This window comes from Mesorhizobium sp. HAY1-8B (genome assembly GCF_056868045.1).
Genome location: NZ_CP200321.1, coordinates 4,083,695 through 4,304,400, shown reverse-complemented (window position 1 = coordinate 4,304,400; position 220,706 = coordinate 4,083,695). Strand labels below are relative to the sequence as shown.

The 220,706-nt window shown below is 61.9% G+C and carries 234 protein-coding genes, 5 tRNA genes and 6 pseudogenes (2 of these 245 running past the window's edge); 87 read left to right on the top strand and 158 right to left on the bottom strand.

All coding sequences use genetic code 11. The features are described from left to right. A protein-coding gene (locus tag AC1VON_RS20525) for a bifunctional 2-C-methyl-D-erythritol 4-phosphate cytidylyltransferase/2-C-methyl-D-erythritol 2,4-cyclodiphosphate synthase (protein WP_483124660.1) crosses the window boundary here: on the top strand, positions 1-294 show its 3' end. 930 nt of this gene lie to the left of the window's left edge; 294 of the gene's 1,224 nt are visible here — the last part of the coding sequence; the start codon falls outside the window, past its left edge; the stop codon is at positions 292-294. Next, entirely contained in the window at positions 291-800 is a 510-nt protein-coding gene (locus AC1VON_RS20520; protein WP_172350595.1) for a CinA family protein, read from the top strand. The genes AC1VON_RS20525 and AC1VON_RS20520 overlap by 4 nt, the downstream gene beginning before the upstream one ends. Here the strand turns inward: AC1VON_RS20520 and AC1VON_RS20515 are convergent. The 10 genes from AC1VON_RS20515 to eno all read right to left on the bottom strand — a co-directional run bounded on the left by AC1VON_RS20515 (position 776) and on the right by eno (position 10,957). Beyond that, positions 776-1,234, bottom strand: a complete 459-nt coding sequence (locus AC1VON_RS20515; RefSeq protein WP_483124659.1) for a type II toxin-antitoxin system RatA family toxin — start codon at positions 1,232-1,234, stop codon at positions 776-778. The genes AC1VON_RS20520 and AC1VON_RS20515 overlap by 25 nt on opposite strands. Before the next feature lie 111 nt (positions 1,235-1,345). Continuing rightward, positions 1,346-2,311, bottom strand: coding sequence for a lipoyl synthase (lipA, locus tag AC1VON_RS20510; protein WP_483124658.1), 966 nt, complete (start codon positions 2,309-2,311; stop codon positions 1,346-1,348). Between the two features lie 137 nt (positions 2,312-2,448). Further along, positions 2,449-2,706 (bottom strand): GlsB/YeaQ/YmgE family stress response membrane protein, encoded by a 258-nt coding sequence (locus AC1VON_RS20505; RefSeq protein ID WP_091586392.1) that lies wholly within the window; start codon positions 2,704-2,706, stop codon positions 2,449-2,451. 99 nt (positions 2,707-2,805) lie between these two features. Beyond that, positions 2,806-4,269 (bottom strand): dihydrolipoyl dehydrogenase, encoded by a 1,464-nt coding sequence (gene lpdA, locus AC1VON_RS20500; protein ID WP_172350598.1) that lies wholly within the window; start codon positions 4,267-4,269, stop codon positions 2,806-2,808. Between the two features lie 16 nt (positions 4,270-4,285). Further along, positions 4,286-4,921, bottom strand: a complete 636-nt coding sequence (locus AC1VON_RS20495) for an SGNH/GDSL hydrolase family protein (RefSeq protein ID WP_483124657.1) — start codon at positions 4,919-4,921, stop codon at positions 4,286-4,288. 247 nt (positions 4,922-5,168) lie between these two features. Further along, positions 5,169-6,551 carry a pyruvate dehydrogenase complex dihydrolipoamide acetyltransferase gene (locus AC1VON_RS20490; protein WP_483124656.1) on the bottom strand — a complete coding sequence of 461 codons (1,383 nt, stop codon included), beginning with the start codon at positions 6,549-6,551 and terminating at the stop codon, positions 5,169-5,171. Between the two features lie 18 nt (positions 6,552-6,569). Beyond that, a complete protein-coding gene (locus AC1VON_RS20485) occupies positions 6,570-7,955 on the bottom strand; it encodes a pyruvate dehydrogenase complex E1 component subunit beta (RefSeq protein WP_483124655.1) in 1,386 nt (461 codons plus the stop codon). 14 nt (positions 7,956-7,969) lie between these two features. Beyond that, on the bottom strand, positions 7,970-9,007 hold the full coding sequence (gene pdhA, locus AC1VON_RS20480; protein ID WP_056567938.1) for a pyruvate dehydrogenase (acetyl-transferring) E1 component subunit alpha: 1,038 nt from the start codon (positions 9,005-9,007) through the stop codon (positions 7,970-7,972). Positions 9,008-9,200: 193 nt separating this feature from the next. Continuing rightward, positions 9,201-9,524: an FtsB family cell division protein gene (locus AC1VON_RS20475; protein WP_483124654.1), complete on the bottom strand. Its 324-nt coding sequence runs from the start codon at positions 9,522-9,524 to the stop codon at positions 9,201-9,203. A 158-nt stretch (positions 9,525-9,682) separates the two neighbouring features. Then, positions 9,683-10,957: a phosphopyruvate hydratase gene (gene eno / locus AC1VON_RS20470; protein ID WP_483124653.1), complete on the bottom strand. Its 1,275-nt coding sequence runs from the start codon at positions 10,955-10,957 to the stop codon at positions 9,683-9,685. 199 nt (positions 10,958-11,156) lie between these two features. On the opposite strand from eno, the gene AC1VON_RS20465 reads away from it, so the two are divergent. After that, positions 11,157-11,282, top strand: a complete 126-nt coding sequence (locus AC1VON_RS20465) for a hypothetical protein (protein ID WP_483124652.1) — start codon at positions 11,157-11,159, stop codon at positions 11,280-11,282. A gap of 57 nt (positions 11,283-11,339) precedes the next feature. Here AC1VON_RS20465 and AC1VON_RS20460 read toward each other — a convergent pair whose 3' ends face one another. The 4 genes from AC1VON_RS20460 to AC1VON_RS20445 all read right to left on the bottom strand — a co-directional run bounded on the left by AC1VON_RS20460 (position 11,340) and on the right by AC1VON_RS20445 (position 13,826). Beyond that, the gene (locus AC1VON_RS20460; RefSeq protein WP_140773880.1) at positions 11,340-11,705 is read right to left on the bottom strand and encodes a PRC-barrel domain-containing protein; all 366 of its coding nucleotides are present in this window, start codon (positions 11,703-11,705) and stop codon (positions 11,340-11,342) included. Between the two features lie 83 nt (positions 11,706-11,788). After that, entirely contained in the window at positions 11,789-11,992 is a 204-nt protein-coding gene (locus AC1VON_RS20455) for a dodecin family protein (protein WP_172350604.1), read from the bottom strand. Between the two features lie 86 nt (positions 11,993-12,078). After that, positions 12,079-12,939, bottom strand: coding sequence for a 3-deoxy-8-phosphooctulonate synthase (gene kdsA / locus AC1VON_RS20450; protein WP_172350605.1), 861 nt, complete (start codon positions 12,937-12,939; stop codon positions 12,079-12,081). Continuing rightward, positions 12,936-13,826, bottom strand: a complete 891-nt coding sequence (locus AC1VON_RS20445) for a VOC family protein (RefSeq protein WP_483124651.1) — start codon at positions 13,824-13,826, stop codon at positions 12,936-12,938. The genes kdsA and AC1VON_RS20445 overlap by 4 nt, the downstream gene beginning before the upstream one ends. Positions 13,827-13,915: 89 nt before the next feature. On the opposite strand from AC1VON_RS20445, the gene AC1VON_RS20440 reads away from it, so the two are divergent. Then, entirely contained in the window at positions 13,916-14,167 is a 252-nt protein-coding gene (locus tag AC1VON_RS20440; protein WP_483124650.1) for a hypothetical protein, read from the top strand. Here AC1VON_RS20440 and AC1VON_RS20435 read toward each other — a convergent pair. Both AC1VON_RS20435 and AC1VON_RS20430 read right to left on the bottom strand, forming a co-directional pair. Further along, positions 14,137-14,427, bottom strand: coding sequence for a Dabb family protein (locus AC1VON_RS20435; protein ID WP_140773883.1), 291 nt, complete (start codon positions 14,425-14,427; stop codon positions 14,137-14,139). The genes AC1VON_RS20440 and AC1VON_RS20435 overlap by 31 nt on opposite strands. Before the next feature lie 169 nt (positions 14,428-14,596). Continuing rightward, complete coding sequence (locus AC1VON_RS20430; protein ID WP_275451202.1) at positions 14,597-14,731, bottom strand: hypothetical protein; 135 nt, start codon at positions 14,729-14,731, stop codon at positions 14,597-14,599. 108 nt (positions 14,732-14,839) lie between these two features. Here AC1VON_RS20430 and AC1VON_RS20425 point away from each other — a divergent pair, with 108 nt between their 5' ends. The 3 genes and pseudogenes from AC1VON_RS20425 (at position 14,840) to AC1VON_RS20415 (ending at position 16,817) form a co-directional block, all read left to right on the top strand. Then, entirely contained in the window at positions 14,840-15,007 is a 168-nt protein-coding gene (locus tag AC1VON_RS20425; protein ID WP_483124649.1) for a DUF1365 family protein, read from the top strand. A gap of 59 nt (positions 15,008-15,066) precedes the next feature. Continuing rightward, positions 15,067-16,322: pseudogene (locus AC1VON_RS20420) on the top strand (class I SAM-dependent methyltransferase). 189 nt (positions 16,323-16,511) lie between these two features. Then, the gene (locus AC1VON_RS20415) at positions 16,512-16,817 is read left to right on the top strand and encodes a hypothetical protein (protein ID WP_483124648.1); all 306 of its coding nucleotides are present in this window, start codon (positions 16,512-16,514) and stop codon (positions 16,815-16,817) included. A gap of 147 nt (positions 16,818-16,964) precedes the next feature. On the opposite strand, the gene AC1VON_RS20410 is transcribed toward AC1VON_RS20415, so the two are convergent. Then, positions 16,965-18,653: a 5'-nucleotidase C-terminal domain-containing protein gene (locus AC1VON_RS20410; protein WP_483124647.1), complete on the bottom strand. Its 1,689-nt coding sequence runs from the start codon at positions 18,651-18,653 to the stop codon at positions 16,965-16,967. Positions 18,654-18,801: 148 nt separating this feature from the next. Beyond that, entirely contained in the window at positions 18,802-20,067 is a 1,266-nt protein-coding gene (locus tag AC1VON_RS20405; protein ID WP_172350610.1) for an NAD(P)/FAD-dependent oxidoreductase, read from the bottom strand. Positions 20,068-20,231: 164 nt separating this feature from the next. On the opposite strand from AC1VON_RS20405, the gene AC1VON_RS20400 reads away from it, so the two are divergent. Next, positions 20,232-20,894: a 5-formyltetrahydrofolate cyclo-ligase gene (locus AC1VON_RS20400; protein ID WP_483124646.1), complete on the top strand. Its 663-nt coding sequence runs from the start codon at positions 20,232-20,234 to the stop codon at positions 20,892-20,894. A gap of 130 nt (positions 20,895-21,024) precedes the next feature. On the opposite strand, the gene AC1VON_RS20395 is transcribed toward AC1VON_RS20400, so the two are convergent. Next, entirely contained in the window at positions 21,025-21,498 is a 474-nt protein-coding gene (locus tag AC1VON_RS20395) for an Lrp/AsnC family transcriptional regulator (RefSeq protein ID WP_010909317.1), read from the bottom strand. A 157-nt stretch (positions 21,499-21,655) separates the two neighbouring features. Between AC1VON_RS20395 and ald the strand changes: the two genes are divergently transcribed. Further along, positions 21,656-22,771, top strand: coding sequence for an alanine dehydrogenase (ald, locus tag AC1VON_RS20390; protein WP_172350612.1), 1,116 nt, complete (start codon positions 21,656-21,658; stop codon positions 22,769-22,771). A 213-nt stretch (positions 22,772-22,984) separates the two neighbouring features. After that, positions 22,985-24,289: an outer membrane protein gene (locus tag AC1VON_RS20385; RefSeq protein ID WP_172350613.1), complete on the top strand. Its 1,305-nt coding sequence runs from the start codon at positions 22,985-22,987 to the stop codon at positions 24,287-24,289. A 234-nt stretch (positions 24,290-24,523) separates the two neighbouring features. On the opposite strand, the gene AC1VON_RS20380 is transcribed toward AC1VON_RS20385, so the two are convergent. The 6 genes from AC1VON_RS20380 to AC1VON_RS20355 all read right to left on the bottom strand — a co-directional run bounded on the left by AC1VON_RS20380 (position 24,524) and on the right by AC1VON_RS20355 (position 29,097). Then, the gene (locus tag AC1VON_RS20380) at positions 24,524-24,991 is read right to left on the bottom strand and encodes a DUF1203 domain-containing protein (protein WP_483126350.1); all 468 of its coding nucleotides are present in this window, start codon (positions 24,989-24,991) and stop codon (positions 24,524-24,526) included. Positions 24,992-25,171: 180 nt separating this feature from the next. Beyond that, positions 25,172-25,729, bottom strand: a complete 558-nt coding sequence (locus tag AC1VON_RS20375; protein WP_140773890.1) for an OmpA family protein — start codon at positions 25,727-25,729, stop codon at positions 25,172-25,174. Positions 25,730-25,828: 99 nt separating this feature from the next. Beyond that, positions 25,829-26,392, bottom strand: a complete 564-nt coding sequence (locus AC1VON_RS20370) for a GNAT family N-acetyltransferase (RefSeq protein WP_172352979.1) — start codon at positions 26,390-26,392, stop codon at positions 25,829-25,831. Positions 26,393-26,397: 5 nt separating this feature from the next. Beyond that, positions 26,398-27,279 carry a 3-mercaptopyruvate sulfurtransferase gene (gene sseA, locus AC1VON_RS20365; RefSeq protein WP_172350615.1) on the bottom strand — a complete coding sequence of 294 codons (882 nt, stop codon included), beginning with the start codon at positions 27,277-27,279 and terminating at the stop codon, positions 26,398-26,400. Between the two features lie 40 nt (positions 27,280-27,319). Continuing rightward, on the bottom strand, positions 27,320-28,063 hold the full coding sequence (locus AC1VON_RS20360) for an alanyl-tRNA editing protein (RefSeq protein ID WP_483124645.1): 744 nt from the start codon (positions 28,061-28,063) through the stop codon (positions 27,320-27,322). Beyond that, a complete protein-coding gene (locus AC1VON_RS20355) occupies positions 28,063-29,097 on the bottom strand; it encodes a cysteine synthase A (RefSeq protein ID WP_172350617.1) in 1,035 nt (344 codons plus the stop codon). The genes AC1VON_RS20360 and AC1VON_RS20355 overlap by 1 nt, the downstream gene beginning before the upstream one ends. 227 nt (positions 29,098-29,324) lie before the next feature. Here AC1VON_RS20355 and AC1VON_RS20350 point away from each other — a divergent pair, with 227 nt between their 5' ends. Together AC1VON_RS20350 and AC1VON_RS20345 are read left to right on the top strand one after the other, a co-directional pair. Next, positions 29,325-30,146 (top strand): SDR family oxidoreductase, encoded by an 822-nt coding sequence (locus AC1VON_RS20350; protein WP_172350618.1) that lies wholly within the window; start codon positions 29,325-29,327, stop codon positions 30,144-30,146. Positions 30,147-30,239: 93 nt separating this feature from the next. Further along, positions 30,240-31,214 (top strand): alpha/beta hydrolase, encoded by a 975-nt coding sequence (locus AC1VON_RS20345; RefSeq protein ID WP_172350619.1) that lies wholly within the window; start codon positions 30,240-30,242, stop codon positions 31,212-31,214. Between the two features lie 106 nt (positions 31,215-31,320). On the opposite strand, the gene AC1VON_RS20340 is transcribed toward AC1VON_RS20345, so the two are convergent. Next, entirely contained in the window at positions 31,321-32,742 is a 1,422-nt protein-coding gene (locus AC1VON_RS20340; protein ID WP_172350620.1) for a DEAD/DEAH box helicase, read from the bottom strand. A gap of 411 nt (positions 32,743-33,153) precedes the next feature. Between AC1VON_RS20340 and AC1VON_RS20335 the strand changes: the two genes are divergently transcribed. After that, complete coding sequence (locus tag AC1VON_RS20335; RefSeq protein WP_483124644.1) at positions 33,154-34,686, top strand: acyl-CoA carboxylase subunit beta; 1,533 nt, start codon at positions 33,154-33,156, stop codon at positions 34,684-34,686. A 25-nt stretch (positions 34,687-34,711) separates the two neighbouring features. Here AC1VON_RS20335 and AC1VON_RS20330 read toward each other — a convergent pair whose 3' ends face one another. Further along, on the bottom strand, positions 34,712-36,712 hold the full coding sequence (locus AC1VON_RS20330) for a hypothetical protein (protein ID WP_483124643.1): 2,001 nt from the start codon (positions 36,710-36,712) through the stop codon (positions 34,712-34,714). Next, positions 36,709-38,247 (bottom strand): NAD(P)H-hydrate dehydratase, encoded by a 1,539-nt coding sequence (locus tag AC1VON_RS20325; RefSeq protein ID WP_483124642.1) that lies wholly within the window; start codon positions 38,245-38,247, stop codon positions 36,709-36,711. Before AC1VON_RS20325 ends, AC1VON_RS20330 begins: the two co-directional genes overlap by 4 nt. 358 nt (positions 38,248-38,605) lie before the next feature. Here AC1VON_RS20325 and AC1VON_RS20320 point away from each other — a divergent pair, with 358 nt between their 5' ends. Beyond that, positions 38,606-38,944, top strand: coding sequence for a P-II family nitrogen regulator (locus AC1VON_RS20320; protein ID WP_006205430.1), 339 nt, complete (start codon positions 38,606-38,608; stop codon positions 38,942-38,944). 64 nt (positions 38,945-39,008) lie between these two features. Beyond that, complete coding sequence (glnA, locus tag AC1VON_RS20315; RefSeq protein ID WP_056568012.1) at positions 39,009-40,418, top strand: type I glutamate--ammonia ligase; 1,410 nt, start codon at positions 39,009-39,011, stop codon at positions 40,416-40,418. A 918-nt stretch (positions 40,419-41,336) separates the two neighbouring features. On the opposite strand, the gene AC1VON_RS20310 is transcribed toward glnA, so the two are convergent. Further along, entirely contained in the window at positions 41,337-42,377 is a 1,041-nt protein-coding gene (locus AC1VON_RS20310) for a glutamine synthetase beta-grasp domain-containing protein (protein ID WP_065005076.1), read from the bottom strand. A 316-nt stretch (positions 42,378-42,693) separates the two neighbouring features. On the opposite strand from AC1VON_RS20310, the gene AC1VON_RS20305 reads away from it, so the two are divergent. Further along, complete coding sequence (locus AC1VON_RS20305) at positions 42,694-42,885, top strand: DUF2735 domain-containing protein (protein WP_172350624.1); 192 nt, start codon at positions 42,694-42,696, stop codon at positions 42,883-42,885. An 82-nt stretch (positions 42,886-42,967) separates the two neighbouring features. Here AC1VON_RS20305 and AC1VON_RS20300 read toward each other — a convergent pair whose 3' ends face one another. Then, a complete protein-coding gene (locus tag AC1VON_RS20300) occupies positions 42,968-44,857 on the bottom strand; it encodes an MFS transporter (protein ID WP_172350625.1) in 1,890 nt (629 codons plus the stop codon). Here AC1VON_RS20300 and AC1VON_RS20295 point away from each other — a divergent pair. After that, positions 44,793-45,002 (top strand): hypothetical protein, encoded by a 210-nt coding sequence (locus tag AC1VON_RS20295; protein ID WP_172347039.1) that lies wholly within the window; start codon positions 44,793-44,795, stop codon positions 45,000-45,002. The genes AC1VON_RS20300 and AC1VON_RS20295 overlap by 65 nt on opposite strands. Before the next feature lie 36 nt (positions 45,003-45,038). Here the strand turns inward: AC1VON_RS20295 and AC1VON_RS20290 are convergent, their stop codons facing one another. The 43 genes and pseudogenes from AC1VON_RS20290 to rpsL form a co-directional block, all read right to left on the bottom strand. Beyond that, the gene (locus AC1VON_RS20290; protein WP_483124641.1) at positions 45,039-45,830 is read right to left on the bottom strand and encodes an ATP12 family chaperone protein; all 792 of its coding nucleotides are present in this window, start codon (positions 45,828-45,830) and stop codon (positions 45,039-45,041) included. Between the two features lie 12 nt (positions 45,831-45,842). Next, complete coding sequence (locus AC1VON_RS20285; RefSeq protein ID WP_172352980.1) at positions 45,843-46,715, bottom strand: DMT family transporter; 873 nt, start codon at positions 46,713-46,715, stop codon at positions 45,843-45,845. Between the two features lie 47 nt (positions 46,716-46,762). Beyond that, positions 46,763-47,743: an RluA family pseudouridine synthase gene (locus AC1VON_RS20280; protein WP_140773904.1), complete on the bottom strand. Its 981-nt coding sequence runs from the start codon at positions 47,741-47,743 to the stop codon at positions 46,763-46,765. A gap of 61 nt (positions 47,744-47,804) precedes the next feature. Next, positions 47,805-48,179, bottom strand: a complete 375-nt coding sequence (gene crcB, locus AC1VON_RS20275) for a fluoride efflux transporter CrcB (protein ID WP_483124640.1) — start codon at positions 48,177-48,179, stop codon at positions 47,805-47,807. A 40-nt stretch (positions 48,180-48,219) separates the two neighbouring features. After that, positions 48,220-48,587 (bottom strand): annotated as a pseudogene (locus AC1VON_RS20270) (DUF779 domain-containing protein). Between the two features lie 104 nt (positions 48,588-48,691). Continuing rightward, positions 48,692-50,209: an aldehyde dehydrogenase gene (adh, locus tag AC1VON_RS20265; protein WP_483124639.1), complete on the bottom strand. Its 1,518-nt coding sequence runs from the start codon at positions 50,207-50,209 to the stop codon at positions 48,692-48,694. A gap of 141 nt (positions 50,210-50,350) precedes the next feature. Then, entirely contained in the window at positions 50,351-51,322 is a 972-nt protein-coding gene (locus tag AC1VON_RS20260) for a helix-turn-helix domain-containing protein (protein WP_483124638.1), read from the bottom strand. Positions 51,323-51,495: 173 nt separating this feature from the next. Next, complete coding sequence (locus AC1VON_RS20255; RefSeq protein WP_483124637.1) at positions 51,496-53,148, bottom strand: hypothetical protein; 1,653 nt, start codon at positions 53,146-53,148, stop codon at positions 51,496-51,498. Between the two features lie 266 nt (positions 53,149-53,414). After that, positions 53,415-54,246: pseudogene (locus AC1VON_RS20250) on the bottom strand (aspartyl/asparaginyl beta-hydroxylase domain-containing protein). A 159-nt stretch (positions 54,247-54,405) separates the two neighbouring features. Then, a complete protein-coding gene (locus AC1VON_RS20245) occupies positions 54,406-55,077 on the bottom strand; it encodes a DUF930 domain-containing protein (RefSeq protein ID WP_483124636.1) in 672 nt (223 codons plus the stop codon). Positions 55,078-55,082: 5 nt separating this feature from the next. Continuing rightward, positions 55,083-56,390 (bottom strand): replication-associated recombination protein A, encoded by a 1,308-nt coding sequence (locus tag AC1VON_RS20240; RefSeq protein WP_172373917.1) that lies wholly within the window; start codon positions 56,388-56,390, stop codon positions 55,083-55,085. Between the two features lie 40 nt (positions 56,391-56,430). After that, positions 56,431-57,924: a DegQ family serine endoprotease gene (locus AC1VON_RS20235; protein ID WP_172350634.1), complete on the bottom strand. Its 1,494-nt coding sequence runs from the start codon at positions 57,922-57,924 to the stop codon at positions 56,431-56,433. 182 nt (positions 57,925-58,106) lie between these two features. Further along, entirely contained in the window at positions 58,107-58,538 is a 432-nt protein-coding gene (gene rplQ, locus AC1VON_RS20230) for a 50S ribosomal protein L17 (RefSeq protein WP_010909289.1), read from the bottom strand. A gap of 104 nt (positions 58,539-58,642) precedes the next feature. Beyond that, complete coding sequence (locus AC1VON_RS20225) at positions 58,643-59,653, bottom strand: DNA-directed RNA polymerase subunit alpha (protein ID WP_006205443.1); 1,011 nt, start codon at positions 59,651-59,653, stop codon at positions 58,643-58,645. Positions 59,654-59,758: 105 nt separating this feature from the next. Continuing rightward, positions 59,759-60,148, bottom strand: coding sequence for a 30S ribosomal protein S11 (gene rpsK, locus AC1VON_RS20220; RefSeq protein WP_006205444.1), 390 nt, complete (start codon positions 60,146-60,148; stop codon positions 59,759-59,761). Between the two features lie 139 nt (positions 60,149-60,287). Beyond that, positions 60,288-60,656 carry a 30S ribosomal protein S13 gene (rpsM, locus tag AC1VON_RS20215; protein ID WP_006205445.1) on the bottom strand — a complete coding sequence of 123 codons (369 nt, stop codon included), beginning with the start codon at positions 60,654-60,656 and terminating at the stop codon, positions 60,288-60,290. Between the two features lie 218 nt (positions 60,657-60,874). Then, complete coding sequence (locus AC1VON_RS20210; RefSeq protein ID WP_483124635.1) at positions 60,875-61,471, bottom strand: adenylate kinase; 597 nt, start codon at positions 61,469-61,471, stop codon at positions 60,875-60,877. Then, positions 61,468-62,808, bottom strand: coding sequence for a preprotein translocase subunit SecY (secY, locus tag AC1VON_RS20205; RefSeq protein ID WP_056568050.1), 1,341 nt, complete (start codon positions 62,806-62,808; stop codon positions 61,468-61,470). The genes AC1VON_RS20210 and secY overlap by 4 nt, the downstream gene beginning before the upstream one ends. Positions 62,809-63,002: 194 nt before the next feature. Continuing rightward, positions 63,003-63,476, bottom strand: a complete 474-nt coding sequence (gene rplO, locus AC1VON_RS20200) for a 50S ribosomal protein L15 (RefSeq protein ID WP_056568053.1) — start codon at positions 63,474-63,476, stop codon at positions 63,003-63,005. Between the two features lie 22 nt (positions 63,477-63,498). After that, a complete protein-coding gene (gene rpmD / locus AC1VON_RS20195; RefSeq protein ID WP_006205449.1) occupies positions 63,499-63,696 on the bottom strand; it encodes a 50S ribosomal protein L30 in 198 nt (65 codons plus the stop codon). Positions 63,697-63,719: 23 nt separating this feature from the next. Then, a complete protein-coding gene (rpsE, locus tag AC1VON_RS20190) occupies positions 63,720-64,283 on the bottom strand; it encodes a 30S ribosomal protein S5 (protein WP_032933400.1) in 564 nt (187 codons plus the stop codon). 77 nt (positions 64,284-64,360) lie between these two features. After that, positions 64,361-64,720 (bottom strand): 50S ribosomal protein L18, encoded by a 360-nt coding sequence (rplR, locus tag AC1VON_RS20185; protein WP_010909284.1) that lies wholly within the window; start codon positions 64,718-64,720, stop codon positions 64,361-64,363. 140 nt (positions 64,721-64,860) lie between these two features. After that, the gene (rplF, locus tag AC1VON_RS20180; RefSeq protein WP_013895694.1) at positions 64,861-65,394 is read right to left on the bottom strand and encodes a 50S ribosomal protein L6; all 534 of its coding nucleotides are present in this window, start codon (positions 65,392-65,394) and stop codon (positions 64,861-64,863) included. A gap of 88 nt (positions 65,395-65,482) precedes the next feature. Further along, positions 65,483-65,881 (bottom strand): 30S ribosomal protein S8, encoded by a 399-nt coding sequence (gene rpsH, locus AC1VON_RS20175; protein ID WP_006205453.1) that lies wholly within the window; start codon positions 65,879-65,881, stop codon positions 65,483-65,485. Positions 65,882-65,893: 12 nt separating this feature from the next. Continuing rightward, the gene (rpsN, locus tag AC1VON_RS20170; RefSeq protein WP_010909282.1) at positions 65,894-66,199 is read right to left on the bottom strand and encodes a 30S ribosomal protein S14; all 306 of its coding nucleotides are present in this window, start codon (positions 66,197-66,199) and stop codon (positions 65,894-65,896) included. A gap of 27 nt (positions 66,200-66,226) precedes the next feature. Beyond that, entirely contained in the window at positions 66,227-66,805 is a 579-nt protein-coding gene (gene rplE, locus AC1VON_RS20165; protein ID WP_056568059.1) for a 50S ribosomal protein L5, read from the bottom strand. Beyond that, entirely contained in the window at positions 66,798-67,112 is a 315-nt protein-coding gene (rplX, locus tag AC1VON_RS20160) for a 50S ribosomal protein L24 (RefSeq protein ID WP_006205456.1), read from the bottom strand. The genes rplE and rplX overlap by 8 nt, the downstream gene beginning before the upstream one ends. 12 nt (positions 67,113-67,124) lie before the next feature. Then, positions 67,125-67,493, bottom strand: a complete 369-nt coding sequence (rplN, locus tag AC1VON_RS20155; protein WP_006205457.1) for a 50S ribosomal protein L14 — start codon at positions 67,491-67,493, stop codon at positions 67,125-67,127. A gap of 72 nt (positions 67,494-67,565) precedes the next feature. After that, positions 67,566-67,805, bottom strand: coding sequence for a 30S ribosomal protein S17 (gene rpsQ, locus AC1VON_RS20150; RefSeq protein WP_010909280.1), 240 nt, complete (start codon positions 67,803-67,805; stop codon positions 67,566-67,568). Positions 67,806-67,816: 11 nt separating this feature from the next. Further along, positions 67,817-68,017, bottom strand: coding sequence for a 50S ribosomal protein L29 (gene rpmC / locus AC1VON_RS20145; protein WP_006205459.1), 201 nt, complete (start codon positions 68,015-68,017; stop codon positions 67,817-67,819). Positions 68,018-68,030: 13 nt separating this feature from the next. Further along, positions 68,031-68,444 (bottom strand): 50S ribosomal protein L16, encoded by a 414-nt coding sequence (rplP, locus tag AC1VON_RS20140; protein ID WP_010909279.1) that lies wholly within the window; start codon positions 68,442-68,444, stop codon positions 68,031-68,033. A 27-nt stretch (positions 68,445-68,471) separates the two neighbouring features. Beyond that, positions 68,472-69,197: a 30S ribosomal protein S3 gene (rpsC, locus tag AC1VON_RS20135; RefSeq protein WP_010909278.1), complete on the bottom strand. Its 726-nt coding sequence runs from the start codon at positions 69,195-69,197 to the stop codon at positions 68,472-68,474. Next, positions 69,197-69,586: a 50S ribosomal protein L22 gene (gene rplV / locus AC1VON_RS20130; RefSeq protein WP_010909277.1), complete on the bottom strand. Its 390-nt coding sequence runs from the start codon at positions 69,584-69,586 to the stop codon at positions 69,197-69,199. The genes rpsC and rplV overlap by 1 nt, the downstream gene beginning before the upstream one ends. A 2-nt stretch (positions 69,587-69,588) precedes the next feature. Further along, positions 69,589-69,867 carry a 30S ribosomal protein S19 gene (rpsS, locus tag AC1VON_RS20125; protein ID WP_006205463.1) on the bottom strand — a complete coding sequence of 93 codons (279 nt, stop codon included), beginning with the start codon at positions 69,865-69,867 and terminating at the stop codon, positions 69,589-69,591. 16 nt (positions 69,868-69,883) lie between these two features. After that, positions 69,884-70,717, bottom strand: coding sequence for a 50S ribosomal protein L2 (rplB, locus tag AC1VON_RS20120; protein ID WP_010909276.1), 834 nt, complete (start codon positions 70,715-70,717; stop codon positions 69,884-69,886). A 22-nt stretch (positions 70,718-70,739) separates the two neighbouring features. Further along, positions 70,740-71,033, bottom strand: coding sequence for a 50S ribosomal protein L23 (locus tag AC1VON_RS20115; RefSeq protein WP_010909275.1), 294 nt, complete (start codon positions 71,031-71,033; stop codon positions 70,740-70,742). Further along, a complete protein-coding gene (gene rplD / locus AC1VON_RS20110; RefSeq protein WP_019857964.1) occupies positions 71,030-71,650 on the bottom strand; it encodes a 50S ribosomal protein L4 in 621 nt (206 codons plus the stop codon). Before rplD ends, AC1VON_RS20115 begins: the two co-directional genes overlap by 4 nt. Next, positions 71,650-72,378, bottom strand: coding sequence for a 50S ribosomal protein L3 (gene rplC, locus AC1VON_RS20105; RefSeq protein ID WP_095775810.1), 729 nt, complete (start codon positions 72,376-72,378; stop codon positions 71,650-71,652). Before rplC ends, rplD begins: the two co-directional genes overlap by 1 nt. Before the next feature lie 61 nt (positions 72,379-72,439). Beyond that, positions 72,440-72,748 carry a 30S ribosomal protein S10 gene (gene rpsJ, locus AC1VON_RS20100; RefSeq protein WP_010909272.1) on the bottom strand — a complete coding sequence of 103 codons (309 nt, stop codon included), beginning with the start codon at positions 72,746-72,748 and terminating at the stop codon, positions 72,440-72,442. A gap of 69 nt (positions 72,749-72,817) precedes the next feature. Then, the gene (tuf, locus tag AC1VON_RS20095; RefSeq protein ID WP_010909256.1) at positions 72,818-73,993 is read right to left on the bottom strand and encodes an elongation factor Tu; all 1,176 of its coding nucleotides are present in this window, start codon (positions 73,991-73,993) and stop codon (positions 72,818-72,820) included. Between the two features lie 67 nt (positions 73,994-74,060). Next, on the bottom strand, positions 74,061-76,151 hold the full coding sequence (gene fusA, locus AC1VON_RS20090; RefSeq protein WP_483124634.1) for an elongation factor G: 2,091 nt from the start codon (positions 76,149-76,151) through the stop codon (positions 74,061-74,063). Positions 76,152-76,180: 29 nt separating this feature from the next. Next, complete coding sequence (gene rpsG, locus AC1VON_RS20085; RefSeq protein WP_008875664.1) at positions 76,181-76,651, bottom strand: 30S ribosomal protein S7; 471 nt, start codon at positions 76,649-76,651, stop codon at positions 76,181-76,183. A 64-nt stretch (positions 76,652-76,715) separates the two neighbouring features. Next, positions 76,716-77,087, bottom strand: a complete 372-nt coding sequence (gene rpsL / locus AC1VON_RS20080) for a 30S ribosomal protein S12 (RefSeq protein WP_006333356.1) — start codon at positions 77,085-77,087, stop codon at positions 76,716-76,718. A gap of 473 nt (positions 77,088-77,560) precedes the next feature. Here rpsL and AC1VON_RS20075 point away from each other — a divergent pair, with 473 nt between their 5' ends. Both AC1VON_RS20075 and AC1VON_RS20070 read left to right on the top strand, forming a co-directional pair. Then, a complete protein-coding gene (locus tag AC1VON_RS20075; protein WP_172350637.1) occupies positions 77,561-77,842 on the top strand; it encodes a transcriptional regulator in 282 nt (93 codons plus the stop codon). 112 nt (positions 77,843-77,954) lie between these two features. Beyond that, complete coding sequence (locus AC1VON_RS20070; protein ID WP_483124633.1) at positions 77,955-78,890, top strand: Gfo/Idh/MocA family protein; 936 nt, start codon at positions 77,955-77,957, stop codon at positions 78,888-78,890. A gap of 390 nt (positions 78,891-79,280) precedes the next feature. Here the strand turns inward: AC1VON_RS20070 and AC1VON_RS20065 are convergent, their stop codons facing one another. From AC1VON_RS20065 to tuf (AC1VON_RS20005), 13 genes and pseudogenes are all read right to left on the bottom strand, one after another. Continuing rightward, positions 79,281-79,946 (bottom strand): O-methyltransferase, encoded by a 666-nt coding sequence (locus AC1VON_RS20065; RefSeq protein ID WP_483124632.1) that lies wholly within the window; start codon positions 79,944-79,946, stop codon positions 79,281-79,283. Positions 79,947-80,157: 211 nt separating this feature from the next. Further along, positions 80,158-84,355, bottom strand: a pseudogene (rpoC, locus tag AC1VON_RS20060) (DNA-directed RNA polymerase subunit beta'). A gap of 129 nt (positions 84,356-84,484) precedes the next feature. Further along, the gene (gene rpoB, locus AC1VON_RS20055; RefSeq protein ID WP_483124631.1) at positions 84,485-88,621 is read right to left on the bottom strand and encodes a DNA-directed RNA polymerase subunit beta; all 4,137 of its coding nucleotides are present in this window, start codon (positions 88,619-88,621) and stop codon (positions 84,485-84,487) included. A gap of 262 nt (positions 88,622-88,883) precedes the next feature. Then, on the bottom strand, positions 88,884-89,261 hold the full coding sequence (gene rplL / locus AC1VON_RS20050; protein ID WP_010909265.1) for a 50S ribosomal protein L7/L12: 378 nt from the start codon (positions 89,259-89,261) through the stop codon (positions 88,884-88,886). Between the two features lie 54 nt (positions 89,262-89,315). Beyond that, a complete protein-coding gene (gene rplJ / locus AC1VON_RS20045) occupies positions 89,316-89,834 on the bottom strand; it encodes a 50S ribosomal protein L10 (protein WP_019857958.1) in 519 nt (172 codons plus the stop codon). Between the two features lie 374 nt (positions 89,835-90,208). Continuing rightward, positions 90,209-90,907 (bottom strand): 50S ribosomal protein L1, encoded by a 699-nt coding sequence (gene rplA / locus AC1VON_RS20040; RefSeq protein ID WP_172350641.1) that lies wholly within the window; start codon positions 90,905-90,907, stop codon positions 90,209-90,211. A 4-nt stretch (positions 90,908-90,911) separates the two neighbouring features. Continuing rightward, positions 90,912-91,340, bottom strand: a complete 429-nt coding sequence (gene rplK / locus AC1VON_RS20035) for a 50S ribosomal protein L11 (RefSeq protein WP_010909262.1) — start codon at positions 91,338-91,340, stop codon at positions 90,912-90,914. 190 nt (positions 91,341-91,530) lie between these two features. Beyond that, complete coding sequence (nusG, locus tag AC1VON_RS20030; protein WP_010909261.1) at positions 91,531-92,058, bottom strand: transcription termination/antitermination protein NusG; 528 nt, start codon at positions 92,056-92,058, stop codon at positions 91,531-91,533. A gap of 29 nt (positions 92,059-92,087) precedes the next feature. Further along, entirely contained in the window at positions 92,088-92,291 is a 204-nt protein-coding gene (gene secE, locus AC1VON_RS20025) for a preprotein translocase subunit SecE (RefSeq protein WP_010909260.1), read from the bottom strand. A 361-nt stretch (positions 92,292-92,652) separates the two neighbouring features. Next, positions 92,653-92,728: transfer RNA gene (locus AC1VON_RS20020), tRNA-Trp, on the bottom strand. Between the two features lie 151 nt (positions 92,729-92,879). After that, positions 92,880-93,365: a group II truncated hemoglobin gene (locus tag AC1VON_RS20015; protein WP_483126349.1), complete on the bottom strand. Its 486-nt coding sequence runs from the start codon at positions 93,363-93,365 to the stop codon at positions 92,880-92,882. Between the two features lie 90 nt (positions 93,366-93,455). Then, positions 93,456-95,111, bottom strand: coding sequence for a COG3904 family protein (locus tag AC1VON_RS20010; protein ID WP_483124630.1), 1,656 nt, complete (start codon positions 95,109-95,111; stop codon positions 93,456-93,458). Between the two features lie 163 nt (positions 95,112-95,274). Continuing rightward, entirely contained in the window at positions 95,275-96,450 is a 1,176-nt protein-coding gene (gene tuf / locus AC1VON_RS20005) for an elongation factor Tu (protein WP_010909256.1), read from the bottom strand. Positions 96,451-96,743: 293 nt separating this feature from the next. Here tuf (AC1VON_RS20005) and AC1VON_RS20000 point away from each other — a divergent pair, with 293 nt between their 5' ends. Together AC1VON_RS20000 and AC1VON_RS19995 are read left to right on the top strand one after the other, a co-directional pair. Then, entirely contained in the window at positions 96,744-97,631 is an 888-nt protein-coding gene (locus AC1VON_RS20000; protein WP_483124629.1) for a DMT family transporter, read from the top strand. 94 nt (positions 97,632-97,725) lie between these two features. After that, complete coding sequence (locus tag AC1VON_RS19995) at positions 97,726-97,863, top strand: hypothetical protein (protein WP_164548697.1); 138 nt, start codon at positions 97,726-97,728, stop codon at positions 97,861-97,863. Positions 97,864-97,925: 62 nt separating this feature from the next. Here AC1VON_RS19995 and AC1VON_RS19990 read toward each other — a convergent pair whose 3' ends face one another. After that, positions 97,926-98,183: a GlsB/YeaQ/YmgE family stress response membrane protein gene (locus tag AC1VON_RS19990; RefSeq protein ID WP_172350644.1), complete on the bottom strand. Its 258-nt coding sequence runs from the start codon at positions 98,181-98,183 to the stop codon at positions 97,926-97,928. A 130-nt stretch (positions 98,184-98,313) separates the two neighbouring features. Here AC1VON_RS19990 and AC1VON_RS19985 point away from each other — a divergent pair, with 130 nt between their 5' ends. After that, a complete protein-coding gene (locus AC1VON_RS19985) occupies positions 98,314-98,778 on the top strand; it encodes a YidB family protein (protein WP_172350645.1) in 465 nt (154 codons plus the stop codon). A 68-nt stretch (positions 98,779-98,846) separates the two neighbouring features. Here the strand turns inward: AC1VON_RS19985 and AC1VON_RS19980 are convergent. Next, a tRNA-Gly gene (locus AC1VON_RS19980) sits at positions 98,847-98,920 on the bottom strand. A 91-nt stretch (positions 98,921-99,011) separates the two neighbouring features. Further along, positions 99,012-99,096, bottom strand: a tRNA-Tyr gene (locus tag AC1VON_RS19975). Positions 99,097-99,298: 202 nt separating this feature from the next. Between AC1VON_RS19975 and AC1VON_RS19970 the strand changes: the two genes are divergently transcribed. After that, on the top strand, positions 99,299-100,147 hold the full coding sequence (locus tag AC1VON_RS19970) for a TrmH family RNA methyltransferase (protein ID WP_483124628.1): 849 nt from the start codon (positions 99,299-99,301) through the stop codon (positions 100,145-100,147). Between the two features lie 129 nt (positions 100,148-100,276). On the opposite strand, the gene AC1VON_RS19965 is transcribed toward AC1VON_RS19970, so the two are convergent. From AC1VON_RS19965 to gcl, 3 genes are all read right to left on the bottom strand, one after another. Next, a complete protein-coding gene (locus AC1VON_RS19965; protein ID WP_483124627.1) occupies positions 100,277-101,194 on the bottom strand; it encodes a 2-hydroxy-3-oxopropionate reductase in 918 nt (305 codons plus the stop codon). 101 nt (positions 101,195-101,295) lie between these two features. Further along, complete coding sequence (otnI, locus tag AC1VON_RS19960) at positions 101,296-102,093, bottom strand: 2-oxo-tetronate isomerase (protein ID WP_483124626.1); 798 nt, start codon at positions 102,091-102,093, stop codon at positions 101,296-101,298. Positions 102,094-102,110: 17 nt separating this feature from the next. Then, on the bottom strand, positions 102,111-103,892 hold the full coding sequence (gcl, locus tag AC1VON_RS19955; RefSeq protein ID WP_483124625.1) for a glyoxylate carboligase: 1,782 nt from the start codon (positions 103,890-103,892) through the stop codon (positions 102,111-102,113). Positions 103,893-104,104: 212 nt separating this feature from the next. On the opposite strand from gcl, the gene bhcR reads away from it, so the two are divergent. Together bhcR and AC1VON_RS19945 are read left to right on the top strand one after the other, a co-directional pair. Next, the gene (gene bhcR, locus AC1VON_RS19950) at positions 104,105-104,926 is read left to right on the top strand and encodes an HTH-type transcriptional regulator BhcR (RefSeq protein ID WP_483124624.1); all 822 of its coding nucleotides are present in this window, start codon (positions 104,105-104,107) and stop codon (positions 104,924-104,926) included. Positions 104,927-105,160: 234 nt separating this feature from the next. Further along, a complete protein-coding gene (locus tag AC1VON_RS19945) occupies positions 105,161-105,547 on the top strand; it encodes a hypothetical protein (RefSeq protein WP_483124623.1) in 387 nt (128 codons plus the stop codon). 68 nt (positions 105,548-105,615) lie between these two features. Here AC1VON_RS19945 and AC1VON_RS19940 read toward each other — a convergent pair whose 3' ends face one another. From AC1VON_RS19940 to AC1VON_RS19930, 3 genes are all read right to left on the bottom strand, one after another. Then, complete coding sequence (locus tag AC1VON_RS19940; RefSeq protein WP_483124622.1) at positions 105,616-105,921, bottom strand: BA14K family protein; 306 nt, start codon at positions 105,919-105,921, stop codon at positions 105,616-105,618. A gap of 221 nt (positions 105,922-106,142) precedes the next feature. Beyond that, positions 106,143-106,358 carry a hypothetical protein gene (locus AC1VON_RS19935; protein WP_172350653.1) on the bottom strand — a complete coding sequence of 72 codons (216 nt, stop codon included), beginning with the start codon at positions 106,356-106,358 and terminating at the stop codon, positions 106,143-106,145. A 134-nt stretch (positions 106,359-106,492) separates the two neighbouring features. Then, positions 106,493-106,660 carry a hypothetical protein gene (locus tag AC1VON_RS19930; protein WP_081850636.1) on the bottom strand — a complete coding sequence of 56 codons (168 nt, stop codon included), beginning with the start codon at positions 106,658-106,660 and terminating at the stop codon, positions 106,493-106,495. Positions 106,661-106,793: 133 nt separating this feature from the next. Between AC1VON_RS19930 and AC1VON_RS19925 the strand changes: the two genes are divergently transcribed. After that, a tRNA-Thr gene (locus AC1VON_RS19925) sits at positions 106,794-106,869 on the top strand. A 49-nt stretch (positions 106,870-106,918) separates the two neighbouring features. Here the strand turns inward: AC1VON_RS19925 and AC1VON_RS19920 are convergent. Both AC1VON_RS19920 and AC1VON_RS19915 read right to left on the bottom strand, forming a co-directional pair. Continuing rightward, positions 106,919-107,488 (bottom strand): DUF2569 domain-containing protein, encoded by a 570-nt coding sequence (locus AC1VON_RS19920; RefSeq protein ID WP_483124621.1) that lies wholly within the window; start codon positions 107,486-107,488, stop codon positions 106,919-106,921. A gap of 123 nt (positions 107,489-107,611) precedes the next feature. Next, positions 107,612-108,226: a TetR/AcrR family transcriptional regulator gene (locus AC1VON_RS19915; protein WP_172350655.1), complete on the bottom strand. Its 615-nt coding sequence runs from the start codon at positions 108,224-108,226 to the stop codon at positions 107,612-107,614. A 91-nt stretch (positions 108,227-108,317) separates the two neighbouring features. On the opposite strand from AC1VON_RS19915, the gene AC1VON_RS19910 reads away from it, so the two are divergent. The 5 genes from AC1VON_RS19910 to AC1VON_RS19890 are packed head-to-tail and all read left to right on the top strand — an operon-like array spanning position 108,318 to position 112,898. Further along, entirely contained in the window at positions 108,318-109,409 is a 1,092-nt protein-coding gene (locus tag AC1VON_RS19910) for a polyamine ABC transporter substrate-binding protein (protein WP_483124620.1), read from the top strand. 13 nt (positions 109,410-109,422) lie between these two features. Beyond that, complete coding sequence (locus tag AC1VON_RS19905; protein WP_483124619.1) at positions 109,423-110,289, top strand: ABC transporter permease; 867 nt, start codon at positions 109,423-109,425, stop codon at positions 110,287-110,289. Positions 110,290-110,291: 2 nt separating this feature from the next. Next, a complete protein-coding gene (locus AC1VON_RS19900) occupies positions 110,292-111,074 on the top strand; it encodes an ABC transporter permease (protein ID WP_483124618.1) in 783 nt (260 codons plus the stop codon). Further along, positions 111,071-112,135: an ABC transporter ATP-binding protein gene (locus tag AC1VON_RS19895; protein WP_483124617.1), complete on the top strand. Its 1,065-nt coding sequence runs from the start codon at positions 111,071-111,073 to the stop codon at positions 112,133-112,135. Before AC1VON_RS19900 ends, AC1VON_RS19895 begins: the two co-directional genes overlap by 4 nt. 1 nt (position 112,136) lies before the next feature. Continuing rightward, a complete protein-coding gene (locus AC1VON_RS19890) occupies positions 112,137-112,898 on the top strand; it encodes an MBL fold metallo-hydrolase (protein ID WP_483124616.1) in 762 nt (253 codons plus the stop codon). Between the two features lie 6 nt (positions 112,899-112,904). Here AC1VON_RS19890 and AC1VON_RS19885 read toward each other — a convergent pair whose 3' ends face one another. The 4 genes from AC1VON_RS19885 to AC1VON_RS19870 form a co-directional block, all read right to left on the bottom strand. Beyond that, the gene (locus AC1VON_RS19885; RefSeq protein ID WP_483126348.1) at positions 112,905-113,561 is read right to left on the bottom strand and encodes a TetR/AcrR family transcriptional regulator; all 657 of its coding nucleotides are present in this window, start codon (positions 113,559-113,561) and stop codon (positions 112,905-112,907) included. A 134-nt stretch (positions 113,562-113,695) separates the two neighbouring features. After that, complete coding sequence (locus AC1VON_RS19880; protein ID WP_483124615.1) at positions 113,696-115,123, bottom strand: amidase; 1,428 nt, start codon at positions 115,121-115,123, stop codon at positions 113,696-113,698. 95 nt (positions 115,124-115,218) lie between these two features. Then, positions 115,219-116,253, bottom strand: coding sequence for an extracellular solute-binding protein (locus AC1VON_RS19875; RefSeq protein ID WP_172350663.1), 1,035 nt, complete (start codon positions 116,251-116,253; stop codon positions 115,219-115,221). A gap of 286 nt (positions 116,254-116,539) precedes the next feature. Then, a complete protein-coding gene (locus AC1VON_RS19870; RefSeq protein WP_172350664.1) occupies positions 116,540-117,466 on the bottom strand; it encodes a hypothetical protein in 927 nt (308 codons plus the stop codon). Positions 117,467-117,839: 373 nt separating this feature from the next. Between AC1VON_RS19870 and AC1VON_RS19865 the strand changes: the two genes are divergently transcribed. Continuing rightward, positions 117,840-118,619, top strand: coding sequence for a hypothetical protein (locus AC1VON_RS19865; protein ID WP_483124614.1), 780 nt, complete (start codon positions 117,840-117,842; stop codon positions 118,617-118,619). A gap of 22 nt (positions 118,620-118,641) precedes the next feature. Then, the gene (gene glf / locus AC1VON_RS19860) at positions 118,642-119,826 is read left to right on the top strand and encodes a UDP-galactopyranose mutase (RefSeq protein ID WP_483124613.1); all 1,185 of its coding nucleotides are present in this window, start codon (positions 118,642-118,644) and stop codon (positions 119,824-119,826) included. Between the two features lie 34 nt (positions 119,827-119,860). On the opposite strand, the gene AC1VON_RS19855 is transcribed toward glf, so the two are convergent. Both AC1VON_RS19855 and AC1VON_RS19850 read right to left on the bottom strand, forming a co-directional pair. Continuing rightward, positions 119,861-120,832 (bottom strand): NAD-dependent epimerase/dehydratase family protein, encoded by a 972-nt coding sequence (locus AC1VON_RS19855; RefSeq protein WP_483124612.1) that lies wholly within the window; start codon positions 120,830-120,832, stop codon positions 119,861-119,863. A 226-nt stretch (positions 120,833-121,058) separates the two neighbouring features. After that, positions 121,059-121,223, bottom strand: a complete 165-nt coding sequence (locus AC1VON_RS19850; RefSeq protein ID WP_483124611.1) for a hypothetical protein — start codon at positions 121,221-121,223, stop codon at positions 121,059-121,061. A gap of 369 nt (positions 121,224-121,592) precedes the next feature. Between AC1VON_RS19850 and AC1VON_RS19845 the strand changes: the two genes are divergently transcribed. Both AC1VON_RS19845 and AC1VON_RS19840 read left to right on the top strand, forming a co-directional pair. Further along, positions 121,593-122,366: an NAD kinase gene (locus AC1VON_RS19845; RefSeq protein WP_483124610.1), complete on the top strand. Its 774-nt coding sequence runs from the start codon at positions 121,593-121,595 to the stop codon at positions 122,364-122,366. A gap of 192 nt (positions 122,367-122,558) precedes the next feature. Continuing rightward, the gene (locus AC1VON_RS19840) at positions 122,559-124,172 is read left to right on the top strand and encodes a DEAD/DEAH box helicase (protein ID WP_483124609.1); all 1,614 of its coding nucleotides are present in this window, start codon (positions 122,559-122,561) and stop codon (positions 124,170-124,172) included. 73 nt (positions 124,173-124,245) lie between these two features. Here AC1VON_RS19840 and AC1VON_RS19835 read toward each other — a convergent pair whose 3' ends face one another. The 7 genes and pseudogenes from AC1VON_RS19835 to AC1VON_RS19805 all read right to left on the bottom strand — a co-directional run bounded on the left by AC1VON_RS19835 (position 124,246) and on the right by AC1VON_RS19805 (position 132,242). Further along, a complete protein-coding gene (locus tag AC1VON_RS19835; RefSeq protein ID WP_172350671.1) occupies positions 124,246-124,854 on the bottom strand; it encodes a hypothetical protein in 609 nt (202 codons plus the stop codon). A gap of 243 nt (positions 124,855-125,097) precedes the next feature. Then, entirely contained in the window at positions 125,098-125,748 is a 651-nt protein-coding gene (locus tag AC1VON_RS19830) for a YiaD family glycine zipper/OmpA-like lipoprotein (RefSeq protein WP_483124608.1), read from the bottom strand. 150 nt (positions 125,749-125,898) lie between these two features. Beyond that, positions 125,899-126,267: a GFA family protein gene (locus AC1VON_RS19825; protein ID WP_172350673.1), complete on the bottom strand. Its 369-nt coding sequence runs from the start codon at positions 126,265-126,267 to the stop codon at positions 125,899-125,901. A gap of 109 nt (positions 126,268-126,376) precedes the next feature. Continuing rightward, positions 126,377-126,754, bottom strand: a complete 378-nt coding sequence (locus AC1VON_RS19820) for a hypothetical protein (RefSeq protein ID WP_172350674.1) — start codon at positions 126,752-126,754, stop codon at positions 126,377-126,379. A 296-nt stretch (positions 126,755-127,050) separates the two neighbouring features. Beyond that, positions 127,051-128,182, bottom strand: a protein-coding gene (prfB, locus tag AC1VON_RS19815) for a peptide chain release factor 2 (RefSeq protein WP_172350675.1) whose coding sequence is annotated in 2 segments (ribosomal slippage) — positions 127,051-128,115 and positions 128,117-128,182 — 1,131 coding nt in all. Because the reading frame shifts where the segments join, the coding sequence is not laid out codon by codon here. Between the two features lie 126 nt (positions 128,183-128,308). Next, positions 128,309-130,766: pseudogene (locus AC1VON_RS19810) on the bottom strand (penicillin-binding protein 1A). Between the two features lie 213 nt (positions 130,767-130,979). After that, positions 130,980-132,242 carry an N-acetylmuramoyl-L-alanine amidase gene (locus tag AC1VON_RS19805; protein ID WP_172350677.1) on the bottom strand — a complete coding sequence of 421 codons (1,263 nt, stop codon included), beginning with the start codon at positions 132,240-132,242 and terminating at the stop codon, positions 130,980-130,982. Between the two features lie 650 nt (positions 132,243-132,892). On the opposite strand from AC1VON_RS19805, the gene AC1VON_RS19800 reads away from it, so the two are divergent. Beyond that, positions 132,893-135,835, top strand: a complete 2,943-nt coding sequence (locus tag AC1VON_RS19800) for an Rne/Rng family ribonuclease (protein ID WP_483124607.1) — start codon at positions 132,893-132,895, stop codon at positions 135,833-135,835. 135 nt (positions 135,836-135,970) lie between these two features. Here AC1VON_RS19800 and AC1VON_RS19795 read toward each other — a convergent pair whose 3' ends face one another. Continuing rightward, positions 135,971-136,918 carry a glutaminase gene (locus tag AC1VON_RS19795; RefSeq protein ID WP_483124606.1) on the bottom strand — a complete coding sequence of 316 codons (948 nt, stop codon included), beginning with the start codon at positions 136,916-136,918 and terminating at the stop codon, positions 135,971-135,973. 4 nt (positions 136,919-136,922) lie between these two features. After that, complete coding sequence (locus AC1VON_RS19790) at positions 136,923-138,071, bottom strand: pyridoxal phosphate-dependent aminotransferase (protein WP_172350680.1); 1,149 nt, start codon at positions 138,069-138,071, stop codon at positions 136,923-136,925. A gap of 147 nt (positions 138,072-138,218) precedes the next feature. On the opposite strand from AC1VON_RS19790, the pseudogene AC1VON_RS19785 reads away from it, so the two are divergent. The 6 genes and pseudogenes from AC1VON_RS19785 (at position 138,219) to aat (ending at position 143,549) form a co-directional block, all read left to right on the top strand. Continuing rightward, a pseudogene (locus tag AC1VON_RS19785) lies at positions 138,219-139,611 on the top strand (M48 family metalloprotease). Positions 139,612-139,675: 64 nt separating this feature from the next. Then, a complete protein-coding gene (locus AC1VON_RS19780; RefSeq protein WP_172350682.1) occupies positions 139,676-140,497 on the top strand; it encodes a DsbA family protein in 822 nt (273 codons plus the stop codon). 145 nt (positions 140,498-140,642) lie between these two features. Further along, a complete protein-coding gene (aroQ, locus tag AC1VON_RS19775) occupies positions 140,643-141,077 on the top strand; it encodes a type II 3-dehydroquinate dehydratase (RefSeq protein ID WP_056566522.1) in 435 nt (144 codons plus the stop codon). Positions 141,078-141,103: 26 nt separating this feature from the next. Next, entirely contained in the window at positions 141,104-141,565 is a 462-nt protein-coding gene (accB, locus tag AC1VON_RS19770; protein WP_172350683.1) for an acetyl-CoA carboxylase biotin carboxyl carrier protein, read from the top strand. Between the two features lie 10 nt (positions 141,566-141,575). Further along, entirely contained in the window at positions 141,576-142,919 is a 1,344-nt protein-coding gene (gene accC / locus AC1VON_RS19765) for an acetyl-CoA carboxylase biotin carboxylase subunit (RefSeq protein ID WP_172350684.1), read from the top strand. Positions 142,920-142,931: 12 nt separating this feature from the next. Beyond that, positions 142,932-143,549, top strand: a complete 618-nt coding sequence (gene aat / locus AC1VON_RS19760; RefSeq protein WP_172350685.1) for a leucyl/phenylalanyl-tRNA--protein transferase — start codon at positions 142,932-142,934, stop codon at positions 143,547-143,549. Between the two features lie 11 nt (positions 143,550-143,560). Here aat and AC1VON_RS19755 read toward each other — a convergent pair whose 3' ends face one another. From AC1VON_RS19755 to AC1VON_RS19745, 3 genes are all read right to left on the bottom strand, one after another. Beyond that, positions 143,561-143,944 carry a hypothetical protein gene (locus AC1VON_RS19755; protein ID WP_172350686.1) on the bottom strand — a complete coding sequence of 128 codons (384 nt, stop codon included), beginning with the start codon at positions 143,942-143,944 and terminating at the stop codon, positions 143,561-143,563. 75 nt (positions 143,945-144,019) lie between these two features. Continuing rightward, entirely contained in the window at positions 144,020-144,598 is a 579-nt protein-coding gene (locus tag AC1VON_RS19750; RefSeq protein WP_172350687.1) for a DUF2155 domain-containing protein, read from the bottom strand. A gap of 141 nt (positions 144,599-144,739) precedes the next feature. Continuing rightward, on the bottom strand, positions 144,740-145,138 hold the full coding sequence (locus tag AC1VON_RS19745; protein ID WP_172350688.1) for an NADH:ubiquinone oxidoreductase subunit NDUFA12: 399 nt from the start codon (positions 145,136-145,138) through the stop codon (positions 144,740-144,742). A gap of 227 nt (positions 145,139-145,365) precedes the next feature. Between AC1VON_RS19745 and panB the strand changes: the two genes are divergently transcribed. Together panB and panC are read left to right on the top strand one after the other, a co-directional pair. After that, complete coding sequence (panB, locus tag AC1VON_RS19740; RefSeq protein WP_172350689.1) at positions 145,366-146,214, top strand: 3-methyl-2-oxobutanoate hydroxymethyltransferase; 849 nt, start codon at positions 145,366-145,368, stop codon at positions 146,212-146,214. Further along, the gene (gene panC / locus AC1VON_RS19735; RefSeq protein ID WP_172350690.1) at positions 146,211-147,062 is read left to right on the top strand and encodes a pantoate--beta-alanine ligase; all 852 of its coding nucleotides are present in this window, start codon (positions 146,211-146,213) and stop codon (positions 147,060-147,062) included. The genes panB and panC overlap by 4 nt, the downstream gene beginning before the upstream one ends. A 40-nt stretch (positions 147,063-147,102) precedes the next feature. On the opposite strand, the gene AC1VON_RS19730 is transcribed toward panC, so the two are convergent. From AC1VON_RS19730 to gatB, 3 genes are all read right to left on the bottom strand, one after another. After that, complete coding sequence (locus AC1VON_RS19730; RefSeq protein ID WP_172350691.1) at positions 147,103-147,447, bottom strand: VanZ family protein; 345 nt, start codon at positions 147,445-147,447, stop codon at positions 147,103-147,105. Positions 147,448-147,845: 398 nt separating this feature from the next. Then, positions 147,846-148,337, bottom strand: coding sequence for a GNAT family N-acetyltransferase (locus AC1VON_RS19725; protein ID WP_483124605.1), 492 nt, complete (start codon positions 148,335-148,337; stop codon positions 147,846-147,848). 4 nt (positions 148,338-148,341) lie between these two features. After that, positions 148,342-149,841 carry an Asp-tRNA(Asn)/Glu-tRNA(Gln) amidotransferase subunit GatB gene (gatB, locus tag AC1VON_RS19720; RefSeq protein WP_483124604.1) on the bottom strand — a complete coding sequence of 500 codons (1,500 nt, stop codon included), beginning with the start codon at positions 149,839-149,841 and terminating at the stop codon, positions 148,342-148,344. 282 nt (positions 149,842-150,123) lie between these two features. On the opposite strand from gatB, the gene AC1VON_RS19715 reads away from it, so the two are divergent. Beyond that, positions 150,124-150,381, top strand: a complete 258-nt coding sequence (locus AC1VON_RS19715) for a YjhX family toxin (protein ID WP_483124603.1) — start codon at positions 150,124-150,126, stop codon at positions 150,379-150,381. 48 nt (positions 150,382-150,429) lie between these two features. Here AC1VON_RS19715 and AC1VON_RS19710 read toward each other — a convergent pair whose 3' ends face one another. Then, positions 150,430-150,861, bottom strand: coding sequence for a CBS domain-containing protein (locus AC1VON_RS19710; RefSeq protein WP_027051720.1), 432 nt, complete (start codon positions 150,859-150,861; stop codon positions 150,430-150,432). Positions 150,862-150,949: 88 nt separating this feature from the next. After that, positions 150,950-151,708, bottom strand: coding sequence for a rhomboid family intramembrane serine protease (locus AC1VON_RS19705; protein ID WP_483124602.1), 759 nt, complete (start codon positions 151,706-151,708; stop codon positions 150,950-150,952). A 420-nt stretch (positions 151,709-152,128) separates the two neighbouring features. On the opposite strand from AC1VON_RS19705, the gene AC1VON_RS19700 reads away from it, so the two are divergent. The 4 genes from AC1VON_RS19700 to AC1VON_RS19685 all read left to right on the top strand — a co-directional run bounded on the left by AC1VON_RS19700 (position 152,129) and on the right by AC1VON_RS19685 (position 155,414). Continuing rightward, the gene (locus tag AC1VON_RS19700; RefSeq protein ID WP_056566561.1) at positions 152,129-152,761 is read left to right on the top strand and encodes a PAS domain-containing protein; all 633 of its coding nucleotides are present in this window, start codon (positions 152,129-152,131) and stop codon (positions 152,759-152,761) included. A 120-nt stretch (positions 152,762-152,881) separates the two neighbouring features. Beyond that, positions 152,882-153,499 (top strand): PilZ domain-containing protein, encoded by a 618-nt coding sequence (locus AC1VON_RS19695; RefSeq protein ID WP_091578409.1) that lies wholly within the window; start codon positions 152,882-152,884, stop codon positions 153,497-153,499. Positions 153,500-153,792: 293 nt separating this feature from the next. Continuing rightward, positions 153,793-154,401: a transglutaminase-like cysteine peptidase gene (locus AC1VON_RS19690; protein ID WP_483124601.1), complete on the top strand. Its 609-nt coding sequence runs from the start codon at positions 153,793-153,795 to the stop codon at positions 154,399-154,401. 260 nt (positions 154,402-154,661) lie between these two features. Continuing rightward, complete coding sequence (locus AC1VON_RS19685; protein ID WP_483124600.1) at positions 154,662-155,414, top strand: NYN domain-containing protein; 753 nt, start codon at positions 154,662-154,664, stop codon at positions 155,412-155,414. 46 nt (positions 155,415-155,460) lie between these two features. Here AC1VON_RS19685 and AC1VON_RS19680 read toward each other — a convergent pair whose 3' ends face one another. Both AC1VON_RS19680 and AC1VON_RS19675 read right to left on the bottom strand, forming a co-directional pair. Further along, positions 155,461-155,988, bottom strand: a complete 528-nt coding sequence (locus AC1VON_RS19680) for a gamma carbonic anhydrase family protein (protein WP_172350697.1) — start codon at positions 155,986-155,988, stop codon at positions 155,461-155,463. Between the two features lie 19 nt (positions 155,989-156,007). Beyond that, positions 156,008-156,334, bottom strand: a complete 327-nt coding sequence (locus AC1VON_RS19675) for a DUF6949 family protein (protein ID WP_445299284.1) — start codon at positions 156,332-156,334, stop codon at positions 156,008-156,010. A 134-nt stretch (positions 156,335-156,468) separates the two neighbouring features. Here AC1VON_RS19675 and AC1VON_RS19670 point away from each other — a divergent pair, with 134 nt between their 5' ends. Next, positions 156,469-157,200 carry a hypothetical protein gene (locus AC1VON_RS19670; protein WP_483124599.1) on the top strand — a complete coding sequence of 244 codons (732 nt, stop codon included), beginning with the start codon at positions 156,469-156,471 and terminating at the stop codon, positions 157,198-157,200. Between the two features lie 41 nt (positions 157,201-157,241). Here the strand turns inward: AC1VON_RS19670 and AC1VON_RS19665 are convergent, their stop codons facing one another. Continuing rightward, the gene (locus tag AC1VON_RS19665; protein ID WP_019857879.1) at positions 157,242-157,445 is read right to left on the bottom strand and encodes a DUF3126 family protein; all 204 of its coding nucleotides are present in this window, start codon (positions 157,443-157,445) and stop codon (positions 157,242-157,244) included. A gap of 153 nt (positions 157,446-157,598) precedes the next feature. Next, positions 157,599-158,447, bottom strand: a complete 849-nt coding sequence (gene cysE, locus AC1VON_RS19660) for a serine O-acetyltransferase (protein WP_172229279.1) — start codon at positions 158,445-158,447, stop codon at positions 157,599-157,601. Positions 158,448-158,592: 145 nt separating this feature from the next. Between cysE and AC1VON_RS19655 the strand changes: the two genes are divergently transcribed. Both AC1VON_RS19655 and speB read left to right on the top strand, forming a co-directional pair. Then, complete coding sequence (locus AC1VON_RS19655; protein WP_483124598.1) at positions 158,593-159,198, top strand: HD domain-containing protein; 606 nt, start codon at positions 158,593-158,595, stop codon at positions 159,196-159,198. Between the two features lie 101 nt (positions 159,199-159,299). Continuing rightward, the gene (speB, locus tag AC1VON_RS19650; protein WP_172350701.1) at positions 159,300-160,265 is read left to right on the top strand and encodes an agmatinase; all 966 of its coding nucleotides are present in this window, start codon (positions 159,300-159,302) and stop codon (positions 160,263-160,265) included. Positions 160,266-160,287: 22 nt separating this feature from the next. Here speB and AC1VON_RS19645 read toward each other — a convergent pair whose 3' ends face one another. The 3 genes from AC1VON_RS19645 to AC1VON_RS19635 are packed head-to-tail and all read right to left on the bottom strand — an operon-like array spanning position 160,288 to position 162,259. Continuing rightward, positions 160,288-161,055 (bottom strand): alpha/beta fold hydrolase, encoded by a 768-nt coding sequence (locus tag AC1VON_RS19645; protein ID WP_483124597.1) that lies wholly within the window; start codon positions 161,053-161,055, stop codon positions 160,288-160,290. Positions 161,056-161,074: 19 nt separating this feature from the next. Continuing rightward, positions 161,075-161,638: a DUF192 domain-containing protein gene (locus AC1VON_RS19640; RefSeq protein ID WP_172350703.1), complete on the bottom strand. Its 564-nt coding sequence runs from the start codon at positions 161,636-161,638 to the stop codon at positions 161,075-161,077. Between the two features lie 24 nt (positions 161,639-161,662). Beyond that, the gene (locus AC1VON_RS19635; protein ID WP_483124596.1) at positions 161,663-162,259 is read right to left on the bottom strand and encodes a cold-shock protein; all 597 of its coding nucleotides are present in this window, start codon (positions 162,257-162,259) and stop codon (positions 161,663-161,665) included. Between the two features lie 219 nt (positions 162,260-162,478). On the opposite strand from AC1VON_RS19635, the gene gloA reads away from it, so the two are divergent. Continuing rightward, the gene (gene gloA, locus AC1VON_RS19630) at positions 162,479-162,919 is read left to right on the top strand and encodes a lactoylglutathione lyase (protein ID WP_172350704.1); all 441 of its coding nucleotides are present in this window, start codon (positions 162,479-162,481) and stop codon (positions 162,917-162,919) included. Between the two features lie 140 nt (positions 162,920-163,059). Continuing rightward, positions 163,060-163,350 (top strand): DUF2218 domain-containing protein, encoded by a 291-nt coding sequence (locus tag AC1VON_RS19625; RefSeq protein ID WP_483124595.1) that lies wholly within the window; start codon positions 163,060-163,062, stop codon positions 163,348-163,350. Between the two features lies 1 nt (position 163,351). Here the strand turns inward: AC1VON_RS19625 and AC1VON_RS19620 are convergent, their stop codons facing one another. Both AC1VON_RS19620 and ilvA read right to left on the bottom strand, forming a co-directional pair. Beyond that, a complete protein-coding gene (locus AC1VON_RS19620) occupies positions 163,352-163,906 on the bottom strand; it encodes a DUF1697 domain-containing protein (RefSeq protein WP_483124594.1) in 555 nt (184 codons plus the stop codon). Further along, positions 163,903-165,159, bottom strand: coding sequence for a threonine ammonia-lyase IlvA (gene ilvA, locus AC1VON_RS19615; RefSeq protein WP_483124593.1), 1,257 nt, complete (start codon positions 165,157-165,159; stop codon positions 163,903-163,905). The genes AC1VON_RS19620 and ilvA overlap by 4 nt, the downstream gene beginning before the upstream one ends. Positions 165,160-165,359: 200 nt before the next feature. Here ilvA and AC1VON_RS19610 point away from each other — a divergent pair, with 200 nt between their 5' ends. The 3 genes from AC1VON_RS19610 (at position 165,360) to AC1VON_RS19600 (ending at position 168,438) form a co-directional block, all read left to right on the top strand. Then, positions 165,360-165,962: a hypothetical protein gene (locus AC1VON_RS19610; protein ID WP_483124592.1), complete on the top strand. Its 603-nt coding sequence runs from the start codon at positions 165,360-165,362 to the stop codon at positions 165,960-165,962. Positions 165,963-166,062: 100 nt separating this feature from the next. Continuing rightward, complete coding sequence (locus AC1VON_RS19605) at positions 166,063-167,136, top strand: alpha/beta hydrolase (RefSeq protein ID WP_172350711.1); 1,074 nt, start codon at positions 166,063-166,065, stop codon at positions 167,134-167,136. A 141-nt stretch (positions 167,137-167,277) separates the two neighbouring features. Then, positions 167,278-168,438, top strand: coding sequence for an alpha/beta hydrolase (locus AC1VON_RS19600; protein WP_483124591.1), 1,161 nt, complete (start codon positions 167,278-167,280; stop codon positions 168,436-168,438). 114 nt (positions 168,439-168,552) lie between these two features. On the opposite strand, the gene ade is transcribed toward AC1VON_RS19600, so the two are convergent. Beyond that, entirely contained in the window at positions 168,553-170,370 is a 1,818-nt protein-coding gene (gene ade / locus AC1VON_RS19595; RefSeq protein ID WP_483124590.1) for an adenine deaminase, read from the bottom strand. Positions 170,371-170,541: 171 nt separating this feature from the next. Here ade and AC1VON_RS19590 point away from each other — a divergent pair, with 171 nt between their 5' ends. Continuing rightward, a complete protein-coding gene (locus tag AC1VON_RS19590; RefSeq protein WP_483124589.1) occupies positions 170,542-171,207 on the top strand; it encodes an outer membrane protein in 666 nt (221 codons plus the stop codon). Positions 171,208-171,555: 348 nt separating this feature from the next. Here AC1VON_RS19590 and AC1VON_RS19585 read toward each other — a convergent pair whose 3' ends face one another. Continuing rightward, entirely contained in the window at positions 171,556-171,876 is a 321-nt protein-coding gene (locus AC1VON_RS19585) for a hypothetical protein (RefSeq protein ID WP_483124588.1), read from the bottom strand. Positions 171,877-171,971: 95 nt separating this feature from the next. Between AC1VON_RS19585 and AC1VON_RS19580 the strand changes: the two genes are divergently transcribed. Both AC1VON_RS19580 and AC1VON_RS19575 read left to right on the top strand, forming a co-directional pair. Continuing rightward, on the top strand, positions 171,972-172,142 hold the full coding sequence (locus tag AC1VON_RS19580) for a hypothetical protein (protein WP_483124587.1): 171 nt from the start codon (positions 171,972-171,974) through the stop codon (positions 172,140-172,142). Positions 172,143-172,296: 154 nt separating this feature from the next. Next, positions 172,297-172,385, top strand: a tRNA-Leu gene (locus AC1VON_RS19575). Positions 172,386-172,615: 230 nt separating this feature from the next. Here AC1VON_RS19575 and AC1VON_RS19570 read toward each other — a convergent pair. After that, positions 172,616-172,927 (bottom strand): hypothetical protein, encoded by a 312-nt coding sequence (locus AC1VON_RS19570; RefSeq protein WP_483124586.1) that lies wholly within the window; start codon positions 172,925-172,927, stop codon positions 172,616-172,618. A gap of 186 nt (positions 172,928-173,113) precedes the next feature. Continuing rightward, positions 173,114-173,692 (bottom strand): NUDIX domain-containing protein, encoded by a 579-nt coding sequence (locus AC1VON_RS19565; RefSeq protein WP_172350716.1) that lies wholly within the window; start codon positions 173,690-173,692, stop codon positions 173,114-173,116. A gap of 154 nt (positions 173,693-173,846) precedes the next feature. Between AC1VON_RS19565 and AC1VON_RS19560 the strand changes: the two genes are divergently transcribed. Continuing rightward, on the top strand, positions 173,847-174,950 hold the full coding sequence (locus tag AC1VON_RS19560) for an NADH:flavin oxidoreductase/NADH oxidase (RefSeq protein WP_172350717.1): 1,104 nt from the start codon (positions 173,847-173,849) through the stop codon (positions 174,948-174,950). A gap of 29 nt (positions 174,951-174,979) precedes the next feature. Here AC1VON_RS19560 and AC1VON_RS19555 read toward each other — a convergent pair whose 3' ends face one another. The 6 genes from AC1VON_RS19555 to AC1VON_RS19530 form a co-directional block, all read right to left on the bottom strand. Further along, positions 174,980-176,149: an iron-containing alcohol dehydrogenase gene (locus AC1VON_RS19555; RefSeq protein ID WP_483124585.1), complete on the bottom strand. Its 1,170-nt coding sequence runs from the start codon at positions 176,147-176,149 to the stop codon at positions 174,980-174,982. A 40-nt stretch (positions 176,150-176,189) separates the two neighbouring features. Then, positions 176,190-177,020, bottom strand: a complete 831-nt coding sequence (locus AC1VON_RS19550; protein WP_483124584.1) for an ABC transporter permease — start codon at positions 177,018-177,020, stop codon at positions 176,190-176,192. Continuing rightward, positions 177,017-177,895, bottom strand: coding sequence for an ABC transporter permease (locus AC1VON_RS19545; protein WP_483124583.1), 879 nt, complete (start codon positions 177,893-177,895; stop codon positions 177,017-177,019). Before AC1VON_RS19545 ends, AC1VON_RS19550 begins: the two co-directional genes overlap by 4 nt. 3 nt (positions 177,896-177,898) lie before the next feature. Further along, complete coding sequence (locus tag AC1VON_RS19540) at positions 177,899-179,008, bottom strand: ABC transporter ATP-binding protein (RefSeq protein WP_172350721.1); 1,110 nt, start codon at positions 179,006-179,008, stop codon at positions 177,899-177,901. Positions 179,009-179,090: 82 nt separating this feature from the next. Then, on the bottom strand, positions 179,091-180,230 hold the full coding sequence (locus AC1VON_RS19535; RefSeq protein WP_483124582.1) for an ABC transporter substrate-binding protein: 1,140 nt from the start codon (positions 180,228-180,230) through the stop codon (positions 179,091-179,093). A gap of 41 nt (positions 180,231-180,271) precedes the next feature. After that, positions 180,272-181,615, bottom strand: a complete 1,344-nt coding sequence (locus AC1VON_RS19530) for a glutamine synthetase family protein (RefSeq protein WP_483124581.1) — start codon at positions 181,613-181,615, stop codon at positions 180,272-180,274. Between the two features lie 263 nt (positions 181,616-181,878). Between AC1VON_RS19530 and AC1VON_RS19525 the strand changes: the two genes are divergently transcribed. From AC1VON_RS19525 to AC1VON_RS19510, 4 genes are all read left to right on the top strand, one after another. Beyond that, positions 181,879-182,544 carry a helix-turn-helix transcriptional regulator gene (locus AC1VON_RS19525; RefSeq protein ID WP_483124580.1) on the top strand — a complete coding sequence of 222 codons (666 nt, stop codon included), beginning with the start codon at positions 181,879-181,881 and terminating at the stop codon, positions 182,542-182,544. Positions 182,545-182,763: 219 nt separating this feature from the next. Next, on the top strand, positions 182,764-183,081 hold the full coding sequence (locus AC1VON_RS19520) for an SH3 domain-containing protein (protein ID WP_483124579.1): 318 nt from the start codon (positions 182,764-182,766) through the stop codon (positions 183,079-183,081). 271 nt (positions 183,082-183,352) lie between these two features. After that, a complete protein-coding gene (locus tag AC1VON_RS19515) occupies positions 183,353-183,631 on the top strand; it encodes a DUF982 domain-containing protein (protein WP_172350726.1) in 279 nt (92 codons plus the stop codon). A 29-nt stretch (positions 183,632-183,660) separates the two neighbouring features. Beyond that, complete coding sequence (locus AC1VON_RS19510; protein WP_019857848.1) at positions 183,661-183,900, top strand: DUF2188 domain-containing protein; 240 nt, start codon at positions 183,661-183,663, stop codon at positions 183,898-183,900. Positions 183,901-183,998: 98 nt separating this feature from the next. Here the strand turns inward: AC1VON_RS19510 and AC1VON_RS19505 are convergent, their stop codons facing one another. Both AC1VON_RS19505 and AC1VON_RS19500 read right to left on the bottom strand, forming a co-directional pair. After that, on the bottom strand, positions 183,999-184,283 hold the full coding sequence (locus AC1VON_RS19505) for a hypothetical protein (RefSeq protein WP_172350727.1): 285 nt from the start codon (positions 184,281-184,283) through the stop codon (positions 183,999-184,001). A 54-nt stretch (positions 184,284-184,337) separates the two neighbouring features. Then, a complete protein-coding gene (locus AC1VON_RS19500; RefSeq protein WP_483124578.1) occupies positions 184,338-185,342 on the bottom strand; it encodes an alpha/beta fold hydrolase in 1,005 nt (334 codons plus the stop codon). A 162-nt stretch (positions 185,343-185,504) separates the two neighbouring features. Here AC1VON_RS19500 and AC1VON_RS19495 point away from each other — a divergent pair, with 162 nt between their 5' ends. The 7 genes from AC1VON_RS19495 (at position 185,505) to AC1VON_RS19465 (ending at position 194,000) form a co-directional block, all read left to right on the top strand. Next, complete coding sequence (locus AC1VON_RS19495) at positions 185,505-186,248, top strand: competence/damage-inducible protein A (protein ID WP_056566650.1); 744 nt, start codon at positions 185,505-185,507, stop codon at positions 186,246-186,248. 74 nt (positions 186,249-186,322) lie between these two features. Beyond that, positions 186,323-187,156, top strand: coding sequence for a universal stress protein (locus tag AC1VON_RS19490; protein WP_172350729.1), 834 nt, complete (start codon positions 186,323-186,325; stop codon positions 187,154-187,156). A 116-nt stretch (positions 187,157-187,272) separates the two neighbouring features. Further along, the gene (gene gpt / locus AC1VON_RS19485) at positions 187,273-187,773 is read left to right on the top strand and encodes a xanthine phosphoribosyltransferase (protein WP_056566656.1); all 501 of its coding nucleotides are present in this window, start codon (positions 187,273-187,275) and stop codon (positions 187,771-187,773) included. Between the two features lie 210 nt (positions 187,774-187,983). Then, entirely contained in the window at positions 187,984-188,472 is a 489-nt protein-coding gene (locus tag AC1VON_RS19480) for an NUDIX hydrolase (RefSeq protein ID WP_483124577.1), read from the top strand. Between the two features lie 119 nt (positions 188,473-188,591). Further along, entirely contained in the window at positions 188,592-188,903 is a 312-nt protein-coding gene (locus tag AC1VON_RS19475) for a PilZ domain-containing protein (RefSeq protein WP_172350731.1), read from the top strand. Positions 188,904-189,558: 655 nt separating this feature from the next. Continuing rightward, entirely contained in the window at positions 189,559-193,347 is a 3,789-nt protein-coding gene (locus AC1VON_RS19470) for a vitamin B12-dependent ribonucleotide reductase (RefSeq protein ID WP_483124576.1), read from the top strand. Positions 193,348-193,547: 200 nt separating this feature from the next. Beyond that, entirely contained in the window at positions 193,548-194,000 is a 453-nt protein-coding gene (locus AC1VON_RS19465; protein ID WP_483124575.1) for a pyridoxamine 5'-phosphate oxidase family protein, read from the top strand. Between the two features lie 72 nt (positions 194,001-194,072). On the opposite strand, the gene AC1VON_RS19460 is transcribed toward AC1VON_RS19465, so the two are convergent. After that, positions 194,073-194,687 (bottom strand): hypothetical protein, encoded by a 615-nt coding sequence (locus AC1VON_RS19460; protein ID WP_483124574.1) that lies wholly within the window; start codon positions 194,685-194,687, stop codon positions 194,073-194,075. Positions 194,688-194,709: 22 nt separating this feature from the next. After that, on the bottom strand, positions 194,710-195,681 hold the full coding sequence (locus tag AC1VON_RS19455; RefSeq protein ID WP_483124573.1) for a DUF3592 domain-containing protein: 972 nt from the start codon (positions 195,679-195,681) through the stop codon (positions 194,710-194,712). 407 nt (positions 195,682-196,088) lie between these two features. Here AC1VON_RS19455 and AC1VON_RS19450 point away from each other — a divergent pair, with 407 nt between their 5' ends. Next, complete coding sequence (locus AC1VON_RS19450; protein ID WP_056562090.1) at positions 196,089-196,277, top strand: hypothetical protein; 189 nt, start codon at positions 196,089-196,091, stop codon at positions 196,275-196,277. A gap of 135 nt (positions 196,278-196,412) precedes the next feature. On the opposite strand, the gene AC1VON_RS19445 is transcribed toward AC1VON_RS19450, so the two are convergent. Next, positions 196,413-197,486 (bottom strand): glycoside hydrolase family 25 protein, encoded by a 1,074-nt coding sequence (locus tag AC1VON_RS19445; RefSeq protein ID WP_483124572.1) that lies wholly within the window; start codon positions 197,484-197,486, stop codon positions 196,413-196,415. 236 nt (positions 197,487-197,722) lie between these two features. On the opposite strand from AC1VON_RS19445, the gene AC1VON_RS19440 reads away from it, so the two are divergent. Further along, entirely contained in the window at positions 197,723-198,706 is a 984-nt protein-coding gene (locus AC1VON_RS19440) for a DUF1402 family protein (RefSeq protein WP_483124571.1), read from the top strand. Between the two features lie 22 nt (positions 198,707-198,728). Continuing rightward, the gene (locus AC1VON_RS19435; RefSeq protein WP_483124570.1) at positions 198,729-199,358 is read left to right on the top strand and encodes a DedA family protein; all 630 of its coding nucleotides are present in this window, start codon (positions 198,729-198,731) and stop codon (positions 199,356-199,358) included. On the opposite strand, the gene AC1VON_RS19430 is transcribed toward AC1VON_RS19435, so the two are convergent. From AC1VON_RS19430 to AC1VON_RS19410, 5 genes are all read right to left on the bottom strand, one after another. Then, positions 199,355-200,146 carry a phosphodiester glycosidase family protein gene (locus AC1VON_RS19430; protein WP_172350761.1) on the bottom strand — a complete coding sequence of 264 codons (792 nt, stop codon included), beginning with the start codon at positions 200,144-200,146 and terminating at the stop codon, positions 199,355-199,357. The genes AC1VON_RS19435 and AC1VON_RS19430 overlap by 4 nt on opposite strands. A gap of 115 nt (positions 200,147-200,261) precedes the next feature. Next, positions 200,262-200,888, bottom strand: a complete 627-nt coding sequence (locus AC1VON_RS19425; RefSeq protein WP_172350762.1) for a transglutaminase-like cysteine peptidase — start codon at positions 200,886-200,888, stop codon at positions 200,262-200,264. Between the two features lie 135 nt (positions 200,889-201,023). After that, positions 201,024-201,896 (bottom strand): undecaprenyl-diphosphate phosphatase, encoded by an 873-nt coding sequence (locus AC1VON_RS19420; RefSeq protein ID WP_172350763.1) that lies wholly within the window; start codon positions 201,894-201,896, stop codon positions 201,024-201,026. Between the two features lie 190 nt (positions 201,897-202,086). Beyond that, positions 202,087-202,284, bottom strand: coding sequence for a hypothetical protein (locus tag AC1VON_RS19415; RefSeq protein ID WP_483124569.1), 198 nt, complete (start codon positions 202,282-202,284; stop codon positions 202,087-202,089). A 152-nt stretch (positions 202,285-202,436) separates the two neighbouring features. After that, on the bottom strand, positions 202,437-202,832 hold the full coding sequence (locus AC1VON_RS19410; RefSeq protein WP_483124568.1) for a GFA family protein: 396 nt from the start codon (positions 202,830-202,832) through the stop codon (positions 202,437-202,439). Between the two features lie 111 nt (positions 202,833-202,943). On the opposite strand from AC1VON_RS19410, the gene AC1VON_RS19405 reads away from it, so the two are divergent. Next, the gene (locus tag AC1VON_RS19405) at positions 202,944-203,972 is read left to right on the top strand and encodes an isopenicillin N synthase family dioxygenase (RefSeq protein WP_483124567.1); all 1,029 of its coding nucleotides are present in this window, start codon (positions 202,944-202,946) and stop codon (positions 203,970-203,972) included. A gap of 45 nt (positions 203,973-204,017) precedes the next feature. On the opposite strand, the gene AC1VON_RS19400 is transcribed toward AC1VON_RS19405, so the two are convergent. Further along, complete coding sequence (locus AC1VON_RS19400; RefSeq protein ID WP_008875526.1) at positions 204,018-204,266, bottom strand: ParB N-terminal domain-containing protein; 249 nt, start codon at positions 204,264-204,266, stop codon at positions 204,018-204,020. Positions 204,267-204,457: 191 nt separating this feature from the next. On the opposite strand from AC1VON_RS19400, the gene AC1VON_RS19395 reads away from it, so the two are divergent. Beyond that, positions 204,458-204,874 (top strand): acyl-CoA thioesterase, encoded by a 417-nt coding sequence (locus AC1VON_RS19395; RefSeq protein WP_483124566.1) that lies wholly within the window; start codon positions 204,458-204,460, stop codon positions 204,872-204,874. Between the two features lie 15 nt (positions 204,875-204,889). On the opposite strand, the gene AC1VON_RS19390 is transcribed toward AC1VON_RS19395, so the two are convergent. Beyond that, positions 204,890-205,849 (bottom strand): LysR family transcriptional regulator, encoded by a 960-nt coding sequence (locus AC1VON_RS19390; RefSeq protein ID WP_483124565.1) that lies wholly within the window; start codon positions 205,847-205,849, stop codon positions 204,890-204,892. Positions 205,850-205,985: 136 nt separating this feature from the next. On the opposite strand from AC1VON_RS19390, the gene AC1VON_RS19385 reads away from it, so the two are divergent. The 9 genes from AC1VON_RS19385 to AC1VON_RS19345 all read left to right on the top strand — a co-directional run bounded on the left by AC1VON_RS19385 (position 205,986) and on the right by AC1VON_RS19345 (position 214,437). Then, positions 205,986-206,768: an ABC transporter substrate-binding protein gene (locus tag AC1VON_RS19385; protein ID WP_140767794.1), complete on the top strand. Its 783-nt coding sequence runs from the start codon at positions 205,986-205,988 to the stop codon at positions 206,766-206,768. Between the two features lie 64 nt (positions 206,769-206,832). Continuing rightward, complete coding sequence (locus AC1VON_RS19380) at positions 206,833-207,480, top strand: amino acid ABC transporter permease (RefSeq protein ID WP_483124564.1); 648 nt, start codon at positions 206,833-206,835, stop codon at positions 207,478-207,480. Positions 207,481-207,493: 13 nt separating this feature from the next. Next, positions 207,494-208,153, top strand: coding sequence for an amino acid ABC transporter permease (locus AC1VON_RS19375; RefSeq protein WP_483124563.1), 660 nt, complete (start codon positions 207,494-207,496; stop codon positions 208,151-208,153). Next, entirely contained in the window at positions 208,150-208,914 is a 765-nt protein-coding gene (locus AC1VON_RS19370; RefSeq protein WP_281411400.1) for an amino acid ABC transporter ATP-binding protein, read from the top strand. Before AC1VON_RS19375 ends, AC1VON_RS19370 begins: the two co-directional genes overlap by 4 nt. A gap of 8 nt (positions 208,915-208,922) precedes the next feature. Then, entirely contained in the window at positions 208,923-210,563 is a 1,641-nt protein-coding gene (locus tag AC1VON_RS19365) for a N,N-dimethylformamidase beta subunit family domain-containing protein (protein ID WP_483124562.1), read from the top strand. A 1-nt stretch (position 210,564) separates the two neighbouring features. Continuing rightward, positions 210,565-211,950 carry an aminotransferase family protein gene (locus AC1VON_RS19360; RefSeq protein WP_172350772.1) on the top strand — a complete coding sequence of 462 codons (1,386 nt, stop codon included), beginning with the start codon at positions 210,565-210,567 and terminating at the stop codon, positions 211,948-211,950. A gap of 4 nt (positions 211,951-211,954) precedes the next feature. Further along, the gene (gene kce, locus AC1VON_RS19355; RefSeq protein WP_483124561.1) at positions 211,955-212,884 is read left to right on the top strand and encodes a 3,5-dioxohexanoate:acetyl-CoA acetone transferase; all 930 of its coding nucleotides are present in this window, start codon (positions 211,955-211,957) and stop codon (positions 212,882-212,884) included. Positions 212,885-212,893: 9 nt separating this feature from the next. Continuing rightward, entirely contained in the window at positions 212,894-213,412 is a 519-nt protein-coding gene (locus tag AC1VON_RS19350; RefSeq protein ID WP_483124560.1) for a GNAT family N-acetyltransferase, read from the top strand. Beyond that, positions 213,409-214,437 (top strand): histone deacetylase family protein, encoded by a 1,029-nt coding sequence (locus AC1VON_RS19345; protein WP_483124559.1) that lies wholly within the window; start codon positions 213,409-213,411, stop codon positions 214,435-214,437. The genes AC1VON_RS19350 and AC1VON_RS19345 overlap by 4 nt, the downstream gene beginning before the upstream one ends. 15 nt (positions 214,438-214,452) lie before the next feature. Here AC1VON_RS19345 and AC1VON_RS19340 read toward each other — a convergent pair whose 3' ends face one another. The 5 genes from AC1VON_RS19340 to AC1VON_RS19320 all read right to left on the bottom strand — a co-directional run bounded on the left by AC1VON_RS19340 (position 214,453) and on the right by AC1VON_RS19320 (position 218,521). Continuing rightward, positions 214,453-215,721: a cysteine desulfurase-like protein gene (locus AC1VON_RS19340; protein ID WP_483124558.1), complete on the bottom strand. Its 1,269-nt coding sequence runs from the start codon at positions 215,719-215,721 to the stop codon at positions 214,453-214,455. A 44-nt stretch (positions 215,722-215,765) separates the two neighbouring features. Next, positions 215,766-216,833, bottom strand: a complete 1,068-nt coding sequence (locus AC1VON_RS19335) for an aldo/keto reductase (RefSeq protein ID WP_483124557.1) — start codon at positions 216,831-216,833, stop codon at positions 215,766-215,768. Between the two features lie 111 nt (positions 216,834-216,944). Then, on the bottom strand, positions 216,945-217,406 hold the full coding sequence (locus AC1VON_RS19330) for a hypothetical protein (RefSeq protein WP_172352985.1): 462 nt from the start codon (positions 217,404-217,406) through the stop codon (positions 216,945-216,947). 375 nt (positions 217,407-217,781) lie between these two features. Further along, positions 217,782-217,997 (bottom strand): hypothetical protein, encoded by a 216-nt coding sequence (locus tag AC1VON_RS19325; protein ID WP_483126418.1) that lies wholly within the window; start codon positions 217,995-217,997, stop codon positions 217,782-217,784. Positions 217,998-218,014: 17 nt separating this feature from the next. Next, a complete protein-coding gene (locus tag AC1VON_RS19320; RefSeq protein WP_483124556.1) occupies positions 218,015-218,521 on the bottom strand; it encodes a DUF1993 domain-containing protein in 507 nt (168 codons plus the stop codon). Positions 218,522-218,661: 140 nt separating this feature from the next. Here AC1VON_RS19320 and AC1VON_RS19315 point away from each other — a divergent pair, with 140 nt between their 5' ends. Next, positions 218,662-219,717: a DUF1176 domain-containing protein gene (locus AC1VON_RS19315; RefSeq protein WP_483124555.1), complete on the top strand. Its 1,056-nt coding sequence runs from the start codon at positions 218,662-218,664 to the stop codon at positions 219,715-219,717. Positions 219,718-219,747: 30 nt separating this feature from the next. Here the strand turns inward: AC1VON_RS19315 and AC1VON_RS19310 are convergent, their stop codons facing one another. Together AC1VON_RS19310 and AC1VON_RS19305 are read right to left on the bottom strand one after the other, a co-directional pair. Beyond that, positions 219,748-220,641 (bottom strand): alpha/beta hydrolase family protein, encoded by an 894-nt coding sequence (locus AC1VON_RS19310; RefSeq protein ID WP_483124554.1) that lies wholly within the window; start codon positions 220,639-220,641, stop codon positions 219,748-219,750. Positions 220,642-220,673: 32 nt separating this feature from the next. Continuing rightward, a protein-coding gene (locus AC1VON_RS19305) for an NTP transferase domain-containing protein (protein WP_483124553.1) crosses the window boundary here: on the bottom strand, positions 220,674-220,706 show its 3' end. 1,578 nt of this gene lie beyond the right edge of the window; 33 of the gene's 1,611 nt are visible here — the last part of the coding sequence; the start codon falls outside the window, past its right edge — the gene reads right to left on this strand; its stop codon occupies positions 220,674-220,676.

Below are 220,706 nucleotides of genomic sequence, written 5' to 3'. Positions count from 1 at the left end.
CGACAGTGGAAGGGTGCCGCGTCGCGGATATTCGTCGAACATGCGGCGAGGGTGGTGCGCGAGCGCGGCGGACGCATCGCCAATGCCGACATTACGCTTATCTGTGAGGCGCCGCGCGTCGGCCCGCACCGCGAGGCGATGACATCGGCCCTTTCGCAGATGCTGGGGATTTCCGCCGACCGCATCTCGATCAAGGCGACAACCAACGAAAAACTCGGCTTCGTCGGCCGCGAGGAAGGCATCGCGGCGATCGCCACCGCGAGCGTGGTCTTTCCCGGCGAGGTGCCGGAATGAGCAATGGCGAGCTGGCAATTGCCCTGTTCGAGGCCTGCCGCGAGCGCGGCATCATGGTGGCCACGGCGGAAAGCTGCACCGGCGGCATGATCATTGCCGCGCTGACCGACATTGCAGGCTCCTCCGCCGTGGTCGATCGCGGCTTCATTACCTATTCCAATGAAGCCAAGATGGACATGCTTGGCGTTTCCGCTGCCACGCTCGACGCGCATGGCGCGGTTTCCCGCGAGACAGCGATCGAGATGGCCGCCGGTGCGCTTTCCCGCTCGCGCGCAGGGTTGACCCTGGCGGTTACCGGAATCGCCGGGCCCGGCGGCGGTTCGGCGGAAAAACCTGTCGGCCTGGTCTGGTTTGGCGTCGGCCTTGCTGGGCAAACGGTGACCGCCGAACGCCAGCTGTTCGCCGACAACGGCCGTGCTTTCATCCGCCGCGAAACGGTCAGGCAAGCGCTGGAGTTGGGTCTGCGTGCGCTCGGCCAGCATCAGGCCGGCGGCGCAACCCCATAGATGACGTCGGCGCGCTTTTCGAAAGCCTCGGCGAACATGCGAAAGGCACGGTCGAACATGGTGCCCATCACCGCGCCCAGGATGCGGCTCTTGAACTCATAGTCGATGAAGAAGCGGACGGCACAGCCGGCGCCATCGGGCTCGAAACGCCAGACGTTGCTCAGATATTTGAACGGGCCGTCGATGTACTTTACGTCGATGGCGTTCTCGTCGGGCTTCAGCAGCACTTGCGTCGTGAAGGTTTCGCGGATGGCCTTGTAGCCGATGCTCATATCGGCGACGAGAACGGTGCGCGCATCACGCTCCTTGCGCGAGCGCACCGTCAGCGCTTCGCAAAGCGGCAGGAATTGCGGATAGGCCTCGACATCGGCAACCAGCGCAAACATCTGCTGCGGCGTATGGGTAACGCGGCGGGTGGCTTCGAATTTCGGCATGAACCAGCCCTAAAGCGGGTCGCGTCGAAACGGATTCACGCGACGCGCTTCAGAATCTTTGTTTTTATGCATGTCGTTCTCCCAAACCGAGGTCACTTTGGGCGACATGCATCAGAGCGATTTCTGGAGCTGCGCTTCCCGCGCCGCGCGTAGCCGGGCGAAATCGTCGCCGGCGTGATGCGATGAGCGCGTCAGCGGACTCGATGCCACCAGCAGAAAACCCTTGGTCCGGCCGATCGTCTCAAAGGATTTGAATTCCTCCGGGGTGACGAAGCGGATCACCGGGTGGTGCTTCTTCGACGGCTGCAGATATTGGCCGATGGTCATGAAGTCGACATTGGCCGAACGCAGATCGTCCATCAGCTGCAGGATTTCATTCCGCTCCTCGCCCAGCCCGACCATGATGCCGGACTTGGTGAAGATCGACGGATCGAGTTCCTTGACCCGCTGCAACAGCCGGATCGAGTGGAAATAGCGAGCACCCGGCCGGACCTTAAGATAGTTGGACGGCACTGTTTCGAGATTGTGGTTGAAAACGTCGGGCTTGGCCGCCACGACGATCTCAAGCGCACCGTCCTTGCGCAGGAAATCCGGCGTCAGGATTTCTATCGTGGTCGACGGCGTTACCGCCCGGATGGCCCGGATCACGTCGGCGAAGTGCTGAGCGCCGCCATCGGCGAGATCGTCGCGGTCGACGGAGGTGATGACGACGTGGCTGAGCCCCATCTGCTTGACGGCATGCGCGACGCGGGCAGGCTCACCAGGATCAAGCGCGGTTGGAATGCCGGTGGCGACATTGCAGAAGGCACAGGCGCGGGTGCAGATCTCGCCCATGATCATGAATGTGGCGTGCTTCTTTTCCCAGCATTCACCAATGTTGGGGCACCCAGCCTCTTCGCAGACCGTCACCAGCTTGTGGGATTTGACGATCTCACGCGTCTCGGCATAGCCCTTCGAGACCGGCGCCTTGACGCGGATCCAATCCGGCTTGCGCAAAACTTCCTGGTCGGGCTTGTGCGCCTTCTCGGGGTGCCGCAACCGCGGCGCGTTGGCGATCGTGTCTAGGACCGTGACCATCTGAACCTTGGCTTTTCTCGCGATCGCCTGTCGGCGATCGTCACTTTAACGTCATCTAGGACTTTTCGGCGCAAAGAAAAAGGCTGCAGCGGCGCATGCCGCTACAACCGTTTTCGCATAGCCGCAACGATATGCCTTTAACGGCGCACCAGGCGTCCGACCCAGATCAGCAGGCAGGCACCGATGAAGCCGGTGATCAGGTAGGCAATCCAGCCGACGCCGAATGGACCGAAATTGAGCGCCTGCAGGATGGCGTTCAATACCACCGCACCAACGATGCCCATGATAATGTTCATGAAAATGCCGGTGTTGCTCTTCATGAACATTTCGGCGAACCAGCCTGCCAGGCCGCCAATGATGATGGCTGCGATCCAGCCCACGCCGTTCAAGTGCATATGCCTTCTCCTTGCGCGCGTAAAAATGCATCCGGAAATGAACTGCCTTGCCGCCGAGTTCCCAGGGCTTTCGCGGCTGAGTCTCTTGCGGCGAATCTATCATGCGTTCAACGCGCGGCCATAGGCGTCGAGCACGCTTTCCTTCATCATCTCCGACAGCGTCGGATGCGGGAAGACGGTGTGCATCAGCTCCTCTTCCGTCGTCTCAAGGTTCATCGCCACGACAAAGCCCTGGATCAGCTCGGTCACTTCGGCGCCCACCATATGGGCACCGAGCAACTGACCGGTCTTCTTGTCGAAGATGGTCTTGATGAAGCCCTGGTCCTCGCCAAGCGCGATCGCCTTGCCGTTGGCGGCGAACTGGAAGCGGCCGACGCGGATATCCTTGCCCTCGGCCTTGGCCTTGGCTTCCGTCAGGCCGACGGAGGCGACCTGCGGATTGCAGTAGGTGCAACCGGGGATCTTGAGCTTGTCGATGGCATGCACGCCGGGGAAATTCGCGATCTTCTCTACACATACGACGCCCTCATGCTCGGCCTTGTGGGCAAGCATTGGCGGGCCGGCGACATCGCCGATGGCGTAGATGCCCGGTACATTGGTCTTGCCGTAACCGTCGACGACGACGCAGCCGCGGTCGGTCTTCACACCAAGCGCTTCAAGCCCAAGATTCTCGATGTTGCCTTGCACGCCGACGGCCGAAATCATGCGGTCGGCGGTGATCTTCTCGACCTTGCCGTCCTTCATCTCGACATGCGCGGTGACCGAATTGGCTCCCTTTTCGACCTTGGTCACCTTGGCCTCGAGGATGATCTTCATGCCTTGCTTCTCGAACTGTCTTTGCGCGAATTTCGAGACTTCGGCATCCTCGACCGGCATCACCGCCGGCAACAATTCGACGACCGTTACGTCGGCACCCATGGTGCGGTAGAAGGAAGCGAATTCGATGCCGATGGCGCCCGAGCCCATCACCAGCAGCGATTTTGGCATCTCCTTCGGCACCATGGCTTCAAAATAGGTCCAGATCAGCTTGCCGTCCGGCTCGATGCCAGGCAGCGCGCGGGGCCGCGCACCGGTCGCCAGGATGATATGTTTGGCGGTGTAGGTGCCCTCGCCCTTGACGCCCTTCGGCACCGGCGGCTGCGGCTCCATCGGCTTCTTGGCCGTCTTGGAGACGACGATCTCGCCCAATTTGTCGCCAGAAGGAGCCTTCGACAGCTTGGCTTCGCCCCAGATGACGTCGACCTTGTTCTTCTTCATCAGGAAGGCAACGCCGCCATTGAGCCGCAGCGAGACTTTGCGCGACCGGTCGACGACAGCCGACGTGTCGACACTGACCTTGCCGTCGAGCTTCAGGCCATAGTCCTTCAAATGATCGGAATAGTGCATGATCTCGGCCGAGCGCAGCAGCGCCTTGGTTGGAATGCAGCCCCAGTTGAGGCAGATGCCGCCGAGATGCTCCCGCTCGACGATCGCCGTCTTGAAGCCGAGCTGGGCGGAACGCACCGCCGTGACATAGCCGCCCGGGCCGGAGCCGATGATGATGACGTCGTAGTTCTCAGCCACGGTTTTTCTCCTTCAATCACAATTCCAGCATGACGCGCACGACCGGTGCCAGCGCCTTGCCGATGTTTCGCGTGTTTTCGGCGTCGAGATGGACGCCATCGAGCGGTGTGGTTTGCGCCACGGTGCCGGCATCGAAGAAACCGCAGCCGACTTCGTCGGCCAACGCCGCATATTGCGGTGCCAGATGCCTGGAAGCATCGTCGCCGCCGGCGAACATTTCCTTGAAGTCGGCATTTTCGGTGCGGCTTACAACGGGCGGCGACACAATGAGTATCTGTGGCGCCGGCCAGTCGAACGGATAGTCATGGCCACGCACGATGTCGATCAATCGCTGGATGCCTTGCTTGGCCGCGACCGGGTTGCCGTGGATCCACGGCTTCATGTCGTTGGCGCCGAGCATGATGACGATCAGGTCGATCGGTGCGTGCGTCGTCAGCACCGTCGGCAACACCCGCGCGCCATTGCGATCCGCCCCAGCCAGATGATCGTCGAAGGCCGTGGTGCGGCCGTTGAGGCCATCGGCGATGACCTGGACGCCGTCGCCAAGCCCAGCCTGCAGCAAGCTTGGCCAGCGATCCTGCAGCGCATGGCGGCCACCCTCGGCATTGTAACCCCAGGTCAGAGAATTGCCGTAGCAAAGCACCGTCTTCATCCGTTCAACCCGTCCTTGCTTCAATCAAACCGGGCCCTGCTCGCCAGCGCACGAAAAGCCATCGCACAACGAGAGGACGAGGGTGGAGACAACCGTCACCAATGCTGAGAGCAAGAACACCAGAATGTACTCTCCCTGTGCGTTGGCGATGACAGCCGGTTGCTGCGCCACCAACGCCGCCGGCGAATCCGGAAAGGATGGAGACGAAAAGGCTGGTGAAGAATTTCCGCACCGCCTCTCCCCTTGCCTAGACCAGCATGCCCATCGGATTCTCGATCAACCGCTTGAAGGCGACCAGCAGTTCGGCGCCAAGTGCCCCATCGACGGCACGATGGTCCGTCGACAGCGTCACCGACATCACGGTGGCTATTCTGATCTCGCCGTTCTTGACCACGGCCCGCTCCTCGCCGGCACCCACCGCCAGGATCGTCGCATGCGGCGGGTTGATGACGGCGGCGAAGTCCTTGATGCCGAACATGCCGAGGTTCGACACCGCCGTGGTGCCGCCCTGATACTCTTCCGGCTTCAGCTTGCGGCTGCGCGCACGGCTCGCCAGATCCTTCATCTCGTTGGAGATGGTGGACAGCGACTTCTCGTCGGCATGCCGAATGATCGGCGTGATCAGGCCACCGGGGATCGAGACGGCGACGCCGACATCGGCATGCTTGTGCTTGACCATGGCGCTTTCGGTCCATGAGGCATTGGCATCCGGCACCGCCTTGAGCGCCATGGCCATCGCCTTGATGACCATGTCGTTGACCGACAGCTTGTAGGCGGGAGCCTCGCCCTTGTCGGTCTTCTTCACCGGGGCGGCGGCATTGATCTGCGTGCGCAATGCCAGCAGCGCGTCGAGCTCGCAGTCGAGCGTCAGGTAGAAATGCGGAATGGTGGTCTTGGCCTCGACGAGGCGGCGCGCGATGGTCTTGCGCATGTTGTCGTGCGGGACGAGGTCGTAGGAACCCTCCTCGAACAGCTTCAGCACCTGGTCGTCCGACATCGCCTTCACGGCAGGAGCGGAAGCAGCAGCCGGCGCGCCGGCCGGAGCCTTGGCCGGTGGCGCCGCCTTGGCGCCGCCACCGGCAATCGCCGCGTCGACGTCGGCCTTCACCACCCGCCCATGCGGGCCGGTGCCGGTCACACCAGACACATCGACGCCGGCCTCCTTGGCGATACGGCGCGCAAGCGGCGAGGAGAAGGTGCGCTCGCCAGCCGCATGACCATTGGCGGCCGGAGCCGCCTTGGGCGCGGGGGCGGCAGGTTCGGCCTTTGGCGCCTCGGCCTTCGGCGCCTCGGCCTTTGGTGCTTCAGCCTTGGCATCCGCCTTCGGCGCCTCGGCTTTCGCCGGTGCGGCACCACCACCGCTTTTTGCGGCGGCGCCTGCGTCCTCGCCTTCGGCGGCAAGGACCGCAATCAGCGCATTGACCTTGACACCTTCGGTGCCGGCAGGGACGACGAGCTTGGCGACCGTGCCCTCATCGACGGCTTCGACTTCCATCGTCGCCTTGTCGGTCTCGATCTCGGCGATGACGTCGCCTGGCGAAACCTTGTCGCCTTCCTTGACCAGCCACTTCGAAAGATTGCCCTCTTCCATCGTGGGCGAGAGCGCCGGCATGGTGATGTTGATTGGCATTTTGACCTCCCGCCCGGTTCAGCGATACGTGACGGCTTTGACCGCCTCGATGACCTCGCCGACATTCGGCAATGCCAGTTTTTCGAGGTTGGCCGCATAAGGCATCGGCACATCCTTGCCGGCAATGGTGATGACCGGCGCGTCGAGGAAATCGAAGGCGCGCTGCGAGACCTGGTTGGCGATGTGGTCGCCGACCGAGTTCTGCGGGAAGCCCTCTTCCACCACGACCAGGCGGTTGGTCTTCTTGACCGAGGCGATGATCGTGTCGAGGTCGAGCGGGCGGATGGTCCTGAGATCGATGATCTCGGCGTCGATGCCCATGCCGCGCAATTCCGCCTCCGCCTTGACCGCATAGGTCATGCCGATCCCGAACGAGACGATGGTGACGTCCTTGCCTTGCTTGTGGATGCGCGCCTTGCCGATCGGCAGCACGAAATCATCGAGCTTCGGCACGTCGAAGGACTGGCCGTAGAGGATTTCGTTCTCGAGGAAGATGATCGGGTTGGGATCGCGGATCGCTGCTTTCAGCAAGCCCTTGGCGTCAGCGGCCGTATACGGCATCACAACCTTCAGGCCCGGAATGTGGCTGTACCAGGCGGCGTAGCATTGCGAGTGCTGGGCGGCGACACGGGCGGCAGCGCCGTTCGGCCCGCGAAACACGATCGGCGCGCCCATCTGGCCGCCCGACATATAGAGCGTTTTGGCTGCCGAATTGATGATCTGGTCGATCGCCTGCATGGCGAAATTGAAGGTCATGAACTCGACGATCGGCTTCAGCCCGGCCATCGCCGCACCGACGCCGACGCCGGCAAAACCGTGCTCGGTGATCGGCGTGTCGACGACGCGACGCGGTCCGAATTCCTGCAGCAACCCTTGCGTGATCTTGTAGGCGCCCTGGTATTCGGCGACCTCTTCACCCATGACGAAGACATCGCCGTCGCGGCGCATCTCCTCGGCCATGGCATCGCGCAGCGCTTCGCGCACCGTGGTCGAGACCATCTCGGTGCCGGCAGGAATATCCGGATCGGCGGCGATCTCGGTCTTCGGTGCCGCCGCGACTGGTGCCGCGGCCTCGCTCTTGGCCGCAACCGGTGCCGGTGCAGCCGTTTCAGCCTTGGCGGGCTCTTCGCCGATGCCTTCGCCGGCCTTGTCGGTGTCTTCGCCTTCAACCGCAAGCACGGCGATCACCGCATTGACCTTGACGCCTTCGGTGCCGGCTGGAACCACGATCTTGGCCAGAGTGCCTTCATCGACAGCTTCGACTTCCATCGTCGCCTTGTCGGTTTCGATCTCGGCGATGATGTCGCCGGCGACAACCTTGTCGCCCTCGTTCTTCAACCACTTGGAAAGATTGCCCTCTTCCATGGTCGGCGAGAGAGCGGGCATGAGAATTTCGATCGGCATGTCCTGGCCCTCCCTTACAATACGATATCGGTCCAGAGCTCGGACGGATCCGGCTCCGCATCGTTCTGGGCAAACTCGGCTGCGTCGGCAACGATGTCGCGAACCTCCTTGTCGATGGTCTTCAATTCGTCCTCGGTCGCCCACTTCTTCTCGATCAGCCGCGCCTTGACCTGCTCGATCGGGTCATGCTCGGAGCGCATCTTCTGCACTTCTTCCTTCGAGCGGTATTTCGCCGGATCCGACATCGAGTGGCCGCGATAGCGATAGGTCTGCATTTCGAGGATCAGCGGGCCATTGCCGGCACGGCACCATTCGGTGGCGAGCTCGCCGGCGGCCTTGACCGCGCGCACATCCATGCCGTCGACCTGGATACCTGGAATCTTGAAGGACGCACCCCGATGCGAGAAATCCGTCTCCGCGGAAGAGCGCGAAACCGACGTGCCCATGGCGTAGCGGTTGTTCTCGATGATGTAGATCACCGGCAGCTTCCATAGCGAGGCCATGTTGAAGCTTTCATAGACCTGGCCCTGGTTGGCGGCGCCATCGCCGAAATAGGTCAGCGAGACATTGTTGTTGTCGCGGTAGCGATTGGCGAAGGCCAGCCCGGTGCCGAGCGACACCTGTGCGCCGACAATGCCGTGGCCACCGTAAAAATGCTTCTCCTTGGAGAACATATGCATGGAGCCGCCCTTGCCCCGCGACAGGCCGCCACGGCGACCAGTCAGTTCAGCCATGACGCCGCGCGGTGAAAGCTCCATCGCCAGCATGTGGCCGTGGTCGCGATAGGCGGTGATCATCTGATCGCCCTCGATCAGCGCCATCTTCATGCCGGTGACGACCGCTTCCTGACCGATATAGAGATGGCAGAAGCCGCCGATGAAGCCCATGCCGTAGAGCTGGCCGGCCTTTTCCTCGAAGCGGCGGATGAGCAGCATATGCCGGTAGGCGGCAAGCTCTTCGTCCTTGGTGAATTCAGCGGGCTTGGGCGCGGAAAGACCCGATTTGCCGTCGGATTTCGATTTGGCAGGCGCTTTTCTGGCTGCGGTGGCCATGCATCACTCCCTGTTGGCGTCTCTTTGCGGACATTAGGGCAGGATGAAATCCGCCCTGGGAAGATCAGCTCTCCCCACCGATTTATGCAAGGCTAACACGCGTTACAGCGTTGCGCCATGACGAATTTGCATAGCTGGCATGCGCCTAAGCGATTAAAATCATTGAAAATATTGCTGATTAACTGAAATACGGTTATTTCACCGAAGCAGGCAACATGATGGTGATCTCATCGGCCTGGGACAGATTGAGCGCCCTGCGCGCCTGCTCGTCGAGCATGTCCTTCTCCAGCGTGCCGTCATGCATAAGCCGAACGCGCCGCTCGAGCTCCATCCGCCGCGCCTTGACGGCATCGAGCTGCGCCTGCAGCGCGACCGTCTGGGCTTCCAGCTGATATTTCGAATTGATGCCGAATTCGCCGTGATAGGCATGGAAGCCGAAATAGGCCAGGAACACGACGCAAAGCGAAGGGATGATCAGCCGACCGGTATTTCTCTGCTTGTGCTGACGCGTCCACATCGCCCGTTCCTCGCAGCCGCGAACTCAGGCGGCTCACGATCTTTTTCACCCGATTGTGCTTAACGGACGGTTACGGAGCCCTGCCCGGCGACAACGAAATGAAAAAGGGCGGGAATGATCCCGCCCTTCGTGCAACATCCGAGTTCAGTGTTTTCGGATCAGCCCTTGATCACCGACCTGCCGGCGTAACGCGCCTGCTTGCCGAGCTCTTCCTCGATGCGGATCAACTGGTTGTACTTGGCCATGCGGTCAGAGCGCGACAGCGAACCCGTCTTGATCTGCCCGCAATTGGTGGCGACGGCGAGATCTGCGATGGTCGAATCCTCGGTCTCACCGGAACGATGCGACATGACAGCGGTGTAGCCAGCCTTGTGGGCGGTCTCGACCGCGTCGAGCGTTTCGGTCAGCGAGCCGATCTGGTTGACCTTGACCAAGATCGAATTGGCAACGCCCATGCGGATGCCGTCGCGCAGGCGCGCCGTGTTGGTGACGAAAAGGTCGTCGCCGACCAGTTGCGTCTTCTTGCCGATCAGGTCGGTCAGGTATTTCCAGCCTTCCCAATCGTCCTCGGCCAAACCATCCTCGATCGTGATGATCGGATAGTCGGCGGCAAGCTTGGCAAGGTACTTGGCCTGCGCCTTGGGGTCACGCGTCTTCTTCTCGCCTTCATAGACATAATTGCCGTCCTTGAAGAACTCGGTGGCGGCACAATCGAGGCCGAGCGCGATCTCCTCGCCCGGCTTGAAGCCGGCCTTCTCGATCGATTCCATGATGAAATCGAGCGCCACCGGCGCGCTCTTCAGGTTCGGGGCGAAGCCGCCTTCGTCGCCAACGTTAGTGTTGTGGCCGGCATCCTTCAGCTTCTTGCGCAGCGTGTGGAAGATTTCCGAGCCCCAGCGCACGCCTTCGCGCAGCGTCGGCGCGCCGACCGGCAGGATCATGAACTCCTGGAAGTCGATCGGGTTGTCGGCATGCGCGCCGCCATTGATGATGTTCATCATCGGCACCGGCAGGATATGCGCCTTGGTGCCGCCGACATAACGGTAGAGCGGCAGGCCGGCGGCATCGGCCGCGGCCTTGGCCACCGCCAGCGAAACGCCAAGAATGGCGTTGGCGCCGAGCCGGCTCTTGTTGGGTGTGCCGTCGAGTTCGATCATCGTCTGGTCGATGTGGATCTGGTTTTCGGCTTCCATGCCGCCGATCGCCTCGAACAGTTCGCCGTTGACCGCCTCCACGGCCTTCAGCACGCCCTTGCCGAGATAGCGCGCACCGCCATCGCGAAGCTCGACGGCCTCATGGGCGCCGGTCGAGGCTCCTGACGGCACCGCGGCGCGGCCCATCGAACCGTCTTCGAGTACAACATCGACCTCGACGGTCGGGTTTCCACGGCTGTCCAGGATTTCACGTCCGACAATGTCGATGATGGCGGTCATTGCGATGTCCCCGATTGATCTGACGAAAGGTCGCGCCCGTCTTAGCCAAAGCGACGCAAAAGGCAATCCAGCCATGGCCGAATAGTGCCGCCGGCCCGATTCACGAAGCGCAAATTTCTGTCATCATAAGTCATGCGCCCGGACATCAATTTCGGGTTATGGCTATTGTCGCGCGGGGCGAAACAGGAGGAGTTTCGCCATGTCCGAGTTGAGTGGTATTGTCAGTCTGTTTCTGATCGCGGTCGCGTTGCTGACATCATGCGACAATCAGCAGTCGCCGCCAAAGGCCATTGTTACTTTGCCGGCCTTGAGCACCAACGAGTGACGATGATGTGGAATCAAAAAGGGCCCCGTCGAAACGGGGCCCTTTTTGCCTGTGGGATCAATGCCAGTAGGGCGTGACCTTATAATACTCATAGGACGCGTCACGCGCGCTTTCACCGTCCGCGCCGGCCAGTTCATTGATGGAATAGGCGGGCGCCGCCTTCAGCTGCTCCTTCGAGAAGGGCACGACGTAGCCGCCCTTGTCTTCATCATAGTCGAGACTCGCCCAGGGAACGGCGTGATACTTCTCGCCGATACCAAGAAAGCCGCCAAACCCGATCACCGCGAACATGATGCCGTTCGACGTCTTGTCGAGCATGATGTCCTCGATGCTGCCGATGCTCTTGCCTTCTGTGTTGTAGACGGATGTGCCGATGACTCGCGAAGCGGCAATGGCTTCGGTGTGGCCTGTCTGTGTTGTCATGATCTGCTCCTCGTTGTCGTTGAACACTGCTTTGACAATGAGGAGGACGGGCGAAAGTTCCCGACTTTCTATGCTTCGGACAGTCACTCGGCGAGAATGAAAGTCACCTTCATGTTGACGCGGTAGGCCGAAATCTTGCCGTCCTCGACGACGATCTTCTGATCCTGGATCCAGGCGCCTTCCACGTTTTTCAGGGTTTTCGCCGCGCGGGCGATTCCCTTCTCGATGGCGTCCTGAAAACTCTTCTTCGATGACGAGGTAATTTCGGTGACGCGGGCGACAGACATGGCTTTCCTCCTGCCAAGACGCTCATTTGCCGGCCAAGCGTACAACCGGCCCCTGTCCACCACAAGCGGCGGCGGGACGCGCCCGCTCAGCGGCCCTTGGCTATCCGGTCGAAGGCCATCAGTCTTTCGAGAAGCGCTGGCATGTCCTTCAGCGGCACCATGTTCGGTCCGTCGGAAGAGGTCGAATTGTCGGGATCCTGGTGGGTCTCGATAAAGACGCCGGCAACGCCGACGGCGACGGCCGCGCGAGCCAAGGTTTCGACAAAGCGACGCTCGCCGCCTGACGAACCGCCCTGCCCGCCCGGCTGCTGGACCGAATGCGTGGCGTCGAAAATCACCGGAGCCCCGATTTCGGCCATGATGGGCAGGGCCCGCATGTCGGATACCAGCGTGTTGTAGCCGAAGGACGCGCCGCGCTCGGTGGTCAGGACATTGGCATTGCCGGAACCTGTGATCTTGGCGACCACGTTCTTCATGTCCCAGGGCGCAAGGAATTGCCCCTTCTTGACGTTGATGACCTTGCCGGTCCTTGCCGCGGCGACCAGCATGTCGGTCTGACGCGACAGGAAGGCAGGTATCTGCAGCACATCGACATGCGGAGCGACGATCGCACACTGCTCCTCGGTGTGGACATCGGTCAGCACGGGAAGCGAAAACGCCTTGCGCAGTTCGTCAAAGACGGGAAGCGCGGCATCCATGCCGGCGCCGCGTGTTGCCGACAGCGAGGTGCGGTTGGCCTTGTCGTAACTCGTCTTGTAGACGAGGCCGATGCCGAGCCTGCCGGTCAGTTCCTTCAGCGCGCCAGCCATGTCGAAGGCATGCTGGCGCGATTCGAACTGACACGGGCCGGCGATCAGCGCCAAGGCCGCATTGTTGTCGAAGACGACATTGCCGACCGTTACCGACGAATTGGGCGTCGTCGAATTGGACGCTTGGGGCTTGCTCATTGGATCTCCCGGAAGATGAAAGCCGCGCCCTGTCCGGATGCGGGCTGCACGACAATGTCAGTCCCCGCTATATCGTGCTGTATGGCATTGGCTGCAAGCAGGCTCGATGTGGCATTGGCGCTGCGGACCGCGAAGACGACCGCCGCGAAGCGAAGCTTCGTGGGTAAACCGGCCGAGACACCAAAACGCTCGGCGAAAGACACGGGATCGAGCACGCTCAGCGTTGCATTTGGCAAATGAAACGCTGAGCCCTGCACGCCGGCAGCGGGATTCCCCACCGCCACGGAAATCAGCCGAGACTGTTCGGCTGGGTGGTCGCTGATCGCCACCACTTCCACGATGCCTGTCGCGCTATTGGCGTGGGCCTGCAAAGCCGCGCGGTCCACATCAGGCGCATTGATGCGCTGGCAGGCAAAAAGGAACGCATCGGTTGTGTCATTGGCCGAGGCGAAGGCCAGCTTGAATGACGCCACGTCGCTTTTGCCTGATGTATCGGTGAAAGCGCGTGAAAAGCTCAGCGTGCCTCCCGCCGACAGGCCGGCCTCGACATAGCGCGCATGATCGGCATCGGCATTGTCGGTCCCCAGCACCACCGCGGAAAACCCCTCATCGCCGTGGCTTTCGCGGTAGAGGCGGTCGCGCGCGACGAAGACATTGCCTTCGGCGGCGGCCTTGATCGCGGCCTGTTCGCTGCCAATCGCAAGCGGCTCAAGATAGGTACCGTCGGCGAGGAAAACGCAACAGTTTTCCGTTCCAAAGGGATGGATGCCGGTCGGGGCGACGACGAAGCCGAGCGAAGTGAGCCGCGCTCGCGCCACATCGAGGTTCTGCGTCGGCAGCACCAGATGATCGAGCGGATGAATGCCGGCTGCTGTTGTTCGGGTCATGCAGGCGCGATGTGCATCATTCCGCAAAACCGTTCAAGGTTCTTCTCATCCGCCGCCGCAGGATGCGGCGGCATCCCCCCGCGCCGGGGATGCTCCGCTGTCCCGATTATCGATCGAGCGGCTACGGGTCGATCCTCAACTATCTGACGGTGCGCGGCGCGCTGAAAGCGGCGGCGCAGGGCCATTTCAGCGTCGTGCTGGCCGAGTTGAAGGCCTGGCGGAAGGCCACCAATCTGCCTGGCGGCCTTCATGTACTGCCGGGTTATCTGATGGGGCGTCGACCACGGCACCTGCTGGAGCAGGCACTTGATCAGCTGCCGGCCACGACATCGGCGGAATAGCGCAGTTCGCGCAAGGGTTTGACCTTGCTGGTGGTCTGCGCATAGAGCGGATGCGCCTTGTAAGCGGCCAGCGCCGCGTCATCGGCAAACTCAGCGTAGACGACAACATCAACTTCATCCGACAGCGGGTCGACCTTGGTGTTCAAAGTGACCTCGAAAAGGCTGGAATGAGGAATGTTGCCGAGCGCCAAAAGCCCGCTGCGCACAGCCTCCACATCCTCCTTGCGCCGGGCGCTGAAGAAAACGATATGCCGGATCAATTCCGCCTCCTCGATCTGAATGCAGGGGTCTTTAGTGACGGCGGTCCCCTGGCGTCAACCGTTCATGGAGCCACGCGTCCTTGCGACGCGCCCGCACGGTGCCGGACCTCATCTCGCGATGACGAACGGCTCGGATCTTCGGAAGGACGTCCAGGTTGGGAGGGACTATTCAGGCCTTGCCGGTGACGTAACGAACGACATGGGAGAGTTCCCTGACCGACATGTCGAGATACCGGCCCTGATTGTACAGGCCATCCCAGATCAGGAAGAATGCGATGGCGGCGATGACGATTACATAACGCATGGCTAAAACTATCGCACAGGCGTGGCGGCGGCCATAGCCGTTTTTGAGTTCGGGCAGCAACTCGACGCAAGGGAGAGATACCAAGCGCCACGTGGCACAGCCCAGCCAATGGCCTGCCTCTTGAAGTTCCCCCTCATGACGTGGAAGATTGTGACTGGCATTCGCTGGGAAGCGCTGAAGCTTTGGCTAACAGGCACGCGCTTTCGTTCGAGCCCGCCTCGCGCCGAACCCATGAGCTACCGGGACCAGGCAAGGGCGTTCGAACCTGGCGAATGATCCAAGAGAATTGTGGCTCGGCAATTTGCGCCGAAACCACGAAAATCCAGGGGCGTGAAATGGCACATGGGGAACATCACAGCGCAGCGCTGAGCGAAGCAGTCAGGCTCGACGAATTCAATTTCGCCGAGATCGTCAAGGGCCTGCCGGCCAAGGCGCGCATGGTGCTTTCGGCGGCGATGAACCTGCCGCGCGGTTCGCTCAAGGTCAGGATGCCGGACGGTCGCGCCGTTCTGGTCGGCGGCAAGGGGCCTGGCCCCGACGCCGAGTTGGTGTTGAAGAACTGGCGCCTGCCAGGCCGCGCCTTTTCCGGCGGCACGATCGGCGTTGCCGAATCCTATATGGACGGCGATTGGGAAAGCCCTGACGTGACCAGCTTCCTGGAATTGTTCGTGGTCAATTCGGCGATCGGCGAACGCGTCGCCGGCGGCGCCAGCTGGCTCATCAATACCGTCCAGCGCATCCGCCACTGGTTCAACGAGAACACGCGCACCGGTTCGAAGCGCAATATCTCGGCGCACTACGATCTCGGCAACGCCTTCTACAAGGAGTGGCTCGACCCGAGCATGACCTATTCCTCGGCGCTCTACGCCAACGGCGCCAATGATCTTGAAAGCGCCCAGGCCGCCAAATATCGGGCACTGGCCAGGGATACGGGTATCGGCGGAAAGGATCATGTGCTGGAGATCGGCTGCGGCTGGGGCGGCTTTGCCGAATTCGCGGCACGCGAAATCGGCTGCCGCGTTACGGGACTGACGATCAGCCGCGAACAGCACGACTTCGCCAAGGCACGCATCGCCAAGGCCGGGCTTGCCGACAAGGTCGACATCAAGCTGCAGGATTACCGCGACGAAACAGGGACTTACGACCGCATTGCGTCTATCGAGATGTTCGAGGCGGTCGGCGAAAAATACTGCCGGTGTTCTTCTCGAAGATGAAAGCTTGCCTGAAACCCGGCGGCACCGCGGGTCTGCAGATCATCACCATCAACGAAGCCGCTTACGACACCTATCGCGCCAGGCCGGATTTCATCCAGCGCTATGTATTTCCCGGCGGCATGCTGCCGACACCGTCGATCCTGAAGGCGCTCGGCAAGGATCATGGCCTTGCGCATCTGCGTGAGCGCGTTTTCCCCGACGACTATGCGCGCACACTCGCCGAATGGCGGCATCGTTTCTGGGCGTCGTGGGAGAAGATCGTACCGCTCGGCTTCGACGATCGCTTCAAGAAGCTGTGGGAGTTCTACCTGCACTATTGCGAAGCCGGTTTCCGCGCCAGCTACATCGACGTGCGCCAGGTGGTCTACAAGGCGTAGGTCGATATGCCAGTGGGCCGCCTTTTGGTGAACATCCCCGCACCGTCGAGCTTACGAGGTTAAGCCAAAGCGCCAATCGCGGCGTCTTGATGCGACGTGATGAAACCGCGATCGTGCGTCGGCCGTTCTCACGCATCGGACGCCCCGCGCCAAGATTACGCCGAGCGCCTCTGACCATAGGAGGCTTCCATGAAGCGAACACTTACCGCCATTGCCATCCTGCTTGCCGCGATATCCGCTGCCGATGCACGGCGCATAACCCCACCGACCGTCATGAACGATCCGCTGGGTGCCAGCATCGGTCCAACCATGACGCCTGGTGCCGGCGATCTCATCGACAACACACCAACCTCGACCATCCACGAGGTGCATGCTCCGGCCGGGATGACGCCCTTGACCGTGCCCAGCGACCCGACTGGCATGTCGCTCGAGCCGACGCAGCCAGTCAGCCCGCAAGCCCCCGCGACGGCACTGCCGCTGACCCCCGAAAACTAAGGGCCGCGCCATGCGCACCAGCCGGAGCAATCCCGAGAAACAAGACAAATTCCGGAATCGGTGAAAACGATCCGGAATTGCCTTCAATCGAGGAGATGGAGCGGTTCGGCGTTTCCCTGAAATGCCGAACCGTTTCAGGCCACCGGATCAAAGCAGGATGCGATATCTAGCAAAACCGGCTTCGCCCTCGCCCGCCGGTTCGATCTTCAGCGACTTCACATCGGCGATGAAGTCCTTTGCCTTGACGCCCGTCTCGAACACGACGCTGGTTCCCGGCAGCGGCGCGAACGACCAGTTGCCGTCGGCCGACGGGTTGATCGTGCCCTGGCTCACAATATAGCGAACGATGACGTCGCGGTTGGTGTCGGGCGCTTCGTAGATGATCTTGGAGGCATTGATGTCGGGGAAATTGCCGCCGCCGCCGGCACGGTAATTGTTGGTCGCGACGACGAATTTCTGATTGGGATCAATTTGTTTTCCGTCGAACATCAAGTCGACGATGCGATTGGCGCCGGCATTCGCCACGCCGCCCTTGGCATCATATTTCGGCGGCTGCGACAGATCGATCTTGTAGGAGACGCCATCGATGACATCGAAATTGTAGGACGGGAAATCGGTGTTGATGAGCGTCTGGTCGGTCTTCCCCGCCTCGATCCTGTTGAAGATGCCGGCCGACATTTCCAGCCATTCCTTGACCTGGGCGCCGGTGATTTCGACGGCGCGCACGGTGTTGGGATAGAGATAGAGGTCGGCGACGTTCTTGATGGCGATGTCGCCGGCAGGCACGTCGGTGTAGTAGTCGGCGCCGTTGCGCCCGCCTGCCTTGAAGGGAGCGGCGGCCGACAGCAGCGGCACGTCCTTCCACTGCGAGCTCTTGAGTATGTCCTTCAAGTACCAGGTCTGTGCCTGGCTGACGACCTGCACCGACGGATCGTCCGCGACCAGCGCGAAATAGGAATAGAGCGGCGCGGAGGTCTTGCCGACCGGACGGCGCACATAGGCCAGGGTCGCCTGGTGGTCCTGCTCGAGGGCGGCGACGAAGAACGAGGCGTTCTCCATCATGTCGCCCTGCTTCACATCAATGCCGGAATGCGAGAGCGCGATGACGATGTCGGCGCCCTCTTCCTTCATCTGCGGCACCCAGGCCTTGGCCGCCTCGACGATGTCGCGCGTCTTGACGTTGCCTTCGAGATTCTTGAGGTCCCAGACCATGATCTGCGGCGGCACGAAACCGATAATGCCGATCCTGATCGGCTGTTCGGCGCCCGAACCGTCCTTGATCTTCTTGTCGAGGATCACATAGGGCTTGAGGTAGAGCTTGTCGTCACGCGGGTTGGCGGCAAGCTCGGTGCCGCGGATCAGATTGGCGCAGACGAAGGGGAAATTGGCGCCGGCCAGCACCTTGTCCAGGAAAGACAGGCCGTAGTTGAACTCGTGGTTGCCGAGCGTCGAGCATTCATAGCCGAGCAGGTTCATGCCTTTCATGATCGGATGCAGGTCGCCGTCCTTGAGGCCTTTCTCGTAGGCGATGTAGTCGCCCATCGGGTTGCCCTGCAGCAGGTCGCCATTGTCGATCAGCATCGAGTTGACGGCTTCCTTGCGCACCGCGTCGATCAGGGATGCGGTGCGCGACAGGCCCATCGTGTCGTTGGCTTTGTCGGCGTAGTAATCATAGGGCAGCACGTTCACATGGATGTCGGTGGTTTCCATGATCCGAAGATGCGCCTGGTTAGCTTGAGCGCGGGCGGAGAAGGGATGAAGCACGATCAGCGCCCCTGTGGCTGCGGCGCCAGCGAGAAAACCGCGGCGGGAGACGGGGTGGAGCAGTTGCGACATGTTTTCTCCTGTTCGACTACCTGACGCCCTGCCCCGGAGCGAACTTCGCGCCGAAATAGGCTCAAGTCCACTCAAGAAGTCGCGCGCATCCGGACATCAGTCCATCAGCTGGAGATGACGCGCGGATGAATGGAACAGTGAAGAAAAGTCAGGTCTTGTCGTCGTCGCCCTGGGTGATCAGCCGAGCGCTGCGCTGGCCTGTGACGTAGATCCATAGCCAGCTCAGGGAAACCGCCAGCCGGTTGCGGAAACCGATCAGGAAATAGATGTGCGCAATTCCCCACAGCCACCAGGCGAGCCAGCCCGTGAGCTTGATCCAGCCGAAATCGATCGCGGCGGCGCGTTTTCCGATCGTCGCCAGGTCGCCGGCGTGCTTGTAGTGGAAAGGACGTACCGTCTTGTCGCCGGCAAGCCTGGCCTTGATGGTAGCCGCGACATGTCGGCCCTCCTGCTTGGCGGAAGGCGCCACGCCAGGTACCGGCCGTCCATCTGGCCTCAGCACAAGAGCGGCGTCGCCGATGACAAAAATCTCCGGACTGCCGGACACGCTGAGGTCTGGCTCGACGAGCACCCTGCCCGCGCGATCCGCCTTCGCGCCCAGCCATTCAGCGGCGGGCGAGGCGGCAACGCCGGCCGCCCACAGGATCGTCCGGGCTGCCAGCTGCTTGTCGCCAAACACAACACCCTCGGCGTCGCAGCGCGTGACGGCGCGGCCGAGCTCAACCGTCACGCCAAGACGCTCCAGCGCCTTGCTGGCGTAACCGGAGAGTTTCGGCGCGAAATTGGCAAGGATGCGGTCGCCGGCCTCGATCAGCACCACGCGCGTTTGCCGCGTATCGATATTGCGGAACTCGCCGCGCAGCGTGTCGTGTGCCAGTTCGGCGATGGTGCCGGCGAGTTCCACGCCGGTCGGCCCACCGCCGACGATCGCAATGGTCAGCAGCGCCTGGCGCCTGGCGGGATCGGTTTCGCGCTCGGCCTGCTCGAAAGCCAGGAGAATGCGCCGCCGAATGGTGGTGGCGTCCTCCAGCGTCTTCAAACCCGGCGCAAAAGGCTCCCATTCATCATGGCCGAAATAGGCGTGCCGCGCGCCGGTGGCCAGCACTAGCGTGTCGTAGGCGACCGCGCTGCCGTCATCGAGCAGCACGCGTCTGCCGGCACGGTCGACGCCGGTGACATTGGCCAGTAGCGTCGTCACGTCCTTGCGCTTGCGCAGGAGATGGCGGATCGGCCACGCAACCTCGGAGGTTGCCAGCGCGGTCGTCGCAACCTGGTAGAGCAGCGGTTGGAAAAGATGATGGTTGCGCTTGTCGATCATGGTGATGCGCACCGGTGCGCCGGCGAGCGCTCGGGTGAATTCGAGGCCGCCGAAACCTGCACCGACAACGATGACATGGTGGCTGGGTTCAGTCATCTCGTTCACCCCTGACGGCAAGATCGCCTGTCCTGAATGTAGGTATTTTTGTGCAACGCAGCAACAAAAGGACGGTGCCCGGGACTCGTCGTCCCATGTCGTGAATGCACAAGATGTATCGTGTCGCGAGGTATAGCCTGATCAAACACGCGATGAGGTGACGCATGGCTAACGATCATGACGACCAGGGTCCGGCACAGTATGCCTCGCCGCCCTGCTTCATGCATGAACTCGATCCGGCATTCCAGGCGCCGCTATCCGACTGGACCGATGTGAGACGCTGGCGCAAAGCCGAGCGCGAGCGGCTGATCGCAGCGCGACTCGCAGTTTCGGCCGACGCGCGAACGGCAATGTCTCAGCGCATCGCCGAAGGGCTCGACGCGATCATCGGCGATATCGCTGGCCGCACGGTCAGTCTCTACTGGCCGTTTCGCGGCGAACCGGACCTGCGGCCGTGGATGGCGGCGATCAATGAACGAGGCGGCCGCACAGCGCTGCCCATCGTCGTGGAGAAAGCGCAACCGCTGATCTTCCGCGCCTACAAACCGGGCGACCGGCTGGAAAAAGGCGTCTGGAACATCCCGATCCCGGCCGAGGGCGATCCGGTGCTGCCGGACATCGTCATCTCGCCGATCGTCGGCATCGATCCTGCAAACTATCGCCTGGGCTATGGCGGCGGCTTCTTCGACCGCACGCTGGCCGCCATGCCGTTCAGGCCGCTGGTCATCGGAGTCGGCTACGAACTGCAGCGCATCGCGACCATCTATCCGCAGCCGCACGACATTCCGATGGATCGGATTGTCACGGAAGCCAGCCAGATGTGTTAAGATTCAGGTCAGGCCGTGCCGAGAATGGCGAGGTCTGAGAATCGGAACGGAGCAGACATTCGGGTCCGTGAGCATCGAAAGCGCGAGACCTTGCCGTTCGGAGGCCCGCGTCACCTGAATATCAATACGTCTAAGCCATCTCCGGCTTCATGCCCATGGCGGTGCGGTCGACGATTTCACGCAAGGCAAAGGACGAGTTGATCTTGGTGACATGCGGCATGGCCGACAGCCATTCCTTGTGGATGCGCTCATAGTCGACCAGGTCCTTTGCCGCGATGCGCAGGATGTAGTCGTATTCGCCCGACATCAGGTGGCAGGACAGCACGTTGGGGCACCGCTTGATTGCCGCCTCGAAATCCGACAGCGTCTTCTCGAACTGGCCCGACAAGGATATATGCACGATCGCCGTCATCTGATGACCGAGCGCTGCATTGGAAAGCCGGGCGTGGTAGCCGCGAATGGTTCCGGATTTTTCCAGATTATCGAGCCGGCGCGAACAGGCCGATTGCGACAGGCCAACCTTCTCGGCGAGCGCCGCATTGGGTATCCTGCCATCCTTCTGCAATGTCTCAAGAATGGCGATATCGATCCTGTCGAGCGGCATTTTTCGTGAATCCTGCGAATATCCGGCCATTTGGCGCAACAATTATCGAAACGTGCCTGTCCGCGCAAGCGCATTCGCAAACACTTGCGCGCCGATTCGTGGTTCACTCAGACGATACAGGGAGTGAGCCCAAAAGGGCCCGGATCAGGAGAAGACAATGCGCGTCGGCTGCCCCAAGGAAATCAAGAACCACGAATACCGTGTCGGCCTCACGCCCGGCTCGGTTCGCGAATATGTGGCGCACGGCCATGAAGTACTGGTCGAGACTGGTGCCGGTGCCGGCATTGGCGCCGATGACAATGCCTATCGCGCCGCCGGCGCCACCATCGCCAAGACCGCCGCCGACGTGTTCGCCAAGTCGGACATGATCGTCAAGGTCAAGGAGCCGCAGCCCAATGAATGGGCGCAGCTGCGCGACGGCCAGATCCTGTACACCTACCTTCACTTGGCTCCGGACCCGGAACAGACCAAGGGCCTGCTCGCTTCGGGCGTGACCGCGATCGCCTACGAAACCGTGACCGACGATCGTGGCGGCCTGCCGCTGCTCGCGCCGATGTCGGAAGTCGCCGGCCGCCTGTCGATCCAGGCCGGCGCCACGGCGCTGCAGAAGGCAAATGGCGGCCGTGGCGTGCTGCTCGGCGGCGTGCCCGGCGTGCTTCCCGGCAAGGTCACCGTGCTCGGCGGCGGCGTCGTCGGCCTGCATGCCGCCCGCATGGCTGCCGGTCTTGGCGCCGACGTCACCATCATCGACCGCTCGATCCCGCGCCTGCGCCAGCTCGATGACCTCTTCGCCGGCCGTGTGCATACCCGCTATTCGACCGTCGAGGCGCTCGAGGAAGAATGCTTCTCGGCCGACATCGTCGTCGGCGCCGTACTGATCCCGGGCGCCGCGGCGCCGAAGCTCGTCACCCGCGAAATGTTGTCGGGCATGAAGAAGGGCTCGGTGCTGGTCGACGTCGCCATCGACCAGGGTGGCTGCTTCGAAACCTCGCATGCGACGACTCACGCCGAGCCGACCTACGAGGTTGACGGCGTTATCCACTATTGCGTCGCCAACATGCCAGGTGCCGTGCCGGTGACCTCGGCCCATGCGTTGAACAACGCGACACTGCACTACGGCCTGCAGCTCGCCGACAAGGGCCTGAAGGCGCTGGTCGACGACCATCATTTGCGCAACGGCCTCAATGTCCACAAGGGCAAGATCACGAATCGTGCGGTGGCCGAAGCGCTGGGCTACGAACTGGTCGAGCCGAAAGCCGTTCTGGCCGCGTAATACACCCAGAAAAAGTCAACGTGCTAATTGCTGCCCGCCGGATTTCTCCGGCGGGCTTTTTACTGGCCTATCCAGGCCGACAAGCCTGGTTGCTGGTCAGGTCGGTGTCAGCTGCGGAGGCAGGTTGCCTGAGACTGTTGCATTTTTGTCATACCCAAATTGACCGACTCCCTGTTAGGAACAGCTTGGGTTTATTACTAGGGGTACGGGCTAATGCTTACTCGCGTTTCCGCGAAATCTTTTCTTTTCGGTGCTGTCTCTGTCGTGGCTTTGATGTCCGCGGCCCACGCGGCAGACGTCGTACAGCCAGTGGAAGCCTCCGGTTTCAATTGGAGCGGTGTTTATGTCGGCTTTGGCGTTGGCGCCGGAGCCAACGTTCATGAGTTGGGCAGTGATTTTGCTCCTATCTCGCTGAACGGCATCGGCGGCGAAGGCGTTTACGGTGAACTGACCGCCGGCTATGACTACATGGTGTCGCCCCGCTTTCTGCTCGGTGGATTGCTGGACGTCCACGTGGGCGATATCAAAACCAAGATCGATGCCGCCGGTCTCAACGCCTCGATCCAAGAGACATACGGTTTCGACGCTGGCCTGCGCGTAGGCTATCTGTTTACCCCGAATACACTGGGCTACGTGCTCGGCGGCTATTCCTGGCAGAAGTACAAGCTCGATACCAATGCTGGCTTCGGCTTTGATTGGGACCAGAGCGGCTACTTCGTCGGCGGCGGCATTGAAACGGCCATCAACAGCAACTGGACGATCAAGACTGAGTACCGTTATACGCGCTTCGGCACCAAGGGAGATCTCCTCTCAGAGGCGGGCCTTATCGGTGCGCCGGATGGCCTTCTCAACTTCGATACGTCGCGGCATACGTTCCAGATTGCAGCCAACTACCGTTTTGGCGCGCAGAATGGCGGCGGTGCTACTTTTGAAACCCCCGCCTACAACTGGACCGGTTTCTATATCGGTGGCGCGGGTGGCGCGGGTGCGTCCGTGCACCAGATCGAAATTCCGCCGCTCGGCGGCGCCAAGTTCAATGGCCTCGGTGGCGAAGGCGCGTTTGGAGAGTTGAACGTTGGTTACGACCAGGATTTCGGCAGTTGGGTCGCAGGCGTCATGGTGGATGCTCGCTACTCCGGCATGACCTCGAAGCTGGACCTCGGCGTCGGATCGATCAATGTCGATACCGACTACGGCTTCGATGTTCTTGGCCGCGTCGGCATGAAGATGAACGAATCGACGCTCGCCTACGCACTGGCTGGCTATAGCTGGCAGCATTTCGACCTGAATGCTTCCGACCCGGTCGGCGATATCCTCGATTGGGGCTCCAGCGGTTTCTCGGTTGGTGGCGGCCTGGAAACAGCCGTGTCCAGCAACATCACCGTCGGTGTCGAATATCGCTATTCGCAGTTCGCCAAGAAGGATTTCTCGTCGGAGTTGGGGCTGGCTGACGATTCCATCACCTCCACGTCTTCTTTCCACACCGTGCGTCTCGGCGCGAAGTACAAGTTCAACTAAAAAGCCCTCCAGGCAATAGTTGCAGCCCGTCGGTTTGGCCGACGGGCTTTTTTTGTTGTGCGGCAAACAGTTGGGAAAAGCGCGGGCAACAAAAAAGCGGAGCCAAAGCCCCGCTTCCTCGATATCGAGATTGCCGCCGGTTCATCCGCGGTCGGCCAATCGATCGACAATCGCTTTCTATCGTATCTATGCGACGGGAGTACGACAGAGTTTCCTGCCGGCGGTCCGCGCGGTTCAGGCCCGTTCGATCCGGCATTGATAGCAGTTGTTGCGCGCCGAGCGGACATGCACATAGGCAATATCGTCGCGTTGGAACAAGGCCTCGGCCCTTGCGGCAATCGCCCCGGTCGGGGTGACAGCGCCGCTGCCGTAGACGATACGGTCGTCCCCGCCATAGCCGCGCACGATATAGTCCGGGCTTTCGAGGATTTCGGGTAGCGCATCGGTCTCGGCCGCACGCTCGCATTCTTCGGCATGCAGGAAGATCGGACCGGTCTCGGCATAGGGTTGAAGACCCGGGAAAGGCCGGAAAGCCAAGACAAGATAGGCGTCGCCGGCTGCGATGTTCTTGAGACAGTGCCGGCAAGGCATGCCATCGCCGTCGGAGACGTTCCGCTCTGGCGTATGGCCGTAAGCATCGGGTCCGCCGCGCTGCAGGGCTCTGACATGTTCGGTGGGTAGCGCCTTGAACTGAATGGTCATCATGGAGATCTCCGGCTCGTCGACCGGACATTATGGGCTCTGGCCGGTGCGTCCCACCCGATTCTTGCCAAGGATCGAGGGACCGATCCGATGTCGGCGATCGATCCCTCGTACCAAGCAACAGTGATCGCGCCAGATCCATGAAACCAGCCGGCCAGATAAAGCCAGCGAAACCCCGAATCAGCGAATGAAATCGTCGAAGCGCCGCAACGTCACCCTGCGGTTCTGCCAGTTTTCGTTCTGCGTCGGCACGAGCAGGAACTCCTCGCCGTAGCCGACGGTTTCCAGGGCATAGCCGGGTACGCCGAATTCGCGCACCAGCGTGCGCTTCAGCGAGGCGGCACGCTGTTCGGAGAGGATCTGGTTCGACTGAAAGGATCCGACGGCATCGGTATGCCCCTCGATCAGCACGCGCGCACCGGGATCGCGGCGCAGGATGCGCCGAAGCGCATTGGCGATGGTCTCGATCTTGTCGTATTGCGAGCTGGAAATGGCGGCCGAGCCGAAGGCGAAATTGATCGACTGGATGTCGATCGAGCGCGCCATGCGGCGCAGATCCGGCCGGCGCTTGAATTCGCGAATGGTGACGCGCTCGTTCGGCCGCAGCTTCACCCGGGGCGCCGCCTCGAGTTTGCGCTCGATCGTCGCGGCGGAAGGTGTCGTCGCTTGCGCAGCGGCAAGGCTCGGCATCGCAATCGCAGCGATCAGCGCGGCGGCCAGTGTACGGCGTGTCAGCATATCTTTTCTCCTTCGGCCTCTGCCGCATTGATGATGCGGGCAACATGCCAAAGGCAGGCTGAAGCGCCGATGAACGAAAGGTTCAGATTCCCGCTGGGGTTACGGCCGCATGACGCTGGCCGAACGCTCGGCGAAAGGCAGCGGGTGCACGACCTCCTTCTTCTGCGCGACCGGACTGAAACCGAGCTTCTGGTAAAGTGGGAGTGCCGCCGGATGGTCAAGCGTACAGGTTTGCACCGTCACCCGTTTCGGTCCATATGACCACGCGGCCGCAATCGCCGAACCCAGGAACCAGCGGCCGAGGCCCTGCCCGGTGGCATGTTCCATCATGCCGAAATAGGCAAGTTCGACTTCCTCCGGCAGATGCGGCTTGATGTCGAAGAAACCTGCCGGCGCGCCATCGAGATAAAGCACCCTGATGTCGCGATCCTCGCGGTGGATGCCGGCTGAAAGTTCATCGTCATTCAGCCTGAGAACATTCACCCAGTGCCATTTGCGTCCCACCCGGTCCATCAGGTAGCGATAGAAATGCAGGGGAATGTCCCTGGTCTTCAAAAGCGCGACCTGGCGGTTGTAAGGCACTGGCGGCGAGACGGCAGGAGGGGCATGCATTTCGAGAAAAGTCACCGTGACTTCAATGTCCTGCAGCACGCCGTTTTCCATCGCGTTCATTCCTTGCCGGTCTTTTCGGGGCCGGTCTTCGCGGGGCCTGTTGCGACAGGCGTGTCGGAGAGCCCGCCCCACTCGGTCCATGAGCCGTCATAGAGCCTGTTGTCGGTGTGGCCAAGCGTCTCCAGGGCGAGCGTAAGCACCGCCGCGGTGACACCGGAGCCGCAAGACGTGACGATGGGCTTCGACAGGTCAATGCCGGCATCCTCGATCACCTTGCGCAAACGCTCCTTCGACAGCAGCGAACCATTCTCCGACAGTGCGGAATACGGCACATTGCGCGCGCCCGGCATATGGCCTGAACGGATGCCGGCACGGGGTTCGGGCTCGGCACCGGTGAAGCGGCCGGGTCCGCGAGCATCGGCAACCTGGCTGGCGCCGGTCTCGACGATCCGGCGCATGTCGGCGAGGCTGGCGACGCGACCTGCGTCGAAATCGGCGTGGAATACACTCGGCGCGATCCTTGTCGGCTCGGCCGTGACCGGCCGCCCGGCCGCTTTCCAACCGTCGAAGCCGCCGTCGAGAATGTAGACCTGGAAAACACCCATGATGCGGAACATCCACCATGCCCGGGGTGCCGAGAAGAACCCCGGACCGTCATAGATGACGATGGTGTCGTCGGCCGTGACGCCCATCGCTCCGACATATTGCGCGAAATGCCGAGGCGACGGCAGCGTATGCGGCAAGGCAGCGTCAGGATCCGAAACCGCATCCTGGTCCAGGAAGCGGGCGCCGGGGATGTGGGCGGCTTGATACTCGGCACGCGCGTCGCGCTTCTGCGCCGGCAAGTACCAGGATGCGTCCACGATTGTCAGGCCGGGCTCGCCCAGGCGTCCCTGCAGCCAGTCCGCGTCGACGATAAAAGGACTGTCTTCGGCCATTGTGGTTCTCTCTATCCCGGGTAAGGCAAAGGGTTGCGTGTCAGGCGGCCGGCATTGGGCCGAAGCGGATACGGAAACGCCTGTTCTCACGGCCTTTCTTTTCGATCTTGCCGATGTGGATCTCGCCGATTTCGCCGGTGCTGTTCACATGCGTACCGCCGCAGGGCTGGCTGTCGACCGTGCCATTCTCACCGATGCAGACCAGGCGGATCTTGCCGGTGCCGACCGGCGGCCGGACGTTCTTTGACTTCACCAGGCCGGGGTTCGCGGCGAGTTCCTCGTCGCTGATCAGCCTGGTGAAAATCGGATGATCGGCCCGCACCAGGCCCATCAGGCTCGCGGTCACCTCTTCCTTGCTGAAACTGGCGTCCGGAATATCGAAATCGACACGGCTGTCGTCCTCGGAAACCGCGGCACCCGTGATCGGGAACGGGCAAACGACTGTAAGCAGGTGACAGGCCGCATGCATGCGCATCAACAGGTGCCGGCGTTCCCAGTCGATGGCGAGTTTGACCTTCTCGCCAGCCGCCAGGGCCGCCTGCTCGGGCGCCGGCACATGGATGATCTCGTCCTTGGTCTCCCCCGTGATGGTGGCGGCGATGGCGATGTGGCTGCCGTCGGCGCGCTCGAGATAACCGGTGTCTCCAGGTTGTCCACCCGAAGTGGCGTAGAAGATCGTCCGGTCGAGAATGATGCCGCCACGATCATTGACGGCAACAACCGTCGCATCCGCCGTGCGCAGGTAGGCATCGTCGCGAAACAGCGCTTCGGTTTTGTACGCCATCACGAGACCTTTTCGAATGGCACCGAAATCTTGCTCCGCAGTTCCATCCAGCCCGGCACGGGAAGATTCTTCTCGCGCAGGAATTCCGGGTTGAACAGCTTCGACTGATAGCGCGTGCCGTAGTCGCAAAGAATGGTCACGATGGTATGACCGGGGCCCAATTCCCTGGCCAGCCGGATCGCGCCGGCGATGTTGATGCCGGTCGAGCCGCCGACGCAAAGACCCTCTTCCTGAATGAGATCGAAAACGATCGGCAGTGCGTCCTCATCCTTGATCTGGAAGGAGAAGTCCGGCGTGAACCCTTCGAGATTGGCTGTGATGCGCCCCTGCCCGATGCCCTCGGTGATCGAGCTGCCCTCCGACTTCAATTCGCCGCTGGTGTAGAAACTGTAGAGCGCGGCGCCCAGTGGATCAGCGAGCGCGATCTTCACATCCTTGCTCTTGGCCTTCAGTCCGAAAGCAACGCCGGCAAGTGTGCCGCCGGACCCCACCGCCGAGACGAAACCATCGACCTTGCCGCCGGTCTGGCTCCAGATTTCCTCCGCCGTGGTGCGGATATGGCCGTCGCGGTTGGCGACATTATCGAACTGGTTGGCCCATATGGCGCCGTTCGGCTCGCTCCTGGCCATCTGCTCGGCCAGACGTCCCGACAGTTTCACGTAGTTGTTGGGGTTCTTGTAGGGCACGGCCGGCACCTCGATCAGCTCGGCGCCGAGCAACCGGATCGTATCCTTCTTTTCCTGGCTCTGCGTATCCGGGATGACGATGACGGTGCGATAACCCAGCGCCTTGGCGACCAGTGTCAGGCCGATGCCCGTGTTGCCGGCCGTGCCCTCGACGATGACACCACCCGGCTTCAACAGGCCGCGCTGTTCGGCGTCACGGATGATGAACAGGCCGGCGCGATCCTTGACCGATTGCCCCGGATTCATGAACTCGGCCTTACCTAGGATCTCGCAGCCGGTTTCTTCGGAAGCCTTGTTGAGGCGGATCAGAGGCGTGTTGCCGATCGCGTCGATCACAGAACGGGGCATTCAGGATTCCTTGTGTGCGTGCGCCGAAACCCTAGAAACCCGACGCTGCGGTTTCAAGGCAAGAATTTGCCTGGTCCAGTCGCATTTCCAGCATTGCGCTGCATTGGCGTTCCCGAGGCCGAGCTTGGTATCGCACAGTTCATTTTGCACTTGTGGTCGAAAAGCGCTCTTTTCATTCGATTTCCTGACCGCTAGAGCAAGGCACCAACAACTCGGCAGGGCGCAGCATGACACTCTATCGGGCCGATCCGAAACACGGCGTCGCCTGGGTCACAGGCGGCAGCAGCGGCATTGGCCGCTCGCTGGCCAGGGATCTGGCGTCCCAAGGCTACGCGGTGGCGGTAACCGCGCTGGACGACGATCCTATCGACACGCTCATTGTCGAGACCGCGCAGATGCCGGGCAGTGTCACCGCTTTTCCCTGCGACGTGACCGACGAACCGCGCATGGCAAGAACGGTCGCGGCGATCGAGAAGGAGCTCGGTCCGATCGTGCTCGCGGTCTTCAATGCCGGAAACTACATCTCGACGCCCGGAGAGGCTCTCGTCGTCAAGGACTTTCGCAAGTCCTTCGAGGTCAATTATTTCGGCATCATCAACGGGCTGGTGCCGGTCGTGGAGCATATGCGCGTGCGATCACGCGGCCATGTCGTGCTGGTCGGATCGGTCACCGCCTATTTCGGCTGGCCGACCACCGCCGCCTATGGCGGCACCAAGGCGGCGATCAACATTCTGGCAGAGTCGCTGAAGTACGATTTCGACAAGATGAACATCCGCGTCCAGGTGATAAACCCCGGTTTTGTCGACACGCCGCTGACTGAAAAGAACATGCTGCCAATGCCGGGCCTGATGCCGGTCAGCCGAGCAACGCGCCGCATGGTGAAGGCGATCAAATCCGGTGGTTTTGAAGTCACCTTTCCGTACCGGACGAGCTGGCCGCTGAAATTTCTCGCCCTCTTGCCCCGACCTGTGTGCCGATGGGTGATCAGCCTGATGACCAGTTGGAAGGCACGGCCGCTTAATTACGACCGCAAACCGCCAAGCGAATAGGATGCCCACAGGATTGGTGGTTTGGCTGCCTGGGCGGCCGTTGCCTGTTCATGGCCACCGCCATAGGCTTGTTGTTGTTGCGTGGAGTCTGCAATGGGGCGACGGATCGTGCTTGCTGTGCTGGGCCTGATCGCCGTCCTTGCACTGGCCATCGTCCTCGGTCCACGCGTTCCCGTCGACACCACGATCCGCTTCGATCCTTCCGCCATCGGCGACGATCCGCAGGCCTATGTGGCGAAGGTGGAAGCCGCCGTGCCCGGTATCCGCGACGGGCTGGAGAAGGAGATCGTCTGGGCCAACCCGATGGTGCATGCCAAGACGCCGCTGTCGATCGTCTATATCCACGGTTTTTCCGCTTCCAAAGGCGAAGTCCGCCCCCTGCCCGACGAGGTGGCCGACCAGCTCGACGCCAACCTCTTCTACACCCGCCTTACCGGTCACGGGCAAGACGGCGCGGCGATGACGCAGGGCAGCGTCAATGCCTGGATCAACGACTATGAGGAGGCGCTCGCCATCGGTCGGGCGATAGGCGACAAGGTGATCGTCATCTCGACCTCGACCGGCGGCTCGCTGGCGGCGTGGGCGGCAACACAACCCGGCGCGTCGGATGGCGTGGCGGCCATTGCATTCATCTCGCCCAATTTCGGCGTGAAGGCGTCAGGTGCCGAGATCCTGACCATGCCGTGGGGCAAGCAGATCGCCGAACTCGTCATGGGCAAGGAACGCAGTTTCGTGCCGCGCAACGCGCTGCACGAAAAATTCTGGACCACCAAATATCCGGTTGCCGCGACGCTGCCGATGCAGGCGCTGACTGAACTCGCCTATGGAGCGCCCGTGGAGAAAGCTGATATCCCTGCCCTGTTCATCTTCTCAGACTCGGACAGGGTGGTGCGGCCTGACCGCACCCGCGAAATCGCCGGCCGCTGGGGCGCGCCGCACGAACTGGTACCGGTCGACGACACCGGCGACCCGGACAACCATGTCATCGCCGGCGACGCGCTGTCACCATCGACCACGGCTTTCCTGGCGCAACGGATTACCGTCTGGGTCGAGGCGGTGGCGAAGTAAGGTTCAGAAAACAAAGAGGGCGACCGAAGCATCGCTTCAACCGCCTTCATATTTATCAGTCAGGCAATCACCCAACCATCAAGGTTTGGCCGACTACCGCGAAGCGTCAGGCAGCCCGCGCTGCCGGCCGCTTGCCGCCGAAGCGGCGCTTGTTGTTGCCCTTGAAGGGTTTCGCGCCTTCCGGCTTGCGCTCGCCGGCAAACGCCGGCTTGTCGCCGAAGCGCTTCTTGCCGAAGCCGTTGCCCTTGTTCTCGCCGCCTGGACGCCGGCCGTCGCGACGGCCATTGCGGTCGTTGCGATCATTGGCGGGCTCGAAGCGCTCGTTCTTTTCCGCCGGATTGCGCTGCGGATCGGGGCTGCCGAGATGGTCGGCAACGATCGGCAGCTTGGTGCGGATGATGCGCTCGACCTGGCGCAACTTGCTGTTTTCAGAAGGATCGCAAAGCGTGATCGCGATGCCGTCCATGCCGTTGCGGCCGGTACGGCCGATCCGGTGGACGTAGCTTTCGGCCTCGTCGGGCAGGTCGAAATTCACGACATGGCTGATGCCGGGCACGTCGATGCCGCGCGCGGCGATGTCGGTCGCGACCAGAATGCGCACTGATCCGTCACGAAAATCGTTCAGCGCCTTCTGACGGGCATTCTGCGACTTGTTGCCATGGATGACGGCGGCCTTGAAGCCATCGCGCTCGAGGTCCTTGGTCACCCGGTCGGCGCCATGCTTGGTGCGCGAAAAGATGATGACGGACTTCATCGCCTCGTCGGCGAGCATCGTCGACAGCACCTGGCGCTTCTGCTTGGTGCGGGCGAAGACGACGCCCTGCACGATCTCGGCTGCCGCCGTGCTTTGCGGCGAGACTTCGATGCGAACCGGGTTCTTCAACAGGCCCTTGGCCAGTTCGGCGATCTCGTCCGGCATGGTGGCCGAGAACAGCGCCGTCTGGCGATCAGGCGCGGTCGCCTTGGCGATGCGCTTGACGTCGTTGATGAAGCCCATGTCGAGCATGCGGTCGCCCTCGTCCAGCACCAGCCATTTGGTGTCGGAGAGGATGAGGTCACCCTCGCGCACCAGGTCGGTCAGCCGGCCGGGCGTGGCAATCAGGATGTCGACGCCGGGCGCGACCTTCTTCACCTGGCTGAAGCGGGAAACGCCGCCCAGCACGAGTGCCGTGGAGACATGAGCGCCCTTGGCGAGGATCTTGATGGTGTCCTCGATCTGTACCGCGAGTTCGCGGGTCGGCGCCAGGATGAGCGCGCGAGTCGTCTTGGCGCGCCGCTTGGTGCCGAGCGCGATGATCTTCGACAGGATCGGCAGCGCAAAGGCCGCGGTCTTGCCGGAGCCCGTCTGCGCGATGCCGAAAATGTCACGGCCTTCCATCTGCGGCGGGATGGCCTGCATCTGGATCGGCTTCGGTTCGGTGAAGCCGGCATTGTGGGTGGCCTTGAGCAGCGCACCGGTAATTCCCAGCGCCGCGAAACCGGAGAGTTCCGCGGTGTCGTTGCCGGGCAATGTGTTTTCGTTGGTCAAAATAATCTTCTTTCAAGCGGCCTCTTGGCCGCAAACATCAATGGCGGCAGGGCGCAACCTGCCGTCGAAAAATTTGATATGAAACGACAAGGCGGGCGGACGTGTGCGTCCACTCGGCTGCGCTGTCGTGCCCGCAGGCATCATGCCACGGGGCTTTTTCGCCACTTTATGATGTACCGGAAAGAGGGCCGATATACCGGAAAGAGGGAAAACAGACGCAACCAGTCTCATTTGTCGAGAAGGCCGGAATCTCCCGGCCCAAGCGCCTATAGGCTGCATATGGCTGAGTTCGCCCCGGAATGCAAGGGGCACCATGTTGCAGCGCAGCAAAAACCAGCCAAAGCCGACGCTTGCGCTCCCCGGCGGGCATCATTACCACAAAGGTAGCTTTCCGTTTCTGGGGACCAGGTGATGAAGGACGTGCTGAAGGAACTCGAGCGTCGGCGCGAGATCGCCCGCATGGGCGGTGGCCAGGCCCGAATCGACGCCCAGCACAGGAAGGGCAAGCTGACCGCGCGCGAACGCATCGAGGTGTTTCTCGACGAGGGTTCGTTCGAGGAGTTCGACATGTATGTCGAGCATCGCTCGACCGATTTCGGCATGGAGAAGACCAAGATCGCCGGCGACGGCGTCGTCACCGGCTGGGGCACGGTCAACGGCCGCCCGGTCTATCTCTTCGCCAAGGATTTCACCGTGTTCGGCGGCTCGCTGTCGGAAGCCCATGCCGAGAAGGTCATCAAGGTGCAGGAGATGGCGCTGCGCAACCGCGCGCCGATCATCGGGCTCTACGATGCCGGCGGCGCCCGCATCCAGGAAGGCGTGGCGGCGCTCGGCGGCTATGCCGAGATTTTTCAGCGCAATGTGCTGGCCTCCGGGGTCATTCCCCAGATTTCCGTGATCATGGGCCCATGCGCCGGCGGCGACGTTTATTCGCCCGCCATGACCGACTTCATCTTCATGGTGCGCGACACCTCCTACATGTTCGTCACCGGCCCGGATGTGGTCAAGACCGTCACCAACGAGACGGTGACGGCGGAAAGCCTCGGCGGCGCCTCGGTCCACACGACGAAATCCTCAATCGCCGACGGCGCCTATGACAATGACGTCGAGGCACTGCTGCAGATGCGCCGGCTGGTCGATCTTTTGCCTGCTTCGAACACATCAGAGATTCCCGAGATCGAATGCTACCAGTCGGTGACCGACCATGACCTGTCGCTTGACCGGCTGATCCCCGACAACGCCAACAAGCCCTACGATATCAAGGAACTGATCCTGAAGATCGCCGACGAGGGCGACTTCTTCGAGATCCAGCAGAATTTCGCCAAGAACATCGTCACCGGTTTCGGCCGGGTCGAAGGCCGCACGGTCGGATTCGTCGCCAACCAGCCGATGGTGCTAGCCGGCGTGCTCGATTCCGACGCCAGCCGCAAGGCGGCGCGATTCGTGCGCTTCTGCGACTGTTTTTCCATCCCGATCGTCACTTTCGTCGATGTCCCCGGATTCCTGCCCGGTACCGCGCAGGAATATGGCGGGCTGATCAAGCATGGTGCCAAGCTGCTCTTTGCCTATGCCGAAGCGACCGTGCCGAAGATCACCGTAATCACCCGAAAGGCCTATGGCGGCGCCTATGACGTGATGGCCTCAAAACATCTGCGCGGCGACATGAACTATGCCTGGCCGACGGCGCAGATCGCTGTCATGGGCGCCAGGGGCGCGGTGGAAATCATCTACCGCAAGGACATTGGCGACGCTGAAAAGATCGCAGCCCATACAAAGACTTATGAGGATCGCTTCCTGTCGCCCTTCGTCGCCGCCGAGCGCGGTTATGTCGACGAGGTGATCATGCCGCACTCGACCCGCCGCCGTATCGCGCGCGCGCTCAGGATGCTGCGCAACAAGGACATGCAGAACCCCTGGAAGAAGCACGACAACATCCCGCTGTGAAGCGGCAGAGGTAGCTGTCGAACACTCACTCCTCCTCCGCAGCGCCGAACCCCGCGTCCATCGTGGCGCTGGTGGCGCTTGCCCATGGCGTTGCGTGGTTGTCGATGCGCATCTGGAAGATGAAATAGGTCGGCGAGCAGAAGCCGATGCCTTTGACTTTGGCCGCCCCCGGCGTGTCCGGCGGTAGCGACTGGCACATATAATCCTCGCGGCAGAAATGATCGGCCGAACACGCCGGCCGGTTGCCGCGATTGACCGCACCGCCGAGGCACTGGTCGAAATTGTTGGTCGCCACGCAAGTGTCGAATTTTTTTCCGCCGACCAGCCCGCAGATTTCATTCGCCATCGGATTGCCCCTTTTGAAGGCGGCAAAGCCGCGGTCCCTGTCGTCACAGGCGCGATAGGCGATTCCGGCCGGCACGCCGATCTTCGGCGGACGGCAGGTATAGGCGGTGCGCGAGATCCCCGGTGCGAAGGCGGCGAATTGGCCTGATATCGTGTAGCGGTCGTTGAAAGGCTGCGACTGGTTGCTGGCGATCGACCCGGTCAGGCAGGGATGGCCGGAGAACATTCTTGGGCTGTCCTTGGGCAGCAGACACTGCGCCAGAGTGGTACGCACGCCAGACGCGGTCACCAGCGGCGTGCAGACCGTGCCGCCGCCGCATTGCCAGGTCGCGCCGAAACGCTTGGCATCGTCCGGCATCAGGCACGGCATCGCCATTTCGGCCGGCGCGTAGTCGACGTCGCCGGTATCAGCCCAGGTGGCTGGCGGCGCGAAGGACAGCGGCCGATAACGGTTCGGTTCCTTGCCTTCCTGCGTTGCGTGCAGCCAGGCCTGGCGCCGGGGAATCTCGGCATGGAGATGCGGCGAGATGCCGACCTCGATGCGGTTGAGCGGCGACGTCGTCTTGTCGTCGAGGCCTATCAAGTGAAAGCCGGCCGTGGAACCCGCCTGGTGACAGCCTTGGCAGGCGCCGTTGTCCAGCCGCTCGACCAGCGCCTCCGGCGTGCGCACCAGCTTCATCGAGGAATAATCGAGCGATACGAATTCCTGGGGCTGGAATATTTGCGTAAACGGATGGTTGGCCTGCCGCGCGCTGCCGAAGGTCGACCACGAGATGACCTTTTTCGCCAGGAATTCGTCTGGGATTTCGTAGACGCCGAGATCGACCGCCGCGATATTGGCTCTGACATAATCGGCAAGCTCTTTCTTCAGCGCCGCATCTAGCGAGAGCCGCGCGGTATCAGGTGTATTTTCCAGCGGCCTCTCACTGACGGTGGCGCCATCGATACCGAATATCCGCATGAGATAGGCGGCCTGCCCGCCGAATTCGGTCTCCTGGCCGGAGGGAAAGCGCACGATTTGCACATTCAGTTCGAGCTGCTTGAAAGTGAGCCCTGCCCGCTCCAGCGGCCCGCCGCTCAGCCAGCCAGCGTCGATGCTCTCATCCAGTTGCGGCGTCCAGCGTCCGGCAACGCCAACACAGCCGCCATCGGCATCCGGTGCCGCACTGTAGACCGCGTTGAAATTGAACGGCAGCCGCGAGGCCAGGACCTTGCCGTCCTTCTTGAAGCTGTAGGCGAGGCGATAGATGAAACGCACCTCGCCACAGCTCCTTTCGCCTTCCAAGGCAGCGAAATCGCGCCGGTCAAGCCGGTTGACGACGCCGACCAGACGGAAGCGTGCTGCCTCCGTCTTCAGCCAGCGCATGTCCATGACGCGACCGACATTGCCATCGGTTACCTCGTAAAGCGTGCGCCCGCCGGCCTTCATCTCGGCCCGAAGTGTGGCAATGTCTGATGCCACCGCATCAACGATCGCGTGATAGGCGGGTGCTTCGTCATAGAGCGCCTTCAGGTCGTCCGCGCCATCGACGGCGAAAATGCCGGCGAAGCCAAAGCCCTTGGCATCGAGGGTGGTGAGAACCGCCGGATCATCGACGATGGTCACCGGCTGCTGGGCGCGCACGCCATGCGAGGTGAGCAGCGCGATGAAGGCGGCAACGGTGAGCGCGAAACGCTTCATCCGTTAGGCACCTTGCGCCATGCCTCGACCAGTTCGCGCAAAACCGGCACCAGCGCCAGCGGCAGATCCTCGGCAATCAGCCCCGGTCCAAACCGGCTGCCGGCCTCGGCATGGATCCAGACGGCCGCGCAGGCTGCTTCGAACGCCGGCATGGCTTGCGCCATCAGGCCGGCTGATATGCCCGACAGCACGTCGCCCGACCCGGCGGTGGCAAGCCAGGCCGCGCCGTTGGAATTGATTGCCGCCCGGCCATCGGGCGCGGCGATCACCGTGTCGGCGCCCTTGTAGACGATGATGGCATTGGCACGTGCGGCCGCCGCACGCGCCTTGTCCAGCTTGGACAGGGCGTCATCACCGGCTATGTCGGGAAACAGCCTGGCAAACTCCCCTTCGTGTGGTGTCATCACCAGGGCCGGCGCATTCGGCCCGCGCGCCGATTCGAACAAGACGTCCTGCGCCTCACGAAACGAGGTGATCGCGTCGGCATCGAACACAAGGCCGTCGACCTGTGCGGAAGCATTCCGTGGCTGGCCAGCGGCCAGGAGCGCGAGCCCGAAAGTCCGCGTTTTTTCGCCGACGCCAAAGCCGGGCCCAAGCACGAACGCCGAAGGCCGGCGTTCGCCGGCAAATTCCTCGATGTCCGGGACGTCATCGGTCTTGCGCAGCATGATCGAGGTCAGATGGGCGGCATTGACCTGCATGGCGTTGCCCGGCGACAGCACGGTCACCGCCCCTGCCCCGCTTCGGGCCGCGGCCAGCGCCGACAGCCGCGCCGCGCCGGTGGCGCTCGGACCGCCGGAAAAGACGCCGACATGGCCGCGTTTGTATTTGTGCGCGTCGACCGCCGGCACCGGAAAATCGCGCAGCCAACGCGCCGGCCTGTTCTCGAACGCCCGGGACCGGAGCCGTGCAATGATATCGTCGCCGATGCCGATATCGGCAAGCACGATCTCACCGCATCGCTCGCGGCCCGGCAGCAGCAGATGGCCGGGTTTCTTGCGCGCAAAGGTCACGGTGATGGCCGCGATAAATGCGACGCCCAAAACCTTGCCGCTGTCGCCGGAAACGCCCGAAGGCAGATCGACCGCGATAACCGGCAAACGTCGGTTGGTGGCGATATCGACTGCCCTGGCGGCATCACCCGATAGCGGCTTGGACAGCCCTGCCCCATAAAGCGCATCGACCACGATCGAGCCGGGCTCGGCTTCAAAGCCGGACAGCGGCCGAGGCGCGATCGGGCATTCCGCGGCGGCGAGCGCCGCGTCGCTTTTCGGCCTCGGCGCCCCGGACGCCCAGATCGTCGTGGCGACGCCGCTGTCGGCCAGGATGCGGGCGACGACATAGCCGTCGCCGCCATTGTTGCCAGGCCCGCAAAGCACATGGACATGGGTTGCCTCGGGATAGCGGGTGAAAACCTCGGCCGCGACCGCTTCACCGGCGCGCCGCATCAAGCCTATGCCGGCGACTGGACCGGCGGCAATCGCCAGCCGGTCCGCCTCGCTCATTTCGACGGAAGTGAGAAGTTCATCGCTCATGGATTGCCGATCCGCATTCGATCAAGCATTGTCCAGTTTTCGATCCGAAGCAAACCAAGAGGAGTTGGCGCGACCGCGGCCATGATGTCCGGATGGGAGGCATTGCAGACGGCAAATGCCTTCTATTTAGGCGATATGCTCAATTATTGTGCCACAACACCCCTTGACACTCTGGAGACTCAAGAAGCCGGTGCCGCATCCGATGCAGTGAATGACGCGAATTTGCATCCCGGGGCGGTACGGCTTTGAAATCGCATGAGACCGCTTCTGCTCCGCTGAATTGGCACAGTTCGTGCTTGATGGAGGCGCAAGCGGGGGGTCACAACCCGTTTTTTTGGCAGTGGAGGCCACTTTTTACATGAAAAAGATCGAAGCGATCATCAAGCCATTCAAGCTGGACGAAGTGAAGGAAGCGCTTCAGGAGGCCGGGCTGCAAGGCATCACCGTCACCGAGGCAAAGGGCTTCGGACGCCAGAAAGGCCACACCGAACTCTATCGTGGCGCCGAATATGTCGTCGATTTCCTGCCCAAGGTGAAGATCGAGGTCGTGCTCGGCGACGATGCGGTCGAAGGCGCCATCGAGGCCATCCGCAAGGCGGCGCAGACAGGCCGTATCGGTGACGGCAAGATCTTCGTCTCCAACATCGAGGAAGTCGTGCGCATCCGCACCGGCGAAACCGGAATGGACGCGGTCTGATCGGACCCGGCCACCCTTCGAAACGTCATCCATCAAAAAACGTCATCACACAGGGATACATGACATGACGACAGCCAAAGACATCATGAAGCAGATCAAGGACAACGACGTGAAATTCGTCGACCTGCGCTTCACCGACCCGAAGGGCAAGCTGCAGCACGTGACGATGGATGTCGTCGAGGTCGAGGAAGACATGTTCGCCGATGGTGTCATGTTCGACGGCTCGTCGATTGCCGGCTGGAAGGCCATCAACGAGTCCGACATGGTGTTGATGCCCGATCCGGACACGGTCCACATGGACCCGTTCTTCGCGCAGTCGACCATGGTCATCCTGTGCGACATCCTCGATCCGGTCTCGGGCGAATCCTACAACCGCGATCCGCGCGGCACGGCCAAGAAGGCCGAGGCCTACATGAAGTCGGAAGGCATCGGCGACACCATCTATGTCGGTCCGGAAGCCGAATTCTTCGTGTTCGATGACGTCAAGTACAAGGCCGATCCCTACAACACCGGCTTCAGGCTCGATTCCACCGAGTTGCCGTCCAACGACGACACCGATTACGAAACCGGCAACCTTGGCCACCGCCCGCGCGTCAAGGGTGGCTATTTTCCGGTGCCGCCGATCGATTCCGCGCAGGACATGCGCTCCGAGATGCTGACCGTGCTCGCCGAAATGGGCGTCCGCGTCGAAAAGCATCACCATGAGGTCGCCGCCGCGCAGCACGAACTCGGCATCAAGTTCGACACGCTGGTCCGCAATGCCGACAAGATGCTGATCTACAAGTACGTCGTGCACCAGGTCGCCAATGCCTACGGCAAGACGGCCACCTTCATGCCGAAGCCGATCTTCGGCGACAACGGCTCGGGCATGCACGTTCACCAGTCGATCTGGAAGGGCGGCAAGCCGACCTTCGCCGGCAATGAGTATGCAGGCCTCTCCGAAGCCTGCCTGTTCTACATCGGCGGCATCATCAAGCATGCCAAGGCGATCAATGCCTTCACCAACCCGCTGACCAATTCCTACAAGCGCCTGGTGCCCGGCTACGAGGCGCCGGTTCTGCTCGCCTATTCGGCGCGCAACCGCTCGGCCTCCTGCCGCATCCCGTTCGGTTCGTCGCCGAAGTCGAAGCGCGTCGAGGTCCGTTTCCCTGATCCGGGCGCGAACCCCTACCTCGCCTTCGCGGCCATGCTGATGGCCGGCCTCGACGGCATCAAGAACAAGATCCACCCTGGCCAGCCGATGGACAAGGATCTCTACGACCTGCCGCCGAAGGAGTTGAAGAAGATCCCGACGGTCTGCGGTTCGCTGCGTGAGGCGCTCCAGAGCCTCGACAAGGACCGCGGCTTCCTGAAGGCCGGCGGCGTCTTCGACGATGACCAGATCGACAGCTACATCGAACTGAAAATGGCCGAGGTGATGCGCTTCGAAATGACCCCGCATCCGGTCGAATACGACATGTACTACTCGGTCTAAGAACCCGTTCGGATAGCTTGCAAAGCCCTTGAAGGATTTCTCCCTTCAAGGGCTTTTTGCTGCGCCCAACGCTCACTGATGGATGTGTATGGTCAATCACATCAGTGAATTGCTTTTGGGTGTTGGGATCGTGTGGTCTTGCCCGCTTGTGACCGCCGGCGAAACACACGGCTTCATAGTCGCAGTACAACGCCATGGCTGGCGCGTTGGCGGATGGTTCTAGAGCGCAACAAAACGCCAGGAGCGAGCGGCGCACTGCCTCAGGCTGCAATGCCCGCTCGTCCGGCGCCCCCGCCAATGCCGTCGTTCAAGAAACCCCGCCCCGTTCGAACAGCATCGCTTTGGCGTAACCCAAGGCACGATACGCATGCCGCGGCGCGATCTGTCAACGTTGCCAGCCGGTGGTGCAAACGGTCGATCCTAGTGCTTTAACAGAGACTTATATAAGAGCCTTTGAGTGCACAAAACCGCTCGAACCGGCGGTTTTCCGGGCTTTTCAGGCAATTTCCACGCCTGCGGCCCCGGGGAACACGGTGACCAAACGTCAGCCGGGGCGGACCGGTGCCACGGTTTTGGCCGCCCCTTTTCAACCTGACTTTTTTTGGGGGAATTCATTCCACGCGGCCGTCGCCGCCCAAAACGGTCCCTGGCAAGGACCAAGATTCCCACGGAACCGGGTAGCGCAGGGTGGGCATCTTATCGGCATGGTCGTCGGTGCCGTGTAGGCTGTGTTCAGAACAAGCATCAAACGGGTATCCGTCGACGCCCTGAATTGAGAGGTTACCCGAAGGCGCCGTGGCGGATTCGTGCGGTGCTCCACCCCAAAAGCACAAAAAAGCCCCGGCGTTTTCCTGCCGGGGCTCTTGTCACTGCAAACGCGGGCGCGGGTCATCTCATGGCCCGCGCTCGCGAAAACAATCAGGCGGCGGCCGAAACCGACGCGTCGGTCGCAACCTGCGAAATCGTCTTCAGAACCTGGGAGGCGATCTGGTAGGGGTCGCCCTGGGAGTTCGGACGGCGGTCTTCCAGATAGCCCTTGTAGTCATTCTTGACGAAGGAGTGCGGTACGCGGATCGAAGCGCCGCGGTCGGCGACGCCGTAGCTGAACTTGTTCCACGGCGCGGTTTCGTGCTTGCCGGTCAGGCGCTTGTCGTTGTCCGGACCGTAGACGGCGATGTGGTCCATGAGGTTCTTGTCGAACTGTGCCATCAGGGCCTCGAAATAGGCTTTGCCGCCGACTTCGCGCATGAACTTGGTCGAGAAGTTGCAGTGCATGCCCGAGCCGTTCCAGTCAGTGTCGCCAAGCGGCTTGCAGTGGAACTCGATGTCGATGCCGTATGTCTCGGTCAGACGCAGAAGCAGATAGCGCGCCATCCAGATCTGGTCGGCGGCCTTCTTGGAGCCCTTGCCGAAAATCTGGAATTCCCACTGGCCTTTGGCCACCTCGGCGTTGATGCCTTCATGGTTGATGCCGGCCGCAAGGCACTGGTCAAGATGCTCTTCGACGATCTTGCGCGCGACGTCGCCGACGTTCTTGTAGCCGACGCCGGTGTAGTATGGGCCCTGCGGTGCCGGGTAGCCGCTCTCGGGGAAGCCGAGCGGACGGCCGTCCTTGTAGAAGAAGTACTCCTGCTCGAAGCCGAACCAGGCATCCTCGTCGTCGAGAATGGTCGCGCGGCTGTTCGATTCATGCGGGGTTACGCCATCGGGCATCATGACTTCGCACATGACCAGAATGCCGTTGGTGCGGGCAGGATCCGGGTAAAGCGCCACCGGCTTCAACACGCAGTCGGAGCTGCGGCCCTCGGCCTGCATGGTCGAGGAACCGTCGAACCCCCACAGTGGCAACTGTTCGAGCGTCGGGAATTCTGCGAATTCCTTGATCTGCGTCTTGCCGCGAAGGTTGGGGACCGGGGTGTATCCATCGAGCCAAATGTACTCGAGCTTGTATTTCGTCATTCTAGCCTCTCGTTGCTTGATCACCGAACACCAAACAGCATCGACATGCGTCTGCCGTCGGCAGCCGGCGCTGCCGATCAGTAAAATGCAATTCGTGTGCCACTCCGGCACTGGCGGGTGCGGCAAAATGGCCGCGATATCGCGTCGAATTTGCTGAGCCGCCTCATCACCGGGTCCGGATCGATCAAACGCGCAGACCGCACAAATATTGGGCAAATAATGATCTTTTCGTAGGCATATTGCCTAAAGGAATCGCAGGACCTATCTTCTGGGAAAGCTGAATTGACAAGCTCCTGAAGAAGAAAGGAGACGGCCCATGGAAATCGTTCCCACCCGTCCGTCGGCAAAAATTCTGATGTTCCCTCTGGCAGCGCGTAAATCTGCCTCAAATTTAGGCGCGAAGGCGAAATTCACGGCAGAGCTCGCCTCGTTGCGTACCACATACGCCGATTTTGACGGCTGGTATCACGAAGCAGCCGTCGAGGAAGAAAATCAGCGAAAGAGCTGATCCGCTTCTTTCGGTCACTGACATGAAAAGCCCGGCGTGATTGCTCACGCCGGGCTTTTTCGTTGCACATGAATCCGATCGGCTAATCCTTAGCGTGCAAGTTGGTGCCGAGCGTGTCCTTGACGAAGATCACGCCTATGACGAGCGTGATCGCCGCGATCACCACCGGATACCAAAGGCCGTAGTAGATGTCGCCCCTATAGGCGCTGAGCGCGAACACCGTCGCAGGCAGCAAGCCGCCGAACCAGCCATTGCCGATGTGATAGGGCAGCGACATGCCGGTGTAGCGGATGCGGGTCGGGAACATCTCGACCAGGATCGCCGCGATTGGGCCGTAGACCATGGTAACGAGCAGCACCAGGAGGAACAAGATGCCGATTGTCATCGGCCAGTTCACGGCCGCCGGATCGGCGAACATGGCAAAGGCGCCGCCACCCGGTATATTATAGACGGTGACCTCTGGGGCGCCCGCCGCCTCATCTGTGGTCAAGATCTTGTCCTTGACCGCCTGATCGGTAGGCATCGCTGCCTTTTCGCCGCCGCGGATGGCAGCAGCATCAAGTTTCAGCTCGGGGTTGGCCGCGATGAAAGCGTCGAGTTTCTGGTCCGCGACCTTGATCGCTGCCCGCTTCAACGGATAGCCGCCGTCCTGCAGCGACATGTTGACGGCCTTGACGAAGGCAGCGTCCTTGGCCTTGGCCTGATCGCCGGCGGCAACCGCGTCGTAGGACGTCACCGTCTCGTTGCCGATCTTGACCGACGCAGCCGTCCCGGCCGCAGCCGTCGACACCACGTCATAGGGAACCGAGTTCTTGGTCAGGAACGAAGTCGCGATATCGCAGGACGTCGTGAACTTGGCCGTGCCGACCGGATTGAACTGGAACCTGCAGTCTCCGGGTGCCGCCGTCACCGTTGCCCGCGTGTTCTGCTGCGCCTTGGCGAGCGCCGGATTGGCGGCCCAGGTCAATGCCTTGAACAGCGGGAAAGTGCTGACGATGGCGAGCGCAAGGCCAGCCATGATAATCGGCTTGCGGCCGATCTTGTCGGACAGCCAGCCGAACACGACAAAGAAAATAGAACCAAGCGCCAGCGCAACGGCAATCATGATGTTGACCGATTGCGCGTCGACCTTGAGCACGTTCTGCAGAAAGAACAGCGCGTAGAACTGACCATTATACCAGACCACGGCCTGGCCGGCGGTAAGGCCGAACAACGCCAGCAGCGCGATCTTGGCATTCTTCCACTGACCGAAAGCTTCCGAAAGCGGCGCCTTGGATCCCTTTCCTTCATCCTTCATCTTCTGGAAGGTCGGCGATTCCGAAAGCGACAGCCGAATCCAGATCGAAACGGCGAGCAGCACGAAGGAGACGATGAACGGAATGCGCCAACCCCAGGCGGCGTAGGTTTCCTTGCTCAGTGATCCCTGGACGATGAGGATAACGATCAGCGACAGGAACAGCCCAAGCGTCGCCGTCGTCTGAATCCAGGACGTGTAGAAGCCACGGCGATCATCCGGCGAGTGCTCGGCAACGTAGGTCGCCGCCCCACCATATTCGCCGCCGAGCGCCAGACCCTGCAGCATGCGCAGGAAGATCAGGATCACCGGAGCGGCGATGCCCAAAGTGGCATAACCGGGCAGCAGGCCAACCAGGAAGGTCGACAGGCCCATGATGGTCATGGTGACGAGGAATGTGTATTTGCGGCCGACAAGGTCACCAAGGCGACCGAACACCAGCGCGCCGAACGGGCGCACGAGGAAACCAGCGGCGAAGGCCAGCAGCGCGAAGATATTGCGCGTCGCCTCGGGAATGGTCGGGCTGAAAAAGGTCGAGCCGATAAAGGCAGCCAGTGAGCCGTAGAGATAGAAATCGTACCATTCGAAAACAGTGCCGAGCGAGGAAGCGAAGATGACCTTCTTCTCCTCTCGCGTCATGCCGCGGCTCGTTCCGCCGGCGGTCGATGCCATTGCCATTGATATGTCCTCCCGTGAGACCCTTGCCCTCGATGCCACGCCAATGCCCGCGTTCTCCTCCGAACGCAGACTCAAAAAAGCGGAGCCATCAGGCAAAAAATGGCAGAAAGCACCCGCCGACGTCAGAGCGACGATGGGATTATGACTTTGGTATTAGGTGCGGTGCGGCAATGGCCCGGGCTCAGGCCTTGAGTGCCTCGAGAAGGCCGGCCGCGGCCATCATGTCGCGCTTGCGCGCGGAGCGGCGCGCGACCGCTTCGGCGTCCTGCCCCCATTGCTCGATCTGCCAGTCCTCGTCGACATGGCCGGCGGCCCAGGCGGCCTCCGCGTCGAGCTCACCGAAATCGACGGCCACCGCCAGCAGCGCCGAACCGGTCAGCGAGGTCATGAGATGGATGGCGGCCAGCCGCAGCGGCTCGGCGCGCTGATTGAGATGACTGCCCAGAACGGCGATCGTCTCGCGCGGCTGCTCGACATGGATGATGCCCTCGGCGAGGTTGAAGCGTGCGCCGAATGCGGCTCGCGCCCAATCGATGACGGGATCCCACTGCTCGTTCTGCCGGTCAACCAGCCCTTGCGGCGCGTCGGCGCGGTAGCAGAGCAGGTCCGATGAGGCAAAACGCAGTATGTCTTCCAGCACCGCCTGCGGGTCACTGGCGACGCCATCGATGGCGGTGTTGACCAAGCGCATTACCGGCATCGTCACCGGATTGATCGTCTCGCCCTGTTCAGCGAATTCTCCGGCAACCAGCACTGCTGCCGCCTCGGTCGGCAGCGCCAGCAGCGCCTTGCCCGGCGTGCGCACCGGCTTGCCGTCGAGATGCACGGCGAAACCTTCCTCTACCGGCGCAACCGAAACGGTCTTGTAGAAGCGCTTGGGCAGCGGCGTCTTCATCTGGATCTGGGCACGGCGCACCGGATCCGGATCGGAAAGATACTTGCCCGCTTCGAGGTCGTTGAGGATGTCACGCATGAAAAATCTCTCTCACACCGGTGTCAGCTTGCGCGCCGGCCGGTTGACGATGATCAGGCCCGCCGCAATCAGGCCAAGCGCCAGAAAAATGCGAATGGTCAGCGGTTCGTTCAAGATGATCGCACCGCACAAAACGCCAAAAACCGGCGACAGGAACGTGAAGCTGGACAGGCTTGACGCGGGATAGCGACGCAGCAGCCAGAACCACAGGACATAGGTGAAAGCGACGATGTAGATCGCCTGGAAAAGCAGCGCCAATGTCGGCAACAAGGAGGCATCGCGCACCGGCGGACCAGCGAGAGGCAACACCAATATGCCGACGACCGCCGCGCCGGCGAGTTGATAGAGCAGCAGCTTCTCGGCGCTGGCTTCCACCAGTTTCGAGCGTTTGATGAGAATATTGGTCAAGGCCCAGAAAAATCCGGCGCCAAGACTGAGGAGATCGCCGAACAGCATATCCCCGCCGCCGCCAAGCTTGTCTGAAAAGACGGCGGCAAGGCCGGCGAAGGCCAGCAGCAGGCCAAGGAACTTGCGCATGGTGATCTGTTCGCCAAGCAGGAGGTGACCACCAATCAGCATCCAGAACGGCATTGCGTTGACCAGCAGCGTGTTGCGGGCAACCGTCGTATGCTCCAGGCCGACATAGAGGCAGAGGAACTCGACGCCGAAAAGCGCACCCACGACAATGCCGGCGAGCAATGTGCCATCGCGGGTGAACAGAGCGATGCCACGCCAGCGGCACCAGAGGAAGACGCAGAAACCGCCAATGATCGAGCGTGCGATCGACAGGAAGACGGGGTCGTAGCCGGCATAGGAGATCTTGGCGGCGACGTAGTTCAGGCCCCAGGAAAAGGTCAGGCCAACCATGACCGCAGCGGCGGCCATGTCGACAGTGTCGCGCCGATCGAGCGCGTCGGTGGCGCCGCTCAAGGTCAGTCCTCCGCGTTCTGCTCGTCGAAGCCGATCAGGTTCCAGCTCTGGCGCATATGCGGCGGCATGGGCGCGGTGACATCGATGACGCCCTTGTCGGGATGCGGAATGATGATGCGTCGCGCGTGAAGATGCAGTCGGTTTTGAATGCCGCCCGGAAAGTCCCAGTTGGTGTCGGCCTCGAAATATTTCGGGTCGCCGATGATCGGGCAGCCGATATAGGCGGCGTGGACACGAAGCTGGTGGGTGCGGCCGGTATAAGGCTCCATCTCCAGCCACGTCATGGTCTGCGCCGCCTGCTCGATGATGCGGTAGTAGGATACGGCGTGATCGGCACCCTTTTCACCATGCGCGGCAATGCGCACCCGGTCGCCGTCGGGCGTTGGCTCCTTGATCAGCCAGGTCGAGATCTTGTCCTCACGCTTGGGCGGCACGCCCTTGACCAGGGCCCAGTAGGTTTTCTTCGTTTCGCGGGCGCGAAACGCCTCGGACAGCTTCATCGCAGCGAGCCTTGTGCGTGCCACGACCAGCACGCCCGACGTGTCGCGGTCGAGCCGGTGAACCAGCCGCGGCTTTTCGCCTTTCTGGTTGCGCCAGGCTTCCAGCATGTCGTCGACATTGCGGGTGACGCCCGAACCGCCCTGCACCGCAAGGCCCGCCGGCTTGTTGAAGACGAAAACCTTCGGATCCTCATGGATAAGCATTTTCGCCAGGACGTCGGCATCGCCCTGGTTGCGGATCGAATGACCGGTCAGCGCGCTTTCGCCCTTCTTGTCGACCTCGAGTGGCGGGATACGAACCACCTGGCCAGGCTCGACACGGCTGTCGGCCTTGACGCGGCCGCCATCGACGCGGATCTGGCCCGAGCGCAGCAGCTTCTGCAAATGGCCGAAACCAAGACCCGGGAAATGGGTCTTGAACCAGCGATCGAGCCGCATGCCCGCCTCGCCGGCCTCCACCGTGATCTGTTCAACGCCTGCCATTTTTTCTTCGCTTACCCGTTTCCAAAGCAGGGCTCGGCCTGCGCTTGGCGCGGCAATAGCATTAAGGCAGGCTTCTTGCGAGCCAAAGACCCAAAAACAAGGCGATGATGGCGCCAATGACGCTGGCCAGTGCATATCCAAACGCCGGCAGCGTGGCTCCTCGTTCCCACAGCGTGGCGAAATCGAGCGAAAAGGCGGAAAAAGTGGTGAAGCCACCCAAGATACCGGTGGCGACAAACAGCCTGACTTCGTTCGTCCCGCCGCGGCGTGCCATGGTGGCGATGAACAGGCCCATGGCAAAGGAGCCGACAATGTTGATCGCCATCGTGCCCCAGGGGTAGTTGGGGCCAACAAGGCGCAGCGCCCCCATGTTGGTGAGATGGCGAATGCCGGCGCCGATGCCACCGCCGACGACAACAAGAAGCAGATTAAACATCGCCGTTTACTGCCCTTGCGAGGGCGGCGGCGTCAACCCGTCAAGTCCCCAACGACATCCCTGGAACGGCACAGATGGTCGAGCGCGTCAGGAACCGCCTCTCGCGCCCATTGTCGAGCGAGAACATGCCACCCCTGCCCGGCACCACATCGATGGTAAGGTCGGTGTGCTTCCACGCTTCATATTGCGAAGCGCTGATGTAGACTGGCGTTTCGCCGATCTCGCCCAGCATGACGTCATTGTCGCCGACGATGAAATCGCTGCGGGGATAGCACATTGGCGAGGAGCCGTCGCAACAGCCGCCCGATTGATGAAACAGCACCGGGCCGTGGCGCCGATGATCTCCGCCAGGAAAGCAATGGCTTCCGGGGTGGCCGAGACTTTTCCGAGCGAAATCTTGTCGGACATACCGTCTTCCTCCTCCATCCCCAAACCATCCGAGGCGTGATAGAGCCACGCCTCGGATCACGCATGATCCCCTGGGGAGGATCATGCGCCGCCTCGGGAGGCAATCAGAAGAAACCCAGCTTTTTCGGGCTGTAGCTGACCAGCATGTTCTTGGTTTGCTGATAGTGGTCGAGCATCATCTTGTGGTTTTCCCGTCCGATGCCGGACTGCTTGTAGCCGCCGAAAGCCGCGTGCGCGGGATAGGCGTGGTAGCAGTTGGTCCAGACACGGCCGGCCTGGATGGCGCGGCCGAAGCGGTAGCAGCGGTTGGCGTCACGGCTCCAGATACCGGCGCCGAGGCCATAGAGCGTGTCATTGGCGATCGACAATGCCTCGTCGTCATCCTTGAAGGTCGTCACCGAGACCACCGGCCCGAAAATCTCCTCCTGGAAGATACGCATCTTGTTGTGGCCCTTGAACACGGTCGGCTTGACGTAATAGCCGCCGGCAAGATCGCCCGGCAGATGGTTCTGTTCGCCGCCGGCAAGCACTTCGGCGCCTTCCTTGCGGCCGATGTCGAAGTAGCTCAGGATCTTTTCCAGCTGTTCGCTCGATGCCTGTGCGCCGATCATGGTTGCCGGATCGAGCGGGTCGCCCTGCACGATCGCCTCGACGCGCTTCAATGCCTTTTCCATGAACTTGTCGTAGATCCTCTCATGCACCAGCGCGCGGCTGGGACAGGTGCAGACCTCGCCCTGGTTCAGCGCGAACATGACGAAGCCTTCGATGGCCTTGTCGAAGAAGTCGTCATCTTCCGCGGTCACGTCCTGGAAGAAGATGTTGGGTGACTTGCCGCCGAGTTCGAGCGTCACCGGGATGAGGTTCTGGCTGGCATATTGAGAGATCAGCCGGCCCGTCGTGGTCTCGCCGGTGAAGGCGATCTTGGCGATGCGGTTCGATGAAGCGAGCGGCTTGCCGGCCTCGAGGCCAAAGCCGTTGACGATGTTGAGCACACCATCCGGCAACAGGTCGCCGACCAGGTCCACCCACAGCATGATGGTGGCCGGCGTCTGCTCGGCGGGCTTCAGCACCACGCAGTTGCCGGCGGCAAGTGCCGGCGCAAGTTTCCACACCGCCATCAACAGCGGGAAGTTCCAGGGAATGATCTGACCAACGACGCCAAGCGGCTCATGGAAATGATAGGCGACGGTGTCGTGGTCAATCTCCGAGATGCCGCCTTCCTGACTGCGTACCGCACCGGCAAAATAGCGGAAATGGTCGATGGCCAGCGGCAAGTCGGCCGCGGTCGTCTCGCGGATCGGCTTGCCATTGTCCCAGGTTTCGGCAAGCGCCAGGAGGTCGAGATTGTCTTCCATGCGATCGGCGATGCGGTTGAGGATCAGCGCGCGGGCGGCGGCGCTGGTCCTGCCCCACGCGTCCTTGGCCTTGTGCGCGGCATCGAGTGCCGCCTCGATGTCCCTGGCGTCCGAGCGAGCGATTTCGCCCAGCGGCCGGCCGGTCACCGGCGATATGTTCTCGAAATATTTTCCGGAGAGCGGGGCAACCCATTTGCCGCCAATGAAGTTGTCGTAGCGCTTGGCGAAGGGAACCTTGGCCGTGCGGGAAAATTCCACCTTGTTCATCGTCTTCCTCCCAAGTGGCAGCGTCACGGAATGTGGCGCGTCGTTGGGAAGAGTTGCGGACGGGGTCGGCTTTGTCAGCCCCGGCTCCGGCATCCGCCAGCGCGGACTGTCGCAGATCTGCGACAGTCACGGACCCTAAGCTCAGTGCGGACGGCGGATGCCGAAGCGGGCAAGCTTGCGGTGCAGGGTCGCCCGCGAAATGCCGAGGCCGCTGGCAGCCGCCGACACATTGCCCTCGGCGCGCGCCATGGCCCTCTGGACCACGCCGCGCTCGGCTTCGTCCAGATCTTCCGCCGCCCCGGCCAAGTTGCCCAAAATGTCCGCGGCGGGGAGACCCTTGGCCAGGATCTGCTGGGTGATGCCGAGGCCAAGACGGGCCGAGCGTGTAGCGCCGATCACCAAATCGTCGCCATTGACGGCGATCAATGCGCTGGCGCTGCGCTCGGCGACCGGTGCCAGCAGGATGCGAGCGTCTGAAAACACCAGTCGGAAATTCTCGGCCTCGATACGACGCGCGGCGTCGCTCACCGCGATAGCGATCAGGTTGACAAAGCCTTCGGTCAGGTCCGACCGGCAAGATGACACATCGAGGGCGGCCGCCAGATTGCCTTCATGATCGTAGATCGGCGCCGTGGTGCAACTGAGCAGTGTGTTGCGCGAAAAGAAATGCTGGTCGCGGTGAATGGTGAGGGCGCGCTGATCGGCAAGACAGGTGCCGATGCCATTGGTACCCTCGGAGTCCTCGCTCCACACCGTGCCCGTCCACAACCCCCACTCATCGAACGTGTCGTCATCCGCAACGGCGCCGCGGCGCTCGACAGGAATGCCGTCGCGGTCCGCAAGCAGCACACAGCAGCCAACGCCGCCTACGGCGAGGTAGAGACGATCGAGGCTCGCATCCGCGGCGCGCAGCAGCGGCTCTATGCGTTGCCGGGCCTCGCTCAACTCGCTTTTGGTGAGACGCTGCGGCGCCTTTCGTTCGGCTGGATCAAGGCCGTGCAATGTGAGCGAGCGCCGCCAGGACGCAACCAACGCCGAACGCGCGGCATCACTGCCGGCGATGGCTGCCTGGATGAAATCCGCATGATGAACCGTAGGCTGCCGTCCGCTCACCTTATCCTCCAAAGGCGATTGTCGTTTTCAACCCAAGCTGCGTTATATCCATTCAGATATATCCGCAGTATGGAGTTGTAGGCACCGAAGCCCAGCGGCGCTATTGGACGATGGTGCAACAGGCGAGAAAGGCGGCCGGATCGTAGCCGTGCCCGAAACCGCCAACATGATCGTTACCAGTCAGGCGTTACCCAGCCCGGATACTTTTTCCTGAATTCGCTGTAAAGGGCATCGACTTCGGCTCTGCTGACCGGGCGCACCCGCTCGTAGAGGTAACCGGTAACGCCGGACAATTGATATTCCGCGATACGCTTGTATGCGGCCCCGATGCCTTTTCCCTCGACAATGTATTGGTTCGGAATCGTGACGCAGATCTGGGCATCCGGTCGCAGATGGGTAACAGGACGGTCCGTCACGACAACGTATCTGGATTTCAATGCGTCCGGTTGGAACTGATCACGACTGTCCACCTGGCAAATCCATCCGACATGGGCAACAAGATCCCGCCTCATGCCGAACAGGAGTGCGTCGCTCACTACAGGACCCGAGGCAAACACCGAAAAACGGTCCTCCGATCCCATCCTGGCGATGAGGTCATCGATCAGGCGCCGGTACTCGGGGAGATTGTCGAGGTGAAGCGGAAGCGTGGCTTCCCTGGCGAAGACGAAGCCGACCGGCGACAACAACTGACGGCCAGCGGGAAAAAACGTGCCCAGAAACGCAAGTCCCGCAACAACCGCCATGGCGGCGGCCGACCATCGCGATTTCAGTCCCGGCGCGGAGACGATCGAAACGATCGCCTGGGCATAGGCGGGAAAGAGCCACAGCAACATCGGTAGCGAATGATGCCGTTCGGGATCCTGTGTCCGGATAAAGATCAGGAAGGTGAGCCCGGCGGCGATGGCACAGAACAAGGAAAATCTGTTGCCGCGCACAACAGAGATGTAGAGGCCTGCCATGACCAATGCCCAGTTCACATAGCTGAGCCGAGAGCCTATTCCACCGAGTTGGGTGACAAAGATCGTCCTGTATCCGCTGTAAAGGTCGGCGTAGCTGGTTCCCAGGATCTTGGCGATCAGCGGCAGTTGGAAACTCAACGCTGTCGCGGCAATAAGGAAAATCACACACAGGCCGCCCAATACAGCGTTCCGGAAGGCCTGCAAATCCCGATCCCTTGCGATCTGCAGCAGACCCAGCAAGGCCGCGGAAACGGTGATCCCTATTGCAGCGTAGGCGTACCAGCGGCGCAGCATGAACGCCAACCACAGGCACGCGCCGACAGATATTCCGCTTATCACCGGTTCGCGGGTCAGGAACTTGGATTTCCAGAGAAAATAGGTTGCCGCGGTCAAAGCGAGACAGCCGGCGACGTCAGGCATTCCACGAAGCGTCGGCGCCCAGAACGGGGTATACAGGAAAGCCGCGATCCAGACGGCGATCCAACCTCGGGAGGGTGTCTCGGAGGCCGCCTCCAGATAGCTTATTCTGCCTATGAAAAGTAGCGCCGGGACCAAGTAAACCGCGACTATTCCAGCGACGAAGGAAAGCCTTGAACCGCCGAAAACGAGGTGAAACGGCATCAGGGGCACCAGGATCGCCACGCCGTAATCTTCCGTCGCGATGGAGGTGCTCAATTGGCTCAGCCATTTGGAAGGGCTCTCGACCAGGAGGGCGCCTTGCTGGTTGAACATGTTGAAGTAGGCGGCGAAGTCCCAGTAGTATACGGACTCTTCGAGATTTATGTACGCAGCGCTGAGGGCAATCCCAAGCAACACTGTGCATAGGTAGGTACCCGTCCAGAATCCGAAGATTTTGTTCTTTGTCACTTGAGATCGCCAAGGAAGGAAGAGACAGAACTGCGGGACCAAAGCCGAAGTCGTCGCCTGACGCCGCCAGGAGTCGCTCCGGCGAATCTTGTAACAAGATTTATATAATGAATTGTCGAGAGCCGAAATGGGCTGATGCCAAATGAGCTTATGCTTAAGTACCCACGCCGCAAGCGTGGAGAACGCCAATAACCAGCGATCCGCAAAGCAGCCGGCAGAGATGCTTGCTTGCAAACTGCTGCCGGCTACGTTGACGTATTGTCAGTTCAGGTGGTTTCGACCTTCTTCGGCTTGGTCGAGCCGATCATTTTCCAGTTCTTGTAGAACATCGAATTGATGCGCTCGACGCTGACCGAGACGACAGCGAGCATGCCGGCGATGAAGTCTTGGGAACGGGGAAGGCCTGATGATGTCCATGAACACGCAATAGCGGCGGCCGTCATATTCGTTGACCGAGCGATGCAACAGAGTGTCATCGAAAATGAACTGCGGATTGTCGTACCAGTAGTTCTTGACGTTGCCGCATTCGACGAAGATTTCGGCTTTCACCGGAACCAAATTGTAGAGGATGCGCAGGCTGAGCCGTAGCGGGCCGAAGTGCCAGGAGGTCGATTCGCGCTTGCTGAAAACGGAAACGGCGATGGTCTTGATGTATTTGAAATCCTTGTTGAATTCGGCGACGTTGTCTATTCTGTGCTTGCCGTACCATTGATAGACATACATGCCGCGCCGACCGGCGCCGAAATTGGCGTCGATGTCGGCGATGATCTCGTCCTTGCGCGCCTTGAAGATGTCCAGGACCTCGTTGACCTCGCGCTGATAATCCTCTGGAAACTGCTCCAGCTTCCACACGCCGGGATTCCTATAGCACAGGAGATCAACCAGCAGGTTGAACGGCGAAAGCAGCCAGGTGAAGAGGCCGTTGCCAAGGAAATAACCGCTGAACAGCGCCAGATCCTTCCTGTCGTTGCGCAGCACGTCAATCAGCCCGCAAACGATGAAGATCGTTGTGAGGATGGGGATGAAGTAAAAGCCAAGGGCGAGAAGTGGGATGGCGATGGCGAATTTGCGAAGGGTTTTGCGAAGGGTTTTTGTCATTTTTCCACGCGCGGAGCGCGATCCTGTTGCGAATGAGTGTGCCAAATCTGGGCAACGGCCACCGCCCGGCCGTGCGCCTTGATAAGATTTTTTGGGTCGCCGCACAACGCCACGATTGCGTGGCCTGGCAGCTGCCTGGTGGAATTTGCCAGACGTCGGTCAATGCACCGCCGGCAAGCCGAGCTCGTCCCATTTCTCCCTGGCCACGGGATCGCCGACCAGGAACTCAAAGCCGATGACGCTTTCGCCGTCTTGCGCGAGCTGGCATTTGAACTTCAAATTATACCAGTTTTTGCGACTGCGGAAAGCCGCGCCATCCGCGGCGATCGTTGTGCCGCGGACCTTCTCCTCGGCGGTAGCGTAAGGCACGACGCGATCCGGCTGAAAGTCCGCGCGCCATCGCCGGATCTGGTCCATGGCTTCGAGATTGCACAACTGCACCATGCGCTCGTCGGAAGCGAAGGTCGCAAGATCGGCGCGTGCCTGCCGGCTGCGCGGATCGGCGAGCGTCTTGCCCGACAGCATTTCGGTCGGCCGGATCATGGCCGGCGCGGTGGGCGGTTGAGATTGAGGAGCACTCGGCGACGGTGATGGCGCTGGCGCCTCTGGTGCCGAAGGTCGTTCTGGGGCTGGCGGTGGCCTTGTCGACGCCTCGAACTGCTGGGGCGTCAGAATGCCGACCGACACCCGCTCCTCTTCCAACCGCTTCGGCAGCCTCGGCAGCGGCATGAGAGCCAGCGTCGCGGCAAGCAGCGCGTGGAGAACGACGGAGGTCGAGATACCCCATGGCGAGGCCTCGCTTCGAAGCGTGACGACCACCGGGCCGCGCAAGTCAGCTAGTCCCGTTCCTTGCGTAGCTTCGCCCAGTAGTCGAGCCGCTTCCTGATGTCGCGCTCGAAACCACGCTCGGGTGGATCGTAGAAAGTCTGGCGGCCCATCTTCTCCGGAAAATAGTCCTGGCCCGAAAAAGCATCCGGCTCATCATGATCGTAGCGATAGCCCGCGCCGTAATCCTCTTCCTTCATCAGCTTGGTCGGGGCGTTGAGGATGTGCTTTGGCGGCAGCAGAGAGCCATGCTCCTTGGCAGCGCGCGTGGCCGCCTTGAAGGCGGTGTAGACGGCGTTGGATTTGGGCGCAGTGGCGAGATAGACAGTGGCCTCGGCAAAGGCCAGTTCGCCCTCCGGCGAGCCCAGATAGTCATAGGCGTCCTTGGCGGCATTGGCGACGACCAGCGCCTGCGGATCGGCAAGGCCGATATCCTCCATCGCCATGCGCACCAGCCGGCGGCCGAGATAGAGCGGATCCTCGCCGGCATCGAACATGCGCGCGAGATAGTAGAGCGCGGCGTCCGGGTCCGAGCCGCGCACCGACTTGTGCAGCGCCGAGATCAGATTGTAATGGCCGTCCTGCCCCTTGTCGTAGATCGGCGCGCGGCGCTGGACGATGCGCTGCAGGCCTTCGGGATCGAATATCTCGCCAGGCTTGGCCGCGCGCCAGACTTCCTCGGCGAGTGTCAGCGATGCGCGTCCGTCGCCATCGCTCATGCGGATCAGCATCGCCCGCGCCTCGTCGTCGAGCGGAAGCGCCCTGCCCTCCGTGGCCTCGGCGCGCGTCATCAGCTTGGCGATGCTCTCCTCGCCGAGTGAATGAAAGACCATGACGCGCGCGCGCGACAGCAAGGCGGCATTCAATTCGAAGGACGGGTTCTCGGTTGTGGCGCCCACCAGAACGACCGTCCCATCCTCCATGACAGGGAGAAACGAATCCTGCTGGGCGCGGTTGAAGCGGTGGATCTCGTCGACGAAAAGCAGGGTCTGGCGGCCGTTGGCGCGGCGCAGCTTCGCCGCCTCGAACACTTTCTTGAGGTCGGCGACGCCGGAAAAGACCGCCGATATCTGCTCGAAGGCCAGGCTGGTCTCGCCGGCAAGCAGCCTTGCCACCGTGGTCTTGCCGGTGCCCGGCGGCCCCCAGAAGATCATCGAGCCCAGCGAGCCGGAGCCGATCAGCCGGGTCAGCGCGCCATCGGGGCCGGTCAGATGCTCCTGGCCGACGACCTCGCCAAGATTTCTGGGCCGCAGCCTGTCAGCCAGCGGCCGTCCGGGCGGCGCCTTTTCCGGTTCATCGACGCTGAACAGATCGGCCATTTATGTCTTCAGGTTGGAGCACGACCCTCGCGGGCCGAACTCAGTAACGCAACACTTGGCGCAGTATCTGCCCGCCGCGCTCGACGGTAAAGCGCCACCAGCGCGTATCCTGCTGGGCTACCTGCGCCAGCGTCGCGGCGGTGTCGATGGTGGTACCGTTGACCTCGCGCACGATATCGCCCGGCTGGAAGCCGAAATCGGCAGCGGGCGAATCGCGATTGATATCGATCACCGTCACGCCTTTGAGATCTGTACGCAGGCCGAGCTTCTGGGCAAGGCGCGGCGACAGTTCCGCGACCTTGGCACCTGAAAACGGGCTGCGGCCATGCAGCGTCACTTCCGAGGCCTTCGCGCCTTCCGGCGCACGCTCCAGCGCGATATCCATCGCCGCCTGCTGGCCCTTGGTCAGGATCGCGAAATTCGCCTTGGTGCCGATCGACAGCGTCGCCATGCGATAGTCCAGCGCCGCGATGCTCTCGACTGGCTTGCCGTTGATCTGCATCACGACGTCACCGGGCTTCAGCCCCGCCTTGCCGGCGGGCCCCGCCGCGTCGACCGAAGAGACCAGCGCCCCGGTTGGCTTTTCCATGCCGAGCGATTCGGCGATCTGCGGCGTCACCGCTTCGAACTCGGCGCCGATATAGGGTCGTTCGAAGAAATCGAGCCCGGCCTTGGCGGCGTCGGCGAAGGCCCGCACCATGTTGGCGGGGATGGCAAAGCCAATACCGATCGAACCGCCGCTGCGGCTGTAGATGGCTGTGTTGATGCCGACCAGTTGGCCACCCATGTTGATCAGCGCCCCACCCGAATTGCCTGGATTGATGGCGGCATCGGTCTGGATGAAATACCCCGAATCCGAGACGCCGATATGGCTGCGGGCAAGTGCGGAAACGATGCCGCTGGTAGTGGTCTGGCCGACGCCGAACGGGTCGCCGATGGCCAGCACCAGGTCGCCGACCTCGAGTGCGTCGGAATCGCCGATGGCGATGACCGGGAACGGCTTGTCGGATTCGATCTTGAGCACGGCGAGATCGAGCGTCTCGTCCTTGAGCATTATCTTGCTGGCGAATTCGCGCCCGTCGGCGGTCGCCACCTTGACCTCATCGGCATCCTTGATGACGTGGAAATTGGTGACGATGACACCGCTCGGATCGACAAGCACGCCCGAGCCGAGCGAGGACTGCGCGCGCGGCTGCGCGCGGCCGAAAAACTCCTCGAAGAACGGATCGCCTTCAAAAGGCGACGTGACCTTGGCCGTCTGCGAAGCATAGACATTGACCACGGCGGGCGCGGTTTGCTTGACCAGCGGCGCGAACGAAAGCTGCACCTCCTCGCGGCCGAACGGCACGCGCTTGTCGGGCCCAGAGGTGGCATTCTCGCCTTCAACGCCATGCAACAGATCGGTCAGCACGTCCGACAGGCCCGGATCCGCGGGCTTGGCGGCGTCCTCGGCCAACGCCTGCCGGACTGCCGGTGCGGCTGCGACCACCATGAAGGCGCAGAGCAGAACAAAGGACAGTCTTTTGGCGCGCATTCGCGAATCCTCCAAAGCAAGTTCGGGCGCATTGTCCCGACGATTGTGCAAAATGAAAGGCTAAGCCGCTGAAATCCGATTATTTTCGCGCCACAACATGGTTATGGGGGGCGCCCTGACGCAGGCAGAACATGAAAAAGGGGCCCGCAGGCCCCTTCAATTCATTCCGGAGAGACGTGGCCTTATGCGGCCGCGGCTTCCGCGTCGGTGCCTTCGGCTTCGAGGCGGGCGCGGTCGCCGGCGCCCTTGGCCGAGGTGTCGCGATCGACGAACTCGATGACAGCCATCGCGGCGTTGTCGCCGTGACGGAAGCCCGCCTTCATGATGCGCAGATAGCCGCCGTTGCGGTTGGCGTAGCGCGGGGCGATGGTGTCGAACAGGCGCTTGACGACGCCTTCATTGCCGATCTGCGCGATCACCTGGCGGCGGGCGTGCAGATCGCCGCGCTTGCCGAGCGTCACCAGCTTCTCGACGATCGGACGCAGGTCCTTCGCCTTCGGCAGGGTGGTGACGATCTGCTCATGTTCGAGCAGCGACACGGCGAGGTTGGCGAACATCGACTTGCGATGGCTAATGCTTCTAGCGAAGCGGCGGCCTTTAAAACCGTGGCGCATGGCTCATTTCCTTCTTCAGTTGTTCAAGAGGCCAAGGCCTCTGATGGTTTTCCGCATGACCGTCGGATCGAACGGCCCACGCCGCCGATCCTTGGAATTCATGCTCAATATTGGTCTTCGTAACGCTTGGCGAGGTCTTCGATGTTTTCCGGCGGCCAGTCCGGCACTTCCATGCCGAGGTGCAGCCCCATCGCCGCGAGCACTTCCTTGATCTCGTTCAGCGACTTGCGGCCAAAGTTCGGGGTGCGCAGCATCTCGGCTTCGGTCTTCTGAATGAGATCGCCGATGTAGACGATGTTGTCGTTCTTCAGGCAGTTGGCCGAACGCACAGAAAGCTCGAGCTCGTCGACCTTCTTGAGCAACGCCGGGTTGAAGGCGAGCTCGGTGACGGCTTCCGCCGCGACTTCCTTCTGCGGCTCGTCGAAGTTGACGAACAGGCCAAGCTGGTCCTGCAGGATGCGGGCGGCGAACGCCACCGCGTCCTCGCCGGAGATCGAGCCATCGGTCTCGATGGTCATGGTCAGCTTGTCGTAGTCGAGAACCTGGCCCTCGCGGGTGTTTTCGACCTTGTAGGAGACCTTCTTGACCGGCGAGTAGAGGCTGTCGACCGGGATCAGGCCGATCGGCGCGTCCTCGGCGCGGTTGCGCTCGGCCGGCACGTAGCCCTTGCCGGTGTCGACGGTGAATTCCATGCGGATTTCAGCGCCTTCGTCCAGCGTGCAGATGACGTGGTCGGGATTGAGGATCTCGACATCGCCAACCGTCTGGATGTCGCCGGCGAGAACCGCACCCGGGCCCTGCTTGCGAACGACCATGCGCTTGGGGCCGTCGCCTTCCATGCGGATGGCGATTTCCTTGATGTTCAAGACGATGTCGGTCACGTCCTCGCGCACACCGGCGATGGACGAGAATTCATGCAGAACGCCGTCGATCTGCACGGCGGTAACGGCCGCACCGCGCAGCGAAGACAGAAGCACGCGGCGCAGCGCGTTGCCGAGCGTCAGGCCAAAGCCACGCTCGAGCGGCTCGGCGACCAGCGTGGTCAGCGTCTTCTTCTTCGACGAGAACTCGATCTTGTTCGGCTTGATCAGTTCCTGCCAATTTTTCTGGATCATGATGCTTTCCTTCCGTTGACCCACCACCATCCAATCGTGGCGGGCGACCTGGAATGCCGCGGAGGAGCGCCCCCGAGGGCGCTCACGCGGCGTTCGATAAATTGCTTAGACGCGGCGCTTCTTGCGCGGGCGGCAGCCATTGTGCGGAATCGGCGTCACGTCACGGATGGAGGTGATGGTGAAGCCGGCCGCCTGCAGGGCGCGCAGTGCCGATTCACGACCGGAGCCAGGTCCGCAGACCTCGACCTCAAGCATGCGCATGCCGTGTTCCTGAGCCTTCTTGGCAACGTCCTCGGCAGCCATCTGGGCAGCGAACGGGGTCGACTTGCGCGAACCCTTGAAGCCCTGGGCACCGGCCGACGACCAGGCAATCGAGTTGCCCTGCGCGTCGGTGATGGTGATCATCGTGTTGTTGAAGGTCGAATTGACGTGGGCAACGCCCGACGAGATATTCTTGCGTTCGCGACGGCGAACACGAGCGGCTTCCTTGGCCATGATAGTCCTTTCAGTTGATCTCTACACCGCCGTAATGCCAGCGGCTCCACCTAGGAGAAGGCAGTAGGGGAATATGGCAGTAGGGCAGTATGTCTGCCGTTCCTATTGCCTTACTGCCCTACTCCCTTACTGCCCTAAATTACTTCTTCTTGCCGGCGATCGACTTGGCCGGGCCCTTGCGGGTACGCGCATTGGTATGCGTGCGCTGGCCGCGAACCGGCAGCGAGCGGCGGTGACGCAGGCCGCGGTAGCAGCCGAGGTCCATGAGACGCTTGATGTTCATCGACACTTCGCGGCGCAGGTCGCCCTCGACCTGGTAGTCGCGGTCGATGGTCTCGCGGATCTGCAGCACTTCCGCGTCGGTCAGCTGGTTGACGCGGCGCTCGGCCGGGATGCCGACCTTGTCGACGATCTCCTGGGCGAACTTCTTGCCAATGCCGTGAATGTACTGAAGCGCGATGACGACGCGCTTGTTGGTCGGAATGTTGACGCCGGCTATACGAGCCATGTTCTTCTCTTCTCCATCTGGGCCGGCCAACCTTCGAAACAAGGAAGACTCGGCGCTGTAAAAGTTGCCCCGCGTCCGGTGGAGGCCGGCCCTTGCGGGAGTTTCCAGTTCAAAGCGACTGCCTTGCCCTTGCGGACAAGCAAAGTTCGCACCTGATAGGAAGACGGGCCGCCATACCGCAGCGAACCGCCCCCGTCAAGCTTAATCTTTAAATTCCCTTACCGCGCCTTGGTGGCCGCAGCCAGCACAGCTTCGATCTCGGCGGTCACCGCATCGATGCTGGCCATGCCGTCAACGGTCTTCAGCTTGCCCTTGGCGTAATAGTAGCCGGTCAGCGGAGCGGTCTTCTTGTAGTACTCGCGCAGACGTTCTTCGAACACCGCCGGATTGTCGTCCTTGCGCACCGGCAGGCCGGCGGCCTTGGCGTCTTCGGCGCGCTTGACGATGCGGCCGACCAGGGCCCTGTCGTCGACGACCAGTTCGATGACCGTGTCGAGGTCGATGCCACGTTCGGAAAGCATCTGATCAACCGCATCGGCCTGCACCAGCGTGCGCGGATAGCCATCGAGGATGAACCCCTTGGCGCAATCGGCCTGATCGATCCGCTCGGCAACGATCGCGTTGACGATGGCGTCGGACACCAGTTCACCGGCATCCATCACTGCCTTGGCACGCTTGCCGACCTCGGTTCCGGCCTGGACGGCGGCACGCAGCATATCGCCCGTCGAGAGCTGGGGTATGCCGTGTTTTTCTACCAGTCTTTGTGCTTGTGTCCCCTTGCCCGCTCCTGGCGGCCCAAGCAAAATCAACCTCATCTGGCTTTCTTCCCCCCGCGCAGCTTCGACTTCTTGATCAGGCCTTCATACTGGTGCGCAATCAGGTGCCCCTGAATCTGCGCGACCGTATCGAGCGTGACACTGACCACAATCAGAAGCGATGTGCCACCAAGGTAGAATGGTACGCCAGTCGCCGAGATCAGGAACTCCGGCAGCAGGCACACCAGCACCAGATAGATGGCGCCGACGACGGTGATGCGGGTGAGAACGTAATCGATATAATCGGCGGTGCGCTCGCCCGGACGATAGCCCGGGATGAAGCCCGAATGCTTCTTGAGCTGGTCGGCGGTGTCCTTCGGGTTGAAGACAATCGCTGTGTAGAAGAAGGCGAAGAAAACGATCATCGCCGCATAAAACAGCATGTAGAGTGGCTGGCCATGGCCAAGCGAAGCCAGGATGGTGCTCGCCCAGGCCGGCATGTTGGTCGTCTGCGAGAAGCCGGCGATGGTGGCCGGCAGCAAGAGCAGCGACGACGCGAAGATCGGCGGAATGACGCCCGACGTGTTGAGCTTCAGCGGCAAATGCGAGGTATCGCCCTGGAACATGCGATTGCCGACCTGCCGCTTCGGATACTGGATCAGCAGGCGGCGCTGGGCGCGCTCGAAGAACACTATGAGCGCGATGACCACGATGGCCAGAACGATGATCGCAAGGATCAGGCCGGTCGACAGGGCGCCGGTGCGGCCGAGTTCCAGCGTGCCGGAGATGGCATGCGGCAGGCCCGCGACGATGCCGGAGAAGATGATCAGCGAAATACCGTTGCCGATGCCGCGCGCGGTGATCTGCTCGCCGAGCCACATCAGGAACATGGTGCCGCCGACCAGCGTGACGACGGTCGAGATGCGGAAGAACATGCCGGGATCGCTGACGATGCCGTTACCGCCTTCCAGGCCCACCGAAATGCCGTAGGCCTGAACCAGTGCGAGCAGCACCGTGCCGTAGCGCGTGTACTGGTTGATGACCTTGCGGCCCTGTTCGCCTTCCTTCTTCAGCGCTTCCAGCGACGGGATGACCGAGGTCATCAGCTGCATAATGATGGAGGCGGAGATGTAGGGCATGATGCCGAGCGCGAAGATCGCCATGCGCTGCACGGCGCCGCCCGCGAACATGTTGAACATGCCGAGGACGCCCTTGCTCTGCGAGGAGAATGCCTGGGCGAAGGCGTCGGGGTTGATGCCGGGAAGCGGGATGTAGGTGCCGAGGCGGTAGACGAGCAACGCGCCGATGGTGAACCAGATGCGTTTCTTCAGGTCCTCCGCCTTGGCGAAGGCCGAGAAATTCAGATTCGAGGCTAGTTGTTCAGCAGCCGAAGCCATGCCTGATTCTCCGCTTGGTAACGCTTGATGGCCCGTGAGGTCAGGCGGTGCGTTTCACCGAAGCTCACGAGATAAGCTCCGGGCTGTAAACATGCAAGCGGCCGCGTTGACGCGGCCGCCTAATTGAGCTGGTCAAAGCGCAATCGTGAGCGAAAACTGGATCCCACTCTTGCCGATCACGCTTCAAATCGCCGTTACTCGGCAGCTGCCTTTTCAGGCAACTTGACCGAGCCGCCGGCCTTCTCGATCTTCTCGATCGCGGCCTTGGAGGCGCCGGCCACGTCAAAGGCGAGCTTTGCCTTGAGCTCGCCGTCGGACAGCACGCGCACGCCATCCTTGACGCGGCGGATGACGCCGGCGGCGACAAGCGCCTCGGCTGTCACGGTTGCCTTGGCGTCAAGCTTCTTGGCGTCGACGGCTTGCTGGATACGGGCCAGCGAGACGACAACGAAGCTCTTGGCGAAGAGGTTGTTGAAGCCGCGCTTCGGCAGGCGCCTGTAGAGCGGCATCTGGCCACCCTCGAAGCCATTGATGGCCACGCCGGAGCGTGCCTTCTGGCCCTTGACGCCGCGACCGGCGGTCTTGCCCGAGCCGGAACCGATGCCGCGGCCGAGACGCTTCTTGGAGTGCGTCGCGCCGTCCTTGTCACGCAGATCGTTGAGTTTCATCTGAGTTCTCCTGCGCTTTGGCTCAGCCCTCGTCCACGACGCGGACGAGATGCTGAACGGCGGCGATCATGCCGCGCACGGAAGGCGTATCTTCCAGCGTGCGCTGCTTGTGCATCTTGTTGAGGCCGAGGCCGACCAGCGTCGCGCGCTGTTCCTTCGGACGGCGGATCGGCGAACCGATCTGCTCAACGGTGATGGTCTTGGTTGCTTTCTTGGCCATGGTCAAAATCCCTGGTCAGTCGACTATTCTTCAGCCGCAACGGCGGTGCCGCGGCGGGCCTGAAGGGTCGAATACTTGATGCCGCGAGCGGCAGCGACATCCTTGGGATGCATCTGGCTCTTCAGCGCGTCGAAAGTGGCGCGAACCATGTTGTAGGGGTTCGACGACCCCATCGACTTGGCGACCACGTCATGCATGCCGAGCGTCTCGAAGACGGCGCGCATCGGGCCGCCGGCGATGATGCCGGTACCCTGCTTGGCGGCACGCAGCAGAACGCGTCCGGCGCCCCAGCGTCCCTCGACGTCGTGGTGCAGCGTGCGGCCCGAGCGCAGCGGCACGAAGATCATGTCGCGCTTCGCGGACTCGGTTGCCTTGCGGATCGCTTCCGGCACTTCGCGCGCCTTGCCGTGACCAAAGCCGACGCGGCCCTTCTGGTCGCCGACGACGACGAGTGCGGCGAAGCCGAAGCGACGACCACCCTTGACGACCTTGGCCACGCGATTGATGTGGACCAGCTTGTCCACCATGCCGTCGTCGCGTTCTTCACGCTCGCGGCCGCGGCCGCCTTCCCTACGTTCCTGTGCCATATCCTGTTCCTTGTTCTTTTCCGGAAGCACGGGTTGATGATTGTCGACGCCACTTTGGGTCGCCGACGGTGAAAGAATCAGAAGCTGAGACCGCCTTCGCGAGCAGCTTCAGCCAGGGCCTTGACACGGCCGTGATAGATGTAAGGGCCGCGGTCGAAGACGACTTCCTTGACGCCGGCCTTGGTCGCGCGCTCGGCGATCAGCTTGCCGATCGCGGCGGCCGCAGCGGTGTCGGCACCGGTCTTGAGGGAACCCTTGAGGTCCTTCTCCAGCGTCGAGGCAGCGGCGATAGTGTGACCCTTGGCGTCGTCGATCACCTGCACATAGATGTTCTTCGAGGTGCGGTGGACCGACAGACGCGGACGCTCGCCGGCGACCTTCCTGATCTGACGACGGACGCGCTGCGCACGGCGCTGCGTGGATTCCTTGGTACCCATGATGGTCTTCCTTGCCTTCAAAAAACGGGGGCCGCCATGTGCGGTAGGCGATAGCGCCTCCCGCGACAGCTCCCCGCGGCGTTACACTTCCTTGGCTTGGCCCTTTTCGAAAAGCCTGCGACTTTTCGGGGCCAGGCCCACTACTTCTTCTTGCCTTCCTTGCGGACGATCTTCTCGCCAGCGTAGCGGACACCCTTGCCCTTGTAGGGCTCGGGACCGCGGTATTCGCGGATCTCGGCAGCCACCTGACCAACCTGCTGCTTGTCGATGCCGGCCACGGTGATCTCGGTCGGCTTCGGCACGGTGATGGTGATGCCGGCCGGCGTCTCGTAGACGACGTCATGGCTGAAGCCAAGTGCCAGCTGCAGGTTTTTGCCCTGAAGTGCAGCGCGGTAGCCGACGCCGGTGATCTCGAGCTTCTTCTCGAAGCCGTCCTTCACGCCCTGCAGGATGTTGACGATCTGCGTGCGCGACATGCCCCACTTGGATCGGGCGGTCTTGGTCTGATCGCGCGGCTGGACAGCGATTTCGCTGCCTTCCATCTTGACCAGGACTTCGTCGTTCACCACGAACTTCAGCTCGCCCTTGGGGCCCTTCGCCGTAACGGTCTGGCCGTTGACGGTCGCGGTCACGCCCTGCGGCAGCGAAACGGGTTTCTTTCCAATACGAGACATTTTGTTGTCCTCGTCACTTCTCTTGTTTCAGGTCTCTGTCTTCGGAACGATCCGAAGACCGGATTCCACTTTGCGCTCAGCTGCCAGATCAGAAGATCTGGCAGAGAATCTCGCCGCCGACGTTCTGTTCGCGTGCCTCGTGATCGGCCATCACGCCCTTCGGCGTCGAAAGGATGGCGATGCCGAGGCCGTTGGCGACGTGCGGGATCGACTTGGCCGAGACGTAAACGCGGCGGCCCGGCTTCGAAACACGGGCGATTTCGCGCACGACCGGCGCGCCATCGAAATACTTCAGCTCGATTTCGATTTCGGACTTGCCGTTGTCGAAGTCGGTCTGGCTGTAGTCGCGGATATAGCCTTCAGCCTTCAGCACGTCGAGGACGCGGGTGCGCAAACGCGAGGCCGGCGTCGAGACACTCGACTTCTTGCGGCCGTAGGCGTTGCGGATGCGGGTCAGCATATCGCCGAGAGGATCGCTCAATGACATGTTATGTCCTCCTTACCAGCTCGACTTGACCAGGCCCGGGATCTGGCCGTTATTGCCGAGATCACGAAGCGCGATGCGCGATACTTTGAGCTTGCGATAGTAGGCACGCGGGCGGCCGGTGACTTCGCAGCGGTTGCGGATGCGGATCTTGGCCGAGTTGCGCGGCAGGGCAGCAAGCTTGAGCTGAGCGCGGAAGCGCTCTTCCATCGGCTTGGACTGATCCATGATGATCGCCTTCAGGGCAGCGCGCTTGGGACCGTACTGGTCGGCAAGCTTGCGGCGCCTGTTGTTCTTCTCGACTGAGCTGGTCTTTGCCATTTCAGATTTTTCCTTTTCTCGCTGCCGTTACTGGCGGAAGGGGAAGTTGAAGGCCTTGAGCAATGCCCTGGCTTCGTCGTCCGTCTTCGCAGTCGTACAAACGATGACGTCCATGCCCCAGATCTGATCAACCTTGTCGTAGTTGATCTCCGGGAACACGATGTGCTCCTTGATGCCCATGGCGTAGTTGCCACGGCCATCGAAGCTCTTGGGGTTCAGTCCGCGGAAGTCGCGGACGCGCGGCAGCGCGATGTTCACGAGGCGGTCGAGGAACTCGTACATACGTTCCTTGCGCAGCGTGACCTTGGCGCCGATCGGCATGTTCTCGCGGACCTTGAAGCCAGCGATCGAATTGCGGGCGCGGGTGACGACGGCCTTCTGGCCGGCGATCAGCGCCAGGTCTTCGGCCGCAACCGACGGCTTCTTGGAATCGGCGGTCGCTTCGCCCACACCCATGTTCAGCACGATCTTGTCGAGGCGCGGAACCTGCATGTCGTTGTCGTAGCCGAACTGCTCCTGCAGCGCCTTGCGGATGGTCTCATTGTAGACCTGCTTGAGGCGCGGCGTGTTGGTGGCAGTAGCCTGCTTGGTTTGAGCCTTAGCCATTGATGACTTCTCCCGAGCGCTTGGCGACGCGCACCTTCTTGCCGTCCTTCTGGAAGATGAAACCGACGCGGGTCGGCTTGCCATCCTTGGGGTCGGCCAGCGCGATGTTCGACAGCTGGATCGGCGCTTCCTTGGTGATGATCCCGCCCTCCTGGGACTGGGACTGCTTCTGGTGACGACGGATCATGTTGACGCCGCGCACCAGCGCGGTGTCATCCTTCGGCTGAACCGAGAGGACTTCGCCCGAACGGCCCTTGTCCTTGCCGGCCAGCACGACGACCTTGTCGCCTTTTCTAATCTTTTGCATTGGTCCGGCTCCTTACAGCACTTCAGGCGCGAGCGAGATGATCTTCATGTGGTTCTTGGCGCGGAGTTCGCGCGGAACCGGTCCGAAGATACGCGTGCCGATCGGCTCTTTCTTGTTGTCGACGAGAACGGCCGCGTTCTTGTCGAAACGGATCACGCTGCCGTCCGGGCGGCGGATGTCCTTGGCCGTGCGAACCACGACCGCCTTCATCACATCGCCCTTCTTAACGCGGCCGCGCGGAATCGCTTCCTTGATGGACACCACGATGATGTCGCCCACGGAAGCGTATTTCCGCTTCGAGCCGCCCAGCACCTTGATGCACATGACACGACGCGCGCCGGAATTATCCGCCACGTCGAGGTTTGTTTGCATCTGAATCATGACTGGCCGCCTTCTTCTTTTCTAACGGGACGGGTTTTTCACCCCTCCCCGGTCTGTCCAAAATTCGTTTGTTTACGCCTGGTCCGAAGACACAACGATCCAGCGCTTATCCTTGGAAATCGGCTTCGATTCCTGGATGAACACCTGATCGCCAACCTTGTGGGCGTTGTTCTCGTCGTGCGCCTTGTACTTCTTGGTCATGCGCACGGTCTTCTTCATCACGGGATGCGTGAAGCGCCGTTCGACCTTGACGACAACCGTCTTCTCGTTCTTGTCGCTGACGACGGTGCCCTGCAGAATGCGCTTTGGCATGGTTTTCGTCCTTAAGCCTTCTTGGCCGCGGACTTTTCCGCAGCGATGGTCTTGATACGCGCAATGTCCTTGCGGACCTGCCTCACGCGCGCGGTCTTCTCGAGCTGGCCGGTGGCCTTCTGGAAGCGCAGATTGAACTGCTCCTTCTTCAGGCTGGCCAAATCGTCGGTCAGCTGGTCCTGGGTCTTGGTCCGGATGTCTTCGGCTTTCATGATCAGCCCGTCCTTATTCTGCGATGCGCTGTACGAAGCGCGTCCTGACCGAGAGCTTGGCCGCGCCGAGACGCAGCGCCTCACGGGCGGTTTCTTCACTGACGCCGTCGATCTCGAACATGATGCGGCCCGGCTTGACGCGCGCCGCCCAGTAGTCGACGGCGCCCTTGCCCTTGCCCATGCGGACTTCGGTCGGCTTCGACGTGACCGGCAGATCCGGGAAAATACGGATCCAGACGCGGCCAGCGCGCTTCATTTCGCGGGTGATCGCGCGGCGAGCCGCCTCGATCTCACGCGCGGTGACGCGGTTCGGCTCAAGCGCCTTCAGCCCGAAACCACCGAAATCCAGATTGGTGCCGCCCTTTGCGGTACCATGGATACGGCCCTTGAACTGCTTGCGGAACTTTGTGCGCTTTGGCTGCAGCATCGTTCTAACTCCAAATTCCTAAATGTCTCAGGCGTTTTCGCGACGACGACCGCGTTCGCGATCACCACCACCGCCATGCGCGGCATCACCCTCGGTCGCGCGACGTTCCGAAGCCATCGGGTCGTGCTCGAGGATCTCGCCCTTGAATACCCAGACCTTGACGCCGCAGATGCCGTACGCCGTATTCGCCTCGGCCGTGCCGTAGTCGACATCGGCGCGCAGCGTGTGCAGCGGCACGCGGCCTTCGCGGTACCACTCCATGCGGGCGATTTCAGCGCCGCCCAGACGGCCGGAGCAGTTGATGCGGATGCCTTCGGCACCGAGGCGCATCGCCGACTGCACGGCGCGCTTCATGGCGCGGCGGAACGCGATACGGCGCTCGAGCTGCTGGGCGATCGACTGGGCGACCAGGGTCGCGTCGATTTCCGGCTTGCGCACTTCGACGATGTTGAGGTGCGTCTCGGACTTCGTCATCTCCATCAGCTTCTTGCGGAGCTTTTCGATGTCGGCGCCCTTCTTGCCGATGATCAGGCCCGGGCGCGCGGCATGGATGGTGACGCGGCACTTCTTGTGCGGGCGCTCGATCACGACCTTGGAGATCGCGGCCTGCTTGAGTTCCTTCTCAAGATACTTGCGGATCTTGATGTCCTCATGCAGCAGCTTGCCGTACTCGCCGGTGTTCGCGAACCAGCGCGAATCCCAGGTCCGGTTGATGCCGAGGCGAAGACCGATCGGATTGACTTTCTGGCCCATTATGCGGCCTCCCCTTTTTCTTCGACTTCACGAACGACGATCGTGAGGTGCGAGAACGGCTTCTCGATACGGCTGGCGCGACCACGACCACGAGCGTGGAACCGCTTCATGACAATCGACTTGCCGACATAGGCTTCCGCCACCACCAGCGCATCGACGTCGAGGTCGTGGTTGTTTTCCGCGTTGGCGATCGCCGATTCCAGCGTCTTCTTGACCGTGCCGGAAATCCGCTTGGCCGAGAATTCGAGGTCGGAAAGCGCTGTCGCGACCTTCTTGCCGCGGATCAGCGCGGCAACGAGGTTCAGCTTCTGCGGGCTGATACGGATCGTGCGCAACACGGCGCGCGCTTCGTTATCAGCAAGCCTGCGCGGAGCTTTGGCCTTGCCCATGATTATTTCCTCTTCGCCTTCTTATCCGCGCCGTGACCGTAATAAGTCCGCGTCGGAGCGAATTCACCGAACTTATGACCGACCATGTCCTCGTTCACCGAAACGGGAACATGCTTCTGGCCGTTGTAGACACCGAAGGTGAAGCCGACGAACTGCGGCAGGATGGTGGAGCGACGGCTCCACATCTTGATCACCTCATTGCGACCACCTTCACGAACCTTGTCCACCTTCTTGAGAAGGTAGCCGTCGATGAAGGGGCCTTTCCAAATAGAACGAGTCACTTGGCGTTACCTCTTCTTAGCTCTTGCGCTGATGGCGCGAGCGCAGGATGAACTTGTCGGTCGCCTTGTTGGACCGCGTCTTCTTGCCCTTGGTCGGCTTGCCCCACGGGCTGACCGGATGACGGCCACCGGAGGTGCGGCCTTCACCACCGCCGTGCGGATGGTCGACCGGGTTCATGGTCACGCCGCGATTGTGCGGGCGCTTGCCGCGCCAAACCGTGCGGCCGGCCTTGCCATCGTTGATGTTGCCGTGGTCGGGGTTCGACACGGCGCCGACCGTGGCCATGCAGGAGCCGTGAACGACACGCTGCTCGCCCGAGTTGAGGCGCAGGATCGCCATGCCCTGGTCGCGACCGACGAGCTGGGCGTAACCGCCAGCCGAACGGGCAACCTGGCCGCCCTTGCCCGGCTTCAGCTCGATGTTGTGGACGATCGTGCCGACCGGCATCGATGCCAGCGGCATCGCATTGCCCGGCTTCACGTCGACCGCTTCTCCAGCCACGATCTTGTCGCCGGCGGCAAGGCGCTGCGGGGCGATGATGTAGGACAGCTCGCCATCGTCGTACTTGATCAGCGCGATGAAAGCGGTGCGGTTCGGATCGTATTCAATGCGCTCGACCGTGCCGACGACGTCGAACTTGCGGCGCTTGAAGTCGATGATGCGGTACGAACGTTTGTGACCACCGCCGATGAAGCGGGCGGTGATGCGGCCGTAATTGTTGCGGCCGCCCGACTTGGTCAGGCCCTCGGTCAGACCCTTGACGGGCTTGCCCTTGTAGAGGCCCGAGCGGTCGACGATGACCAGCTGACGGGTGCTCGGCGTTACCGGGTTGAATTTTTTCAGTGCCATTGTTCTGTCCTCGCGGCCTTGCTCAGAGACCCGTCGCGACGTCGATCGACTGGCCGTCGGCCAGCGTCACGATCGCCTTCTTGACGTCGCTCTGGCGGCCGATCGTGCCGCGGAAGCGCTTGATCTTGCCCTTGCGGACAAGCGTGTTCACGGCCATCACCTTGACGCCGAACAGCGCTTCGACGGCGGCCTTGATTTCCGGCTTCGACGCCTTCTTGGCGACGTTGAAGACGACCTGGTTCTGCTCGGAAGCCATGGTCGACTTTTCGGTGATCGCCGGGCTGACGATCACGTCGTAGTGACGAAGGTCGGTCATTTAAAGCGCTCCTCGAGAGCCTCGACGGCGGCCTTGGAAAGGACCAGCGTGCCGCGGCGCAGAATGTCGTAGACGTTGATGCCCTGGATGGGCAGCACGTCGATGTTGGGGATGTTGGTCGCGGCCAGCTTGAAGTTCTTGTCAAGCTCGGCACCACCGATCACCAAGGCATTGCTCAAGCCCAGCGTCGCGAAATTCGCGATCAGAGCCTTGGTCTTGGCCTCGGTCAGCTTCAGCTCGTCGATGACGATGATCGACGCGCTCTTGGCCTTGGCCGAGAGAGCATGCTTCAAGCCCAGAGCGCGCACCTTCTTCGGCAGGTCGTGCTCGTGGCTGCGAACGACCGGGCCATGGGCCTTGCCGCCGCCGCGGAACTGCGGAGCGCGTGCCGAGTGGTGACGGGCGCGGCCCGTACCCTTCTGCTTGTACATCTTGGCGCCGGTGCGCGCGATTTCGGCGCGGCCCTTGGCCTTGTGCGTGCCCTGCTGCTTCTTGGCGAGCTGCCAGCGCACGACGCGCTGCAGGATATCCTCGCGCGGATCAAGGCCGAAAATCTCCTCGGAGAGTTTCACCTTGCCGGCGTCCTTGCCGCCAAGCGTTGTGATCTTGAGATCCATTATTCCGCTCCCTCTGTGGCCGGAGCCTCGTTCTTAGCAGCACTTCCTGCTGCAACTGGGCGGATCGCGGCGGGCTTCGGCGCATTGGCCGGCAGTGCCACCTTGGCCGCATCGCGGACCAGGATCCAGGCGCCCTTCGATCCGGGAACCGCTCCGCGGATCAGGATCAGGCCGCGGTCGGCATCGGTCGAGACGATCTCGACGTTCTGCGTGGTGACGCGGGTGTCGCCCATATGACCGGCCATCTTCTTGCCCTTGAACACCTTGCCGGGATCCTGGCGCTGGCCGGTCGAACCGTGCGTACGGTGCGAGACCGAGTTACCGTGCGTCGCGCGGCCACCACCCATGTGGTGGCGCTTGATGACGCCCTGAAAACCCTTGCCGATCGTCGTGCCCGTCACATCGACCTTCTGGCCGGCGACGAAGTGCTCGACGGTGATCTCGGCGCCGACATCGATCATGTTGTCGGCGGAGACGCGGAACTCGGCGACCTTCGCCTTCGGCTCGACGGAAGCGGTCGCGAAATGGCCGCGCATCGCCTTCGACGTGTTCTTCACCTTGGCGAGGCCAACGCCGAGCTGAACGGCGGTGTAGCCATTCTTCTCCTGCGTGCGCTGCGCCACGACCTGGCAGTTCTCCATCTGGAGAACAGTGACGGGAACATGTTCCCCGGCATCGTTGTAGATGCGGGTCATTCCCACCTTCTTTGCAATCACACCTGAACGCATCGGTTCAATTCCTTTAGAGTTCCGGGCCAGGGGCACCGCCCCTTACCGCGCTCTCATTCCCTTAGAGCTTGATCTCGACGTCGACGCCGGCGGCCAGATCGAGCTTCATCAAAGCATCGACGGTCTGCGGGGTCGGATCGACGATGTCGAGCAGACGCTTGTGCGTGCGCATCTCGAACTGCTCGCGGCTCTTTTTGTCGACGTGAGGCGACCGGTTGACCGTGAACTTTTCGATCCGCGTCGGCAGCGGAATGGGGCCGCGGACGTTTGCGCCGGTGCGCTTGGCCGTCGACACGATTTCCTTCGTCGAGGCGTCGAGCACGCGGTGATCAAACGCCTTCAGGCGGATGCGGATATTCTGTCCGTTCATGCGTCACTTCCTTGTTCTGGCGCGGCGCGGGCAACTTCCGCGCCCGCGACAGATCGGTTTAAGTCCAAATTACTCTTTGATGGTGACGACGATGCCGGCACCGACGGTGCGGCCGCCTTCACGGATGGCGAAGCGCAGCTTCTCTTCCATGGCGATCGGCACGATCAGCTCGACATCGACCGTGATGTTGTCGCCAGGCATCACCATCTCGGTGCCAGCCGGCAGCGACACGATGCCGGTCACGTCGGTCGTGCGGAAGTAGAACTGCGGGCGGTAGTTGGTGAAGAACGGCGTGTGACGGCCACCTTCGTCCTTGGTCAGGATGTAGGCTTCGGCCACGAACTTCTTGTGCGGCTTCACCGTGCCCGGCTTGGCCAGAACCTGGCCGCGCTCGACACCTTCACGATCAACGCCGCGCAGCAGCGCGCCGATGTTGTCGCCAGCCTGGCCCTGATCGAGCAGCTTGCGGAACATCTCCACGCCCGTGCAGGTCGTCTTGGTCGTCGGACGGATGCCGATGATCTCGAGTTCCTCGCCGACCTTGACCACGCCGCGCTCGACGCGGCCGGTCACGACCGTGCCACGGCCCGAGATCGAGAACACGTCCTCGATCGGCATCAGGAACGGCTTGTCCAGCGGACGAACCGGGGTCGGGATGTAGGCGTCGACCTGAGCCATCAGCTCGCGGATCGCGTCCTCGCCGATCGTCTTGTTCGAATCCTCAAGAGCGGCCAGCGCCGAACCCTTGACGATCGGAATGTCGTCGCCGGGGAATTCGTTCTTCGACAGAAGCTCGCGAACCTCGAGCTCGACCAGTTCGAGCAGCTCGGCGTCGTCGACCTGGTCGACCTTGTTCAGGAACACCACGATCGAAGGCACGCCGACCTGACGGGCGAGCAGGATGTGCTCGCGGGTCTGCGGCATCGGGCCGTCGGCGGCCGAAACGACCAGGATCGCGCCGTCCATCTGCGCGGCACCGGTGATCATGTTCTTCACATAGTCGGCGTGGCCGGGGCAGTCGACATGGGCGTAGTGGCGGTTGGCCGTCTCGTATTCGACGTGGGCCGTCGAGATCGTGATGCCACGCGCCTTCTCTTCCGGCGCCGCATCGATCTGGTCGTAGCGCTTGTACTCGCCAAAATACTTCGTGATCGCCGCCGTCAGCGACGTCTTGCCATGATCAACGTGACCAATCGTGCCGATGTTCACATGAGGCTTAGTGCGCTCGAATTTACCTTTTGCCATGTGATGTCTCCATTTCCTGCTCGCCCATGCGGGCTTTGAATTGCGTTACCGCGGCAGCTCTTTCGAGTTACGCGTACTTTTTCTGGACTTCCTGGGCGACCGCGGTCGGAACCGGCTCGTAGTGATCGAACTGCATCGTGTAGGCCGCGCGGCCCTGGCTCATCGAGCGCAGGTTGTCGACGTACTTGAACATGTTGGCGAGGGGCACCATCGCGTTGATGACGACGGCCACGCCACGCGCTTCCTGGCCCTGGATCTGGCCACGGCGGCCGTTCAGGTCGCCGATGACGCTGCCGACATAGTCTTCCGGTGTCACCACCTCGACCTTCATGATCGGCTCGAGCAGCTGCACGCCAAGCTTGGGTGCGGCTTCACGGAAGCAGGCGCGGGACGCGATTTCGAAGGCCAGGACCGAGGAGTTGACATCGTGGTAGGCGCCGTCGATCAGCGTCGCACGGACGCCGATCATCGGGAAGCCCGCGAACGGACCAGCGCCCATGACGCTCTGGATGCCCTTTTCGACACCCGGAATGTATTCCTTCGGCACGGCGCCGCCGACGATCTTGGACTCGAACACGAAGTCTTCGCCCTCGGCATTCGGCTCGAACACAACTTTCACGCGGGCGAACTGGCCGGTACCGCCGGTCTGCTTCTTGTGGGTGTAGTCCTGCTCGTGCTTGCGGGTAATCGTCTCGCGATAGGCCACCTGCGGAGCGCCGACATTGGCTTCGACCTTGAACTCGCGGCGCATGCGGTCGACGATGATGTCGAGGTGCAGTTCGCCCATGCCGGAGATGATGGTCTGGCCGCTTTCCTCATCGGTCTTGACGCGGAAGGACGGATCCTCGGCAGCCAGGCGGTGAAGGGCGAGGCCCATCTTTTCCTGGTCGTTCTTGGTCTTCGGCTCGATGGCGATCTGGATGACCGGATCGGGGAATTCCATGCGCTCGAGGATGACCGGGTGCAGCGGATCGCACAGCGTGTCGCCGGTGGTCGTGTCCTTGAGGCCCGCCAAGGCAACGATGTCGCCAGCGAAAGCTTCCTCGACGTCGGCGCGCGAATTCGCATGCATCTGCAGCATGCGGCCGATGCGCTCCTTCTTGCCCTTGACGGTGTTGTCGACCGAGATGCCCTTGGTGAGCTTGCCCGAATAGATGCGGGCAAAGGTCAGCGAACCGACGAACGGGTCGTTCATGATCTTGAAGGCGAGCATCGACAGCGGCTCGTCGTCAACCGCATGACGCTCGATCTCGGCGTCGGTCTTGGCATCGACACCCTTGATGGCGGGAACGTCGGCCGGCGACGGCAGGTATTCGACAACGGCGTCGAGCAGCGGCTGCACGCCCTTGTTCTTGAAGGCCGAGCCGCAGAACATCGGGAAGAACTTGACCGCGATCGTGCCCTTGCGGATCAGCGAGCGGATCTCGTCATTCGACGGCATCTTGCCTTCAAGGTAGTTCTCGAGGGCCGTCTCGTCCATTTCGACGGCGGCTTCGATCATCTTCTCGCGGTATTCCTCGGCACGAGCCTTGAGGTCGGCCGGGATCTCGACGATGTCCCAGGCAGCGCCCAGGGTCTCGTCGCGCCATACAAGCGCGTTCATCTCCACGAGGTCGACGACACCCTTGAACTCGGTCTCTGCGCCGATCGGCAGCTGCATGACGACAGCCTGCGCACCGAGGCGCGAACCAATCATCTCGACCGAGCGGTAGAAGTCGGCGCCGATCTTGTCCATCTTGTTACAGAAGATCATGCGCGGCACGCGGTACTTGTCGGCCTGGCGCCAGACGGTTTCCGTCTGCGGCTCGACACCGGCATTGGCATCAAGCAGCGCGATGGCGCCGTCAAGCACGCGCAACGAACGCTCGACCTCGATGGTGAAGTCAACGTGTCCGGGGGTGTCGATGATATTGAAGCGACGCATCTTGCCGTCACGGCCCTTCCAGAAGGTCGTGGTGGCCGCGGACGTGATGGTGATGCCGCGTTCCTGCTCCTGCTCCATCCAGTCCATGGTGGCGGCGCCGTCGTGCACTTCGCCGATCTTGTGCGACTTGCCCGTATAATAGAGGACGCGCTCGGTGGTCGTCGTCTTGCCGGCGTCAATATGCGCCATGATACCGAAATTGCGGTAGTCTTCGATTTTGTATTCGCGGGCCATCGTAGCTGCCTCTCAGTCCTGTTCGCGCTTTACCAGCGGTAGTGTGCGAAAGCGCGGTTGGCTTCAGCCATCTTGTGGGTGTCTTCACGCTTCTTGACGGCGGTGCCACGGTTGTTGGCCGCATCCATCAGCTCGCCCGAAAGGCGGTCGACCATTGTGGTCTCGTTGCGGTTGCGAGCAGCCGCGATCAGCCAACGGATGGCCAATGCCTGGCGGCGCTCAGGACGCACGTCGACGGGAACCTGGTAGGTAGCGCCGCCGACGCGGCGCGAACGCACTTCCACATGCGGCGCGACGTTGTCGAGCGCCTGATGGAAGACGGTGACCGGCTCCTGTTTGGTCTTCGACTGGACCTGGTCGAGCGCGCCGTAGACGATGGTCTCGGCGACCGACTTCTTGCCATCATACATGACGGCGTTCATGAACTTGGTAACGATCAGATCGCCGAACTTCGGATCCGGGTTGATCTCACGCTTTTCTGCACTGTGACGACGGGACATGGCTTTTGTCTCTCAATCTCTCATAGCCCGGCGCAGTCAAAAAAAGCGCCGAAGCCGGAAAACCTTACTTCGGACGCTTCGCACCGTATTTCGAACGGCGCTGCTTGCGATTCTTCACACCCTGCGTGTCGAGCACGCCACGGATGATGTGGTAGCGGACGCCCGGAAGATCCTTGACGCGGCCGCCGCGGATCATGACCACGGAGTGCTCCTGAAGGTTGTGACCTTCGCCGGGGATGTAACCGATCACCTCAAAACCATTGGTCAGGCGGATCTTGGCCACCTTGCGCAGCGCCGAGTTCGGCTTCTTCGGCGTCGTCGTGTAGACGCGCGTGCAGACGCCCCGCTTCTGCGGGTTCTGCTGCATGGCCGGGACCTTGTTGCGCTTCACCGGCGCAATGCGCGGCTTGCGGATCAGCTGGTTGACGGTAGGCATTAAACCCTCTTGTCTCTCAATTCCGTGTCTCGCCCGGTCAGGGCCGCTCAAAGCGTCATTTCCATACGCAAATTCGGGCCACAAACCGCGCTTCGCGGTCTTGCCCGAACAAATGGCAGAGGAAGCGGAAGCCGCTTCATGCACGCCGGAAATGTCTTTTCGCTCGTAAAACGAACCCTGTTTGAAGCAAACTCCAAAGCGTGTCGCTTCGGAAAGTAGAGCCTCACATCGGTTCTGACTGGGCGGCTTCTACTCGCAAGCCCGCGAAGCGTCAACCCCGCAACGGCAAATATTGCATTGAAGCCCTGGCTTGGCAGCCATGCGAAAACCGCATGTAATTTTCTTTCGCCAATTTGCAAGGTCGAGGAAGAAAGTGACCGGCTTTTGGCTTTTGCGCGACCTCGCTTCATGCGAAAAGCCGCCTGAGCAACTCAAAATCCCCTCGCCTGCCCCTTGCCAGGAGGAATCAGTCCGTGAACGACAATGAAGAACGCCCGGTCACCATCATTACCGGCCGGGTGTGGAAGCGCAAAGGCGGCAAAGTGGAAGGCGTGCATGTCATGCTGGTCGCTCCCGATGACGATTCGGCGGTGCGCCGCGCTCTCGAATCGCTTGCCGCGGAAGGTTACGCGGAGGCCGAGCTCGACCAGATCGGCGACATGGAAGGTGTGCCCGATGACGAGCCGCATCTGTCCGCCTACCAGGGCGCCCTCGAAGGTGAAGTGTCGATCGTCACCTTCGAAGAACCGATCTGAGAACCAGGTCCGGACACGGCTGACGTCGGCCGGACCGATGCTCCATCCACTGCAGCTTGCCCGGCTGCCGTCTCACGCCTGGAAATTCTGCCCTTCCCATTCTGGAGCCCCCATGTCCTCGAACAGCAATCCCATCAAGATAGGCATCGTCGGCGTCGGCAAGATCGTGCGCGACCAGCACCTGCCGGCCCTGGCCAAGGACCAGAACTATCGCCTCGCCGCCGCGGCAAGCCGGCACGGCAAGGTCGACGGCATCCCGAATTTTCCCACCATCGAGGCGATGCTAGACGCGGTGCCGGAGCTTGGGGCCGTCTCGCTCTGCATGCCACCGCAGTTCCGTTACGATGCCGCGCGCACCGCGCTCGAGGCGAAGAAACATGTCTTCCTTGAAAAGCCGCCTGGCGCCACGGTCAGCGAGGTTGAGGACCTGAAGGTGCTGGCCGCGAAAAACGGCGTCTCCCTGTTCGCCAGCTGGCATTCCCGCTATGCGCCGGCGGTGGAGGCCGCACGCAGCTTTCTCGCATCGACCCGGATCCGCTCGGCAGCGATCGTCTGGAAGGAAGACGTACGCCGCTGGCATCCGAACCAGGAGTGGATCTGGGCGCCGGGCGGCTTCGGGGTCTTCGATCCCGGCATCAACGCGCTGTCGATCGTGACCCACATCCTGCCGGCGATGTTCATCACCTCGGCCGTGCTCGACTTTCCCGAAAACCGCGCTGCCCCGGTCGCGGCGCAAGTCAGCTTCCGCACCTCGAACGGATTGCCGGTGACGATGGACCTCGACTGGCTGCAGACCGGCCCGCAAAGCTGGGACATCCTGGCCGACACGGATGCAGGCAAGATGGTGCTTTCCGGTGGTGGCTCGAAGCTCGCCATTGACGGCCGTGTCGTCCATGACGAGCCGGAGGCGGAATACCCGATGCTCTACAAGCGTTTCGCGGAGATCGTCCGCGCCGGCGCCTCGGACGTCGATCTCGCGCCACTACAGCATGTCGCCGACGCCTTCATGCTCGGCAAGCGCAACGTGGTCGAGGCGTTTTTTGACTGAATTGAACGGGAAAAGGTCTGCATTGCTATCATGAACCTTGGCCGGGATATGTTCCTGGCTTAGGCTCGGAGACGATCGGTGCGGTGCGACGTCCGAATTCCAATTGACCCCAGCCAAGCTGGGCAATCTCGCCATACCGAACGAAATTTGAACGGTCGAAACCGTGTTCGGCGTCGTTGTATGAGATCACGGTTCGGCCGATCAGCGCTACAACCAGATGCGACGATCATCGCCAGCCGAGGTCCGGTGAATCCACTGTTCCGAATCGATGCTGATCGTGTCCCAGAGCCTTCGCTGCGCAAAGCTCATGCGCTCTCGACCCTTGTCGATCCGGCTCAAAGAGCTGCCTCGCTCATCTGAATAACATCCCTCAAGATCAGGCTTGCGGTTTCATTCGACAATCGCAATCGCAAAGCCATCATAACCCTTGGCGCCGACTGTCTGGATGGCGGTACCATCGAGGCGCTTGTCGCCGCCGATGAATGAGAACGCCGCCCGCGCGCCCACGACATTGGCGTCATGGCCACCCTTATCGACCACCGCGCCGTCGCGGATGACATTGTCGCAGATAAGCACCGTCCCCGGCCGCGAAAGCCGCACGGCCCAGGACAGGTAGTTCGGGTTGTTCGGCTTGTCGGCATCGATGAAGATGAGATCGAACGGCCCGGCATTCTCGGCGCTTAGCGCCGCAAGCGACTGAAGGGCCGGCCCGACCCGCACTTCCACGCGTTCCGACACGCCCGCACGGACAAAATTCGCCCCCGCGACCCTGGCGTGGTGCGGATCGAGTTCAAGCGTCACGACCTTGCCATCCGTGGGCAAGGCACGCGCCATCCAGATCGTGGAGTAACCGCCCAGCGTGCCGATTTCGAGGATCTTCTTTGCGCCCTGAATTCGTGCAAGAAGCGAAAGCAGCTTGCCTTGCGCCGGCGAGACGTCGATCGGCGGCAAACCTTGGTCACGATTGGTCGCCAGAACAGCGTCGAGGGCGGAATCCGCCTCGAACAGGGCATCGACGATGTAGTCGTCGACAGCAGCCCAGGTTTTCCTGCTCATCGTTTTCTTCTCCGATCGAAAGCGAACGCGGAAGGGTCGGAACGCGTGGACCTCTCTTGCCGCCATGGATATCAACTTCGCCACGCCCCGGAAAACAAAAAGGCCGCCGGATTGGCCCGACGGCCCTGTTGCCTGAGATTTCTTACTTTTTCTGGCGCAATTCCGGACGGAAAACTGTTTTACACTTTTCCTGGAATTGCTCCCGCCGCGCTTACTGCGCGGCGGTTGTCATATCGGCCAGCATCGGCTCGGCGACTTCCACACCGGAGGCCTTGCGGCGCTCGTCGATGATCAGTTCGTCGCGCGAGGTGGCGATGCGCCGGATCTGGCTCATCGTGCCGCCGGTACCGGCCGGGATCAGCCGGCCGACGATGACGTTTTCCTTCAAGCCCTGCAGCATGTCGGTCTTGCCGGCAACCGCGGCTTCCGTCAGCACCCTGGTCGTCTCCTGGAAGGAGGCGGCCGAGATGAAGGACGGCGTCTGCAGCGAGGCCTTGGTGATGCCGAGCAGCACCGGCTGGCCTTCGGCCGGCTTCTTGCCGTCCTCGATCAGACGCTCGTTGACCTCTTCCAGCTCGATCACGTCGACGTGGTCGCCCGGAATGTAGGTCGAGTTGCCCTGCGTGGTGATCTCGACCTTCTGCAGCATCTGGCGAACGATCACCTCGATGTGCTTGTCGTTGATCGACACGCCCTGCAGGCGGTAGACTTCCTGGATCTCATTGACGAGGTAGGACGCAAGTGCCTCCACGCCCTTGATCGCCAGGATGTCGTGCGGCGCCGGATTGCCGTCGAGGATGTAGTCGCCCTTCTCGATGACGTCACCGTCCTGGAGATGGAACGGCTTGCCCTTCGGGATCAGGTATTCGACCGGCTCGAGCGTCGAGTTCATGCGGCTCGATGATGATGCGGCGCTTGTTCTTGTAGTCGCGGCCGAAGCGGATCGTGCCATCGATCTCGGCGATGATGGCGTGATCCTTCGGACGACGTGCCTCGAACAGTTCGGCAACACGCGGCAGACCGCCGGTGATGTCCTTGGTCTTGGCGCTTTCCATCGGGATACGCGCCAGCACGTCGCCGGGACGAACCTGCGCACCCGGCTCGACCGAGAGAATGGCCTCGACCGAGAGCAGGAAGCGGGCATCACCACCCTTCGACAGCTTGCCGACCTTGCCCTTGGCGTCCTGAACGACGATCGCCGGCTTCAGATCGTTGCCGCGCGGCGTCGAACGCCAGTCGATGACCTCACGCTTGGTGATGCCGGTCGACTCGTCGGCCGTTTCCTGGACGGAAATACCGTCGACCAGATCCTCGAACGCCACCTTGCCCTCGATTTCGGTGAGGATCGGGCGGGTGTAGGGATCCCACTCGGCGATACGCTGTCCACGCTTCACCTTGTCGCCATCGTCCACGAAGATACGCGAACCATAGGTGACACGGTGCGTGGCGCGCTCCTTGCCGGCTTCGTCGAGGATCAGAACCGCCATGTTGCGGCCCATGACCATCTGCTGGCCGTCGGAGTTGCGCACCACGTTGCGGTTGCGGATCTCGACCTTGCCCTCATAGGAGGCTTCAAGGAACGAGCTGTCCACCACCTGCGCGGTACCGCCCATGTGGAAGGTACGCATGGTGAGCTGGGTGCCCGGCTCGCCGATCGACTGCGCCGCGATGACGCCGACGGCTTCACCCTGGTTGACCGGGGTGCCGCGCGCCAGATCGCGTCCGTAGCAGACCGCGCACACGCCAACCCTGACCTCGCAGGTCAGTGCCGAGCGGATGCGGACGGACTGGACGCCGGCCTTTTCGATCTGTTCCACGTCGCGCTCGTCCATCAGCGTTCCGGCCTTGACCAGCAGGTCGCCGGTCACCGGATGGTTGATGTCGTCGAGCGCGGTGCGGCCCAGCACGCGCTGGCCGACCGAAGCAACGACCTGACCGGCATCGACGATCGGCTGCATGGTGAGGCCCTTGTCGGTGCCGCAATCCACGGAGTTGACGATGCAGTCCTGCGCCACGTCGACCAGACGGCGGGTGAGGTAACCCGAGTTCGCCGTCTTCAAGGCGGTGTCGGCCAGACCCTTGCGGGCGCCGTGGGTCGAGTTGAAGTACTCGAGCACGGTCAGGCCTTCCTTGAAGTTCGAGATGATCGGCGTCTCGATGATTTCACCCGACGGCTTGGCCATCAGGCCGCGCATGCCGGCGAGCTGACGCATCTGGGTGGGCGAGCCACGCGCACCGGAGTGCGACATCATGTAGATCGAGTTCATCGGCTTCTGACGGCCATTGTCCTCGAACTCGACCGCCTTGATGCGGGCCATCATCTCGTCGGCGACCTTTTCCGAGCACTTGGCCCAGGCGTCGACGACCTTGTTGTATTTCTCGCCCTGCGTGATCAGACCGTCATTGTACTGCTGCTCGTATTCCTTGGCCAAAGCCTCGGTGTCGGAGACCAACTTGATCTTGCTATCCGGGATCAGCATGTCGTCCTTGCCGAACGAAATGCCGGCACGGCAGGCATGAGCGAAACCGAGCGCCATGATGCGGTCGCAGAAAATGACCGTCTCCTTCTGACCGCAATGGCGGTAGACGGTGTCGATCATCTTGGAGATGTTCTTCTTGGTCATCTCCTGGTTGGCGGTCTCGTAAGGCACATTGACGTTCTTCGGCAGAAGCTCGCCGATGATCATGCGGCCAGGCGTGGTGTCATGGATCTTCGACACGACCTTGCCTTCGGCGTCGACCGTGCGGAAGCGGCCCTTGATCTTGGCGTGCAGGGTCACCGCCTTGGTCTCGAGCGCGTGCTGGAGTTCGCCCATGTCGGCAAACACCATGCCCTCGCCCGGCTCGTTCTGGTTGACGATCGAGAGATAGTAGAGACCCAGAACCATGTCCTGCGACGGCACGATGATCGGCGCGCCGGAAGCCGGGTGCAGGATGTTGTTGGTCGACATCATCAGCACGCGGGCTTCAAGCTGCGCTTCCAGGGACAGCGGCACGTGAACAGCCATCTGGTCACCGTCGAAGTCGGCGTTGAAGGCCGTGCAGACCAGCGGGTGCAGCTGGATCGCCTTGCCTTCGATCAGGATCGGCTCGAACGCCTGGATGCCGAGGCGGTGCAGCGTCGGCGCGCGGTTCAGGAGAACCGGGTGCTCGCGGATGACCTCGTCGAGAATATCCCAGACCTCCGGACGCTCCTTCTCGACCAGCTTCTTCGCCTGCTTGACGGTCGAGGAATAACCCTTGGCGTCAAGACGGGCGTAGATGAAGGGCTTGAACAGTTCGAGCGCCATCTTCTTCGGCAGGCCGCACTGGTGCAGCTTGAGCTCGGGACCGGTGACGATGACCGAGCGGCCGGAATAGTCGACGCGCTTGCCGAGCAGGTTCTGGCGGAACCGGCCCTGCTTGCCCTTGAGCATGTCGGACAGCGACTTCAGCGGACGCTTGTTCGCGCCAGTGATGACGCGGCCGCGACGGCCGTTGTCGAACAGCGCGTCGACGGCTTCCTGCAGCATGCGCTTTTCATTGCGCACGATGATGCCGGGCGCGCGCAGTTCGATCAGCCGCTTCAGACGGTTGTTGCGGTTGATGACGCGGCGGTAGAGATCGTTCAGGTCGGACGTGGCGAAACGACCGCCGTCCAGGGGGACAAGCGGGCGCAGGTCCGGCGGGATCACCGGGACCACCTTCATGATCATCCATTCCGGACGGTTGCCGGATTCCATGAAGTTCTCGACGACCTTGAGCCGCTTCAGATACTTCTTCTGCTTCAGCTCGGACGTGGTCGAAGCCAGTTCCGAACGCAGGTCGCCGGCGATCTTCTCCAGGTCCATGCCGGCCAGGAGGTCATGAATGGCCTCGGCGCCGATCATGGCGGTGAAGGAATCCTCGCCATACTCGTCGACGGCGATCATGTACTCTTCCTCGCTGAGCAGCTGGTGCTCCTTCAGCGCGGTGAGGCCAGGCTCGGTGACAATGTAGTTCTCGAAATAGAGGACACGCTCGATATCCTTCAGCGTCATGTCGAGCAGAGTGCCGATGCGCGAGGGCAGCGACTTCAGGAACCAGATATGAGCGACGGGAGCGGCGAGCTCGATATGGCCCATGCGCTCGCGACGGACGCGCGACAGCGTGACTTCGACGCCGCACTTCTCGCAGATGACGCCCTTGTACTTCATGCGCTTGTACTTGCCGCACAGGCACTCATAGTCCTTGATCGGGCCAAAAATGCGCGCGCAGAACAGACCGTCACGCTCCGGCTTGAAGGTGCGGTAGTTGATGGTCTCCGGCTTCTTGATCTCGCCGAACGACCAGGACAGAATCTTCTCAGGGCTGGCCAGTGAGATCCGGATGGAATCGAACACCTGCGCAGGCGCCTGCGGATTGAAGAGATTCATGACCTCTTGGTTCATGCCGTTCTCCTTTTCGGGGTCCTCGAAAACCCCTTGCATCTAACGCGGGCCAAACGCCCGCCGTCTTTGTCGGCCACTGGCCGTCGAATTCGTTTGGCGCGCCGCAACTTCGTGCGGCGCGCCGTAGCCTTACTCAGCCGCGTCGGGCAGCCGGACAGGGTTGTCGTCGAGCTTGGTGTTCTCCAGCTCGACATTGAGGCCGAGAGACCGCATTTCCTTGACGAGCACGTTGAAGCTCTCCGGGATGCCGGCCTCGAAGGTGTCGTCGCCGCGGACGATCGCCTCGTAGACCTTGGTGCGGCCGGCGACGTCGTCCGACTTCACCGTCAGCATTTCCTGCAGCGTGTAGGCGGCGCCATAGGCTTCCAGCGCCCAGACCTCCATTTCGCCGAAGCGCTGGCCACCGAACTGCGCCTTGCCGCCCAGCGGCTGCTGGGTGACGAGCGAGTACGGACCGATCGAACGCGCATGGATCTTGTCGTCCACCAGGTGGTGAAGCTTGAGCATGTAGATATAGCCCATCGTCACCTTGCGATCGAACGGCTCGCCCGTGCGTCCGTCATAGAGCTGCGACTGACCGCTGGTGTGCAGGCCCGCCTGCTCCAGCATGATGTTGATGTCAGCCTCGTGCGCGCCGTCGAACACCGGGGTCGCGATCGAGACGCCGCGGCGCATCTGCTCGCTGAGGCGAACAATGCTCTCGTCGTCATACTCACGGATCGGCTCGTTGCGGTCATTGGCCGGCATGAAGCTTTCCAGCGTCTTGCGCAGCGGCTTGATGTCGCCGGCCGCCTTGTACGTGTCGATCAGCTCGCCGATCTTCTTGCCCATGCCTGCGCAAGCCCAGCCCAGATGCGTTTCCAGGATCTGGCCGACATTCATGCGGCTCGGCACACCCAGCGGGTTGAGCACGATATCGGCATGCGTGCCGTCCTCGAGGAAAGGCATGTCCTCGACCGGAACGATGCGCGACACGACACCCTTGTTGCCGTGACGGCCGGCCATCTTGTCGCCCGGCTGCATCTTGCGCTTCACCGCCACGAAGACCTTGACCATCTTCATGACGCCCGGAGGCATTTCGTCGCCGCGCTGCACCTTCTCGACCTTGTCCATGAAGCGCTGTTCGAGCGCCTTCTTGGAGTTGTCGTACTGGCCACGCAGGGCTTCCAGTTCGCTCTGGAGCTTTTCGTTCTCCACGGCAAACTGCCACCATTGCGAACGCGGATACTCGTCGAGCGTATCCTTCGACAGCGTCGAGCCCTTCTTGAAGCCCTTCGGTCCAGCGATCGCTTCCTTGCCGACGAGCACGTCGGAAAGACGCGCGTAGACGTTGCGGTCCAGGATGGCCTGCTCGTCGTCACGGTCCTTGGCGAGGCGTTCGATCTCCTCGCGCTCGATCGCCATGGCGCGCTCGTCCTTCTCCACACCGTGGCGATTGAACACGCGCACCTCGACGACGGTGCCGAAAGTGCCCGGAGGCATGCGCATCGAGGTGTCGCGCACGTCGGAAGCCTTTTCGCCGAAGATGGCGCGCAGAAGCTTCTCTTCCGGTGTCATCGGGCTTTCGCCCTTCGGCGTGATCTTGCCGACCAGGATGTCGCCCGGCTGCACTTCCGCGCCGATATAGACGATGCCGGCTTCATCGAGGTTCTTCAGCGCTTCTTCCGAAACGTTCGGAATGTCGCGCGTGATTTCCTCCGGACCGAGCTTGGTATCGCGCGCCATGACCTCGAACTCCTCGATGTGGATCGAGGTGAAGACGTCGTCGGCGACGATACGCTCGGAGAGCAGGATCGAGTCCTCGTAGTTGTAGCCGTTCCACGGCATGAACGCGACCAGCACGTTGCGGCCGAGTGCCAGATCACCGAGCTCCGTCGACGGACCGTCGGCGATGATGTCACCCTTGTTGACCCGGTCACCCATACGCACCAGCGGACGCTGGTTGATGCAGGTATTCTGGTTCGAACGCTGGAACTTCATCAGCCGGTAGATATCGACGCCGGACTTGCCCGGATCGAGATCCTCGGTGGCGCGGATAACGATACGCGTCGCGTCCACCTGGTCGACGATGCCACCACGGCGAGCGCCGATGGCGGCGCCCGAGTCACGGGCGACGATCGGCTCCATGCCGGTGCCGACGAACGGCGCCTCGGCGCGCACCAGCGGCACGGCCTGACGCTGCATGTTCGAGCCCATCAGCGCGCGGTTGGCGTCGTCGTTCTCGAGGAACGGGATCAGGGCCGCGGCCACCGACACCATCTGCTTGGGCGAAACGTCCATCAGATCGACGTTTTCGCGCGGCGCCATCATCACTTCGCCGGCACTGCGGCAAATGACGAACTCGTCCACGAAGCCACCATTCTTGTCGAGCTCGGCATTGGCCTGCGCGACATGGTGCTTGGCTTCTTCCATCGCCGAGAGATAGACGACGTCATTGGTCAGCTTGCCGTCGACGATCTTGCGGTACGGGCTCTCGATGAAACCGTACTTGTTGACGCGCGCGAAGGTGGCCAGCGAGTTGATCAGACCGATATTCGGACCTTCCGGCGTCTCGATCGGGCAGATACGGCCGTAATGCGTCGGGTGCACGTCGCGCACCTCGAAGCCGGCACGCTCGCGGGTCAGACCGCCCGGTCCAAGCGCCGACAGGCGGCGCTTGTGGGTGATCTCCGACAGCGGGTTGGTCTGGTCCATGAACTGCGACAGCTGCGAGGAACCGAAGAACTCGCGCACGGCGGCGGCCGCCGGCTTGGCGTTGATCAGATCCTGCGGCATGACCGTGTCGATCTCGATCGAGGACATACGCTCCTTGATCGCGCGCTCCATGCGCAGCAGGCCGACGCGGTACTGGTTCTCCATCAGCTCGCCGACGGAACGCACGCGGCGGTTGCCGAGATTGTCGATGTCGTCGATCTCGCCCTTGCCGTCGCGCAGTTCGACCAGCGTCTTGACCACGGCCAGGATGTCTTCCTTGCGCAGAACGCGCACGGTGTCCTCGGCCTTGAGCTCGAGGCGCATGTTCATCTTGACACGGCCGACAGCCGACAGGTCATAGCGCTCGCTGTCGAAGAACAGCGAGTTGAACATGGCTTCGGCGGTCTCGAGCGTCGGCGGCTCGCCGGGGCGCATGACACGATAGATGTCGAACAGTGCGTCCTGGCGGCTCTCGTTCTTGTCGACGGCGAGCGTGTTTCTGATATAGGCGCCGACATTGACGTGGTCGATGTCGAGGATCTTGATCTCCTGCTCGCCGGTGCCGAGCAGCACCTTGAGCGTCTTTTCGTCGATCTCGTCACCGGCCTCGAGGAAGATCTCGCCGGTTGCGTAGTTGACGATGTCCTCGGCCAGATAGTTGCCGAGCAGATCCTCGTCGGTCGCCTTGATCGCCTTCAGACCCTTCTCGCCAAGCTGGCGCGCCTGACGAGCGGTGATCTTCTTGCCGGCTTCGACAACGACCTCGCCCGTATCGGCGTCGACCAGGTCGCCGACGGCCTTGAGGCCGCGGAAGCGCTCGACGTTGAACGGAATGCGCCAGTGGTCGCCGGCGCGCACATAGCTGATCTTGTTGTAGAAGGTCGACAGGATCTCTTCGCCGTCCATGCCGAGCGCCATCAGCAGCGACGTCACCGGAATCTTGCGGCGGCGGTCGATGCGGGCGTGCACGACGTCCTTGGAATCGAACTCGATGTCGAGCCAGGAGCCCCGATAAGGAATGACGCGCGCGGCGAACAGAAGCTTGCCCGACGAGTGCGACTTGCCCTTGTCGTGGTCGAAGAAGACGCCCGGCGAACGGTGCATCTGCGAGACGATGACGCGCTCGGTGCCGTTGACGATGAAGGTGCCGTTCAAGGTCATGAGCGGCATGTCGCCCATGTAGACGTCCTGCTCCTTGATGTCCTTGATCGACTTGGCGCCGGTATCCTCGTCAATATCGAACACGATGAGGCGCAGCGTCACCTTCAGTGGCGCGGCATAGGTCAGGTCACGCTGACGGCATTCGTCAACGTCGAATTTCGGTCCTTCGAACTCGTACTTCACGAACTCCAGCATCGAGGAGCCGGAAAAATCGGAGATCGGGAAGACCGACTTGAAAACAGCCTGCAGTCCCTCGTCCGGACGCCCGCCCTTGGGCTCGTCCACCATCAGGAATTGGTCATAGGATGCCTTCTGAACCTCGATCAGGTTCGGCATCTCCGCAACTTCCGGAATCTTTCCGAAGAACTTGCGTACGCGTCTGCGGCCATTGAAAGTCTGGGTCTGGGCCATCGTCGCTCCTTAGCTCAAAACTCGGGACGGACCTCGCCGCGGTCCGCCTTGCATACCGAGCCGCCTGGGCGGCGGCTCTCTGTCTGTTCTCCGTCCCCCCAACGAACTGCTTGTCGGCGGCCGGCTAAAACGGGAGAAAACCCGTTTCCTGAAGGCCGGTTGCGGCCCTCAGGAAAGAGGTTCTCGTACATCTCGCGCTACGCGTCCTCCCTCCAGGCGAAGGGAGTGGCGGACGGCGCGAGGCCGCCCGCCGCTTATACGCTTACTTCAGGTCGACCTTGGCGCCGGCTGCTTCCAGCTGGGCCTTGAACTTGTCGGCGTCGGCCTTGGAAACGCCTTCCTTGACCGGCTTCGGAGCCGCTTCGACCAGGTCCTTGGCTTCCTTGAGACCAAGACCGGTGATGGCGCGGACTTCCTTGATGACGTTGATCTTCTGAGCGCCGGCGTCGGTGAGGACGACGTCGAATTCCGTCTTTTCCTCGGCCGGAGCAGCAGCAGCGGCAGCGCCGCCAGCAGCGGCAACCGCCACCGGAGCAGCAGCCGAAACGCCCCACTTTTCTTCCAGAAGCTTCGACAGCTCGGCCGCCTCGAGGACGGTCAGCTTCGAAAGGTCGTCTACGATCTTTGCGAGATCAGCCATTGTTGTATTCCTTCGTTAGGTTCGAACGTGTGTTTTTGATAGCGAGGAACGGCCTCATGCCGCCTCGTCCTTCCGGGCGTAAGCGCCGATGACGCGCGCGACCGAGGCCGCTGGCGCATTGACGATCTGGGCGATCCGGGTGGCCGGCGTGGCGATCATGCCAACCAACCTGGCGCGCAGCTCATCGAGCGACGGAAGTGTGGCGAGTGCCTTCACACCGTCGGCGTTGAGCGAGGTGGTGCCCATAGCGCCGCCGAGAATGACAAGCTTGTCATTTCCCTTGGCGAAATCGGACGCGACCTTCGGCGCCGCAATCGGATCCTCCGAATAAGCAATCAGCGTCTGTCCCTTGAACAGATCAATGATCGATGCGGAGTCCGTGCCCTGAAGAGCGATTTTGGCGAGACGGTTCTTCGCGACTTTAACGGTGCCACCGGCAGCGCGCATTTTCGACCGAAGGTCGTTCATTTGCGCGACGGTGATACCGGCATAGTGGGCCACGACGACTGAACCTGCGTTTCCGAACGCTTCGTTCAGGCCCGTGACGAGTTCGCGTTTTTCCGCTCTGTCCACTGCCTATCTCCAGTTGACCCCTGCCCTATTTCGAGGACAGGCGTCGGGTTGCCTTTTGCCGGCCGGGCCATCCAGTAACGGATCTCCCGAACGACGCTCGAGGATCCTGCCCCCTTTCGCCACACCGCCGGCAAGCCGACGATGCGCAGACAAAAGGCAAACACGGTTCGAACCTTTCATTGGAGCACTTGCTCCGTTGTCGGGTCTTCACCCGTCTCATGCAGGCCCACATGAATTAAGGCTTTTGGGCCGCCTGCAATCTCGGACAGGATGTCCGGAAGCCTTTCGACTTCCGGCACCGGGCCCAGGATAAATCCGGGGCCCGGAATTCAATCACGGATCGGCCTTCCAGCGGCCGATCCAAATGGTCTTAATCAGGACGCAGCGAGCGTCGCGACATCGAGCTTGAGGCCCGGGCCCATCGTCGAGGTGACCGACACCTTCTTGACGTAGTTGCCCTTGGCGCCAGCCGGCTTTGCCTTGGTCACCGCATCGGCGAAGGCACGGATGTTCTCTTCGAGCGCCTTGACGTCGAACGAGACCTTGCCGACGCCGGCATGAACGATGCCGGCCTTCTCGACACGGAACTCGACCGCGCCGCCCTTCGATGCCTTGACGGCGGCGGCGACGTCGGTGGTGACGGTGCCGACCTTCGGGTTCGGCATCATGCCGCGCGGGCCGAGCACCTTGCCGAGACGGCCGACCAGCGGCATCATGTCCGGAGTGGCGATGCAGCGATCGAAATCGATCGTGCCCTTCTGGACGATCTCGACCAGATCCTCCGCGCCGACGATGTCGGCGCCGGCGGCCTTGGCCTCCTCGGCCTTGTCGCCACGGGCGAACACGGCGACACGAACCGAGCGGCCGGTGCCGTTCGGCAGATTGACCACGCCGCGGACCATCTGGTCGGCATGGCGTGGGTCGACGCCGAGGTTCATGGCAACTTCGACTGTCTCGTCGAACTTGACCGAGGAACGGTCCTTGAGCAGCTTCAGCGCCTCACCCAGGGCATAAGCCTTGTTGGGATCGATGCCTTCGCGGGTCTTCGATACACGCTTTGCAATCTTTGCCATGATCTCAGCCCACCACTTCCAGACCCATCGAGCGGGCGGAGCCCTCGACCATGCGCATGGCCGCCTCGACGTCGTTTGCGTTCAGATCCTTCATCTTGGCGGTCGCGATTTCGCGCACCTTGTCGCGCGAAACGGTGCCAGCCTTGACCTTGCCCGGCTCCTTCGAGCCCGACTTCAGGTTCGCGGCCTTCTTCAGGAAGTAGCTCACCGGCGGCGTCTTCATGACGAAGGTGAACGACTTGTCCTGGTAATAGGTGATGACGACCGGAACCGGCGATCCCTTTTCCATTTCCTGGGTCTGCGCGTTGAACGCCTTGCAGAACTCCATGATGTTGATGCCACGCTGACCAAGCGCCGGACCTATCGGGGGCGACGGCGTAGCCGAACCCGCGGAAACCTGGAGCTTGAGCTGGCCTGCAATTTTCTTAGCCATCTCTTTTCCTGCCTTTGTCTATGCCGGTCCCAACATCAGGGAAAACACCGGCGGTTGCAGTCTGGTGGTGCGGTTCGCGTGGCCGGCTAAAGCCACATTCGCCTCCCACCGTTCTCAGGCCGTGCGTTTCCGCACCGCCCCCCCCGATCGCCGAACCGGCGCCGCCGGCCGAACATCGGGGGATTTCGGATCAGCCCTTTTCGACCTGTCCGAATTCCAGATCGACGGGCACGGCGCGCCCGAAGATCGAAACTTCCACCTTGAGCCGCGCCCGCTCCTCGTCCACTTCCTGGACGAAACCGTTGAACGACGCGAAAGGACCATCCGAAACACGGATCGCCTCGCCGATCTCGAACGTGACCGAGGGCTTCGGCCGCTCGACGCCTTCCTGCACCTGGTTCAGGATGCGCTGCGCCTCCGCCTCGGTGATCGGCACCGGCTTGGAGTCGCCGAGAAAGCCGGTGACCTTCGGCGTGTTCTTCACCAAGGAGAACACGGCATCGGTCAGGTTGGCCTTCAGGAGCACGTACCCCGGGAAGAACTTGCGCTCGGCATCGACCTTGCGGCCACGACGAACCTCGACGACCTTCTCGGTCGGCACCACGATCTGCTCGATATCGGCGGACAGGCCCTTCTGCTTGGCCTTGTTCTCGATGTCCTCGGCGACCTTCTTTTCAAAGTTCGAATAAGCGTGGACGATGTACCAGCGCGCAGCCATTTTTTTAGACTTCTCCGTAATCGCCGGACTTAGCGTCCAATGCCCAGAATCTGTTCGATCGCGAGGCCCATCAACTGATCGGCGCTAAAGAAAAAGATCATCGCAATCACAGCGAAGGCCAGAACCATCACCGTCGAGATCATTGTTTCGCGCCGCGACGGCCAAGTCACCTTGGCGGTCTCCGAGCGAACCTGCTGGAGAAAGACGAAAGGATTTGTGGTTTTCGAAGCCATATGCCGCCTGTCTTCAAGACCCGTTGGCCGGGTCTCCTGGATGATCCCGCTGGCCGGGACGTGCCGCCTGAGCCCAGTCTCGCGCCGAATCAGCGCAATCATTTCGCCCATGCAAATCAGACGCGTAAAGCCGGCTTCCCAGCTCCACGCGTCGCGTGCCTGTTCCGTCTACATAAAACCAATTCTTGATCCACGCAAGTGGCAAGTGTCCGCTTTATGACCAAACGCCGCCTCGGAACCATCCAGTCGTTCCGTCCCGGCTATGGCGCCCTTATGCCCCAATCGGGCTAATATGGCAAGCGTGTCGCCGATTTTCAAAGGGCGGCCTGCAAAATATCGCTTCTGATGGCCATTTCGGAAATGGCACGGGCAGCAGGGCTCGAACCTACGACCTGCGGTTTTGGAGACCGCCGCTCTACCAACTGAGCTATGCCCGTATCCTGCGCGCCTCGGCGCAGCAGGGGCTTCCTAAAAGCTTCCGGGCTCTGTGTAAAGAGTGGTTTGCACGCAAACGCGCCTTCATCCCCCATGCCAAATCCGGACCACTGATGACTGGCCGCCGCTTCGGCCTGTTCGGAACTGCTGTGATTACGATTTCCCGGCCGGTGGCGTGTACGGGCCGCCAGGCACGCCCCAGCCCCAGGCCGGCATCGGCTCGGTCTCGGGATCGCAGGTCTCGTCCAGATTGGAATTCATCTTGGCCAGCCGCGATCCCCATTCGACATAGCCCATGAAGGCCGAACGGAATTCGGGATCGTCGGGCAAGCCGACCTCGTCTGCGGCGTCGGCGAGCAGGTTGATCCAGCGGCGGCGCTGTTCCTCGGTCAAATGCTTGCCTAGATGATGCATGACCATCTCGCGGTGGCCGCCGAACTTTTCGCTGTAGGTCTTCGGTCCACCAAAGACCTCGCCGATGAAGGCCGCGACATGGGCGGGATGATCCGGCGACATCGCCTTGAACACCGGCCCGACGACCGGATCCTTTGCCACCTTGTCATAAAAGGTCCGCGTCAGCCGGTTCAGCGCGTCGCTGCCGCCGGCCCATTCGTAAAGTGTCGGAACATCCTTGCGCATGGCGGTCATCTTGTCCTCGATCACCAGACGGTAGCGGAAAGACCCGACCTGCCTCAACCTGCCTCGATAGCCAGTTCAACACACGCGGCGTCACAATCTGGCCGGCATGTCGGCTTCGGCGTTGGCTGACGGCACGAGCCGGCAATTGTCCGGCCTCGGAACCGATCTGCATATGGTGGCGCCCGTCAGTTCGTCGGCGGACTGAGGCCCGGTCGCCAGCCCGAATTTCAGTATCGCCTGCTGATAGAGCCGCCGTTTGGATGACGAGAGCTGCATGGCGTCGAACAGGCCGGGTCCGATCGCCATCTGCTCGAGATACGCCTTGACCTTGTCCCCAAGCCCAACGGAACTCACGCTGAGGCGCACGGCAGGCCCGATGAAACGCCTGACACCACCGGCAACCATGATCGGACAGGCCGAAGCACATTCGCCTTCGGATTCGATTGTGAGCCCGGTGTGGACGCCATCCTTGGCCAGGCACTCCGCCGAGGGATCGCAATCCAAGAAATCCGTGTGGGCGACAACGACATCGAGCTTGCGTTCCCGGATCAGCCTGCCAGCGGCAAGCGCGCTCTCGATATCGCCGCCCTGTGAGTTGATGACGATAGGCAGCCGCCGGCCGGCGATGGCATCGAGAGCCTGTCTAAGCTTTTCCGGCGTCCGCGCGGTGATCGAGCCCTCCGCCGAGATCCATTCCGGACAGTCGGGATTGCAGAGCGGGTTGCTGCCGCGGACAAACACGAAACGCATGTCGGCCTCCTTCGGCGTCGTGGCCTCGGCCGGCGGAGGGAGAGCGGGTTTTGCCTGAGCGGTCGGGAGATTGGCCGGCGTCGCCTCTTTGTCGGCGGGTATCTCCCGGCAATTCGCCGGCATCGGGTTTGCCTTGCAGATGGTTTCCCCGGTGAAAAGCTCGACGGCGTCGAGGGAGGTGACGAGGTTCATGCGGAGCATGTTTTCGAGAACCAGTTGATGGATTTCACTGGCAGGCGTGTTCTTCATCGTTGTGAAAACGCCTTCGCCTATCCCCATGCCCTGCAGATACGCCGAAAGCCTCTTCTCGACCGCCTTGCTCATTTCGTAGGTCTTGTAGCTGCCCGCGTTCTTGCGGCTGACGACCTTGGTGCTGATGATCTTCTTCTTGCCGTTCACGATCCGATAGGTGGTCCGGTAGAGCAGCTTCTCGCGCCTGTAGGTGGTGGTGACCTGGTGAACGCCGAGATAGGCGAACTCCCCGACAACGCGGCGCACGCCGCCGGAAAACATCAGCGGGCAAGCAGAATTGCACATGGCGCCGTCGTCATAGGCCATGCCGAAATAGTCGGCGCCCTTGCCCTGGTTATCCCTGCAATTCTTCATCTGCGGCTCGCAGCCGGAAAACACCGTCGTGCCAACGGCGATATCGAGCTTGTTCTTGCGGATCATCTGGCCGAGCCTCACCGCAGCATCGACGTTGCCGCCAGGGGAATTGACGACCACCGGCAATTGCCGGCCCCTGAGCGCCTTGAGTGTGCGCTTGAGCAACGACGGCGTGCCCGCGTCGATGGTGCCTTCCGCCGATATCCATTCCGGACAATTGGGCTCGCAGCCCGGCGCATTGCTGCGCACGACGGCAAACCGCATCGGAGGGATATCCAGCGACTGCTCCTGCGCCTGGGCCACCACGACAGGAAAGACCCCGGCCATCAACAGCACGAGACGGACCAGTGCCCGCCATGCCTTCCCATCGAAACCGCGCCCTGGAACCACTCTTCGGCAAGCTCCCGCAATGCAACCTATACTAGTTGGCGCGATGGCGCTTGCAACAGCTTTGAAATGACCACGGCTGGCGGCTGTCCCCGGCTGCCCGGAAACGAAAAGGGCGGCCCGAAGACCGCCCTTTCCTAGTCGATCCGGCTAATGCCGGTGTCGATTACTCCTTGATGGTGACGACGATGCCGGCACCGACGGTGCGGCCGCCTTCACGGATGGCGAAGCGCAGCTTCTCTTCCATGGCGATCGGCACGATCAGCTCGACATCGACCGTGATGTTGTCGCCAGGCATCACCATCTCGGTGCCAGCCGGCAGCGACACGATGCCGGTCACGTCGGTCGTGCGGAAGTAGAACTGCGGGCGGTAGTTGGTGAAGAACGGCGTGTGACGGCCACCTTCGTCCTTGGTCAGGATGTAGGCTTCGGCCACGAACTTCTTGTGCGGCTTCACCGTGCCCGGCTTGGCCAGAACCTGGCCGCGCTCGACACCTTCACGATCAACGCCGCGCAGCAGCGCGCCGATGTTGTCGCCAGCCTGGCCCTGATCGAGCAGCTTGCGGAACATCTCCACGCCCGTGCAGGTCGTCTTGGTCGTCGGACGGATGCCGATGATCTCGAGTTCCTCGCCGACCTTGACCACGCCGCGCTCGACGCGGCCGGTCACGACCGTGCCACGGCCCGAGATCGAGAACACGTCCTCGATCGGCATCAGGAACGGCTTGTCCAGCGGACGAACCGGGGTCGGGATGTAGGCGTCGACCTGAGCCATCAGCTCGCGGATCGCGTCCTCGCCGATCGTCTTGTTCGAATCCTCAAGAGCGGCCAGCGCCGAACCCTTGACGATCGGAATGTCGTCGCCGGGGAATTCGTTCTTCGACAGAAGCTCGCGAACCTCGAGCTCGACCAGTTCGAGCAGCTCGGCGTCGTCGACCTGGTCGACCTTGTTCAGGAACACCACGATCGAAGGCACGCCGACCTGACGGGCGAGCAGGATGTGCTCGCGGGTCTGCGGCATCGGGCCGTCGGCGGCCGAAACGACCAGGATCGCGCCGTCCATCTGCGCGGCACCGGTGATCATGTTCTTCACATAGTCGGCGTGGCCGGGGCAGTCGACATGGGCGTAGTGGCGGTTGGCCGTCTCGTATTCGACGTGGGCCGTCGAGATCGTGATGCCACGCGCCTTCTCTTCCGGCGCCGCATCGATCTGGTCGTAGCGCTTGTACTCGCCAAAATACTTCGTGATCGCCGCCGTCAGCGACGTCTTGCCATGATCAACGTGACCAATCGTGCCGATGTTCACATGAGGCTTAGTGCGCTCGAATTTACCTTTTGCCATAGTCTCTTTCCTTGGACGGCCTTGACCTTCAGTTCAGTCGAATGCGGGGCGATTAGCGACAAAGGCCAAAAAACACAAGCGTCTTTTGGCCGGGTGCCGTCTCACTCAGTCCGAACCTGGGATCCGATTGCGGGGATGTGGCGCTGATATAGGAAGGCGATGCATGAAATGAAATGGGCGACAGGCCGATCGACCTAGGCCGCTTAAGGTGCCCCCACCACCAATCCCTGTCTGAGTTCACGGCCAGTTGATGGCCCATTGCGGCCGCCATCGAGGTCTGATCTCCTGATCCGATGCATTTCATCCCTGCCTCGATCCGCGGCCCGCTGTTCATGATCGTCTCGACCGGCTCATACCTGGTCAACGATACGATGATGAAACTCGCGACCGCAGGGCTGCCATCCTACGAAGTGCTGTTCCTGCGCGGGGCCGCGGCAACATTGTGGGGTTTTCCGCTGCTGTTCCTGCTCGGCTACGGCAAACAGATCCCGCTGATCTTCGACAAACGCGTGCTGCGCCGGAACCTGCTCGAACTGGCGGCGATCCTTTGTTATGTCGTGGCGCTCGCCAACATGCAGATCGCAGATTCCACCGCACTGGGGCAGATCACGCCGCTCCTGATGCTGGTCGGCTCCTCGATCCTGTTTGGCGAACGCATTGGCGGCCAGCGCATGGCGCTGATCGGACTCGGCTTCATCGGCGCGCTGATGGTGGCGCAGCCGACGATGCAAGGCATTTCGGTCTATGCCCTGCTGGCGCTCGGTAACGCAGCGCTGTCGGCCGCGCGCGACCTTGCCGGCAGACATGTCCCGGCGGAAGTGCCGGGGATGATCGTGGCGATTTCCGCCGTCTTGGTGGTGCTGGTCGGCGCGGGTGTCGCGCATCTGATATCCGAGCGCTGGGTCATGCCCGAGGGGCGCCATTTGCTGCTGATGGCAGGCGCCGGGTTTTTCCTGATCTTCGGCCATTTCTTCATTTTCATGGCCTATCGCGTCGGGCCGACCAGCGCGGTGGCGCCGTTCTACTACTGCTTCACCGTCTGGGCCGTCATTTCAGGCCTGCTGGTGTTCGGGCAGTTCCCCAACACGCTGGCGGTCTGCGGCATCCTGCTGGTGGTGGCCAGCGGGCTGATCATTGTGTCACTCGATCAGCGTAAACGCAGATTGACCGTCGTCGCCTAGCATCGATACCGGAGCACCTGTTTCTGATGTTGCGGAGGCCAGATTGATCGTCTATTCGGCGATGACATGATCAATCAGCCAAGGGAGCTTCCCCATGACCGATTTTGACCAGAACAAGAACTCCGACGCCGAGCACAAGGCCGCCATTCGCAAATCGCTGGTCGGCTGGGCGGTATTCATCGCGGGAACGCTGATCTTCTTCGCCGCGGCCGATGCGGTGCTGATGCCATAGGCAAACCCGCAGCCGGTCTTGCCTCAGCAGAAATTCGAAATTTCAGATCATCCAGCTAACGCTTAGAGCGTCCGGCGTCCGCTGAACTGGTGGTAGGCCCACAGCACAACTATCGCGCCAACCACCGCGACGATCAGGCTGGAGATGTTGAGGCCGGTGACACCCACGCCAAAGATCTGGCTGCAGATCACGCCGCCGACGATAGCGCCGACAATGCCGAGCACGATATCCATGATCAGGCCTTGGCCGGTCTTGTTGACGATCTTGCTGCCCAGGAAACCGGCGATGGCGCCGAGAATGATCCAGCTGATGATACCCATTTTTTCCTCTCCATCCCTCGCCAGCCCGACATTTTCATATGATTGTCAAAACCTCAAGCCAGCTTGAAATTCCGCCCGGATGCGCCATTGTTGAAGATGGGCTGGGCTTGGTTGAGATGGAGGATCCACTATGGGACTTTTTGACAACGCCGTTCCCGGCGGCAACATCACCAAACCACTGATGATCGCGCTCGGTGCGTTGCTGGTCGGAAAAATGCTGAGCGGCAGAAGTGCCGAACAGCCGGATCAACCCGATGCCGCTGCTCCGCCCGCTCCCGCTCCGACCGAAGCTAATCCAGGCGACGGTGGCCTGCTCGGCGGACTGGGCGGCCTGCTCGACAAGCTCAAGAATGCCGGCCATGGCAACGTGGCCGATTCCTGGGTCGGCACCGGCCAGAACCGGTCGATCAACGCCAATGATCTCGGAGCCGCGCTTGGGCCGCAGGTCATCCGCGAGATCGCGCAGCGCACTGGAATGGACGAGGGGGAACTGCTCAAGCAGCTGTCCACCGCCCTGCCCGGCATCGTCGACAAGCTGACGCCGAACGGCCAGGTACCTCAGCAGCATCAGGTGGCGTCGGCGTTCAACAGCTGACGCGGCCGCACCGATGCGTTGAAGCACTGCGCGCATGGCCGCGCTTGCCGACGGTGGGGATGAAAATCTGGAGCGGGTAGCGGGAATCGAACCCGCATATTCAGCTTGGAAGGCTGCTGCTCTACCACTGAGCTATACCCGCGCCTTGCACTGAAGTACCGGATTCACTGGAAAAGCGCCATGCGCTTTTCGTCTCCGATGCTTTTCGCGTTTCAGGGCTTCCGGGCCGGCAGTGGTGGAGAGGGTTGGATTCGAACCAACGTAGGCTAAGCCAACGGATTTACAGTCCGTCCCCTTTAACCACTCGGGCACCTCTCCAGTCTGCCGCCGGAGCCATGCAACGAGGCATTCTTGCCGATCCCGGAGCCCGAGATAGAAGTCTTGTCCGAAATCAGCGAAGCGCCTTATGGCGGCAAGGCCATTGGGTGTCAACCGCGCAGGAAGGGTTTTTCGATGTTGTTCGCCGGCTGCGGCGACGGGCCATATCCTTGGCCGCGGCAGACAGCTATAGAAGCCGGCCATGAGCAACAAGACCAATACTCCCAAAGACACCCATTACGCCAAGCTGCGCCGCGCCTTTCGCGACGAGAAGAGCGGCGGCGCACCAGCATTCAAGCCACGCCAACCCGTTCCGCCCGGCGAAAACGCCGCCGACGGACTGGTGCGGCTTTATGGCCTGCACACGGTACGGGCGGCACTCGACAATCCGCGCCGCAAGATTCGCAAAATGCTGGTGACGCGCAATGCGTCCGAGCGCCTCGAGATCGCCGATCTCGCCGCCTTGCCCTTCAAGGCGGAGCTGGTCGAACCCAGGGACATCGACAAGATCACCGGGTCGGACGCGGTGCATCAGGGCGTGCTGATCGAGGCGGAGCCGCTGAAACCCAAGCGCCTCGACGCGCTCGGCGACACCGAGCTGGTGCTGGTGCTCGACCAGGTTACCGATCCGCACAATGTCGGCGCCATCCTGCGCTCGGCGGTCGCCTTCGGGGCCGGCGCGCTGATCACCACCGCTCGCCACAGCCCCCAGGAATCGGGCGTGCTGGCGAAATCCGCCTCCGGCGCGCTGGAGCATATCGACCAGATCGAGGTGAAGAACCTGGCCGACGCGCTCGGGCAACTGCATGAGGCCGGCTTCCAGACGATCGGGCTTGATTCGGACGGGCCGGCGGAACTCGAGACCAGCTTTGCCGGCGACAGGATCGCGCTGGTGCTCGGCGCCGAAGGCAAGGGCCTGCGCCAGAAGACGCGCGAGACGGTGACGACGCTGGCGCGGCTCGACATGCCGGGCGTCATCCGTTCGCTCAACGTGTCGAATGCCGCGGCGGTCAGCCTTTATGCGGCGCGGGCATTCTTGAAGCGCGGCTGAGCCGAAAGCGGCAGACTGCCTGCCAAAACATCCCGAAATGAAAAACGGGTTCCAGCGACAACGCGGGAACCCGTTCTTGTGCAGGACAAGAGGGGGCGGCTTGGGAACGTTACACCGCCCTCCCCCGACCTATGCCGCTTTGCCCTTCACTTCGGCCGGCTGGCCGCCAACCTCGAAATTGGCCATCCGCTCCAGCGCCCTGACCAGGGCCGAGTGATCCTCCTTGGCGCCGCCATTGGCCGCGCAGGAATTGAACAGCTGCTGCGTGGTCGAGGTGTTGGGCAACGACACGCCGAGCGCTTTTGCTCCTTCCAGCGCCAGGTTGAGATCCTTCTGGTGGAGTTCGATGCGGAAGCCCGGCGCGAAGGTGCGCTTGACCATGCGCTCACCATGCACTTCGAGAATGCGCGAGGCCGCAAGCCCGCCCATCAGCGCCTGCCTGACCTTGGTCGGGTCGGCGCCGGCTTTCGATGCAAAAACAAGCGCTTCTGCGACGGCTTCAATGGTCAGCGCGACGACGATCTGGTTGGCGACCTTGATGATCTGGCCGACCCCGTTCGGGCCGACCAGAGTGATGTTCTTGCCCATCTTCTCGAAGACGGGTTTTGCGCGCTCGAACGGCTTGTCCTCGCCACCGACCATGATGGTGAGCGACGCCGCCTTGGCTCCGACCTCGCCGCCGGAGACCGGCGCGTCGAGATAGTCGGAGCCGAGCTCGTTGATCTTGCGGGCGAACATCTTGGTCTCGATCGGCGAGATCGAGCTCATGTCGATGACCAGCTTGCCCTTGGACAAGCCGGAAGCGACACCGTTGTCGCCGAACAGCACATCGGCGACCTGCGGCGTATCCGGCACCATGGTGATGACGATGTCGGCCGCCTTGGCGACGGCGGCGTGGCCGGAGACCGACTTCAGGCCCTTGGCGACGAGATCCGCCGGCGGCTTTGAGCGATGGTCGCTGGCGATGACCTTGTAGCCCGCATCCAGCAGATGCCCCGCCATCGGCGCGCCCATGATGCCGAGGCCGATGAAGCCTATGGTTTCCATTGTTTTCTCCGTCTTCTGTTAGGCCGCGTTCCTTCGCGCCCCCCTCTGGCCTGCCAGCCATCTCCCCATAGGTGGGGAGATGGCCGCTTCGGCGCCGGCTCTTAAGCCGCCGCGCTCCCTTGCCCGGCCAGATCCCGGAACCATCCAAGCCCAGCTTCCGTGCCGGCCTTCGGCTTATATTCCGCACCGATCCAGCCGGAATAGCCGATGCGGTCGATGTGGTCGTAGAGGAAGGGATAATTGATCTCGCCCGTTCCCGGCTCGTGACGGCCGGGATTGTCCGCAAGCTGGATATGCGCGATGCGGCCGAGGTTGGCCTCGATTTTACGGGCGAGATCCCCCTCCATGATCTGCATGTGATAGATGTCGTATTGCAGGAACAGGTTTTTCGAGCCGACGCGGTCGATCAGCGCCAGCGCCTGGTCTGAATAGTTCAGGAAGAAACCCGGAATGTCGCGTGTGTTGATCGGCTCGATCAGCAGCCTGATGCCGGCCTGCTCCAATTTCTCCGCGGCGAAGGCGAGGTTTTCGGCGAAAACGTCCTCCAGCACCTTGCGGTCGGCGTCGGCGGGCGCGATGCCGGCCAGGCAATTGACCTGCGGGCAGCCGAGCGCCTGTGCGTAGGTAATCGCCTTGGCGATGCCCTGGCGGAATTCCGGCACACGGTCCGGCAGTACGGCGATGCCGCGCTCCCCCTTGCCCCAGTCGCCGGCCGGTAGGTTGAACAGCACCTGGGTCAAGCCGTTCTTCTTCAGCCTCGCCGCCACCACCTCGGGCGCATGGTCGTAGGGGCCGATATATTCGACGCCCTTGAAGCCCGCGCGTGCGGCTGCGTCGAAGCGATCAAGGAAATCATGCTCACCGAAGAGCATAGACAGGTTGGCTGAAAAACGCGGCATTCTTCTTGTCCTTCTTATCAGTCCAGCATCACGATCGCGGTTGGGGCGTCTTCCTGATGTTCGGCAAGTTCCTCGAATTCGGTGATCTTGTCGATCTCGGTGCCCATCGAGATGTTGGTGACGCGCTCGAGGATGAATTCGAGCACGACGGGAACCTGATGCTCCTTCATCAGCCGCTGCGCCTGCTTGAAGGCGCCGGCAAACTCTTCGGGCTTGCGGACCCGGACCGCCTTGCAGCCCATCGCCTCGGCCACGGCGACATGGTCGACGCCATAGCCCGCCTCGGGATCGCCTGACCGGTTGATGTTCTCGAAGGCGAGGCTCACCTCATAATCCATCGAGAAGCCGCGCTGCGCCTGGCGGATCAGGCCGAGATAGGCGTTATTCACGACGACATGGATGTAGGGCAGCTTGTGCTGCGCGCCGACCGCCAGTTCCTCGATCATGAACTGGAAATCATAGTCGCCCGACAGCGCCACGATGGTACGGTCCGGATCGGCGGCGCGAACGCCAAGGGCAGCGGGCAGCGTCCAGCCGAGAGGGCCAGCCTGGCCGCAATTGATCCAGTTGCGCGGCTTGTAGACATGCAGGAACTGCGCGCCGGCGATCTGCGACAGGCCGATCGTGGTGACATAGGTAACGTCACGGCCGAACGCCTTGTTCATCTCTTCATAGACACGCTGCGGCTTCAGCGGCACCTGATCGAAATGCGTCTTGCGCTTCATCGTCTTCTTGCGACCCTGGCACTCCTTTGCCCAGCCGGACCAGTCGCGCAGCTTTCCGGCCGTCCTCCACTCGGTGGCGACGTCGAGCAACATTTTCAGCGCGGCACCCGCATCCGAGACGGCGCCAAGGTCTGGCGCGAAGACGCGGCCGATCTGCGTTGGCTCGATGTCGACATGGATGAACTTCTTGCCCTTGGTGTAGACGTCGACCGAGCCGGTGTGGCGGTTGGCCCAGCGGTTGCCGATGCCGAAGACAAAGTCGGCCTCCAGCATCGTCGCATTGCCATAGCGATGCGACGTCTGCAGCCCGCACATGCCGGCCATCAGCCGGTGATCGTCCGGAATCGCGCCCCAGCCCATCAGCGTCGGGATGACCGGAACGCCGGTGATTTCGGCGAACTCGATCAACAGGTCGGATGCATCGGCATTGATGATGCCGCCGCCGGCGACGATCAGCGGCTTGTCGGCCGCGTTGAGCATCGTCAGCGCTTTTTCCGCCTGGGCCCGCGTCATCGCTGGCTTGAACGGCGCCAACGGTTCATAGGCATCGATATCGAACTCGATCTCGGCCAGTTGGACATCCACCGGCAGGTCGATCAGCACCGGTCCCGGCCGCGACGAGCGCATGAGGTGAAATGCCTTCTGCAGCGCCATGGGGACGAGATAAGGCTCCATGACGGTGACCGCCCATTTGGCGACGGGTGCCGCGATGGCCGCGATGTCGACCGCCTGGAAATCCTCCTTGTTCAGCCGTGCACGCGGCGCCTGGCCTGTGATGCACAGGATCGGAATGGAATCGGCCGCCGCCGAGTAGAGCCCGGTGATCATGTCGGTGCCGGCCGGCCCGGAAGTGCCGATGCAGAGTCCGATATTGCCCGCCTTGGCGCGGGTATAGCCTTCGGCCATGTGCGATGCGCCCTCGACGTGGCGGGCCAGCACGTGGCGGATGGTGCCCCGTGCCTTCAGCGCCGAATAGAGCGGATTGATCGCCGCGCCCGGCACGCCGAAGGCACAGGACATACCTTCCTTTTCGAGAACGAGAACGGCGGCATCGACAGCGCGCATTCTGGCCATTTTCCGGCCCTCCACTTGGGTTGTCATTGTTGGATGGCCGAGGATGTCAGCAAGCCGGCTATTTTTCAATTTTTTCAGAATATTTTTTCATTTCTAGAAAACGGAAGCTATTTGCTGATTTTATTGGATTTTCCGTTTTCCAAGAATTGCTATCCCGCCCCAGTGAAAAACTTTTTCATTGCACGTTTGGAGAAATCGGCGAAGCTGGCGTCATGGAAACCACTGAGAAACGGCAGCGCGGTCGTCCGCGCGCATTCAACGGGCCATCCGAGGCCAGTTCGGTGCAATCGCTCGACCGGGCCTTGCGCATCCTGGCCATCGTCGCGGAGGGCAGCGGCCTGTCTCTGAGCGAGATTTCGGCGCAAAGCGGCCTTGCCGCCTCCACCGCCTACCGGATGCTGACGACGCTCGAAAACCACGGCATGGTCGAGTTCGACACATCGGATCAGTTGTGGTCGATCGGCGTCGAGACCTACCGCATGGGCGCGGCGTTCCTGCGCCGCCGCAAGCTGGTCGACCGCGCCCGCATCGTCATGCAGGAATTGATGGAAAGAACCGGCGAGACCGCCAATCTCGGCGTCGCCGAGGATGATTGCGTGGTGTTCGTCAGCCAGGTCGAGACGCACCAGGCGATCCGCGCCTTCTTCCGCCCGGGAACGCGTAGCCCCTTCCATGCGTCCGGCATCGGCAAGGCGGTGCTTGCGCATCTCGAACCGGAGCGCGTCGGGACAATCCTGCGCAAGGCCGGCTTGCAGCGCTTCACCGACAAGACGCTGTCCGAGATCCCTGCCCTCGCCCACGACCTGGCTGTCATCAAGCAGCGCGGCTGGTCGGTCGACGACGAGGAGCGGCATCCCGGCATGCGCTGCGTGGCGGCCGCCATCTTCAACGAATTCGGCGAACCGATCGGCGGCGTCTCCGTGTCGGGGCCGACCGTGCGGGTGACGCCGGAGCGGCTGGCCGAGATCGGCCCGATAGTGCGCAGTGCCGCGGCCGAAGTGACCAGGATGATCGGCGGCGCGCAAGCCGGTTGATCAGCGGCTTGCCCAAGGCAATGCGCTCCTGGTCGCAGTCAGGTCTCCCCGGGTCCTGCTCGTCCAGGCCACTCTTCCCTCTGTTGGCGCCCGAATGGCCGACTGGACGTTCGCAAAATCGCCGGACACCGACGGCAGCATGACGCCGCCTTGCCGCGGCGTTCAAATGCATGCCAAAGGGCACGGATGCGGAAAACGGTTCAGCTTTTGCTTACGGCTTCACTTTGCGGATGCGTGGCGGCGGCACCTCGACCCGATGCCGGCGGCGGCCAGCGGGTCGATTCCATTCCGATCCCGCTTGCCCTGGAGGAGATCATAACGACCGGCATCCGTCAGCGCTTGCCGGATTCTGCTTCCGCCAAGTTCGGAAGGATGCTTGCCGGCGAGCGGACGATGAACGGCCGCAAGGAGATCGTCGTCTGCGGCTTCGTCAACGGCAAGGATTCCTCGGGCGGCTACGGCCGCGACCAAGCCTTCATTGCCAAGATCTACCCGGATTCGGGAAGCAGCTTCGAACTCGTCGCCATGGGCGACGCTTCGGAAACGAGGCATATTGTCGGCAGCACATGCAGCGCAGCCGGATTGCCAATCTCCGATTCCAGCTCGAAAACGCAACTGTAACTATTTGTACGCCAACAGAAAAAGGGGCTCATACCGAGCCCCCTTTCTGTTGTTGAACAGTCCTCCCCTCAGAGCCGGCAGTAGTGGCGATAGCCATCGTAACCAACGTAGGTATCGGAGTCCGGATCGTAGCTGGAGTAACGATCGAAGCAGCGACGGACGTGCCAGGAACCGCCGCCTTCGTCGACATAGACGGTACGCGGCGGCTGCTGGGCGAGCAGGCTGCCCAGGACGAACCCGCCGACGCCGGCGGCGATGCCGATACCGAGGTCGTGGTGATGCGAATGAGCCGCCGAAGGCTGAACAGTACCGACCAGCATGGTGGTGGCGACGGTGGTGGCGATGAGGCCGGAAACGAGTGTGCGCTTGAACATGATGATCTCCTTGCTTCGTTGACCGAGGCGATCCATCCGCCTCTTGATCATCTGTCGTTGCCACGCGGAAAAAGGTTCGAATCTTTTTTCGATTTTTGCAGAGCCGGCCCGGTGGTCCCCCCACCCGGTATCCCCCACTTCGTCCCACGATCGAAAGAAGGGCGCATCGAACGAAAAAGGGCGGCCGAAACCGCCCTTTTGAGGAGAAGTGGGTCCCTCCATCAAAGGAAAATGATCACCTTGCCATGCTTGTGGTGATGATGGTTGTGGTGCCACCACCAATGCTTCTTGAAGTGCTTCTTGTGGTGACTGTGGTGGTGATGGTTGTGATGATGATTATGCATACCGTGGGCAGACGACGTCCCGACGGTGCCGGCAAGCACGCCGGTGGCGACGAAAATGGCGACGAGGCCCGATGTCAGAGTGCGCTTGAACATGATGATCTCCTGGATCCTTGATCGAGGCGACCCATTCGCCTCCGAACCTCAGTCGGCGTGGCGCGGGAAAAGGTTCGAAGGTCGAGGAGATTTATCGGTCAGGCAGGAGGAGTAGCGGGAAGCTGACTACTCCCTCACCCCATGCCCGTGATGTGGCGAAGCCAGAAAGCAAGCGCGATGAAGCCGATGATCGTGGTCACGCCGGTCCAGTCGACATTGGCCTTCTTCACGTCGCTGATGAGCTTCACCAGCAGCATCCAGGCGATGACGACGATGGGGAGAATGATGACAAGCCTGATCATGCGACACTCCAGTCCGAAGCGATTGCACCCAGCTTTATGTAGGAAGCGTCTTCGTGGATTTCAGCACGCTGCGGGTAACTGAAAATGGAGTTTTGTCTTTACTGGCGTACGGAATATGCTAACGGGGCGCCATGCCCTTGTAGCTCAGCTGGTAGAGCAGCGGTTTTGTAAACCGAAGGTCGCGGGTTCGATTCCTGCCGGGGGCACCATTTCTGACCGACGATTCCCCGACAGTCCAGATCTTCCGAGCGCGCCTTCCTATGAAGCACTCGCTGGCTGGGCAGATACGTTCGTCCTGGTGAACGTATTCCGCACCCTGACGGACCTGTAGACATAAGCGACCCAGATGCCTGTTCCAACAAACGAGGCTATCGGTGCCGCCAGCGCATCGCCCGCGAGCACCTGGCTCACCGGAACCCCCAGAATGGAGGCAATCCAGATCGTGTCCAGGGCAAAGACGACAGGGATCGCAAGCCACTGAAGCAGAAACAATTGCGGGAAGCGATGGCTTCGCCGCAGCATCGAAACGATTACAACCAGCTGAAGCGCCAGAAATGCCAGGTTGAGGGCAACCTCGCCATATACCGCCAGCGGCCCATTGGAGAAGGTCATGAGCTGCTGGTAGCCGTCGGCCGAATTGGCGAAGTCGGCCAGTGTGCGCAGCGGTGATAATGTCTGACCGATTGCCAGCAGCATCAGCCAACCGCCGAAGCCCACAAGAGCCTCAGGGTTCTGCGACGGCTTCACGGCCGATCGAACGGCAAAGAAAACAGGCACGCCGATCAACAGCAACACGATCGCCCAATGCCAGATGGAAAACGTCCCCATCTACTTCCCCCTTTTTACACCCTCTCAAGTTGTATCGGATTTCAATTTCAACTCAAGGGCAGGACTTGCATTAAACGACGTCGGATGCCAAAATGGGGTTTCTCCTGTCTGCTCCTGACTCCCTCACACCCCGATCGCCGCCACCAATATCCGGTTCTGCCGGCGTATCGCCGCGCGCAGTTCCGGTATCCTGGCCTCGTCGCGCTTCACGAATTCGATGAACATCATGTTCATGTTGTTGAAGATGAGTTCGCCGAGAGCTGCCCCGTCTATATCCCGGCGCACCAGGCCTAGCTCCTGCAGCCGGGAGATCAGCGCGCGGATCTGCGCGGTGAGCGAGCGGTCGAGCGCGGTGTAGGCCTGGCCGAACGGGCTGTCTGGCAATTGCGTCGAGATCGCCATCGCCTGCCGCCACATCTCCTTGCTCAGATAGTGTAGCGAATGCTCGATATAGATGCCGATCAGCGTGTCCAGCGCATCGCCGACGTTAGCCGGGGGCCGGGCGACGACGCCGCGCCCGGCATTGAGCACCTCGTTGACCTCCAGCGAGACGATGGCGCCGAGGATGTCGCCCTTGTTCTCATAGTAATTGTAGATCGTGCCGACCGAAACCTCGGCCTGGGCGGCGATCGCCTCGATCTTGGCGCCCTCATAGCCGGCCTCGCGAAAAAGCGCCGCCGCCGCCTCGATGATGCGCCTGTGCCGGTCCGCCTTTTGCCTTGCCCGCAATCCGCTCATATCGGCCTCTTGCCATAAAAACAGAATTGACTCAATTTTAGAATTGGTTCAATTTTTTGCAAGAAGCCACAAAGGCAAGGGAGAACACTCGATGTCAATCAAATCCGCATCCGGGAATCCGCTGTCCGTCCTGAAGCGCCACCTGCACGCGGCATGCGCCGCCACGGCACTGCTGCTTGCTGCCGGCAGCCTCGCCGAGGCCGCCGATCTCAACGCGCTGATCTGGTGCGACCATTCCGATCCGGCACTGCTGCAGCCCTTCGAGGAGGCCAACAACGTCAAGGTCAACGTCAAGGAATTCGAGGGCACCGGCGCCGGTCTCGCGATCGTCGAGCAGTCGCAGCCAGGCGACTGGGATGTGATGGTGATCGACAGCATCGACGTGCCGCGCGGCGTCGAAAAGGGCCTGTTCGAGCCGCTGCCGGAGGACAAACTGCCCTTCGCCGACCTCTTCCCGCAAGTGAAGATGGACGGCTCCACCGTGGTGGGCGGCAAGCGTTACGCCATCACCGAAAAGTTCGGCTACAACACGATCGGCTTCAACAAGACCAAGGTCGATCCGGCCGACATGCAGTCCCTGGCATCGCTGACATCAGACAAATACGAGGGCAAGGTCGCCATCTACGATTATTACCTGCCGGTCATCGGCATGGCGGCGCTCGCCATCGGCAAGAAGACGGCCGATCTGACCGAAGCCGACCTGCCCGCCCTCAAGGAAGAGCTTCTCAAGATGAAGGCCAATGCCAAGCTGGTCGGCGAAGTGACCGCCAGCCAGACGGCACTCGCCACCGGCGAAGTCGATATTCTGGTCGGTGGCGGCGAATGGGTGACCGCGGGGCTGGCGAAGGAAAACCCGGCGCTGGATTTTTCGATCCCGAAAGAGGGCGCGGTGCTGTGGTCGCAGTCGCTGGCCATGTTCAAGGATTCCAAGAACAAGGACATGGCGCTGAAGTTCATCCAGTACATACTGAGCCCGGAAGGCCAGGCGCGGCTTGCCACTTCCTCCTGCTATTGGGGCATGCCGTCGAACACCAAGGCAGCGCTGACCGAAGACCAGAAGAAGATCCTGCGTTTCGACGAGCAGCCGGGTTTCCTTGCCCGCGCCCAGTCCTACCCGGCGCCGAATGCCGAGCTCGACAAGAAGATGCAGGACATGTGGACCGAAATGCTGCAGGCGAAGTGAGCACCTGCCGCTGATGAGCTCCGCTGGAAACAACGGGCGTGCCCTGCCACGGGCGGGCCGTGCCTTGCCTTGGGCGCTGGTCACGCCGGCGCTTGGCTGGACGCTGCTGTTCTTCGTGCTGCCGTTCATCGCCATGGGGTTTTCCAGCCTAACGGCGCATGAGGGGGGCGGCTTCACGCTTTCCAACTACAGCCAATTCTTCACCAACCCGTCCTACTGGCAGGCGATGGTCAACTCGCTGCAGGTGACGGCGATCGTCACCGTGATCTCGGTGCTGCTCGCCTATCCCTTCGCCTGGATCCTCGCCGAACAGGTGCCGGAACGCTGGCAGAGGCTGGCGCTGATGCTGGCCGTGCTGCCGTTCTGGACCTCCTATGTCGTGCGCTCCTATTCCTGGCTGCTGGTGCTGGCGCAGAACGGTGTCATCAACCGCGTGCTGACCGGTTCAGGCCTCATCACCGAGCCGCTGCAACTGGCCAATACGCGCCTGGCCACCGTCACCGGCTTCGTGCATTTCTTCGTCATGCTGTTGACGCTGACCATCTTCGCCAACCTCAAGCAACTCAGCCCGAGCTACCGCAAGGCGGCCGCCGATCTCGGCGCCGGCCCGGTGCGGACCTTCCTGCATGTCATCCTGCCGTTGACCCTGCCCGGCATCATGGTCGGCGCCTTCCTCACCTTCGTGCTGTGCATCGGCGACTACATCACGCCGCAGATCCTCGGCGGCAACAACGAGCTCTTGATGCCCCAACTGGTGATGATGCAGATCGGCCGGCGCGGCGATTTTCCGCTGGCCTCGGCGCTGTCGATCATCCTGATGGCGGTGGTGACCATCGCCTATCTTGCCTGCGCGCGCTGGCTGAAGATCGAGCGGACGTGACCATGCGCCAGTTTGTCCGCATCGCTTCCTGGGTCTATGCGCTTGCCGTCTACGGCTTCATCTTCCTGCCGGTTGTCGTGCTGGTGCTGTTCTCGCTGCAGTCGACCTCCTTCCCCATTCCCCCCTTCACCGGCCCGTCGCTACGCTGGTATGACGCGGTGCTCTCCGACGCGCGGCTGACTTCGGCGCTGGTCAATTCGCTGATGGTTGCGGTGCTTTCCTCGGCCACCGCCGTCACGCTTGGCTTCCTCTCGGCCTGGGGTTTCGCCCGCTTCGTGCTGCCGGGCTCGGGCCTGCTGCGCGGCCTGGTCACGCTGCCGCTGACGGTCAGCTACCTCATCATCGGCATGGGGCTCTTGGTGCTGTTCAACTGGGCCGGCGTGCCGAAATCGCTGCTGGCGGCCGGCATCGGCCATGTCGTGATCAACCTGCCGCTGTGCTTTGCCATCATCTACAGCCAGATGGGCGACCACCAGATCAACATCGAGCGCGCCGCGCGCGACCTCGGCGCGCCGGAATGGAAGGTATTGCTCCTTATCACCGTGCCGGTGATGGCGCCGGCCATCTTCGCCGGCTTCTTCCTCTCGATGACCTTCTCCTGGGATGAGTTCGTGATCTCCTTCCTGCTGACGCGCTTCGACACCACGCTGCCGGTGGAAATCTGGAACCTGCTGCGCTCCGGCCTCAACCCGAAAACCAATGCCGTCGGTTCGCTGGTCTTCGCCGTTTCCATCGTGCTGGTCGTGCTGTTCGAACTGACCCTGTTGCGGAGAAAGCCGGCATGAGCGCGCCCCTGGTCGACATCCGCAACGTCTCGCACAGTTTCGGGCAACTGGCGGTACTGAAAGACATCTCGCTGCGGATCGAGCCCGGCAGCTACACGATCCTGCTCGGGCCGTCGGGCTCCGGCAAGACGACGCTGCTTTCTATCCTGGGCGGCTTCGTCACGCCCAGCGAAGGCAAGGTGTTCATCCGCGGCGAGGACTGCACCGCGACGCCCCCGGCCAGGCGCCCGACGACGACCGTGTTCCAGGATTACGCGCTGTTTCCGCATATGAGCGTCGGCGGCAATGTCGGGTTTGGACTGCGCATGCAAGGTGTCGACGGGACGACACGGGCCGCCCGGGCGCGCGAGGCGCTGGCGCTGGTCGGGCTGGGCTCCGCTTTCGACAAGAAACCGCACCAGCTTTCCGGCGGCCAGCGGCAGCGCGTGGCGCTGGCGCGTGCTCTGGTGATCGAGCCGGCGGTTCTGTTGCTCGACGAGCCGCTCGGTGCGCTCGACCTCAAACTGCGCCGGCAGATGCAGGACGAGCTGAAAGCGATCCAGAAGCGCGTCGGTACGGCCTTCATCCATGTCACCCACGACCAGGAGGAGGCAATGGCGCTGGCCGACCACTGCGTGGTGATGAATGATGGCCGCATCGAGGATGAAGGCCCGCCCGAGCGCGTCTATCACAGGCCGGCGACGCGTTTTTCCGCCACCTTCATGGGTGAAAGCACGATCCTTGCCGGCAAGGTGACGGAGGCCAAGGACAGGACGATCACCGTCGCGACGCCGGTCGGACCGGTTAAGGTGCCCAGCACTTTGCCTGCGGGTTCGGCCATTGCGCTGGCCATACGGCCGGAGCATCTCGTTCTCGGCGGGGCCGCGGGCACCGCGGGTCTCGGCATGGCAAAAGTGAGCGACGTGGTCTTCCAGGGCAGTTTCAAGCGCGTCCTTGCCATTTCCGCCGAATATCCCTCGCAGCAGTTTATCGCCAAGCTGCAAGCGTCAGTTACTGTCCAGCCCGGCGACACGGTTGCCGTTTCGTGCGATACCGACCAGATCATCGTTTTGGCGGACTGAAATGGGAAGTTTTCCGGCCATCGACGCCGCTGATTGGTACGAGACCATCCGGATGGCAGACGGCGTCACGCTGATCCACGAGCCATGGATCAAGCCGTTCTTCCGCTGCAACATCTGGCATGTGCGCGGCCGCGACCGTGACCTGCTGTTCGACACCGGTCTTGGCCATTTCAGCCTGCGCACACATGTGCCCTTGGTGAGTGAGCGCAAACTGACCTGCGTCGCCAGTCACACGCATTTCGACCATATCGGCTGCCATCACGAATTTCCCGACCGCTGCGTGCACCGCGCGGAGGCGGAGATCCTCGCCGATCCGCGCAATGAATGGACAGTGGCTGACCGCTATGCGACTGACGATATGTTCGATCGATTGCCGCAGGGTTGGGAGTCGTCTGGCTACCGGATCCTGCCCGCCCCGGCCGACCGCCTGCTCGAACATGGCGACGTCGTCGATCTCGGCGACCGCGCCTTCGAGGTGATCCACACGCCCGGTCATTCACCCGGCGGCATCGCGCTCTACGAGCGAAAGACCGGCATCCTGCTGTCCGGCGACATCATCTATGATGGCCCGCTGATCGACGACGCCTACCACTCGGATGTCCCGGACTATGTGGCGACACTGCTCGCCATGCGCGACCTTGATGTCTCGGTCGTGCATGGCGGCCATTTTCCGAGCTTCGGCAAGGTGCGCTACCGCCAGCTTATGGACGAATACCTGGAGCGGAAGCGGCAGGCCGGCTGCCATCTGCGGCAGACCCCCTAGATCAGATCAACGCATCAATTCGAAATGCCGTGGAAATGCTTGATGCAGCAAGAGCAGCATGGTCTTGCGCAGCACATCGGTGTCACGGCTGGAGGGGTTCAGATGATCCCAATACCATGCGCCGTGAACCAGATAATTCAGGCTCTCGGACAAGGTTTGTATGTCGACGCCGGCGTAGCCGCCGCTGCGCGAGATCTCGACCAGCAGTTCGCGCGCTTCGGCGGTGTAGGCCAGGTCGCTCGGCAGGCCGATTTCATTGTAAATCTGCATGCTTTTACGGTCGCTGGAGAACACGACGAAGACAGAAACCCATTTCGGATGCTGCCGGGCGAAGCGTTGCGCGCAATCGACCGCGCCCAATAACCGTTCAACCGGCGACAGGCCGGGTGCCCGCACCAGCGTAACCCAGAGCGCGTCATACTGATCGCTGAGATACTGCAGCACCGCCCGGAACAGATTCTCCTTGCTGCGGAAATGAAAGACGACCAGCGCGTTGGACGAGCCGACATGCTCGGCGATGCGCTGCATGGTGACGCTCGCCAGGCCCTCCTCCGCGATGAGCTCGATGGTGGCGTCGATAATGCGCTGCACACTCGCTTCGCCACGCTCGCGCCGACGGTCCCTAGGCGGGGCCGCATCGTTTGCCGCGCCCTCCGTTGCCATAGCCTTGCGTTTTTCCGGCTTTGCGGTTGCCTTGCGTTGCGCCATTTTCGTCAGGCCTTTCGGACCCGCGGCGGAACTATCCCGCCGCATAAGTTACTCCGGCATATGGTACGCCGGCTCATCCCGGAAATCGCTCAAAGCGCCGGACGCGTCTGCGCGTTTCCATACCATTGGCCCTGAGCCGTTTCATAGGCCAACCCTGCCCGGAAGACATCGGCGTCGCTATAGGTGCGGCCGACGATCTGCATGCCAGTCGGCACGCCATTGGCGGCGCGGCCCGATGGTATGGTCAGAACCGGGCAGCGGCTCAGCATGTTGAACGGCGTCGTCATCACCCATCCCAGCGAGGGGTTCACCTCTTTGCCGTTGATCTCGACCTTGTCCCTGGTCTGGTCGAACTCCGCCGGCACCGCGGGAAGCGCGTTCGTCGGGCAGATCAGCACGTCGTAGGTCTCGAGCAACGGGCCAAGCGTCTGGTACATCCGTGCCGCCACATCGAGGGTCGCGACAAACTCCGTGGCCTTGGATTTCTGCCCGTCCTCGGCGAACTGCCTGGCATAGCTGGTCATGTCCTTGCCGTGCTTCTTGAGCAGTTGCGACAGGGAAGCGCCGAACAGGTGCTCGAGATAAGCCATGCCGGCCTTGAGCACTTCATCGCCCCAGCCAAGGTCGACCTCCTCGACCGTGGCGCCCAGCGAGCGGAACACATCGCAGGCGGCAAGCGTGTTCTTCCGCACGTCGGGATGGACTTCAAAGGAACCGAGATCCATCGAAAAAGCGATCTTCCAGCCCTTGATCGGCTTGTAGTCGATCGGCAGGCGCAGTTTGGGACGCAGCGTGGCGATGTCGAGGGGGCTCGGTCCGGCCATGACATTCTGCAGCAGGATCGCATCCCTGACGTTTCGCGCCAGCGGCCCGGTGTGGCAATAGAAATCGAGGTTGAAGGGCGGCTCGTCCGGATTGCGGCCGTAAGGCGGTTTGAATCCGACAAGACCGCAGGCCGAGGCGGGAATGCGGATGGACCCCGCGATGTCAGAGCCGGTGGCGATCGACGATGTGCCGGAAGCGAGCGTTGCCGCCGAACCGCCTGACGAGCCGCCTGGCGTGAAGTCGCGATTCCATGGATTGCGGGTGACACCCCACCGCTTCGACCAAGTATAGCCGGCGCAGCTGAATTCAGGCGTCGCGGTGCGGGCATGGACGATGCCGCCAGCCTTTATGATGCGTTCGTTCATGGTCGAGGTGTGGCCACCAATGGCATCCTTCGACAACAGCGAGCCGTGCGAGGTCGGCTTGCCCTTGATGTAGCTCTCGTCCTTGATACCGATCGGCAGGCCTTCGAGCGCGCCGGTCCTGGCGCCCTTTGCATATTTCGCCTCGGCCTTGGCGGCCAGCCCCATCGCTTCCTCGAAATGCGTGAAGGTGTGGCAGTTGATCGCTGATCTGGTGGCTTCGGCACGGCTGATGGTGGCCCGCATCAATTCGACGGGCGACAGTTTCTTCGCCTTGAACAGCCGCAGCGCCTCATTGGCCGGCATGTAGCAAAGGTCGAGATCGGACATTGGAAGTCTCCCGCGATCGTGAGATCGCACTTGGCATGAAGGGGTTGCCGGACCGCGCATCGCGGTCCGGTGGCTGTTCGTTGGTGTTGGCGGCGCTATTTCTGGAGGTCGGTCCAGATCTTCGTGTAGAGCGCCTGCACATCCGGTGGACAGGCCGGCATGAACTGGCCCTTGGCGGCGAATTCAGCCGGAATTGCCACTTCAGGCGCCGTCTTCATGTCATCCGGCATGAAAGCCTCGGAATCCTTGATGCCGTTGGCATAGCGGGCGAAAGCCGAAATCATCGCCGCATTCTTCGGGTCCATGATGAAGTTCTGGAAGAGCTTGGCGTTCTCGACATTCTTGGCGTCCTTGAGGACGGCAACATTGTCCATCCAGATCGGGAAACCTTCCTTGGGATAGCCGTAGACGATCTTGGCATTCTCGAGCCGCTCGCGCAGCGATATGCCGTTCCAGTTGACGCCGGCGGCAATGTCGCCCCTGCCCAGGCCGTCGACAGCCGCATAGTCCAGCGAAAGCCACTTCGCCTTTGCCTCGACCAGCTTGTCATGCACCTTCTTCAGCACCTGCATGTCGTCGGTGCAGTATTTGCCGCCTTCGTAGGCGATGGCGAGGAACATGATGTCACCCATTTCGGGCACGACATTGATCTTGCCGACGAGCTCAGGCGGCGGGTCGAGGAAGATCGCTGACGTGTTCGGGTCGCCAGCATAGACCGACTTGTTCACCGAAATGCCTGTCGTGCCCCACTGCCATGGGACTGTGTATTTGCGGCCCGGATCGAAGGGAACATCGACCCATCGCGGATCGACATTCTTGAAGTTCTCCATCTTGTTCGGATCGGTCTCCAAGAGCAGACCTTCGCTGATCCAGATCGGCACGACACTGGCTGACGGCACCACGATGTCATAGCCGGACGCGCCCTGGCGGACCTTGGCCAAGGCGGTGTCGTTGGAATCGTAGTCCGTTACGGTGACCTTGATCTTGTAGGTCTCCTCGAATTTCTTGATAAGGTCCGGGCTGGTGTAGTTGCCCCAGTTGTAGATGTTGAGTTCGCCATCGGCGCGGGCCGCGCCTGTCACGGCAAGCAGCGACAGCCCAAGGGCCGCCGCGGTCAGTTTCCAGTTCATGCTAGTGCTCCCATTGTTGGGACCGGCCGCGTCGCCGCCTCGGTCCGTCTCCTGCTGATGAACAAACCTGACGATGCCTTTCGGCCCAGGGCGAGCCGACTGGCTGTCAAAATTCCCCTCTTCGCGGCCATTCACTGCGGATGCCAGCTGGCCAACTTGGTCGTTCGCCAGAAGCTAGATTATAACTAACTATACAGTCAATATCTATTCACCGGCATTGGCGCGCCGCTGTCGGTCCCCCGGCACGGCCTACACAGTGAGCAGCGGACGAAGGCCGCGCGGGACTTCAGCCATCCCTGCTGGCGGGAAGCGAAATCCGATAGTCCGGACCGCGATTCCTTGGCTTGCGCCACGGCCTCAAACGATCCTTCAATCTCGTTCGGACAACCGGCTTCTCGTAAAGCGGAGCCGGCAGGCCGGCGAGCGCATAATAGTCGTCAAGGATGCTGGTCTGCAGGAGACGCTGCTCCTGCGTGAAGAAGCTGAAATGCGCGGCGACCAGATCGCCGAAAACCTTTCCCGGCCGATCGAGCTTCGTCGGCAAGGTCACTGACAGCCATTCCTCCTCGTCATTTCCCGGCGGGAAGAAAAGCTCGCCGATCTCCAGGACATCCGACCCGAAAAAGCCGATCGCGTTGATCGAGAAGCGCCCTAGCCTGACTTCCCGGTCGGGCACACGGAAATCACCCAGCCGGTTCGTCCGGACAGCCTCGATGAAGACCGGATGAAGCGCCTCTGGAAAGCTTGCATGAGCCCAGGAATAGGGACACATCGCCTGGCAGGTGAGCGGTCCTTCGATCAGAACCCTGGAAAGATTCTTGATCAAGCTGTTGCAGACCGCGTTGTTGATGATGAGCGGCGCATACCAGAGGGCCGCTCCCTTTTCCGCCAAGGCCCGCGCCTTGAATCTGGGAAGGAAGCCCTCCTCCAGAAAGACCACATCATCGTCGAGGCGCAGATAGAGTGCGTCGGCGTCGTCACAGAAGCGAAAGAATCTGCCGATGACATCGATGCTGCCGTCGGCGCTCGGAAGCGTCTTTATCTTGCAGCGCGGATCGCTGGCCGCCAATCGCTGGAGATAGGCCCGATCGGCTTCGTTGCGGCAATTGTCCCACAGATGCCATTCGTGCACCTCAGGACTTTTCAGAACATGGTGGCTGAGCAGGCGCAGGTACTTCTCGCGGCCTGCCGGGGTCACAACAATCAGCTTCATGAGATCCTGCCAGCAATGGGCGCGTGTTTTGGTCGGCCAGCGGCCCATGACAAGCCTAAGCAAGTCCAGGAAAAGTGTGAAGCGGTTTTCGTCCGGCGAAGGGATAGAGCGGTTCGACGCTTCGCCGAGCCGAGAAGCACGGCGCAAGACGTCCCTCTGCATAACACCAGACGAAAAAATCCCTCCCATTCGTGGCTCTTCGCATTCATCCGGCTTTGGTGTAAGGGCTCGCCATGACAGTATGGGACCAAGGCATAAATGCCGACAGCGGGGCCATGACGAACGCTGCCTGCCGCAATCTCGTCGTCGTCAGGGCCGATGACAACTCTCTCCATCGCGGATGGGGGCGGACGATCCCCGATGTGAATTCGATTTGATCGTCAGCTACTACGGCAGCGATCCGTCAGCTTTCCGTCTGCCCTGTGAAAACCGTGTCGATTACAAGGGCGGAAAATGGGACGGCATACACGCTCTGTTCTCAGAGCGGCCCGAACTGCTAGATCACTACCGATATATCTGGTTCCCGGACGACGATATCGAGGCCGACCGGGCGACCATCGAAGCTTTGTTCGTCGTTATGCGCCGGTTCGACCTGCACGTCGGCCAGCCGGCACTGACGCTGGATAGCTACTACACCCACCTGCCGTTTCTTCGCTGCAAGAGTTTCGAATTTCGCCTGGTCGACAAGATCGAGGTCATGGCTCCCTGCATAAGGACCGACATCGTGGCCAAGATGCTACCGCTTTTCGAACACTCCATGGGCGGTTTCGGTCTCGACTCCTTGTGGACCCGGCTTGCCATACGAAACCTTGGAAGATCAGCCGTATTCGACGCCCTACCTGTCCGCCACACGCGGCCAGTGGGAGTTCACTTGGCTACCACGATGCTCGGGTCCGGCCACACGGCGGAGTCGGAACTCCGCCAACTGGGGTTGCGATATGGATTTGGCGAGTTCTTTCCCCTGTCTTACGAGGCCGTTGACCTCAAAGGCAGGCGTTGGCGATCGCGGCCGATTATCGGCTTGCGCATGGTGGCTGACTATGTTCTGGGCCGAAGTGCCTTTCGTCAGGTGCACAAGTGGAAAAGGCGACTTTGGCACCTGCTGCGCAGGCAGTATTCCAAGCCGGTCGAACTGTCTCAGATCAAACTCTAGCCATAAGTCGGCAGATCCGCGAATGGACAAGAACCTGCTCAGCGAAGCCGACATTCTCATTGTCGGCGCGGGCTTTTATGGCGCGACGCTCGCCGAGCGCATCGCCACGCAACTCGGCCGGCGCGTGCTGGTGATCGACCGGCGCCGGCACATCGGCGGCAATGCCTACACCGAACAGGATCCCGCCACCGGTGTCGAAATCCACCGCTACGGGCCGCATTTGTTCCACACCTCCAACGAAGAGGTCTGGAACTACCTGCGCGCCTTCACCGGCTTCACGGCCTATCGTCATCGTGCGTTTTCGACCTATCGCGACAAGGTCTATCCGCTCCCGATCAACCTTGCCACGATCTGCCAGTTCTTCGGCAAGCGGCTGAGCCCGGACGAGGCTCGCGGCATGATCACCGGACAGGCGGCGGAGCTAGGCGATCGCCCGCCGGCCAATCTCGAGGAAAAGGCGATCTCCCTCGTCGGCCGTCCGCTCTACGAGGCTTTCATCAAGGGCTACACCGCCAAGCAATGGCAGACGGATCCGCGCGAACTGCCGGCGCAGATCATCGCCCGTCTGCCGGTCCGCTACACGTTCGAGGATGGCTACTTCAACGACCGTTTCCAGGGCCAACCGGTGGACGGCTATACGGCGATCTTCAAAAAAATGCTCGCGCACGAGCTCATCGAAACACGGCTTGGCGTCGATTTTTTCGATATCAAACCCTTGCTGCCGAAAGACCTGCCAGTCGTCTACACCGGTCCGATCGACCGTTATTTCGACTACTCCGAGGGCGAGCTCGGCTGGCGGACCATCGACATCGATCTGGAGGTCATGGACACGCCGGATCATCAGGGTACGGCGATCATGAATTATGCCGACGAAGCCGTGCCCTACACCCGCGTGGTCGAATTCCGGCATTTCAATCCGGAACGTCAGCACAAGAGCGACAAGACACTCATCGGCCGCGAGTATTCCCGTTTTGCCGGCCGCGCCGACGAGCCCTACTATCCGATCGACACACGCCGGGATCAGGCGGTTTACCGTCGCTATCTCGAACGGGCGGCTGCCGAGAAAAACCTGCATCTTGGCGGACGGTTGGGCACCTACCGGTATCTCGACATGCACCAGGCGATCGGCGCGGCCTTGAAGGCCTTCGAAACCGTGCTTGAACCCTACTTTACCGGCAAGCTCGATTCAGTCTCACGGTCGCTGTGAAGGGTCGGGCCTGAATCCGTAAAAAATCAGGCGCTCAGGCTGACGCCACCGATCTGCCGTCAGTCGCAATCTGTCGGCGGAACCACTCGAAGGTGCGCCGGATCCCTTCCTGGTAGCTGGTCTTTGCCTCCCATCCGGGAAGAACCTGTCTTGCCAGGGTCAAGTCCGGGCACCGGTTGGTCGGATCCTGCGGGACAGGCGCATGGTGTTCGATGCGGCTGCCCGGAACGAGCGAACTGACGAATTTTGCTGTCTCGAGAACCGAGACCTCGCGATTGTTGCCGATGTTCAAGGGGCCTCGGTGCGAGATGCTGTCACGCCAAAAGAACCGCTCTAAGCCATCGACGATATCGTCGACGTAGCCCCAGCTGCGCGATTGGGAGCCGTCGCCATAGACGGTCAGTAGTCCCGTGGTCAGGGCCTGGCTGACAAAATTCGAAACGGCGCGGCCGTCATCGATGCGCGTTCGCGGCCCATAGGTGTTGAACAGCCTGACGACGCGGACATCGAGCCCGCTGACGCGTTGCTGTTCAAACAGCAGCGCCTCGGTGCAGCGCTTGCTCTCATCATAGGAAGCCCTTGGCCCGGTGCAGTCCACCGATCCCCGGTAGCTCTCCGGTTGCGGCGACACCAGGGGATCGCCATAGACTTCCGAGGTCGAGGCGAAGCAGAAACGCCCGCCGGGCTTGAGCAGCGACAGAAGATTGAGCGCACCGCCTATGTTGGCCCTGATCGTGCGCACCGGCTCGCGCATGTACCAGACGGGTGAAGCGGGTGACGCCAGATGTATGATCTCATCGAAATGCCGGCTGGCCGTGAAGCTTTCGGCATCGGCAATCTTCAGGCTGAACCGCGGATCCGCGACATGGGCAATGTTGTCGCGCAACCCGGTCCACAGATTGTCGACGACGACAAGCGTTTCCAGATCATCGCGCCGCAGCAGGCGATCGACAAGATGGGAGCCAATGAAGCCACAGCCACCAGAAACCAACACGCTGCGCGACATACGCACCCCCCTCCAGAAACTCTCCGTTCAACGCCCCGGGTAGGCCTGTTTCCCAGAGAGTATGGGAACCATGTCCTATCCAGATCCGAAGGACTTCTAGCAGTGCTTTCATCGATGCCGCAATTGCAACGATCAAACTTGTTCCGCGCCAACCGGTGGCCGGCTGTCCGAAGATGAAACCATCGCCGGGATATATGGTGCGGAGGGGGAAGCGTATTTTCGCGGGCTACAGTGCCTTTTGCGGGCAAGGCATTCCCGCGGCATCGCCGCAACGCGACGCCGTGGGCTGTGGCCTGATGCTCAATTCTTCGGACTGGCGCACAAGCTCGGCGAAGATCAGCGCGAAGCTACCCAGCATGACAAAGACGATGATCAGGCGTGTTACCGGCAATATGTCGGCCTCGTCTGGCTGGTGCGTGCCCCCCGAAGACCGGAATCGTCCAGGAGATCTTGCGCACAAAACAAAGTGCCACAGCGTCCTCTTGGTCTCCCGAAGGATACAGCGATGCTGCGGGCGCCCCACGCCACCCATGCCGGCTAACATGATCGATCGGGCTTTACGAGAGCTTAAGCCTCCTCTTAACCATCACATTCGCTCAAGCCATGACATGAAGCGCGACCTGCCGGTCCGGGCGATGCCGTGGCGGCATGGCCTTGCCGGCTGGCACAACGGCTCCCTTTGCAGACCCGCCCGCACCATGCTACCCCGGCGCTGGCGCGGCCAGACCCGCCGCCGCCAATCGGTCGCGATCGGGGAGCCATGAGCATAGCCGCCAACAGCATCGCCTTCGTCTCGTCCGACACAGCAGACGCCAAGGCGGCGCTGGAGAGCCTGTCGGCGCGCTATGGCCAATGTCCGGTCGCGGATGCCGGGGTTGTCGTGGCTCTGGGCGGCGACGGCTTCCTGCTGCAGACGCTGCGCGACACAATGGGGACGGGGAAGAAAGTCTACGGCATGAACCGTGGCACCATCGGATTCCTGATGAACGAGTATCGTTCCGGCGGCCTCACCGAACGCATCGCGGCCGCCGTCGCCGAGACGATCCGCCCGCTGGAGATGCAAGCCGTCACCTCGGAGGGTGAAACGGTTTCCGCACTGGCGATCAACGAGGTGGCGCTTTGGCGCCAGTCCTACCAGACGGCCAAGATTTGCATCACCATCGATGAGCAGATACGGCTCGAAGAGCTGAACTGCGATGGCGTGATGATCGCGACGCCGGCCGGATCGACCGCCTACAATCTTTCCGCGCACGGGCCGATCCTGCCGCTCGATGCCCCACTGCTGGCGCTCACGCCGGTCAGCCCGTTTCGCCCGCGCCGCTGGCGTGGCGCATTGCTCTCCAACAAGGCGACCGTACGCTTCGACATTCTGGAGCCGGAAAAGCGGCCGGTGAACGCCGCCGCCGACCATACGGAGGTCAAGGCGGTGACCTCGGTAACGGTTCGCGAGTCGCCGACAGCAACGGCGACCTTGCTGTTCGATCCCAATCATTCCTGGAACGAGCGCATCCTGGCCGAACAGTTCCGTTACTGAGCCGGCACACAGACAAGCGGCCCGATTAGGCATAGCGATTAAGGTTACAAGTTCACAATCACGCCAATCCCGCCCGTTTCTGTTGACAAATCGCGGACTTGCGCCTAATCGCAATGCCAATCTTGCAAGCGCGTGGCGCTTGCCGCGACGAATAACGTTGCGCCTCCCCGAACCAGCCAAAGACAACAACACTTGTCCTCAGACACCACGATCGCTCAAGAAGCGTTGACCTTTTCAGACCTCGGCCTGTCGCCGAAGGTGCTTTCCGCAGTTACCGATGCCGGCTACACGCAGCCGACTCCGATCCAGGCCGGTGCCATACCGCATGCCTTGCTCGGCAAGGACGTGCTGGGCATAGCCCAGACCGGTACCGGCAAGACCGCCTCCTTTGTGTTGCCGATGCTGACCCGGCTGGAAAAGGGGCGCGCCCGCGCCCGCATGCCGCGCACGCTGATCCTGGAGCCGACGCGTGAGCTTGCCGCGCAGGTCGAGGAAAACTTCATCAAATACGGCAAGAACCACAAGCTCAACATCGCGCTTCTGATCGGCGGCGTATCGTTCGACGAACAGGACAAGAAGCTGGAGCGTGGCGCCGACGTGCTGATCGCGACGCCCGGCCGCCTGCTCGACCACCGCGAGCGCGGAAAGCTTTTGCTCAATGGTGTCGAGATCCTCGTCATCGACGAGGCCGACCGCATGCTCGACATGGGCTTCATTCCCGATATCGAGCGCATCTGCGAAATGATCCCGTTCACCCGGCAGACGCTGTTCTTCTCGGCGACCATGCCGCCGGAAATCACCAAACTGACGGAAAAATTCCTGCACGCGCCGGTGCGTGTCGAGGTTTCCAAGGCAGCGTCCGCCGCAACGAACATTATCCAGCGGCTGGTGAAGTCCGGATCGAAGCCCTGGGACAAGCGTGAGACGCTGCGCAACCTGATGAAGGCTGAAGACGCGGAGCTGAAGAACGCCATCATCTTCTGCAACCGCAAGGTCGAGGTGTCGGAGCTGTTCCGCTCGCTGCTGAAGTATGATTTCGATGCCGGCGCCCTGCATGGCGACATGGACCAGCGCGCCCGCATGCAGATGCTGGCCAATTTCCGTGACGGCAAGCTGCGCTACCTCGTGGCTTCGGACGTCGCCGCGCGCGGCCTCGACATCCCCGATGTCAGCCACGTCTTCAACTATGACGTGCCGATCCATGCCGAGGACTATGTCCACCGCATCGGCCGCACCGGCCGCGCCGGGCGCTCCGGCAAATCCTTCACCATCGCGACGAAGTCGGACACCAAATACATCGACGCCATCGAACGGCTGATCGGCAACAAGATCGAGTGGCATGATGGCGACCTGTCGACCGTCGTGCCCAGCGAAGGCGGCGAGGACGATGCTCCGCGCCGTGGCAAAGGCGCGCCGCGCCGTGGCAAAGGCGCGCCGCGCCGTGCCGGCCGCAAGGACGACGATCGCAAGGACAGGGGCGAGCGCAAGAAGGGCGGCGAACGCCGCGCCAGACACGCGGAGGAAGATGTCTCACCGGTGATCGCACAGCAAGAACAGCCCGATGTGGCTGAGACGGCCGTTGCCGATATCGGCGAACGGCGCGCGCGCAAGGAGGCGATCCGTTCGGACAACACCGAACGCAAATCCTCCGATCGCAACGAACAGCGCGCACCGGAACGGGGCGACACCAGGCCGCAGCGCGACAGCAACCGCCCTGCCCGTCACCGCCACCAGGAAGACAACGACACCACCGTTGGCTTTGGCGATGACATGCCGGCCTTCATGCGCATCGTCGCCAAGGTCTGACCACCGTCCGCTTTCGAAGGCAAGCCAGCGATCCGGCTTGCCTTCGCAGTAAGATTCTGGCTGAGCTCGCCCGTCACATTGGCCCGGGCATCATCTTGGTCGGCTTCTCCAGCATCGGAAACTCGGCCTTGTTGCATTTCACGTTCGGGTTCGTCGGACTGAACATGCCGTTCGGATTGTCCCTGAACAACCAGGCGTGAAGATCGTAGTGGACGAACTCCCTCGGTATGAGCGGATAGTGTCCCTCCATCGGTCCCATGAAGGTCTGGCCAAACAGCTTTGGCGGCTCTTTGGTATCCGGCGTCAGCGGCACCAGCCATTCCACGCCGACCAATTTCAGACCCTTCTTGGTCGGCTCGTAGATCAGGACGTTGGGCTTCATCGGGTCGAGTTTCTGGCCGACGCTTGGGACGTTGACGAAATGGATGCCCATGGCCCCTTTCGGATAAAACATCGCGCCGGATATCTTTTCGCCAGCATAGTAGACGCACCCGACGGTCGACAGATAAAGGTCGCGGACAGCCGCGGTGTAGTCTTCGTACTTAGCCAATGATTTCTTCAAGGCTTCGATGTCGGCCTTGTTGGCTTCTTCGGCTTGAGCCGTGGCGGCGTCAAACGATACGCCGAGAAGGCCGGCCAAAACGAGGACGCCGCAACGCCCAAGGCGAGCTGTTCTTGTCATGCATTCCTCCCAGATATTTCATCTGGCCGTGCAAGACCGAGGCGGGAAAAAATGTTGATCACGCGGCCAGTTGTACCGCCTCATCCCCTCTGGAACAGCAATGATGCTATTCCTTTCCGGGCCTGCGGGAAAGCTGTTATTTAGAACTAGCTAACTATCAGGCGCGCCAATCTGAAGAGCGCCGAAGTCCCCTCAAACAGAAACGGCCCCCGTGGGGCCGTTTCGCATTCGCTTGCCGAACAATCAGGTGAGCGGCGACAGCTGGATCTCGACGCGCCGGTTCTGGGCGCGGCCTTCGGCCGTCGCGTTGGATGCGACCGGACGCGTCTTGCCGAAACCGGTAACGGCGAAGCGGCGCTGATCGACGCCCTGCCCTGATAGATAGTTGGCGACCGCCAGCGCACGGCGCTGCGACAGATCGAAATTGTGCTGATCACCGCCCGTCGAATCGGTATGGCCAAAGACATCGACGGTCGTCTGGCGGAACTTCTTCAGCACCAGCGCGACGGAATTCAGCACCGGGTAGAAGCCAGGCTTCACCGCATCCTGATCGACATTGAAGGTGATGTCGGACGGCATGTTGAGGATGATCTGGTCGCCGCTGCGGGTGACGCTGACGCCGGTGCCTTGGAGCTGCCGGCGCAATTCCGCCTCGTTCTGATCCATTGTCGCGCCGATGGCGCCACCGGCCAGCGCACCGATGCCAGCGCCAATCAGCGCGTTGCGGCGGTCATTGCCGCCGGCAAGCAGACCGAGGCTCGCACCTGCCAGGGCGCCGAGACCGGCACCAGCGGCCGTGTTGGAAATCTTCTGGTCGCCCGTATACGGATCGGTGGTGGTGCAGGCGCTCACGAGCAAAGCCGTCGCCACGACGACGAGCACGGTCTTCTTCATAAATGGTCCCTCTCCAAGTCGCGCCTTTTTCGACGGCGCCAAATCAGCCCTTCCGGCGACTTGTAACATGAATTGCGGCGAAAAGCGGAACAGGAAAAACGCCCGCGACGGCTTTTCCCAGGTCAGTCACGTGACGACCGCCTTGGCCAGTTACCAGAGATTCTTGCCGTCGATGACCACCACTTCGACCTTGTCGAGATCGAAATCATCGAACAGCCGCGAATTGACGCTGATCTTGGGATTGTCGAAATCCGGCTCGCCGGTCGACCAATCCGGTGTTTCGGTGAACGTGCCGCAGCCGCAGGTGGTGCAAAAACCATGCTTTACGGTTTTCGAGCCCCACTGATAGAAGGCAACGTTTTTCAGTGGCGTGATGAGCTTGAACTGCGATGGGGTGTAGTAGGCCCAGAGCGAGCCGCGTTTCGAGCAGAACGAACAGGTGCATTGCGTCACCGTCCGCGGTGCCTCTGAAACCTCGAATGTCGTCGCCTTGCAGTGGCAGCTTCCCTTGATGGTCATCGACGTCACCTCTCCCTTGTCCGCCGCCCATGCGGCAGGGCACCATAAAGAAGCGATCCTGACAACTGTCCGTCAGCAGGCTCCAGGCCTGACCAGCCGGCCGGAAATCCTAGTAGGATGATGGCGGCACAAACAGGCAGATGGTCTTGCCGGCATCGAGCCCGGCCTCATGCGCGCACCAATGAAATTCTCCGTCCGGCGAATCCTTGATACGTCTGTCGCTGTAAGCCAGCACCTCCCCGGTGTCCTTGATGACATAGCCTTCCGGGCGCTCGCTGATCGAAGTCTGCGACACCTCGTGGCAGTCGTAGTTCGCGCAGCAGGCGAACGGATAACTCCAGCCTTGCGGCTTGGCCGCGGTCGGCTTGGCGTCATGCGCCAAGGCCGGTACCGACAGCAGCGCGATCACACAGGCCGCGCACAGGGGAATGATAAGCTGGCCAACCGATGGAACGGCGATGGCCGATCTGGAATTGGCGGCAAACATGGGAACATTCCTTTCAAACGAGGTTCAAGCGTTTCTTGCTTGCCCGTTCCCGGAACGTGTCTTCCCAGCGGCAAATCGTCAGCAGATATGCCGCGACCGGCCATAAATGCTTTTGTCTCTTCCTGCCCTCGAAAGTGAGCCGAAATGTGAGTCGGCGCAAGAAATTGCTGCATGAGGCACTGGCCGTCCAAGGCAGCAACTACCTGCCGTTGACAATCATGGCAAATCCTCTGCGATGGCCCGCTTCCTCCTGAAGAAGGTGCAAGCCATCGCAACCCAGGTTAGTGGCGGACGGGCTAGTCCAGATCCGCCACGACCTCACCGGCGCCGCCCTCGATGCGTTGCGACAGCGAAGCTTCCATGAAGTCGTCGAGGTCGCCATCGAGCACGCTTGACGGGCTGGTGCTTTCGACGCCGGTGCGCAGATCCTTCACCAGCTGATAGGGCTGCAGCACGTAGGAACGGATCTGGTGGCCCCAACCGATGTCACTCTTGGAGGCTTCGGTGGCGTTGGCGATGGCCTCACGTTTCTTCAGCTCCTCCTCGTAGAGGCGCGAGCGCAGCATTTCCCAGGCCTTCGCCCGGTTCTTGTGCTGCGAACGCTCGGCCTGGCAGGCGACCGCGATGCCGGTGGCGATATGGGTGATGCGCACGGCCGAGTCGGTGGTGTTGACGTGCTGGCCACCCGAGCCGGACGAGCGGTAGGTGTCGATTCGAACATCGGATTCGGACACATCGATATCGATCGTGTCGTCGATGACGGGATAGACCCAGACGCTGGCGAAGGAAGTATGCCGTCGCGCATTGCTGTCATAGGGCGAAATGCGCACCAGGCGGTGGACACCGGATTCGGTCTTCAGCCAGCCATAGGCATTGTGGCCCTTGATCGTCAGCGTCGCGGACTTGATGCCGGCCTCTTCGCCGTCATGCACTTCCAGCACCTCGACCTTGAAGCGGCGGCGCTCGGCCCAGCGCGTGTACATGCGCAAAAGCATCGAGGCCCAGTCCTGGCTCTCCGTCCCGCCGGCGCCGGCATGGATTTCGAGATAGGTGTCGTTGGCGTCCGCTTCACCCGACAGCAGCGTTTCGACCTGGCGGGCCTTCGCCTCGCCCTGCATCGAGCGGATCGCCGCTTCAGCTTCGGCGATAACACCTTCGTCGCCTTCCTCCTCGCCGAGTTCGATCAGGCCGATATTGTCTTCCAGCGCCTGCGTCAGGCCCTTGACCGCCGCGATGCCTTCCTCGAGGCCCTGGCGCTCGCGCATCAGCTTCTGGGCTTCCAGCGGCTCGTTCCAGAGGCTGGCGTCCTCGGCCCGCACATTCAGGTATTCAAGCCGCTTTATGGCCTGATCCCAGTCAAAGATGCCTCCTCAGCAGGGTTATCGCCTGCCTGATCTCATCGACAATATTCTGCGTTTCCGCGCGCATGGCCTAGTATTTCGTCCTGTGGCTGAAGTGACGTCTCGGTCGGCGCGATACATAGGGACGGCGCCGCCATGTGTAAAGCGAAATGGGCCGGCCCCAGGCCAACCCAACAGGCGGCATAGGGGACCGTCAGTAGAGGCCGCCGCCGCCGTCCTGGATGGCCTGGTTCGCCTGCGGCGACAGTGCGCCGCCCGATGCGTTGGAGCCGTCGGCACCCATGCCGATCACCCAATAGCTGTCGGCGGGACCGGTGCCCGGCTTGAAGGCCTCGATGATGGTGCCAGGATCGCCCGACGTGGCACGCATGCCGGTCTTGCGGTTGATGGCGATCAGATTCATGCCGTCCGGCACCTTGAAGTCGACATTGGGCGTGCCGTCCAGCGCCACGCGCATGAAGTCCTTGAAGATCGGTGCGGCGAGACCGCCACCGGTGGCGCCATGGCCAAGGCCGCGCGGCGTGTCGTAGCCCATGTAGAGACCGACCACGAGGTTCGGCGTATAGCCGATGAACCAAGCGTCCTTTTCGTCGTTGGTGGTGCCGGTCTTGCCCGCGATGTGGCGGCCCAGTTCCCCGATGGTGGCGCCGGTGCCGCGTTGCACCACGCCCTCCATCATCGAGGTGATCTGGTAGGCAGTCATCGGATCGAGAACCTGCTCGGAATTGTCGACCAGTTCCGGCTCCGGCTGATTCTTCCACTCAGGCGCATTGCAGCCTTCGCAGCCACGCTCATCCTGCTTGAACACGGTCTTGCCGTAGCGGTCCTGGATGCGGTCGATCAGCGATGGTTTGATCGACTTGCCGCCATTGGCCATGATCGAATAGGCAGAAACCATGCGCATGACGGTCGTCTCGCCGGAACCTAGCGCCATCGGCAAGTATGGCGCCAGATGATCGTAGACGCCGAAGCGCTCGGCATATTCGACGACCAGCTTCATGCCCATGTCGTTGGCAAGCCGCACGGTCATCAGGTTGCGCGACTTTTCGATGCCGGAGCGCAGCGTTGCCGGACCCGCGACGGTGCCGTCATAGTTCTTCGGTGTCCAGGTCGTGTTGCCGCTCTGGATGGTGATCGGTCCGTCCATGATCACCGAGGCCGGCGTATAGCCATTGTCGAGCGCGGCCGAATAGACGATCGGCTTGAACGAGGAGCCCGGCTGGCGCATCGCTTGGGTGGCGCGGTTGAACTCGGACTGGGCATAGGAGAAGCCGCCGACCATGGCCAGCACACGGCCAGTGTGTGGATCCATGGCGATCAGACCGCCCTCCACCTCTGGAACCTGGCGCAGGCTGTAGGTGTTGTCCGAGCCTTCGTTCTTCTGCACGAAGATGACGTCGCCCGGCTTCAGCACATCGGCCGGCGACTTGGCCTTGACCGTCTTGCCACCGACCACATGGCGCATGGCAAAGCCCATGTCGTCCTTGCTGACGGTACCTTCGACCCGTTCCTTGACGATATCGCCCGACGCCTGGCGTGCGGGCTGGAGCCCTATCGAGAGACCGGACGCCGAGGAGTTCGAGCACGACGGCCAGAGACCATTCGGGAACGTCTTCCAGTCTCTTGACCGCGCCCAACGGGACGCCCCAGTCACCGGACACGTCGATTGACGTCACCGGCCCGCGATAGCCACGCAGCGTATCGTATTTGATCAAGCCGTTCTGCATCGCCTTGCGGGCGATAAGCTGAACTTTCGGATCAAGCGTGGTGCGGACGGACAGGCCCCCTTCGTACAGTGCATTCTCGCCGTAACGGGCAATGATCTGGCGACGCACCTCTTCCGTGAAATATTCCCCAGCGAAGAGATAGGTGCCGGTACGGCGCGGCGTCACGCCGAGCGGCTCGGCCTTGGCCTTGTTGCCTTCCTCACGCGTGACGTAGCCATTCTCGACCATCTGGTCGATGACCCAGTTGCGGCGCTCGATAGCGCGATCGGCATGCTTGAAGGGATGGTAGTTGTTGGGGCCTTTCGGCAGCGAAGCCAGATAGGCAGCCTCGGCCACGGTCAGTTCGTTCACCGACTTGTCGAAATAGGTAAGCGCCGCCCCGGCGACACCATAGGCACCGAAACCGAAGAAGATTTCGTTGAGGTAGAGCTCGAGGATACGATCCTTGGGATAGGCCTGCTCGATGCGGAAGGCCAGGATCATCTCCTTGATCTTGCGCTCGTAGGTCTGGTCCGCGGTCAGCAGGAAGTTCTTGGCCACCTGCTGGGTGATCGTCGAGGCGCCGACCTGCCGCCTGCCCGAGCCGAAATTCTGCAGATTGACGATGATGGCGCGGCCAAGACCGGTCACGTCGATGCCGGGATGATTGTAGAAGTTCTTGTCTTCCGCCGACAAGAAGGCCGCCTTGACGCGATCCGGGATCGCCTGGATCGGCAGGTACAGGCGCCGCTCGCGTGCATATTCGGCCATCAGCGAGCCGTCGGAGGCATGGATGCGGGTGGTCACCGGCGGCTCGTATTTGGCCAGCACCTCGTAGTCGGGCAGATCCTTCGACAGATGGCTGATGTAAATCGCAACGCCCGCCGCGACCAGAAGGGCCAGCGTCGTGCCGATGCCGAAAAAATAGCCAATGAGACGAATCATACCCGCTCCAGTCCTTGGTTCGGGAATTCCCTAAACGAAGCCGCCTTCCACGCAAGCTTTCGAACCGGTCCCAATCCGTAATCGAAAACCCATGTCGCCACCATGTGGACAAAATACGGCAAGGCCTGCTTTCGTGACCTCGAGCCGGAAATAAAGGCACCGGGTGTTGTCATCCAGCAACGCCGCCTTAGGTTGCAGGCGCCGCCAGGCATGTCAACCTCCGGCCCCCGTTCCGGCACGGGCGGAAGCGAACAGCGCAACGGCGTTGGTGATGCTTTGTGCGGCCTTGCCGCGCCATTCGGCGTCGAGCAGTTGCGCCTCGTCCTTGGCATTCGAGAGATAGCCGAGTTCGACCAGCACGGATGGCACGTCCGGCGCCTTCAGCACCTTGAATCCAGCTGAACGCTGCGGATTGTTGATAAGGCCGACGCTGGTCGAAAGCTGGCCGACCAGCGTGTGGGCGAAACTCATCGAGAAGGTGTGCGTCTCTCGGCGGATCAGGTCGATCAGGATGTCGGTCACTTCCTTGTTATCGTCCTTGATGACCATACCGGCAAACTGGTCTGAAAGGTTTTCGCGATCGGCAAGCGCCTGCGCCTCGGGATCCGACGCCTTATCGGAAACGGTGTAGACGGTGGCGCCGCGGATGCCCTTGACGCTGATTGTATCGGCATGGATCGAAATCAGCAGATCGGCCTCGTGCTGGCGGGCAATGCGCACGCGGTCGTCCAGACGCAGATACTCATCGGTGTCACGCGTCATGAAGACATCGTATTTGCCGATCGCCGCGAGCTTGTCGCGCAACTCCGTGGCGAAGGCCAGCGTCACGTTCTTCTCGATCGTGCCGTTCAGACCCTCGGCACCGCCGTCGACGCCGCCATGGCCGGGATCGATGACGACGGTGAAGCGATGGCCCGGATTGGAGACCGGCCCTGTGCCAACCCGCCCGCCCTTGTCGGTCGAAACCGTGGAGCCGGTGGTCAGCGCCTGGTTGGCAAGGGCAGCGTCGAACTCGCGTTCGGAGGCGGCCGACATGTCGATGGCAATGCGGTAGCCGGTTCCGTCCTCGTTCTTGAGCACATCCAGCTTGTCGACGGCGAAGGGTCCCTTGCCGGTGAGGATCAGCCGCGAAACGCCCTCGCCGAGCTCGCCCAGGCGCACACTCTTGACCAGGCCGCGCGGCTTCAAGTCCTTGGCGTCGATCGCCAGCCTGGTATTCGCCAGATCGATGACCAGGCGATTGGGTCCGCGCAGCAGGAACCATTTGATGTCCGGTTCGCGATCGAAATCCACGACGATGCGCATCTTGGTGGCATCGCCCGCCATCTTGTAGCCTTTCGCCACGAGCGGCGCGTCGGCGGCATCGGCAACGGAGCAAAACGCCTGGGAAATCACGACCAGCAGCAGGAGACAGAAGGCGCCGAGAATCCGGCCGCCAACACGACATCCCTTGTCTGTGAAGTCCGCCAGTCCCATCTCTCTTCCAGTCGCTCCCGGTTTGGCGCCAGGCGCCCGCTCGTTTCGTCGAAGTGCCGGTTAGGCCGCGAACTCGATTAACGATTGGTATCCAGAGAAGGTTAACCAAGCCTTTTCACGCAAGGATCGGAACCAGGCTTACGTTACGGAACTGCTTTTTGCCGGCATCGGAAATCGGGGTTGCCTTCCACCCCGCCAAATCATAAAAGCGATAGTGGATCACTGCAATCCTGGAACCGCCCTCCTCCGCAGCTTCCTGCTACAGGGTTAGATGAAAGGCGGCTCCTTTCGCTTCACGCGAAAAGGCTTCAAGTGATTGCGACGAATTTCGCAGGTGTGCTCCCGTGGCGGGGGAATCGCCTGCGTGAGGAAAACGGCCGGGTTTGTTCCCGTGCCGGCTCTGTACGAGCAAACAAGCTGGTCCGGTTTCCGGGCTTTGGTTCAAAAGGTTCTGCTGGTGACGATGGCTTCAAGCGCAATCATGGAAAGGTCCGCATCAAACCGCGCCAGTATGGCTGCGGGCGGCACCGCCATGACACGCAGGCACCGTCCGGCGGACATTCAGACATCCGGCACCCACACTCCAGACACGCAGCAGCGGGCTTTGCCTTGCAAGCTGCGGCTGACGGCTGCCGGGAGGAAACGAAATAATGCCCAACAAAATGCTGATAGACGCCTCCCACCCGGAGGAAACACGAGTTGTCGTCGTACGCGGTAACCGTATCGAAGAATTCGACTTTGAATCCCAGGACAAGAAGCAGCTCAAAGGAAACATCTACCTCGCCCGCGTAACGCGCGTCGAACCCTCCCTTCAGGCAGCCTTTGTCGAATATGGCGGCAACCGTCACGGTTTTCTCGCCTTCAGTGAAATACACCCCGACTACTACCAGATCCCGGTCGCCGACCGTCAGGCCCTGCTGCGCGCCGAAGCGCAGGAGGCCGAGGACGAAGAGGATGAGGACGGCGACGGCGATGATCGCCAGAGCCGCGATCGCGGCCGGCGCGGACGCCGGCGCGGCGGTAAGAGCCGCGACCGCGGTGAGCACAAGCGCGATGCGGGCGAAGCAGGCGAAGGCTCCGGCGAGGCAGGTGAAGGCAACGACAATGGCGACATCGTTGTCGAGGAGATCTCCCACACCTCCGAGATCATCGAACACGCAGCCGATACATCAGAACATTCAGATACGTCGGAGCATGCCGATACGTCCGGCCATGATGAAGATTCCGCCGAGCAGGACGAAACCGAAACCCGCGAGGGTGGCCCGACATCGATAGCCGCCGCTGTCGAAGGCGATGTGGTTTCCGAACCCGTCTCGCGGACGGAACAGGGCAACGAAGCAACGTCCGGCGACAATGATCGCGGCATGCTGGAGGAAGTACAGTCCTCGCATCCCGATGACCACGAGATCGAATCGGTCGGCGCCGAGGATGCGCTGGAAGAAGTGCGCAACCGCCGCAAGCCGGTGCGCCGCCAGTACAAGATCCAGGAAGTGATCAAGCGCCGGCAGATCCTGCTGGTGCAGGTCGTCAAGGAAGAACGCGGCAACAAGGGCGCCGCACTCACCACCTATCTGTCGCTTGCCGGCCGCTATTCGGTGCTGATGCCCAACACGGCACGCGGCGGCGGCATTTCGCGCAAGATCACCAGCGCGGTCGACCGCAAGCGCCTGAAGGAGGTCGTCGCCGATCTCGAAGTGCCGCAGGGCATGGGCGTTATCCTGCGCACCGCCGGCGAGAGCCGCACCAAGGCCGAGATCAAGCGCGACTATGAATATCTGATGCGGCTCTGGGAGAACGTGCGCAATCTCACGCTCCAGTCCACCGCCCCTGCCCTCGTCTATGAGGAAGGCAGCCTGATCAAGCGTTCGGTACGCGACCTCTACAACAAGGACATCGACGAGATCCTTGTCTCGGGCGAGGAAGGCTATCGCGAGGCCAAGGACTTCATGCGCATGCTGATGCCGAGCCACGCCAAGGTGGTTCAGCCGTTCCGCGACACGACGCCGATCTTCGTGCGCAACGGTATCGAGGCGCAGCTCGACCGCATGCTGCAGCCGCAGGTGACGCTGAAGAGCGGCGGCTACATCATCATCAACCAGACCGAGGCGCTGGTTGCCATCGACGTCAATTCGGGGCGCTCCACCAAGGAGCACTCGATCGAGGACACGGCACTCCACACCAATCTGGAAGCGGCCGAAGAGGTTGCCCGTCAGCTCAGGCTTCGCGATCTCGCCGGCCTGATCGTCATCGACTTCATCGACATGGAGGAGAACCGCAACAACCGCTCCGTCGAGAAGCGGCTGAAGGATCACCTCAAGAACGATCGTGCACGTATCCAGGTCGGCCGCATCTCGCATTTCGGCCTGATGGAGATGTCGCGCCAACGCATCCGCGCCAGCGTGCTGGAATCCACCATGAAGCCCTGCCCGCATTGCGGCGGCACCGGCCATGTCAGGTCCGATTCGTCGGTCGCGCTGATGGTGGTGCGGGCGATCGAGGAATTCCTGCTCAAGGATTCGCGCAGCCACATCACGGTCCGCACGCCGGCCGCGACCGCGCTCTACGTGCTCAACCACAAGCGTGGCACGTTGGTGGAACTGGAAAGCCGCTTCGGCCTGACCATCACCATCGAGGCCGATGATACGGTTGGCGCGCAGCACTATGCGATCTTCCGCGGCGCCCTGGCTGAAAAGCCGGAGGGCTTTGTAGAGGTACGCAGCCTGCCGGCCTATGTCGAACCGGAAGAGCCCGAAGACGAGATTGTCGTCGTCGAGGAAGATGATGAGGCACCGGCGCAGGCCGAGCAGCCACGCCAGCAGCCGCAGCAAAACCAGCAGCCGCGGCCTGTCGGTGGCGAGGACGGCGAAGGCCGCGACCGCAAGCGCCGCAAGCGCCGCAGACGTCGCGGCGGCCGGGATCGCGATCGCGAACATGGCGCTCTTACGGATGATGGCTCATCCACCTCCGCTCCGGCCGGCGATTTCGCGGCGGACGATGACGACACCGAAACGGACGACGCCGCTCCGATCGCTGCCAGCGCCTCCGACGAGGCGGTACAGGCTTCGGATGACGGCCAAGGCAAGAAGCGCCGGCGCGGCAAGCGCGGCGGCAAGCGCAACCGTCGCGAAGACGGCGAAGGCGAGGCCGAGGCAAGTGCCGGCGAAACGGCCGAGCCTTCCGAAGGCGATGCTTCCGAAAGCGAGCCTGCCTCGATCGAGCCGGTGGCTGTTGCTGCTGTGGCGGAAGAGCCGGTAGCTGCGGTAAGCGAAGAGGTGCCGAGCACCGAGAAGCCCAAGAAGCCGCGTCGCGCAACCAAGCCGAAGAAGGCAGCCGCCGAGGCCGTCGTCGAGACGGCCGTGGTCGAAGCGGCTGTGGAAAAGCCGGCCGAGGTTCCGGCGGCGAACGCCGAGGAAACAGTGATCGCGGCAGTCACGGAAGAGCCCTCGAAGGCCCGGCCGTCACGACGCAAGCCAGCGGCGATCGATGCACCGGTCGTGCCGGTGGTTTCCTCGACCGTCGCCAATGAGCCGGAAGCCAAGACCGAAGAAAAGCCGAAGCGCGCCGGCTGGTGGCAGCGGAAAGGTTTTTTCTAAACCTTTCAACTGGTTGAAGTGATTTTTTGATAAGAAAATCCCGCGCCGATCGAAAGATGGCGCGGGATTTTTCATGTCAGGTGTTCCCACAGTGCGAGAAATGGGAAACCCGTCCCACGCTTTCCTGGAACCGCGCTAAGGCGCGAAAATCGACCAGTTCATCATCCTCGCCAGCTTTTCCAGGGCGATCGAACCCAGCTTGGAATTGCCATTGGCGTTGAGGCCGGGAGACCAGACGGCAAGCGAGGCGACACCCGGCACGATGCCCAATATGCCGCCGCCGACGCCGCTTTTTCCCGGAATGCCGACACGGAAGGCGAAATCGCCGGAGCCGTCATAGTGGCCGCAGGTCAGCATCATGGCGCCGATGCGCCGCGCGCGCTCCGCCGACACCACGGAATGGCCGGTCGCCGGGTTCTTGCCGCCATTGGCAAGGAACCGGCCAGCCATCGCCAGTTGCCGGCAACTCATGGCAATGGCGCAATGGTGGAAATAGACGCCGAGCGCCAGTTCCGGTGCATGATGAAGATTGCCGAAGGATTTCATGTAGTTGGCCAGCGCGAAGTTGCGATAGCCGGTGGCGCGTTCGGACGCCGCCACCTCGCGGTCGATGATGATGGTCTCGTCGTCGGCGAGGAACTGGATGAAGCGCAGGATCTCGCCGATCGCCTCGCGCGGCTGATGGCCGGCAAGCAGGATATCGGAGATGACAATGGCGCCGGCATTGATGAACGGATTGCGCGGAATGCCGTTCTCGTGCTCGAGCTGGACGATCGAGTTGAATGGATTGCCCGACGGCTCGCGCCCAACCCGTTTCCACAGCGCATCGCCGACATTGCCGAGCGCCAGCGTCAATGTGAACACCTTCGAGATGCTCTGGATGGAAAAGGGCTGGTCGGCGTCGCCCGCCATCAGCACACGACCGTCATTGGTAACGGCGGCAATGCCGAACTTCCTTGGGTCGACCTTGCCCAATTGAGGAATGTAGGTCGCGACATCGCCGCGATCGGTGCGTTCAGCCATTTCGGCAGCGACCTCGGCCAATGCTTGATCAAGTTTGGGGGCCTGTTCGAGTTCCGGCATGGTGCTACCTCAACCAGCGTTCGATGCGCGACATCGCCTCGACCATGTCGTCGTGGCTGCCGGCATAGGAAAAACGCATCGTGCGGTGCCCCGCCTGAGTGTCGAAGTCGCGGCCAGGCGTCGCCGCCACATGCGCCTCGGCCAGCATCTTGCGCGCGAAGGCCATGCTGTCATTGGTGTGCCGGGTGACGTCGCAAAACGCATAGAAGGCACCATCCATCGGCGCGGCCAGCGGAAAGCCGAGTTCGGGCAGACGTTTCATCAAGAGCTCGCGATTCCAAGCGTAGCGGGCCTTGACCACCTCCAGTTCCTCGGTCGCCGCAAAAGCCTCGATCGCAGCGATCTGCGACAGTTCCGGCGGCGAGATGTAGAGGCTTTGGGCAATCCGCTCGACCGGCCGCACCAACTCTTCCGGCAACACCATCCAGCCGATGCGCCAGCCGGTCATGCAATAGTATTTCGAGAAGGAATTGATCACGGTCACGCTGTTGCCGAAGGCGAGTGCCGTGGTGTCGGGCGCGCCATAGGCCAATCGATGATAGATTTCGTCGGAAATGACGGCGATACCCAGTGTCTCCGCCGTATTGACAAGCGCTGACAGTTCGTCGGCCGGTATGACCGCGCCGGTCGGATTGGCCGGGCTTGCGAAAAGAACCCCCTTCAGCGGCTTCTCGCGGTGCGCTGCCTCCAGATGACCGGCATGCAGATAGGCCGCTTCGCCGAGTTCGATCTCGACCACATCGATGCCGAGCGCCGCCATGATGTTGCGATAGGCAGGGTAGCCGGGTGCCGCGATGGCTACGCGGTCGCCCGGATCGAACATCGCCAGGAAGGCGAGATTGAAGGCCGCCGACGATCCGGTGGTCACCGCGATCCGGCCGGGCTCGACCTCAAGCCGATAGTGATCCGCGTAATGCTCGGCGATCACCTTGCGCAGACCGGCCAACCCCAGCGTGTCAGTGTAGCCTATGCGCCCGTCCTGCAAGGCCTTGGCAGCCGCGGCGCGAACCCTTGCTGGCGCGGGATCGGAGGGCTGGCCGACCGCCATTGAGATCACCGGCACGCCCTGAGCCTTCAGCCTGTTCGCTTCGGCCAGAATATCCATGGCGTGGAACGGCTCGACATTGCCTCGGCGTGAGAGCGAAACGACCATTTTATCCCTATCCCGACAGTTGAGCACGCCATTCCCTTAATGCATGCGCCGCACAAATGCCCGATTGATGTGAGGATCACAAGTTGAGGAAGTTTTTCCGGTGCCGACTTTTCATCTTTCGCCCGCTCGTCTACCAGTTGACACGTCATGTTGAGCCGACCCAGATCGACTATTGCCCAGGCAGCGCGCGTTTTCGCGACGTTTTCGCTCGGCATCGCCGTTGCCGTGGCGAGTTCGGTCACCGCCTTCGCCCAGAACGTGCCTGTCATACGCGATGCCGAGATCGAGGCTCTGGTGCGCGATTACGCTCGGCCGATCTTCAAGGCTGCCGGGCTGGCGAATGACGGCATCGACATCGTTCTGGTCAACGATTCCAGCTTCAACGCCTTCGTCACCGGACGCCGGCTGTTCATCAACACAGGCGCGCTGATGACGGCTGAAACGCCGAACGAAATCATCGGCGTCATCGCGCACGAGGCCGGTCATATCGCCGGCGGCCACCAGCAGAAGCTGCGTGACCAGCTCGAACGCGCCAAGACGATGGCCATCATCGCCACCTTGCTTGGCGCGGGCGCCATGGTCGCTGGCGCGACCACCAACAGCCGCGGTCTTGCGGGCGCCGGCATGGGCGTGGCGGCTGGTGGCGGCGAGATGGCGCAACGCAGCATCCTCGCCTACCAGCGCACCGAAGAAACGACCGCCGACCGCTCGGCGATCACCTATCTCAACTCCACCGGCCAGTCCGGCATGGGCATGCTGAAGACCTTCGCCCGCTTCCAGAGCGCGCTGTCCTTGTCGGGCACGCAGGTCGATCCCTATCGGATCAGCCATCCGATGCCGCAGGAACGCATCGCCAATCTCGAAGTGCTGGTGAAGCAGAGCCCCAATGTCGACAAGGTCGATCCTCCGGCGCTGCAGCAGCGCCACGACATGATGCGCGTCAAGATCGCCGTCTATATGGACGGCCAGGCCGCGGCGGCGCGACTGATGCAAAAGATGCGGGGCAGCCTCGCCGCGCAGTATGGCGATGCCCAGTCCACCTATCTTTACGGCAACATTGCCGCGGCGCTCGTCAAGACCAACGCCTTGATCAAGGCGCAGCCCAAGAATGCCTACTTTCAGGAGTTGCGCGGCGACATACTGATGAAGGCGAACAAGCCCAAGGATGCGGCCGAAGCCTACGCCAAGGCGGTCAGCCTCGACCCGGCGCGGTCCGGCCTGCTGCCTGTCTCGCTCGGCCAGGCTCTGATGGCCGTGGGCACGCCCGAACTCGCTGAAGAAGGCCGTCGTCCAGATCAACAATGGTCTGGGGCGAGACAAGGAAAATTCCGCTGGATATCGCTACCTGGCGCAGGCTTATGGCGAGTTGGGTGACATACCGGGCGCCGAGCTTGCCACGGCCGAGGGTCATTTCTATTCCGGAAACTACAAGGATGCGAAGATCTTCGCCATGCGGGCGCAGCGGCAGATGAAGCGTGGCGAGCCGCGCTGGATCCGTGCGCAGGACATCATAAACTACAAATCGTCAGGCAAAATCTAGTGAACCTTCCGGCCACGCGCTGCGACACAGCCGGACCGGGAAACAGGCAAAAGGAACGAGAACGATGAAAAAGGCACTGTTGCTGGGCACCACGGGGATCGCTGTAGCCCTTGCCATGCTGGCTTTCGGTTTCGTCGCCGGCAGCCCACAGATTGCCAAGGCAGGTACGGCGCAGCCCGTCGAGACGACTCAGCCTGTCCAGACAGCGGGGGCCGATACCAAGATTGACCGCACCGAGGTCGAAGGAATCATTCGCGACTATCTTCTGAAGAACCCGGAAGTGCTGCTCGAAGTGCAGGACGCGCTGGAGGCCAAGCAGAAGGACGAGCAACGCCTTGCCGCGCTCGGCGTCATCAAGAACGCCAAGGAGCAGATCTTTAACTCCAGCTTCGACGGCATTGTCGGCAACCCGAACGGCAAAGTGACCATCGTCGAGTTCTACGACTACAATTGCGGCTTCTGCAAACGCGCCATCGAGGACATGCGGGCGCTGACCAAGGCCGATCCGGATTTGCGCTTCGTGCTAAAGGAATTCCCGATCCTCGGGCCGGACTCACAAAAGGCCAGCGTCGTTTCGATGGCTTTCCACCTGATGATGCCGGAAAAATACGGCGAGTTCCACAATGCGCTGCTCGGCGGCCAGGGACGCGCTACCGAAGCGGCCGCGATCAAGATCGCGCTTTCGCTCGGCGCCGACGAGGCGACGCTGCGCGAGAAGATGAAGGACCCGTCGATCACCGAAGCCTTCGCCAAGACCTATGATCTTGCCAACAAGCTGTCGATCACCGGAACGCCGTCCTATGTGGTCGGCAACGAGGTTGTGTTCGGGGCTCTCGGGCAGGAAGTGCTGGCGGAAAAGATCGAGGCGGCAAAGGCCGCGCTTTGATCGACCGGGAGTTTTCTTCACGGGCGCATTTCGGCCTGTTGTGGACAGTGAAAGAACGCACTTGCGCTCTTTCCGCGGGCGACTATGCCCATTATAGAGAGCCAGCGCGCCGGTTTGACACCGGCGCCGGAAAAGGTCGGCTTTTTTGAAAACGGTTTTCGTCCTGAACGGTCCCAATCTCAACGCGCTTGGCAAGCGCGAGCCGGGGATCTATGGCGGCAAGACGCTTGCCGCCATCGCCGACGACTGCAAACAAGCGGGCACGTCGCTCGGGCTCGAGATCGATTTCCGCCAGTCGAACCACGAGGGCGACCTCGTCGACTGGATCCAGGAAGCCGGCGACAAGGCCGCCGGCATCGTCATCAATCCAGGCGCCTACAGCCATACCTCGATCGCGATCCACGACGCCATCCGCTCGGTCGCGCCGCTGCCGGTCGCCGAGGTTCATCTTTCCAACATCCATGCGCGGGAATCATTCCGCCACGTCTCCATGGTCGCGCCGGTCGCCGTCGGCATGATCTGTGGCTTTGGGCCGCTCGGCTACACGCTGGCGCTACAGGCGCTGGCCGCACGCCTATGACCGGCCAACAAACAGAAGGCTCGAAAATGTCGATAAAGAAGACCGGTGTTGACCAGCAGCTGATCCGCGATCTGGCGGGCATACTGAACGACACCAACCTGACCGAGATCGAGGTCGAACTGGGTGACCTGAAGGTACGCGTGTCGCGGCAGGCACCCGCCGTCCATGCTATCGCCGCACCGCAGCCAGCCTATGCGCCGGCGGCTGGCGCCCAGCCTGCGGCGTCGGCCGCGCCGGCAGCGGTAGACGTCTCGAAGAACGCGGTGGCCTCGCCGATGGTCGGCACCGCCTATCTGGCGCCCTCGCCCGACGCCAAGCCGTTCATCGAGATCGGCCAGAAGGTCAAGGAAGGCCAGACGTTGCTGATCATCGAGGCGATGAAGACGATGAACCAGATCCCGTCGCCCCGCGCCGGCACGGTGACGGCGATCCTGTTCGAGGACGCGACGCCGGTCGAATACGGCATGCCGCTCGTCGTGATCGAGTAGAGCTGGCAGGATGTTCCAGAAGATCCTCATTGCCAATCGCGGCGAAATCGCGCTTCGGGTGCTGCGCGCCTGCAAGGAACTCGGCATCCAGACGGTGGTGGTGCATTCGACCGCCGACGCCGACGCCATGCATGTGCGGCTTGCCGACGAAAGCGTCTGCATCGGGCCGCCGCCATCGCGCGACAGCTATCTCAACATCCATCAGATCGTCGCGGCCTGCGAGATCACCGGCGCCGACGCCGTGCATCCAGGCTACGGCTTCCTGTCGGAGAACGCCAAGTTCGCCGACATATTGGCCGCGCACAACATCACCTTCATCGGCCCGTCAGGCGACCATATCCGCATCATGGGCGACAAGATCGAGGCCAAGCGCACCGCCAAGCGCCTTGGCATCCCCGTGGTGCCCGGTTCCGACGGCGCCGTCACCGATCAAAAGGAAGCCAGGCGCATTGCCGCCGAGATCGGCTATCCCGTGATCATCAAGGCCTCGGCCGGTGGCGGCGGGCGCGGCATGAAGGTTGCCCTTACCGAGGCTGACCTCGAGATTGCCTTGCAGACAGCGAGCACGGAAGCCGGCGCGGCCTTCGGCGACGATGCCGTCTATATCGAGAAATACCTGGAGAAGCCGCGCCACATCGAAGTGCAGGTGTTCGGCGACGGCTTCGGCCGCGGTGTGCATTTCGGCGAGCGCGACTGTTCGCTGCAACGCCGCCATCAAAAAGTCTGGGAAGAGGCGCCCTCGCCGGCGCTCAACGCCGAGGAGCGGTCCCGCATCGGCGGCATCTGCGCCAAGGCCATTGCCGATCTCGGCTATTCCGGCGCCGGCACGATCGAGTTCCTGTACGAGAATGGCGAGTTCTACTTCATCGAGATGAACACGCGCCTGCAGGTCGAGCATCCGGTGACGGAAGCGATCACCGGCATCGATCTCGTCCACGAGCAGATCCGCGTCGCTTCCGGCGGCGGTCTTTCGGTCAGGCAGGAAGACATTAAGTTCAATGGCCACGCCATCGAATGCCGCATCAATGCCGAGGATCCGCGCACCTTCACCCCGTCGCCCGGCACAATCACGCATTTCCACACGCCAGGCGGTCTCGGCATTCGCGTCGATTCGGGCGTCTATTCCGGCTACAAGATCCCGCCCTATTACGACAGCCTGATCGGCAAGCTGATCGTTCACGGGCGCAACCGCGTCGAGTGCATGATGCGGCTGCGGCGGGCACTGGATGAGTTCGTCGTCGACGGCATCAAGACGACTTTGCCGCTGTTTCGCGATCTCGTCGGCAACCCCGACATCGCCAATGGCGACTATGACATCCACTGGCTGGAAAAATACCTGGCCAAGGAAGAGTAGTCCGGGGACGCGATGACCCGTCCCTATGCGCCCGGCTATCGCATCCCGACCGACCTCCTGCTCAAGGCATACGCTTCGGGCGTCTTCCCGATGGCCGAAAGCGCTGGGGATCCGGAGGTTTTCTGGGTGCGGCCGGAGACGCGCGGCATCATTCCACTCGATGATTTTCACACGCCCAAAAGCCTGAAGAAGACAATCCGCAAAAACCCATTCGACATCCGTTTCGACTTCGATTTCGAAGCGACGATCGATGGCTGCGCCGAGAAGCGCGAGGAGCGGCGCTCGACCTGGATCAACGCGCCGATCCGAGAGGCCTACGTGCAGTTGCACCGCATGGGCCACTGCCATTCGGTCGAGGCCTGGCGCGAGAACCAGTTAGCCGGCGGCCTTTATGGCGTTTCGCTTGGACGGGTATTCTTCGGCGAAAGCATGTTTTCCAAACAAACGGATGCTTCGAAGATCTGCCTAGTCCACCTCGTCGAGCGCCTGAAGGCGCGCGGCTTCGCGCTGCTCGACACGCAATTCACCACCGAGCATCTGAAGCGTTTCGGCGCCGTCGACGTGCCACGCGGCAAATACGAGAAGATGCTGGCCGATGCACTGAAGGGCGAGGCGATCTTTTTTCCGTAGGAATCGAGACCCTATTTGGCCGCAACCTCGATCGGGGTCTGCGAATGGAACATCATCTTCCAGCCGTTGACGCGATGGACATAGCCGGTGCTGACCAATGCCGCATAGGGTTCGCCATTTTCCCGCGTCGCGTGCGCCTCGTAAGTCAGCATGATGATATCGCTGCCCGGCTCGATTATTCCCTTGAGGTCGATATCGAGATCACGCCAGCGGTTGGGTTTGGTCGCGGTCTTGGCGAGGTCTGCATTGTCCATCGCCCGCGCCATCTGCGGAAACGCCACCAGGCATTCCGTGTCGGCATTGGCGGCGTAGTAGGCTGCGTCCCCGGTCCAGAACCCTCTTTCGAGCTCAAGCAGCTCTTTCTTGCTGGCTGTGATCCGCTTGCTGTCCGACATCGGTGTATCCTCCGGGCGCATCGATGCGCAATCGTCCGTGATCCAACGCATGATGGGCACGACGGTTCCGGGGGATCAGTTGGTGTCGGACGTATCCGGTTCCGTGGGGGCGGACTGTTCCACATCCGAGGTGGCGGCTGGCTTGGCTGCGGCAGGTTTCGAAGCGTCGGCCTTGGTCGCGTCAGCCTTGGTGGCGTCGGGCGCAGGGACATCCGACTTCTGCTTGCATTCCTTCAGCCAGACGTCATAGACGGCATGTTCGACAGCATTGAGGCCCGGGCTTTCGGCGAACATCCAGCCGGTGAAGATACGACGGATCTTGCGGTCGAGCGTTATCTCGTCGACCTCGACGAAGGAATCGGTCTTCGGTTCCTCTGTCTGCGGCCGGGAATAGCAGACGCGCGGCGTCACCTGCAAAGCGCCGAACTGCACCGTTTCATCGATATAGACATCGAAGGTGATGATGCGGCCGGTGATCTTGTCGATGCCGGCGAACTCGGCGACCGGGTTGCTGATGCGATCCGACCCCGCAGGAGCCGCCGGCGCGGCCGCGGGCGCGGCAGGTGCGGGCGAAGCAGCAAACGCCGCGGTGCTGACGGCGAGGCCGGCGGCTAACGTCAGACCGCCCGTCGATATCAGGTTGAAAAAGCTCATATGGGGGTACCGGTGGTTCGCGCCCGGGTGATTCCGTCAATCACCAAGGCTAGTCGGCGTTTTCTGATCAGCAAGCAGCTAAACACCAATTGTGGCGATAAAGGACCGGCCAGCACCTTGCGCCGCCACAGACCGGGCCCGTTACGACCCGGGCGTCCAGGCGTCATAGTCACCCGTGACCTGCGGGCGGTGCTGGTTGGTCAGCACCGAGCCCTTCGGGCGATAGGCCGCCGGCGTGCCGGTCAGATTGGGCTGATGCGGCTTCTGCCAGTCGCGCGGCTTGTACTCGTCACCGGGCGGCGCGACGTCGACACGGTGATGGATCCAGCCGTGCCAGCCGGGCGGGATGGCAGAGGCTTCGGAATAGTTGCGATAGATGACCCAGCGGCGCGTGCGGCCTTCGGAATCGACACCGCCTTCGTAATAGACATTGCCCGCCTCGTCCTGGCCGACTCTCTTGCCGTACCGCCAGGTGTGCAGGCGTGTTCCCAGCGTCTGGCTGTTCCACCAGGTGAAAAACTGCGTCAGGAAAGTCTTCATCTCAGAACCCTCGCGCCGGCGGCGCCTGTTTCCTGCTTATGGCGTCAGGCCTTCGGGAAGGCAAGAGTTTTGCCGAGGGAGCGCGCAAATGGCGCGCCAGGGACCCGACACAAGCCTGTGATCTCAAGAGGTGGCAGGATGCACGCTTGCCAAGCCTTTCCGGTCTTTCTAAAGCTCAGCGCGCCCATACGGGTATCAATCCGGCCATGGGCCGAAGGAGGTGATGATTGGCCACGAAATTGCCGACCACCGACGTTCGGATCGACGCCGAGATGATTCGCCGCCGCAAGGGCGGCACGCCACTGGTCTGCCTCACGGCTTACACTTATCCCGTCGCTCGCCTGCTCGATCCCCATGTTGACCTGCTCCTCGTGGGCGACAGCGTCGCCATGGTCCTGCATGGTCACGAGACGACGCTGGGCGCATCGCTCGAGATGATGATCGCACATGGGCAAGCCGTGATGCGCGGCTCGGCCAGGGCCTGTGTTGTCGTCGACATGCCGGCCGGCAGCTACGAGGACTCGGCGGCGCAGGCGGTGGCCTCGGCGCGACGCATCGTTGGCGAGACCGGCTGCCAGGCGGTGAAACTCGAAGGCGGCGTCGACATGGCCTTGCAGATCGCGGCGATCGTGGCGTCCGGCATTCCGGTCATGGGCCATATCGGCCTGCTGCCGCAATCGGTGGAGAAGGATGGCGGCTACAAGATCAAGGGCCGCACCGACGAGACGATCGCGGCGTTGATGGCTGATGCGCTCGCCGTCGAAAAGGCTGGCGCCTTCTCGACGGTGATCGAAGGCACGATCGAGGCGGTCGCCGCCGACATCAGCCACCGCATCGCCATTCCAACCATCGGCATCGGCGCCAGCGGCGACTGCGATGGTCAGATCCTGGTGATCGACGACATGGTGGGACTGACCGTCGACCGTGTGCCGAAATTCGTCAAGGAATACGCCGACCTGCGCAGCTTGATCGCGCATGCCGCTGAGCGGTACGCTTCGGAGGTGCGAAATCGGACATTCCCCGGTCCTGCCCATGTTTTTTCCGGCTCAAACACCAATGGCGGAGACCGGGCATGAGCGGGCCTGATGTCGTCGATAGTGTTGGCGCACTTCGCGCCAGGATTCGCGACTGGCGGCGCGACGGCTTGCGCGTCGCCATGGTTCCAACCATGGGCGCGTTGCATGAGGGGCATCTCTCCTTGATCAGGATCGCGCGCGAAAAAGCAGAGCGCTGTGTGGTGTCGATCTTCGTCAACCCAACGCAGTTCGCACCGAGCGAGGATCTCGACAAGTACCCGCGCCAGATTGCCCGTGACCTGGATCTGCTGGCGACGGTCAAGGCCGATCTTGCCTTCACGCCGACGGTTGGCGCGATGTATCCCGCCGGCTTTGCCACCAGGATCTCGGTCGGCGGCCCATCCGCCGGGCTCGAATCGGATTTTCGCCCGACCTTTTTCGAAGGCGTCGCCACCGTGGTGGCCAAGCTCTTCCTCCAAGCAACGCCCGACTACGCGGTCTTCGGCGAAAAGGATTATCAGCAGCTTTGCGTCGTCAGGCAGCTCTGCCGCGACCTTGACCTGCCCGTCGAGATCATCGGTGCCCCAACCATACGCGACGCGCATGGCCTCGCCATGTCGTCGCGCAACGCCTATCTCGACGAGGGTGAACTGGCGGTCGCTCGCCAACTCAACGTGATTCTGCGCAAGGCGGCAGCAGCGTTGGCGGCCGGCGCGCATCGAGACGACGCAACCGGTGAAGCCGGTCGTGCCCTGATCGCCGCCGGCTTCCAGAAGATCGACTATGTCGAGGCCCGCGAAAGCCTGACGCTTGCGCCCTGGCGTCGCGACCGCACGGGACGCCTGCTCGCTGCTGCCTGGCTCGGCAGGACGCGGCTGATCGACAATGTGGAAGTTCCCACTGCCTAGACCAAAGAGACGATCGACTGCATTCGGCTTTCTGCCGCGCCTACCTCACGCCTATTCGCCCGCTGGTCCTCAGCAATAATTGCCCCACGAGGACCCCAATAATCCCAGCTGATGCTTTCACGAGTGCATCGGCAAGATGCGCGTGGCGGCCGGGATCGATGATCTGAAGCAATTCCAGTATGCCGGCAGTCGCAACCACAAAGATCAAGGTCTGATACACTCTGTTGGGGAAGCTGAGCGCCAGGGCGAAGCCCAACAGCACATAGGCCAGGGCACGCTCGATATTCGCCTGGGCCATGTGCGGCCTCATCTGGATCGGCGACAAGGTCGCGAAAATGATGATGATAAGCAGCACCAGCGCCGCGATGCGGAACAGTTTGATCATGACCCTGCATATCCGTCGTGAGCCGGCACAGCAAATGCTGGGATGACGCAGGAGCGGATTAGGAACCGATCGGCCGGCCATAGTGAAACCAATCCACAGATGCGTGGCGGCATCAATAAGTTACATGGCGACCCTAGCGTGCCATCCTACTCATTATTCTGTGGAACCTCACACTTATTCTGGAGGCGGTCCGAGGGGCCTATGTCCAGGTTTGCGAATGCGATCGACCGCGCTCTGCCGCAGGTCGTCGAGGCCGTATACGATTCGGTTGCCGACGTCGGCCGCTGGCAATCGCCGCTAGACGCCATTCGGTGCGTGCCCCTCAGGCCGTCAAACGAAAACGGGGCGCATGCCGCGCCGCTCGCGAGAAGGTGATCTGGAGCGCCAGCAGATGGCGGTCAGCCGGCAAGCGGCCTGCGATAGACCAGTGTCGGTTCGCCAGAGGCACCCTTGTGCTCGCCGGAATCGCCGGATCGCACGAAGCCGTTCGCTTCGTAGAAGGCGATGGCACGCCTGTTCTGTTCTTCCACTTCCAGACGGATGGCGCGAGCCTCGGGGAAACTCTCGATGATCTCGTCGAGCAACATGCCGCCGATGCCCCTGCCCTGCAGGCCTGGAAGCACGTAGAGCTGTTTCAGGACAACCGTTTTGCCGCCGTCGATGCTTTCGGCAAAAGCCACGCCGCCAATGCGCTTCCCGTCATCAGCAACAAGGAAGTCGCTGTTCGGCTTGATCAGCCGCGCCCTCAGCGAGGCGATCGAATGCCATTCGTCGGTGATCTCGGTGACCTTGGCGGCGCCGTAGATGGCGTCATAGGTCGCATGCCAGGTTTCGACCAGCACTGCCCGAATTGCATCAAGGTCGCGCTCGCCTGCGGTGCGGACGAACATGGCCTTACTCGATGCCGAGCTTGGCCTTGACGAGGTCGTTGACCGCCTGCGGATTAGCCTTGCCGCCGGTCGCCTTCATCACCTGGCCGACGAACCAGCCGGCCATGGTCGGCTTGGCGCGCGCCTGTTCGACCTTGTCCGGGTTGGCCGCGATCACCTCGTCGACCGCCTTTTCGATGGCGCCGGTATCAGTGACCTGCTTCAAGCCACGGCTTTCGACCAACTGGCGTGGATCGCCACCTTCGTTCCAGACGATCTCGAACAGGTCCTTGGCGATCTTGCCGGAGATGGTGCCATCCTTGATCAGGTCGATGACGGCGCCAAGCTGGTCGGGCGAAACCGGCGCATTTTCAATGTCCTTGCCCGCCTTGTTCAGCTGTCCGAGCAGGTCGTTGATGACCCAGTTGGCGGCGAGCTTGCCGTCGCGGCCGGCGGCCACCTTCTCGAAATAGTCGGCGATCGACTTTTCCGACACCAGGATCGAAGCGTCGTAGGTCGAGAGACCCAGCGAGGTGATCAGCCGCGCCTTCTTGTCGTCGGGCAGTTCCGGCAGTCCTTTGGCCAAAGCATCGACATAGGCCTGGTCGAATTCCAGCGGCAGAAGATCGGGATCGGGGAAGTAGCGGTAGTCGTGCGCTTCTTCCTTCGAGCGCATGGAGCGCGTCTCGCCCTTGACGGCATCGTACAGCCGCGTTTCCTGGTCGATCTTGCCGCCATCCTCCAGGATAGCGATCTGGCGGCGCGCCTCATAGTCGATGGCCTGGCCGATGAAGCGGATCGAGTTCATGTTCTTGATCTCGCAGCGCGTGCCGAACTCGCCACCGGGCCGGCGTACCGAGACGTTGACGTCGGCGCGCAGCGAGCCTTCATCCATGTTGCCGTCGCAGGTGCCGAGATAGCGCATGATGGTGCGCAGCTTGGTGACATAGGCCTTGGCCTCATCGCCGGAACGCAGGTCAGGCTTGGAGACGATCTCCATCAGCGCCACGCCAGAGCGGTTAAGGTCGACATAGGACATGGTCGGATGCTGGTCGTGCATCGACTTGCCGGCATCCTGCTCCAGATGCAGCCGCTCGATGCCGACCTCGATGTCCTCGAACTCGCCCTGTCGGTCCGGTCCGACCGAAACGATCACGGTGCCCTCGCCGACGATCGGCTGCTTGAACTGGGAGATCTGGTAGCCTTGCGGCAGGTCGGGATAGAAATAGTTCTTCCGGTCGAAAACCGACTTGTGGTTGATCTGCGCCTTCAGGCCGAGGCCGGTACGGATCGCCTGCTTGACGCATTCCTCGTTGATGACGGGCAGCATGCCCGGCATTGCGGCATCGACCAGGCTGACATTGGCATTGGGGGCCGCGCCGAAAGCGGTCGAGGCGCCGGAAAACAATTTTGCTTCCGAGATGACCTGCGCGTGCACTTCGAGACCAATGATGATTTCCCAGTCGCCGGTGGCGCCGGAGATCAGACGTTTTGCGTCGGGCGTGCGGGTATCGATCAGGGACATGGAGGCCTACAAATTGGAAACTGCGGAATATGCATAACGCATATTTTGATGTGCATTCTCGCTAGTGCAAACCGCCAAAAGAGACAAGCGCAAAGCCGCGGGCTGGCCTTTTCACCCGCTTTCGCCTATAGGACGCCCATCCCAATGGAGAGTGGATGTCCACTTACGCTCAGTCCCGGTAAGGCCCTGACCTCGTAGCGAGGCAGGGCGACAAAACCTGAAACCCCGTGCCGCGAAGCTTCGCGGCGGCGGCATTTTTCGTTTTCCCGGAAAACTCTCCACATGGATATTTCGCGCACTGAACAGCGCATCCTGCACCTGCTCGCGCAGGGCGGACGCATTGAAATCGAAAAGAACCAGAAGAAACGGGTCGCCTCCGTCAAATGCCTGACCCGCGACGGCTGGCATTATCCGGGCGTCGATCTCGACCTGTTTCGAAAGCTGAAACGCAAGAAGGCGGTTTCGTCGTCGGGCGGCGGTCCCTACCGCATCACAAGGCGCGGGCTCGAACTCGTCCGCTCCGAGCTCGATAACAGATAGCATATGGTTCCGCCGGTCGGGCTTCCGGCCGGCGGCTCCGTTCACCGCTCAGGCGGTGGCGATATAGGCCCTGATCTCGTCGGCCTCGCGCTCGACATCCTCGATGCGGCGCTTGACCACGTCGCCGATGGAGACGATGCCATCAAGCAGGCCGTCCTTTTCCACCGGCAGATGGCGGAAACGACCCCTTGTCATGATCTCCATCACCTCGTTGACGGTGTGGTTCTCGTTGCAGATCTTCACCTTCGGCGTCATTGCTGAACGCACGGCGATATCAAGCGCGGCGCCGCCTTCCTTGGCGACGACCCGCACGATGTCGCGCTCCGACAGAATGCCGACGATCTTGCGATCGCCATTGGTGATGACCAGCGCGCCGATCTTGTGTTCGGCCAGGATGCGGATGGCTTCGCTGAGCTTCTCGTTCGGCCCGAGCGTCAACACGTCGTGGCCTTTTCTTTCCAGAATTGCCTTAACCGTCATGGCGTCCTCCTCTGCTTCGCCTGCCGGCCCCCTGCCCAGACCGGCTTTCACGTAAGAGTGAACATCGTGCGCCGTGATCGGTTACATTTCAAGTGCGGCGGTCGGTGGTCTCCCATTCGGGGGGCTGCCGTCGCCGGTCGAACCAGCGCAGGCCGAAGAAGCCGGCGACGAAGCCGCCAATATGGGCCTCCCAAGCGATCTGTCCGTCCACTCCGGGCGCAAAGCCGAGCAGGCCGGTGGCGAGATTGATGATCATCCACACGGCGAGAAAGATCACGACGCCGCGCAAGCGCAATACGACCGCGATCGGCAGCACGGGGCCAGCGAAGGCAGCCTTGCCGGCCGATCGGTCTGTGCGAAAACCGAAACGCGCCGCAGCCCCCATCATGCCTGATATGGCGCCGGATGCGCCGACCAGTGGTGCCTCGCCATATGGGTGCATGGCCCAGAAAAGCGCCACGGAAGCCAGTCCGGTGGCCGCAAAGAACAGGGCGAACCAGAGCCCGCCGAGACGATTGGCCAGTGGCGAGCCAAAGGCGGCGAGCCAGACCATATTGATGGCGATATGCGCAAAACCGCCATGCATGAAGGCATAGGTGAAGGGCCGCGTGAGCAGGAACCAGTCGAAGCCGTATTGGCCGGTGTAGAGGACGGGAATGAAGGCCCCGTCGTACAACAGCGTCATCTGTTGCGCGTCGTTCAGCACATATTGCTGCAGCAGGAAAACGACCACGCAAATGCCGATCACCGCCAGCACGACGGGCGGCAGATTGAACACCGGCTCGCGCCGGGGCTCCGGCATCGGTTCGGCGCGTTCGGCCTCGGAAGGATCTTGCGGTTCGCTCATCTGCAATCGCACTCTGCTGGTTCGATCTGGGGGCCGGTTCGATCTGGGCTGGTTCGATCTGGCCAGCATCTAGATCATGGTCAATGGAACCGCAAACAGCGAATCGCCCTGGTGCGAATCAAAAAAGAAGCCGTCCAAGGTTTCCCTTGAACGGCCTGTCGAGCCCCCTGCTCCCCTAAAACTCTTGACTGAAGTGCTGCCGATCGTCGCGAAACGACCGCTTCTGGAGTGGTTTTGGTGTGCCACAGGGCCTGCTTGGGCGCAACGTAAACCAGTTGTTAACCTTAACGGCCCCGACCCGTGAACAAGTGTTAACGACGCTGGCACGCTTCCTGCTCCGCAACGCATGTAGGTCATCGGAGGGCGCCCTTCTGTTCACCGATGGGACATCAGACGACAGAATGCGCGGAGCAGCATACCATGAACCAAAACGGATCGATCACGCTGTTCCATTATTGGAACCGCCTGCGTGATGGACGCCCTGCCCCGAAGCGATCGGAAGTCGAACCGGCCGATATCAAGTCGCTGCTGGCCGATACGTTCATCCTGGAAAGGGACACCCGCGGGCAACCCGTGTTCCGCCTGGCTGGTACCAGGCTCTGCGCCTGCTATGGCCGCGAACTCAAGGGCTTTTCCTTCCCGTCACTGTGGCGCGAGAAGGACCAGCGCCTGGTTTCAAGGCTGATTCACGGGGTTTTCGATCAAAAATCGGTCGTGTTGATCATATTCGAGGGCTTCAGCCGCAACGGCCGCTCGAACAAGTTCGAACTGCTTGCCTTGCCGCTCGACGGCGGCATCGAAAACCAGCGCTGCCTCGGCGTGGTCAGCGCCGTGGAAAAGCCATTCTGGCTTGGTGCCGACCCGATCACGGACGCACTGATCGATTCGATCCGTGTCATCGATCCGGAGAAAGAACTGCTCAACAACCGTCCGGCAATCGACGTCCCCTCGCTTGTTCCAGCCGAACTCGATGCGCCCGATACTATCTCGGCGCTTGGCCGGGCGCGCCGCATCCGCCATCTCGTCGTCTTCGACGGCGGGCGCGAGGAATAGTTGATCATCCCACGGGTCCCGCAGGCTCGTTTTTCCCCTTTGTTAACCCGCTTTGTTGTAATTCTCCGATGAAGTCCTTCGCATCGACGCGCGGGAATGCCAAACGGGGTGTAGGCAGTCATGAGGTCAGCGGCGGTCGATTACGCGCCGTCCCAAGCTGAAAGGCGCAACTTTCAGCGCGTCCGGGTCAAGATATACGGGCGATTCATGCTGGAAGACCGCACCGAGCATCCTTGCCAGGTCGTCGACATGTCGCCCGGCAACGTTGCGCTCCGCACCGATCGCGTCGGCATGCCCGGCGAAAAGGTGATCGCCTATATCGACCATATCGGCCGCATCGAAGGCGTCGTCACACGCACGCTGCAGGACGGCTTCGCGATGACGGTGATTGCGTCCGACCGCAAGAAGGACAAGCTGGCGGCGCAGTTGACCTGGCTTGCCAACAAACACGAACTCGACCTGCCGGAAGATCGCCGCCACGAGCGCGTCGCGCCGCGCAACCCGACCAGCGTGCTGCAGCTCACCGACGGCCGTCAATACCAGTGCCGGATCATCGATCTGTCGCTGTCGGGCGCGGCGATCGAGATCGACGTCAAGCCGGCGATCGGCGTCCAGGTCATGCTGGGCACCATGCGTGGCCAGATCGTTCGTCATTTCGAGGATGGCGTGGCCATCGAATTCGCCGTCATTCAACGTCCTGAAACGCTCGATTCCGAATTCAACACGCCCCGCGCCTGACCGGCACGGACAGGCAATCAAACCGGCCCTTCGTGGCCGGTTTTTTGTTGCGGCAAAGGCCTTGAAAACTCTCGGAAGCGGCTGAACCGCGCGGGCAGCGCGGGGCGGCCGTCCGCGCCCTCCTGGCGCAAAGGCCTCACGCTTTTGACAAGCCGGCAATCCAAACAATTAAATACTAAAATGATTCAAATTTTATGTTTATTCTACTGGCGTTTTACTTAAAGTCTGCTTCGCGCCTTTGCGTCAAATAAATCCACATGTGGCAATGTCTCCTTCGAACGGGGAGACTAGAAATGAAAGAAACGAGGGGCAAGCTGTTGCTGATGGCAATGGCGATGCAGCTTTCCGCCTGGGGATCAGCATATGCCGCGGGACCGGCCTATATGCACACCGGCGGCCGTACCACGCAGCCTGTTGGCCATTACGAATTCTGCCAGCGCATCCCTGGCGAATGCAACGAGAAGACGCCCAAGGGCGCGCCGGTCGACCTGAGCCGCAAACTCTGGGCAACGATCGTCAGCATCAACAATTCGGTCAATACCCGCATCAAGCCGCGCACCGACATGGAAAATTACGGTGTCGAGGAGTACTGGGCCTATCCCGACAACGGCTATGGCGATTGCGAGGACTACGCGCTGGAGAAGCGCCGCGAACTGATCGACGCAGGCATGCCGGCGGGTGATCTGCTGATGACGGTCGCGCGCCAGCCCAATGGCGACGGCCACGCCGTACTGACCGTACGCACCAGCCTCGGCGAGTTCATCCTCGACAATCTGGAAACCAAGGTGCTGTCCTGGACGGACACCGACTACACCTATCTCAAGCGTCAATCGACGGAAAATTCCGGCGTTTGGGTGACGATCAACGACGGCCGTTCCGACGCGGTCGCCAGCGTCCGCTAGAGCGCCAGTGCATGTCGCCCAAAGGGGCAGCGGTTTTGCGGCATGCATGCAACAGAAATTAAGCGCGTCGCGACGCGCTTAAGGAGAAACCCGGTCGAGTCCCCACCCTCCCCGTCCCCAACGACCGGGTCAAAGGAGCCGGCCCCGTCCCCGGGCCGGCTCCGCCATTTCTGGGATGGCAGCTAAAATTGATCCAATTTCCATGGCATGGTGCATTCGCGCCGCCATATCTCCAGAAGATATCAGCAGCAGGAGGCCTTATGCCGACCGAAGCTCGATCACCGCGCCTTGCGGTTCTTATCGACGCGGACAACACCTCCGCCAAGATTGCCGACGGTTTGTTCGAGGAGATCGCAAAGATCGGCGAGGCCAGCGTGCGCCGTATATATGGCGACTTCTCCAGCACACGGTCCAAGAGTTGGGCAGACATACTGGCGAAGCACGCGATCATTCCGCAGCAGCAATTCGCTTATACCACTGGCAAGAATGCTTCCGATATTACACTGGTGATCGACGCGATGGACCTGCTCCATAGCGGCCGTTTCAACGGTTTCTGCCTGGTTTCTTCCGACAGCGACTTCACGCGGCTTGCCGCGCGCATACGCGAACAGGGTGTCGATGTCTTCGGGTTCGGAGAGCAGAAAACCCCGGAGAGCTTTCGGCAAGCTTGCCGCCGGTTCATCTACACCGAAAACCTTCTGCGTGGCCCGGCGAACATCCCGGACGCCACGCCCGCATCGAAGCCGCTTCAATCATCCAGTGCCGCGCTGCCGATACTCAAGAAAGTCATCGGCCAGATGGACAGCGAAGATGGCTGGGTGCTGCTCGGCACGTTCGGAAAGCAGCTCTCGAACCTCTTCTCCGACTTTGACCCTCGCACCTATGGTTTCGGCAAACTGAGTGACCTGGTGAGGAATACAGCCGAATTCGAAATCGAAGCGCCCAAAGGGGGAGCCATGCGCATTCGAATCAAGCCTGCGACCGTGAGGAAGGGAAAAAACAAATCCGCCTGATCCATGGGGACTGCCGTCCTCGCAACCTGCCGGTTGGATCGTGACCTCAAAGCTTCTTCAGCCCCGCCATGAAGCGTTTGCCGTTGGCGACGTAGTGCGCGGCCGAGCCGCGCAGCCTGGCGACGGCCGCGTCGTCCAGCACCCTGATCGCCTTGGCCGGCGAGCCGACGATCAGCGAATTGTCGGGAAATTCCTTGCCTTCGGTGACCAGCGCGCCGGCGCCAACGAGCGAATTCCTGCCGATCCTGGCGCCGTTCAGCACGATGGCGCCCATGCCGATCAGACTGTTGTCGCCGATGGTGCAGCCATGCAGCATGGCCCGATGGCCGATCGTGCAGCCCTCGCCGATGGTGAGCGGGAAGCCGGGATCGGTGTGCATGACCGTGTGTTCCTGCACATTGGTGTCGGCGCCGATGACGACAGGTTCGTTGTCGCCGCGAATGACGACGCCGAACCAGAAGCCGGCGTTGCGGCCGACCCTGATGTCACCGATCAGCGTCGCGTCGGGCGCGATCCAGTTCGATCCCGCGTCTGCGAAGCTGGGCTCCGTTCCTTCGATCGCATAAAGCGGCATTGTCGGTCTCCGAATCGTCTCAGATGCCGGACCCTAGGAGACGGATCGTCCATGAGGCAATGGCAAGCACAACGATGCCCAATGCCAAGGACCAGGCGATCGCCGTGCAGCCGCATGACAGGAGCGCGACTGTCGAAATACGGCCCTCACGCCGGGCATCGAGGGCAGCGTTGACCAGCATGAACGGCCCGGCGCCAGCCGTAGCCGCCAGCGAGCGCAGCACATGCGAGGGCGACACATAGGGCTCGGCAAAGGCGACCTTGCGGCCTGACATAAGTTCCATCGCCGAGCCCGCCAGCCCGCAAACCGTCAACCCGACAAGAAATGCAAACAGGAGGAGTTCCATCTGGGCCATCTTAACCTTGCATTTACCATGAAATCGCACAGTCGTTTCAGGAAGGCTGCAAGAGCCGTGCCGTGCGATGTGTGCCGCCGAGGCACAGGTGGGATGGCGGACGGGCGGTTGGGATGAGGACCGAGATGAAGCAGGCAGCGATCACCGAGGGCGCGGAACTCACCGTGGTCGATTCCATGCTGATGAAGCGGGTGTTCTACGCCTTCGCCGCACTTGCCTTGCTGTCCGTCGCGATCAGCCTTGGCGGCAAATGGTTCGGCCATTCGATCGCCATGGCCGGGTACACGGATGATCCGACCATCCGCCAGGTCGTGATCGGCAACAATGTCATCGCGGTGCCGGCCAATTTCATCCGTTTCGCCCAGGCCCGGCGCGACGGCATCGCCACGCGTCTCGACCTTTATCTGCGTTATCCCCAGATGGACGGCTACAGCGAGGCGGCTCGCGACGATTTCAACCACTCGGAAGCCAACAGGAACATCGTCTTCCTGTCCTTCGAACAACAGATGATGTCGCGCGACATGAGTGGGCGATTCGCGCCGATCTACAGCGCGCTCATCGTCCAGCCCGGCATTCCGGGACCTGGCGGCACGACGGTCTACGGTTTCAACGAGAAATCAGGCTATCTGAACGAGGTGCTGGTGGTCGGCAAGCGCCCGGGCAAGGATCCCTTCGTGGCCCGCTGCCTGAGCGGGCCGAGTGCCGATCAATCGCTGGCGCCTTGCGAGCGGGACGTCCATGTCGGCAACGATCTCAGCCTCACCTACCGTTTTCCCAAGGAATTCCTCGGCGACTGGCAGACGCTCGACGCGGCGATCACGGCCGAGGCCGGGCGATTCCTGAAGACCGGACATTGACAGCAAAGACAGGCCACGCCCGGCGCGGCCTGTCTTTGGGCTCAGCCCAGATCGATGTCGAGGATCGCCATCGAGAAATTGTAGTCGCCGTCATCCTCGTCCTTGAAGACGATGCCGAGGAACTCGTCGCCGACATAGACTTCGGCCGAATCTTCCTTGCGCGGCCGTGCCTTGACCTCAAGCTTGGGGTTCTGGAAGACGCGCTTGAAATAGGCGTCCAGCTTTCTGATTTCGTCCGGCTTCAACAGTCTTCTCCGATCATCGGGCTTGCTGGTTTGAAGGGCGCTTCTGGCACGTCGACAATGGCGATGTAAAGGCAAGCCGGCCGTATTGCACCGGGAGCGACAGCGCCACCGGTCAAATCGCAACAACGCCGGACAGCGCGCCGGCGCGGAAAATCAGATATCGAAGCTGACCACCTGGTCCATGGACTGCGACGGCAGGAGTTGATCCATCTGGCGGGAAGGCTGGTCGCAACCGGTCTCGCCGACGACGCGGGCCGGCACGCCGGCAACCGTCTTGTTGTGCGGAACTGGCGACAGCACCACCGAGCCCGCCGCGATCTTGGAGCAGTGACCGACTTCGATGTTGCCGAGAATCTTGGCGCCGGCGCCGATCAGCACGCCACGGCGGATCTTGGGGTGGCGGTCGCCACCAGCCTTGCCGGTGCCACCAAGCGTCACGCCGTGCAGGATCGATACATCGTCCTCGATGACCGCGGTCTCGCCGACGACGAGGCCGGTGGCGTGATCGATGAAGATGCCCTTGCCGATGCGGGCGGCCGGATTGATGTCGGTCTGGAAGACCGAGGACGAGCGGCTCTGCAAATAGAGCGCGAAGTCCTTGCGGCCCTGGTTCCACAGCCAATGCGCCAGCCGATGGGTCTGGATAGCGTGAAAGCCCTTGAAATACAGCACTGGCATGATGAAGCGGTCGCAGGCCGGATCGCGGTCGTAATAAGCCTGGATGTCGACGCGCACGGTCGTCGGCCAGTCCTTGTCGTCAGCCAGCATCGATTTGAAGGTCTGGCGGATGAGATCGGAGCCGATGTCCTGATGGGCAAGCCGCTCGGCGATCCGGTGGATGACGGCCTCTTCCAGGCTCTCCTGGTTCAGGATCGTCGAATAGAGGAACGCCGCGAGAAGCGGATCGCGGTTGACCGCGTCCATCGCCTCGTCGCGGATCGAACGCCAGATCGGATCCACCGGCTGCAACGCGCTGTGGCGGGAAATGCTGATGCTGTTCATCGACGTCTCGTCCTGCGTCCTGCTGGCTTGCCTGTTGTGCTGCCTGCTGTCTGGCCGCACATATAAGTCAGATCATAGCACGATTGAACTCAATTTTCCTTAGTGCTGTGTCAAATGGTTTTGGTTCGCAGGAATTCAAGCAGCCATGGAAAACGAACCCTTGATCGACCCGGCTCTGAAAACCGAGTTGTCAGTGCTCTATCGGGGCGAGGACCGCCACTACCACAACCTCACCCATATCGAGGCGATGCTGGCGCTGGCCGGCGACTATCGAGCGTCGCTGCAAGACCCCGAAGCCGTTGAAGCGGCAATCTGGTTCCACGACGCCATCTATGACAGCAAGGCCAAGGACAATGAGGCCAGAAGTGCCGCTCTTGCCGAGAAAAAGCTTGCGGGCAGCACCGATCCCAGGCGCCTGAACCGCATCAGTGCGATGATCCTCGCCACCGCCACGCACCAACTGCCTTTCTTCGACAACGCGGCGGCAACACGTGACGCGAGCCTCTTCCTCGACATGGACCTGTCGATCCTAGGTAGCGCGCCGGATGCTTTCGACGCCTATGAACGCGCGGTCCGCCGCGAATATGACTGGGTGGAGGAGCCGATGTGGCGTGCCGGACGGGGTGCCGTGCTGAAGGATTTCCTTGCCCGCCCACATATCTTCCACACGCAGGAATTTCGCCAGCGCTTCGAGCCTCAGGCCATGCTGAACATGGCGCGCTCGCTGGAGACCCTGCAAAAGCCGTCGTGATTTTTCGCGCTGGTTCTCCCGGCTTTCGCGTGCGGCGCAAGAAGGCAGAACTGCGAGATGCCGAATTCGTCAAACGTGGACTCTTCCGAGGTGCCGACATCATGAGCAGCAATTTCTTCCAGCCGGTCGATGCCTCGGCCGTTCCCCGCTTTGCCGGGCTGTCGACCTTCATGCGGCTGCCGGCGGTGGCGAGCGCCGAAGGACTCGATATCGCTCTCCTCGGCATACCGTGGGATGGCGGCACGACCAACCGCGCCGGCGCCCGCCACGGACCGCGCGAGATCCGCAACCAGTCGAGCCTCATGCGGCGCGTCCACCATGTCTCGGGGACCGAGCCGTTCAGCATCGCCAATGTCGCCGATGTCGGCGATCTCTCGGTCAATCCGATCAATCTCATGGACGGCTTGAAGCGCATTGAGGAAGGCATCGCTGCGATCGTGACGGCAGGCGCCATTCCGCTTGCCGCCGGCGGCGACCATCTGACCACACTGCCGGTGCTGCGCGCCGTTGCCAGGGAGCGTGCGGTCGGCATGATCCATTTCGATGCGCATTCTGACACCAACGACCGTTATTTCGGCGACAACCCTTATACGCACGGCACGCCGTTCCGCCGCGCCATCGAGGAAGGCCTGCTCGACCCGAAACGGGTCGTGCAGATCGGCATCCGAGGCTCGATCTATGAACCGGGCGAGCACGACTGGGCGGTCGCCCAGGGTATTCGCATCATCTACATGGAGGAATTCGTCAGGCGGGGTGCTGCCAGCGTCATGGAGGAAGCGCGCGCCATCGCCGGAACCGGCCCAACCTATGTGACCTTCGACATCGACTGCATCGACCCGTCGATGGCGCCGGGAACAGGCACGCCCGAGCTCGGTGGCTTCACCACCCGCGAGGCACAGGAAATGGTGCGCCTGCTCGATGGGCTGAACATTGTCGGCGCCGATGTCGTGGAAGTGGCGCCGCCATTCGATCTCGCCGGCATGACGGCGCTGGCGGGTGCCACGATGATGTTCGAATTGCTGTGCGTGCTGGCGAAATCGGTCCAAGCAGCCAGAGCACCGGACTAAGCGGAAGCACCAGCGCGGCGGCTCACAGCGGGTTTTCGGCGTAGAACTCCAGAACGCGTTGCTTGAAGGTCTTGTCCCCGACCGCCAGCATGTGGTCGCGGCCTTCGATGTGGAAAGCCCTGGCGTTCGGCATCAAGGCGGCAAGCTCGTCGGGCGAGCCGCCTATATCGTCTATCGTGCCGACGGCAACCAGTGTCGGCTGGGCGATGCGGGCAATATCCGCCTCATCAAGCAATTCCCGGGATTTGGCGATGCAGGCGGCAAGCGCCCGGCGATCACTGCGGGTCTGGTCGGCGAAGGCGCGAAAGGAGCGGCCGCGCGGATGGGTGGTCGCGGCTGGATCCTCGGCAAGCAGGGCCGCGGCAATCGGATCCCAGTCGCCGACGCCGTCGATCATGCCGATGCCAAGGCCGCCAAAGACCAGCGTCGCCACCTTGTCCGGATCGGACAGGGCCAGGAACGCCGCGATGCGCGCGCCCATCGAATAGCCCATGACATGGGCCCGTTCGATGCCGAGATGGTCGAGCAAGGCGGCGGCATCGGACGCCATTTTCGCGGGTGTATAATCGGCCTCGTCATAGCTCTTGGATGAAGAGCCATGGCCGCGATTGTCGAAGGCGATGGCGCGATAGCCGGCGTCGTTGAGCGTCTTGAACCAGCCGGGCGACACCCAGTTGACATAATGGCTCGAAGCGAAGCCGTGGATCATGAGCACGGGATCGCCCTCGCCCGACGCCGGCTGGCGGTCGAGGAAAGCAAGATCGAACCCGTCATGGGAAAAAAACTGCATCGGAAGGCGACCCCTGCTCTCAGTCGGAATCGACGTTCGGAGAATCGCCCTTGTCCGCCGGCGGCATGCTGGGCCCCGACGCGGTGCCGATCACGGGATGACGCAACAGATCGCCGTCCATGATGCCGTCCTTGGCGGCTGTACCGGCCTTGAGCTCAAGTACGAAACGGACCGGCTCACCGGGCGACACAATCGCCTCGGATTGCGGCTCCCCTTGCTTGATCGCGCGGATCCTGCCGTCCTGGCCGACAAAGATCAGGTCGAGCGGCATCGGCGTGTTCTTCATCCAGAAACTGACATCGCGTGTCTCGTCGAAGACGAACAGCATGCCATGATTGGCAGCCATGTCCTCTCGGAACATCAGGCCGGCCTCACGCTCGGCCTCGGTGTCGGCGACTTCGATCGAGAAGGAGCGTTCGCCTTGTTTCGTCACCGCGACCAGCGGCGCCGGGTCGACCGGAAGGATCATCGCCCGGCCGTCGGCCGCGCTGGGGACCTGGAAATAGAAGAAGGCGCCTGCGGCGATGATGACGGCAGCAGCGGCGCACAACACGCCCGCCGTCAGCCAGTTCTTGTGAGTCATATGAAATCCTCGGCCGGGCCCGCCCTAGTGCGAGATCGGCAAGGTGCCCATATCGGGGTGAATTTCGGCGGCCATAAGGCCTTTGTCACCACGACCGAAACGGACAAGCACAACCTGCCCCGGCCGAAGCTCGGTGATGCCGTAGCGGCGCAAGGTCTCCATATGGACAAAGATGTCCTCGGTGCCCTCGCCACGCGTCAGGAAGCCGAAACCCTTGGTGCGGTTAAACCACTTGACCAAAGCGCGTTCGAGCCCGCTCTCCGGCGTCACCGCGACATGGGTGCGCTGTTCCTGCATTTCGGCGGGATGGACGGCGGTGGTGACATCCATGGACAGCACGCGGAAGGCCTGCAGCCCGCGATCGCCCTGTTTGACCAGGCACACGACGCGCGCCCCTTCCAAGGCTGTCTGAAAACCGTCTTTTCGAAGGCATGTCACATGGAGGAGGATATCGCCCGAGAAACCGTCATCGGGAAGGATGAACCCGTAGCCCTTGGCCACATCGAACCACTTGATGGCGCCGGCAATTTCGGTCAGGTCGGCGGCATCGCCGCCTTCATCGCGCTTCAAGGCGTCGCCAAGGGTTCCGGCCCGCCCCGTCAAAGAGGCCTTTTCCCCCATAAGAATGCCCCCTTTTTTGCAACAACACCGCAACTGATTCTTGACACCAGATTAACACCGCGGCTTCCGGTGTGTGCAAGACCTGCCGTGCCTTTTTTCACGGTTCATTGCGCGAATACCGGATTTGTTCTTTGCCGGCATTGCCTGCGGCCGGCAGATTGCCCTTTGCGCAGGTCGCCCCTATGTTGCGCCGCATCCCAACAGATCGAGGAAAAACACATGCGCTATCTGCACACCATGGTCCGCGTCGCCGATGTCGATGCCTCGCTCGATTTCTACTGCAACAAGCTCGGGCTGAAGGAAGTCCGCCGCTATGAAAACGAACAGGGCCGCTTCACGCTGATCTTCCTTGCCGCCTCAGAGGACGAGCAGAGCGGCATCGACGAGAAGGCGCCGCTGATCGAACTCACCTACAACTGGGACCCCGAAGACTACAAGGGCGGGCGCAATTTCGGCCACCTCGCCTATGAGGTCGACGACATCTACGCCACCTGCCAGCACCTGATGGATAACGGCGTCATCATCAACCGGCCGCCGCGCGACGGCAACATGGCCTTCATCAAGTCGCCGGACGGCATCTCGATCGAGCTTTTGCAGAAAGGCCCGGCCAAGGCCAAGGCCGAACCCTGGGCTTCGATGCCGAACACCGGAAGCTGGTAGGCGTTGACCGGACACCGGGAGGACACCGCCCGGCAGCCCTTTGGCGCTCGGCAAGATAATGCCTATCTTCGGGGTGTCGTGCCGGCGCCAGCGCCGGCCCATTGTCATGCGAACGGGCACCCGCCCGCGGAGAATTCCACATGCCGTCCAGCCATGCCGACGTCGCCACCGAACATGCCAGCCGCTACCTGCAGCAATTGTGCAAGCATTGGGCGCACAAATTCCCGGTCGAGTTCGATCCGCACCATGGCACGATCGATCTCTCGCTCGGTCGCACCGTCATGGATGCCGATGCGACCGCATTGCACATCAAGGTGTCGACCGATGAGGCAGGATCGCTCGAGCGCCTGGAAAGCGTGGTCGCTGATCACATCAAGCGCTTCGCCTTCCGCGAAGAACTGGCCTTCGACTGGAAGCCGGCGGCGGCGTGATCTAGTTTTTGCCGGCCTGACCGGCCATCTCCAGCAGCGCCAGCACCGAGCGCCAGTTGCGCGCGGTGCCCGGCACCTTCAGAACGCGCGGAATGAGGTTGGCAAACACGGATTTGCCAAGCCCATCGGGCGCGTTGAGGTAGAGTACGTCGCCCTTCACCTCGAAGCGTTCGGGGCCGGTGCACTTTTCGGCCAGCCGCGCCACCTCCTCGACGGTTGGCTCACGCTCCAGCGCATAGGCATGGAGCTTGGTATGGTCGGCGGCCGCTTCCGGATAGGGATTTTCACTCACCAGCCGTGCGAACCATGGGAGATCGCGCACCATGATGCGCGAATGAAAACCCCACTTTTTCTCGAAGGCCGTTTCGATCTGCTTGGTCAGCGCGGCCGCGTCGCCCTCGCCCGCCCGGAACACGGCATTGCCGCTCTGCACGTAAGTAGCGACATCGGAAAAGCCGAGATCCTCGAAGAACGACCTGAGCTCCGCCATCTTGACGATGCGGTTGCCGCCGACATTGATGCCGGAAAACAGCGCGATGAAAACCTTCCCGCTCATATGATGAATCCCGCCAATGTCTCGTTGTCGGTGATATCCTGATACTGGACGCCTTCGGCCTCGAAGTTTGCCTTCAGCAGGTCGAAATTGCGGCGGTCCTTGGTTTCGATGCCGATCAGAACCGAGCCGAAATTTCGTGCCGACTTCTTCAGATATTCAAAGCGCGCGATGTCGTCGTCCGGGCCGAGCATTTCGAGGAAGTCGCGCAACGCGCCAGGGCGTTGCGGGAAGCGGATGATGAAGTACTTCTTCAGGCCCTCGAAGCGCAGCGCCCGCTCCTTGACGTCCGGCAGCCGCTCGAAATCGAAATTGCCGCCCGAGACCACGGCGACGATGGTCTTGCCGCGGATCTCCTTCCTGGAAAAATCCTTCAGCGCATCGATCGCCAGCGCACCGGCCGGCTCGAGCACGACGCCTTCGATATTGAGCATCTCGATCATGGTCGCGCAGAGCCGGTTTTCCGGGATCAACCGCACCGTTTCGGCGGCAAATTCCTTGAGATACCGCAAGGGTTCGCGGCCGATTTCGGCCACCGCCGCGCCGTCGACGAAGTTGTCGACCTTGGCGAGCTTCAGCCGCTTTCCGGCCGCGAGGCTGTCGTGCAGGCTCGGCGCCCCGGCCGGCTCGCAGAAGATGAAACGCGCCTCCCTGCCCTGATCGGCGAAATAGTGGGTGACGCCGGCGGCAAGACCGCCGCCACCGACCGGCAGCATGATGATGTCAGGCATACGCGCACCGGCCATCTGGTCCGCGATCTCATAGGCGACAGTCGCCTGCCCCTCGATGATGTCCTTGTGGTCGAAGGGCGGCACCATGTGGGCACCGGAGCTTTCGGTGAATTCGAAGGCGGCGCGATAGCAGTCGTCGAAAAAGTCGCCGACCAGCCTGATCTCGACGAAATCGCCACCGAACAGCCTGGTCTTGTCGATCTTTTGCTGCGGCGTCGTCACCGGCATGAACACCACGCCTTTTTTGCCGAAATGACGGCAGACGAACGCGAAACCTTGTGCATGGTTGCCGGCCGACGCGCAGACGAACAAGTCAGCCTGGTTGCCGGCGGCAAGCGCCTTGCGGAAGAAATTGAAGGCGCCGCGGATCTTGTAGGAGCGCACCGGGCTCAAATCCTCTCGCTTCAGCAGCACCCGAGCGCCGGTCTTTTTCGACAGGTAGTCGTTTTCCTGCAGCGGCGTTTCCGGAAAGATCTGACGGATGGACGCGGCGGCGACGGCGACGCGGGAGGAAAAACTGCTCATGGGAAAGCCACCTTGTGCCGCATGTTTCGTACAGGCATGTCATCGATCTGGCCGCACAGCGCCTATCTGTTGCACGCTGATCCGGCGCAGCCGATCCTGCCTATTGCATATCCAGCTTCGCAACGCCATTGTCCGGCCCTTCATGCCCTTGCGCAAAGGGCATTCCCAGAATCCTTGCAAGCACTTGTGGGCGTTTGTTCATGCCTGTTGCATCGGTCGGCCTGAAATCCATGTCACTGCCGGAATTCGGCGAACCGACGGTGATGCCGCTGGTTGCCCGAAATACCTATGAGGCGCGCACCGATGCGCTGATGGCGCTCGACGCCAAGGCCGGTTTCGATGCCTCCGCCGTCTATGGCGACCGCGAGCACGCCGCCAATGTCGCCAATCTCTCGGGCTACGATCCGCGCTTCGAGGAGACATTGCTGGTCATCGTTCCCGTCAAGCAGCCACGACTTCTCGTCGGCAATGAGGGCTGGGGCTACGCCGAAATCTGCGATGGGCCCTACGAGCCCGTTCTACCAGACCTTCTCACTGCCGGCGCAACCATCCCGGCGACCGGCAGCGACCATTTCACCACCAACATCGAGGATGGCATCGCGCTCGCCGACGACGCGCTGCGCGAGGAGATCGCGGCGCGCTATCCCGAAGCCTGGAGCCGCATCGAAGCGCGGCGCGCCTTCATGTCGGATGTGCTCGGCATCCGCCTCAAGCCGGAGGTGCTGCCCTTCTCCAACATTCCGGCTTTCCTTCCGCCATTTTGGCTTTCGCGCAACACTGCGATGACTGTAACCAGCCGCTGATCACATTTCGACGTGACACGACTTAGTTCTGCCGCACTCTCCCTGTCCGGGAGGTGTCGCGGGGGTGGATGGGCCTTTTGGCCGGAGTGGAATTTCAGACGTGCCTTTGAAGAAGATACTTACCGTTGTTCTCGCCTTGCTCGTCGCCGGCTGTGCCGGCCCGCAAACGCAGGAATTGCTTGGCAGCGCCATCGTCGCCGCGCCGGTGACAGAAATAGCCGGCAACCACTCCATCTTCATCGCCACAACGCGCAAGAAATCCGATGATCCCAACAAGGTTTTCGACGGTGAGCGCTCGGCGACGCTGAACTATGCGCGCGTGAATGTCACCGTCCCAGGGCTCCACAAGACTGGTCAGATCGAACGGCGCTCACGCGGCAAGTCGGATGATCCGGCCAAATATTTCATGGCTTCCGAGGTGGTTGGCTACGACGCGCAGCCGAAATTCTCCAGCGCGCTCAACGCCGACATCGCGGCGCGCGGCGGCCGCGTCATGGTCTTCGTCCACGGCTACAACACCGGCTTCGACGACGCGGTATATCGCTTGACCCAGATCGTCCACGATTCCGGCTATCCGGGCACACCGGTGCTGTTTTCCTGGGCATCGGGCGCAAAGACCACCGACTATGTCTATGACAAGGAAAGTGCCAGCGCCGCACGCGACCAGCTCGAAGTGACATTGCGCATGCTGGAGCAGTCCGGCGCGCGGCGCATCGACATTGTCGCGCATTCGATGGGAACCTGGGTGACCATGGAAACGCTGCGTCAGATGGCCATCAGCGGCGACCGTGACCTCGGCGGCAAGCTCGGCGACGTGGTGCTTGCCTCGCCCGACATCGATGTCGATGTGTTCAAGAGCCAGATGCGCCGCTATGGCAAACCCGACAAGCCGTTCATCCTGCTGTTGTCCGACGACGACCGCGCGCTGAGACTCTCCGGCCTCATCGCCGGTTCGCGGCCGCGCGTCGGCGATTACAAGGATGCCGCCGATCTTGCCTCCTATGGCGTGACGGTCGTCGATCTCTCCAAGATCAAAGGCAGCGACAGCTTCAACCACACGAAATTCGCCGACAATCCGGCCTTGGTGAAGATGATCGGCCAGCGGCTGCGCGAGGATGACGGCTTTGCCAGCGACCGGGATGTGACCGACCGCATCAGCCTGCTAGGGCAATAGATGCGGCGTCACTGTTTCGCCGTGTCAATCCAGCCTCACGAAGGTCCCGACCACTTTGAACTGGACCAATCCCGTCCCTGGCCTTATCGGAATAGAAGGTGACGTCATGCGTTTGACGTCCCCCTATGCGGGAGCCGGCGCGTGACTGTGCGTTTGAAGAGTTTCGTCGCGATAACCTTCGCGCTCCTGGTCGCCGGCTGCGCCGGAAATACGCATGATCTGCTGAACAAGACGACGGTCGCGGTGCCAGCGTCCGCCATCGCGGCCACGCATGAGATATTCGTCGCCACCACCCGCCGGAAGGCGACGAAAGACCCGCGGCAGGTGTTCGACGGCGATCGCTCGCCAACCACCAGCTTCGCGCGGGTCGATGTCACGGTTCCGGCGAGCCACCAGGTCGGCGCCATCGAGCGTGCCAAGGGTTCCGCCAGCAGCAATCCGGCCAAGGATTTCACCGCCAAGGACGTCACCTACTACGAAGGCGCCCCGCAATTCGCCAAGGCGGTCGGCGCCGACATTGCCATGCGCGGCGACCGAGCGCTGGTTTTCGTGCATGGCTTCAACAACGGCTTCGACGACGGGATCTACCGGCTGACGCAGATTGTCCATGACACCAAGTACCCGGGCACACCGGTCTTGTTCTCGTGGGCTTCGAGCGCCAAGACGACCGGCTACCTGTACGACAAGGATAGCGCCAACGCCGCGCGCGACGACCTGGAGGCGACACTGAGGATGCTTGCCAAGACAAAGGTAAAGAGCATCGACATCATCGCTCATTCGATGGGAACGTGGTTGACGATGGAGGCATTGCGCCAACTCGCCATCACCGGAGACCGAGATCTTGACGGCAAGCTCGGCTACGTCATCCTTGCGTCCCCCGACATCGATGTCGACGTCTTCAAGAAACAGATGATTCGTTATGGCAAGCCAAACAAGCCGTTCGCCATCCTGCTGTCAGGCGACGACCGCGCCTTGAGGTTGTCGGGTTTTCTGTCCGGCGCCAAGCCACGTGTCGGCGACTACGGCAATGCAGCTGACCTCGCCAGCTACGGGGTATCGGTGGTCGACTTGAGCAAGCTCAAATCGGGTGACCGGCTGAACCATGCCAAATTCGCGGATAACCCCGTTCTGGTGCAACTGCTTGGTGACCGGCTACGGGCACCCGCGGGCCTCGCCTCGGACGAGCCAAACCCGACGCAGCTCAACAATCTCGGCGAGGGGCTAGGCAAGGCAGTCGGTTCGGTCGCGGAGATCGTCATCACCACACCGTTCAAGGTGCTGACCATCGCCACCGGCGGCTGAACAGCAGGCAGCCGTTCCAAAGCGCGTCGCGTCCGAACGGATTCATGCAGCGCGCTTTAAATCTCCGTTGCATGTCTTTGTTCCAAAACCGGAGCCAGTTCTGGACGACATGCATTAGACGAACAGGTCGACTTTCTGGAACGTCGTCACGTCGATCAGGCCGACATCGGAAATCCTGAGCTCGGGAATGACCACCAGCGCCAAAAGCGAATGCTGCATGTAGGCGTTGTTCAGGGAACAGCCCATCTTTCGCATCGCCTCGGTCAGTTTCTCCGCCTTGGCGGCGACGATCTCGGCGCGCTCGTCCGACATCAGCCCGGCGATCGGCATTTCGACCAGCGCCAGTTCCTTGCCCTTGGAAAACAGCACGACGCCGCCGCCGACTTCGCCCAGCCGGTTGACCGCCAGCGCCATGTCCCGCTTGTTGGTGCCGACGCAGATGATGTGATGGGCGTCATGCGCCACGCTCGAGGCCATGGCGCAATCACTCATGTAGCCGAAACCGGAGACGAAGGCGTTGGTGACGCCGCCCGTGCCCTTGTGGCGCTCGACCAGTGCGATCTGGCAGACGTCGTTGCGGCGATCCATGGCGACCAACTCGTCCTCGACCGGTAGATCCGCTTCCAGCGCCCGCGTCGGCGCCTGGTTCTCGATGACGCCGATAACCCGCACTCGCACCTCGTTGGCGCCTTTGGGGGCGGCGATGTCGAAATCGCCGGCCTTCAGCTTCTTGCCCAACTTGACGGTGTTCTTCGCCGTCTTCGGGTAGTCGTAAGCCGGGATGTCGATGTCGAGCTTACCGCCCTTGGCCAGCCTGACGCCGCGCGCATAGACCTCGTCGATGGTCATTGCGGCGAGATCGGAGACAATCAGCAGGTCGCCCAACCGCCCCGGCGCGATCGAACCGATCTCGCGTTCCAGCCGGAAATGCTGGGCGGTGTTGATCGTCGCCATCTGGATCGCCGTCACCGGCTTCAGCCCTTGGCTGATGGCGTGGCGCACCACCCGATCCATATGACCTTCGTGCACCAGCGTGCCCGAATGGCTGTCGTCGGTGCACAGGATGAAGTTACGCGGATCGATGCCGCTCTCCGTCACCGCCTTGATCTGGGAGGCGACATCGTACCAGGCCGAGCCCAGCCGCAGCATGGCCTTCATGCCCTGGCGCACGCGGGCAATGGCGTCCTCGGCGCGCGTGCCTTCGTGATCGTCCTCGGGGCCGCCGGCGACATAGCCGTGGAACGGCAGGCCGAGATCGCGCGAGGCGTAGTGGCCGCCGACCGTCTTGCCCGCATGCACCGTCGCCGCGATCTCGCCCGACATGACAGGATCGTTGGCGGCGACGCCCGGAAAATTCATCACTTCGCCGAGCCCGATAATGTTTTCCCAGGTCATCGCTTCCGCGACATCGGCGACCGTCAACTCGGCGCCGGCGTGCTCCAGCCCAGGCGCCGAAGGCACGCAGGACGGCATCTGCACATGCACGTTGATGGGCATCGCCACCGCCTCGTCATGCATCAGCCGCACGCCGGGCAAGCCGAGCACATTGGCGATCTCGTGCGGATCGATGAACATCGACGTCGTGCCGTGCGGGATGACGGCGCGGCAGAATTCGGTCACCGTCACCATGCCGCTCTCGACATGCATGTGCGCGTCGCAAAGGCCGGGAACCAGATAGCGCCCGCCGGCATCGACCACCTTGGTGCCCTGGCCGATGGCGTGGCTGGCATTCGGCCCACAATAGGCGAAACGGCCACCGGCGATGGCGATGTCGGTGCCGGCGATGATCTCGCCCGAGTGAACGTTCACCCAGCGGCCGTTGCGAATGACGAGGTCGGCGGGCTTGCGACCCATGGCAACGTCGACCAGATGCGTCGCCATCTCGGTCCAGGGCTTGGGTTTCGTCGCATGCGCCACTGGCTTCTTTGCCATGAAGGGACTCCTGTTTGCACGACTGTGCCAAGCCTACCTGGTTTTGACCAGCGCCAAACCGCGGGTCGGCGAGCCGCACCAGGCTGCAACCAGAAATAGGATTCCGTTTTGTCGTAAATCGGTCTACCCTGCCTGCCAAGGATCTTTCTGGCTCTTCATCCGGGGAGTTCGATGTATCGCCTAGTGGTCGCAAGCGCCGGTCTTCTTGCCGCCCTGTCCATGCCGGCTTTCGCAGCCGACCCGACAGTCGACGTGCCGATGACCGCGCCAGGCTTCGACTGGACCGGATACTACGCCGGCCTGCAGGCAGGCTATGGCTGGGGCCAATCCGACATCTCAGGGACGGAAGGCGAGCCGTTTTCCGTCTCGCCTGACGTCGATGGCGGTTTCGTCGGCGGGCATGTCGCCGGGCTTTGGCAGTTCGACCAGGCGGTGATCGGCGCGGAAGCCGACCTCAACTATTCCGCCGTCGACGGCACGACCGAAGCGGAGCCAGGAAACAATTTCGGCACCGACATCAAATGGTTCGGCTCGGTCAACGCCAAGGCCGGATACGCCATGGACAGGGTGCTGGTCTACGGCATAGGCGGCATCGCCTTTGCCGGTATCGAAACCTCGCAAGCCTCGGGCTCCGCCTTCTCCCAGACACGCACGAATGTCGGCTGGACCGTTGGTGCCGGCGTCGACTATGCGCTGACCGACAAGTTCGTCGTCGGTGCGCAGTATCGCTATTATGATTTCGGCTCCGAGCACTATGGTGGATCCGCCGATTTCGTCGGCCGCGACCAGGATACGAAGCTGAACACCGTCGGGATCAATCTCAGCTACAAGTTCTGATCCCTACCGACGCCAATTGGCGCGAGACGCCTGTGACGCAGTCAGCAATTTCGACGAGAGGGGCGGCCGGCGCCCCCAGTGGGCGGGGGAATGGGTTGGGCCTGGTAGACGCCGGCCTCGGCGGATCAAGTCCACCGCCCAAACACCTTACTCATTGCGCGCGGCGCGGATAATTCCGCGATCACACCAGTATCGCCACGCCTCCTCCTCTGGGGTGCGCATTCAAACAGCTCAAGAACACGACTTGACGGCCTGTGTCTGACATCTGAAAAGGGCGGACCTGCGGACGTGGCGGAATTGGTAGACGCAAGGGACTTAAAATTATCCCTTGCGTCTACAGCAACGTTTTCAACGGGTTAGTCGGTGATCTGTCATGCCCGACTGCATCGTTAGATTTGCAGAGATTTTCAACTGCTGATTTTGTCGCGCCAACCTATTGAAATCGCTTTGCGATATTCTCTCCATTGGAGCGATCTTCCCATTGCCGATACCGACGTCCACGAAAAGGGAAAATGTGGGAAATTCTGTGGGAAAACCACAAATAAAATATACTTGACCCCCACGCTCATGTGCGTCTTTTGCTATTTGTTCGTTATGCTTGGCGTATATTTGACAAACCCCAAGGAGCAGTGAGGCTCTAGCAGGCTGTTGAAAAACTGTTTTGTTCACGGAACGTCTCGGAATCAGACCGAGCACAAATCAGATTCAAAACAGGTATTTTCAATCCTTTTTCCACAGCCTGCTAGGCCTGAGGGAACCCTATGATGATCGCAGCGGTGGTTATCCTACTCGGTTTGGCGATCTTCCTAGTGGAACGCTACGATCTGTTCGACGGGAAGAGGTGGCGGCGCGCCTCAGAACCGAAGATCGCTCGAGCCTACATGCTGCTGTTTGCGGCCGTCGCCCTTGCCGGCGCGGCGGTGTTCTTTCACTAGGCCATGGCTGCTGAAGTAGTAATACCGACCGAATAGCTAGCGCTTCGGCGGCCCTAGTGCTAATCGGTGCACCGCCGAAGCGACACAAAACACTCCTGCCGATCGTGTGGGGTTTTTTCGTGGGAGATCGGTGGGAATCCCCACCATGTGGGAAGTGGGCGTGGCGGAATTGGTATACGCAGCAGACTTAAAATCTGCCGGTGTTTCAAACACTTACGGGTTCAAGTCCCGTCGCCCACACCAACTCGTCAAAGAGACTTAGAATCCCTCGATCTCTGATCGTACGGGTTCGATTCCCGTCGTCCGCACCACAATGAAATCATGCGACCGTTACAGGTGTCCTACCGGTCGGCCATATAAGGGTTTTGTGGCTCGCGCCTCGGCGACGGCGCCATCACGAGTAGCCACGTCATACCGCACAAGCGATAGGCGCTTCGTTTCCGCTGCCTTACGGTGACTTTCTTCCCTGTTTGCTAGACGCGCGTGGTGCCACTCTCTTGGCCACCAATACATTGCACCGGCGACGGCTGATCGGCGCTTCGGCCATGGTCTGGTCCACGGCCCACCTCAATGATCCCAACCAGTGCGCGAACAAACTCGACCATGTCGTTTGCCGTAATGGCTGCCTGGTCAGGACTCTGCCCAATGTGCTCGGCGGCCGCGCAACATGACAGGCGGATGAGATCGTAGTGCGGATCCCTTTCATCCTCCGGCAACAGAGCCAATTTCATGACTCGGCGATAAATCAACCGCAGCAATTGTTCGAGAGCTGCTCCGACACTCATGCGCTTGCTCCGCATTGGTCAAGCGTCCCGGCGCACCAGGGCGCTGGGAACGTCGATGAGGAGGTGTCCCATTCTGTGCCAAAGGCTGCATCATAGCCATTAATATATCGTTTATTGCTAATATACGCTTCGCGGGAGCGACCCTGTGGTCCCTCGTGAGGCCGTCTGTGGGCGCCAGAACACTGGTCAAGCCGTCATCGGGTTCAGCTTCAGATGCTGGATCAAAATAATCGTCTTGGCATCGACGATGCGGCCGTCGGCGATGCCGGCCAGCGCCTCGTCGAGTGGCATTTCCAGAACCTCGATGTCCTCGCCCTCCTCCGGTGCGCCGCCGCCGGCCGAGATACGGTCGGCGGGCGAATAGCGCGCGACGAAGAACCAGAGCCGCTCGGTGACGCTGCCCGGGCTCATGTAAGGCGAGAACAGCCGTTCCACATGTTGCAGCCGGTAGCCGAGTTCTTCCTCGGCCTCCTTGCGGATGGCGGTCTCCGGATCGTTTTCATCGAGCAGCCCGGCACAGGCCTCGATCAGCGGTTCGCGATGACCGGTGACGTAGGCGGGATAGCGGAACTGGCGTACCAGGAGAACCGTTGAGCGCTGAGGGTCGTATGGCAAGATCACCGCTCCATCGCCGCGATCATAGGTCTGTCGGACCTGCGTCTCCCACTGGCCGTCGCGTCGGCGGTAATCAAGGACAGTCTTCTTCAGGACAGCCCAGTCGTCGGAGAGGATTTCTTCCGAACGGATGCGGATGCGATCTTCCATCATGATCTCCATGCAATGGGGTCGAGGCGTAGCCGCCAACCGGTATTTGCGCAATGCAGGCGAATGGTTCAAAAACACGTTTCACCGTCTCGTGTCTGGCGCGCCCTCGATCCATTGCCTAGACAGCTGCTTACCCCTCCTGGAGCCCCTTTTCATGACAACATCGCTTTTCCAGCCAATCACGCTCGACGGCCTCGCTTTCCCCAACCGTATCGCTGTCGCTCCGATGTGCCAGTATTCCGCCGAGGACGGCTGCGCCAGCGACTGGCATCTCTACCATTGGATGAACCTGGCCATGTCCGGCGCTGGCATGGTCACGGTGGAGATGACCGATGTCGAGCGGCGCGGGCGGATCACGCATGGCTGCCTCGGGCTTTACTCCGACGACAATGAAGCCGCCGCGCGCCGCACACTGGACGCCGCCAGGCGCGTGGCCGCTCCGGGCACGAAGTTCGGCACGCAGCTGGCGCACGCCGGCCGCAAGGCCTCGAACCGCAAGCCGTGGGAGGGCGGCGGGCCGCTGCAGCCAAACGAGGATCCGTGGCAGACCGTATCGGCCTCGGCCATCGCCTACGATACCGGTTGGAATGTGCCGCGCGCGCTCGATGAGGAAGAGATTCTGCAGCTCATCGAACGGTTCACTCAAGCCGCAAGGCGGGCCGAACGCGCCGGCTTCGACTTCATCGAACTGCATGCCGCGCATGGCTACCTGATCTTCCAGTTCCTCTCGCCATTGTCCAATCAACGCACCGACCGCTGGGGCGGCTCGTTGGAAAACCGGATGCGCCTTGTCGTCGAAATCGCCAAGGCGGTGAAGAAAGCGGTTCCGAAGCTGATGCTCGGCGCGCGGTTGTCGGTGAAGGACTGGGTCGATGGCGGCTTCGAAGTCGAGGATGCGATCGAGGTGGCGAAGGCACTGAAGGCCGAGGGCGTTGCCTATCTCTGCTGCTCCAGCGGCGGCAATTCGCCGCTGCAGAAATTGCCCACCGGCCCCGGCTATCAGGTGCACCTGGCGGAAGCGGTGCGCAAGGGGGCCGGCATCCCGACCCGCGCGGTCGGGCTGATCGACGATCCCAAGCAGGCCGAGGCAATTCTCGCCGAGGGCCGCGCCGACATGGTGGCGCTGGCGCGCGCCTTCCTTGCCGATCCGCGCTGGGGATGGCGTGCGGCCGCAACATTCCGCGAAAAGATCCATCCGGCACCACAGCTCGCCCGCTCGGTGACGACGATGGAACACTGGATGAAGGCGGCCGGCTGACTTGCCTTTGCCGACAGGTGCCTTGCGGGCTAGCCTGAGATGGCGGCCCGCAGGATGGCCCGCAGTTTGTCGCGATCGAGCTTGATCGGGTTGCCGCCGGCACAAGGGTCGCTCTCGCCCATCGTGGCGACGCGCTCCTCGTCGATGTCGGTCAGCCCGATCCCCGGCAACGTGGCGGGGATGTGCAATCGGACCCGCAGTTCGATTATCCAGTCCACGACTGCTCGAGAATCGTGCGTCGGAAGGTCGAGGAAGCGCGCCAGCAAGCTGAGCTTCTCTTTCACCACCGGGGCGTTGAATTCGACGACATAGGGCATCAGCACAGCGTTGAGCAGGCCGTGATGGGTGTCATAGAGGGCTCCGAGCGGATGGGCGAGCGCATGGATCGCGCCAAGGCCCTTCTGCAGGGCCACGCAGCCCATACCGGACGCGATCAGCATCTGCGCACGGGCTTCTATGTTCTGCCCATCCTCCACGGCGACCGGAAGCCAGGTCTTGATCAGCCGCAAGGCATTGAGCGCAATGCCTTCGGCCATGGGATGATAGCTCGGCGCGCAATAGGCTTCCAGCGCATGCGAGAGCGCGTCCATGCCGGTGGCCGCCGTGATATGGGCGGGCAGTCCGGTGGTCAGCTCCGGGTCCATGAGCACCACATCCGGCATCATGCGCGGATGGAAGACTATGACCTTGCGCTTCTCAGTCTCGTTGGTGATGACCGAGGCGCGGCCGAGCTCGGAGCCGGTGCCGGCGGTCGTCGGTATGGCGATGACAGGAACGAGATGGGACGTGTCGGCACGCTTCCAGTTGTCGCCGATATCCTCGAGATCCCACATCGGGATGGATTGCGTCGCCATCAGCGCGATCGCCTTGGCGGCATCGAGCGCGCTGCCGCCGCCGATGGCGACGACGAGATCGTGCTGGCCCTGCTTCAGAACCGCCACGCCATCGGCGACATTGCCGCCGGTCGGGTTCGGCTTGACGTTGTGGAAGAAGCCGGTATCCAACCCGCTCCCCTTCAGCACTTCGAGCGTGCGCTGCACCGGAAAGAGCGCCTTCAGGCCATCATCGGTTACGACCAGCGGCCGCTTCGCGCCGAGTTCGCGAACGATACCGGCCAGTTCGGCGATCCGGCCGTTGCCGAAGCGCACGGAGGTCGGAAAGCTCCAGTTGCCGGAGACGGCCGGGGTGAAAGCGGTCATGGGATCATTACCTTGAATTGGCTTGGGAATTGGCTTGAGGTCAGGCTGTCGCCAGCTTCTGTCGTTTGAGCGCCCGGCGTCGCAGGAAGTCGACCAGGAAAACCAGGATCAGGGCGGGGATGAAGTTGAGCGTGGCGAGCGCCGGATAGATCGGCGAGGAGCCGACGGCGATGCCGCTGTAGACGAAGATCGGCAGCGTGCGCGCCGTGCCTGCCAGCGAATAGGAAACGTAGAAATTTCCCCAGGAAAGGAGGAAGGCGAAGGTCGCGGCGGAAAGAATGCCGGGCCACAACAGCGGGAAAGTGATTTCGCGAAACACCTCCCAGCCGGAAGCGCCGGCATCGCGTGCGGCGTCCTCCAGCGTCTCGTCGAAGCCATGGACCTGCACGGCCACGATCACCAATGCGAAGGGGGTGATGTAGACGATGTGGCCGATGATCACCGTCGCCAGCCCGGTCGAAAAACCCAGCCAGTTGCCGAGCACCGAGAACCACAGCAGCATCACCACGCCGAGCAAGAGTTGCGGGAACAGCAACGGCAGGAAGCTGACGGCTCGGAAGATGTTCTGGAAGCGGAAGCGATAGCGGATCCACGCCACCGCGCCGGCCGAGCCGAGCACCGTGGCAAAGATCGTCGAGATCGCCGCGACGATCGCTGAATTCGCGACCGCCGTCAGGAAGTCGGGCTTGCGGAACAGTTCGCCATACCATTCGAGCGAGAAACCTTCGATCGGGAAGGTCAGCACGCGGCTGTTGGTGAAGGAAAACACCACCAGCGTGAGGATCGGCACGTAGAAGAACAGGATCAGCAGCGCCATGGTGCCGACGAGGAAAACGTCGACAACCCTGTCCTTCAGGCGTTCCGGGATCATCGGACAGACCTTTCGTGGTTGGCCGATCCACGCATCAGGACAAAGGCAGCGAGCGACAGCGACAGAGCGCCGATGACGATCAGCACCAGCGTCAGCGCCGCCCCGAGTGGCCAGTTGACCCGCGTCTCGAAGCTTTGGCGGATCAGCTCGGAAGCCAGTGGCGCGGTGCCACCGCCGAGAACCTTCGGTTCGAGGAAGGCGCCGAGGCTGAGCACGAAGACCAGCACGGCGCCGCAATAGAGCCCGGGACGGGCAAGCGGCAGCGTCACTTCGAAGAATGCGCGCAGCCGCGATGCGCCGGAATCATAGGCGGCCAGCACCAGGTCTCGGTCGATGCGTACCAGCGACAAATAGATGGTGAACATCGGATAGACGACGAGGCCATAGACCATGCCGATCATCGTGCCGGTCGGCGTGAACAGGAGATTGAGCGCTTCGTGGCCGAGGCCGAGATGCGCCAGCAGCCAGTTGGCGACGCCGCTCTTGTCGAGCACGAGGATCCAGCCGAAGGTCTTCAGCACCGCGTCGGTCAGGAAGGCGAAGATGATCAGGATCTGGATCTGCGCATTATAGGCCCTGAGCCGCGTCGCCAGCGCGTAGGCGGCGGGAAAGGCGATGAGCACGCAGACGACCACGCACACCAGCGCCATGGCGACGGTTCGCGCCATGATGGTCCAGTAATGCGGCTTGGAGAACACTTCGGTCCAGACCTTGAGGTCCCAGGTCCAGGACAGGCGATAGAATTGCGTCGTCTGGAACGACAGCACCACCGTCATGAGCAAAGGAATGATGAAGAACAGCAGCATCACGACCGCGAGCGGCGCCACCGCCGCCACGAGAACCGGATCACCCCAGCGCTTGCTATCGGTCCGCACGGCTCACTCCGAAAGCAGGAAGCTGCGGGTCGGATGAAAGCCGATCCTGACGCTGTCGGAGACCTTGGCCGGGAGATCGAGCGAGCCGGCGAGATCCATGACCACGGCCTTCTCCAGGCCGGGGACGCGAACTCGATACTGCGTCGACGAACCCTTGATGAAATACTCCTCGACGGTGCCGTTCAGCACCCATTCGCCGGGTTCAGCCGCGCCGGTGACGAAACGGATGGTCTCGGGACGAACCAGCAGGGCTGTCGCCCCACTGCCCAGGAAGAGAGAAATCTGCTCCCCAGCGATCACGGCTGCGTTGTCGCCGACGAGCGGCGAAGTAACCTTTGCGCCATCACCGTCGCGCGAGACGGACACCGGCAAGAAGTTGGTTTCGCCGATGAAGCCGGCGACGAACATGTTGGCCGGGCGGTAGTAGATATCCGACGGCGTGCCCAGTTGCACGACTTCGCCGGCGCGCATGACGCAGATACGGTCGGCCAGCATCATGGCTTCTTCCAAATCGTGGGTAACGAGGACGAAGCTGGTGCCGAGTTCGCGGTGCAGCTTCTTCAGCTCGGCCTGCAGCGATTTCTTCAGCTTGGCGTCGAGCGCGCTCATCGGCTCGTCGAGCAGAAGCACGCTCGGGCGCGAGATCAGCGCGCGGGCGAGCGCCACGCGCTGCTGTTCGCCGCCGGAAAGCTGGACGGGATAGCGTGTCAGGTACTCTCGCTTAAGATGCATGAGGTCGAGCATGGCGGCGATGCGCTGGTCCATCTCGGCTTTCGCCACCTTCTGCAGCTTGAGCGGAAAGCCGATATTGTCCGACACGGTCTTGTGCGGAAACAGCGCCAGCTTCTGGAAGACCATGCGCGTCGGCCGCTTCGCGGCCGGCACGCCCTGCATGTTCCGGCCCTGGATTTCCAGCACACCGGCGGTCGGGTCCTCGAAACCGGCAAGGATCTTCAGCAGCGTGGTCTTGCCACAACCGGAAGGGCCGACAAGCGCCATGAATTCGCCCGCGCCGATGTCGAGGGACACGCCATGCAAGGCTCGCATGGAGCCATAGTCCTTGACGATGCCAGACGCATTGATGATTGGCGCGTTGATGATTGCGGTTGTCAAAAATTCGCCCGCCCTGAATGTGGGTGAAATATCATGGAGCCCGCGCGCCGTAACGCGCGGGCTTCAATTCAATAAATGACGTTCAGCGCGCGGCCAGTTCTTCCTGCCAGATCGCCAGCATGTCGTCGATGTTCGGCGCGACGGTGTGGAAGTGGCTGTTGTCCCAGGCCGTCCACATGTAATCCATCTGCAGCGCCTTCTTCTCGGCGTCCGAGAACAGCGCCTCCGTCTTGGCGTTCGGAACGAGATTGCAGGTCGCCTCGGTGATCGACAACTGCTTGGCCACCTCCGGCGAGACGATGTATTTCAGGAAGTCGGCGGCGACCTTGGAGTCGCGGTCGTTTGCGATCAGGCCTGTCGCCTCCATCCAGATGATGCCCTGCTTGAGGCCATTCTTCGGCTCGGGCACGATCGACTGGATGTAATCGTGGCCCTTCATGCGCAGCGACGAGGTGGCGTAGGTGCCGCCGCCGATCAGTGCCCGGAACGAGCCGTCGATAAGGCCTTTCTGGGCAATCGCCAGGTCGGCGACGATGGCGCGGGTGTTCTTGAAGGCTGCACGCAGCACCTTGCGCACTTCATCGAGTGCTGGCTGGTCGAGTTCGACATAGGGATTGACGCCTGCGTAAAGGGCCAGCGGCATGATCGGCCAATCGCCCCAGTCCAGCAGGCAGATCTTGTCCTTGTAGGCGGCGTCGAAAACCGGAGCGTAGCTCGACCAGGTCTCGAGCTTGTCGAACTTGGTGTTGACCGTCGGTCCGACCCAGCCCCAGCGGGTCGGCAAGCCGGTTGCCTTGCCTTCGAATTGCAGCGGCGTGAAGGGCGCACGGAACTGCGGGTAGAATTCGGCGTATTGGTCGGCGAAATCCTTGTCGTCAATGTAGCGGCAGATGCCCGCCGGCCCCATGCGCGCGATCCAGGGACTGTCTGATGAAACGAGGTCGAAATCCTTCGACGCACCGGCGGCGAGCTTGGCGAAGCCGCCCGCGGAGTCAGTGATCAGGTCGACGGAAATGGAGACGTCCTTCTGCTTCTGGAACGGGTCCAGGATGGACGGCGCGTTGTAGCCTTCCCAACACATGTAGTTGAGGCTCTCGGCGGCGGATGCGCCCTTCGGCATGCCGAGAATGCCGGCGCCCGCGACCGCAAGCCCGAGGCCGCCCATGCCCTTCAGCACCGCGCGGCGATCGACGCCCCCGATGCCTGGTGTTCCCTTTTTCATTTGCCTGTTCCCTTCCTTTGTTATCAGCCCAAAATTCCCGATCAGACGATGCCGAGGTACCGCCTGATCTCCCATTCGCTTACCTGTTTCTGGTACTCGCCATATTCAAAGCGTCGTCCGGTCACGAAGCTATCGACGAAGTCCTCGCCGAAGATCTCGCGGGCGATTGTGCTTGTGTTGAGCCGCTCCGCCGCCTGGCCGAGATCTGACGGGAAGACGGCCTCCGGCGAAGGCGTCGCGGCATAGAAATTCGCGCCGCTGCCGGCCGGCGGCTCGATCTCGTTGCGGATGCCGTAAAGGCCGGCGCCGATGCAGAGCGCCAGCGCCAGGTAGGGGTTGGCGTCGGCCGAGGGCACGCGAAACTCGACGCGGGTGGATTCGGGCTCGTCATTGATGACGCGCACCGCCGCCGTGCGGTTCTGGACACCCCAATTGGCCGAGGTCGGCGCCCAGGCGCCGGGCACCAGCCGCTTGTAGGCGTTGACGGTATGGGCGCACATGGCCAGCAGTTCCGGCATAAGCCTGACCAGGCCGCCGATGAAATGACGCCCGAGCCCGCTGATGCCATCTTTCGCGCCAGGATCGGCGAACACCGCATTGCCCTGAGGGTCGCGCATCGAGACATGCAGGTGACCGGACTGGCCAGGCAGCGACGGCGAAAGCTTCGACATGAAGCCGGCGGTCAGGCCATGACGGGAGAAATAGGCCTTGGCGAAATTCTTGAACAGCGCCGCGTCGTCCGGGGATTTCATGCCCTTGGCATAAGTAAGCGGTGCTTCGAAGCATCCCGGCCCGAGTTCGGTGTGGATGGCGTCGAGGCCGATCCCCATCGTCGTCATCGTATCGTGCAGGCCCTGCAGGAGGTCGCCATGGATGGCCGATGTCTGCAACGAATAGGTGCGGTTGCCCTGCGCGAAATAGGTGAGGTCGCGATAGTCCTTGGCACGCAGGCTCTCGGGCGTCTCGTCGAACAGGAAGAACTCGTATTCGAAGGCCGAGAACACGTCGAAGCCAAGTTCAGCGGCCTCCCCTACCAGCCTTTGGCAAAGATTGCGCGGCGAACGCTTGCCGAAATCGCCCGAGAAATCGGCGATGCAGAGCGCGGCATCCTCCGCGAACGGATATTTGCGCAGGCTCGCTGCATCGAGGAATGCCGGCCGGTCGATGAAAGCACCGTCGATGAAGGTCTTCTCTGCGATATCCCAGAAATAGAGAACCTCGCAGAACGGATAACCCCTGGCGGCCAGCTTGACTGCCTTGTCGACGGAGACAAGCTTGTCGCGAAATTCGCCGGCCGGGTCCATCATGCCGATGTGCACGGCCCTGGCGCCAAGCTTTTCAACACCAGACGCGAAGGCCGCACCGGCTTCATTGACTGTCGACATATATGCCCGCCTCGATATTTTCGTCCCGAGGCTAGGGTTGACCTTCTCGCAACTGAATATCCCGATAGGGATAGACGAGAAGAAAATTCGGGCAGCCTCGAACAGGTTCAGAAGCCCGGCCAGAGGACAACAAGATCGTGGTGATTGCAGGCTTTGCGCCGTGGAACCGAAAGATCGCCGCTGCGATCCAGGAGGTCGGCACGCCGGACTTCCCGCAGCGTATCGAAGAGGCGCTGAAGGCGGTCATCGACCTCGATATCGTGATGATCTTCGCCTATTCCGGCACGGAAAAGCCGATCTGCCTCTACCACAATATCGATCCCGTACGCGCGGCGACCGTGATCACCGCCTATGCAAACGGACCTTATCTGCTCGATCCCTTCTATCGCGCGGCGACGGACCCGAAGGCCATCGGGGTCAGGCAACTGAGAAGAATGGCGCCGGACCAGTTCTACAGTTCGGAGTATTTCCGCCAGCATTACGGCCTGACAAAAATCCGCGACGAGGTCGGCATCGTCTGCCGGCCGGCGGGGAGCGCGGCCATCGTCATCAGTTTCACCCGCCCGATGGAATCACCGGCGTTCGGACGGCGCGACCTCAAGGTCATCCACGATGCCGAACCGGTGATCCGGCTTTTGATCGAGCGGAACTGGAGCAACGCTCGCCTCAGTTCGAGGGGAAACGACGGCGAACCGGTCGATCCGATAAACGCGACTCTGAACCGGATGACAGGCGGCGTGCTGACGCCGCGCGAGATCGAGATCACCTCGCTGATCCTGCGTGGACATTCGAGCGCGGCTATCGCCGATGCGCTGAACATCGCCGAGGGGACGGTTAAAATCCATCGCAAGAATATTCACCAGAAGCTTGATATCTCTAGCCAATCCGAATTGTTCTCAATGTTTATCTTTCATCTTTCAAAGCAATGACGCCGCAATGGCGCGGAGCAGCGCTTCCAGCAAGCGTTGACACAGGTCGCGCCAAGCCACCGCGTGTCAATTATGGACGGCATGCGAACCGGCTGGCGTTGAAAAGGCTTGGGATTTACTTGCTTTGCCGCGGGTGCCACGGGCCCGGCTGCAATTTCGTTCGCAAACTGTTACGTTGGGTGAGGCTGCGGTGGGCGCGGCCGGGCTTGGGAGGAAATCATGTCGTTCAGGGCATTCTTGCCGGCTGCGATGCTTGTGGCCATGGCCGGGTTTTGGCTCGGCGCATCGACGCCGAGCGTCGCGCAATATTGCGAAGGTACGGTGCACGGCCTGTCCGGGCGCTACAATCTGGCTACCGGCAGCGGCTTTCTCGCCGTGCGGACACGGCCGAACTCGTCATCGCGGATGATCGGCCAGCTGTTCAACGGCGATCACGTCGAGATCTTCGACCGCCGCGGCAACTGGTATCAGGTCGAAATCGGCGGCACGACCGGCTGGGCGAACGCACGCTGGCTGCGCAACGATTGCGGCTACTGAGACGCCGATGCATGTCACCCAAAAACGGATCCGGGTTTTTGGAAAAGACCTCGGGTGTGTTGATATTCAGGTGATGGCGCCTGCGAACGGCAGGTTTCTGCGCTTCCAATGCTCAGGTACCCAAACGGACGCTGGGCGCCGGTTCTCGAAACCATTCCCCGGTTCGGCCTGACCTGAATACATCCTAAAGCGCGTCGCAAACGCGACGCGACTTTTGGGCGCAGGCTGAAAGCCACTTTTGCAACCAAATTGGCTGTTTTGCGTTGCGGCCATGATGGACAACAAACCCTTCGAAACGCCGGTCGTGGTCGAACTCGGCCACGTCGGCAAGTATCGCCATATCCGCAGCACCCAGGAAGCGGCGGAGTGTCTGATGACGGTGTGGCCGCTCAATCGCGGCCCGCGTCATCGTGATGCCCTCGACACTTGCCTCAAAGTGCTGGAAGGTTATCGTTCGACAGCGGATGCGCGACGGGCATTGATCGAGGCCGCGAGGGAATCGGAAGTGCTGGTGCCCGAAGACAAGCTGTCCGACGACCGGCTGCATTGAGCAGGCGGACCTTTCAACCGGAGGTTTTGATGGCGAAGCTGACTTACAAGATCGTCGAGCATGACGGCGGCTGGGCCTACAAGGTCGGTTCGACCTTCTCGGAGACATTTCCCACCCATCAGGACGCACTGCGCGCAGCCGAGATCGCTTCGGCCGAGCAACAGGTGGCAGGCGCAACGGACGGCATCCAGTATGAGGATGCCGACGGTAAATGGCACGAGGAATTGGCTGACGGCCGCGACCGGCCGCAGACCGAGGTGTCAGACTAAGTTTTCCGGAGAGAGCTTGCCTGCGGGAAAAGGCAGGGCGCCGACCGCGGACGCCAGGAGAGACGGCGTCCTACGGTCGACGGCTGCCCAGCGGCTGACTATTTGCCGCAGTACTGGTCGTTCACGTTGCCCTGGGCATTCGCGTCGGGCCCAGACGTGTTGTAGGCACAGGGGCCGACCGCACCCGAATTGCCAAGGGTGTCCAGCCCCGACCGGTCGCCATTGATGCTTCCGGTCGTGTTCTGGTCAACGCCTGCAGACTCTTCGTTGCCGAACGGCCACCAGTTGTGATGATTGGAATATGCGCCCTCGGATGACTGGGCCATCGCCGATGTGGCGAGACCGATCGTCAGAACCGATGCTGCGAGAAGTTTCGTGTACATTGAATTACTCCGTGTCTTGGTCGCCTTGGGTGCGACACGGGGTAAACCCGCCAGTCAGCCGGATGGTTCATTGAAATTGTCGTGAGGCAGAGGTGATGGAAACGCTCGGGCGCCGATCCGCTCGATGAAACCGGTCACCTGCTTGGGCTCGACAAACTGCGGCATATGGCCAACGCCGTCGACAGGTTCGAAATCGAGCCCCTTGATCCTGCCTCGCATAGGCTCGCCGTGGACGCGGATATCGATGACGCGGTCGGCGGTTCCGAAGAGGATGCCGGCGGGCATGGCAATCTCGTCATAGCGTTGTTCGATACGACCGAGATCCCGTTCGATGGCCACGATATCGGCTGATGTTGCCTGGAAATGGCCTGGCCGCAGCCCGAGCCATCCGCCGCCGGCGACCATGTAGTCCGCTGGAAAGGCCTGCGGCCCAAAGATGAATTCCATTGCCGGCCGCGCATAGCGCAAGCTCAGAGGTATCGCCACGGTATAGGCCATGATCCAGCGCAATAGACGTGAGGGAATGTAGAGCAAGTCAAATCGCTGGCGTGCCCGGGTTTCCAGATGCGTCAGCGGCGCCAGCAAGGCGATGCCCGAAATCGCCGTGGGATATTCCACGGCCAAGGTCAGCGCGATGGCGCCACCCAGCGAGTGGCCGACCACCAGCGGCCTTTCCAGCCCCAGTCTTTCGATGAAGCGCCGCACCAAGGCCGCCTGTTCGGGCAACCGGCCCGTGCCGCCATTGGCGCGAACCGAATAGCCCGATCCCGGACGATCGAGCGCGATCAGCCGGTAGCCCGGGCCAAAGTGTCCGAACAGCGTGTGCCGGAAGTGATGGAGTTGCGCGCCAAGCCCATGCAGGAAAACGATCGGCCGCCCCTCGCCCACATCGACATAGTGGATGCGGTTGCCATCGATCTCGACGAATTTTCCGATGGGCGGCACCAGTCTCTGCGCTTTCGCCGCGATCCACAGCGTCGCCAGCACCGGGCAGGCAATCCCCAGAACCGCCAGCAGGACCAGCACGGCCAGCAACCACGACAGGATCGATATCAGCATTGTTCACCAACCAGAACCTGTTTGAGCTTAACCGCATCCGGTCACGCCGCAACCTCGCGTCGAAGCGGGCGCGTCCCGGCATGGATTGTTCCCCGCTCGGTTGGCATTGCCGACAGCCACGCGCCGCGCTATCTCAGGCGACCCGTCCTGCCGGAGTCCTCCATGACCGAAATCGTTACCGCCGCCATGCTCGTCATCGGCGATGAAATCTTGTCCGGCCGCACCAAGGACAAGAATATCGGCCACCTCGCCGATATCATGACGGCGATCGGCATCGACCTGAAGGAGGTGCGCATCGTTCCCGACGAGGAAGACGAGATCATAGCTGCGGTGAATGCCGTGCGCGCGCGCTACACCTATGTGTTCACCACCGGCGGCATCGGCCCGACCCATGACGACATCACTGCCGATTCGATCGCCAAGGCGTTCGGTGTTCCCTGCGAATACGACGCCAAGGCCTATGCGATGCTGGAGGCGAGCTATGCCGCGCGCGGCATCGAGTACACAGAGGCGCGCAAGCGCATGGCGCGAATGCCGCGCGGGGCCGACCACATCGACAACCCAGTGTCCGTGGCGCCCGGCTTTCGCATCGGCAACGTCCATGTCATGGCCGGCGTGCCCTCGATCTTCCAGGCCATGCTCGACAATGTCGTGCCGACACTGAAGACCGGCACGAAGATGCTGTCGGCGACGGTGCACTGTCCGTTCGGCGAGGGCCTCGTCGGTGGCCCATTGGGCGAGATCCAGAAAGCGCATCCTGACACGATCATCGGCTCCTATCCGAAATATGGCGATGGCAAATTCTGGACCGAACTGGTGGTTCGCGCCCGCAGCCAGGAGGCCCTCGACGCCGCGCGCGCCGATGTCGAGGCGATGGTGGCGGGTTTCGCCGCCAAGGCGAGTTGAGGCCGGAACCAAGCGCAGCGCAGCGGCGTTTCCCTGCACGCGAGTTCCGAGGCTCGCCAGATTGAGGGATCACCATGCACTTCAAGACCATCGTTGCAATTCTGCAAAACGAGCAGGACGCGGAGCGCGTGCTCGACTGCGCCATTCCGCTCGCAAGCCGCTTCCAGAGCCATCTGATCGGCATCCATGCCGAGGCGCTTCCGGTGCCCTACACCTCGGCAACCGGTTTTCCCGACACGGAGTTCCTGCAGGTATCGGCCGATATGAGCCGCGAACGCGCCGAAAAGCTTCAGGCGGTTTTTCTCAAGCAAATCGAGGATTCAGGCCTGTCCTTCGAATGGCGCAGCCTGGAGAGCTTCTCCGGCGACAGCGCCCTGAGCGGCATTTCGAGCGTGCGCGCCGCCGACCTGATCATCGCGGCGCAGAGTGAAACCGGCAGCGATCCGAGCGCCGATGTGGGCACGCTGGTCTACGATGCCGGCCGACCGGTGCTGGTGGTGCCGCCTCAGGGGCCGTTGCTCACCACTTTCAAGCACGTGCTGCTCGTCTGGAACGGCAGCAAGGAGGCGGCGCGCGCCGCCTTTGACGCATTGCCCTTCATCATCGAGGCCGAGAAGACCGAGATATTGATCATCGACCCGCCCGATACGCTCGATGACAGCCCGGAGGCAGCCGGTACCGAAATCGCTTCGTCCCTTTCACGTCATGGTGCCAGCGTCGGCGTGTGCGTACAAAAATCGGGGGGCATCCCGGTCGAGGACATGATCCAGACGAGGATCGTCGAAACCGGCGCCGATCTGCTCGTTCTTGGCGCCTATAGCCATTCGTGGCTGCGTCGGCTCCTGTTCGGCGGAGTGACACGCTCGGTGTTGCGCACCGCGCCGGTGGCGGCCTTCCTGTCGCGGTAAGTCCACAGCGATCGTTTCCGGGCGCCCTTGCCAAGGCCAAGGGTTTCCAGTTAATTCCGCGCGCATTCCCCTGTTTTCTTGCACGCGGCCTTCGCGTGCTGCGGAGTGCGCGAGACATGTCCCTTCCCGAAAAAGCCTTTCCGGTCTCCTGGGACCAGTTCCATCGTGACGCCCGCGCGCTCGCCTGGCGGCTTGCCGGCGCCAACAAGGGTCAATGGAAGGCGATCGTGTGCATCACGCGCGGCGGGCTAGTTCCGGCCGCCATCATCTCGCGCGAACTCGGCATCCGCATCATCGAGACGGTCTGCGTCGCCTCCTATCACGACTATTCCAGCCAGGGGCAGTTGCAGGTGCTGAAGGAAGTCACCCCCGCGCTGCTTGCCGAGGATGGCGCGGGCGTGCTGATCATCGATGACCTGACCGACACCGGCAAGACCGCGGGCATCGTTCGGGCGATGATGCCCAAGGCCCACTTCGCCACTGTCTACGCCAAGCCCAAGGGCCGGCCGCTGGTCGATACTTTCGTCACCGAAGTCAGCCAGGACACCTGGATCTATTTCCCCTGGGACATGGGCTTCACCTACCAGAAGCCGATCGCCGACGATCACGTCGGCTGATTCGTAACAAACCGCTTTTTCCAGTTAAGCCGTCATCGATGACAATATTTGCTTCCGCGAAAGGCTCCGCGGGGCAGGATATCCTGTGAAATCGACGCTTATTGACGGGAATCGGCCAGCCTGACCAAAGTTTTTACTTTTATTGGTGACAATTAGCCGTAAGATTCGTGAGGCGGCAAACGATTCTGGAGGCTGGGGCTAGCTTCTCCGATGTTGACGAGGCCAACGACGCACCACCATTTGGCTGAAAGGGTCCGGCGACTCTTCGGCACCGCGCCGTGCCGCCTGCAGGTTGCCGCCCTCCCCTGGCGCGATACCGGGAGCGGCGTCGAGATCATGCTCATTACCAGCCGTGATACCGGCCGCTGGGTGTTGCCGAAGGGCTGGCCGGAGGCCAAGGAGCCGCTTTGCGAAGCGGCGGCCCGGGAGGCCGGCGAGGAAGCCGGATTGCACGGAAGCGTCTCCCATCTCGAAGCCGGCCGTTACTTCTATGCCAAGGTGCTGGCTTCGGGTGAAGAGGTGCCTTGCGAGGTGCTGGTATTCCCGCTGCACGTCGACAAGATCGCCGATCGTTGGAAGGAAAAACACTCCCGCACCCGCAAATGGGTCAATTCCAGCGAAGCGGTGCGCATGGTCAATGAACCCGACCTTTGCCAGATCATTGCCTATTTCTGCGCCGACCCGCACAGATTCTCCTAGAGCCGGCCGCCGACCTCTTCCGCGTGCGCCATGGCTGCCTCACAACCCTGTGATGTGTGCCGCATGAATGGTTTGCTAATTTTTCTTCGCTAGAGAATGGCTAACCTGGCGTTTGATAGATGGCGAACCCTGTAAACCCACTTCAGCAAGAACCCGGCGAGCCGAAGCGCGAGCACCGTCCCCGCGTGCTCAAGGGCGGTTCCGTCATCACCGGGATTCAAAACTCGGAAGTCGCCGTTATGCTGCGCAACCAGCATGCGAGCGGCGCAGAATTGAAAATACCGCTCGAGGCCCGGGTTCCCGATCGATTCCTTCTCTATGTGCCGCTCGACGGCGTGGCCTACCGCTGCGAGGTCCGCTGGCGCCGCAATGACCGGATCGGCGTGCAGTTCACCGGCACCGAGCCGAAGCCGAAGCTGCATTACGGCTGAACCGGATCTGCCAGCCTGGGGGCTTCGAGACGCATCCCAACGAGGGCCCATGCCTGTCGGCGGCGCGTAATCGCCGCCGGAAATGGCAATCGCAGCGGCGCGTTTCTATCCCCGTTATCCACATGTGTGACACACAAGATGTTGGGGTCACAAAAGCTACGCAAACGAATCCTTGACGGCGCAAAACGAGTTGCCTTTTATAGGCCATGTGCTCCTGTTGAGAGTGCGACCGGAAAGTTCTGAGCCCGGTCTTTTTCCCGGATTATGTGTGTTTTTGCCCGCATTTCCGCCTGTTTACGAGGCGGCGGAAGCGTTGGGATTGTGGGTGGTGGGGCGACGAAAGGGACAATTGTCGGTCTGGAAAAAATGATCTGTTAACACTATATTTAGTGTTTGCAGGCAGGCTCGACGCTAGATAGTGTGACCTTCCCTCTACGGAGGGAATCGCAAAAGTTTCAGTTGAGGACCCGCGGGGTCGGTTTGCAGCTTGGGTAGGCGCCTGGGAAGGTGTTCGATTGCCCGTTGCTGCGGGCGCTTGCGACGAGGAGATGCCGGCATTGTTCGCGATGTCGGCAAACGGCGGACTGCGCTTTTCGCCCTGGGGGGCAGAAATCCCCTGACGAAAGCGCTATATATAGACAAAAGGACCGGACCAATGCGCATCGAGCGTCGTTTCACCAAGCCAGGCCAATCAGCTTATGCGGAGATCGAATTCCGCAAGGCTCTTTCCGAGATCAAGAATCCGGATGGCTCGGTGGTGTTCCGCTTGGACAATATCGATGTGCCGGCGCAGTTCTCGCAGGTTGCCGCCGACATCCTGGCGCAGAAATATTTCCGCAAGGCCGGCGTCCCCGCGCGCCTGAAGAAGGTCGAGGAGAACGATGTCCCCTCCTTCCTGTGGCGCTCCGTGGCCGACGACGCCGAACTTGCCAAGCTGCCGGAAGCCGAGCGCTATGGTTCCGAGATCGACGCCCGCCAGGTCTTCGACCGGCTGGCCGGCACCTGGACCTACTGGGGCTGGAAGGGCGGCTACTTCAAGTCGGAGGAAGACGCCCGCGCTTTCCGCGACGAGCTCGCCTATATGCTGGCCACCCAGCGCGTCGCGCCGAATTCGCCGCAATGGTTCAACACAGGGTTGCACTGGGCCTATGGCATTGACGGTCCGAGCCAGGGCCACTTCTATGTCGACCCCTTCACCGGCAAGCTGACCAAGTCGAAATCCTCCTACGAGCATCCGCAGCCGCATGCCTGCTTCATCCAGGGCGTGCAGGACGACCTCGTCAACGAGGGCGGCATCATGGATTTGTGGGTGCGTGAGGCGCGCCTGTTCAAATACGGCTCGGGCACCGGCTCCAACTTCTCGCTGCTGCGCGGCGAAGGCGAAAAACTGTCGGGCGGCGGCCGCTCGTCCGGCCTGATGAGCTTCCTCAAGATCGGCGACCGCGCCGCCGGTGCCATCAAGTCGGGCGGCACGACGCGCCGCGCGGCGAAAATGGTCATTGTCGACGCCGATCACCCCGATATCGAGGAATTCATCGACTGGAAGGTCAATGAAGAGCAGAAGGTCGCCTCGCTGGTGACCGGCTCCAAGATCGTCAAGAAGCACCTCGAAGCGATCATGAAGGCCTGCGTCAATTGCGAAGGCAATGGCGAGGACTGCTTCGATCCGGCCATCAACACGGCGCTGAAGCGCGAGATCAAGGCAGCCAAGAAGTCGGCCGTGCCGGAGAACTACATCTACCGCGTCATCCAGTTCGCCAAGCAGGGCTACACGTCGATGTCGTTCAAGACCTACGACACCGACTGGGATTCGGACGCCTACCTGACGGTCTCGGGCCAGAACTCCAACAATTCGGTGTCGTTGAAGGACAATTTCCTGCGCGCCGTCGAGGACGATGCCGACTGGCACCTGACCGCCCGCAAGGACGGCAAGGTGCTGAAGACGCTGAAGGCCAGGGATCTCTGGGAAAAGATAGGCTACGCCGCCTGGGCGTCGGCCGATCCGGGCCTGCACTTCAACACGACGATGAACGACTGGCACACCTGCGCTTCGGCCGGCGCGATCCGGGCCTCCAACCCGTGCTCGGAATACATGTTCCTCGACGACACGGCCTGCAACCTCGCCTCGATCAACCTGCTGCCCTACCGCAACGCCGACGGCACGATTGACATCGCCGCCTACGAGCACACGGTGCGGCTGTGGACCATCGTTCTCGAAATCTCGGTGATGATGGCACAGTTCCCGTCGAAGGAGATCGCCAAGCTCTCCTACGACTACCGCACGCTCGGCCTCGGCTACGCCAACATTGGCGGCCTGCTGATGACCTCGGGCATTCCCTATGATTCCGACGAGGGCCGCGCCATCTGCGCCGCGCTCACCGCCATCATGACCGGCGTCGCCTACGCCACCTCGGCCGAGATGGCCTCCGAGCTCGGCGCGTTTCCCGACTATGACCGCAACGCCCAGAACATGCTGCGCGTCATGCGCAACCATCGCCGCGCCGCCTATGGCGACAAGGATGGCTATGAGAAGCTGGCCGTCAATCCGGTGCCGCTGGTCGCTTCCGACCTCAAGCAGCAGGCGCTCGCAGAGCATGCGAAAGCCGCCTGGGACCGCGCCATCGAGCTTGGCGAGGAGCATGGCTATCGCAATGCGCAGGCAACCGTCATCGCGCCGACCGGCACGATCGGCCTGGTCATGGATTGCGACACCACCGGCATCGAGCCCGACTTCGCGCTGGTGAAGTTCAAGAAGCTCGCCGGCGGCGGCTACTTCAAGATCATCAACCGCGCCGTGCCGGAAGCGCTGCGCACGCTCGGCTACTCCGAAGCCCAGATCGGCGAGATGGAGGCCTATGCGGTCGGCCACGGCAATCTCAACCAGGCGCCGGCCATCAACCCCGGCTCGCTGAAGGCAAAAGGTTTCACCGATGAGAAGATCGAGGCACTCAACGCGGCGTTGAAGTCGGCCTTCGACATCAAGTTCGTCTTCAACCAGTGGACGCTTGGCGCCGACTGGGTGAAGGAGACGTTCGGTTTCACCGACGAGCAGCTCAACGACTTCTCTTTCGAGATGCTGCCGGCGCTGGGCTTCTCCAGGAAGGACATCGAGGCCGCCAACATCCATGTCTGCGGTGCGATGACGCTGGAAGGCGCACCCTTCCTCAAGGCCGAACACCTCGCCGTGTTCGACTGCGCCAGCCCGTGCGGCAAGATCGGCAAGCGCTCGCTGTCGATCAACAGCCACATCCAGATGATGGCGGCGGCGCAGCCCTTCATCTCGGGCGCCATCTCCAAGACCATCAACATGCCCAACGACGCGACGGTGGAGGACGCCAAGGGCGCCTACATGCTGTCGTGGAAGCTGGCGCTGAAGGCCAACGCGCTCTATCGCGACGGCTCGAAGCTGTCGCAGCCGCTCAACTCATCGCTGCTCGCCGATGGCGAGGACGATGAGGACGAAGCCCTCGAACAGCTGATCCAGGCTCCGGCGGCAGCGCGCGCGACGCAGATCACCGAGCGGATCGTCGAGCGCATCATCGAACGCGTGTCGCGCGAGCAGGAAAAGCTGCCCGGCCGCCGCAAGGGCTATACGCAGAAGGCCAAGATCGGTGGCAACACCATCTTCCTGCGCACCGGCGAGTATGATGATGGCCGCCTCGGCGAGATCTTCATCGACATGAACAAGGAAGGCGCCACGCTGCGTGGCCTTCTCAACAACTTCGCCATCGCGATTTCGCTCGGCCTGCAGTACGGCGTGCCGCTCGACGAATATGTGCACGCCTTCACCTTCACCAAGTTCGAGCCGGCCGGCATGGTCATCGGCAACGATGCCATCAAGAGCGCGACGTCGATCCTCGACTACGTGTTCCGCGAACTGGCCATCTCCTATCTCGGCCGCAACGACCTTGCCCATGTCGACCAGTCGGACTTCTCCAACACCGCGCTCGGCCGGGGCATCAGCGAAGGCAAGACCGACGCCGTCTCCAAGGGCCTGACCCGTGGTTCGCCGGTGAAGCTGGTGTCGAGGGCAATCGGCAGCGAGCCGAAGGGCTTTGCCGGCGGCTCGACCGGAACCCCTGCCCGCTCGGCGCCGACCGCCTTCTCCGGCTCCAACGTGCTGGCGTTGAAGCCGGCCAGCGACGAGGCGGTCGCCTACAAGCGCGACTATGAGGATCGCGCCAAGGAACTGGCCGAGGACATCGCCTTCGAGGAAGCGGCGGGCGCGGCTTCCGAGACTTCGGATGCCACGGCGGCGCTGTTCACCGACGCCGCGGCCAACGAGGCCGCCGAAGCCAAGAAACTCGCCGCCGACCGCCGCGCTAGGTCACTGCTACAAGGCTACACCGGCAATTCCTGCTCCGAGTGCCAGAATTTCACGATGGTGCGGAACGGGACCTGCGAGAAGTGCGACACGTGTGGTGCTACGAGCGGCTGCAGCTGAGAATTTGAAACGCTAAAACGCGACATAATCGGCCCGATTGAAAGATCGGGCCGACTTTGTTTTTGGGGTCAGTTGGCGCTAGCCGAGGCTCAGTCCGCCAAGCAGTGCGGCGTCTTTCCTCCATACGTTTGATGTGCGTCAAGGCCAGGCGATCCACGCCTCCCTATCGTCACCGTCAGGAACGACCTTGGAGACGAGCGATGGACGCAGAGATCAGAGACAAGATTCAGACGCTCCTTGATCAGCACCGCATCATGACGGTCGCAACACTGAGGGCGGACGGCTGGCCCCAGGCGACGACCGTGGGTTACGTCAATGACGGCCTTTCCCTCTATTTTCTTTGCGGGCTCGGCAGCCAGAAGGCGGAGAATCTGGCGCGGGACGATCGCCTGTCGCTGACCATCGATCACGACGCGCCTCAGGTAATGGAGATCACTGGCCTTTCCATGGCGGCACGGGCACAGCCGGTCACAGACAGGGCCGAGGCCGAGAAGGTTCTGAGGATGATGCCGATGAAATATCCGCCACAAGCCTCGATGCCATTCGCGATGCCGACGCCGGAGCAGGTGCGCATCTTCCGTGTGGTGCCTTCAGTCATCTCCGTGCTCGACTACTCGAAAGGTTTCGGCCACGCGGATCTCGTGACCCTTTGAGCGCCTGCTCGCGATCAAGGTCGGTTATGATGACGGCGTTTTCGCAACCTCCCCTTTGGCTGGAAAGGTCATTCAATTCGGCGGCGACACCCGCAGCGTCCGCTCGTCAAACAGCGGCTCGTCCTGCCCCACCCGTACAAACAGCACCTTCCGCCCCTCACCCGCCGGCACTTCGAAATACTGAATGCCGTCGGGCATTTCGCCCCAGTCGCCGCAGGGTGGTTCGGGAATCTCGTTGGGGTCAGCAAGCGCTTTCAGTTCTTTCGCATAGGCGGCGTCGGGGCTGAGCGTGTAGCGTTTGACGCCGGCGGGCACGGTCCCTTCCGTGTAAGGCGCCAGCTCGCAGCGGGCGCTGACGGCCTTGGCGGTCTTTTCCAGGAACAGGCGCCGCAAGGCTGCCTCGGCGGTTTCGCCGGATTTGACGTCGAACACTTCGACAAGCGGGTCAGGCGCGCCGCCATCGCTGTATTTGATGGCGAGCGCGTTGCCGGCGAATTCGAAATGGATCTGGCGGAAGCCGAAGTCGCAGCGCTGCGCCCAGGCAGCAAGGCCGATCGTCTTATCAGCCAGTTTTTCCCATACGCATTTGTCGATCGGCGGGCGCGACGGCGCCAGCTCGTCCGCACGTACCACGGTGGATAGCGTCACGGCCGTAAACAGGGTGCCGATCCAAACGATCGATCTCATGGTGCTCTTCATCGCTATCCTCTCACACCAGTCCGACCAGCCAGGCAGCGCCGCCGAGAAATCCCGCCGAACAGAGCCACAGCAGCCAGAGCCCGCGCACCCGGCATTCGAGCACCGCCGAGGCGGGGTTGGCGGGGTCATAGTGCACGTCGACCTTGCTGCCCTCGGCATAGCTTTGGGCCTGGCCGCTGACGAGGCCGGGCAGCGAAGCCGTGACAGTGGCGCCGAACTTCACGCGGTCGGAGGTGTAGCGCTGACCGGCGACGCCATAGCTGTAGACGATGCGGGATTTGAAGACGGTGCGCCAGCGTCGATAATCGCTATAATTTCTCAGCGCCTGCAGGCCTGAGGACTCAATGCGGCCGGCGGCGACCGGCCATTTTGCCGCCTGCTCGGCCAGCGATTTCTGGGCGAAACCCATGCGCAGGGCGAACAGCCCCATGAACAGCAGGAGTGCCGCGGCGCCCAGGTTCTGCGGCTTGGGCAGATGCGGCCGGATCGCCTCCAGCACGCCGCCGACGGAAAACACCAGAACCGCCGTGCCGATCACCAACCCGGCCGAGAGCTGAACCATGAACTTGAAGGCACCGTCCGGCATGGTGCGCTCGATCACGGCTTTGCTCGGATCGGCCGGATTGTAGAAGACCGTCACCTCCGCGCCGCGGGGAAACTGCGCCAGGGTCTCGGCGACTTCGAAATTCCCCAGATTCTCCTTCACGCTGTAGCGCGAGCTTTGAAATTTCTTGCCGCCCACCTTGTATTCGAAGGTGATCGCCGGAAAATTGCGCATCTCGGTCGTATCGCTGCTGTCCGAGCCGACGCCCGAGCTTCTGACCTCACGCGCCTCGACGCGCGACGAGATGATCTTTCCCGGCGTCGGCATCCAGCGGCTGAGGGCTTGCACCTCTCGCCATTTCACGAAGGTGATGAACGACAGACTGCCCGCGACCACGCAGGCAAATCCGATCAGCAGAAATTTGAGTTCCAGCTCCACCCTGATCCCCCCGGATTGCAGGAACCGGCACTAGACAGCACGGCGGCTGCAATGTCTCGTTTATTCGCAAAGGTGCCGCGCACGGCCCCCCTGCAAGTTTGATCCAGGTCAACGCGGATGCATCGCCTGTGCTGTCTCTTCGGATATCATCCCAAGGAGAACGAACATGTCGACCTACGACCTCATGGTTGTCACCGCAGTCCTGCTCAGCTTCGCGTCATTTTCCGGAGTTCTGGCCTTTGCCACTTTCGACGAATCGCGTCGCCGTCACGCAAGATAGGGTTAGGCGATCGGACCGGGTGGATGGGCGTCGCGCGGCCATCCACACGACGACGTGATAAAGGTACAATTTGACGGCGGATCGGATCGAATGAGAACGTTTGGAAGATAGCAACCGGAAAGTGGCCATGAGCGACGACCCCGAGGACGACACCGACATCGTCAACCAACTCGCCTACGTCAGAGCCGATCCAACCCAGCACGATACGCTTACACTTCTCACCATGATCGATGCCGCGATTGCCGAGATCATGGCGTTGAGGAGAAAGCTGCGGCTGAGCGAGGACAAGAATGCCGGGAGCAACCAGCTCCAATAGGCGGCAGGACCAGAGCGAAGGGCGACGCGAACCCTAAAGCGCGTCGCACGAAACGGATTCATGCGACGCGCTTTAGGCCTTTTGTCTTATGCATGTCGTTCTCCCAAAACCGAGTTCACTTTTGGGCGACATGCATTAGTCCGCGTCTGCCATCATCTGACGGCCGCCGCCGCCGGCCCAGGCGCGCCATTGCCGTTCGTCGCCATGGAAGACGTTGAGGTCGATGCGGCCGGTCACGCCATGCGACAGGCCGGAGCCGGAATACTGCCAGAACAGCCATTTGCGGCCCGGATAGACCTTTGACGGATGCCGTGCCACCGCGCGCAGCCAGAACGGGTAGTCTAGAAAAGCGCCCTGCAGGTTGTCGCGATAGAAATCCGGCGCGGTGTAGATGATCGGACGCTGGCCATAGTGGCGCTCCAGCTTGTCCATGAACACCTGCATCTTCTCCAGCACCTTTTCGCGTGACGGGCGCCGCTTGCAGCTGGAGTCGCCGTTCCATTCGACATCGATCACCGGCGGCAAGGCGCCATCCACCTTCGGCACGTTGCGGATGAACCAGTCGGCCTGTTCGCCGGCGGTCCGGCACCAGTAGAAGAAATGATAGGCGCCGCGCTTCAGCCCGGCGGCATCGGCATTGCGCCAGTTCTTCATGAACATCGGATCGAGGTGGTCGCCGCCATCGGTCGCCTTTATGTAAGCGAAGTTGGCGCCCTGGGCGCGCAGCTTGCCCCAGTTGACGTCGCCTTGCCAGCGCGAGACGTCGACACCGTGCACGGCAAGGTGGCGCGGCGAGGAGCGGCCGAAATTGATCGGCTTGGCATCGCGAAAACCGTAGCGCGTGACCGGCCCGGCAAGCATCGGCGGTGCTGCCCGCGACAAGAGCCTTGGCGGCGAAACCAGAGCCGCGGGCTCGATGGGCGGATCGACATTGTCCGGCAATTCGGGCGCCGGAAACGCCACCGTCTCTTCTTCCGCCAGGCCGAAGGGCCGACCAGTGTCGTCCGCTGGCGCCGCCTCGGCCAGCCTGCGCGCTTTGCCGGCCTTGGTTGCGGGAACGGATGCGATAGGTGCGCTTGGCCGCACCACCGAACTGGTGGTTTCATTCGACGGCTTCTGCATGTCGAGCGCGTCCATGCCCGATGTCGACGAACAGCCGGCAAGGCACAGCGATGCGATCACGAAACTGATGACGCCTGGTAACCGCATCTGGACCCGTACTCAAAACACAACAGACCGAAGGCGACGGCCCACGGACAACCAGCGCTAGTTATGAACGAGAAATTACCAATAAAGTTTGAATCAAGTTTTTACCATGAGTGTGACCCGTTTCAGACATTCGCCAGCGAAGGCCGGCCAAGCCTTGACAGCGCCATGATGTGGCTGTTGAGACGGAGGCGGCGTCTCGCGCCGGCATTTCCCGCGATTTTGAAAAAAGGCGCCCGATGATTGCGTTGCCGCGGCTTCTCCCGATCCTCCTGCTCGCGGCCCTTTCCTGCGGCGGCGCGCCCTTGGCCGGGACGGCGCATGCCGGCGGGCTGGTCGTCGTCCCCGCCGGCAATCGCTCCGAGACGCAACCGCCGATCCCGGATGCATCAGCGACGCGAACCCGCGCCTTCAAGACCACCTATGCGGAAAAATACGAAAAGATCGTCGCGCTGCTGAAGCGCGAGAGGAAACTGGTGGCGCATATCAAGCAGGCGGCCGCGGCTTACGATATCGACCCCATCCATATCGTCGGCGCGCTGGTCGGCGAACACACCTACAATGTGACCGCCGTCGGCTCGGTCCAGACCTACTATGTCAAAGCGCTGTCCTATTCCGGTCTCGATTTCTCCTTCCGCTACAAGGGCGTGCCGGTGCAGAGCTTTGTCCAGCGGCCGGAGTTCGCGGCCTGCGCCGGGGCCCGGGACAGTGCCACCCTTTGGAGCTGCCGCGACAGGGTCTGGGTCGACCATTTCCGCGGCAAGACGGTCGACGGCGTCACCTATGACGCGATGACCTTCCAGCAGGCGTTCTTCCAGCCCTTCTTCGCCGGCCAGACATTCGGCCTCGGCCAGATCAGCCCGCTGACCGCGCTGGAGGTCACCGACCTGGTCAACAAGGTCAGCGGCTACGACAAGCTCACACCGGATCATCCGCAGGCCATCTATCGCGATGTCATGGATCCCGACCGCAGCATCGTCTACATCGCCGCGATCGTGCGCGACGCCATCGACGCCTACAAGGAACAGGGCTTCGACATATCAGGCAATCCAGGAATCACGGCCACGCTCTACAATGTCGGCCAGCCCCGGCAGCGGGCGGCGGATCTGCGCGCGGCGCTCACCAGCGGCAAGGGCCGCAAGCTGCCGGTCGAAAATTATTACGGCTGGCTCGTCAACGACAAGCTCGACGAACTCAGGAGCCTGCTCGACAGCGGCAGCTGAAACAATTTCAACAGGAGCTTGCGTGCAGTCGTTCATCGACCAGAGCGTTTATTTCATCGAGAGCCATCAGGCGTGGGCCGGTCTCGTGGTCGGGCTGCTGGCTTTTGGCGAGTCGCTCGTGCTGGTCGGCATCTTGTTGCCCGGCACCACGGTGCTCATCATCGTCGGCGGCCTGGTCGGGGCCGGTATCGTCCAGCCTTTGCCCGTTCTCCTGGCGGCGATGATCGGGGCGGCGCTGGGCGACACCATCTCCTATTTCCTCGGCAGATGGCTGGGGCGCGGCGTCGTCCATAAATGGCCGCTCAACCGCTACCGCCGGCAGGTCGCCAGGGCGCGGCTGTTCTTCCATCGTTATGGTTTTGCGGCGGTTTTCATCGGCCGCTTCTTCGGCCCGGTCCGCGCAACGGTGCCGCTGGTCGCGGGCATGATGGGCATGCACCGGCGCCGCTTCCAGATCGCCAATATCCTGTCGGCGATCATCTGGGCTCCAGTCGTGCTGTCGCCTGGATGGCTGGTGGCCAAGGGCGCCGGCAGCATCCCCGAGCTCGATGCGACCAGCCTGTTCGGGTTGGCGGCGATCGGCGTGGTTGTCTTGATCATCATGGCGGTGATTGCCCTCAAGCTCCGAAGCAGGCGAACAGCCCGAGCCTAGCCACGCTTCCTGAACACACCGATAATCGGCCCCAGATTCCAGTAGTCGTCGTTGCGTCCGATGGCAGGCGCGAACAGGCTCGAAATCGTGCCGTCGAGAAACAGCGCATTGTCGCAGCCGAGCGCATCGCGAAACAGCCGGGCGAATGCATGGAAATTCACCGTGCCGTTCGAAATGGCAAAGACCGCGACACCGTCCTTGCGCACCCCGACACCGTCGCGGGTCTTGCGCGAAGTGCCATCGGACTGGAATTTCGGATGCAATTGGCCGTCGATCACCAGCATCGGTCCCGATTGCGTCGCATAGTCGGTGGATGGCCGCTTCCTGACGAAGTCCCAGGTCGCCCGGACCGCGGCCTTGCCGCCGCTGATGTAGAAAATGCCATTCGGCTGCAGCGAAAAATTGCCGCTTCCCGATCCTGTCTTCACACCGGCCATTTCCTGGCCTCGCTCGACATAGAGGCCAACCGGCCTGAGATCGGGGTGATACATGCCGGCATTGATGGCAAACAGCATGGTGCGGCCGGCCGCGCGCTGGGCGTTGTCGAGATTGTGCAGCGATTGGAAAGGCTTGCCAGCCGGATCCTTCCAGAACAGCTCGATCGAATAGAGTTTCGGGTCGACCTCGCAGACCAGATAGCTGGTCGCCTCGAAGGCGAAATCACGGCACGGCGGCACCGACGCGAACCACTGGCCGAACGCCACCGTCGTGGCAACGGCCTGCGGCAGCGCGGCCTTGATCAGGGCCACCAGCAGAGGCGCCGAGTTGAAAAGCGTCGGAAAATCCATGCGCCCACCGAATTGCCAGCTCCAACGAGCCGCCGTGGATAGCATCGTTGGCCGGCATTATGAAGATCGGCTTGCAACGGGCGCGGATCGGAAGCCGCGGCTGGGATCGACGGGATTATTTGACGGCGCTGACCAGCTGTTCGTCGCCACCAAGAATGGAGACCCAGTGTCCTGTGTTGTCGCTAGCCTGCCGCTTCAGGTAGCGATAGCTCGTCTGATTCCAGAGGCGGACCTTGTCGGTCAGATTGTCGAGAATGACGTCGCCCTTGTCGGTGCGCACCGTCAGCACGGCGTGGCCTTCGCCATCCGGCTTGCGAACCACCGTCATCAAAAGATTGGCTATGGCAATGCCCATGCCGTTGAGCTCGCGTCGCTTTTCCAGCGCGTAATCCTCGCAGTCGCCAAAACCGTTGTCCGGATAGGCCCACCACTCGTCCTTGCCGTAATTGTCCATGTCGCTCATCGGCTTGACGCGCGTGTTGACGGAGAAATTGACGGCGGAAATATCGTGCAGCAGCTTGCTGGTCATATGTTCCGGCACGCTGTCGGGCGAGCGGATCGAGCATTCGGCGACATGGATCTTGCAAAAATCATAGTGGCCGATCGGCTGCGAAGTCGATCCGCCGACAACCATGGAAGCAGGCGCGGCATGGGCCGAACCGGTCGCCGCACAGAAAACGGTCAGGGCAAACGCCAGCCCCAGCCCCTTCGCCTTGCGGCGCCAACCCATCGAGGATGCCATGCGGCCCCACCCATCTGTTTTGTTAACAGAACGTTAAGGGCTGTTATATTCCGAAGTCAATGAACCCGGCCGATCACATCTTCGCGGATCGATGCATGCATCCGAGTGGTTGCCCGCGCGCAACACCGGGCCTGGCTAAGCCAGCCATCCCATCGCCACGCCCAGCAGCAGGACGACGCCGAGCAGGCCGCGATAGATGACGAAGGGCCAGGCGGAGAAGCGCTCCAGCACGCGCATCAGGCCCCATATGGCGAAGAAGGCGGAAATCGAGGCGACGACCAGTCCGGTCGCAAGAACCGACCAGCCATGGGCATCGAGGTGAACCTTGTGCAGTTCCCACAACTCCTTGAGACCGGCAAGCGCGATCGCCGGCAGGCCGAGCAGGAACGAAAAACGCGCCGCCTCGGCCCGCTTGAAGCCGAGCCCGAGCGCCGCGGTCAAGGTCGAGCCCGAGCGCGAGACGCCAGGGATCAGCGCGCCGATCTGGGCGACGCCGACAAGCAGCGCATCGGTGAGCGACGCTTCGCCGATGGTGCGCTTGTGGCGGGCGAAAATCTCGGCAAGCGCCAAAAGGATCGCCATTGCGATGCAGGACCAGCCGATCACGCTCAGGCTGCGCAGCGGAGAATTGCAGGCGTTGAGAATACCCGACAGCGCGACGCCCGCGATAATGATCGGGACCGTCGCCAGCACGATCCAGGAAGCCAGCCTGAAATTCCGGTCGGCGAAATCGCGCCGCGTGAGTGCGTCGAGCGAACCGAACAGGAGGTCCCTGACATCGCCCCAGAAATAACTGATCACGGCGGCAAGAGCGGCAAGCTGCATGGCGGCGGAAAAGGCGGAACCTGGATCTTGCCAGCCGAGCACCGCCGGCACGATGCGCATATGGGCGGTCGAGGAGATCGGCAGCAATTCGGTGATGCCCTGCACCAGGCCGAGAAAGGCGACCTTGGCATATCCCAGGCCAACAAAGCCGGTGTCTACGCCTTGAGTGCAGATGTCAGCCATGTCTGGTTCCGTGGGGTCAGAGATCGAACTTGCGCTGAAGGGACCGGTCGGTCCGGGGCAAGCCATACCGTCATCGAACGGATAATCAATTTACGGATTTGTAATCTGGTTCGGTCGCGCCGAATGCCCACAGCTCACGGCCGGCCCAACGGGCCGGCCTAAGTTCTCATGGGGGAAAACCGCAAGGCGGTTACGGGCACAGCCAGAGTTTCTGGCAGGTCCTGGCGATCATATGCGCAGGCGGAACAACAGGCTCCTCGGCCGAAGGTCGGCGAACCCGTTCGAGCAGCATGCGCACCTGTTCGGGGCGCACGCGGTCGCGCTCCATGACAAGCAGGACCATCGGATCGCTCAAAAGCTCGTCCAGGGTGCTGATGCTGTCGTTCATCCGTCGTCTCCTCGAATGCCGGCCCGCGCAGCGTAGATAGGACGACAATGATGGCTCGCCAATGACGCTTTGCCGGCTATCGCGTGTCGATTTGGATTAATTTTTGGTCATGGTTCGCGTTCGCTTCCACTCTTGAAGGCGGAACGCAAGAACTAGGCCGGCGGAGCGCCTTCATGTTGCGGCAGGCCGTCGTCGAGCACCACCCAAGGCTGTTTCGAGGCGGTGAAAATATGCATCTGCGGCCGGAACAGCGAAGGGTCGTCGAGCGAACCCGTGGTGACGCCGATGATGCCGGCCGAGTCGCGCCGCGAAAACATCGTCGTGCCGCAGCCCGAGCAAAAACCGCGCTTGAGATCGGGCGAGGTGTTGACTGTTGCCAGTGCCCCCTCGATCGTCACATCATCGATGCGAAACAGCACGCGCGCGTTGAAAGCGGCGCCGATCGCCTTCTGGCAAAGCCGGCAATGGCAGATGCGCTCGTTGATGGGAGCCGCATCGGTGCTGTAACGCACCGCTCCGCACAGGCATCCGCCTTCATACCTTGCCATGGCCTCGATCCAAAATGGAGAGAATAGGCGTCAAGGTTAGTCGCGCGGCCGATAGGGTCAATTGAAATGCTTTGATACGATGCCATCGATAACCGTGATGCGAGGCTCATCATGACCCAGGACATCGAAACCATCGGCATTGCGGATCTGTTCGGGCCACCCTCGCCCGCCCGTGACCGCGCCGACGGCCACATCATGGCCGCGGCCTCGGGAATAGGCTTCCTGGCGGTCCGGGATTTTCCCGGCGACGCCTGGCTGACACCTGACAGAAGAGCGCAATTGCTGCGCATCTTCGCCCTTCCCGACACCGAGAAGCAGAAATTGCTGCGCTGGAATTTCGACAGCACCAGGAAGAACTTTTATCGCGGCTGGTTCCCACTCCAGCCGGCAGCCGTATCCTACAAGGAAGGCATCGACTTGGGACCGGATATTGCCGATGCGGCGCGCGTCCCGGCCGCCGACGATCCGCTGTGCGAGCTGACACCCTTGCCGGCCGAAGGCACCTTGCCCGGCTGGCGCATGGCCGCGGCGGATTACTATCGTGCGGTGGAGAGGGTCGGCAACGCGCTGATGCGGTCGATAGCGCGCGGGCTTGGCCTGCCGGAAACGATCTTCGATCCGTATTTCGAGAACGGCATCTCGACGCTTCGCCTGATCCGTTATCCCTTGCGGGACGCCACCGCCGGCATCGACACCAGCGGCCCGGAGTTCTCGGTGGTTCACAAGGGAGAGATCCGCACCATCATCGGCCGCGAACATGCCGATTCCGGTTTCGTCACCTTGCTGGCGCAGGATGGCGTCGAAGGCTTGCAGGCAAGAAACCGCGCCGGCGAATGGATCGACGTGCCGCCGGCCAACGGCACGCTGGCGGTCAATTTCGGCCAGTTGCTGGAACGCTGGACCGGCGGCCGTGTGCGGGCGACGCGGCATCGGGTGATCGCGCCGAAGACAACTCGGTTTTCGATCCCGTTTTTCTATGAACCGCGCGTCGACGCGGAGATCGCGCCCTTGCCACTAAGCGGCGCCGAACCTTTCGAGCCATTTCTTTATGGCGACTATCTCTGGGAGTCGGCGACGAATTTCGTCGAGATGAGCGGCATCAAGAATCTCAGGCAGCCGCGCCGCGCCAAGGCATTGTAGCCGGAACGCGATTGCCGCGAGGCCTGTCGTCAAAGCAAGGATGCGTCAGTGACGCTTTGCCTGGACGAGATAGGCATCGATCTCGGTCTCGCCGAGCCACTTGGCCGCTTCCAGCCGGTGCAGGCCTTCAACCAGGATATGGCGCTTGCCGTCGTGGCGGACCTGGATCGGCGTCTTCATGCCGTTCTCCAATATGTCCTCGGCGAGATGGCGGACAGTCTCGGGGTGTAGTGTCTTCTTGCGCGCGGTGGGCACGTAGATGTCGTCGACCTTGACCTTTTGCACTCTGAGCATGCCTGTCCCCGTGGCGGAAACGCCGCCGTCCCCTGAGATAGTCGGTTTGGTTCGGAGGGCCAAGGGCACGGCTAACGAATGTCGGCCCACTCCCGGCCCGAAGGCCATCGACCAGGTCCGCCGGTTTGCCTGTCGCCGCGCGTTTCGATATGGCGTCTCGTGATCCTCAACGAAGGCCACGGAGCAATCCCATGAGCAAATCCCTCGTCACCTTTGTCGGTGTTGCTCATCCCTGGATGTGCGACGTGATGGGACACATGAATGTGCGCCACTACGCGGCGATGTTCGACGATGCCAGCTTCCAGCTTCTTGGCCACATCGCCGGTAAGGATAGCAGCCAGGCCTCGGCAACGGGATGGGCCGATGTGCGCACCGAAATCGACTACCGGCATGAGACAAAAGCCGGCTCGCTTCTCACCATCCGCTCGCATGTGGTGAAGATCGGCCGGACCTCCGTCACCTTCGAACAGGTCATGTCGGGATCGCTCGACGGCATCGTCCATGCATCGAGTTGGACCACCAGCGTACACTTTGACCTTGCCGCGCGTGCCTCGGTGGCGCTGGACGAACCGATGCGCGGCCGCGCGGCGACCCTCCTCGTCGAATAGGCCCGGGTCGATCGATCAGCCATTGTAGATGCGCTCGTCCAACGGCGTCTCGGCGATCAGAGCCTGCAACCCCGACAGCAGCGCCTTCTCGGCACGATTCATCACCTTGTCGGGATTGGTGAGCAGGAAGATGTCGATGGCCGGCGGCGCGTCGTAGGGCGGAAGCCGCCACAACGTGCCGTCGGCCACGTCGCGTCGCGCCACGTGTAGCGGCAGCGGACCGATGCCGAGCCCGGCGACAATCATGCGCCTGACTTCCTCCAGGCTCGAGGAGACACCGACGACATCGGCGTTCAGCCGGGCTTCGCTGCGCAACAGGGCGACCGGCCGCAGCGCGTCCGAAATGTGGTCGGTCTGGAAGGATACAGAGGGCTCGCCGCGCAGATCGGCAAGCTTCAGCCCGGCCTTTCCGTAAAGCCTGTGCTGCGGCCCGCAGAAGAAGCCGAAGAACTCGCGATAGACCATCGCGTAGTCCAATGCCGGATCGCGCTGGCTGACAAGGCAGATGCCGAAGGAGGCGCGCCGCTCCCGCACCTGCTTGGCGACTTCCGTGCTTGCCGCGACCGAGATGGTGATGCTGGCGCGCGGATAGTTGCGGTGAAATTCCGCCAGCGCACGGTCGAACAGTGGCGAGACGACATGACTGGCCGTGGCGATCATCACGTGGCCGGTGACATCGTCGCTGATGCCCCGCATCAAGAGCGGCAGTTGCGATATCGAGCCGAACACCTCGACGCTCTGCTCATAGATCAGCCGCCCGACCTCCGTGAGTTCGAAGCGCGTTGCGTCGCGGTCGACCAGCCGCCTCCCAACCCGATCCTCCAGCCGCCGCAAGGCGTTGCTGACACTGGGTTGTTTGAGGTTGAGGCGCTCGGCGGCGCGGGTGATGCTCTTGACTTCCGCAATGACAACGAACGTACGCAGAAGGTTCCAGTCGAGATCCCAGACCAGACGTTCGGGGCGAGGCAATGCCATTCCTGATATCTATGCTCCCTATTCCCATTATCTATTTGCGCAATGCTGATGCAAAGGCAATCATTGACGTCAGGAGAGCGCCCCAACGCCTCCCAAGAAAAAGCCTTCGCGCTCCATCCAGAGGACAGGAATTCAGATGAACAGGGTATTTTCCGGCATTGCAGTTGCCGCGCTGCTGCTTGCATCGGCCTTCACCACCGTTTCGGCAAGGGCCGACGACCTCGAGAAGATCAAGGCGGCGGGGGAATTGAAGATTTCCATGAGCGGCCAGTATCCGCCCTTCAACTTCGTCAACGACCAGAACGAAGTCGTCGGCTTCGACGCCGATATCGGCAAGGCCATCGCTGAACGCATCGGCGTCAAGGGCACCATCATCACCACGGCCTGGGACGGCATTATCGCCGGCCTGCTCGCCAACAAATACGACACTGTCGTCGGCTCGATGACGATCACGCCCGAGCGAGAGAAAGTCGTCGATTTCGTCGGCCCCTACTACCATGCCGGCCGCGCGGTTTTCGTGAGTCAGGATTCCAAGGTGCAGAGCCTCGACGACCTCAAGGGCAAGACCCTTGGCGTAACGCTCGGCGAAACGCATGAAAAATGGGCGCGCGAACAGGGCGGCTGGGATATCCGCACCTATAAGGGCCTGCCGGAACTGCTGCTCGAACTGAAGGCCGGCCGCGTCGACGCCATCGTCGTCGACAACATTCCGGTCATGGTCGCCGTCAAGGAAACCGGCGAAAAGGTCCGCAAACTCGACACGCCCAACATCGAGGGCGGTAGCGTCGCCATCGGCATCGCCATCCGCAAGGACAATCCGGAACTCAAGGCCGCCATGCAGAAGGCGCTGGACGGGATGTTGGCCGACGGCACCTACGAGAAAATCTCCAAGCAGTGGGTCGGCAGCGACATCCGCTGATCCTTGCCGGCTCCAGGCGGCGAAAACCACCTGGAGCCGATCGCCACTCCAGCCGGGTCATTCCATGGATTTCGCCTTGATGAGCCGTGTCTTCCCGTTCTTCGTGGAAGCCGCACTGGTGACGCTGGAACTGACAGCGTTGGCCCTGGTTCTCGGGCTGGGCGCGGCAGCACTGGCCGCGGCCGCCAGGATGTCGAGGTCGGCGATCCCGCGCGCCATCGGTACGGCCTATGTCAGCCTGTTTCGCGGCACGCCCTGCCTGATACAGCTCTTCGTGCTCTATTTCGGCGGTCCGCAGATCGGCATCAATCTGGATCCGTTCACGGCCGGGGTCGTCGGGCTGGGCCTCAACATCGGCGCCTATATGGCGGAATCGATCCGTGGCGCGTTAACAGCGGTCGACCGCGGTCAGACGGAAGCTGCCCGCACGATCGGCTTCAGCCGCTTCCAGACCTTGCGCAAGGTCGTGCTGCCGCAGGCCGCCCGGCTGATGATCCGCCCGCTCGGCGTCAACACGGTCGCGCTGTTGAAGGGTTCGGCACTGGTCTCCACCATCTCGGTCGTGGAACTGACCTATACCGCCCAGCGCTTCATCGGCTCGACCTACAAGCCGTTCGAGATCTTCGGCGTCGCCGCCCTGCTCTACATGGTCATGGTCTACGCCGTCGCCCGCATCGTCGACTTGCTCGACAAGCGCTTCGCCATCGTCTGAGAGGGGGAGCACGATGCAAAGTTTGGATTTCACCGTCATCGCCCCCTACTGGGACCTCTTGCTGACGGGCGCCTGGTGGACCGCGTTGCTTACGGTCTCGGCCGGAGCGCTCAGTTTTGTCTTCGGCATCCTGTTCGCGGTCATCGTGCTCTATGCGCCAGCGATCCTCGCCTACCCCGTTCGCGCCTTCATGTGGCTGTTCATGGGCACGCCACTGCTACTGCAGCTTTTTCTGATCTATTTCGGCCTTGTGCAGGTCGGCATCGACATCCCCGCGCTGGCCGCCGGCATAATCGGGCTTGGCCTGCATTTCGCCGTCTACAATGCCGATGTCATACGTGCCGGCATCGTGGCGGTCGATCCCGGTCAGACGGAAGGCGCGCGCAGCATCGGCTTCGGCAAGTGGCAGGCGCTGCGCTACGTCGTGATACCGCAGGCCATCCGCAACACGGCACCGCCGATCGGAAGCAATTTGATCGCATTGTTGAAGGAGTCCTCCATCGTCTCGGTCATCGGCATCGCCGAGCTAGTCCATTCGGCGCAACTGGCGATCAGCGAAACCTTCCGCCCGTTCGAGTTCTACATCACGGCCGCCGCGCTCTATTACATCTTGAACCTGGTGCTCGAGGCGGCCTTGCATCGGTTTGAAAGACATGTGGAGGTTTCCCGATGAGCACGCGGCGGCCAATGGTCGAGGTCCACGGCGCGCGCAAATCGTTCGGCGCGGTCGAGGTCCTCAAAGGCATCGACCTGTCAGTGGATCGGGGGCAGATCGTCGCGATTATCGGACCGAGCGGTTCCGGCAAGAGCACGCTGCTGCGCTCCATCAACCATCTTGAGACCTTGAACGGCGGCGAGGTATGGCTGGACGGCGTGCAGGTCAACCAGAGACTGCACGGCCAGGCCTTCGAGCGGCACATCAACAAGGTGCGCCAGCACATGGGCATGGTGTTCCAGCACTTCAACCTGTTCCCGCACCTGACCGTGATCGAGAACATCACCATGGGACCGGTGATCCTGAAGGGCATGACAAAAGATGAAGCCCGGGCCTTGGCGCATGGCCTCCTGTCCAAGGTCGGGCTGGCCGACAAGACCGACGCCTATCCCTCCAGGCTTTCGGGCGGCCAGAAGCAGCGCGTGGCGATTGCGCGCGCGCTGGCCATGCAGCCCAAGGTGATGCTGTTCGACGAGGCAACCTCGGCCCTCGACCCGGAATTGGTCGACGAGGTCAACGCAGTGATGAAACAGCTTGCCGCCGAACACATGACCATGCTCATCGTAACGCACGAGATGCGCTTTGCCGGCGAGGTGGCCGACAGGGTGCTGTTCATGGACGGCGGCGTGGTGGTCGAGGAAGGCCCGCCGGGCGAGATTTTCCGCACGCCCCAGAAGGAGCGCACCCGCACCTTCCTCAAGAAATATCTTTCCGCCTGAGTACGACGATGACCAGATTGCCCACGGAATTTCCCGATTTTGGACTGACACCTGAGCAGCGCCGCCACGCGGTTCGCGGCCACTATTACGAGTGGCCGGGCATGGATAGCGAGCGTGGCGAAATCTGGTGCTACAGCGACCGCTTCTCCTATCGTGCCGGCGAAACGGTGACGCTGCATGTCAGTTCCACGGCTCCTTCCTTCGGCATGACCATCGTCCGCGACGGCGGCAGCGAGACAAAGGTGTTCGACAAGTCGGGAATCGCGGCGCGCTGGCAGGACAGTCCGGACCAGTGCTCGGCGGAGGGCTGTGGCTGGGAAGCATCCTTCGAATTTCGTGTCGACGGCGACTGGCCGTCCGGCGCCTATCGGATAACGTTGAGTGCCGAGGGCCGAGACGGCAAGCCGATCCACAGCCACCATCTCTTCATTGTCTCTCCCCAGGCCGGCAAGAAGCCCAGCCGTGTGCTGCAAGTGGCGGCGACGGGCACCTGGCTCGCATACAACACCTGGGGCGGCTCCAACCACTATCAGGGCATCACCGGGCCGGACCGCAACCAGTACTCGCCCATCGTCTCGACGCAACGCCCCTGGTGCCGTGGCTTCGTCGTGCTGCCGAAGGATGCGCCGCGCGTGCCGCTGGAGGTCGCCGTGCCGCCGAAGACGGTGCCTCGCTACCCCCATATGGAATGGGCGCTCGCCACCGGCCATTCGAAGAAATACGCCTCGTCCGGCTGGGCGAGCTACGACAGCCACTTCTTCCGCTTCGCCGAACGGGCCGGCTATGAGGTCGACCTCGCCAGCCAGCACGATCTGCATTTCTCGCCTGATATTCTCGATGGCTATGACTGCGCCGTCTTCGTTGGCCATGACGAGTACTGGACCTGGGAAATGCGCGATGCGGTCGACTGCTACGTCGAACGCGGCGGCCATGCGGCGCGCTTTGCCGGTAATTTCATGTGGCAGACGAGGCTGGAGGACGAAGGCCGCCGGCAGGTCTGCTACAAATACCGCGCCCGCGCCGAAGATCCGGCCTATCGCGGCGGCGACGTGACCCGCGCCACCAATTCCTGGGAAGCGCCGGAAATCGGCCGGCTGGGTTCAGCGACCTTCGGGCTCAATGCGACGCGCGGCGTCTATGCCGGCTGGGGCGGCTGCGCACCGCGTGGCGTGCGTGGCTTTCCGGTCTACCGGCCGGAACACTGGGCCTTTGCCGGCACCGGCATCTATTATGGCGACCTGTTAGGCGCCGACAGCCATGTCTATGGCTATGAGGTCGACGGGCTCGACTTCGAGATACGCGGCGGCCTGCCCTACCCCACCGCAACCAGCGGCGCGCCAGACGGCCTGCAGGTTCTCGCTGTCGGGATGGCATCCCAGGTCGAGGAAAGCGCCGACATTCCGATCGAGGACCAGTTCCTCACCGACGAGGATGGCCGCTTCACCGCTGAGACTTTGTTCGGTGAGGCGAGCGACGCCAATCTCGAAAAAGTCAAACGCGGCAACGGCATGATCGTCAATTTCCCGCGCGGCAAGGGCGAGGTGTTCCACGCCGGAAGCTGCGAATGGGTAGCCGGCCTGCTAAGACAAGACCCGATGGTCGAACGCGTCACCCAGAATGTCCTTGATCGCTACCTTGGAAAGTCCTGACATGTCGAAGACCCAGACCGCCGCCCAAGCAACCGAGGCGCGCCGAGAATCGCATCTGTTCTACCTGTCCAGCCTGCGCCGGCCGTTGATCGATCGCGCCGAAGGCATCTATATGTGGACGCAGGACGGCCGCCGTTTCATCGACGGATCGAGCGGGCCGATGGTCGCCAATATCGGCCATTCCAACCGCAACGTTCTGGATGCCATGAAGCGGCAGATGGACCGCGCCACCTTCGCCTATCGCCTGCACTTCGAAAACGAGCCGGCGGAGGAACTGGCGCGCGAGCTCGCGGGCAAACTGCCGGAAGGCATGGACCGCATCTTTTTCGTCTCGGGCGGCTCGGAAGCGACGGAATCCTGCATCAAGCTGGCGAGGCAATGGGCGGTCGCCACGGGCCAGGCCAGCCGCTGGAAGGTGATCACGCGTTTTCCCTCCTATCATGGCGGCACGCTGGGTTCGCTTTCGGTCACCGGTGACGATGCGCTGGCCGAAACCTTTGAGCCGATGATGCGGGTGATGCCGACCGTGCCCGCGCCAACAGCCTGGCGCGACCGCGACAATCTTTCGATGGAGCAACGCGGCGTCCGCTACGCCGACATGCTGGAGGACAAGATCCTCGCAGAAGGCCCGGAGAGTGTCGTCGCCTTCATCATGGAGCCGATCGGCGGTGCTGCCACCGCCGCTCTTGTGGCGCCAGACAGCTATTACGCACGCATCCGCGAGATCTGCGACCGCTACGGCATCCTGCTCATCCATGACGAAGTGATGAGCGGCGCCGGCCGCACCGGCAAATTCCTGGGCGGCGACCATTGGAACTGCAGACCCGACATCGTCGCGCTGTCGAAAGGGCTGGGCTCCGGCTATGCGCCGCTCGGCGCGCTGGCGGCTCCGATGCGGCTGGTGCAGCCGCTGCTTGCTTCGGGCGGGTTCCAGCACGGCCACACCTATGCAGGCAATCCGTTGGCCTGCGCCGCCGGTCTTGCGGTGCTGGGCGAAATGGACCGCCTCGACTTGATCGCCAATGCCGCTGCCATGGGCGATGTGCTGATGGACGGGCTGAAGGGGCTGGCGAAGCGCTTTCCGTTCATTGCCGACGTGCGCGGCAAGGGCCTGCTGACCGGAGCCGAGATGGTTGCCGATCCGGAGACATTGCGGCCGATCGACCAAACAAAGAAAGCCACGCAGCGTCTGCTCGACCTCGCCTACGAGCGCGGCCTGATCATCTATGGCCGCAAGGTCAAGGGCGGCGTCGACGGCGACAATTTCATGGTCGCGCCGCCAATGATCGTCACCAGCGAACAGGTCGGCGAGATCGTCTCCATCATCGGCGATTCGCTGGAAGTCCTGGCTTCCGAGCTCGACCTGCCGGTCGAAGGCCGGGGGTAAGGAAATGGCGCCGCGAAAAGTCATCATCACCTGCGCCGTCACCGGCTCGGTGCACACGCCGTCGATGTCGCCCTATCTGCCACTGACGCCGGACCAGATCGCGGCCGACGCGATCGCGGCAGCGGAAGCCGGCGCCTCGATCCTGCATCTGCATGCCCGCGACCCCAAAGACGGACGGCCGACGGCCGATCCGGACGTGTTCATGCAGTTCCTGCCACGCATCAAGCAGGCAACCGACGCTGTGATCAACATCACCACGGGCGGCTCCTCGTTGATGACACTCGACCAGCGGCTGGAGGCCCCGCTCCGAGCCGAGCCCGAAATGTGCTCGCTCAACATGGGCTCAATGAATTTCGCGCTGTTCCCGATGCTCGACAAGCCAAGGGAGTGGCAGCACGAGTGGGAGCCAAAGCTGCTCGAAGCCACCCGCGACACCATCTTCAAGAACACATTCGCCGACATGGAGGGCGTGCTTGAGAGGCTGGGCAAGGGCTGCGGCACGCGCTTCGAATTCGAGTGCTACGATGTCGGCCATCTCTATTCGCTGGCGCATTTCCGTGATCGGGGCCTGGTGTCGGGGCCGCTGTTCATCCAGTTCGTGCTGGGCATCTTGGGCGGCATCGGTGCCGACCCGGACAATCTCATCCATATGAAGCGGATCGCCGACAAACTGTTCGGCGACAGCTACCAGTTCTCCGTGCTGGCCGCAGGTCGCAACCAGATGCCGCTGATCTCGATCGCCGCGGCAATGGGCGGCAATGTCCGTGTCGGGCTGGAAGACAGTCTCTATGATGGCCGCCAATTGGCGAAATCCAATGCCGACCAGGTGCGCCGTATCCGTGGCATTCTCGACGGGCTGTCGCTGGAGGTTGCCACGCCAGCCGAGGCGCGCGACATGCTGGCGCTGAAGGGCGGCGACCGGGTAGCGTTTTGAGGCAAGACCGTGACCAATCCAACCCTCAGTGACGTCCTGATCCGTCCCGGTCGGATCGATGACGCCGAAACCATCCACACCGCGCTTCTCAAACTCGGCACCCATATTGGCGCGCATCAGGAGATCACGTCCACATCAGATGATCTCCGACGCTATGGCTTTGGCGAAAAGCCCGCCTTCTCCACCCTGATGGCTGAAGTCGACGGCGAGTTCGCCGGCCTCTGCCTGCATTTCCCGATCTTTTCGACCTGGATGGGGCGGCCCGGCGTCTATGTGCAGGACCTCTATGTCGAGGACCGCTTTCGCGGCCGCAAGATCGGCGAACGGCTGCTGCGCCGCGTCGCCGCGGACTGCCGGAAAGAAGGCGGCGTCTATCTCAGGCTGTCGGTCGACACCGACAACGAAGGTGCCAAGGCCTTCTACGAGAAGCTTGGCATCGCCTGGTCGAACTACGAACAGACGCAGAAGATCGTCGGCGAAGCCTTCTTTGCCTTCGCCGACGCGCCGGAAGATGGGGGGCAGGAATGAAAGCTTTTTATGCCGAGGAGCAGAAGCGGCACGACCCCAAGGCCTTTCTTTCCAGCGGCGCGCCGCAGCCAAACCCGGAAAAGCCCGAGCGCGTCGAGAGATTGCTAGCTGGCGCAAAATCTGCCGGCTGCACGATCGAGCGACCGCGCAATCACGGGCTCGATCCGATTGCCGCCGTGCATACGCCCGAATATCTCGACTTCCTCGAACATATTTTCGCACGCTGGCAACGTATCGACGGCGCGTCCGCCGAAGTGATTCCCAACATCCACCCGATCGCACGTAACGGCTCCTATCCAGCCTCGGCGGTTGGCCAGGCCGGCTACCATATGGCCGACACAGCCTGCCCGATCTCGGGCGAGACCTGGCGAAGCGCATTGTGGAGCGCCTGGAGCGCGGTCGAAGCCGCTGAAACGGTAATTGCCGGCGCGCCGGCGGCCTATGCGCTGTGCCGCCCGCCCGGCCATCATGCCTTTGCCGATGTCGCCGGGGGCTTCTGCTTCATCAACAATTCGGCGGTCGCGGCGCAAGCGCTGCGCAAGCAGGCAGCACGTGTGGCAATCCTCGATGTCGACCTGCACCACGGCAACGGCACGCAAGGCATCTTCTATGCGCGGTCCGATGTGCTCACAGTCTCGCTGCATGCCGATCCGGTGCGCTTCTATCCGTTCTTCTGGGGCCACGCCGACGAGCGCGGCGAAGGCGCGGGCCTCGGCTACAATTTCAACCTGCCGCTGCCGCGCAAATCCGCCGACGCGGCCTTTCTGGAAGCGCTGGCGGTGGCCTTCCAGCGTATCCGCGCCTTTTCACCGGATGCGCTGGTCGTGGCGCTCGGCCTCGACGCCTTCGAGGGCGACCCGTTCGGCGGGCTTTCGGTGACGACGCCCGGCTTCTCACGCATTGGCGAAGCGATCGCAAAGCTTGGCCTGCCGACGGTCATCGTCCAGGAAGGCGGCTATCTCTGCGACGCGCTTGGCGACAATCTTACCGCCTTCCTCACCGGTTTCGGCGGCAAGGCGCGGTGACTGTTCAAGCTAGCGTCAGGAACGCTGCTGCCTGAGCATGGCGATGACCCGATACACGCTCTCCAGCGTCTCGTCGATCTCGGTCGCCGTATTGTAGTGGGCGATACCGATGCGCACGACGCCCTGTTCGGCTGGAATGCCGAGCTGGTGGACGATCTCCCAGGCGTAGTTGTGGCCTGACCACAGGAAGATGTTCTCGGCATTCATCTGCCGCACGATCGTCTCCGGAACGATGCCGTCGACGGTGAACGAGACCGTCGGCACACGATCGCCGAGCCGCTTCGGATCGGTGATGCCATGGATTGTCAGGCCCGAAATGCCGGACAGGCCATCGATCAGCCTTTGCGCCAGCGGGTTTTCATAGGCGATGGACACTTCGAACGCCTTGGCGATCTTTTGCCTGCGCGAACCACTCTCGCCCACCGCCGCGCCCAGCCCGGCAAAATGATCGACCGCCGCCGTGAGGCCGGCCATCAGCTCGATCTGCGGCGTGCCAAGCTCGAACCGCTCCGGCAGGCCATTGGAGGAGCAGCGGCATTTATAGGGTTTCAAGCCTTCGATGACGTCACGCCGGCCCCACAATATGCCCATATGCGGTCCGAAGAATTTGTAGGCCGAGCAGATCAAAAAATCGCAGCCAAGGTCCTGCACGTCGATCAGGCCATGCGGCGCGAACTGCACGGCGTCGACATAGACCAGGGCGCCGGCTTGTTTTGCGATGGCAGTCAGCGACCTGACCCGGTTGATCGAGCCGGTCAGGTTGCTGGCATAGTTCAATGCGACCAGCCGTGTCTTGTCGGAGAGCAGACCGGCCAGCGTCGCCTCTTCGACCTGCCAGCTCTTTTCATCGAATGGCAGCCAGCGCACGACGAGGCCAAGGTCCTCGGCCAGTTGCAGCCAGGGCGAGACATTGCCCTCGTGATCCATGCGGGTGAGGATGATCTCGTCGCCGGGCTTCAGCGAGCGGCCAAGCGTGCGCGACATATGATAGGTCAGCGTCGTCATATTGGCGCCGATAATGATTTCCTCGGGGCTCGTGGCACCAAGGAAATCGGCCATCGCCTGATGTGCCTCGTCAACCACGGCCTGTGCGGCGACCGTCGTTTCGAAATAGCCGCCGAGATTGGCGTTGGTCGTGAGCAGGCAGCGCGACACCGCATCGGCGACGGCCTGGGGTACCTGCGTGCCGGCCGGGTTGTCGAGATAGATGCGGCGGCGGCCCTTGTCGCTCAGGGAAAGAGCGGGGAATTTTCCACGCACGGCCTCTATCGGAAAGTCCACCATCATCTCCACCCCTTTGTTATTCCTCGATAATCCACCCCTTCCGATCAGGGACAGGGATTGCCGACCCGCTGATGAACCGCATCCACCGCCTTCTGCATCTCTTCGGTCCAGACAACATCCACCGAAGACAATGCCATTTCGAGTTGCGAAATGGTTGTCGCGCCAATGATATTCGACGTGACGAAGGGTCGGCTCGAGACATAGGCGTTGGCGAACAGGGCCGGCTCCAGGCCAAAGGAGCGCGCCAGTTCATTGTATTCTAGCAGCACCGCGGCGGCATTCGGCGTCTCGTAGCGCTGGCCGCGATTGAACAGCTGCGAGCGTGAGCCCTGCGGTCGAGCGCCATGGTCGTATTTGCCGGTCAGATAGCCTTGCGCCAGCGGCGAATAGGCAAGCAATGAGATGTCCTCACGCTCGCAGACCTCGGCGAGGTTCACCTCGAAGGTGCGGTTGACGAGATTGTAGGCGTTCTGGATCGAGTCCACGCGCGGGCCGATCCCCTTGTCGGCCTCCGAGAGGTAACGCATGACGCCCCAGGAACTTTCGTTCGACAGGCCGAAATGGCGGATCTTTCCTGCCTTCACCAATTCATCGAAGACGCCAAGCGTCTCGGCGATCGGCGTTTCGTTGGCTGGTGCGCCGTCGGCATCGGCGCGCCGCGCCACCGCCCCGACGCGCGTCGGGTTGGCGCCCCAGGGGATGTCCCGTTCCGGCCAGTGGATTTGGTAGAGATCGAGATAGTCGGTGCCGAGCTTGGCCAGCGACTTGTCGATGGCGTCAAGAATATCGGCGCGCACCAGTTGCGACGGCCTGTCACCGCGAAACCAGTTATTGGCTGTGCGGCCAACGACCTTGGAGGCCAGGATCACCTTGTCGCGGTTGCCCTTGGCCTTCATCCAGCTGCCGATGATCTTTTCCGTCCGCCCTTGCGTCTCCGCCTTGGGCGGGATCGGATAGAGCTCGGCGGTATCGATGAAATTGACGCCGCGCGAAAAAGCCAAATCCATCTGGGCGTGGCCCTCGGCTTCGGTGTTCTGCTGGCCCCAGGTCATCGAACCAAGGCAGATCTGGGTAACAAGAAGATCGGTCCGACCGAGACGGCGTTTGTGCATGAAATTCTGCTCCGGAGGGAAAGCGTGCGCGGGAGGCTGCATCTATAGGGAAAGCTAAGGCGCTCTCCAAGCCTCGCCAGGCCGACTTTTGCGTGAACCAGCGCTGGTTAACTAGCGGCGAGCGCCGGCCACGGCGCGGCGCTTGGCCTCGTCGATCAGCATGTTGGCTACCTGCATGCGGATCATGGCGCGCTGGCGCAGATGCGGGGCGACACGATCGGGATGGTTGCTGAAAGCAAAGCTGCGGCGCATGCGGCCGAAATCGGCAACGCCCTTGGGCTTGTCCAGCCCCAGTTCGGCCGCGATCGATTCAGGATCGATCGGCGGCAGTTTTTCCTCAGGCTTGGGTTCCTCGCCGGCAAGGGCCAGTTTGGCGTGGTCGAGCAAGGCGGCGAATTCGCTCGCCAGATCAGCGCCGGCCTCGCGATATTCGGCGGCGGATACTTTTATGCGGCCGGAATGGAGTTCATCGGCAACCGAGAGATAGTCGAATGGAATGGAAGGACGCGCACCGGCCTCGTCGCCCTCGATGCCGTCGCCCTTGTCGGAGGCAACGAAGAGGTCGTCGAGCAGCGAAGCAAAATCGCGCTTGGCGCTGGTAGCGATGTCAGCCTCCCCCCTTTGCCCGACTGTCAGGTTTCCAGGAAGATAGAACGGGCTCGTTAAAAATACATACCACCGATCTTAATGAATTTAGCCATTCGAAGGATCGCGTCAGGTGCTCAAACAAAAAGCCGGACTGCACTTTCATGCAGTCCGGAAATTCGCCAGGAGTGGCGAGGAAAAACTGGCCATATGCCAGCGTCGAAGCCTACGGTTCGTGCGGCCCGGAAGTTTCACTGGGCCGCAAAAAAAGTTTTACGAAAATCATCCGGGCATAGCAGGCATGCAAATGCTGCACTGCACAATTGTCACGATTTACCTATATTGGCAGCCGTGGAGGACCAATCAGGAGCCTGGATCATGGGTTTCTTCACGGAAATGTTCGCCCGGCCGCGTCCACAGGAACATCTGAGATACCGCGCGGCGCTCGCGCTGCTTCACTCGATGAGCAATGCCGACCGCGCCGATATCGGCATAAAACCCGCCGATTTTCCGCGCATCGCCCGCGAAATGTCCATTCGCTAAGGAGCCTGCGAGATGTCCCGGATCGATCCGGGACATCTCACAACTTCAGCCGCTCAACGCGATCCCAGGAATGTCGCCTTGCCCAGCGGCACGCCATTGTGGCGAAGGATGTCGTAAGCGGTGGTGAGGTGGAAGTAGAAATTTGGCATGGCCACATGCAGAAGATACTGCATGCCGCCCAACGTCGTCTCGCGTCCGCCGAGTTTCAGTTCAATCATCTTGTCGTCGGAACCGTCGATATCGGCGGCCGAGAACGTCGCCAGAAGCGCGAGCGTCTTGGCTATCCGCGCCTCGAGATCGGCAAAGCTTGCTTCATTGTCTTCGTATTTCGGCACTTCGCGGCCGGCGAGCCGCGACGGCGCGCCCTTGGCGTGGTCGGTTGCGATCTGCACTTGCCGGGTCAAGGCGAACATGTCGGGCGCAAGCCGTGCCGTCAAAAACACCTGCGGGTCGATCTTGCGGTCAAGCGCGTTTTGTTCGGCAGCCGCCAGCACACTGGAAAGTGCTTTCAGCCGGGCTGAAAACACGGGCACGGATGCCTCATACATCGATATCGTCACGTCAGATCTCCTGTCCGGTCGGAACGCCGGCGGAGCGACGTAGCGCCTCCCCGCACGATTCTTCAAGCGCCGTGGGCTCCGCGTCACCACGCCGCCGCAATCGCCGTGGTAGAATCTGCGTCATCGAGCGGAGATTCCCGATGAGACGCGTCCTTCTCGCAGCGACTTCCCTTCTCTCCCTTGCCATGTCTGGCCAAGCGGCGCTGGCCGTCGATGACACCGCGCCCGAAGCGCCCTATGTCGACGACCGCTCGAGCGCCGAGGCGGTGATCCGCTCCCTCTACAGCGCCATCAACCGGCATGAATTCGCCCGCGCCTGGGGTTACTACGGCGATACGAAGCCGGCTAAGGATTTCGACAGCTTCGTCAAAGGCTATGACGGCACCAACAAGGTGGAAGTCGCGACCGGTGCTATTTCGGACGAAGGTGCCGCAGGTAGCATCTTCTATAACGTCCCTGTCGCCATTCGTGCCACGGACAAGAGCGGCGGCGAGAAGGTCTTTGCCGGCTGCTACACGCTGCGCCAGGTGAATGCCCAGATCCAAGCGGCGCCGCCCTTTGATCCGATCCACATCGAAAAAGGCGCATTGAAACCTTCGACCTCCGATTTCGAGGAAGCTGTGCCGCCGAGCTGCGGCGACGGTCCGCCGCCGCCCAAGAAGGACACGACGCTGGAGCAGGCCAAGAAGGCATTCCTGGCGACCTATGGCGACCAGTGCGACAAGGAGCTTCTGGCCAATGAGCCGGAGACCTTTTCGATCAAATACAAGGACAAGGATGCGCAGCCCGCCGATCCCGACAAGGAAACACGCCTCTTCCATTTCTCCTGCTCGGCCGCGGCCTACAATGAAAACTCCGTCTACTACATGAGCGACGATGTGTCAGGGGTGCGGCAGTTGCAGTTCACCGAGCCCGAGATGGACATTCGCTACGTGAACAATGACAGCGAAGGCAAAGTCGAATCCATGCACATTGTCGGCTTCCGGACGACAGGCTGGGCGACCAATTCCAACTATGACAAGGATGCCCACACGATCACGACGTTCGACAAATGGCGCGGCGTCGGAGATGCCTCTTCATCGGGCACTTATCTGTTCCGCAATGGCGACTTCTCGCTGGTCCAGTATGATGTCGACGCGTCCTATGATGGCGAGGAAAACCCGCAGACGGTTGTCGACTACAACACCGCGCCTTGAGCACCGGACGGCTTCAGGCCAGCCAGTCGATCAAGGCGCCTTCGACAGCATCCAATTGAGCGTTCCGCGCCAGTCGGCCATGCGGATTGGCGTGCCGTGGGTGCCTGTCTCGAAACGGACGAAGCGGGTCGGGTAGGTCTTCGATTTGGCCAGGATGGAGCGGAAGAACGCTTCCTGGTTCGCCACGGGGAAGACCACGTCATGGCTGCCTTGACCGAAGAAGACAGGCACGCGGCGCTTGAAGGCGGGGCTGGCAAAAAAGCTCTCGTCCCACAGCGACCCGAGCAGCAGCAAGCCATTTATGCGGCCGCCCGTGTCCTTGCGTCCGGCAAGCTTCCAGCACAGTGCACCACCCATCGAGCCGCAGGCGACGAAGATCTTCGCGCCAGGCGACTGCTCGGCATAGTGATCGATCAGAGCCGCGACTTGGGCGGCACCCTTGTCGCCGAAATCGGGAAAATCCGGTGAGAGATAAAGACCGCCATTGCCGGCCATCAGGTTCTTGATGCGGTTGAAATTGCCGCCGAAGGTGAAGTCGTCGACGCCCTGTTTGCGGCTGCCACCCTGCCCGTGCAAGTAGAGCACGATGATCCCAGCGCCTTGCGTCTTGCCGACGGCAACATGCCTGACATCGCCGGCATCGGTCTTCAGCAGCAGATCCTGCTGCACCTTGCGTACGCTGGCGTCAATGTATTGCGGGTGGACGCGCTTTTCCGGCACCTCGTCACGCTGGTTGATGTCGCGCATCTCGCGATAGTCGATGACCGTATAGGCGCCGTTGGTGTCGGACGAGAGCGTGGCCGGATAGGCGAAGAGATCGTCCTTGAAGGGTTTCAGTTCGAGCGCATCGGCTTGGGCGGGAACGCCAAGAACAAATGTTGCGATCAGAACGCTGTGGAGAGGAGAAGGAAAACGAAAAGCCATACCGCAGGCTTGCGTAATTCGGCCCGGGTTTGTCAATCCTGCAGCACGCCGCCGGCGCCTTCGAG

Excerpts from the sequence above, each read along its gene's own strand:
- AC1VON_RS20520 (WP_172350595.1), top strand. The coding sequence starts at position 291 with ATGAGCAATGGCGAGCTGGCAATTGCCCTGTTCGAGGCCTGCCGCGAG.
- AC1VON_RS20515 (WP_483124659.1), bottom strand. The coding sequence starts at position 1,234 with ATGCCGAAATTCGAAGCCACCCGCCGCGTTACCCATACGCCGCAGCAG.
- lipA (WP_483124658.1), bottom strand. The coding sequence starts at position 2,311 with ATGGTCACGGTCCTAGACACGATCGCCAACGCGCCGCGGTTGCGGCAC.
- AC1VON_RS20505 (WP_091586392.1), bottom strand. The coding sequence starts at position 2,706 with ATGCACTTGAACGGCGTGGGCTGGATCGCAGCCATCATCATTGGCGGC.
- AC1VON_RS20495 (WP_483124657.1), bottom strand. The coding sequence starts at position 4,921 with ATGAAGACGGTGCTTTGCTACGGCAATTCTCTGACCTGGGGTTACAAT.
- AC1VON_RS20490 (WP_483124656.1), bottom strand. The coding sequence starts at position 6,551 with ATGCCAATCAACATCACCATGCCGGCGCTCTCGCCCACGATGGAAGAG.
- AC1VON_RS20485 (WP_483124655.1), bottom strand. The coding sequence starts at position 7,955 with ATGCCGATCGAAATTCTCATGCCCGCTCTCTCGCCGACCATGGAAGAG.
- pdhA (WP_056567938.1), bottom strand. The coding sequence starts at position 9,007 with ATGGCCACCGCAGCCAGAAAAGCGCCTGCCAAATCGAAATCCGACGGC.
- AC1VON_RS20475 (WP_483124654.1), bottom strand. The coding sequence starts at position 9,524 with ATGTGGACGCGTCAGCACAAGCAGAGAAATACCGGTCGGCTGATCATC.
- eno (WP_483124653.1), bottom strand. The coding sequence starts at position 10,957 with ATGACCGCCATCATCGACATTGTCGGACGTGAAATCCTGGACAGCCGT.
- AC1VON_RS20465 (WP_483124652.1), top strand. The coding sequence starts at position 11,157 with ATGTCCGAGTTGAGTGGTATTGTCAGTCTGTTTCTGATCGCGGTCGCG.
- AC1VON_RS20460 (WP_140773880.1), bottom strand. The coding sequence starts at position 11,705 with ATGACAACACAGACAGGCCACACCGAAGCCATTGCCGCTTCGCGAGTC.
- AC1VON_RS20455 (WP_172350604.1), bottom strand. The coding sequence starts at position 11,992 with ATGTCTGTCGCCCGCGTCACCGAAATTACCTCGTCATCGAAGAAGAGT.
- kdsA (WP_172350605.1), bottom strand. The coding sequence starts at position 12,939 with ATGAGCAAGCCCCAAGCGTCCAATTCGACGACGCCCAATTCGTCGGTA.
- AC1VON_RS20445 (WP_483124651.1), bottom strand. The coding sequence starts at position 13,826 with ATGACCCGAACAACAGCAGCCGGCATTCATCCGCTCGATCATCTGGTG.
- AC1VON_RS20440 (WP_483124650.1), top strand. The coding sequence starts at position 13,916 with ATGCTCCGCTGTCCCGATTATCGATCGAGCGGCTACGGGTCGATCCTC.
- AC1VON_RS20430 (WP_275451202.1), bottom strand. The coding sequence starts at position 14,731 with ATGCGTTATGTAATCGTCATCGCCGCCATCGCATTCTTCCTGATCTGG.
- AC1VON_RS20425 (WP_483124649.1), top strand. The coding sequence starts at position 14,840 with ATGGCCTGCCTCTTGAAGTTCCCCCTCATGACGTGGAAGATTGTGACT.
- AC1VON_RS20415 (WP_483124648.1), top strand. The coding sequence starts at position 16,512 with ATGAAGCGAACACTTACCGCCATTGCCATCCTGCTTGCCGCGATATCC.
- AC1VON_RS20410 (WP_483124647.1), bottom strand. The coding sequence starts at position 18,653 with ATGTCGCAACTGCTCCACCCCGTCTCCCGCCGCGGTTTTCTCGCTGGC.
- AC1VON_RS20405 (WP_172350610.1), bottom strand. The coding sequence starts at position 20,067 with ATGACTGAACCCAGCCACCATGTCATCGTTGTCGGTGCAGGTTTCGGC.
- AC1VON_RS20400 (WP_483124646.1), top strand. The coding sequence starts at position 20,232 with ATGGCTAACGATCATGACGACCAGGGTCCGGCACAGTATGCCTCGCCG.
- AC1VON_RS20395 (WP_010909317.1), bottom strand. The coding sequence starts at position 21,498 with ATGCCGCTCGACAGGATCGATATCGCCATTCTTGAGACATTGCAGAAG.
- ald (WP_172350612.1), top strand. The coding sequence starts at position 21,656 with ATGCGCGTCGGCTGCCCCAAGGAAATCAAGAACCACGAATACCGTGTC.
- AC1VON_RS20385 (WP_172350613.1), top strand. The coding sequence starts at position 22,985 with ATGCTTACTCGCGTTTCCGCGAAATCTTTTCTTTTCGGTGCTGTCTCT.
- AC1VON_RS20380 (WP_483126350.1), bottom strand. The coding sequence starts at position 24,991 with ATGACCATTCAGTTCAAGGCGCTACCCACCGAACATGTCAGAGCCCTG.
- AC1VON_RS20375 (WP_140773890.1), bottom strand. The coding sequence starts at position 25,729 with ATGCTGACACGCCGTACACTGGCCGCCGCGCTGATCGCTGCGATTGCG.
- AC1VON_RS20370 (WP_172352979.1), bottom strand. The coding sequence starts at position 26,392 with ATGGAAAACGGCGTGCTGCAGGACATTGAAGTCACGGTGACTTTTCTC.
- sseA (WP_172350615.1), bottom strand. The coding sequence starts at position 27,279 with ATGGCCGAAGACAGTCCTTTTATCGTCGACGCGGACTGGCTGCAGGGA.
- AC1VON_RS20360 (WP_483124645.1), bottom strand. The coding sequence starts at position 28,063 with ATGGCGTACAAAACCGAAGCGCTGTTTCGCGACGATGCCTACCTGCGC.
- AC1VON_RS20355 (WP_172350617.1), bottom strand. The coding sequence starts at position 29,097 with ATGCCCCGTTCTGTGATCGACGCGATCGGCAACACGCCTCTGATCCGC.
- AC1VON_RS20350 (WP_172350618.1), top strand. The coding sequence starts at position 29,325 with ATGACACTCTATCGGGCCGATCCGAAACACGGCGTCGCCTGGGTCACA.
- AC1VON_RS20345 (WP_172350619.1), top strand. The coding sequence starts at position 30,240 with ATGGGGCGACGGATCGTGCTTGCTGTGCTGGGCCTGATCGCCGTCCTT.
- AC1VON_RS20335 (WP_483124644.1), top strand. The coding sequence starts at position 33,154 with ATGAAGGACGTGCTGAAGGAACTCGAGCGTCGGCGCGAGATCGCCCGC.
- AC1VON_RS20330 (WP_483124643.1), bottom strand. The coding sequence starts at position 36,712 with ATGAAGCGTTTCGCGCTCACCGTTGCCGCCTTCATCGCGCTGCTCACC.
- AC1VON_RS20325 (WP_483124642.1), bottom strand. The coding sequence starts at position 38,247 with ATGAGCGATGAACTTCTCACTTCCGTCGAAATGAGCGAGGCGGACCGG.
- AC1VON_RS20320 (WP_006205430.1), top strand. The coding sequence starts at position 38,606 with ATGAAAAAGATCGAAGCGATCATCAAGCCATTCAAGCTGGACGAAGTG.
- glnA (WP_056568012.1), top strand. The coding sequence starts at position 39,009 with ATGACGACAGCCAAAGACATCATGAAGCAGATCAAGGACAACGACGTG.
- AC1VON_RS20310 (WP_065005076.1), bottom strand. The coding sequence starts at position 42,377 with ATGACGAAATACAAGCTCGAGTACATTTGGCTCGATGGATACACCCCG.
- AC1VON_RS20305 (WP_172350624.1), top strand. The coding sequence starts at position 42,694 with ATGGAAATCGTTCCCACCCGTCCGTCGGCAAAAATTCTGATGTTCCCT.
- AC1VON_RS20295 (WP_172347039.1), top strand. The coding sequence starts at position 44,793 with ATGACCTTCTTCTCCTCTCGCGTCATGCCGCGGCTCGTTCCGCCGGCG.
- AC1VON_RS20300 (WP_172350625.1), bottom strand. The coding sequence starts at position 44,857 with ATGGCAATGGCATCGACCGCCGGCGGAACGAGCCGCGGCATGACGCGA.
- AC1VON_RS20290 (WP_483124641.1), bottom strand. The coding sequence starts at position 45,830 with ATGCGTGACATCCTCAACGACCTCGAAGCGGGCAAGTATCTTTCCGAT.
- AC1VON_RS20285 (WP_172352980.1), bottom strand. The coding sequence starts at position 46,715 with ATGGCCGCCGCTGCGGTCATGGTTGGCCTGACCTTTTCCTGGGGCCTG.
- AC1VON_RS20280 (WP_140773904.1), bottom strand. The coding sequence starts at position 47,743 with ATGGCAGGCGTTGAACAGATCACGGTGGAGGCCGGCGAGGCGGGCATG.
- crcB (WP_483124640.1), bottom strand. The coding sequence starts at position 48,179 with ATGTTTAATCTGCTTCTTGTTGTCGTCGGCGGTGGCATCGGCGCCGGC.
- adh (WP_483124639.1), bottom strand. The coding sequence starts at position 50,209 with ATGAACAAGGTGGAATTTTCCCGCACGGCCAAGGTTCCCTTCGCCAAG.
- AC1VON_RS20240 (WP_172373917.1), bottom strand. The coding sequence starts at position 56,390 with ATGGCCGATCTGTTCAGCGTCGATGAACCGGAAAAGGCGCCGCCCGGA.
- AC1VON_RS20235 (WP_172350634.1), bottom strand. The coding sequence starts at position 57,924 with ATGCGCGCCAAAAGACTGTCCTTTGTTCTGCTCTGCGCCTTCATGGTG.
- rplQ (WP_010909289.1), bottom strand. The coding sequence starts at position 58,538 with ATGCGCCACGGTTTTAAAGGCCGCCGCTTCGCTAGAAGCATTAGCCAT.
- AC1VON_RS20225 (WP_006205443.1), bottom strand. The coding sequence starts at position 59,653 with ATGATCCAGAAAAATTGGCAGGAACTGATCAAGCCGAACAAGATCGAG.
- rpsK (WP_006205444.1), bottom strand. The coding sequence starts at position 60,148 with ATGGCCAAGGAAGCCGCTCGTGTTCGCCGTCGCGAACGCAAGAATATC.
- rpsM (WP_006205445.1), bottom strand. The coding sequence starts at position 60,656 with ATGGCTCGTATAGCCGGCGTCAACATTCCGACCAACAAGCGCGTCGTC.
- AC1VON_RS20210 (WP_483124635.1), bottom strand. The coding sequence starts at position 61,471 with ATGAGGTTGATTTTGCTTGGGCCGCCAGGAGCGGGCAAGGGGACACAA.
- secY (WP_056568050.1), bottom strand. The coding sequence starts at position 62,808 with ATGGCTTCGGCTGCTGAACAACTAGCCTCGAATCTGAATTTCTCGGCC.
- rplO (WP_056568053.1), bottom strand. The coding sequence starts at position 63,476 with ATGAAACTCAACGATCTGCGTGACAAGGACGGCGCGACGCACTCCAAG.
- rpmD (WP_006205449.1), bottom strand. The coding sequence starts at position 63,696 with ATGGCCAAGAAAGCAACCAAGACCATCACCGTTGAGCAGATCGGTTCG.
- rpsE (WP_032933400.1), bottom strand. The coding sequence starts at position 64,283 with ATGGCACAGGAACGTAGGGAAGGCGGCCGCGGCCGCGAGCGTGAAGAA.
- rplR (WP_010909284.1), bottom strand. The coding sequence starts at position 64,720 with ATGGGTACCAAGGAATCCACGCAGCGCCGTGCGCAGCGCGTCCGTCGT.
- rplF (WP_013895694.1), bottom strand. The coding sequence starts at position 65,394 with ATGTCTCGTATTGGAAAGAAACCCGTTTCGCTGCCGCAGGGCGTGACC.
- rpsH (WP_006205453.1), bottom strand. The coding sequence starts at position 65,881 with ATGTCATTGAGCGATCCTCTCGGCGATATGCTGACCCGCATCCGCAAC.
- rpsN (WP_010909282.1), bottom strand. The coding sequence starts at position 66,199 with ATGGCAAAGACCAGCTCAGTCGAGAAGAACAACAGGCGCCGCAAGCTT.
- rplE (WP_056568059.1), bottom strand. The coding sequence starts at position 66,805 with ATGGCTAAGGCTCAAACCAAGCAGGCTACTGCCACCAACACGCCGCGC.
- rplX (WP_006205456.1), bottom strand. The coding sequence starts at position 67,112 with ATGCAAAAGATTAGAAAAGGCGACAAGGTCGTCGTGCTGGCCGGCAAG.
- rplN (WP_006205457.1), bottom strand. The coding sequence starts at position 67,493 with ATGATTCAGATGCAAACAAACCTCGACGTGGCGGATAATTCCGGCGCG.
- rpsQ (WP_010909280.1), bottom strand. The coding sequence starts at position 67,805 with ATGCCAAAGCGCATTCTGCAGGGCACCGTCGTCAGCGACAAGAACGAG.
- rpmC (WP_006205459.1), bottom strand. The coding sequence starts at position 68,017 with ATGAAAGCCGAAGACATCCGGACCAAGACCCAGGACCAGCTGACCGAC.
- rplP (WP_010909279.1), bottom strand. The coding sequence starts at position 68,444 with ATGCTGCAGCCAAAGCGCACAAAGTTCCGCAAGCAGTTCAAGGGCCGT.
- rpsC (WP_010909278.1), bottom strand. The coding sequence starts at position 69,197 with ATGGGCCAGAAAGTCAATCCGATCGGTCTTCGCCTCGGCATCAACCGG.
- rplV (WP_010909277.1), bottom strand. The coding sequence starts at position 69,586 with ATGGGCAAGGCCAAAGCTCCGCGCAGGCTTGCTGATAACGAAGCGCGC.
- rplB (WP_010909276.1), bottom strand. The coding sequence starts at position 70,717 with ATGGCACTGAAAAAATTCAACCCGGTAACGCCGAGCACCCGTCAGCTG.
- AC1VON_RS20115 (WP_010909275.1), bottom strand. The coding sequence starts at position 71,033 with ATGACCGACCTTCGTCACTACGACGTGATCGTCAGCCCGGCGATCACC.
- rplD (WP_019857964.1), bottom strand. The coding sequence starts at position 71,650 with ATGGATCTCAAGATCACAACGCTTGGCGGCAAGGACGCCGGCAAGGTG.
- rplC (WP_095775810.1), bottom strand. The coding sequence starts at position 72,378 with ATGCGTTCAGGTGTGATTGCAAAGAAGGTGGGAATGACCCGCATCTAC.
- rpsJ (WP_010909272.1), bottom strand. The coding sequence starts at position 72,748 with ATGAACGGACAGAATATCCGCATCCGCCTGAAGGCGTTTGATCACCGC.
- tuf (WP_010909256.1), bottom strand. The coding sequence starts at position 73,993 with ATGGCAAAAGGTAAATTCGAGCGCACTAAGCCTCATGTGAACATCGGC.
- fusA (WP_483124634.1), bottom strand. The coding sequence starts at position 76,151 with ATGGCCCGCGAATACAAAATCGAAGACTACCGCAATTTCGGTATCATG.
- rpsG (WP_008875664.1), bottom strand. The coding sequence starts at position 76,651 with ATGTCCCGTCGTCACAGTGCAGAAAAGCGTGAGATCAACCCGGATCCG.
- rpsL (WP_006333356.1), bottom strand. The coding sequence starts at position 77,087 with ATGCCTACCGTCAACCAGCTGATCCGCAAGCCGCGCATTGCGCCGGTG.
- AC1VON_RS20070 (WP_483124633.1), top strand. The coding sequence starts at position 77,955 with ATGTCCTCGAACAGCAATCCCATCAAGATAGGCATCGTCGGCGTCGGC.
- AC1VON_RS20065 (WP_483124632.1), bottom strand. The coding sequence starts at position 79,946 with ATGAGCAGGAAAACCTGGGCTGCTGTCGACGACTACATCGTCGATGCC.
- rpoB (WP_483124631.1), bottom strand. The coding sequence starts at position 88,621 with ATGGCCCAGACCCAGACTTTCAATGGCCGCAGACGCGTACGCAAGTTC.
- rplL (WP_010909265.1), bottom strand. The coding sequence starts at position 89,261 with ATGGCTGATCTCGCAAAGATCGTAGACGACCTTTCGAAGCTGACCGTC.
- rplA (WP_172350641.1), bottom strand. The coding sequence starts at position 90,907 with ATGGCAAAGATTGCAAAGCGTGTATCGAAGACCCGCGAAGGCATCGAT.
- rplK (WP_010909262.1), bottom strand. The coding sequence starts at position 91,340 with ATGGCTAAGAAAATTGCAGGCCAGCTCAAGCTCCAGGTTTCCGCGGGT.
- nusG (WP_010909261.1), bottom strand. The coding sequence starts at position 92,058 with ATGGCTGCGCGCTGGTACATCGTCCACGCTTATTCGAACTTTGAAAAG.
- secE (WP_010909260.1), bottom strand. The coding sequence starts at position 92,291 with ATGGCTTCGAAAACCACAAATCCTTTCGTCTTTCTCCAGCAGGTTCGC.
- AC1VON_RS20015 (WP_483126349.1), bottom strand. The coding sequence starts at position 93,365 with ATGCGCAAGGATGTTCCGACACTTTACGAATGGGCCGGCGGCAGCGAC.
- tuf (WP_010909256.1), bottom strand. The coding sequence starts at position 96,450 with ATGGCAAAAGGTAAATTCGAGCGCACTAAGCCTCATGTGAACATCGGC.
- AC1VON_RS20000 (WP_483124629.1), top strand. The coding sequence starts at position 96,744 with ATGCATTTCATCCCTGCCTCGATCCGCGGCCCGCTGTTCATGATCGTC.
- AC1VON_RS19995 (WP_164548697.1), top strand. The coding sequence starts at position 97,726 with ATGACCGATTTTGACCAGAACAAGAACTCCGACGCCGAGCACAAGGCC.
- AC1VON_RS19990 (WP_172350644.1), bottom strand. The coding sequence starts at position 98,183 with ATGGGTATCATCAGCTGGATCATTCTCGGCGCCATCGCCGGTTTCCTG.
- AC1VON_RS19985 (WP_172350645.1), top strand. The coding sequence starts at position 98,314 with ATGGGACTTTTTGACAACGCCGTTCCCGGCGGCAACATCACCAAACCA.
- AC1VON_RS19970 (WP_483124628.1), top strand. The coding sequence starts at position 99,299 with ATGAGCAACAAGACCAATACTCCCAAAGACACCCATTACGCCAAGCTG.
- AC1VON_RS19965 (WP_483124627.1), bottom strand. The coding sequence starts at position 101,194 with ATGGAAACCATAGGCTTCATCGGCCTCGGCATCATGGGCGCGCCGATG.
- otnI (WP_483124626.1), bottom strand. The coding sequence starts at position 102,093 with ATGCCGCGTTTTTCAGCCAACCTGTCTATGCTCTTCGGTGAGCATGAT.
- gcl (WP_483124625.1), bottom strand. The coding sequence starts at position 103,892 with ATGGCCAGAATGCGCGCTGTCGATGCCGCCGTTCTCGTTCTCGAAAAG.
- bhcR (WP_483124624.1), top strand. The coding sequence starts at position 104,105 with ATGGAAACCACTGAGAAACGGCAGCGCGGTCGTCCGCGCGCATTCAAC.
- AC1VON_RS19940 (WP_483124622.1), bottom strand. The coding sequence starts at position 105,921 with ATGTTCAAGCGCACACTCGTTTCCGGCCTCATCGCCACCACCGTCGCC.
- AC1VON_RS19935 (WP_172350653.1), bottom strand. The coding sequence starts at position 106,358 with ATGTTCAAGCGCACTCTGACATCGGGCCTCGTCGCCATTTTCGTCGCC.
- AC1VON_RS19930 (WP_081850636.1), bottom strand. The coding sequence starts at position 106,660 with ATGATCAGGCTTGTCATCATTCTCCCCATCGTCGTCATCGCCTGGATG.
- AC1VON_RS19920 (WP_483124621.1), bottom strand. The coding sequence starts at position 107,488 with ATGGGGACGTTTTCCATCTGGCATTGGGCGATCGTGTTGCTGTTGATC.
- AC1VON_RS19915 (WP_172350655.1), bottom strand. The coding sequence starts at position 108,226 with ATGAGCGGATTGCGGGCAAGGCAAAAGGCGGACCGGCACAGGCGCATC.
- AC1VON_RS19910 (WP_483124620.1), top strand. The coding sequence starts at position 108,318 with ATGTCAATCAAATCCGCATCCGGGAATCCGCTGTCCGTCCTGAAGCGC.
- AC1VON_RS19905 (WP_483124619.1), top strand. The coding sequence starts at position 109,423 with ATGAGCTCCGCTGGAAACAACGGGCGTGCCCTGCCACGGGCGGGCCGT.
- AC1VON_RS19900 (WP_483124618.1), top strand. The coding sequence starts at position 110,292 with ATGCGCCAGTTTGTCCGCATCGCTTCCTGGGTCTATGCGCTTGCCGTC.
- AC1VON_RS19895 (WP_483124617.1), top strand. The coding sequence starts at position 111,071 with ATGAGCGCGCCCCTGGTCGACATCCGCAACGTCTCGCACAGTTTCGGG.
- AC1VON_RS19890 (WP_483124616.1), top strand. The coding sequence starts at position 112,137 with ATGGGAAGTTTTCCGGCCATCGACGCCGCTGATTGGTACGAGACCATC.
- AC1VON_RS19885 (WP_483126348.1), bottom strand. The coding sequence starts at position 113,561 with ATGGCAACGGAGGGCGCGGCAAACGATGCGGCCCCGCCTAGGGACCGT.
- AC1VON_RS19880 (WP_483124615.1), bottom strand. The coding sequence starts at position 115,123 with ATGTCCGATCTCGACCTTTGCTACATGCCGGCCAATGAGGCGCTGCGG.
- AC1VON_RS19875 (WP_172350663.1), bottom strand. The coding sequence starts at position 116,253 with ATGAACTGGAAACTGACCGCGGCGGCCCTTGGGCTGTCGCTGCTTGCC.
- AC1VON_RS19870 (WP_172350664.1), bottom strand. The coding sequence starts at position 117,466 with ATGAAGCTGATTGTTGTGACCCCGGCAGGCCGCGAGAAGTACCTGCGC.
- glf (WP_483124613.1), top strand. The coding sequence starts at position 118,642 with ATGGACAAGAACCTGCTCAGCGAAGCCGACATTCTCATTGTCGGCGCG.
- AC1VON_RS19855 (WP_483124612.1), bottom strand. The coding sequence starts at position 120,832 with ATGTCGCGCAGCGTGTTGGTTTCTGGTGGCTGTGGCTTCATTGGCTCC.
- AC1VON_RS19845 (WP_483124610.1), top strand. The coding sequence starts at position 121,593 with ATGAGCATAGCCGCCAACAGCATCGCCTTCGTCTCGTCCGACACAGCA.
- AC1VON_RS19835 (WP_172350671.1), bottom strand. The coding sequence starts at position 124,854 with ATGACAAGAACAGCTCGCCTTGGGCGTTGCGGCGTCCTCGTTTTGGCC.
- AC1VON_RS19830 (WP_483124608.1), bottom strand. The coding sequence starts at position 125,748 with ATGAAGAAGACCGTGCTCGTCGTCGTGGCGACGGCTTTGCTCGTGAGC.
- AC1VON_RS19825 (WP_172350673.1), bottom strand. The coding sequence starts at position 126,267 with ATGACCATCAAGGGAAGCTGCCACTGCAAGGCGACGACATTCGAGGTT.
- AC1VON_RS19820 (WP_172350674.1), bottom strand. The coding sequence starts at position 126,754 with ATGTTTGCCGCCAATTCCAGATCGGCCATCGCCGTTCCATCGGTTGGC.
- AC1VON_RS19805 (WP_172350677.1), bottom strand. The coding sequence starts at position 132,242 with ATGGGACTGGCGGACTTCACAGACAAGGGATGTCGTGTTGGCGGCCGG.
- AC1VON_RS19800 (WP_483124607.1), top strand. The coding sequence starts at position 132,893 with ATGCCCAACAAAATGCTGATAGACGCCTCCCACCCGGAGGAAACACGA.
- AC1VON_RS19795 (WP_483124606.1), bottom strand. The coding sequence starts at position 136,918 with ATGCCGGAACTCGAACAGGCCCCCAAACTTGATCAAGCATTGGCCGAG.
- AC1VON_RS19790 (WP_172350680.1), bottom strand. The coding sequence starts at position 138,071 with ATGGTCGTTTCGCTCTCACGCCGAGGCAATGTCGAGCCGTTCCACGCC.
- AC1VON_RS19780 (WP_172350682.1), top strand. The coding sequence starts at position 139,676 with ATGAAAAAGGCACTGTTGCTGGGCACCACGGGGATCGCTGTAGCCCTT.
- accB (WP_172350683.1), top strand. The coding sequence starts at position 141,104 with ATGTCGATAAAGAAGACCGGTGTTGACCAGCAGCTGATCCGCGATCTG.
- accC (WP_172350684.1), top strand. The coding sequence starts at position 141,576 with ATGTTCCAGAAGATCCTCATTGCCAATCGCGGCGAAATCGCGCTTCGG.
- aat (WP_172350685.1), top strand. The coding sequence starts at position 142,932 with ATGACCCGTCCCTATGCGCCCGGCTATCGCATCCCGACCGACCTCCTG.
- AC1VON_RS19755 (WP_172350686.1), bottom strand. The coding sequence starts at position 143,944 with ATGTCGGACAGCAAGCGGATCACAGCCAGCAAGAAAGAGCTGCTTGAG.
- AC1VON_RS19750 (WP_172350687.1), bottom strand. The coding sequence starts at position 144,598 with ATGAGCTTTTTCAACCTGATATCGACGGGCGGTCTGACGTTAGCCGCC.
- AC1VON_RS19745 (WP_172350688.1), bottom strand. The coding sequence starts at position 145,138 with ATGAAGACTTTCCTGACGCAGTTTTTCACCTGGTGGAACAGCCAGACG.
- panC (WP_172350690.1), top strand. The coding sequence starts at position 146,211 with ATGAGCGGGCCTGATGTCGTCGATAGTGTTGGCGCACTTCGCGCCAGG.
- AC1VON_RS19730 (WP_172350691.1), bottom strand. The coding sequence starts at position 147,447 with ATGATCAAACTGTTCCGCATCGCGGCGCTGGTGCTGCTTATCATCATC.
- AC1VON_RS19725 (WP_483124605.1), bottom strand. The coding sequence starts at position 148,337 with ATGTTCGTCCGCACCGCAGGCGAGCGCGACCTTGATGCAATTCGGGCA.
- gatB (WP_483124604.1), bottom strand. The coding sequence starts at position 149,841 with ATGTCCCTGATCGATACCCGCACGCCCGACGCAAAACGTCTGATCTCC.
- AC1VON_RS19715 (WP_483124603.1), top strand. The coding sequence starts at position 150,124 with ATGGATATTTCGCGCACTGAACAGCGCATCCTGCACCTGCTCGCGCAG.
- AC1VON_RS19710 (WP_027051720.1), bottom strand. The coding sequence starts at position 150,861 with ATGACGGTTAAGGCAATTCTGGAAAGAAAAGGCCACGACGTGTTGACG.
- AC1VON_RS19705 (WP_483124602.1), bottom strand. The coding sequence starts at position 151,708 with ATGAGCGAACCGCAAGATCCTTCCGAGGCCGAACGCGCCGAACCGATG.
- AC1VON_RS19700 (WP_056566561.1), top strand. The coding sequence starts at position 152,129 with ATGAACCAAAACGGATCGATCACGCTGTTCCATTATTGGAACCGCCTG.
- AC1VON_RS19695 (WP_091578409.1), top strand. The coding sequence starts at position 152,882 with ATGAGGTCAGCGGCGGTCGATTACGCGCCGTCCCAAGCTGAAAGGCGC.
- AC1VON_RS19690 (WP_483124601.1), top strand. The coding sequence starts at position 153,793 with ATGAAAGAAACGAGGGGCAAGCTGTTGCTGATGGCAATGGCGATGCAG.
- AC1VON_RS19685 (WP_483124600.1), top strand. The coding sequence starts at position 154,662 with ATGCCGACCGAAGCTCGATCACCGCGCCTTGCGGTTCTTATCGACGCG.
- AC1VON_RS19680 (WP_172350697.1), bottom strand. The coding sequence starts at position 155,988 with ATGCCGCTTTATGCGATCGAAGGAACGGAGCCCAGCTTCGCAGACGCG.
- AC1VON_RS19675 (WP_445299284.1), bottom strand. The coding sequence starts at position 156,334 with ATGGAACTCCTCCTGTTTGCATTTCTTGTCGGGTTGACGGTTTGCGGG.
- AC1VON_RS19670 (WP_483124599.1), top strand. The coding sequence starts at position 156,469 with ATGAAGCAGGCAGCGATCACCGAGGGCGCGGAACTCACCGTGGTCGAT.
- cysE (WP_172229279.1), bottom strand. The coding sequence starts at position 158,447 with ATGAACAGCATCAGCATTTCCCGCCACAGCGCGTTGCAGCCGGTGGAT.
- AC1VON_RS19655 (WP_483124598.1), top strand. The coding sequence starts at position 158,593 with ATGGAAAACGAACCCTTGATCGACCCGGCTCTGAAAACCGAGTTGTCA.
- speB (WP_172350701.1), top strand. The coding sequence starts at position 159,300 with ATGAGCAGCAATTTCTTCCAGCCGGTCGATGCCTCGGCCGTTCCCCGC.
- AC1VON_RS19645 (WP_483124597.1), bottom strand. The coding sequence starts at position 161,055 with ATGCAGTTTTTTTCCCATGACGGGTTCGATCTTGCTTTCCTCGACCGC.
- AC1VON_RS19640 (WP_172350703.1), bottom strand. The coding sequence starts at position 161,638 with ATGACTCACAAGAACTGGCTGACGGCGGGCGTGTTGTGCGCCGCTGCT.
- AC1VON_RS19635 (WP_483124596.1), bottom strand. The coding sequence starts at position 162,259 with ATGGGGGAAAAGGCCTCTTTGACGGGGCGGGCCGGAACCCTTGGCGAC.
- gloA (WP_172350704.1), top strand. The coding sequence starts at position 162,479 with ATGCGCTATCTGCACACCATGGTCCGCGTCGCCGATGTCGATGCCTCG.
- AC1VON_RS19625 (WP_483124595.1), top strand. The coding sequence starts at position 163,060 with ATGCCGTCCAGCCATGCCGACGTCGCCACCGAACATGCCAGCCGCTAC.
- AC1VON_RS19620 (WP_483124594.1), bottom strand. The coding sequence starts at position 163,906 with ATGAGCGGGAAGGTTTTCATCGCGCTGTTTTCCGGCATCAATGTCGGC.
- ilvA (WP_483124593.1), bottom strand. The coding sequence starts at position 165,159 with ATGAGCAGTTTTTCCTCCCGCGTCGCCGTCGCCGCCGCGTCCATCCGT.
- AC1VON_RS19610 (WP_483124592.1), top strand. The coding sequence starts at position 165,360 with ATGCCTGTTGCATCGGTCGGCCTGAAATCCATGTCACTGCCGGAATTC.
- ade (WP_483124590.1), bottom strand. The coding sequence starts at position 170,370 with ATGGCAAAGAAGCCAGTGGCGCATGCGACGAAACCCAAGCCCTGGACC.
- AC1VON_RS19590 (WP_483124589.1), top strand. The coding sequence starts at position 170,542 with ATGTATCGCCTAGTGGTCGCAAGCGCCGGTCTTCTTGCCGCCCTGTCC.
- AC1VON_RS19580 (WP_483124587.1), top strand. The coding sequence starts at position 171,972 with ATGATCGCAGCGGTGGTTATCCTACTCGGTTTGGCGATCTTCCTAGTG.
- AC1VON_RS19570 (WP_483124586.1), bottom strand. The coding sequence starts at position 172,927 with ATGAGTGTCGGAGCAGCTCTCGAACAATTGCTGCGGTTGATTTATCGC.
- AC1VON_RS19565 (WP_172350716.1), bottom strand. The coding sequence starts at position 173,692 with ATGGAAGATCGCATCCGCATCCGTTCGGAAGAAATCCTCTCCGACGAC.
- AC1VON_RS19560 (WP_172350717.1), top strand. The coding sequence starts at position 173,847 with ATGACAACATCGCTTTTCCAGCCAATCACGCTCGACGGCCTCGCTTTC.
- AC1VON_RS19555 (WP_483124585.1), bottom strand. The coding sequence starts at position 176,149 with ATGACCGCTTTCACCCCGGCCGTCTCCGGCAACTGGAGCTTTCCGACC.
- AC1VON_RS19550 (WP_483124584.1), bottom strand. The coding sequence starts at position 177,020 with ATGATCCCGGAACGCCTGAAGGACAGGGTTGTCGACGTTTTCCTCGTC.
- AC1VON_RS19535 (WP_483124582.1), bottom strand. The coding sequence starts at position 180,230 with ATGAAAAAGGGAACACCAGGCATCGGGGGCGTCGATCGCCGCGCGGTG.
- AC1VON_RS19530 (WP_483124581.1), bottom strand. The coding sequence starts at position 181,615 with ATGTCGACAGTCAATGAAGCCGGTGCGGCCTTCGCGTCTGGTGTTGAA.
- AC1VON_RS19525 (WP_483124580.1), top strand. The coding sequence starts at position 181,879 with ATGATCTTCGCCTATTCCGGCACGGAAAAGCCGATCTGCCTCTACCAC.
- AC1VON_RS19520 (WP_483124579.1), top strand. The coding sequence starts at position 182,764 with ATGTCGTTCAGGGCATTCTTGCCGGCTGCGATGCTTGTGGCCATGGCC.
- AC1VON_RS19515 (WP_172350726.1), top strand. The coding sequence starts at position 183,353 with ATGATGGACAACAAACCCTTCGAAACGCCGGTCGTGGTCGAACTCGGC.
- AC1VON_RS19510 (WP_019857848.1), top strand. The coding sequence starts at position 183,661 with ATGGCGAAGCTGACTTACAAGATCGTCGAGCATGACGGCGGCTGGGCC.
- AC1VON_RS19505 (WP_172350727.1), bottom strand. The coding sequence starts at position 184,283 with ATGTACACGAAACTTCTCGCAGCATCGGTTCTGACGATCGGTCTCGCC.
- AC1VON_RS19500 (WP_483124578.1), bottom strand. The coding sequence starts at position 185,342 with ATGCTGATATCGATCCTGTCGTGGTTGCTGGCCGTGCTGGTCCTGCTG.
- AC1VON_RS19495 (WP_056566650.1), top strand. The coding sequence starts at position 185,505 with ATGACCGAAATCGTTACCGCCGCCATGCTCGTCATCGGCGATGAAATC.
- AC1VON_RS19490 (WP_172350729.1), top strand. The coding sequence starts at position 186,323 with ATGCACTTCAAGACCATCGTTGCAATTCTGCAAAACGAGCAGGACGCG.
- gpt (WP_056566656.1), top strand. The coding sequence starts at position 187,273 with ATGTCCCTTCCCGAAAAAGCCTTTCCGGTCTCCTGGGACCAGTTCCAT.
- AC1VON_RS19480 (WP_483124577.1), top strand. The coding sequence starts at position 187,984 with ATGTTGACGAGGCCAACGACGCACCACCATTTGGCTGAAAGGGTCCGG.
- AC1VON_RS19475 (WP_172350731.1), top strand. The coding sequence starts at position 188,592 with ATGGCGAACCCTGTAAACCCACTTCAGCAAGAACCCGGCGAGCCGAAG.
- AC1VON_RS19470 (WP_483124576.1), top strand. The coding sequence starts at position 189,559 with ATGCGCATCGAGCGTCGTTTCACCAAGCCAGGCCAATCAGCTTATGCG.
- AC1VON_RS19465 (WP_483124575.1), top strand. The coding sequence starts at position 193,548 with ATGGACGCAGAGATCAGAGACAAGATTCAGACGCTCCTTGATCAGCAC.
- AC1VON_RS19460 (WP_483124574.1), bottom strand. The coding sequence starts at position 194,687 with ATGAGATCGATCGTTTGGATCGGCACCCTGTTTACGGCCGTGACGCTA.
- AC1VON_RS19450 (WP_056562090.1), top strand. The coding sequence starts at position 196,089 with ATGAGCGACGACCCCGAGGACGACACCGACATCGTCAACCAACTCGCC.
- AC1VON_RS19445 (WP_483124572.1), bottom strand. The coding sequence starts at position 197,486 with ATGCGGTTACCAGGCGTCATCAGTTTCGTGATCGCATCGCTGTGCCTT.
- AC1VON_RS19440 (WP_483124571.1), top strand. The coding sequence starts at position 197,723 with ATGATTGCGTTGCCGCGGCTTCTCCCGATCCTCCTGCTCGCGGCCCTT.
- AC1VON_RS19430 (WP_172350761.1), bottom strand. The coding sequence starts at position 200,146 with ATGGATTTTCCGACGCTTTTCAACTCGGCGCCTCTGCTGGTGGCCCTG.
- AC1VON_RS19425 (WP_172350762.1), bottom strand. The coding sequence starts at position 200,888 with ATGGCATCCTCGATGGGTTGGCGCCGCAAGGCGAAGGGGCTGGGGCTG.
- AC1VON_RS19420 (WP_172350763.1), bottom strand. The coding sequence starts at position 201,896 with ATGGCTGACATCTGCACTCAAGGCGTAGACACCGGCTTTGTTGGCCTG.
- AC1VON_RS19415 (WP_483124569.1), bottom strand. The coding sequence starts at position 202,284 with ATGAACGACAGCATCAGCACCCTGGACGAGCTTTTGAGCGATCCGATG.
- AC1VON_RS19410 (WP_483124568.1), bottom strand. The coding sequence starts at position 202,832 with ATGGCAAGGTATGAAGGCGGATGCCTGTGCGGAGCGGTGCGTTACAGC.
- AC1VON_RS19405 (WP_483124567.1), top strand. The coding sequence starts at position 202,944 with ATGACCCAGGACATCGAAACCATCGGCATTGCGGATCTGTTCGGGCCA.
- AC1VON_RS19400 (WP_008875526.1), bottom strand. The coding sequence starts at position 204,266 with ATGCTCAGAGTGCAAAAGGTCAAGGTCGACGACATCTACGTGCCCACC.
- AC1VON_RS19395 (WP_483124566.1), top strand. The coding sequence starts at position 204,458 with ATGAGCAAATCCCTCGTCACCTTTGTCGGTGTTGCTCATCCCTGGATG.
- AC1VON_RS19390 (WP_483124565.1), bottom strand. The coding sequence starts at position 205,849 with ATGGCATTGCCTCGCCCCGAACGTCTGGTCTGGGATCTCGACTGGAAC.
- AC1VON_RS19385 (WP_140767794.1), top strand. The coding sequence starts at position 205,986 with ATGAACAGGGTATTTTCCGGCATTGCAGTTGCCGCGCTGCTGCTTGCA.
- AC1VON_RS19380 (WP_483124564.1), top strand. The coding sequence starts at position 206,833 with ATGGATTTCGCCTTGATGAGCCGTGTCTTCCCGTTCTTCGTGGAAGCC.
- AC1VON_RS19375 (WP_483124563.1), top strand. The coding sequence starts at position 207,494 with ATGCAAAGTTTGGATTTCACCGTCATCGCCCCCTACTGGGACCTCTTG.
- AC1VON_RS19370 (WP_281411400.1), top strand. The coding sequence starts at position 208,150 with ATGAGCACGCGGCGGCCAATGGTCGAGGTCCACGGCGCGCGCAAATCG.
- AC1VON_RS19365 (WP_483124562.1), top strand. The coding sequence starts at position 208,923 with ATGACCAGATTGCCCACGGAATTTCCCGATTTTGGACTGACACCTGAG.
- AC1VON_RS19360 (WP_172350772.1), top strand. The coding sequence starts at position 210,565 with ATGTCGAAGACCCAGACCGCCGCCCAAGCAACCGAGGCGCGCCGAGAA.
- kce (WP_483124561.1), top strand. The coding sequence starts at position 211,955 with ATGGCGCCGCGAAAAGTCATCATCACCTGCGCCGTCACCGGCTCGGTG.
- AC1VON_RS19345 (WP_483124559.1), top strand. The coding sequence starts at position 213,409 with ATGAAAGCTTTTTATGCCGAGGAGCAGAAGCGGCACGACCCCAAGGCC.
- AC1VON_RS19340 (WP_483124558.1), bottom strand. The coding sequence starts at position 215,721 with ATGGTGGACTTTCCGATAGAGGCCGTGCGTGGAAAATTCCCCGCTCTT.
- AC1VON_RS19335 (WP_483124557.1), bottom strand. The coding sequence starts at position 216,833 with ATGCACAAACGCCGTCTCGGTCGGACCGATCTTCTTGTTACCCAGATC.
- AC1VON_RS19325 (WP_483126418.1), bottom strand. The coding sequence starts at position 217,997 with ATGTCCCGGATCGATCCGGGACATCTCGCAGGCTCCTTAGCGAATGGA.
- AC1VON_RS19315 (WP_483124555.1), top strand. The coding sequence starts at position 218,662 with ATGAGACGCGTCCTTCTCGCAGCGACTTCCCTTCTCTCCCTTGCCATG.
- AC1VON_RS19310 (WP_483124554.1), bottom strand. The coding sequence starts at position 220,641 with ATGGCTTTTCGTTTTCCTTCTCCTCTCCACAGCGTTCTGATCGCAACA.